Here is a 222,565-nt window from a genome sequence, read left to right on the forward strand (position 1 = left end):
ATCGACGACGAGGCGCCGTTCCGCAGCAGGGCCGAACCATGCTCGTCGTGCTGTCCACCAGCGTCGCCCTCGTGGCCGTCACCATCCTGGTGCTCTACGAGACCCTGCGGCTGACCTCGGAGCATCTCGCGGAACTGCCGGTGCCGCCCCGCACCCGGATCATCGTCGTCGTGCTCGCGGCCTTCGTCGGGCACACGGCGGCGGTCTGGGTCTATGCAGGGGCCTACTGGCTGCTGGTCCTCCGGCTCGGGCTCGGCGCGTTCTCGGGCGTGCCGGTCGAGAGCTTCGAGGATTGCCTGTTCGTGTCCGTCGTCGCCTATACCTCGCTCGGCTACGGCGACCACGTTCCCCTCGGCCATGCCCGGCTCCTGACCGGGGTCGAGGCGCTGAACGGCCTTCTGCTGATCGGCTGGTCCGCCTCGTTCACCTACCTGGCGATGGAGCGCTACTGGCCGCTGCACGGCAAGCGACCCCGGTCCGCGGCGCTCCGGCGCAAGGGCGCGCGGCTCGGACGCGGCACGGAGACGACGCCGGGCCGCGAGCCCGCCTTTCCGCCATCGACGAAGCCTTGAACCGCGCCGCCCTTGATCCAGCGCAACGCGGGGCCCCCTCATCCTTCCATCCTGAGCCCCGATGCGAGGGCCCGGGTGCAAACGCTCGAAACGAGCCGGGCGGGGAGGAGCCAGGAGATGCAGGGTCAAGAGATGCAGGGTCAAGAGATGCAGGGTCAGGAGATGAAGACGACGCCATTCGCGCCGGTCGTGCTGGTGGCCGAGCCGCAGGCCCTGCCGGGCCTGTGGCTCGAGGACGTACTGGCCGATGCCGGCTGCACGGTCAGCGGCCCCTACGGCACCTGCGCCGACGCTCTCGCGAGCCTGGACGCGGCGCCGCCCGATTGTGCCGTGGTCAGCACGGACCTGAACCGGGGCTCGGGCTTCCCGCTCGCCTGCGCACTGCGGCGGCGCGGCATCCCCTTCGTCCTGATCGCCGGGACGGTGCCGATTCCGCGCGCCTTCGCGGACGTTCCCCGGTTCGACCGGCTCTTCGAGGCCGGTGCGATGATCGGGACCGTGGCCGCCTGCCGTGGCGGCCATGGCGGCACCCGGGCCTGCCCGATGGCGAAAGGCGGCCCGGGCCCCGCCCCCCTTGCGCTGGATCAATGTCCGACCGCCTGCCGGGTCTAAGCAGAGTTGCCTGGTGCAATTTTGCTCGGCATTTCGGTTTTGCATCGATTCATCCGCCGGATCGGCGAACAACTCGGCGAATGATGCAGAGCTTAGTCGTGATCCGGACCGGGCCTCGGTCGGATCCGGCGCGAGATCAAGGAGGCACTCATGAGTGACAGGACGATCCGCCAGAACGTCATCGACGAACTCGATTTCGATCCGAGCATCGACGCCGCCGGGATCGGCGTCGCGGTCGAGGACGGCATCGTCACGCTCACCGGGCACGTCGCGAGCTACACCGAGCGCGTCGCCGCCGAGAAGGCCACCCGGAAGGTCCGCGGCGTGCGCGGCGTCGTCGAGGAGATCAAGGTCCGCTTCGCCGGCGACAGGCCGCCGCGCGACGAGGATCTGGCCCATCGGGCGGTGCAGATGCTCGACTGGGCCGTGACCGTGCCGAAGAACGCCGTGCAGGTGAAGGTGCAGGACGGCTGGGTGACGCTGACCGGAGAGGTCGAGTGGCAATACCAGAAGGAGGAGGCGCGCGCCGCCCTGAAGCGGCTGACGGGCGTCGCCGGTATCGTCAACATGATCGACGTGACCCCGCGCGCCGATGCGGCCGACGTGCGCAGGAAGATCGAGGCGGCGCTCAAGCGCAGCGCCGAGGTCGAGGCGGACGCGATCCGGGTGACCGTCAAGGACGCGCAGGTGACGCTCGAGGGCAAGGTGCATGCCTGGCACGAGCTCAAGCTGGCCGAGAACGCGGCCTGGTCCGCTCCCGGCGTCCGCGCCGTCGTCGACCGTCTCACCGTCGCCTGAACCGCGACGCGGGGCGGGCCCCGCCCGTCCCGCGCGCCGACACGGGAGCCGCCCTCATGACATTCGCCAGCATCCTGGTGACGGTCGATCTCAGGCCTGCTTCGCGCGAGCGCCTGCGCCTGGGGAGTCGTCTCGCCGATCGGTTCGGCGCCGGCCTGATCGGCGTGGCGGCGGACGAGCCGTCCTTCGGGGTTCCGCCGGTCGGCCCGACGCTCGGGGGCACCTACACCCTGCCGGCCGCGAGCGAGATGGTCCTGAACGACCTGGCGCGGGCGCACGCGATCTTCGAGGCCGAGACGGAAGGGATAGGCGACCGCCGGCGCGCATCGTGGCGCTCCGATCTCGGCCCGCCGCTGCCCTTCCTGGTCGCGCAGGCCGCCGCAGCCGATCTTGTGGTGGTCGGCCGGAGAGAGGATGCGGCCTCGTTCGCGATCGACCCGGGCGATCTCGCGATGCAGCTCGGGGGACCGGTCCTGGTCGTGCCGCCGGGCATCGACCGGCTCGACGCCGATCGCGTCCTGATCGGCTGGAAGAACACCCGCGAGGCGCGCCGGGCGGTGCGGGACGCGATGCCGTTCCTGACCCGGGCCTCCCGGGTCGTGGTCGCATCGATCGACGACGGAATCGGGCCGGCCGATCCGGGGGATCTCGTCGGCCTCCTGGGGGCCCACGGCGTCGCGACGCAGGCCGTGACGCCGGATGCGATCGGCGCCACGACCGCCGAGGCGCTCACAGACGCCGCCGCCGAGCATGCCGCCGACCTCGTCGTCGCCGGCGCCTACGGCCATTCACGCCTGCGCGAATGGGCCTTCGGCGGCGTCACCCGGGACCTGCTCGCCGGCAGCCCGGTCTGTTGCCTGCTGAGCCATTGATCCCAAGGACGGGACGACCCTTCGAGGTGGGAGCGACCTCATGACCGCGAAGCCTCCCCTGATGATCCCGCATCACGGCTGCGTCCTCGTCGCCGACGGCCGCAAGGCCCTGGTGCTGCGCAATGCGGGCCATCCCCTCAACCCGGATCTCCAGATCCGGCAGGTGATGGAAGCGCCGCCCAACCCGCCGACCCACGAGCAGGGCACCGACCGGCCGCCCCGCGTCCGGGTCGAGGAACGCCGCAGTGCCATCGCGCAGACGGACTGGCACGACCAGGCCGAGCAGCGTTTCGCCGGGGAGGTCGCGGCGGCCCTGGACCGCGTCGCCGACCCGATCCCGACCCTGGTCGTCGTCGCGCCGCCGCGCTTCCTCGCCGCCTTGCGCCTCGCCCTGCCCGAGCGGCTCCGGCGCGTCGCCATGGCGGAGATCGACCAGGATCTGACCAAGCTGACGGTGAGCGAGATCCAGGAGCACCTCTGCGCCGGATGAGCCGGGACCACCGGTCCCGGCGAGCGATCCTTGCGATCTCCGCCGTCCTCAATGGGCCATCAGCACCGGCATGCGGGCGGTCTCGATCACGTGCCGGGTGACGCCGCCGAGCAGGAACTCGCGCACCCGGCTGTGGGTATAGGCGCCGAGCGCGAGCAGCGAGGCGTCCCATCGCTCGGCCGCGTCCAGGATGGCGGCGCCGACCGACATTCCCTCCCCGACAGTCACGGTGCGGGCCTCGGCCACGATGCCGTGCCAGCGCAGGTAGGCGCACAGGTCCGCGGCCTTCGCCTCCTCGGCGCGCTCCGTCCGCGCCTGGAGCACGGTCACCCGTCCCGCCGCGTGCAGCAGCGCGATCGACTGGCCGATGAGGCGCGTGCCTTCCAGGCTGCCGTTCCAGGCGATCACCACGTGGTCGAAGAGGTCGTGGGGAACGGTCTCGCCGATCATCAGGGCGGGACGGCCGACCGAGAACAGGGCGGTGTCGAGGGCGCGGCCGGTGAAGGGCCGGGCCGGATCGGGCCGGTCGACGAGGACGAGATCATTGACCCGGCCGGCCAGCGTCAGGACGCGCTCGACGTCGCCGGACAACTCGGTCCAGGTGGCGAAGGTGGCATCCAACCGTTCCACCGCGGGCATGAACGGCACGCTTTCCCGCGCGCACCAGGCCTGGAGCGCCGCCCTTCCCTCGGCGGCGGCGGCGCGCATGCCCTCCTTGATCGCCGCGATGGTGGCGCTGCTGACGGGCGCCGTCCCGGCCAGTTCGGCAAGCACGAGCTCCGGTCCAGGGGCGATGAAGGCGACGCCGATATGGGCGTGGAGGCGCCGGCCGAGACGCAGGGCGGCGTCGAGCCGGCGGGTCGGATCGAGGCCGGGCGCGGTCGGGACGAGGAGGCAGCGCAGGAACATCGGGAAGGATCCTCCTAGACGGACGTCGCAGACGTGGTCGCCGGTCTTGCGGAGAAAATCTGCGACGGAACGACGGGCTGAGCGGACGATGCGGTGGCAGGCCAGCGCATCGTCCGCTCAGCGTTCGAGGGACTTGAGGTAGGCGATGAGGGATTGCGCCTGGTCCGGATCGAACCGGAATTCGGGCATGCTCGGATGGCCGGTGCGGATGCCCTCGGCCAGGGACTCGGCCAGGTCCTCGACCGGGTAGCGGGTGTGGAGGTCGCGGAAGGGCGGCGCGGCGGCCAGGGGACTGTCGCCGGAGCGCCCGACGGCGTGGCATCGGGCACAATGGGCGCGGGCGAGCGTCCCGCCCTGCGCGACCTGCCGGTCCCAGGCCCGGGCGGTTCCGGAGAGGAGCGCGAGCGCGACGGCCGCGGCCGCGAGGGGAAGGCGGGCGCGCATCAGTGGCTCATCAGGCAGCAGAGGGGCGTGGTGCGCAGGATGTCGCGGGTGACGCCGCCGAACGCCCATTCGCGCAGGCGCGAATGGCCGTAGGCGCCGGTCACCAGCAGGTCCGCGCCCTCGCGCTCGCAGAAGCGCAGCACCTCGTCCGCGGCGCTCAAGGCCGGGCTCGGCAGCAGGTGGGTGGTCGCCGAGACGCCGTGCCCGGACAGGTACTGGGCCGTCGCCTCGGCGCCGCCGTGATGGGCATCCGGCCCGACGGCCACGACGGCAGTCCGCTCGGCGCCGACGAGGAGCGGCAAGGCGTCGTGGACGGCGCGGCGGGCCTCTCGGGTGTCCTTCCAGGCGATGACCACCCGCCGGGGTACGAGCCGTTCGAGGCCGGGCGGCACCAGCAGGACCGGGCGGCCGACCTCCATCAGCAGCGGTCCCGGCGAGACGCCCATCGGGCCCGGATCGCCGTCGGCGGGGCCCTGCCGGCCGACGATCACCAGGTCGGCGATGCGGGCCTGCTCGGCGAGGGTGGCAAGCGGCGGGGCCAGGTTCCAGCGCCAGCCGCGCTTGGCAGCAGCGCCGGCCTCGCGCTCGAACAGCGCCTTGGCGGCGGCCAGCCGCTCGTGCGCCCGCTCCTCCTCGGCGTCGGCGAGGCGTTCGGCCGCCATTCCGTCGCGGGCCGGCACGACGAGGGGAACCGGGCAGGCGGCGACGCCGACGAGACGCGCCTCGCACCGGGCGGCGAGGCCGGCGGCGAGCTGGATCCGGTCCGCGCAGGCGGCCCCGAGATCGACCGAGACCAGGATGGAGGAGAGCTTCATGACCGTCTCCCGTGCCGAGACAGGACGGCTCGACCGGGATCAGCCTCCCACGCGGCCCCGCCCGGGGCCTTGATGCATCTCAACGCGGGCGTCGCCTTCCGCCGGCAGGCTCGCCTGAAATCTCAGGATTTGCAGCAGCGGGAGACGGACATGCGGGAGACCGGCACGGCAGCGGGCGCGATGCCGCCTGGCGAGGGCGGCCGCGAGCCCGGACCTGTCCAGGAATCCGGGCCCGCCTTCGTGCCCGGACCGCTCGGGCCGCAGGGCCTGCGCGAGATCGATGCGTATTGGCGCGCCGCCAACTACCTGTCGGTCGGGCAGATCTACCTGATGGACAACCCGCTGCTGCGCCGGCCGCTGGCCCCCCAGGACGTCAAGCCGCGCCTCCTCGGGCATTGGGGCACCACGCCGGGGCTGACCTTCGTCTACGCGCACCTCAACCGGGCGATTCGGGAGCGCGAGCTCGACATGATCGCCGTCTGGGGGCCGGGCCACGGCGCCCCCGGCCTCGTCGCGAATGCGTGGCTCGAAGGGACCTATGGCGAGATCTACCCGGAGGTGGCGCGCGACGCCGACGGGATGGCGCGCCTGTTCCGGCAATTCTCGTTCCCGGGCGGCATCCCCAGCCACGCCTCGCCGGAACTGCCGGGCTCGATCCACGAGGGCGGGGAACTCGGCTACGCGCTCGCCCACGCCTTCGGCGCCGCCCTCGACAATCCGGGCCTGACCGTCGCCTGCGTGGTCGGCGACGGCGAGGCGGAGACCGGACCGCTCGCCGCCTCGTGGCACTCGAACAAGTTCCTCGATCCCCTGCGCGACGGCGCGGTGCTGCCGATCCTGCACCTCAACGGCTACAAGATCGCCAACCCGACGCTGCTCGCCCGCCTGGACCGGGACGAACTGGAGAGCCTGCTCGTCGGCTACGGCTACGCCCCGGCCTTCGTCGAGGGCCATGAGCCCGGCCCGATGCACCAGGCCATGGCCGCAGCCCTCGATTCGGCCTTCGACGCCATCGCGGCGATCCGCGAGCGGGCGCGGCGCGGCGCGACCGGGCGCCCCCGCTGGCCGATGATCGTGCTGCGCAGCCCGAAGGGCTGGACCGGACCGCGGATCGTCGACGGCCGGCCGGTCGAGGGCACCTGGCGGGCGCACCAGGTCCCGGTCGCGTCGGTGCGCGAGAACCCGGCGCATCTCGCGATCCTGGAGGGCTGGATGCGCTCTTACCGCCCGGAGGAGCTGTTCACCGAGGACGGCGCGCCGGTCCCCGCCCTCGCGGCCCTGCCGCCGCAGGGGCCCCGGCGCCTCTCGGCCAACCCGCACGCCAATGCGCATGGCTCCCGGCCCCTGCGCCTGCCGGACCTGGCGCCGCTGGCGGTCGCGGTGCCGGCGCCGGGCCGCGTGACGGGCGAGGCGACGCGGGCACTCGGCCACTACCTGCGCGAGACCCTGGTGTTGAACCGGGAGGCCCGCAACTTCCGCATCATGGGGCCCGACGAGACCGCATCGAACCGCCTCGACGCGGTGTTTTCGGTGACGGACCGCGCCTGGCAGGGCCCGGTCCTGCCGGGCGACGACCATCTCGGGCCGGACGGCCGCGTGATGGAAGTCCTGAGCGAGCATCTCTGCGAGGGCTGGCTCGAGGGCTACGTGCTGACCGGCCGCCACGGCCTGTTCGCGACCTACGAGGCCTTCGTCCACGTGGTCGATTCGATGGTGAACCAGCACGCCAAGTGGCTCAAGGGCTCCCGCGCCCTGCCCTGGCGGCGGCCGGTGCCCTCGCTCAACATCCTGCTGTCGTCCCATGTCTGGCGCCAGGACCATAACGGGTTCAGCCATCAGGATCCGGGCTTCATCGACTTCCTGGCCAACAAGCGCGGCGACACCGCCCGTATCTACCTGCCGCCGGACGCCAATACGCTGCTGTGCGTCATGGACCATTGCCTGCGCACCCACGACCGCATCAACGTGGTGGTGGCCGGCAAGCAGCCCGCCCTGCAATGGCTCACCCTCGACGAGGCGGCCGCGCATTGCGCGGCGGGTGCCGGCATCTGGGGGTGGGCCTCGAACGAGGGCGAGGTCGAGCCCGACGTGGTGATGGCCTGCGCCGGCGACGTGCCGACCCAGGAGACCCTGGCGGCGGTCGAGTGGCTGCGCCGGCACGTGCCGGACCTGCGCCTGCGCGTCGTCAACGTCGTCGACCTGATGACGCTGGCCTCTCCCGAGATGCATCCGCACGGGCTGGACGAGGCCACCTTCGACAGCCTGTTCACCCGCGACCGGCCGGTGATCTTCGCCTATCACGGCTATCCGTGGCTCATCCACCGGCTGACCTACCGGCGCCGCAACCACGACAGCTTCCACGTCCACGGCTTTATCGAGGAGGGCACCACCACGACGCCGTTCGACATGTGCGTACTGAATCGGCTCGACCGCTACCACCTCGCACAAGCCGCGTTGCGCACCGTCCCGCGGCGCCTCGGGACCCGGGGCGACCATGCCGAGCAGGCCCTGCGGGACGCGCTCGCCGCCCACCGCGCCCATGTCTGCCGGACCGGCGACGATCTGCCGGAGATCCGCAACTGGGCCTGGGCCGAGCGGCACGGTTCGGCGCAGCCCGACCCGCGCCGGTTCGAGGGGGATATCATGCAGGGGGATGGTTGCTCCGGCCCGGGCGAGACCGTGGACGGCTGGACCATCGTCCCCGAGGCACAACGCTGACGTGCTGCCCCTGGCTTCGCGGGGCGGGGCCGGGGACTTGATGCCGGAAGCGCAGGACCTGTCTTCGGAAGCCATCGGATCAGATTGTGCCGCCACGAGGGCGGGGCGCGCCTGACGCTGTTGACCAGCGATCCGACCCGTCCCGCCACGGAGATCGCCGCCCTCCACGAGACACGCTGGCAGATCGAATTCCCGTTCCGCTGGCTCATACGGTTGCCGATCGATCGCTTCGCGATGCGGAAACCGGCTTCGCTCACGCGCCGCGCGGGCGGGTGATCCGCCGCTTCCTGGGCCGCAGCGAGGACGCCGTGCCGCCCCTGTCCGCGGGTGCCGATCCTGCGCTTCCTCGACCTGCCGCGGCAGGGCTTGTTCGAGCCCCAGACCTGGGCCGAGGCCGGAGCTCGGCTCTCCCCAAGACCGGCCGCGACCGGGCACCGAAGGAGAACGGCACGTGCTCCCTGACTTCCCCGGACAGCCCTGCGCGGAATTCGTTTCCCTGGAAGCTTTGCGTAAAACGAGCGGCCCTTAGAGTCTGTCCGGGAAGAATTTGTTTTTTCGGAGCGCGTTGCGGTTCGCGCCGACAGGCGTATGCTTGAGCGATGTGGACGCCTGAGAACCGCCAGCGGTACGACCGCAGCAAGCTTCGCTATCCCACTGATTTGACGGATGAGGAATGGGCGCTTGTTGCTCCCCTTCTCCCACCGGCTCGACGCGGGGGAAACAAACGAACGGTTGATCTGCGCGAGGTGGTCAACGGCTTGATGTATGTCCTTGGAACGGGGTGCCAATGGCGCGCTATCCCAAAAGATCTACCGCCTCGCTCGACGGTGCATGGCTACTTCGATTTATGGGATTACGACGGAACTCTCCTGCGCATCCATCACACCCTCTACGTTCTCTGCCGCGAACAGGCAGGACGTGAGGCCAGCCCAACGGCAGCGATCATTGACAGCCAGAGCGTCAAGAGCGCGGAAAAAGGGGGCGCACGATCGACCCGTCCGGCTATGATGCGGGCAAGAAGATCAAAGGCAAGAAGCGCCATCTCCTCGTCGATACGCAAGGTCTGCTGATGCATGCTCTGGTGCATCCGGCCGACGTGCAGGATCGTGATGGCGGCGTATGGGTCATGGCGACGCTGTTTAGTCTCTACCCGTTCCTGCTGAAGCTGTATGCAGATGGCGGCTACCAGGGGCCGGTGTTCCGGGAGGCGTTGGAACGGGTCTGCCGGTCTGTGACGGTGGAAATCGTCAAGCGGTCGGATCAGGCGGTCGGGTTCGAGGTCCTGCCCAAGCGCTGGATCGTGGAGCGGACGATTGGTTGGCTCAATCGCTGCCGGCGGCTGGCGAAGGATTGGGAGTGCCGCACCCGCAAGGCGCTGGCTTTCCTGCGCCTTGCTTCCATCCGCATCATGCTCAGAAAACTCTGCCAACAATCAGCATGATCCCGGACAGACACTTACGAAGCGACCTTCGAAGCCTGCATCTCCTTGACCTTCTTGCTCAGCCAGAACGAATAGCCGACGCTCGTATTCTCGATCAGCGCGGCGGTCTTGGTGGCGTAGACCGTCATCAGGTCGCCGCACCGGCCGATGAGGTTGAGATCCTGCTCCATGATCTTCGACACGGTGTTGGCGCTGCGCAGGGCCAGCGTACCCTCGGCGATGCGCATCAGCCCGGTGCGCCATTCCAGGTCGATGCTCCAGAGCTGACGCGCGAAGGCCGCCTGCATCGCGAACAGGTCGTCGATGACGTCCGGGGTCGGACGCACCGACAGGAGTTCCGCCGTCCCGACCGCGTTGGTGGCGCAGAGCGCCGCGATCTCGCTGACGGCTGCGCTGCGCCGCAGCGGCGCGTCCGCGCCGGGCGGCGCGGCGGCGGCGGCCCTCGCCGGGAGCTGGTCGGCCGCGTTCAGGGCCGTCCGCACGAAGGCGGTGAGCGGCAGGGCGGCGATGGGCGGAGGATGCGAAGAACCCGGGGGCGTGGCCTGAGACGTCATCGCGCAAAAATCCTCAAATGTCCTGGCCGGTGAGGCGATCGAGCATGCGGTCGATGGCCCTGATCTGGATCGCGTTCTTCGAATAGTAGTCGGGCGCGTGCGGGTCGTGGGAGCTGTAGCCCCACCAGTCCCAGCAGCCGTCGGGGTTCTGCATCACGCCGCCGTCGCTGCCCTCGGCTTGCGGGTAGAGGACGATGATATCGTTGCTCTCGGCGATGTGGTTGTAGCCCGTGGTGGTGACGTAGCGATTGCCGTAGGGTGGCTGGTTGGCGAGGTCGGGCAGGCCGCGGATGTAGTTGACGTAGTTGTAGCCCTGCTTGCAGCCATGCAGCGCGATATGGACCCCGGCGGCCTTCCCACCCGCGAGGACCGCGGAGGGCACGTAGGCGTAGCCGAACGCGCTCATGCTCGCGCGCCGCTCGCCATCGAAGAATTCGCGCTGGTCGAAGCGGATCAGCCGCCCGGTCGGATGCTCCGCCGGCGGCTTCAGATCGCCGTAGATGTGCCGGAGGATCCGGTGCGACTGCATGAACCGGCCGTTGTTGATGTAGGGCGGGCGGTTCACCGGAAGCGGCGAATCCTCGAGGTTGTCGGTGATGATCGCGTGGCCGGCATCGACGTCGCCGTCGTACCGGATGTCCTGCGGCCTGACCCCGATCGCCTCGTAGAAGTCGCGGGTGCGCCGGACGACGTCGGGATAGACGACGCAGTCGGACCGGCCGCTGAAGATGTAGAGCCGCTGGCCGGCGAGCCGATCGAGCGGATCGATGCCGCCGGCGCTCTCGGTGCTCCGGGTCAGCGCGACGAGGTCGTCCACGTCCGGCGCCATCGCGGGGATGAGCGGATTCATCCCGATGGCGAGCGCCCCCAGCGTGTAGGCGTCGGCCGCCAGCACCGCCCCACCCCGGAACGACTCGGCGCAACGATAGGGCCCGCCCGCGATGATGCCGGCACCGATGAACTTGCGCGAGTGAGCGAGGTGCAGCTGGACCGTCATGAACGCCCTGGAGGACAGGCCGGAAATCGAGTTCCGGCGTTCCTCGACCGCGTATCCCGACAGCCGCTCGGCCTGCTGGCTCACGTCGCCCATGTCCCCGTCCCTCGATAGGCCTCGCCGTCCCGGAACATCGGCCCGCCCCGGGATGAGTCGGACCAGATCACGCGATGCGCGATCTCGCAAGCGCGAAAAACCCGCTGATTTTTATTTTGCAATGCCAAAAAATATCGTACGGTGCCGAATAACCGCGACTCGTCCCACCCTGGAAACTCACCTCTCCTCTCGATACCCGTGGCATGCATGGCGATCAACTGGACGCGTCACCGTCTGCATTTTCCGTGACGATACGCGTACCGTCCACACCTGGCGGTTCTTCGCGACCCATCTCCACGCACACGGGATCGTGAAACCGGGCCGATTTTCGCCACGGTTGAGGCTTAGCCCTGCGGCCCATCCTGTCGCGAGGACCCGGTAACCGTTTGTTGACGGTTTTCGGCAACCTTGCGTTCACCATGGCGGCCACGCGGCCCGAGCGAGGATGAGGGATCGTGCGAGCGCTCAAGCGTGCCGGAAGCGGGGCGGTCGACCCGGCCCTGGAAGCCCAGTCCCGCCGACCCTGCCGTCGCGGCGCGCTGGCGCTGATCGCCTGCCTGACGGCGATCCTCGGCTCGACCAGCGGCACCCAGGACGCGGTCGCCAACGGCGACACCCGCACGATCTCGATCTTCCACGAGCATACCAAGGAGAGCGCCTCGATCACGTTCAAGCGTGACGGGCGCTACGACCGGGCCGCCCTCGAGCAGCTGAACTGGCTCCTGCGCGACTGGCGCCTCGACGAGCCGACCAGGATGGACCCGCGCCTGTTCGACGTGGTGTGGGAGGCCCACCGGGCCGTCGGCTCGCAGGATGCGATCCACGTCGTCTCGGCCTATCGCTCGCCCAAGACCAACGCGGCCTTGCGCCGCCGCTCCCGGGCGGTGGCCGAGCACAGCCAGCACATGCTCGGCAAGGCGATGGATTTCTACCTCGCCGACGTCTCGATCGACCAGATCCGGGCGATCGGCATGCGGATGCAGCGCGGCGGCGTCGGCTGGTACCCGCACGCCAACAGCCCCTTCGTCCATCTCGACGTCGGCTCGGTGCGGTCCTGGCCGCGGATGAGCCACGACCAGCTCGCCCGGCTGTTTCCCGACGGGCGCACCGTCCACCTGCCCGCAGACGGCCGGCCGATGCCGGGCTACGAGGTCGCCAAGGCCGAAATCCTGGCCCGCGGCGGCAGCGTGATGGGCGTGAGCCAGGCGATCGCGGCGGCGGACGAGGAGGACAGCCCGAACGTCGTCGGCCAGTTCTTCGCCATGCTGTTCGGCGGATCGAAGCCCGCCGCCCCGCCGCCCGCCCCCGTGGTGCTGTCGGCCCGCGCGGGCCGCGTCCGCCCGGTGGCGCTGGCGAGCGCCCAGCCGGAGGATGCGCGCGACGCCCTCGCCTACGCGGCGCCCGCTGCCCCCGCGCCCCTCCTGCCGCAGGCCGCGCCTCGGCAAGCCGCCCTGCCGGAGCCGGTGCCGGCCGAGTCCGCGCCCGCCGCCAATTCCGAGCCGGAGGTCGGTACGGCCGCGCCGGCCTCGGACGTGCCGGCCAAACCCGCCTTGTCCACCACCCCGCTGCCGCCGCGGCGCCCGTCGGAATTCGCCGCCCTGGCCGAGGCGCTGGTCGCCAGCCCGCCGCCGCTCGCCGTGCCGCTTCCCCCCGCCCGTCCGGCCTCGATCCAGATCGCCTCGGCAACCGCCGATCCGGCGGCGTTGGGCGCCATTCTCCCGCCTCACGCCCGGACGACCCCCGTGCCGGCCGCCACCGGGCAGAAGGCGCAGCTGAACGCCCTGTTCAGCGCCGCGGCCGCCGCGCCGGCCGCCGAGGCGGCGGCGATCCGCATCGTCCAGCGGCCGAAGCTCGGCACACCGCCCGCCGGTCTCGTCGCCGCGCCCGCCGGCGCGGTGGCGACCCGGTTCAAGACCGGCACGACCGATGACGCGCCCGGTACCGGCCGCTTCAGCGGGTCGGCTGTCGGGCGGCGCTGAGCGAAGGGGCCGTGACCTGGATCGCGGAGAACTGGGTCGAGGCGATCGGCTATCTCGGGACGGCGCTCACCATCGCGTCGACCGCGATGAGCACCATGATCCCGCTGCGGGTCGTGTCGATCCTCGCCAGCGTGGCGGTGATCACCTACGGGCTCCTCACCGGCAGCATGCCGGTGGTGCTCACCGAGGCGATCCAGATTCCGTTCAACTTCTGGCGGCTCTACCAGATGGTCCGGCTGGTGCGGGACGTCGAGCGGGCGGCCGAGGGCGACCTCTCCCTCGACTGGCTCCGTCCCTTCGGCGAGTCCCGGCGCATCGCCGCCGGCGAGGTGTTGTTTCGCAAGGGCGACCCGGCCGACGAGATGTTCCTGATCGAGGGCGGCCGGTTCCGCATCGAGGAACTCGGCCTGGAGATCCGGCCCGGCGCGATCGTGGGCGAGCTCGGCATGCTCTCGCCCGGCAACCTGCGCACCGGTACCCTGGTCTGCACCGAGCCCGGCATCGTCCTCGGGGTCGCCTACACGGACGTGAAGCAGCTCTATTACCAGAACCCCGAATTCGGCTTCTACTTCCTGAAGCTGACGAGCGAACGCCTGTTTCAGGCGGCGCAGGACGCGCCGACCCGCGTGCCGGCGGGTACGGAGGTGATCTGATAGGCCCCAAGGCCAGCCCGGGCCTTATACCAACGGTCGTTGAAACGAACTTTGGTTCTCTTCTCGAATTCTCGCCGAGCCCGAGGTCCCGGACTTCTGGGCTTGGTGTCGAAAATTCGAGATGGGTCAACGGCCCCGTCGATCTCGGGCCTGCCCGAGATCGAATCGATGCGTCAGCATCTTGAGCCGTTGGTATTACAGCAATCGACTTTTATTTCCCACCGACGATCTCGTCCTGAGATCGTGGGTGGGATGACATGCCTGCGACGCATAGACAGGCTCTTGAGCATAATCTCGTATCTCGGCCGTACTACCGTCGATCTCGGCCAAGCTCCAGATCGACGAGACCGTCGGGTATCATCCCCGCGGGAAAACCCGCGCCGCGCCCACCGCCAGGGCCACCCGGTCGCCCGGCTCGTAGACATCCGTCACCTTCACCTCGACCGGGGCCTCGGCGCCGTCGAGCAGGATTTCCGCCACGGTGCCCCGCCCGGTGCGGCGCCACTCGCGCACGGTGCCGGGCAGCGTGCCGGGGCCCTGCCCGACCGTGAGGTCCCAAGGACGCAGGCAGAGATCGACCGGCCCCTGCGGCCAGCCGGCCTGCGCCGCGATCACGGTGCGGCCGGCGACCCGGACCTCCCCACCCGCGACCTCCGCGGCCAGGCGGGCGGTCTCGCCGACGAAGGACATCACGAAGCGCGAGGCCGGGTGGTCCTGCACCTCGTGCGGCGCACCGACCTGCTCGATGCGGCCCTTGTTGAGGATCGCGATCCGGTCGGCGAGTTCCAAAGCCTCGTCCTGGTCGTGGGTGACGAAGATCGTGGTCTGGCCGGTCTCGCGGTGGATCTCCCGCAGCCAGCGCCGCAGGTCCTTGCGCACCTGGGCGTCCAGCGCCCCGAACGGCTCGTCGAGGAGCAGCACCGACGGCTCGACCGCCAGCGCCCGGGCGAGCGCCACCCGCTGGCGCTGGCCGCCGGAAAGCTGGCCCGGAAAGCGCTTGGCGAGGTCGGGCAGTTGCACCAGCTCCAGCAGGCGCTCGACCCGGCGGCGGATCTCGTCCTCCTTCGGGCGGTGGGCGCGAGGGCGCGAGCGCAACCCGTAGGCGATGTTCTCGAACACCGTCAGGTGGCGGAACAGGGCATAGTGCTGGAACACGAAGCCGACGCCGCGGCGTTGCACCGGGATGTCGGTGGTGTCCTGCGAGCCGAAGAACACCCGGCCGCCATCCGGGATCTCGAGGCCGGCGATGACGCGCAGGAGCGTCGTCTTGCCGGAGCCGGACGGGCCGAGCAGCGCCAGAAGCTCGCCCGGCTCGATCGTCAGGCTGACGCCCTCCAACGCCGCCGGGCCAGGGCCGCCGTAGCGCTTGACGATGCCGTCGACCCGGACCGACGTGCCGGCCTGGCGCAGGCGGTCGGCGGAGGCCGCCTCGACCGGGCGGGCGGACGCCTCGCGGCGCAGGGACAGGGCGGTGGGAGCGAATCCTGCCGTCATCTCAGTGGGCTCCGCGTCCGGCCAGCGCATCGGCGTGGCGCCATTCCAGGAAAGATTTACCCGCCAGGGTGACGAGCGCGAGGAGCGCCAGCAGCGAGGCGATGCCGAACGCCGCCACGTAATTGTACTCGTTGTACAGGATCTCGACGTGGAGCGGCATGGTGTTGGTGAGCCCCCGGATGCGGCCCGACACGACCGAGACTGCCCCGAACTCGCCCATCGCCCGGGCGTTGCACAGGAGCACGCCGTAGAGCAGCGCCCAGCGCACGTTGGGCAGGGTCACGGTGCAAAACACCCGCCATGGGCTGGCGCCTAGGGTCAACGCGGCTTCCTCGTCGGTGGTGCCCTGGTCCTGCATCAAGGGGATCAGTTCGCGGGCGACGAACGGGAAGGTGACGAACACCGTGGCGAGCACGATGCCCGGCACCGCGAAGATGATCTCGATCCCGTGGCGCTGCAGGAACGGTCCGAACAGCCCCTGCGCCCCGAAGATCAGCACGTAGATCAGGCCGGCGACCACCGGCGAGACCGAGAACGGCAAGTCGATCAGGGTGATGAGGAGGTTACGGCCGCGGAAGTCGAACTTGGCGATGGCCCAGGAGGCGCACAGCCCGAAGACCACGTTGAGCGGCACCGCGATCGCCGCGACGAGGAGCGTCAGGCGGATCGCCGCCAAGGCATCGGGCTCGGCGAAGCTGGCGAGGTAGGGCCCCAGACCCTTGCTCAGCGCCTCGACGAACACCACCGCGAGCGGTAGCAGCAGGAACAGGGCCAGGAAGCCGATCGCCGTCAGCGTCAGCGCGATGCGGACCGGGCGCGGCTCGGTCAATGCCGCGTGCGGGCCGCGGGAGACGGAGCGGATGGAGGGGACGGCGGTCTCAGACATGCCCGAACCTACGGCGGCTGAAATCCTGCAAGAGGTTGATGGCGAGAAGCGCGGTGAACGACATCAGCAGCATCACGGCGGCGATGGCCGTGGCGCCGGAATAGTTGAACTCCTCGAGCTTGATCACGATCAGCAGGGGCGCGATCTCCGAGACGTAAGGCAAGTTGCCGGCGACGAAGATGACCGAGCCGTATTCCCCGACCGCCCGGGCGAAAGCGAGCGCGAAGCCCGTGAGCATCGCCGGGATCAGGGGCGGCAGGATCACCGTGACGAGGGCGCGGAAGCGCGAGGCGCCGAGGATGGCGGCAGCCTCCTCGCTCGACTTGTCGATCTCGGCGACCAGCGGCTGCACCGTGCGGACGCAGAACGGCAGGCCGACGAAGACGAGCGCCACCAGGATGCCGAGCGGCGTGTAGGCGACCTTGATGCCGAGAGCCATCAACGGCTCGCCGAGCCAGCCGTTCGGCGCGTAGAGGCTGGCGAGCGCGATGCCCGCCACGGCCGTCGGCAGCGCGAAGGGCAGATCGACCAGCGCGTCGATGATCCGCCTTCCGGGGAACCGGTAGCGGGTCAGCACCCAGGCGATCAGGAGCCCGAACACCGCGTCGATCGCGGCGGCCGCGAGCGACAGGCCGAACGAGGTCTTGAGCGCCGCGAGGTTGCGGGAATCGGTGATCAGCGCCCACAGGCCGGCGGGGCCGACGCTGGCGGCGCGCAGGAGCAAAACCGCCAGCGGCAGGAGGACGAGCAGGGTCAGATAGGTGAGCGTGATCCCGAAGGTCAGGCGAAAACCCGGCAGCGCGCTCGGTCGCCGGAAGCGGGCCGCTCCCCGCCCCGCGGGCAGGGCCGCGGCGTTGCTCATTGCCGGGACTTCAGGATGGCGTCGAACACGCCGCCATCGTCGAAATGGGTCTTTTGGGCCTTGGCCCAGCCGCCGAAGGTGTCGTCGATGGTGACGAGCTTCAGCTTGGGGAAGCGGGCCAGGTCCTCCTTCGCGGCCGCCGACTCGTCGCGCGGTCGGTAGAAGTTCTTGGCGATGATGGCTTGCGCTTCCGGCGTGTAGAGGAACTGCAAATAGGCCTCCGCTTGGCGGCGGGTGCCCTTCTGGTCGACGTTCACGTCGACCAGGGCCACCGGCGGCTCGGCCAGGATCGACAGCGAGGGCACGACGATGTCGAACTTGCCCTTGCCGAATTCCTCGTCGGCGAGGAACGCCTCGTTTTCCCAGGCGATCAGCACGTCGCCGAGGCCACGCTGCACGAAGGTGGTGGTGGCGCCGCGTGCACCGGTGTCGAGCACCGGCACGTTCTTGAACAGGGCGGTGACGAAGTCCTTCGCCTTGGCGTCGTCGTTGTTGTTCTTGGCCAGTGCATAGGCATAGGCCGCCAGATAGTTCCAGCGCGCGCCGCCCGAGGTCTTCGGATTGGGGGTGATGACCTGGATTCCCGGCTTCACCAGGTCGTCCCAGTCCTTGATCGCCTTCGGGTTGCCCTTGCGGACGAGGAACACGATGGTCGAGGTGTAGGGCGTCGAGTTGAACGGCAGCCGCTTCTGCCAGTCGGCCGGCAGCTTCTTCGATCGGGCGGCGATGGCGTCGATGTCGCTGGCGAGCGCCAGCGTCACCACGTCGGCCGGCAGCCCGTCGATGACCGAGCGCGCCTGGGCGCCGGAGCCGCCGTGGGAGGCGCGCACCGTCACGGTCTCGCCGGTCTTGGCCTTCCACTCCTTGGCGAAGGCCGCGTCGATCGCCCGGTACAGCTCCCGGGTCGGGTCGTAGGAGACGTTCAGCAGCGTCTGCGCCCGCGCCGGGGCGGGGGCCCCGGCGAGCGCCAGAAGCGAGGCGCCGGCGGCGAGCGCCAGGGACGAGCCGCGGAACAGCCGCTTCAGGGAGCCGAGCAGGCCACCGGCCGGAGCGGCCTCGGTCTTCGCCTCGGCCCTCGGAGCCTCGGCCTTGGTCCCGCCCCGCGGAGCCGCCTGGGATGCCTGGACGAGGCCCAAAGCCGCGGTGTCGGTGGTCGCCCGGTCGATCAGGATCAGGCTGCCGGTGTCGCGGTTCTGGCGATAGGCGTCGACCGCGACCTTGCGGTCGAGGCTGAGCGTCACGTCGCCGATATCGTTGGCGCTCAAGGAGCCGGCCGGCACGCCCTGCCCGGTCTCGGTGTCGATGCGCGCACGCACGGCCTCGACCACGGCATTCGCCGTCACCGTGCCGATCTTGGCGAGATAGGTCGCGCCCGGCGTCAGTTCGGCCTCGTTGGCCCAGAACAGCCGGACTTCCAGCTTGTCGCTGACGATCGGCGGTTGCGCCGCCGCGGTGATGACGCTGCCGCGCGAGGCATCGACCTCGTCGGCCAGCACCAGGGTCACCGACTGGCCGGCGATGGCCCGCTCCAGGTCGCCGTCATAGGTGTAGATCCGGGCGATCGTCGACGGCGTGCCGGCGGGCGCCACCACCACCTTGTCGCCGACCGCGACCGCGCCCGACGCGATCAGCCCCGAGAAGCCGCGGAAGTCGGAATTCGGCCGGTTGACCCACTGCACGGCCATGCGGAACGGGGCGACCTCCTCCTCGACATGGGCCGGCACCTCCTCGAGGTATTGCAGCAGCGGCGCGCCGGTGTACCAGGGCGCGGCGGCGCCCGGCAGCACGACGTTGTCGCCGTTCGCCGCCGAGAGCGGGATGCCGGTGACGTCGGTGAAGCGCAGGTCCTTCGCGAAGGCCTGGAACTCGGCCAGGATCGCCTCGAACCGACTTTCCGACCAGCCGATCAGGTCCATCTTGTTGACCGCCAGCACGACGCGGCGGATGCCCAGCATCGAGACCAGCAGCGCGTGGCGCCTTGTCTGCGGGCTCAAGCCCTTCCTGGCATCCACCAGCAGCACCGCAACCTCGGCGGTCGAGGCGCCGGTCGCCATGTTGCGGGTGTATTGGACGTGGCCGGGGGTGTCGGCGACGATAAAGGAGCGCCGCTCGGTCGAGAAGAACCGGTAGGCGACGTCGATGGTGATGCCCTGCTCGCGCTCGGCCTGGAGGCCGTCGACGAGGAGCGCCAGGTCGATCTCGCCGCCGCGCGTGCCGTGGCGGCGCGAATCGCGCTCCAGCGCGCTGACCTGGTCGTCGAAGATCTGCTTGGTGTCGTGCAGCAGGCGCCCGATCAGGGTCGACTTGCCGTCGTCGACCGAACCGCAGGTGATGAACCGCAGCACTTCCTTGCGCTGGTGGGCGGCGAGGAACGCCTCGTAGCCGAAGGCGCGGGTGGATTGGTGCACGGTCATCAGAAGTAGCCTTCCTGCTTCTTGCGCTCCATGGCGCCGGCGCCGTCCTTGTCGATCACCCGGCCCTGCCGCTCGGAGGTGCGGGCGGCCAGCGTCTCGCCGATGATCTCCGGCAGGGTCGCGGCGTCGCTCTCCACCGCCCCGGTCAGCGGGTAGCAGCCGAGCGTCCGGAACCGCACGAGACGCATCTCCGGGGTCTCGCCGGGGTTCAGCGGCAGCCGCTCGTCGTCCACCATAATCAGTTGCCCGTCGCGGCTCACCACCGGGCGCTCGGCCGCGTAATAGAGCGGCACGATCGGGATGTTCTCCTGCTCGATGTAGAGCCAGATATCGAGCTCGGTCCAGTTCGACAGCGGGAAGACGCGCAACGACTCGCCGCGCTGCTTCTTCATGTTGTAGAGGTGCCAGGGCTCGGCGCGCTGGCGCTTCGGATCCCAGCGGTGCTGCGCGGTGCGCAAGCTCACGATGCGCTCCTTGGCCCGCGAGGCCTCCTCGTCGCGCCGGGCGCCGCCGAAGGCCGCGTCGAACTTGTGCTTGTCGAGGGCCTGGCGCAGGGCCTGGGTCTTCATCACGTCGGTATGGACCTCGGAGCCGTGGCTCACCGGCCCGATGCCGCGGGCGAGCCCGTCCGGGTTGGTGTGGACCAGGAGGTCGAGGCCGAGTTCCTCGGCGCGCCGATCGCGGAAGGCGATCATCTCGCGGAACTTCCAGGTCGTGTCGACGTGCAGCAGCGGGAACGGCAACCGGCCCGGCGCGAACGCCTTGAGCGCCAGATGCAGCAAAACCGAGGAATCCTTGCCGATCGAGTACAGCATCACCGGGTTCTCGGTCTCGGCGACCGTCTCCCGCATGATGTGGATGCTCTCGGCCTCCAGGCGCTGGAGGTGGGTCAGGCGGTCGAGGCCGTCGGTACGGACTTTGAGGGCGGCGCTCATGCGGCCAGCTCCGGGTTGGTCTTGATCGAGGACGATTCGGACGATTGTCTAGTGGCGGACTGTGCCGGCTCGAAGGCGGCGGGCTCCTGTCCTTGCCGGATCTCGCTGCCGGGGGCGCCCGAGACGTGCAAGCCGCATTCCTGCTTGCCCGCCTGCTCCCACCACCAGCGGCCGGCCCGCTCGGGCTCGCCGACCTTCACCGCGCGGGTACAGGGCGCGCAGCCGATCGACGGGAAGCCGCGGTCGTGCAGCACGTTGTAGGGCACGTAGTTCTCGTGGATCAGCTCGGCCAAGACCTCGCGGGTCCAGTCGGCGATCGGGTTGAGCTTGATCAGGCCGCGAGCATGGTCGGCTTCCGCCAGCGGCGTCTCGGCGCGGTTGGCCGACTGGCCGGCGCGCAAACCGGTGAGCCAGCCCGCGGCGCCGGTCAGCGCCCGGCCGAGCGGCTCCACCTTGCGGAAGCCGCAGCAGGCCTGGCGCGCCGCCACCGAATGGCGGAAGCCGTTGATGCCCGACTCCTCGACGAACCGCTCCTCCGCCTCGCGCTCCGGCGCGTAGGCGCGGATGCGGAAACCGTAAGCCGCCTCGGTCTCGGCCCAGGTGTCGTAGGTCTCGGGAAAGAGCCGGCCGGTATCGAGCGTCACGATCTCGGCGCGCGACTTCGCCATCCGGAGGGCGTGGGTGAGGGCCTGGTCCTCCAGGCCGAAGCTCGTGGTGAAGACGAGGCGGCCGTCCACCGTCGCGTCGATCAGCGCGAGGCGCTCCGGCAGGGCGAGGGGACGCAGGCGCGAGGCCAGGTCTTCCGCCAGGGCGTCCAGCGCCGCGCGGTCGAGGGGAAGGGTCATGGAGAGCCCGGGGATTGGCTGCTTGTGCGAGGGGGTAACTGTTCGCTATACCGAACACTGTCAAGGCATGGCTGGGCTGCGATCCCGGAGTTTTTTGGTCTCCCCGCGCCCGCATCTCGGGCTATTGAGGATCCAGCCAACCTTCGGGAAGAAAATCCATTCCCTTCCCGAGGGTCATCCTTGAAAGAATCTTCTCCAAAATCGGAGCCGCGCAGTGGATGCCATCGACCTGAAGATCCTCGCCCTGCTCCAGAACGACGCCACCCTGTCGATCGCCCAGATCGGGGAGCGCGTCGGCCTGTCGCAGACGCCCTGCTGGAAGCGCATCCAGCGCCTCGAAGCCGACGGGGTGATCGACCGCCGGGTGGCGGTGCTGGACCCGGTCAAATTGGGCCTGGGATTGACGGTCTTCGTCTCGATCGAGACCAGCGACCATTCCCGCGAGTGGCTGGAGCGATTCGCCGCCACCGTCTCGGGCATGCCCGAGGTGCTGGAATTCTACCGCATGGCCGGCGACGTGGATTACATGCTCCGCGTCGTGGTGGCCGACATGCAGGCCTACGACGCCTTCTACAAGCGCCTGATCGCGGTGCTGCCGCTGAAGAACGTCACGTCGCGCTTCGCCATGGAAAAGGTGAAGAGCACCACCGCCCTGCCCCTGCCGACGGCTCCCTTCGTCCAGCCGGTCGCGGCGGGTGGGAAATAATCTTCTCTTTTCTGCCGTACGGACGATAACGATGATCTCCCGCGGGCGCGTTCTTCAAAAAGAACATTTCGGTTGACTCTGGCGCGGTGCGGGCACATCTGTGCGGGCATGTCTCGCTCCGCGCTTCTCCCCCGCACGGCTCCCTTCGGCGACGCCGAGCGGGCCCATCTCGATGCCGCCCTCGGCTCCACCACCGCGCTGCAGCGCGCGTGGCTGGCCGGCTTCCTCGCCGGCCTCGACGCCGCCGGCGGTGCCGCCGCCGAGGCGCCCGCTCCGGCCGCGCCGCCGCGGGCCGCCGAACCGCTGACGATCGTGTTCGCCAGCGAATCCGGCAACTCGGAGAAGCTGGCCGGCGACGTGTCCAAGCTCGCCCGCAAGAACGGCTTCAAGCCGAAGGTCGTCGACTTCGCCGACCTCGACGTGGCGGCCTTGGGGAAAGAGAAGCGCCTGATCGTCATCGCCGCCACCTGGGGCGAGGGTGAGCCCCCGGCCCGGGCCGTGCGCGCCTATGGCGAGATCATGGGCGAGGGCGCGCCGCGCCTCGACGGGGTCGAGTTCGGCGTGCTGGCGCTGGGCGACACGTCCTATGCCGAGTTCTGCGCCATCGGGAAGCGCCTCGACGACCGCTTCGAGGCTTTGGGCGCCAAGCGCGTGCTGCCACGGGTCGATTGCGACCTCGACTTCGACAAGCCGGCCGCCGCCTGGATCAAGGACGCCCTCAAGGCGCTCGCGCCCCCTGAGCCCGCCGGCAACGTCGTGGCGGTCGACTTCGCCCGCGGCACCGGCGCCGACGAGGAGGCCGAGGTCAGCCGCGAGCCGGTCACCGTCGAGGTGATCGAGCACGTCAACCTCAACTCGTCGCGCTCCGACAAGGAGACGATCCACCTGGCGCTCGCCTTCGAGGAGGCCGCCCCGGCCTACCAGCCCGGCGATTCCCTGGAACTCTATCCGGAGAACGATCCGGCGCTGGTCGACCAGATCCTGAAGGCCGCCGGGCTCGAAGGCGATTCGGTGCTGCGCCAGGCCCTGCTCGCCGAGCGCGACATCACCACCCTGTCGGCCGCCACGGTCGAGCGCTTCGTCAAGGCCACCGGCCACGAGGAGGCCCGCCGCCTGATCGAGTCGAACGAGGTCCGGGCCTGGATCGAGGGCCGGCACCTCATCGACCTGATCGAGACCTATCCGGCCAAGCTGTCGGCGCAACATCTCACCGACATCACCCGGCCGCTACCGCCGCGGGCCTACTCGATCGCCTCCTCGCGGGCCGAGGTCGGCGACGAGGCCCACCTGACCATCGCGGCGGTGCGCTACACCACCCACGACCGGGCGCGCAAAGGCGTCGCCTCGGTCCACGTCGCGGACCGGATCCGCACCGGCGCCAAGCTCCGGGTGCGGGTGAAGCCGAACAAGCATTTCCGACTGCCCGCGAACCCGGCCACCGACATCGTCATGGTCGGTCCCGGCACCGGGGTGGCCCCGTTCCGCGCCTTCGTGCAGGAGCGCCGCGCCACCGAAGCGCCGGGCCGCAACTGGCTGTTCTTCGGCGACCGCCACTTCACCCACGACTTCCTGTACCAGCTCGAATGGCAGGAAGCCCTGGAGGACGGGTCGCTCGCCCGCATCGACGTCGCCTTCTCCCGCGACCAGCCAGAAAAAATCTACGTCCAGGACCGGATCTGGGAGCAGCGGCGCGAGCTGGTGTCCTGGCTCGACGGCGGCGCCCACTTCTATGTCTGCGGCGATGCCAAGGCGATGGCCAAGGACGTGCGGGCGGCTTTGGTGCGTGCCTTCGCCGACGTGAAGGGCCTGGATGCCGCGGCCGCGGAAGCGGCGGTGGCCGGCCTGGAGCGCAGCCACCGCTACCAGCAGGACGTGTACTAGGATCCGGATCGCCGGGTGCGCATCTCCCCTCTCCCCGCGGGCGGGGAGAGGGCTGTCGACCCCTTGTCGGGTCGACAGCGAGGCGGCAGCCGAAGGTGAGGGGGGAGGTGCCGGATGTGGCTCTTCCGGAAACACTCCCTCACCCTCGCGGCGAACCTGCGGTTCGCTGCTTGCCGCGCCCTCTGAACGAGGGCGCGGCCCTCTCCCCGCCCGCGGGGAGAGGAGAAGGGAGCCAAGTCCGGCAACCAGTTTCGAGGCGTCACACCCTCACCCCCCGCCCCTACTCACGTCCGAGAGGGGTTCCTGCGTCTCGTTCGGTGCTGTCAGGCGCCTGGGACGCTGGTAGATGATGCGCCATACCCGGCGACCGAACGGACACACCCCATGGCCGACCACAAGACCGCCGACCTCTCCCCCGCCGAGCGCGTCTACGAGACGCCGCCGACCGAGCGTCCGATCACCGAGGCGGAAGCGGCGCGCGCCGCCAAGCTGTCGGCCAACGAGCACATCAAGATCGCCAGCGGATACCTGCGCGGCACCCTCGCCGAGGGGCTGCTGAAGAACGCGACGGGTGCGATCTCGGACGATGACGGGCAGCTCGTGAAGTTCCACGGGATGTACCTGCAGGACGACCGCGACCTTCGCGCCGAGCGGACCAGGAAGAAGCTCGACAAGGCCTATTCCTTCATGATCCGCCTGCGCATCGCCGGCGGCGTCGTGACGCCGAAGCAGTGGCTGATCCTCGACGAGATCGCCCGCACCTATGCCAACGGGACGCTCCGGGCGACGACGCGCCAGACCTTCCAGTATCACGGCGTCATCAAGTCGAACTTGAAGCGCACGATGGCGGCGATCGATTCGGCGCTGCTCGACACGATCGCGGCCTGCGGCGACGTCAACCGCAACGTGATGGCGGCGACGAACCCGGCCCAGAAGGGCGCCCACGAGGCGGCCTATAAGCTGGCCAAGGACATCTCCGACAGCCTGCTGCCGAAGACGAGTGCCTGGCGCGAGATCTGGCTCGACGGCGAGCGCGTGGTCGGGGGCGAGGATGCGGGCGAGGTCGAACCGGTCTACGGCAAGACCTACCTGCCGCGGAAGTTCAAGACGATCGTGGCGGTGCCGCCCTCCAACGAGGTCGACGTCTACGCCCACGATCTCGGCTTCATCGCGATCCTCGACAAGAAGGGCAAGGTGACGGGCTGGAACGTCACCGTCGGCGGCGGCATGGGCATGACCCACGGCGAGACCGACACCTTCCCGCGCACCGCCGACGTGATGCTGTTTGCCGAGCCCGAATACGCCCTCAAGGTCGCCGAAGCGGTGATGACCGTCCAGCGCGACTGGGGCAACCGCACCGTCCGCAAGAACGCCCGCCTGAAGTACACGATCGAGCGCTACGGCCTGAAGGCCTTCCGGGCCGAGGTCGAGAAGCGGGTCGGCCGCGCTTTCCAGGACCCGAAGCCCTTCACCTTCACGGGCAACGGCGACCGCTACGGCTGGGTCGCGGGCGACGACGGCAAGCACCACCTGACGCTCTACGTGCCGTCGGGCCGCATCAAGGACGTCGAGGGCGGGCCGCAATTCCTCGCCGGCCTTCGCCGCATCGCCGAGGTGCACCAGGGCGATTTCCGCCTCACCGGCAACCAGAATGTCATCATCGCCAACGTCCCGGCGGACAGGAAGGCGGAGATCGACGCGCTGGTGCAGGAATACGGCCTCACCACCGGTGCGGGGCCCTTGCGCCGCAACAGCCTCGCCTGCGTCGCCCTGCCGACCTGCGGCCTGGCTCTCGCCGAGAGCGAGCGCTACCTGCCGAGCCTGATCGACGAGCTCGAGGAGAGCCTGGCCTCGCACGGGCTGTCCGAGGACGACATCACCATCCGGATGACCGGCTGCCCGAACGGCTGCGCCCGTCCGTTCATCGCCGAGATCGGCCTCGTCGGCCGCGGCCCGGAGCGCTACAACCTCTATCTCGGTGCCGCCTTCGACGGCTCGCGGCTGAGCAAGCTCTATGCCGAGGACGTCACCGCCGCCGACATCCGCCCGAAGCTCGACCCGCTCTTCGCGGCCTACGCGAAGGACCGGACGAAAGGCGAGCGCTTCGGCGATTTCGTGATCCGGGCCGGCTACGTGGCGAAGACCGGCAACGGGCCGGACTTCCACGTCCAGACCGGCGCGCAGAAGGCGGTGGCCTGATCGGTTCGGCATCGGCTCGGCGCGTCAGTCACCTGAGTCCACTGCCCGTCCCACCCTCTCACCTCATCCTGAGGTGTCAGTCCATCATCGATGGACTGACCTCGAAGGAGGGCTCCAGTACTCTTCCCGCCCACGGGAGGCCTCCTTCGAGGTCAGCCGATTTTCAATCGGCCAACGCCTCAGGACGAGGGTGTGGGTGGGATGACGGCACGACGGTTCCGGCTTTCACTCTCGCGAACCGGAATCCCTCACCCCGCCGCGTCCAGCTCCCTCACGATCGCCGCGATCACCCGCGGGTCGGTCGGCTCGACCGGCGTGGCGAAGGCGGCGGCCACGTGGCCGTCTCGGCCGACCAAATATTTGTGGAAGTTCCAGCGCGGGGTCTCGGCCGGCTTCTCGGCGGCGGCCCAGCGGTAGAACGGGTGGGCCTGAGGGCCGGTCACGCCGGTCTTGCCCACCACCGGGAAGGTGACGCCGAAATTCTTGCGGGCGGCCTCGGCGATCGCCATCCCGTCGAGGGGTTCCTGGCGCCCGAAATCGGCGGACGGCACCGCGATCACCGTCAGCCCGCGGGGGCCGAACCGGGTCCAGAGCTGCTGCAGCCCGGAAAATTGCGGGGCGTAGCCGCAGGCGGTCGCGGTGTTGACGACCAGGATCGGCTTGGGCACCAGCTCGGCCAGCGCCAGGCTGCCGCCCTCGGGCTTGGCGAAACTGAAGGCGGAAGCCGTCATGCCGTTTTGCAAGGGCGCGGCCCGGGCGGGTAGGCTGACGGCGCCGGCGATCAGGAACAAGGCCTCGCGGCGGGCGACCGGCATCGGGATGCCTCCTTGGAATGGGGATCGGGCTTCGCTCGATTGTCTCCCCGCCCTCGCGGCGGCGCAAGCGGCCTCCCATGATCGAGCCTGCCCGGAGGTCGTGAGAATGGCCGCAACTTTCCGTGAACTTCCGCCGGACTGTCACGTTAACCGCCGGAATTGTCCGGGAGGTCGGATATGGGCGGGCACGAGATCCTCAACTACTTCGAGCACCGCCGCGACGGGGCCTGGGTCTGCACCCGGCCGGTCACGCTGACGACCGCCCGCGAGAGCGTGGCGATCCGGCCGGGGATGCGGTTCGATTACGGCAAGAAGGTCGGCGGCATCGATCTCGCCGAGTACCTGGAACGGCTCGGGTCGCAATTCGGCTCCTGAGCCGGGTCGCGGTGGGTGACGCAGATGTCACACATCGCACCGGGCCCGCCGATGCCTTTTGACCAGCATGCAATCGGCACGATAGGTTGCGCGGATGATCCCTGCCCTGTCCGCCCCCCCTCCGGTCGAGGAAACGTCGCCCGATACCCGTTGCCGCATCCTGGCGACCGCGGAGCGCTTCTTTCGTGAGATCGGCTACCAGAAGACCACGGTGGCCGACATCGCCAAGACCCTGCGGATGAGCCCGGCCAACGTGTATCGGTTCTTCGATTCGAAGAAGGCGATCAACGAGGCCGTAGTGGCGCGCCTCATCGGCGAGGTCGAGGCGCGGATCGCCGCCCTCGCGGACCGGCCCGGCCTCTCCGCCGAGGCTCGCCTGCGGGAGATCATCGTCTTCCTGCACCGCGACGCCGTCGGCCGCTTCACCGGCCATCCGCGCATGCACGAGATGGTCGAGGCGGCGATGTCCGAGAGCTGGGATGTCTGCCGCCACCATGTCGACCGGATCACCGCGGTGCTGGAACGCGTCATCGCCGATGGTGTCGCGCGGGGCGAATTCGCCGCCGAGGATCCGGCGGTGGCGGCGCGCTGCGTCCACACGGCGATCGTACGGTTCTGCCATCCGGTTCTGGTGGTGCAATGTCCGGAGGATTTCGTGCCGGCGCTCGACGCGATGATCGCGTTCCTGATGGGAGCGTTGCGAGCCGGGCCGCGGGCGGCGTAAGCCCTTTTCAGATCTACCGAAAATATCGCGATGGTCGCTGCGGACGACCCCTCCCCCCTCTGTGGGCGGAGGGTGGCGAGCTGAGCGAGCGCAGCGGGACGAAGTCCCGCCGAGAGGGGCAGCGCGACGCTCGTCCAGAGGGCGCCCTTCATGAAGCGCGCGACCTCTCCTGAAGCGGTGTCCCCTCTCCCGCTCCGCATCCGCGGGGCACCCTCCCCCGCAGAGGGGGGAGGGTTTAATCAGCGCCCTACCGCGCCTCCGCCGCCGCCGGCGGCTCGCGCTCGACGGTGCGAAAACCCTCCAGCTCGCCGAGATAGCTCCGGGCCCACCAATCCACGTCCTCGCGCGCCATGCGCTCGAACATCGGCTTCCAGCGCTCGACCCGCTCGGCCTTGGGCATGTAGAGAGCGGCGCGGATCGCCTCCGCCACCTCGAACCGGTCGTAGGGATTGACCAGCAGCGCCTCGGGCATCTGGCGGGCGGCACCGGCGAACTTCGACAGCACCAGCACCCCCGGATCGTCCTCGCTCTGCGCGGCGACGTATTCCTTGGCGACGAGGTTCATGCCGTCGCGCATCGGCGTCACCACGCCGACCCGGGCGGCGCGGTAGAGCCCGGCCAGCACCGCGCGGGGATAGGCCTTGGTGACGTACTGGATCGGCGTCCAGGACGGTTCGCCGAGCGAGCCGTTGATGTTCCCCAAGACCTCGTTCACGTCGCGGCTGAGCTGCTCGTATTCCGGCACCTCGGTGCGCGACTTCGGGGCGATCTGCAGGAATACGACGTTGCCGCGCTGGTCGGGGTTGGAGGCGAAGAAGCGCTCCACCGCCTCCATCCGCTCCGGCACGCCCTTCGAGTAGTCGAGCCGGTCGACGCCGATGAGGAGCTTGCGGGTGCGCAGGCCCGCCACCGTGTCGCGCACGGTGCGGTTCATGCCGGCGCGCTCGGCGGCCTGGCGGAAGCCGTCGACGTCGATGCCGATCGGGAAGCTGCGGATGCGGGTGCGGCGCCCGTCGACCATCAGCGAGCCGCCGCCGAGCGGGATCGCCCGCAGCTCGTCGACGAGGTTGCGCGACAGGTTGTGGACGTCGCTGTCGGTCTGGAGGCCGATCAGGTCGTAGTCGGAGACCGCCCGCAGCAATTCGGTCGAGGCCGGCAGGGTGTTGAACACCTCGCCCGACGGCCAGGGGATGTGGTGGAAGTAGCCGATCGGGTTCGAGACGCCGAGGCCCCGCAGCTCGGAAGCGAGCGGGATCAGGTGGTAGTCGTGGACCCAGATCAGGTCGCCCGGCTCGATCAGGCTGGCGAGCGCCTGGGCGAAGATGCGGTTGACGCGCTGGTAGCCCGCGTAATCGGCCCGGGAAAACGCCGCCAGGCCGAGGCGGTAATGCATGATCGGCCAGAGCGCCCGGTTGGCGAAGCCGCTGTAATACTCGCGGTGATCCTGGGGCGAGAGGTCCATCACCGCGTATTGCACGCGGCCCCGGTCGGCGATGACCGGCTCGGAGGACGGGTTGTCGGTGATCTTGCCGCTCCAGCCGAACCACAGCCCCTTGTAGGCCGTGAAGGCCTCCTTGAGGGCGACGGCGAGCCCGCCGGCCGCGACCGCCTTGGAGCCCGCATCCGGGACGGCGACGCGATTCGACACGATGATGAGGCGTGACACGGCGGGTATGGACTCCGGCTGCACGGACCTAGAGCATTTTCCGACGAAGTGGCACCGGTTCGTCGAAGAAAATGCGGCAAAATTCAAGACCTGGCCCCCGGTCGATCGTTGCGCGATCGACCGGGGGCCAGCGGGGCGGGAACGTCGCCGCGTCCATCCGCCCCTGACGGAGAAAACGCCCCGGCAGCAAGCGCGATCCGTACGAAATGGTCAACCCTTCCGGCGAATCCGGGATGGATCGCACCCGCATGGGCTGTGCCCCCCGCTCCACAGGAATCCGGCCGCGATTCCTCCACGGATGAGGCCGGAACCGGGCGCCTTGGCTGCTGTTACCCGCAATATCGTCGCATGTGTTCGGCGCGGCGGCCGGTCCGGCCTGCCCGCCGCGCTGGAAGAGGATGGAGTACCCTGATGAGCGCGGGTTACGAGAACGGACAGCACCGGGCGGACGACCGGAATGCCCCCGGCGAGCGCCCGGCGGATTGGAACGAGCTGCGCCACGACGTGCGCCAGATCGGCGACGTGGCGATGGAGCGCGGCTACAGCCTGGTCGAGTCGGCCCGCGAGCAGGTCCACGGCTATGTCGACCGCCGCAAGGGCGATGCCGCCCAGTCGGTCTCTGACCTCGCCCAGGCCCTGCGCGATTCCGGCGGCAAGCTCGACCAGCAGCCGAACGTGAAGGCGTTCTTCGACAGCGCGGCGGACGGCCTGGAGCAGCTCTCGGGCTCGATCCGCGAGCGCAGCTTCGAGGACTTCTACAGCGAGATCGAGTCGGTTGCCCGCCGCCGGCCCGCCGCCGTCGCCGTGGCCACCTTCCTCACCGGTTTTCTCGCCGCCCGCTTCATCCGGGCCTCGGCCCATCCCGCGCACGTTCTGGACGGGCGCGAGGCCTTCGCCCGCGGGCCGGAGGTGGGCGCCGACCGGGCGCGCGGCACGTCGTACGATCCGTATGCCGCGCGCTCGCGCGACGTTCCGGGTGCCCATAGCGAGCCGGAGACCGCCCGGCCCGATCCCTACCGCACGGGCGCGTCCGGCCCGCGCTACTCGGCCTGAGGGAGGACGCCGCGATGGCCGACCCCAATGCCGGCCGCCCACTCGGCGGCAACGGAACCCCGGGGAGCATCCAGGGGCTCCTCGGTGACGCCCTGCGCGAGACCACCGATCTCGCCCGCAAGGAGATCGCCCTTTTCCGCACCGAGATGTCGAACAACCTGAGGTCGCTGTTCCTCGGGCTCGCCATGATGGTCGGCGCGGCGGTCTTCGCCGTGGTCGCGCTCCTGGTGCTCACCGACGCCCTGGTGAAGTGGCTCGCCACGGTGGTCCATTCGGAAGCGCTCGCCGCCTTGATCGTCGGGGCGGTGTTCCTGGCGATCGGCATCGGCCTCGCCCTGTGGGGCCGCAGCGCCATGTCCCTGTCCACGCTGACGCCGACCCGCACGACGCGCCAGGTGCGCCAGGATGCGAGGGTCCTGTCCGAGAGGGTGTCGGGATGACCCAGTCGATCAACGAACTCGAACACGACATCGAGGAGACCCGGGCCCGGCTCGACCGGACCATCGACCAGATCCAGGGCCGGCTCTCGCCGGCCAGCCTCGTCGACGAGATGCTGGGCACGGTACGGCAATCTCCCGCGAGCGGCCTCTACGACGGGGCGCTCGAGGCGGTGCGGCGCAATCCCGTCCCGGTCATGCTGATCGTCGCCGGGGTCGGTTGGCTGATCCACCGTGTGGCCCGGGAATCGCAGCGCCGCCAGCACCTCGACGCCACGATGAACGGGGCCGAGGCGGTGCCGGTGCTGAAGACCGGTGCGGCCCGGGTCTACGATCCCGACCGGCCGACCGCCCATCCGGCGGCAGACCGCGTCGCCGACGGCATGCGGATGTAGCGTGGCGCCGGCTCGAAGGCCGGCGCCCGTTTCTTGAGAGCTTTCGATTCGCCGCAGGCTTCGACGGCACCAGCCCGGCCATCACGGACCTGCTAGGGAGTACCTGAGTCATGGCAGAGCACACCATCAACCCGGCCAATCCGGGCGCCCCCTCGGCCCATACCCCCGCCACGGGGCCCGAGCGCAACCTGCACCTGGATCACGACACCGTCCGCCAGAACCTCGACGCTGCCCAAGGTGCGGCCCACGAGGCCGGCGACACCGTGAAGGAGACCGCCGCCCACGCCTCCGAGCGGGTGAGCGAGACGGCGTCGGCCATCGGCGAGCGCATCAGCCAGACCGCCGAGGACCTGCGTGCCAAGGCCGATGCCGCCGCCGACCGGCTGAAGCAGGGTGCCAGCGAGGCACTCGACCGCGCCCACGCCCAGGCGAGCCAGGCCTACGGCGCCGTCGGCGGCCGCAGCTCCGAGACGATCGACCGCGCCCGCGACTGGGCCAGCGACCGCATCGAGACCGGCTCGCAGCGCTATGCCGATCTGCGCGACCGCGGCAGCGAGCGCTTGGCGCAGGGCCAAAACGCGGTGGAGCGCTTCGTCAGCGAGAATCCGGTTCTGGTCGGTGTCGTCGGTCTCGCCGCCGGCATGCTGCTCGGCGCGCTGCTGCCGCGCACCCGCCAGGAAGACCGGACCGTCGGCCCCTACGCCGACGAGGTCCGCGACCAGGGCCTGCGCTACGCCCGCGAGGCGACCGAGCGCGGCCGGCAATTCGTCGAGAGCGCCCTCGACCAGGCCCAGGACGCCGCGGTCGCCGCCGCCAACGCCGCTTCGGACGAGCTGCGCAAGAACCAGCCCGGGACGCAACAGCCGGGTCAGCCCGGGACCGGCGAGCCGGGCCGGCAGACGCACTGATCCCGCCACCCCCGATCACGACCGGCCGGCCCCTCGGGGCCGGCTTTTTTGTTGGCTGAATTTTCGCGTCTCTCGGCCTCGGGTGGACCCGCGGCGCGGCGCGCCGCGTTGTCGGCCATGATCTCCGCCCCCTCCCCCGCGTCCGGCCCCCGCCTCGGCTTCTGCTGCAAGTTCATCCCGGACGAGCCGCCCGGCCGGCACAAGACGCTGAAGGCCGCGAAGGACGCCGCGATGGTGATGAACGTCACCACGGTGACGATCGCATATCTGCGTCGACTCGATCCGGCGGCGGCGCGGGAGAAGCTGGTCTCCGTCGTGACGCACAACCTCGCGGCGATGGGGCGCCAGGTCGCCTGGGTCGCGGAGCGTCCCCCGCTCGAACGGCTGCTGCGCCTCGCGAGTTCGATCCTGCCGGGCTACACCCATCCGGAGGTCCGCGACCTCTATGCCGATCCGGAGTTCCGCCGCACCATCGAGGCGGGGCTGGCGGCGGTCGGCGAGGCGGCGAGGGCGGGCGGGGTGCGGCTCAGCATGCATCCGGGCCCGTTCTGCATCCTGGCGAGCCGCAACCCGGCCGCGCTCGCGAACGGCATCGCGGAGCTCGACTACCACGCCGAGGTGATGGCGATGATGGGCTACGGCACCGGCTGGCACCCGCACGGCGCCCACGTCAACATCCATGTCGGCGCCCGCGACCCGGGGGTCGACGCCTTCCGGGAGAACCTGTCACGCGTCTCGCAGGTCGCCCGCGACCTCGTCACGGTCGAGAACGACGAATCCGCCTTCGGCCTCGACGAGGTGCTGCGCCTCGCCGACACGGTGCCGGTGGTGCTCGACCTGCACCATCACTGGATCCACAGCCGCGGCGACTACATCGAGCCCGACGATCCGCGGATCGCCCGGGTGATCGAATCCTGGCGCGGGGTGCGGCCGATCGGTCATGTCAGCGTCTCGCGCGAGGACGTGCTGCCGGGCCACGACCCGAACGCGCTGCCGGACTTCGCGGCCCTGACGGAGGCCGGCCTCAAGGGTCGCGACCTCGCCGCCCATTCCGACATGATGTGGAACCGGGCCTTCAACGATTACACGGCCCGCCACCTCGCTTGGTGCGACATCGAGGTCGAGGCCAAGCTGAAGAACCTCGCCTCGACGGGGCTCGCCCTCCATGTCGGGCCCGCGCTCGCGGGCCTCGCCCCGGCGGTGCCGCCGCTCGCGGCGGAGTAGCCCTCGACGCTGCCCTTTCCCCGCTGTAACGGTGCGGCATGAAATCGGCCGATTGCGACATCCTCGTCGTCCCGGGCTACACCAATTCCGGGCCCGACCACTGGCAGAGCCGCTGGCAGGAGCGGCTCTCGACCGCCCGCCGGGTGGCCCAGGAGAGCTGGGACCATCCCGAGCCGGGGGCCTGGCGCGACGCCGTGATCGCGGCGGTGCAGGCGACGAGCCGGCCGGCGGTGCTGGTCGCCCACAGCCTCGGCGTGATCTCCTGCGTGCAGGCGGCGCCCTATCTGCCGAAGGGCAGCGTCGCGGGCGCCTTCCTGGTCGCGCTGCCCGATATCGAGCAGCCGGATACGCCGGCCGTGTTGCGGACCTTCGCGCCGATCCCCCGGGAGCCCCTGGCCTTCCCGTCGGTCCTGGTGACGAGCCGCACCGATCCCTACACCGCCTACGAGCGAGCCGCCGACTTCGCCGCCGCCTGGGGGGCGGACCTCGTCGATGCCGGCGAATCCGGCCACCTCAACGCCGAGAGCGGGCATGGGCCCTGGCCCGAGGGGCTGATGCGCTTCGCCGGCTTCCTGCGCAGCCTGTAACCGGCCATGGTGCACTCTCTCGACATGGTCGAGCCGGCGACGGCGGCGACCTTCCGCGAGGCCGATTACCTCGCGGCCAATCCGGATATCCAGCTCGCGGTGCGCGAAGGCAGGCTCGCCAGCGGCCGGGCCCATTTCGACAAGCATGGGGTACGCCAGGGCCGGCGCCAGAGCCGCCTGCCCGCGGGGCTGGAGGCGATGCGGGCCCAAAAACTCGCGCGGCTCGGGCCCCTGATGCGGGACGACCTGCCCCACCGCCGGATCGGCGAGAAATACGACTATCTCAGCGAGGACTTACGGGCGCTGTCGGGCGCCGAGGACAGCCCGAACGTCTCGCAGAACGCCTATGACGGCCATGTCCACGAACTCATCGCGGCGAACCCCGACGGGCTGATCCTCGATTGCGGCGCCGGCCGGCGCGACCGGTACTACGCCAACGTCGTCAACCTCGAGATCGCCGATTACGACACGACCGACGTGCTCGGCATCGGCGAGGTGCTGCCGTTCCGCGATGCCAGCTTCGACGGGGTGATCTCGATCGCGGTGCTGGAGCATGTGCGCGATCCCTTCGCCTGCGCCCGCGAGATCGCCCGGGTGCTCAAGCCCGGCGGAAAACTGGTCTGCGCGGTGCCGTTCCTGCAACCCCTGCACGGCTATCCGCATCATTACTACAACATGACCGGCGAGGGCCTGCGCAACCTGTTCGCCGACCACCTGGCGGTGGACCACCAATACGTCCCGGCCTCGCTCCTGCCTATCTGGAGCCTGACCTGGATGATCCAGTCCTGGGCCGCCGGCCTGCCGCCGGACGTGCGCAAGCGTTTCCTGTCCCGCCGCCTCTCCGACTTCACCGCCGACCCGCTCTCGCTCCTCCAGGAGCCCTACGTGACGCAGTTGAGTGACCAGAAAAACCTGGAACTGGCGAGCGGGACCTACCTGTTCGCGCACAAGGAATAGAAACGCGCATCATGTCACCTTGCGGTGTTCAGCCCTATCCAGGAACGTCGTCATCCAACAACGTTTATGACACGATGGTACCGCGGGTCTCTACTTTTCCGAGCGAGAACGGTACTCTGCGCCCGTGCTTCGGTGATTTCATCTCAGCGCCTCCCGGCAACGAAACCTGCGCCTCTTCTTGATCCCATAGCTCCTCGTCACGATCCCAACCGGGACAGCGAACGCGTCGTGGACATCCGGGAGACCGTTCGGGCCCCCCGATCCACACCGATCGCCTTGCCGGCACCGCCCGGTTTCCGCACGATCTCCGCGTTTTCTAGCAGAAATCTCCGCATCTCATACGATTTCCGATTGATCGCTTCGCGATGCGGAAATCGTCTTCGCTCACGCGCCGCGCGGGCTGGTGATACGAAATCCGGAAGTGATCTTCCGAATTTCGTATCATACCAACGGCCCTAAACTTTGACCTTCGCCCAGTCGCGCGCTGTGATTGAGGTCACGAGGTCCGGGTTGTTGACGAAGAAGTTCCAGGCGTCGCAGCAAGCCTCGACGATCTGCCTGTAGTCACGGAACACCCGATTGGCGAGCTTGTTCTGGCGCACGTATTGCCAGACCAGTTCCATCGGGTTCAGCTCCGGCGAGGACGCCGGCAGATGCAACAGCGTGATGTTGTCCGGCACCGCCAGGCCACGCGGTCGGCGTGTCTTGGCGGTGCCGTGATAGCCGGCCCCGTCCAGCACCAGGATCGCGTGTGCGCCCTCGGCCACCTGCTTGCTGATCTCGGCCAAGTGCAGCGACATCATCGCGGTGTTGACCGTCGGCAGCACCAAGGCCGCGCTGGTCGCGCGCGCCGGGCAGGCCGCGCCGAACACGTACGCCCACTTGTAGCGTTGGTCGCGGGGCGCCCGCGGGCGCGTGCCCTTGCGCGCCCAGACCCGCGTCAGCGTGCCCTGCTGGCCGACGCGCGCCTCGTCCTGAAACCAGATCTCGAGCGGCTTGGCGCGGACGGGTTCGGGCAGGATCTCTGCCACGCGCGCGGCGAAGTTTTTTAAATGCTTCCTGGATCTCCTCGTCGGCCTTGGGATGCTGCGGGCGCACCGAAAGCCGCACGAAGCCAAGCTCCGCCAGGTGCTTGCCAACGGTGCGCTCGTGCATCTCGACCCCGAACAGATCCTTGATCCGCGCCTGAAGGTCGACCCGGCGCCAGCGCACCACGCCATCGGTGTCGACGTCCGGCCCCGCCTCGACCAGCGCGGCCAACTGCTGCTTCTGGTTGGGCGTCAGCTTGGCGGCCCGGCCTGGCGCCTTGCGGTCGCTCAGACCTTCAAGCCCCTCGGCGTTGTAGCGGTGGACCCAATCGCGCAGGGTCTGGCGGTCCATGCCGCAGGAGCGCGCCGCCGTGGTGCGATCGGCACCCTCCAGCACCAGCGCGAGCGCCAGCATGCGACGCGCCGCCGGAATGCTCGGCGCCTTGGACGATGCTGCGCGCAACGCCTCAGCGCTCAGATCCGTGCGGGTGATGGCGATCCCGGTCATGGCACGCTCTCCTGATCCGTGAACCGAATCAGAACTGGAACCCGCGCGCAACACGCCGAGTCAGCCTCACCGGCCGTTGGTATCATTAAGCCTGACGGCTTAGTCATCAAAATATACTGCAAGTTGCAACCGCGAAAGCCCCCCGACTCCCTGGATCATCCAGGTCATGATTCGTTATCCGCGCCCCATTACGGGTTTTAAACGCCCGTGCGTCAGGTTCGCCGTTGGGACAACTCAGCGATGGATTGGCGGAATCGAGCCATGTGGCCGGGATTCAAGTACGTGGCCGCCCTCGTGGCCGGCCTGCCCCTCTGGGGCATCCCCAGCACCGCCTCGATCGAGCCGCAGGCGAACGCTGAGTCGGCGCCTCGAAGCGACCTCGACACCCTGCTCTGGCCCTCGGCCGGCGCGGGGCAGCGGGCCGACCAGCGCGGCGTCGCGCTGAACCCGGCCGATCTCCGCGACCGGATCGCCGTGGTGGCGTTCGTGGCGCCCGATTGCTCGATCGTCTGCGTCACCCGCACCCTCGACCTCGACCAGGTCGCCAAGGCCCTGCCGGAGACGGTCCGCGACCGCGCGGTGTTCCTGGCGGTCTCGCTCGACGACGCGACGAAGGATGGCAAGGCAAGCGGCATGACGGCCCTGCGCACCTTCGTCGACGGCACCGTCGGGGCGCAGACGCGGCTGCGGTTCCTCGCCGGCGACGCGGCCTGGACCGCCTCGCTCGTGGCGATGCTGCGCTATCCGGCGGCGTCGCTGCCGGAACCGCCGCCGCAGGTCCTGGTCTTCGACCGGCGCGGCGGGATCGCGATGTCCTACGGCGGCGACCCGGTCGATCGCCCACGGCTCGAACGCGACATCCCCCTCCTCGACAGTTTCGCGCAGGGTCTCGACGCCCACGGTTCCAACCCCCTCTGACCTTTCCGAAGCGAAAGTTCCCGTCATGACCGCAGCGATCCAAGCCGGACGCCGCCCGCGCCTGCGCGACGCCGCCCTCCTCTCCGCCACGATCTTGGGCGCAGGTCTCCTGTCGCCCGCGCAGGCCGCGCAGTTCGGCGTGGTCGTCAACCAAGTGCCGGATCCGATGCTCGCCGGCCTGTCGATCCCGGCAAACGCGCCGACCCAGGGCCTATGGTCGGGCGTCTACAACTGGCCGATCAACGCGATCGCCCTCGGCCTGATGCCGAACGGCAAGGTCGTGTCCTACGGAACCCCGGTCAACAACCCCGGCACCCAGGACGGCCGTACCTTCGACATCTGGGATCCGACCCAGGGCCTGAATGCCGGCGGCGCCCACACCACCCTGCAGGGGGTCGTCGGAATCAACAGCTTCTGCTCGTCGCAAACCTTCCGCTTCGACGGCACGCTGATGTCGGCGGGAGGCATCTTCGACAACGGCAACGACAAAGGGAGCGTCATCCTCAACAGCAGCGCCACCGCCCTGACAGCCAACGCAGCCAAGCTGGGCAACGACCGTTACTATTCGACCATGCTGACGCTGCCGAACGGCCAGCAACTCATCATAGGCGGAGACTACCCCTATGCCGTTGGCTGGTCGGACCCGCAAGGCTCGATCAACCAAGGGTACAATACCGGCATGACGCCGGAACTCTACGACGGCACCAAGTGGAACACGCTGTTCGGCGCGAACAGCCGCGACGCGTTCGGCCCCGACAACAGCCGGTACTGGTTCCCGCGCGCGTGGATCGCCCCCAATGGGAAGGTCTTCGGGATCTCCTCCGACAAGATGTGGTTTCTCGATCCGACGGGGAACGGCTCCGTCGCCGCCATGGCGTTCAAGGCTCCGCCGCAGAGCGCGAATTCCGCCACGGCGGCCCCGAATACCGGTCCGGCCTCGACGGCCGTGATGTACGACACCGGCAAGATCCTCCAAGTCGGAGGCAACAGCATGACGAACGGTGACGGGGGCTATCTCGCGAGCAGTCTTGCAACGACGATCGACATCAACGGGACGGCCCCGATCGTCGCCGAAACATCGCCGATGAAATACGGTCGTGCGTGGTCGAACTCCACTGTCCTGCCCACCGGGCAGGTCGCCGTGACCGGCGGCAGCCTGTTCAATGATACGGCCGACAACAACACAGTCCTGCAGACCGAGATCTGGAGCCCGTCGAGCGGGCAATGGACTGCCGCCGCTTCGGCCGCGATCTACCGCGGCTACCACTCGACCGTGATCCTGATGCCGAATGGTGCCCTGCTCAGCGCCGGCGGCGGCGCTCCGGGACCGGTCAACAACCAGAACGCCGAGATCTACTACCCGCCCTACCTGTTCGCCGCGACGGGAGGCACCGCGGCCCTGGCGCCGCGCCCATCGATCGTGAGCCTGAGCAGCCTGCAACTGTCCTATGGACGATCCCTGCAGTTCGAGCTGACCTCGCAGAACGGCCTGTCGCAGGTGGTGCTGATCGGGACCAGTCTCGTCACGCACAGCTTCAACGCGACCCAGCGGCGCTATTCCGCCAGCTTCTCGACGTCGGGCAATGCGGTGACCGTTCAGGCGCCGGCTTCGGGCAACCTCGCGCCCCCCGGTTACTATCAACTCGTCGCCATCGACAAGAACGGTGTCCCCTCGCCGGGCATCATCATCGCGCTCGGCGCCAACGTGACCGCCCCGGCCCAGGCGACGGCCTTCGTCACCCCGGCACAGGGCGGCACAGGGACGGGCGGCAGCACCGGGGGAGGATCGGCAGGCGGCGGCACGGGCGGGAGCGGCGGTGGCTATGCCGGCGGAGCGGGCACGACTGGCACCGGCGCGACGGTGAGCCTGCAATCGAGCAACTACACCACGAGCTACCTCACCAACGTCGGCGGCACGGCGCGGCTTGTCACCCCGGCCAATGCCAGCGACAAGCAGCAGGCCACGTTCCGGCAGGTGCCGGGGCTGGCCGGCTCGGGCGTGTCGTTCCAGGCGAGCACGAATTCCAGCCAGTACCTGCGCCATCAGAATTTTCAGCTGTGGCAGCAGCCCAACGACGGCAGCGATCTCTTCAAGAGCGACACGACCTTCACCCCGCGCGCAGGCCTCGCCGGCTCGTGCGGCTGCAATACCGGGACCTGCACGTCCTACGAGTCGGTGAACTGGCCCGGCTACTACGTGCGTCACCAGAACTTCAGCTTCTACATCGCCAAGCCGGATGGCGGTCCCACCTACAACCAGGACGCCTCGTTCTGCGTCGCGCCGCCGGCCGACGGCTCCAGCGCCATGCCGGCCGCGAACGGCCAGTGGACGCCGATCGGCGTCGCGGCCTCGCGCGTCTCGGTCGGGACGGACGGCACCCTCGTGACGCTCAACGCCGACACCAAGGTGCCGTGGCGCTACGTGAGCGACAACACCTGGACGCCGCTGCCCGGAAACTTCACCGACATCGCGGTCCTCAGCGCCACCAGCATCTACGGCGTCGGCACCGACACCAACGTCTACCGCTACAACGGCCAGAGCTGGACCCAGGTCGGCACCAACGCGAAGTCGATCGCGGCGGCGGACGGCTCGATCCTCATCGCCAACGGCAACAACGACATCTGGCTCAAGCAGGCGGACGACAACGCCAATGCCTGGAAGCAGCTGCCCGGCAAGGCGCTGCGGGTGGCGGTGATGAACCGCAACAGCCTCTGGCACATCGGCCTCGACAACAACGTCTATCGCGGCGACCAGGGCGGCAACTGGGTCGCGGTCGGGAACAGCGCGGCCGAGATCGCGGCCTCGCCGGACGGCAGCGTCGTGGTGACGAACACCGCCAGCCAGCTGATGTGGCGCAAGACCGGCGACGACACGGTCGGGAACTGGGCGCTGGTCGATCCGAGCTTCAAGGCGACCGCCCTCACCGTCCCGAACGCCCAGCGGGCGATCGTCGTCGGCCTCGATCGCACCATCTACCGCTACTGAAAAGCTTTTCTTAAATATTCCGGTCGGCACCGCGATACGAAATAGAAACACATCGCAAATACAAGCATGACAATCGCCATGCCGGCCGGCCTTTATGCAAGAGAGCGACACGAGACATACGAAAATCTTTGCTCGGATCGACCGTCGATCCGGCGACAAAAAGCGATCCGAACAAGACAATGGCGAGACCTGCGCCATGCAAATCGATGTGGCGGTCGGTCGCTTCATCGACAATGCCGCCCGGAACCTCGCCCCGGCTCTCGAGCGACATCCGCGCCCTCAGACCTGACAGGAAGCCTGCACCGATGACCGCACTGTTCCCGGCCGGGCGGCGCCCGCGCCTGCGCGACGCCGCACTCCTCTCTGCTACCATCCTGGGCACAGGCCTCCTGTCGCCGGCCCATGCCGCGCAGTTCGGCGTGGTGGTGAACCAGGTCGCCGATCCGGTGCTCGGGAGCGTGGCGCTTCCCGACAACGCGCCCACGACGGGCGTGTTCTCGGGGGTGCAGAACTGGCCGATGAACGCCATCACCCTCGGTCTGCTGCCGAGCGGCAAGATCGCATCCTACGGCACGCCGGGCGGCAACCCGGGCACCCAGGACGGCCGCACCTTCGACATCTGGGATCCCGGCCAGGGCATCGGCGCCGGCCACATCACCCTGCCGGGCGTCGCGGGCGTGAACAGCTTCTGCGCCGCGCAGGCCTTCAGGGCCGACGGATCTCTGTTCATCGCGGGCGGCATCTTCGACAACGGCAACGACAAGGGCAGCGTCGTCCTCAACCGGACCGGCACCGGCGTGTCGGGTACCAACGCCAAGCTCGCCAACGACCGCTACTACTCGACGATGATCACGCTGCCCAACGGCCAGCAGCTGATCATGGGCGGCTCCTATCCCTACCAGGGCGGCTGGGGCGATCCGCAGGGCAGCATCGACAAGGGCCTGATGACCGGGATGACCCCGGAGATCTACGACGGCAACGGCTGGCGGAGCCTGTTCGGCGCCAAGAGCCGCGACGCGTTCGGCCCCGACAACAACCGCTTCTGGTATCCGCGCGCCTGGATCGCGCCGAACGGCAAGGTGTTCGGCATCACCGCCGACAAGATGTGGTTCCTCGATCCGAGCAACAACGGCTCGGTCACTGCGATGAACTTCAAGGAGCCGCAACGCAACGCGAACTCCGCCACCGACGCGCCGAATGTCGGCCCGGTCTCGACCGCGGCGATGTACGACACCGGCAAGATCCTCCAGGTCGGCGGCAACAGCTACGACAACGGCACCGGCTTCCTCGCGAGCAGCCGCGCCACGGTGATCGACATCAACGGCGGCATGCCGGTGGTGACCGACACCGCGCCGATGAGCGTCGGCCGCGGATGGGCCAATGCCACGGTCCTGCCCACCGGCCAGGTCGCGGTGACCGGCGGCAGCAAGTGGAACGACCGCGGCGACGGCGACACCGTGCTGCAATCGGAGATCTGGGATCCCAAGACCGGCCGCTGGTCGCTCGGGGCCTCGGGCGGGGTCTATCGCGGCTACCACTCGACCGCGATCCTGATGCAGAACGGCGCCCTGCTGCTGGCCGGCGGCGGCGCACCGGGCCCGGTCGCCAACCAGAACGTCGAGGTGTTCTACCCGCCCTACCTGTTCGCCACCGTCAACGGCAAGACCGCCCTCGCGCCGCGCCCGCAGATCGTCAGCCTCTCGACCGTGCAGCTCCAGCACGGCCAGTCGATGCAGTTCGAGCTCACCTCGCCGAACGGGCTGTCGCAGGTCGTCCTGATCGGCCTGAGCACGGTGACGCACAGCTTCAATTCGGGCCAGCGCCGCTACGTCGCCGCCTTCACGCAAGCCGGCAACGCCGTGACGGTGCGGAATCCGGCCAACGGCAACGTCGCGCCTCCCGGCTATTACCAGCTGGTGGCGATCGACCAGAAGGGCGTGCCCTCGCCGGGCGTGATCGTCGCGCTCGGCAACGGCGTCGCGGCACCATCCCAGGTCGCGGCCCCGGCCGTGGTCACCGCCGCGGGCGGCGGGCAGAATGGCGGCGGCACCGGCGGATCGGCCGGCGGCGGCACGGGCGGGAGCACCGGCACGGGTGCCGGGGCGGGCACGACCGGCACCGGCGCGCCGGTGAGCCTCCAGGCGAGCAACTACACGGGGAGCTACCTCACCAACGTCAACGGTGCGGCCAAGCTCGTCACCCCGGCCAGCGCCGGCGACAAGCAGCAGTCGACCTTCCGGCAGGTGCCGGGCCTCGCCGGCTCGGGCGTGTCGTTCCAGGCGAGCACCAATGCCAGCCAGTACCTGCGCCACCAGAACTTCCAGATCTTCCAGCAGGCCAATGACGGCGGCGACGTCTTCAAGCGCGGCGCCACCTTCCTCCCGCGCGCCGGGCTCGCCGGCACCTGCGGCTGCAATACCGGACCGTGCACGTCCTACGAGTCGATCGACTGGCCGGGCTACTACCTGCGCCACGCGAACTTCACGTTCTACATCGCGAAGTCGGACGGCAGCGACCTGTTCAAGCAGGACGCCTCGTTCTGCCCGGCGAACGGCCTGACCGCCACGACCTCGGTGCTGAAGGCGGCGAATTCGGGGCTCTGCCTGTCGATCGCCTCCGGCGACACCAGCGACGGCGGGGCGGTGACGCAGCAGACCTGCACCGGCGTGCCTGAGCAGACCTGGACCCCCACCCCCGGCAATGGCGGAACCGCCTACGTCAACAAGGCCTCGGGCAAGTGCCTCGACATGAGCCTGCTCAAGCCCCCGGCGGCGCCCGGCACCCCGATCACGCAATGGACCTGCAACGGCGGCACCAACCAGGCCTGGACGCTGCGGTCCCAGAACGGCGGCAACGCCCTCGTGTCGGTCAATGACGGGGGCCTCTGCGTCGATATCTGGAACGGCTCGACGCAGCCCGGCGCGGTGACGGCGGCCTGGACTTGCCACGGCGGCGCGAACCAAACCTTCCTGTCGCAGTAGACCGGCCGACCCCCCGGAGGTACGGCACAGGGGAGGACGGTCCCACCGTCCTCCCCTCCTTGATTCCCGCGACGGCGCCGGCACGCCTCGACTCGGCACGCCGTCTCGCGACCGGCTCAGCCCTGCTCCCGCCCCCGCCGGCTCTCATAGGCCTTGAGGTGGGTATGGGCGGTCGACAGGTCCGGCCATGCCCCGTCCGGATCGGCCGCGCGGCCGCGGGCGAGGAGGTCGCCGACGATGTGGTCGGCCTCGATCCGGGCGCCCTTCTCGATGTCGCGCAGCATCGAGGCGGTGAAGCGCGACTCCGCCGCCGTCAGGGTGCCGCGGCTCGACTCCAGGAACTTCTCCCGCGGCGCATGGCCGGCGCCCGCCGCGATGCCGCGGCATTCCTCCAGGAGACCGAGCATCAGTTCGCGCCCGCCGGGGGCAGCCACGATGTCGCCGACCGGGGCCCGCATCAGGCAGGTGCCGCAGGCCAGCGTCGCGAGGAAGACCCACTTCTCCCACATCTCCAGCAGGATCTTGTCGCTGAGCCGCGCCGCGAAGCCCGCCCCTTCCATCACGCCGGCGACCCGGGCGATGCGCTCCGAGCGCGTCCCGTCCCGCTCGCCGAAGGTGAGCGCGTGCAACTCGCTCATCTGCACGATCGTACCCTCCGGCGACAGCGTCGCCGCGATGGCGCAGGAGCCGCCGAGCACCCGCTCCGCCCCGAACCGCGCGTCGAGGGCATCGAGATGCGCCATGCCGTTGAGGATCGGCAGAACCGTCGTGTCCGGTCCCACCGCCGGGGCGACGTCGTCGAGGGCGCCGGCGAGGTCGTAGGCCTTGCAGCTGAGAAGCACGAGGTCGAAGGGCCCGGGGATCGTGGCCGCCGTCACGGTCGCCGGCCGGTCGATGCGAAAATCCCCGAGGGGGCTCCGCACCGAGAGCCCCCCTTCGGCGAGCCGCGCCGCCCGCGCCTCGCGGACCAGGAAGGTCACGTCGCGGCCTCCTTGCGCGAGCCGTGCCCCGAAATAGCCGCCGGTCGCCCCTGCCCCCACCACCAGCACCCGCATGACGCTTCCTCCTGTCCCATGGTCAGGCCTGACCTGTTCCGGCAGAGCTTCGCATCGGCGGCGGTTTCGTCCAAGGTGCCGGCTGGTCTGGTTGGACGAAGGGTTGCGTCGCGTGCGGGGTTTGAGGGAGCGGCTGCCGGGATCGCGGGATCTCGTCGGGATCTGGGGCCGGCGCGGGCTGTTCGTGCTCGGCGGCATCGCGGTCGGTGCCGCGGCGGTGCTGATGGCGCATCTGGCCGATGCGGCGCAATCGGCGTTCCGGGCCGTGATCGGGATCTCGCCGCTGATCGCCCTCGTCCTCACCCCGTTCGGCTTCGGGCTCGCCGCGCTCTTGGCCCGCACGGTGTTTCCGAACTCGCAGGGCAGCGGCATCCCGCAGGTGATCGCCGCCCGGGACATCGACGACGCCGCCTTGCGTCATCCCCTGATCTCCCTGCGCACCGCCTTCGGCAAGATCGTGGTGATGACATTGGGGTTGTTCTGCGGCGCCTCGACCGGGCGCGAGGGGCCGACGGTGCAGGTCGGTGCCGCGCTCATGGCGGCGGCCGGCCCCCTGGCGCCGGAGCGCCAGCGCGGCCTCCTGCTCGCCGGCGGCGCGGCCGGGGTGGCGGCGGCCTTCAACACGCCGCTCGCCGGCATCGTGTTCGGCATCGAGGAACTGAGCCGCTCCTACGAGGCCAAGACGTCGAGCCTGATCCTCGGGGCGATCATCGCGGCGGGCCTGACCTCGCTCGCGATCGTCGGCAACTACACCTATTTCGGCACCACCGGCGACACCCTGCCGCTGGCGGCCTGGGCCGTGGTGCCGCTCTGCGGCATCCTGGGCGGGCTGTCCGGCGGCCTGTTCAGCCGCATCGTCATCCTGGTCACCTGCGGCGGCCTGCCCGGGGCGCTCGGGCGGTTCGTCTCCGGCCGGCCGGTCGTGTTCGCCGCCCTGTGCGGCTTCGGCGTCGCCCTGTGCGGTCTCGCCACGCACGGGCACGTCTACGGCACCGGGTACGAGCAGGCGAAGGCGCTGCTCCACGGCAACTCGGACACCCATCCTCTGTTCGGCCCGCTGAAATTCGTCGCCACGACCCTGTCGTCGATCAGCGGCATCCCGGGCGGGCTGTTCGCCCCCTCCCTGGCCGTCGGGGCGGGTCTCGGCGCCGAGATCGCCCGCCTGTTCGCGGACGTGCCGGTCGGTGCCGTGGTGCTGGTCGGGATGGTGGCCTACCTCACCGGCGTCCTGCAGGCGCCGATCACCTCGTTCGTCATCGTGTCGGAGATGACGGAGAATCACGGCCTGGTGATTCCCCTGATGATCACGGCGCTCATCGCCGACGGCGCCTCGAAGCTGGTCTGCAAGCACGGGCTCTACCATGCGCTGGCCGAGCCGATGGTCGAGCGCATCACCGGGCGCAAGACGCATGGGCCGGAGGTCAGCGGGCCGGCGTGAGAGCGGGGGAATGTTCGCGGGTGCAGAGACTCCGCCTCCGCATCGCGAGTGCCGACGCGATTGCGCCTGCGATCTCGGCCTGAGGTCGCGTGCCCGACAGGCATGGAGACTGCGCCAGGGGCAGTTCGACTGCGATCGACGGATCTCAAACCAGCCGAGTCATACCAACGGCCCAAGATGCTGACGCATCGATTCGATCCCGGGCAAGCCCGAGATCGACGGGGCCGTCGACCCATCTCGAATTTCCGACGCCAAGCCCAGAAGTCCGGGACCTCGGGCTTGGCGTAAATTCGAGACTTGGCGAAAATTCGAGAACGGCACCGAAGGCCGTTCTCAACGACCGTTGGTATCAGTCCGCGGCCGCGAAGCGGAGCCTGCAATCCAGAACCGCGGGCTGTTCCGAACAAAGCGGAAGGCTATCCGCTTCGTTCTTCACCATGCGGTGTTCTGAATTCAGAGCTCCGCTGCGCCGGCGCGCAAAGTCCGGACGATGACGCCCGGACGCATCCGGTCAAAGCGGCAGCATTCCGACCAGGGCGAGGCGGCGGTTGTGCTCGAGCCAGAGACGCAGCATCTCGGCGAACAGGCCCGGCTTGGCGGCCGTCTTGGCAGGGGCGATGGAACGGGTCGCGGCGATCGAGGGCGAGGAGGCCATGGGTTCGGCTCCGAAGTGGGAGGTGGACTGGAACTCTGTGGTTCCTGACCCCGACCATGATCCTCATGCTGCATTGCAGCAATCATCGATCTCGCAGCTGCGATATGCAGCAATCGCATGCAACTGGCGCGATTATGCTGAATTGCCCGTCAATCATGCATCATATGCCTGGCTGACGGGCATCGGGCCACTTTTCCGGGCCCTGGTCACGGCCATGCCTCAGCCGTCGAGGGCGGTCCGGTCGACCTCCGTGGTGATCGTGCCGAGGATCCGTGCGCGGGCATGCTCCAAGACCTCGCAGGCCTCGGTCAGGGTGCGCAGGGGTGTGCGGCCCCACTCGGTCATCACCACCACGCCGTCGAGCAGGGGCGCCAGCGCCACGGTGGCGGCGGAGCGGCCGACCGGCGGCAGGTCGACGATCACCACGTCGTAGGCGTCGCACAGGCTGGTGAGCAAGGCCTCCATGGCGGGCGAACCGAGCCAGTGCGGCGAGGGCAAGGCCTCGTGTGCCAGGCTCAGCACGTCGCATCCATCGGAGAGCGCCGTGACGTGGCTGCGCCAGGTCTCGGAGGCCCGGGGCCCGAAGCCGCGCAAGTCCGCGACGATCCCCTCGCCCACACCGGGATCGCGCCGCACCGGCTCGGCGGCATCGGCGTCGATCACGAGGGCGCGCGCGCCAGCGGCGGCATAGAGCCGGGCGAGCTCGATCGTCGCGAGCGCCTTGGTGCGCCCGCAGGTGCGGCCCGCCGCCGTCAGGCCGATGCTGCGCAGGGGCGCGGCGTGCTTCGACGAGGCCAGCGAGAGCCGGGTCCATTGCAGGCCCTCGGCCAGCCCGGCGCAGAGCCGGGCCTCGTCGGTCAGGCCGCGGCGCCGCCGAAGCCCCGGGCGGGATTCGGGGCGCGCCGGGATCCAGCCGAGGCAATCCCGCCCGGTCGCCGCCCGGACCTGGCGCCGGGAGCGGGCGCGCCCGTCGAGGAGCAGGCCCGCGACCCCGACGGCCACGAACAGCCCGGCCCCCGCCACGGCGCCGGCCGGCATCGTCAGCCGCAGGCCCGGATTGGAGCGGAACAGCGGCCGGGTCGCCGCGGTGATGACCCGGGAATCGGCCACCGGCGCACTCTGGCGCTGCACCGCCTCGGCCAGCACGACCAGCAGGCTCTCATAGACCTTGCGCGAGGTCTCGGCGGCGGATTCGAGTTCCTCCAGCGTGCCGGGCTCGTCGTCGACGGGCGCCCGCGGCACGACCTGCGTGCCGGCGCTCGCCACCGGCCCGTCGGGATCGTCGCGCCGGCCGCGGCGGATGCGGTAATTGTGGGTGGCGCGGAATTCCTGCACGGCGCGGATCGCCGTGTTCATCTGGGTCCGGAACCGGTCGACGCGCTCGTTGAGCCAGTCGGTGGCGAAGCGCGAGGCCTCGATCCGCGCCTCCATCTTCTCGCGCAGGAACTGCTCCACCACGGCGTTGACGATGTCGGCCGCCTTCTGGGGATCGCGAGCCGAGAAGGTGATGTCGAGAGCATAGGCCAGGCCGGCGCGGCGCACGTCGAGCCGGGCCGCGAAGGTATCGAGCAAGCGCCGTTCCGCCTCGAGGCCCCCGTCGGCCTCGGCCTCGGCGCGCCCGGTCGCGCCCTTGAAGGCCGCGCGCGCGGCCTCGAACAGCGCGACGGCGCGGCCCTGCATGGCGGCGGCCCAAGCCGGGAGCCGGAGCGTCGGTCCGGCGAATTCCGGATCGCCCCGCAGCCCGAGCTTGTCGATCACCATCCGGGCGACCTTCTCGGAGCGCAGGATCGCCATCTGGTTGGCGATCTGGCCGGTATCGATGGCGAAGCGCGCCTCGCCGCCGGGCTCGGCGAAGAGCGGCGGCATCTTGGAATCGATCACCAGTTGCGCCCGGGCGGTGTAGACCGGGGTCGCGGCGAGCGTCGTGAGGGCGCCGAGCGCGGCCCCCGCGAGGGCGCAGGCGAGGATGCGGGCGCGGCGGCGGCGCAGGAACGCGAGGATGTCGCGGACCTCGAGGCTTCGCGTCTCCGGCGGGTCGTCCCGGAGGCGCGGGGCCAGGGACGGGTCGGTCCAGATCGGGTTGTTCAGCAAGATCGCGCTCTCTTCGGCTCGACCGCGGCGGGGGATCAGGGTCGGCGGCTCCCCCGCGGGCGCTGGTGGCCGCCGCGGGCGGATCATCGGGATCTCTCGACCCCGCGGACCCACCCGTGACCCTCGGAGGTGTACGTCCGGCCCGGGCCCGGCCGGAACGCCGCGGAACGGCGTAGGCGGGGCCCGATGACGCCCGGGCGGCGGAGGCAGGGTTCACCCCGATCGTGCCTCCCTCCCCCTTTCGGAGCGGGTCGCTCCCCCTCGCCTCCGCCTGCCGGAGGAGAGGCCTCCCCCGATGGGGGAGGGTCGCCCCGCGCCACCCGCCCCGGGCGGTCGAGGGCGGCGGGGCCCGGCGCCCCCAAAGCCGGTGCTGCCGGGCGGCGCGGCAACAGCCTAGGCTCGTGGCCGACGCTGACTGCAACCCGACGACCGGAGCCCGCCCGCATGCCGATCACCGACGTGTCCCTCGAGGACGGCGCCAGCATCACGCATCCGGACCTCGTCGATCTCGCGGGCTGCCGCATCGGCGCCGGCGCCCGGGTCGGGCCGTTCGTGCAGATCCGCCCGGGCAGCCGCGTCGGCGCGCGCTGCAAGGTCTCCTCGCACAGCGTGCTCGGCCCCGCGGTCGAGCTCGGCGAGGGCGTATTCGTCGGCCACGGGGTGGTGATCGGCGATACGGAGACGGAGAGCCGGGAGACTGGTGGTTCGGAAACCGTCGCTTGCCGGCCGACCCGGATCGGTCCCGGGGCCTCGCTCGGCTCGCGTTCGACCGTGCTGCCCGGCCTCGTCATCGGCCGCGGCGCAATGATCGGCGCCGGCGCCGTCGTCACGGGCGACGTGCCGGATTTCGCCCTCGTGGTCGGCGTGCCCGGCCGGGTCGTGGGCGATGCCCGCGACCGGCGCGGCCTCGAACCGCACGACCCGGCCGGGCGCCTCGACGAGGTGGCGGCCGGCTGACCGGCCGGCCGGCCGATCCTTGGTTTCATACCGCCGCGCCTTCGAACAGATCTGTTCGAAGGCGCTAGAGCATTGTCCGACGAAGTGGATACCGGTTCGTCGCAGACAATGCGGCAAGATCAAAGACCTAGAGAGCTTCGCGATTGCAACGCGATCGTGAAATGCTCTAGGCAAGCCCGAACGGGCGTCGGCGCTGATGCGCCGGACGCCTTGGCATCGATCTGTCGATGCCAAGGCCCGAAGGTATCAGTGCGTGGCGGCGGCCGTCGGTACGCCGGTGACCTGCGCCGAGGGCGCCTCGCTCAGCCAGCGATACAGGATGCCGCCGAGCGCCCCGCCGATGATCGGCGCGACCCAGAACAGCCAGAGTTGCGCCAGGGCCCAGCCGCCGACGATGAGGGCCGGGCCGGTCGAGCGCGCCGGATTGACCGACAGGTTGGTGATCGGGATGCCGACGAGGTGGACCAGGGTCAGGCACAGGCCGATCGCCAGGGGCGCGAAGCCCACCGGCGCCTTGCCGTGGGTCGCCCCCATGATCACGAACAGGAACATCGCCGTCAGCACCACCTCGGCGAGGAGGCAGGACATCAGGGAATACTGCCCGGGCGAGTGCTCGCCGTAGCCGTTCGCCGCAAAGCCCTTGGCGAGGTCGAAGCCCGGCGCGCCGGAGGCGATCGCGTAGAGCAGCCCCGCCGCCGCGACGCCACCGACGAGTTGCGCGACGATGTAGGGCACGATGTCCCGGCCCGGGAAGCGCCTCCCTGCGGCGAGCCCGATCGTCACCGCCGGGTTGAGGTGGCAGCCCGAGATGTGGCCGATGGCGTAGGCCATGGTGACGACGGTGAGGCCGAAGGCGGCCGAGACGCCGAGCAGGCCGATCCCGACCTGCGGGAAGGCGGCGGCGATGACGGCGCTGCCGCAGCCGGCGAAGGTGAGCCAGAAGGTGCCGATCGCCTCGGCGGCGCATTTGCGGATGTCCATGGGGCGTCTCCTCGTGCGGGACTTCGATTGTCCCGTGCCGGATTTCGGGCCGGCTCGATCAGGCGCGGGGACGTCGGCCGCATGCATCCGGCCCGGATGCGGCGCCATGCGCCGCCCGGAACCGTCGGAGGAGAGGTTTGCCCAAGTCGGTGGCGAGCTTCGGCGCTCGCCTGAGCTACCTATACCTGAGATCGTATGATCACGGAATCGGGTCTTGCTGTCGCTATATTGATCTGTGATGCGACCGATTGGTCGGGGCGACCATCGGATCGACTCAGGATGGAAGCCGCCGTCACAGCATCCCGCGCAAGGCCTCATCCAACCCGCGATGCAGCCTCTGCGGCAGGACCGCCCGCCACGACTCCTCCGGCGGCAGGTCGGCGAGTCCGACCAGCGCCGCGACCGCCGCCGCGCATTCCTCCGCATCCATCTCGGTAAGGAGCTTTTCGATGGCTCCGGACACATCCAGTCCCTTCAACCCGGCGATGCCAGCGACCTGGGCCGGCCCGAATGGGACGGGGAACGGGCGGTCGTCGCTCGCCGTGGCAAGCATCGGGACCACGGCATAGATCGCGTCGAGCCGCAGGTGGACCGCGACCGCATCGAGCCGGAGGACGGCATCCGGCGCCTGGAGGAGTTCGTAGCGCCAGCCGGCGCCCTCGCGGTGATAGGCTTCGATCCGGCGCTGGTCCTGCGCGACGAGGACGGAATGGCGGAGATCGGGCAGGGCTTGGTAGGCGAGCCACTTGCGGCCGCGGTCGTACGCTTCGGTCGAGGGCGACAGCACCTCGATAATCACGGTCGCGGAGGCCACGCTCCGGCTGTCTGGATCGGGCGCGATGTCGCCGCGACACGAGACAAAGACATCCGGGTAGAACCGCGCCGTGCCGGCCTCGAGCCGCATCGTCTCTCGGAACGACGCGCAGGGCCCGCCGGGCGCGAGGCGTTCCGCGACGAGGCCGTCGAGGCACCGGGTCAGGGCGTGATGCGCGGTCGATCCGCCGACTATCATGCGAAAGACACGGCCGTCGATGTATTCGAGCCGCTCCCCCTCCTCTGCCGTCTCGCAGAGGCGGTCATAGGCGTCGAGATCGATGAACGCATCGCGCCGCGCCGCGGGCATACAGGGCCTCCGGTGCTGTCAGTGGCGAGATCGTAGGCTACGGCCCTGCAGTCCGGGAAGCCGGTTCCGAGCCGTCGAGACGACGGCTCACCGCCGCCCGAACAACCGCTCCACGTCCGACAGCTTCAATTCGACGTATGTCGGGCGCCCGTGGTTGCACTGGCCGGAGAACGGCGTCGCCTCCATCTCGCGGAGCAGCGCGTTCATCTCCTCCGGCCGCAGGCGGCGGCCGGCCCGGATCGAGCCGTGGCAGCTCATCCGCGACAGGACGGCGTCGAGGCGACGGGCGAGCGGATCGGCCACGCCCTCGGTCAGCGCGTCGACGACATCGGTGAGGAGCGCGCGCAAGGACCCGCCGGCGAGCGCCGAGGGCACCTCCCGCACCAGCACGGCGCCGTGGCCGAAGGATTCGAGCACGAGGCCGAGATCCTGCAGGGCGTCGGCCGCATCGGCGAGCCGGTCGGCCTCGACGGGATCGAGCTCGACCACCTCGGGGATCAGCAGGATCTGGCGGGCGATGCCGCCGCCCTCCCGCTCGCGCTTCAGCCGCTCGTAGACCAGCCGCTCGTGGGCGGCGTGCTGGTCGACGATGACGATCCCGTCCCGGGTCTGGGCGACGATGTAGGTCTCGTGCAGCTGCGCCCGTGCCGCGCCCAGGGGATGCTGGTCGGCAACGGCCTCGGGCGGCGGCATGCGCTGGTCGGCGCTCGGCAGGGCGAGGTCGCCGGCAAACTGCGCCTGGTGCCCTTCGCCGAAGCCACCGCCGGGGGGCGGTGCCTCGTAGGCGGCCTGATCCGGCTCGCGGGCCCCCCAAGAAGCGTCCCACGGCGCCTGGCCGAAATCGCGCTCGAAATCCTCGGGCCGGCCCGAGCCGGTGGGCCGGGCCGGCGCCGTCTCGTCGCGGCGGGCGAACAGGCTCGCGGGCTGGCGCGACGCCGTCGAGGGCGTGGAGGCCGGCATCGGGAGCGGCGCCTGCTGCGGCCGCAGGCTCTCCAGGGTGCGGGAGGCCACGGTGCCGGAGCTGCGCCCGCCCTCCCGGCGCAGGGCCTCGTGGATCGCGCTGACGATGAGCCCGCGCACCAGGCCCGGATCGCGGAAGCGCACCTCGGTCTTGGCCGGGTGGACGTTGACGTCGACGAGGGCGGGGTCGCAGGTGAGCGCCAGCGCCAGGACCGGATGGCGGTCGGAGGCCATCACGTCGGCATAGGCCCCCCGCACCGCCGAGAGCAGCAGCCGGTCGCGCACCGGCCTTCCGTTGACGACGAAATGGACGTGGGTCGCCGCCGCCCGGTGGAAGGTCGGCAGGCCGACATGGCCGTCGAGGGCGAAGGCCTCGCGCTCCAGGCTCAACGGCGCCGAGTTCTGGCCGAATTCGGGTCCGAGCACCGCAACGAGGCGGCGCAGCCACGAGCCCGGCCCGATCTCGGCCGGGAAGACCAGGCCCGGGGACGACGCGCCCTCGCCGGTCAGCGTGAAACGGATCTGCGGGTGGGCGACAGCGAGGCGGCGCAGAATCTCCCCCACCGCCGTCGCCTCGGCCCGGTCCGACTTCAGGAATTTCAGCCGCGCCGGGGTGGCGGCGAAGAGATCCGTCACCTCGATCCGGGTCCCGGGCTGGCTGGCTGCCGGCCGCACCGGTCCCTTGTGTCCGGCATCGACCACGATGACGTGGCCGCTCTCCGCGCCGGGCACCCGCGAGGTGATGGCGAGACGGGCCACGGCGCCGATCGACGGCAGGGCCTCGCCGCGAAAGCCCAGGGTCTCGATGCGCGCGAGGTCGCCGTCCGGCAGCTTCGAGGTGGCGTGACGCTCGACCGCCAGCGCGAGGTCGTCCGCGCTCATGCCGCCGCCGTCGTCGACGACCCGGATCAGCTTGCGCCCGCCGGCCGCGATCGTCACCGCGATGCTGGCGGCGCCGGCATCGACCGCGTTCTCGACCAGTTCCTTGACCGCCGAGGCCGGCCGCTCGACCACCTCGCCGGCGGCGATGCGGTCGACGAGCACCGGGTCGAGGCGGCGGACTTCCGGCCTTCCGGGAGAGTGCGGCCGTCCGGGGGATGAAGGAGCCATGGCGGGAATATAAGGTTTCGCGAGGCCCGCCAGAAGGTGCGGGAGCCTGCGTTTCCACGGGTGGATGCGATGATGGCGGACGAGACGGACGACGTAATCCTGCGCCCCTGCCGGGAGGACGACCTGCCCGCCGTGACGGCGATCTACGCCCATGCGGTGACGACCGGCCGGGCCTCGTTCGAGCTCGAGCCGCCGGACGAGGCCGAGATGGGCGCGCGCCGGGAGGCGCTCGTGTCGGGCGGCTACCCGTACCTCGTCGCCGAGCGGGCGGGGACGGTCGTCGCCTACGCCTATGCCGGCCCCTACCGGACCCGGCCGGCCTACCGGGGCACCGTGGAGAATTCCGTCTATGTCCGGCCCGACCAGGCCGGGCGCGGCTTGGGCCGGCGCCTGCTGGAGCGGCTCGTCGACGAGGCGACGGCAGCGGGGTTCCGCCAGATGGTGGCGGTGATCGGCGATTCGCAGAACGCCGCCTCGATCGCGCTCCACGCCGGTCTCGGCTTCCGGCCCGTCGGGGTGCTCGAATCCGTCGGCTGGAAGCACGGCACCTGGCTCGACACCGTGCTGATGCAGCGCGCCCTCGGTCCGGGTGACGGAACGCCTCCGGAACGGTGATACGGCTTCCGGGAGAGTCCTTCCGGACGCCGTGTCACCGGCCCGCGCGGCGCCTGAGTGAAGCCGGTTTCCGCATCGCGAAGCGATCAATCGGAAACCGTACGAGACAGTCCTTCGCCCGAGCGGTGCCGCTTTCCCGGGACATCGCTGGCCCAGGGTCAGTTACGGGGACTTAACCCTGCCCGTTGTACCCCTCTTAACCATGATGGCCCGCCGAATTGGACGGGCCCGGCGGAGCGGAGCGGCAGGCCCGTGGCGGACGAGCGGCGAACACGCGGACAGGCCGGCCCCGGCCTCCCGGCCCTGGTGCTGGCGGTCTCCCTCGCCGCCGCGGGGCCGGTCCGGGCCCAGGTCGCGGCGCCGGGCGCAGGCCAGGGATTCGATCAGGGAGCCGGGCAAGGTCTCGGACAAGCGACCGATCCGAGCCTGCCCGGCCCGCTCCCGGGCGGCCAGGACCCCGCCACCTTCGCCCTGCGCGCCTCCAACCCGACGGCCCAGGGCGGGCTCTCCCGCGGCATCGCCCGCCCGGGGGCGGCGTCGCGCTTCGGCGCCAGGCCGCGCACCCCGCCGCAGCGGCGGACCCGCCCGCCCACCACCGCCATCACCCGCCAGGCGACGCAAACGGGCATCGCCGACGATTCGCGCCTGCGCCCGGTGGTGCAGATCCCCGTCTCGGGCGTGCCCGACCTCGCCGCGGGCGTGCCCCTCCTGCGCCGGCGCACGATCGACCCCCTCGACCCCTACGGTCCGCTCGGCATCCGGCTCGGCGGGCTGACCCTGTTCCCGGCCCTGCAGCAGAGCGTCGGCTACGATTCGAACCCCGACCGCTCGATCTATCGCCGCGGCTCGATGGCGCTGCTCAGCCAGGGCGAGCTGCGCGTCGCGAGCGACTGGTCGTCCCACGAACTCACCGGCGCGATGCGCTTCGGCTACTTCCTGTATCCCGACAACCCCAATGCCGACCGGCCCGACGGCGACGGCGCGATGCGGCTGCGCCTCGACGTCGCCCGGGACACCAAGGTCGATGTCGAGGGCCGCTACGCCATCTCGACCCAGCGCGCCGGCAGCCCGGACCTCGCCGCCCAGGTCCGCGACCGGCCCCTCGTCGCCACCTATGGCGGCACGGTCGGGGTGACGCAGAACTTCAACCGGCTGCAGGTGACGCTGGCGGGCCTGATCGACCGCCAGACCTTCGAGAATGCGCAACTCCCCGACGGCACGATCCTGCGCCAGGACGACCGCAACGCCAACCAGTTCGGCCTGCGCCTGCGCACCGGCTACGAGATCAGCCCCGGCTTCACCCCCTTCGTCGATACCCTGGTCGACACCCGCATCCACGACTTCGCGGTCGACCAGTCCGGCCTGCGCCGCGATTCCGACGGCGTCACGGTCCGCGCCGGTTCGAGCTTCGAGATCAGCCGGCTCCTCACCGGCGAGGTGTCGGGCGGCTACCTGTCGCGCCACTACGCCGACCCACGGCTGAGCAACGTCACCGGCCCGGTAATCGACGGCTCCGTGACCTGGGCGGCGACGGCCCTGACCTCGCTCCGGGTCGGCGCCTCGACCAGCGTGAGCGAGACCATCGTGCCCGGCGCGAGCGGCATCTTCACCCGCACCGCCGTCGCCGAGATCACCCACGACCTGCGCCGCAACCTGCGCCTGACGCTCGCCGGCACGTTGATCAGCAACGACTACCAGGGCACCAGCATCCGCGAGCAGGGCTACAGCGCCGGCGTCAAGCTCGATTACCGCCTCAACCGCTGGCTCGGCTTCCGGGCGAGCTACGCCCGCGAATTGCTGCGCAGCACGGCGATCGGGTCGAGCTATCACTCGGATACGTATCTGGTCGGGGTGCGGGTCAACCCGTAACCATCCCTCCCCTGCGACACGCGGGCCGCGCAACCCGGCCCCCCTCCACCGGTTTCCTCCGATCGAGATTCCGGTTTTCGAGGGAGGGCGTGTCCGCGCGATGACGAGAGCGTTCCGGCCCGAGCGCATCTTCCTGGTCACCAGCCTGGTGCTCACCATCGCGGCGGCGGTGGCGATCTACCTGTTGCAGGCGACCACGCTCGCCATCGCGGTGGCGCCGCGGGACGGCACCGAGCCGGCGCTGATCCGCGCCTATGCCGAGGCCCTCAAGAGCACCCACAAGGGGATACGCCTGCGCATCCTGCCCTTCGACGACGTGCGCGAGAGCGCCAAGGCGCTGGAGCAGGGCCAGGCGGATCTCGCCGTGGTGCGGCCCGACGTCGATCTGCCGGCAAACGGCCTGACGCTCGCCATCCTGCGCGACCAGGCGATGCTGATCGCCTCCCCGGCACCGTCCGGCATCACGACCTTCCCGGCCCTCGCCCGCAAGCGCCTCGGCATCGTGGCGCATCGCGACGCCGATCTGTGGCTGCTGAAGAGCCTGATGGGCTATTACGGCCTCACCCTCCAGGAGGGTGGCGGCGGCCCGATTCCCGCCGGGCAGGTGCGGCTGGTGCCGCTTGCCGAGGACGATCTTCCCGCCGCCTTCGCGCAGAAGCGCATCGACGCGGTGGTGGCGGTGATCGCGCCGGCCGCCCCGATGGCGTTGCGCCTCGTCGGCACCGTCCAGGCGGCGAGCCGGACCCGCAAGGTCGATTTCGTCGGGGTCGAGGACGGGCCGGCGATCATCGAGCGACTGCCCCGGCTCCAGGCGGTGACGGTGCCGGCCGGGCTGTTCGGCGGCAGCCCGAAGGTGCCCGAAGAGGAGGTGAAGACCGTCGGCGCGTCCTACCGGCTGATGGCCAGGGCCTCGCTGAGCCGGACCGTGGCGGCGGACGTGACCCAGCATCTGTTCGAGTTGCGCTCGCGCCTCTCCGACGCGACGCCGGCCGCCGATTACGTGGCCGCCCCCGCCTACGAGACCACCGCCGAGGCGACGAGCGCGCGGCTGCCGATCCATCCCGGCGCCATCGACTATTACGAGCGCGAGCAGCAGGGGTTCATCGAGCGCTACGGCGACTGGGTCTACCTGCTGGCGGTGCTCGGCGGCGGCTTCGGCTCGGCCTTGGCCTGGCTGCGCCAACGACTGCGCCGGTTGCGGCGCGAGCGCATCGACGTGGTGATGGACCGCCTGCTCGAGATCCTGGCCGAGGCCCGCCGGGCCGAGCCGGCCGGCCTCGATGCGCTCACCGGCGAGGTCGATACGCTGGCGGCCGATGTCGTCCGCTATACCCGCGAGCGCGAGACCGACACCCGCACCATGGCGGCGGTGATGATCGCGATCGAGACCGCCCGCTCCACCATCGCCGATTGCCGCCGGATGGCCGGCGAGGCGGTGCCGCCGCGGCCCGCCTTCCGGCTCAGTGCCGCCGAATAGGTGCCTATCTCACCATCGCCAGCGGCGCGCCGGACTTCGACAGGGCGCCGTCCATCGCCCCGCCCGCCGGGCGCAGGCGCGCCGCGACGGTACCGCCGGGCTGGTAGAGATAGACCTCGCCGTCGCGATAGTCCCAGGCGGTGACCTTCGCGAGGTCCTTGTTGGCGCAGCCGGCGGACGAGGCCTTGTAGAGGTCGAGGGCCGGGGTGCTCGCCAGGGTGACGCGGCAGCTCGCGCCGGTGGCGTCCTTGGCGGTCCAGCCGCCGACGACCGCGGAGCGGCCGCCGCTCGCCACCACCGGGGGCGGCGGGGGCGGGGCGATCGAAGCCTGCTGCTGCACCGGCGGTGGGGGCGACGGCTCCGCCATGATCGGGCCGGACGGATTGGCAACGACGGGAGCCGCGGAGGCGCCAGGCGGCGGCGCCAGGGGGGCGGAGGTCACCGGGCCGGAGGACAGGCCCGGGCCGAGATCCGGTTCTTCCGGCGGCAGCGGCCGGGCCGGGCGGCCGACGGGCCGGGCCGAGGCGTTGAGCCCGGTATCGAACCGCGACGAGGAGCAGGCGCCGGCGCTCGCGGCGAGGGCCAGGGCGGCGACGGTGCAGAGAATCTGGCGCGGCATCGAGGGGTCCTGAAAGGGCCTTTGGGCGGATGTCGGGGATCGTTGGTCCCCGGGAAATACGATCCCGCCAAGGCACGTGCAGGGGTTTCCCCAACGACAAAGGCGCCCGAAGGCGCCTTTTCGAGGGGGTGTGGCCGACAGGACCCAGTCGGCCACCCGGAACGATGCCTGGAGGCGGATCAGACCTCGCGCGCCACCATCATCTTCTTGATCTCGGCGATGGCCTTGGCCGGGTTCAGGCCCTTCGGGCAGGTATTGGCGCAGTTCATGATGGTGTGGCAGCGATAGAGCCGGAACGGGTCGTGCAGCCCGTCGAGGCGCTCGCCGGTATTCTCGTCGCGGCTGTCGATCAGCCAGCGATAGGCCTGGAGCAGGGCCGCCGGGCCGAGGAAGCGGTCGCCGTTCCACCAGTAGCTCGGGCACGAGGTGGTGCAGCAGGCGCACAGGATGCACTCGTAGAGCCCGTCGAGCCGCGCACGGTCCTCGGGAGTCTGGCGCCACTCCTTCTCGGGCGAGGGCGTCTCGGTCTGCAGCCACGGCTCGATCGCCGCGTGCTGGGCGAAGAACGAGGTCAGGTCGGGCACCAGATCCTTCAGCACCGGCATGTGCGGCAGCGGATAGATCTTGACTTGGGTAGACTTGCAATCGTCGATGCCGAGCGTGCAGGCCAGCGTGTTCTGCCCCATGATGTTCATGGCGCAGGAGCCGCAGATGCCCTCGCGGCACGAGCGCCGGAAGGTCAGGGTCGCGTCGACCTTGTTCTTGATCCACAAGAGCGCGTCGAGGACCATCGGGCCGCAATCGTCGCGATCGACGTAGTAGGTGTCGATCCGCGGATTGGCGCCGTCATCCTCGTTCCAGCGGTAGATCCGGAACTCCTGGAGATTCTTGGCGCCGGCCGGCTTCGGCCAGGTCTTGCCCTCGGTGTACTGGGAGCCTTTGGGGAGGTTGAACTGGGCCATCTGTCTATGCCTGATCGGTGCGGTCGAGCCCGAGGGGACGCAGTCGCACCCGTCCGGTCTCGATGGTGAGGAGGGCTCCGGAGTGCAGGTCCGCCCGTGCCCCGTCGATCGCGCGGGCGACGAGGGGGCCGATGCGCCCAGGCAGCGTGGATCCCATGCGGAGCTGGATGACGCTCGGCGCGGTCGCGTCCGACCGCGCCAGGGCGATCCCGAAATCGAGATCGGCCGTCATGACGGCGCGACCGGAGGCTCGCGCCCAATCGATGATGTCGGTGTCGGGCGCGTCCTCCGCACCGACCTCCGACCAGTGGACCGCGTCGTGTCCAAGGCACTGAAGGTACGAGACCCAGTCGGGCGTGAGGTTCATGTCGACCACGATCCTCACGCCGCCGGCTCGAGAGCGATCTCGCGCTCCTGTGCCATCCAGGCCGCGTAGCGGAGGGCCTCGAGCACGTCCTCGCGCTCGATATAGGGATAGGCCACCAGCAACTCGTCGATGCCGACGCCCTCACCGAGATTCCCCAGGATCATCGCGACCGTCACCCGCTTGCCGCGGATGCAGGCTTTCCCGGCCATGACGGCCGGGTTGCGGGTGATCCGGGGGAACTCGGTCATCGATCCCTCCAAGCCGGCCCTGGCGGCCTCAGTACACGCGGGCCTTCGGCTCGATATACGCGATGTCGTTCGACATCGTGTAGGTGTGGACCGGCCGGTAATCGATCGCGACTTTGCGGGCGTCGGGGTCGAGCCAGGCGAGCGTGTGCTTCATCCACTGCTTGTCGTCGCGGTCCGGGAAGTCCTCGCGGGCATGCGCGCCGCGCGACTCGGTCCGGTTGGCGGCGGATTCCATGGTGACGACGGCCTGGCCGATCAGGTTGTCGTATTCCAGGGTCTCCAGCAGGTCGGTGTTCCAGACCAGCGAGCGGTCGGTCACCTTCACGTCGTCGGTGCCGGCCCAGACCTTGTTGATCAGGCCCCTGCCCTCCTCCAGCACCTCGCCGGTGCGGAACACGGCGCAGTTGTTCTGCATCGTCTTCTGCATTTCGAGGCGCAGCTCCGCCGTCGGCGTGCCGCCATTGGCGTAGCGGAAGCGGTCGAGGCGGCCGAGCGCCTTGTCGGCGGAGTCCTTGGGCAGTTCCGGCAGGCGGCCGCCCTTCTCCACCGTCTCGGCGCAGCGCAGGCCCGCGGCGCGGCCGAACACCACAAGGTCGATGAGCGAGTTGGACCCGAGGCGGTTGGCGCCGTGGACCGAGACGCAGGCCGCCTCGCCGATCGCCATCAGGCCCGGCACCACGTGGTCGGGGTTGCCGTTCTTCAGGGTCAGCACCTCGCCGTGGAAGTTCGTCGGGATGCCGCCCATGTTGTAGTGGACGGTCGGGATGACCGGGATCGGCTCCTTGGTCACGTCGACGCCGGCGAAGATCTTCGCGCTCTCCGAGATGCCGGGCAGGCGCTCGTGCAGGATCTTCGGGTCGAGGTGGTCGAGGTGGAGGAAGATGTGGTCCTTGTTCTTGCCCACGCCGCGGCCGGCGCGGATCTCCATGGTCATGGAGCGGGAGACCACGTCGCGGGAGGCGAGATCCTTGGCGGACGGCGCGTAGCGCTCCATGAAGCGCTCACCCTCGGAATTGGTGAGGTAGCCGCCCTCGCCGCGCGAGCCCTCGGTGATGAGGCAGCCGGCGCCGTAGATGCCGGTCGGGTGGAACTGGACGAACTCCATGTCCTCGAGCGCCAGGCCCGCCCGCAGCACCATCGCGTTGCCGTCGCCGGTGCAGGTATGGGCCGAGGTCGCCGAGAAATAGGCCCGGCCGTAGCCGCCGGTGGCCAGCACCGTCGTGGCGGCGCGGAAGCGGTGGATCTCGCCGGTGGCCTGGTCGATGGCGATGACGCCGCGGCAGCGGCCCTCCTCGTCCATGATCAGGTCGAGGGCGAAGTACTCGATGAAGAAGTTGGTCTGCGCCTTCACGGCCTGGCCGTAGAGGGTGTGCAGCATGGCGTGGCCGGTGCGGTCGGCCGCCGCGCAGGTGCGCTGGGCGGTGCCCTTGCCGTAATCGGTGGTCATGCCGCCGAACGGGCGCTGGTAGATCTTGCCCTCGGCGGTGCGCGAGAACGGCACGCCCCAATGCTCGAGCTCGTAGACCGCGGCCGGCGCGTTGCGCACCAGGTACTCGATCGCGTCCTGGTCGCCGAGCCAGTCCGACCCCTTCACGGTGTCGTACATGTGCCAGCGCCAGTCGTCCGGGCCCATATTGCCGAGCGAGGCCGAGATGCCGCCCTGCGCCGCCACGGTGTGCGAGCGGGTCGGGAACACCTTGGTGATGCAGGCGGTGCGAAGGCCGGCCTGCGAGCAGCCGACGGTGGCGCGCAGGCCGGCGCCGCCGGCGCCGACGATCACGACGTCGAAGCTGTGGTCGATGATGGTGTACGCCTTGCCGTTCTGGGCCGGCGCGGCGGAAGCGGTGGAGGCCATGGGCGAGGTTCCCGTTCTGGCGTGACGCAGTCTGTCGTTACACGAGGACCCGCAGGCTCACGCGCACGATGGCGTAGAGGCAGGCGACAGCGACGACGACGCAGTAGAAGTTGTTGGCGATGACCGCGGCGATGCGCAGGCCCTTGTCGTGGACATAGTCCTCGATGACGATCTGCAAGCCCATCCGCATGTGGTTGGTGACCGACAGGACGCCAAGGATGAGCAGGATCGCCACCAGCGGGTGCGACACCAGGGCGACCGCCGCCGGGTAGGGCCGGCCGGCCATCAGGGCGACGATCACCACGAAGGCGAGGACGAGGGGCACGTTGGCGACCGCGGTGACGCGGTGCATCCACCATTCGCGGGTGCCGTGATGGGCGGCGCCGAGGCCGCTGATGCGGGCGCGGGCGGTGCGGATCGAGGGACGGGGTTCGGCCATCTGTCGTCGTCCTTGTCAGCGCGCCACGAGGGCGACGAGCCAGATCAGCACCGTCAGGGCGGTCGAGCCGATCAGGGTGAAGCGGGCCATCGCGATGCGGGTGCCGGGCTCCATGCCGTGGCCGAAATCCCAGACTAGGTGGCGGATGCCGCCGAGCATGTGGTGCAGCAGGATCCAGGTATAGACGAACAGGATCAGCCGCCCGAGGATCGAGCCGAAGAACCACGCCACCGGGCCGTAGGCGCCCGGGCCGGCGGCGAGCGCCACGAGCCAGAGCGCCAGCAGCGCCGTGCCGCCGTAGAGCGCGACGCCGGTGATGCGGTGAGCCACCGACATCGCCATGGTCCAGGTCCAGCGGTAGATCTGGAGGTGGGGCGAGAGCGGTCGCACGACCGGTCTGCCGGCGGGGTTGGTGGGCCTTGCGGTGTCCGCCATCGTGATCCTCGGAATTCCCTGGTCTGTACCGGCTCTAAACTGGGTCACCTACCGGCTCCGTCGCGCGAGCGCAACGTGGCCGCGACCCTGCGCGAGTGACAGACGCGTCCGCCTGTCTCTCTGGAACGCGTCCAATTCGCAATGCGGCTCTCGTTGACCCAGCCTTCGCCAATGACGAAGGCTGTGAACACCCCTGGTCATCGCAACACGGTCCGATCTACCTTCGCGGCCGGCGAAACGATCGGCCGGGAACGGGCCGTCGCCGGAGGGAGGCAGGCGCCGCCATGCATTTCGATCTCGTCGATCTCAGCCTGTTCCGCCACGTCGTCGAGGCGGGCTCGATCACCCATGGGGCCAACCGGGCGAACCTGGCGCTGGCCGCGGCGAGCCACCGCATCCGCAGCATGGAGGCCTCGCTCGGCGCTGCCCTCCTCACCCGGGCGCGGCTCGGCGTGACCCCGACGCCTGCCGGGCGCACGCTCTTGACCCATGCTCGCCAGATCCTCGGCAATGTCGAGCGGCTGCAAGGGGATCTCGCCGCCTTCGCGGGCGGGGCGGCGGGGCAGATCCGGGTCCTGTCGAACACCAACGCCCTGACGGAGTTCCTGCCGGAGGTGCTCTCGGCCTATCTCGCCCTGCATCCGGGCGTCAGCGTCGACATCGAGGAGCGCCTGTCGGACGAGATCGTCGGGCTCGTCGCCGAGGGCGCGGCGGATCTCGGCCTCGTCGCCGGCACGGTCGAGACCGGCAGCCTCGAGACCCATCCGTTCCGCCGCGACCGCTTCGTGCTGGTCGTCGCGGACGGCCATCCCCTGGCCGAGCGGGCCTCCGTACCCTTCGCCGAGGTGCTCGGCCACGACCTCGTCGGGCTCGATCGCGCAAGCGCGCTGACTCGTTTCCTCGCCGGCAAGGCGGGCCGCAGTGGTCAGCCCCTGCGCCTGCGGGTGCAACTGCGCGGCTTCGACGCGGTCTGCCGCCTGGTCGAGTGCCGGGTCGGCCTCGGCATCGTGCCGGAGACGACCGCGCGCCGGGCCGCCCGCACCATGGCGATCGCCATCGTGGCCCTTGAGGATCCTTGGGCGGTGCGCGACCTGACGATCTGCCTGCGCGATCTCGCCGCCCTGCCCCCCTTCGCGCAGGATTTCGTCGCCCATCTGCGGGCGCCGCATGAATGAATGTGCATCCGGGACCGGAGCCGATGCGGACCTGGGGTGACGGACCTGAGGTTACGGACCTGGGGTGAAGGCTCGGAGGGCGTGCCTTCAGGCCCTGCACACCTGGCCCGTCCTCGGGTAAGAGTGCGGTGACACCGATGCGAATGAACGAGGCGGACGACCCCACCCCATGCAGGACACCGATCGCCCGCACGAGCCCGCCGCCCTGGTCGATGCCGAGGCGCATTCCGCCGGCTTCCGGCAGGTGCGCGAGGCGCGCCGGCTCGAACTGGTGGAGGATTACGTCGAGCTGATCGCCGACCTGATCGGCGATGGCGGCGAGGCGCGCCAGGTCGACATCGCGGCCCGCCTCGGCGTGGCGCAGCCGACGGTGGCCAAGATGCTCAAGCGCCTGGCCGAGGACGGCCTGGTGCAGCAGCGGCCCTATCGCGGGGTGTTCCTCACCGAGGCCGGCCGGACGCTGGCCGCGGAGGCGCGGGAGCGCCACCGCATCGTCGAATCGTTCCTGCTGGCGCTCGGCGTCAGCCCGGACGTGGCGCGCTGCGATGCCGAGGGCATCGAGCACCATGTCAGCGGCGAGACCCTGGAGGCGTTCCGCCGCTTCACCGCCGCCCGGACCGCCGCCTGACGGCGACTCCGGGCGGCGGTGGGTGGCCTTTGCTCAGGCCGCCCGCATCGCGTGCAGGAACGCGTCGGTCTGGGCGTTCAGCTCGCGCGAGCGCTCCGAGACCTGCGACGAGGCGGTGATCACCCGCGCCGCAGTCTCGCCGGTCTCGGCGGCGGAGGCCGAGACGCCGGCCGTCCCGGTCATCACGTCGCCGGCGCCGGTCGCCGCCTGGGCGACGTTGCGGACGATCTCCTGGGTCGCGGCGTTCTGCTCCTCGACCGCGGCGGCGATCGCCGTCGTCACGCTGCTGATCTCGCGGATCCGCGTGCCGAAGCCGCCGATCGCCGAGACCGCCTGCGCGGTCGAATCCTGGATCCGGGTGATCTGCGCCGAGATCTCGTCCGTCGCCTTGGCGGTCTGGTTGGCGAGTTCCTTGACCTCGGCGGCGACGACCGCGAAGCCGCGGCCCGCCTCGCCCGCCCGGGCCGCCTCGATCGTCGCGTTGAGCGCGAGCAGGTTGGTCTGCCCGGCGATCGAGGAGATCAGGCTGACGACGTCGCCGATCTTGCTCACCGCGCCGCTCAGTTCCTGCACCAGGCGCGCGGTCGAATCCGCCTCGACCACCGCCGCCTCGGCGAGGCTCGCCGAGCCCTGGACCTGGCGCCCGATCTCGTTGACCGAGCTGCCGAGTTGCTCGGAGGCCGCCGCGACGGTGCCGATATTGGTCGAGGTCTGCTGGGCGGATCCCGCGACTTCCGTCGAGCGGGCGCTGGTCTGGCTCGCCGTCCCGGCCATCGAGGCGGCAGCGGCGTTCATCTCCGTGGCGGCATTCGACAGGGTGGCGAACAGGGCCGCAGAGTCCCGGGTGAAGCCGGTCACCAGCTCCTCCAGCCGCTTCGCCCGTTCCTCGTCGCGGATCTTGATGTTCATCTCCTCGTCGATGTCGACGAGGGAGCCGCAGATCCGCGTCGGGATGCCGTTCTCGTCGTAATTGGCGCCACCGGTGGCGCGGAACCAGCGCGGCTTGCCGTCCGGCATCACGATCCGGTACTTGACGTCGTATGCGCCCTGGTTCTTCGCGTCTTTGATCGAGGCGGCGAACGCGGACATGATGTGATCGAAATCGGCGGGATAGATCCGGCTCGACCACGCCTCCAGCGTGTTCGGAAATTCCTCGATCGTCTTGTAGCCGAGGACGCGCCGCAACTCCGGTGTCCAGGTCACGGTGGTTTTCGGGTGGGTGAGCTCCCCCCGATACGGCACAACCTCCCACAAGCCCACGCCTGCACGCGTTGCGAGCAGCTCCAAGAACTCGTTTTTCGGTGAGAAGCGCTTCAGCATCTGTTGTCGTCCGGTCGTCCCTGGAGAAACCTTACGGCTCGACAATGAAGAAGACGTTACGTTAGGGTTGAGAGATGCTTGCCCGCTTGTCCGAGCGTTCCGCCTGTGTGAGTGGTCGCGGTCGCCAGGCGGCGTCCTGGCGTAAGGGCAAAGCCAATCTTCGTCGCCCGGCAAAGCCTTCGACTTCGCCGGACGACGCCCCCCCGCGATGCGCTCAGCGCGGCATCAGCACCCAGTAATCGAGGTCGAGGATGACCGCCGGGTCGGTGGCGTCCCCGACCTTGTCCGGATGGGTGGCGCAGGACTGGTTCTTGGTGGCGACGGTGCGCAGGCGCAGCGCCCCGACATCGCTGCGCCCGGGAAGCTCGGCCACCGCCGCCACCTCGCTCCAGGCATAGACCGTGTCGCCGGCAAACAGCGGCGCGACGTGGCGCCCGGCATTGATGCCGGCGATCGAGAAGGCGTTGCCGAGCCCGTTGAAGCTCAAGGCGCGGGCGAGCGAGATGACGTGGCCGCCATAGATCAGTCGCTTGCCGAATCGGGTGTCCTTGGCCGCAAAGCCGTCGAAATGGACCTTGGCGGTGTTCTGGAACAGCCGGGTGGCGATCTGGTGCTCGGCCTCCTCGACGGTCATGCCGTCGACGTGGTCGATGCGCTCGCCGACCTGGTAGTCGCCGAAGCGGTACGGGCTGCCGGCGAGGCCGAGATCGTAACCTTGCGCGTTCAGGGGCGGCAGGGCGGCGGCCAGCTCCTCCGGCGCCACCGCCTTGGCGAGGCTCGGCACCGCCTCCTCGGCGATCTTGGCCTCGGGGTCGCGCTTGCGCACCAGCACCCAGCGGCAATAGCTCAGCACCGCCTCGCCGTGCGCGTCATAGCCGGTGGAGCGGACATAGACGACGCCGGTCTGGCGGTTCGAGCTCTCCTTGAGGCCGATGACCTCGGAGACCGAGTTCAGGGTCTCGCCCGGATAGACCGGGCGCAGGAAGCGCCCTTCCGCGTAGCCGAGATTGGCGACCGCGTTGAGCGAGATGTCCGGCACCGTCTTGCCGAACACGACGTGGAAGACCAGCAGGTCGTCGAGGGGAGCCCGGGCGTAGCCGAAGGCCGCCGCGAAGGCGTCGGAGGATTGCACCGCGAAGCGTGGGCCGTAGAGCGCGGTGTAGAGCGCCACGTCGCCGGTGGTGATCGTGCGCGGCGTGGCGTGGCGGATGGTCTCCCCGAGGCGGAAATCCTCGAAGAAACGGCCCGGATTGGTCTTCATCGTCGCCCCTCGTCTCGCGCTACGGCTCTCGTGCGAGAGCCTGCCGGGCGCGGTGACGCGTCCGGCAGGCTCTGGTGGTGTCGGGCCGGACGAACCGGCCGCTTCCGGCGATCTGAGGGGCAGCCCCGCCCGGCGGTCAAGCCCCGTCCTTGGACAGTGCGCCCTTGGGCGGTCCATGGGTCAGGCCGTCGAGCCGGGCCGCCAGGACCGGCCCGTCGCCGGCGATGCGAAACAGCTTGATCCGCGCGGTGGCCCCGGTGGCGAGCGCCACCGCGGAGGCCGGGAGGTCGAGGGCGCGCCGCAGCACGTCCCGGATCGCCGCGTTGGCGGCGCCGTCCTCCGGTGCCGCCCGGACCCGGACCTTCAACACGGAGGCGCCGTCGTCCCGGATCTCGATGCCGTCGAGGGCGTCGCGCCCGCCCCGCGGGGTGGCCCGGACCCGGACCTCGAGTCCCGTCGGGGTGACCCGCCAGGGCGGGCTGCTCATGGCCGTTCTACGCCGAGGCTCTTACGCCATGCCGGCGAAGAGCTCGAACATCAGGTTGCGCAGGAAGAACAGGCCGAGGACCAGGATGATCGGCGAGATGTCGATGCCGCCGAGATTCGGCAGGATGCGCCGGATCGGCCGCAGGGCCGGCTCGGTCACCCGGAACAGGAACTCCCCGATCTGCGACACGATCGGGTTGCGCACGTTGACCACGTTGAAGGCCACCAGCCAGCTCAGCACGGCGCTGGCGATGAGCAGGTACACGTAGAGCGTGATGATGTTGTCGATGAGCCAGAGAATCGAGCGCATGCGTGGTCCGTGCGAGCCCCGGGGCACCCCGCGCGCAATCGCATCGCGGCGGGCCCACCAAGGGAATTGACAGGCTGAGAAGGGCCGGCCTACAAGGCACCCGCCTCGGACGGGGCTGTAGCTCAGATGGGAGAGCGCCGCAATCGCACTGCGGAGGTCAGGGGTTCGAATCCCCTCAGCTCCACCAGGCCTGCCCAGCGTGATTAACGCAGGGTTGGCAGGGTGGCGGGGCAGGTGGTGACGGAGCCACTTGGGTAGTGACATCGCCTCGGCGATATGACATATGCCCGCTTACGGCGGGGCTGTAGCTCAGATGGGAGAGCGCCGCAATCGCACTGCGGAGGTCAGGGGTTCGAATCCCCTCAGCTCCACCAAACTTCCGTTTGGTTGGATCCTGAATTTGATGGGATGAAACCGGGATCGGCTTTGGCCGGGGCCCGGTTTTGCCATGTCTGGTCTCGGGCATGGGGCGGCTCTGCATCCGCGAGCACCGGGGCCGGGTGAACGTGGCACGCCGCGATGCGGGGACCGGGTCCGTTCCGGCAGGGGGCCGGCCACGGTGTCGCGCTGGACGGTTGCAGAGATCCTATCCCGGTGGGAGCAGGGCTTGCCCGGAAAAGAAAAGGCGGAGGAATCTCCTCTCCCCGCGGGCGGGGAGAGGGCTGATCCCCTGTCCAAGGGGATCAGCCAGCGGAGGCGCAGCCGAAGCGAGGGTGAGGGGGTCTCGACGAGAGAGGCTCTTCCGGAAACACCCCCTCACCGCCGCCCTTCGGGCTCCCCGAGCCCCTTCGGAGCTCAGCCCTCTCCCCGCCCGCGGGGAGAGGGCGAACCTGCGCTTTTTCTTTCACCGGACAGCCCGCCTGGGAGGGCAAAGGAGAATGCCCGCCCAAGTCGGGGCGCCCTCCCAGGAGGGCGTGGTCCGTGCCCGGGGCCGGGCGACGGGCCGAACCCCTTACCGCCCGCGGTTCTTGCGCTGCTGGCCGAGGCCCGAACTCTTGGCGAGTTCCGAGCGCTGGGCGGCATAGGTCGCGGCGACCATCGGGTAATCGTGCGGCAGGCCCCACTTCTGGCGGTACTGGTCGGGCGAGAGACCGCGGGTGGTCAGGTGCCGCTTGAGCGACTTGTAGGGCTTACCGTCCTCCAGGCTGATGATGTAGTCCGGCGTGACGGTCTTGCGGATCGGGACGGGCGGCGTGGGCTTCTCGGGCTCGGGCGCCGGCGGTGCGGCGACGCGTTCGAGGGAGGCGTGCACCGCCGCGATCAGGCTGCCGAGCTCCCCGACCGGCACCGAGTTCTTCGACACGTAGGCCGACACGATATCGGCCGTGAGCATGACGATTTCGCCCGGCTCCTGATCGTGAGTATCCACGTCTGACATCATAGGATTTCCGCTTCGAGAGTGTGGTGGACGGAGGCGTCGCAGCGAGCCGGTCCGGCACCGTGCCGCCACTCGGTCTTCTTGAGGGCCGTCCGCTATCCAAGTCCGTCGGCGCGATCGTCGGTCCCTGAGACTTGGTGGCAAGTCTCAGGCCATCCCGCAAGCTGGCAACAGCAACGTAGCGATCAAATGAGGTAGTTCTTGTGGATTTCACCGCGATACAATCAACCGTAATATACCCAAGGTTGCAATTTTCGAATTTTTGTTGCCAATAATTGCATAAAAATCTATCGAGAGCCGGCTTCTGAGCGCGGAGCCACGATCACGATATCTGTCGCAGGGCCGGCCGCCGGCAGCGGTCGGCCCTGGGCGTCGCGCGGCGGGCCGACGATGGATCAGGCCACCCTGTCCGGCTGCCGCGCCGCCGCATCGTGACGGGACTGGATCTCGATGAAGACGCGCCGGACCTTGGGGCTCAAGGCCTTCATCCGCGTCTCCAGGTGGCCGACCAGGCGCTCGATCTCGCCGCCGCTGAGCCGGTCGTCCATGTCGAGGCTGACATTGACCAGGATGTCGGCGGGACCGAGATGCTGCGTCAGCACCTCGTTGACGTGCTGCACCCCCGACTCGGACCGCACGATCTCGTGGAGGCCGGCGACCAGCGCGGGCTCCGCCGCCTCCCCGACGAGCAGGCCGTGGGTCTCGATCATCAGGAAGATCGCCATTCCGATCAGGATCAACCCGATCACGATCGAGGCGATGCCGTCGAAGGCGGGTTTTTCCAGGATCTCGGCCAGGATCACGCCGGAGAGCGCCACGACGAGACCGGTCAGGGCCGCCACGTCCTCGACCAGCACGGTGAACAGAGCCGGGTCCTTGCTGCGGCGGATCGCGGTGATCGGCGGCAGCCGGCCCTTCTCGCCCCAGAACGCCTTGAGGGCGACGAAGCAGGAGAACCCTTCCGCCGCGACCGCGAAGCCGAGGATCGCGAGGTTCACGTAGAAGCCCGGGATGGTCCGCCCGAAGATCACCGCGTCCGCCGCGGGCTCGGGATGCTGGAGCTTGTGGATGCCCTCGTAGACCGCGAAGGCGCCGCCGCCGAGGAAGATCAGCAGGGCCACCAGGAAGGCGTAGAAATAGACTTCGCGGCCGTAACCGAACGGGAAACGGGCATCCGCCGGCTTCTGCGCCCGCTTCAGCCCGACGAGCAGCAGGAGCTGGTTGGCGGTGTCGACCACCGAGTGGACGCCCTCGGCCAGCATGGCGCTCGAGCCGGTGAGGAAGGCGCCGACGAACTTCGCCACGGCGATCGCCAGGTTGGCGCCGGCGGCGGTGTAGATCGCGCCGCTGCTCTCATGAGCCATGTGTTCAAAAGCTCCCGTCGCGCGGCGAGCGTGGCCGCGGCTGACGACGGTAACGCCGCGAGGCGCCGGATGGGTCCGGGGATGCGCGACGTGATGTCCTGAAGATCAGGCCGCATCGCGCAACGCGGGCGCTGGACGATCCAGCCCGAAATGCCCGTAGAGCGCCGCGATGCTGTCGGTCAGCAGACCGTCGAGCGGCCCCAGCGTCGCCCCGTCCGGCACCCGCCCCTCGACCCTGGCCGCGTGCTCGATCTCGCGCAGGTGCGAGGCCAGGGCCGCGGCGCCGACATTGAGGCTCATCGACTTGAGCCCGTGCGCCGCCCGGCCCGCGGCCTCGGCGTCGGTCGCCGCCCGCAAGGCCGCCAGGCCGTCGGGCCCATGGGCGGCGAACAGCCCGAGTACCCGCTCGACGAAGGCGGAGCCGGAGCCCTCGGCCATCTCGGAGAGCCCGGCCAGGGTATCGGGATCGAGGAGCGCCGCCGGTGCCGCATCGCGGGTCTGCGGGATCTCGGCCGGATCCGCGGACGCGTTCATGTCGCCGCTCGTCCCCAGGGCCAGGGCCAGCGTGCGGGCGAGATCGGTTAGGGTGAAGGGCTTGGCGAGCACGCCGTCCATGCCGGCCTCGCGCCAGGCCCCGGCCGCGGTGCCGACGACATGGGCGGTGGCCGCCACGATGTGGATGCGGGCCGCACCCTCCGCCGTCTCCCATTGCCGGATCGCCCGTGCGGCGTCGAAGCCGTCGAGGCCCGGCATCGAGCCGTCCATCAGGATCAGGTCGAACCCGCCATCGCGCGCCGCCTCGAGCGCCTGGAACCCGTCCTCCACGGTGACGACCGAGGTGACGCCGAGGCGGCCCAGCGCCTCGACCGCGACCTCGCGGTTGACCGGGTTGTCGTCGGCGACGAGCACCCGGGCGGCGGGGAAGCGCGGCAGGGTGGCGACCGGCCCGGCCTCGGCGCCGATGCCCGTGAAGGTGCCGCCGGTCGCCAGCGCCGCCAGCGCCGGGCGCCACTCGCCCTGGGCCAGCGGCCAGCGCAGCAGGGCGTCGGCGAGGTGCGACGAGAGCACCGCGGCGCCGCTCGGCTCGCCCATCGGCGCGATGGCGACGACGCGGCCGGCCCCGGCCGGACGGCGCCCGGCCCGGGCGAGGTCGCGGGCCTCGACGAGGTGATGGGCGCCCTCCCCCGCCTCCCCCGGCGCGAAGCCGGCGGCCAGCAGGCCCTCCGTCAGGGCGAGCCCGGTGGCCTCGCCCGACACCGCGACGACCACCGCCGGCACGATCCCGCCGCGGCGCGACACCGGCTCGGCCGCCGTGACGACGTCGAGGGGGATCTCGGCCCAGAAGGTCGAGCCGCGGCCGACCTCGCTCTCGACCCCGATCCGCCCGCCCATGGCGGCGACGAGCCGCTCGGCGATCGACAGGCCGAGGCCGGTGCCGCCGAAGCGCCGGGTGGTCGAACCGTCGGCCTGCGAGAAGGCGGAAAAGATCGTCGGCAGGGTCTCGGCCGGGATGCCGATGCCGGTGTCGGCGACGCTCAGGCGCAAGGCTCCACCCTGGTCCAGCGTCTCGATCCTCACCAGGACGTGGCCGGCCTCGGTGAACTTGAGGGCGTTGTTGACGAAGTTGCCCAGCACCTGGCCGAGGCGGACCGGATCGCCGTGGATCGCCCGCGGCACGTCCGGCCCGACGATCGCCGCGAGGTCGAGCCCCTTGGCCCGGGCCCGCTCGCCGAACAGCGTCACCACGGTGTCGGCGACCTCGGCAGGGTCGAGGGCGATGCGCTCCAGGGTGAGCTTGCCGGCCTCGACCTTGGCGAAGTCCAGGATGTCGTTGATGATCGCCAGGAGGCTCTGCCCCGAGCGGGCGATCACCTCGGCGTAGCGGCGCTGGCGCGCCGGCAGCTCGGCGGCGGCGAGCAGCTCGGCCATCACCAGCATGCCGTTCATCGGCGTGCGGATCTCGTGGCTCATCGTGGCCAGGAACAACGACTTGGCGCTGTTGGCGGCCTCGGCCGCCTCCTTGGCCTCGCTGAGGTCGAGGGTGCGGTCGCTCACCTCCTGCTCCAGCCGGCCCTGATGCGCGATCAGGCGGCGGTCGCGCTCGCGCACCGCGTCGATCAGGCCGTTGAAGCTCGTCGCCAGCCGGCCGACCTCGTCGCCGGAGGAGGCCCCCACCGGCAGGACGGCGTGACGGTCGTAATCGTGGTGTTCGCGCACCGCGTCCATGGTGCGGGCGAGCGCGGTGAGCGGCCGGGTCAGGGCGCGGCCGAGGCGCCAGGCCACGGCGGAGCCGACCGCCATGGCGAGCGCCGCCGTCAGGAGGGCGTTGATCACCACGGCCCGGAGCCGCTCGACGAGGGTGGCGTTGTCGGCGATCAGCGTGACCCGCCCGACGGTGCGGGTATTCTCCACCACCGGCACGCTCACCTTCACGGTGCGGGTGAGGACGAGGGCGAGCGGGCTGATGTCCTCCTTGTCGAGGTCGAGGTCGTCGGCGAGCCGCAGGCCCATGCCCTGCTCGGCGAGGGCCGAGCCGTCCATCCGGGTCAGGCCGGCATAGACGATGTCCCTCACCTGGGCGATCGCCCGCAGGGCCGCGTGGGCGCCCGGCACATCGTCGGCCGCCGCCGCCCCGGCTGCGGCGGCGGCGAAGACGCTGGCGAGGCTCTTCAGCGACCGGCGCGTGTCGGCGGCGTAGCGGTTCGTCTCCTGCCAGGCGCCGATCAGGGTGCCGGCGGCCAGCGCGACGATCACCGCGCCGAGCACCACCCGGCTCAGGCGCGCGGCGAGGCTACGGGACGGCGCCGAGGGCGCAGGCGCCACGGGACCGGCCTCGGCCGGAGCGGGGTTGGCGGAAGCGGGCTCGGCGGAAGCAGGCTGCACAGGGTCGGGTCTGGCGGGACGCGGCCAGGGAAAAGGACCTCGCGGGCGAGACGGGGCACCGACGGGCGTCTTGCGCCGCCGCAGGCCCAGGCGTCCCGCGCTTGTGAGCGGTCCTCTTGGGAGCGGGCCTCTTGGGAGCGGGCCCGGCCCGGCCGTGTCCGAGTCCGCGCTCCGCAGGCCGCCGCCGGCCCGTCCGGACCCGTGCGGCGGAGGGGCCGGCTCCTCCGCGAGGCCGATCACCCGGGCGCGTAAACCCCGGTTCTGGCCCGGCTCGCTCACGGCGATCGGCTCGTCCGTCATCTCGCTGGTCACAATCCCGCCGATGGTCACGGCCTGAGCGCTCAGGCGGCCCGGCTGGCGGCGCGGCCGACCAGATCCGCGACGGCGTCCCAGCGCGACAGGAAGGCCGCGACGACGCCTGGGTCGAAATGCCCGCCCGCCTCGCGCAGCAGGAAGGCGTGGGTGTCCTCCAGGCTCCAGGCGCGCTTGTAGGGCCGGTCGCTGGTGAGAGCGTCGAACACGTCCGCGACCGCGACGATGCGGCCGGGCAGCGGGATCGCCTCGCCGGCCAGACCGTTGGGATAGCCCTTGCCGTCCCAGCGCTCGTGGTGGCTCACGGCGATCTCGGCGGCGAGCCGGACCACGTCGGACGAGCTGTTGGCCAGGATGCGGGCGCCGCGCTCGGCATGCCGCTCCATCTCCCGGCGCTCCTCCGGGGTCAGGGGACCGGGCTTGAGCAGGATCGCGTCGGGAATCGCGATCTTGCCGACATCGTGCATCGTCGAGGCCAGGCTGATCAGCCGGATTTGCTCGGGCGGCAGGCCCATCGCCTCGGCGATCAGCACCGTGTAGTTCGCCACCCGGGCGACGTGGTCGCCGGTATCGGTGTCGCGGTGCTCGGCCGCGCGCATCAGCACGGTGACGATCTCGCGCTCGCGCGCCTCGACCAGGGCCACCGCGGCGGCGACCTCCTGGGCGAGCCGGGCCGATTGCGCGGCCTCCGCCTTGTGGGCGCGGCGGAGCGCCAGAAGGTTGGTGACGCGGGCCCGGATCTCGACCGGGTCGCAGGGCTTGTTGACGAAGTCGGTCGCACCGGCCTCGAGCGCCGAGCGGCGGAGCGCCCGCTGGTCGAAGCTCGTCACCATCACGATCGGCACATGGGCGAAGCCCGGCAGCGCCCGCAAGGCCCGGATGACCGCGAGCCCGTCCATCCCAGGCATCTCGAAATCGGTCAGGACGATGCCGATCTCGTCGGCATGCGCCTCCGCGAAAGCGAGGGCGTCGGCCGGCCGCGTGAAGCTCTGCGGCCGGCACCCCGCGATCGGCCGCAGCGCCTCGAGCATCAGGAGGTTGTTGAGCTCGGCATCGTCGAGGACGATCGCACGCATGAGATATCCTCCGGCGAGGGGCCGCCACACCCCGCGAGGGTGCCGGGGAAACCTTGACAATCCCCTCCCCCAGGCCAGGCGTTTTGCACCGATCGGGCGAGGTTCCGGCCCTCTCTTCCGCCGGCCGCGGCGTCTTTGGCTTTGAAACCGGACGCGGTCGGCGCTAGAGCACGTTCCGACGGCCCCTCGCTCAGCTCAGCGGGAGCCGGACAGCCCATGACGGATCCCGGCGCGGCCCTGACGACCAGGCGCGCCTTCGCACGCAGGACGACGAGACGAACACGATGGCCGGCTTCAAGGACCAGAACTTCAACGATCGGCGGAGCACGTCCGCGGACGCGAAGAAGGCCCTGCTGGAGAAGTTCCGGGCCAAGCCCGCCGCCGACGACCCCGAGGTCCAGGCCCGCCTGGCCGAGCGCCAGAAGATCGCCGAGGCCCGTGCCGCCCGCGCCGCCGAGCGCGAGGCCGCCAAGCAGGCGGAGGCCGAGCGCCTGGCCGCCGAGGCGGCGGAGGCCAAGGCCCGCGCCGAGCGCGAGGCCGCCGAGGCCGCCGAGCGCGAGGCCGCCGAGGAGCTGGAGCGCAAGGCCGCCCGCGACGCCCGCTATGCCGCCCGCAAGGCGCGCCGCAAGTAAGCCTGCGCGCAAACCGATCGAGCCGATGTCGCGGTCCCCGTCCGGGGGACCGCCCCGGTCGTTTCAGCCCTCGCCGGGTCCGGCGCCGCTCGCGGCGTACGACTGCCGGGCGGGGGTTTTCGTCGTCGGGGCGCTCCTTTCAACAAGAGTTCGTGCCCGAGGCCGGCGATCCTATCGGCGGACGCCCTCGCACGCGATGGAGCGGGTTTCCTCGGAAAGGGTTTTCTTCGACAGGAAACCCTGCAAAGCCCGATGCCGGATTGGAACTCGGGACGTCAGATCGCCACGGGCGCGCCGAGGCACCCCTACCCCATAAAAAAAGGCGCTGGCCCCTCGCCCCCGGGGGAGCGGCTTCCAGCGCCTGTCGTCGCGATGGCGGCGAGGCCCGGACGCACGCCGTCCGGATTTTGCCTTGGCTCAGGTGTGTCGAGCCAGAAGCTCCGCCGCATGGGCTTGTGATGCCGTTTTCAGAGGTCGTCTTCCGGACACGGCATCACTCTCCTCGATTATACCAACGGCCCAAGATGCTGACGCATCGTGCCGTTGAACCATCTCGAATTTTCGACACCAAGCCAGAGGCTTGGCGAAAATTCGAGAACGGAACCAAAGGTCGTTTTCAACGACCGTTGGTATTACTCGCCCTTGCGCGGGCGACCCCGACGGGCCGGGGCCTGCTCGCCGCCCGCATGGCTCGTCTCCGCCGCGAGCCGGGCGGCCGCCGCGCGGTCGCGCCGGATCTGGCCGAGGCCGAGGCTCTTGGCGAGTTCCGAGCGCTGGGCGGCATAGGTCGCGGCGACCATCGGGTAATCGTGCGGCAGGCCCCACTTCTGGCGGTACTGGTCGGGCGAGAGACCGCGGGTGGTCAGGTGCCGCTTGAGCGACTTGTAGGGCTTACCGTCCTCCAGGCTGACGATGTAGTCCGGCGTGACGGTCTTGCGGATCGGCACCGGCGGCGTGGGCTTCTCGGGCTCGGGCGCCGGCGGTGCGGCGACGCGTTCGAGGGAGGCGTGCACCGCGGCGATCAGGCTCGCCAGATCCCCGACCGGCACCGAGTTCTTCGACACGTAGGCCGACACGATGTCCGCCGAAAGATTGATCAGATGCGAGCTCGGCGCCTGGTCGTCGTCGTTCATGAAGGCCCCCTTTTTGGAATACTTCTTTGCACATGTCGCCAAATTTCCTAACAGTCAATGAAAAATTTTGTCCCGCGAGTAGAGAGCCACAACCGGCAACCGCTGACAGCCATTCGATTCACAGCCGGTGCTTTTACGGGAAGTTCTGATTTGCCTACAGACGGTTGCAAAAGGAATATATGCGCAATGATTGATCTCACGGTTATATCCCACCAATGGCCTAAGCCTTTGACCGTGGGGTTGCAACGTCCGGAGAGGCCGGCACGCCACAATCTGAAAGAAACAATACGTGAGGTTGCGAGCGACGGCCGAGCCTCCTTCGTGGGTGGCGGGCTTGCCACTGATGCAACCTGAAAACTCCACAACTTAGAAAGGCATCCGGCGGGGCGGCGACTGTGCATGACGATCGTCGTGCAAGAAGAATGGCACCCGCAGGCAAAAAGAAAGGCACCCGCCGCGACCGGCGGATGCCCTGACATGGCGCCCGCACCGCAGGCAGCGGCACAGGTCGCGACGATGATGGAACGGACGACGGGTCCGGTCCGCGCTACGGCTTCGACGCTACGGCTCGGGCGCTACGGCTTGGGCGCGGCGGCCGGCGCCGGCTTGGCCGCAGCCGCGGGGGCAGGCGCCTTCGGGGCCGCGGCCCATTCGGGGTCCGGCCGCGGGCCGTTCGGGGCGCCGGTCGCGGCGGTGAGCTGACCGGGCACGGTGTCGTTCGCGCGGGTCCAGGTCTGGGAGCCGCACAGGAAGCCCATCAGGCAGCCGCGGACGTTGAGCTCGCCCGGCTCCTCGGTCCAGATCGAGACGTCGTAGAGCTTGCCGTCGTCGGCGTTGTAGATCTGCCCTTCGTAACGGTTATCCGCGTTGGGTTTAAGCCCCATGATGAGCTGGTGGCCGAGCGAGGGGCGGCTGCGCTTCTTGGCGTCGGCGTTCTTGAAGTCGACCCGCGGCTGGCCCTTGTCGTCGTTGGGGACCTTCAGCCAGACGGCGTAGCCGCAGATGCGGTCGGCGCGGCCGGGACACTTCTCGATCCGGATGCGGGCCCGGCCGTCCTCGGTCAACCAAGTCCCGCTCGGGTCTTTCGGTGCGGCGAGCGCCGCTCCGGACGACAGGCCGAGGGCCACGAGCGCCCCGGTCAGGACCTTCTTCATACTGCATACCCTCGTCTGGCGGTGCGACCCGCGCACGACACTGATGTCCATCGCTGATGCCGCATCGCGCGGCCGGACGCCAGAGGCCGGCCCATTGCGTCGGAATCGTGGGCGGTCGACGCGGACATGCTGCCTCACGGCGGGATGTCACATGGCCGGCCGCTCCCGCGGCGAGCTAGAGCAGCGACGCCGGGCGGCAATCGTCCATCCGGCCAAACCCGCCGTTTTCGAATGCCGCGACGCGGCGTCCGCTCACCCCCAGGGCCGCCGCATGTTCACGACCGAGCTCCTCGTGATGACCTCCGCCGCCCTCGGCGCGATCGTCATCGTGCTCGCCGCCCGGCCGGGCGCGACCTTGCGCACGAGCCTGCCGCGGCTGCCCGGCGCCGCCCGGCGGCCCGCGGGCCGCTGAGCCCCCCCGCCCCGCGGGCATCGCGAGGATTTCGGGGAGATTTCCGGATGTTGCCGCGGTTTTTCGTGCGGTGCAGCACCGCGGGAACCCGGAAAGGCTGCTAGACTTCGGACTTCAGATTGCCGCCCCGGCGGCATGCCGAATCCGAAGGAGCTGACCCGACCGTGCCGCATGCCTCCGAGCTGATTGCCATCATCGCCCTCGGGCTCGTCTTCGCGTTCGTCGGCGGCATGCTCGCGCAGCGTCTGAAGCTGCCGCCCCTGGTCGGCTATCTGCTCGCCGGCGTCGCGGTCGGGCCGCACACGCCGGGCTTCGTCGGCAACGCGGAACTGGCCGGGCAGCTGGCCGAGATCGGCGTGATCCTGCTGATGTTCGGGGTCGGCCTGCATTTCTCGATCGGCGACCTGATGTCGGTGCGCGCCATCGCGCTGCCCGGCGCCGTGGTGCAGATCGCGGTCGCCACCCTGATGGGGCTGGCTCTCAGCGTCGCCTGGGGCTGGGGCCTCGGCGCCGGTCTCGTCTTCGGCCTCGCCCTCTCGGTCGCCTCGACGGTGGTGCTGCTGCGGGCGCTGGAGGAGCGCAGCCTGCTCGATTCCGACAAGGGCCGCATCGCCGTCGGCTGGCTCATCGTCGAGGATCTGGCGATGGTGCTGGCCCTCGTCCTGCTGCCGGCCCTCGCCGGGCCGCTCGGCGGCGAGAGCGCGGGTGCGGCACACGGCATCGCCGGCGACGGCAACATCTGGCTCACCCTCGGGCTGACCTTCGCCAAGGTGGCGGCCTTCGCCGGGCTGATGCTGGCCGGCGGCCGCCGGGTGGTGCCCTGGCTCCTCGACCAGGCCGCCCGCACCGGCTCGCGCGAATTGTTCACCCTGGCGGTCCTGGCGCTCGCGCTCGGCATCGCCTACGGCTCGGCGGAGCTGTTCGGCGTCTCCTTCGCGCTCGGCGCCTTCTTCGCCGGCATGGTGCTCGCCGAATCCGACCTCAGCCACCAGGCCGCGGCGGATTCGCTGCCGCTCCAGGACGCCTTCGCGGTCCTGTTCTTCGTCTCCGTCGGCATGCTGTTCGACCCGACGATCCTGCTGCGCGAGCCGCTCGCCGTGCTCGCCACCCTGGCGATCATCCTGGTCGGCAAGTCGCTCGCGGCGGTCGCCATCGTGCTGGCCTTCCGCCATCCGCTCTCGACGGCGCTGACCATCGCGGCGAGCCTCGCCCAGATCGGCGAGTTCTCGTTCATCCTGGCGAGCCTCGGCATCGGCCTGAAGCTGCTGCCGCCGGAAGGCCGCGACCTGATCCTGGCCGGCTCGCTCCTGTCCATCACCCTCAACCCGCTGATCTTCGCCGCCTTGAGCCGGCTCGCCCACTTCGTCGAGGGCAAGCCGGCGCTCGCCGCCCGGTTCGAGCATCGCGGCGGCGCCATCGCGGTCTCCGCCCATGCCAGGGGCCGGGAGGGGCACGCGGTGGTGATCGGCTACGGCCGGGTCGGCGGCGCCATCGGCAAGGCGCTCGCCGCCTGGGAGCTGCCCTTCGTGGTGGTGGAGCGCGACCGGCGCCGGGTCGAAGAACTGCGCAATGCCGGCATCGCGACGGTGTTCGGCGATGCCGGCGCGACCGGCATCCTCGACGCGGCGGATATCGGGCGGGCGCGCCTGCTGGTCGTCGCGAGCCCGGACGCGCACCAGGCCCGCCGCCTGATCGAGATCGCCCGCGAGGCCAATCCGGGCATCGACACGGTGGTGCGCACCCACAGCGACACCGAGCGGCGCAACCTCGAGGAGGAGAAGGTCGGCCTGGTGCTGATGGCCGAGCGCGAGGTCGGCTTCGGCATGGCGCTCTACGCCCTGCGCAGCCTGGGGCTCAGCGAGGGCGAGGCCCGCCTGTTCATCGATACCAGCCGGGCCGAGAGCCGGGCCGAGCCTGCGGCGGAGGCCGAGCCCGAACTCGGCGCCCCGGAACTGCGGCCGCACCGCGAGGCGCCGGCGGAATCGTGACGCCGCCCTCCCCCCGCTTCATGACCGAACCGCAATCGTCCGGCCAGCATCGCGAAAACTCGGCCGTGCCAGTGTCTCCTCGCTTGGTCCAGAGGAGTTGCACGATGTCGCAGCCGCAGATGGAGCGTCCGGCCGGGCTGATGGTGTGGCACGGCACCCGGGCCGCGCCGGGCCCCCGGGAGATGCGCCGCTACCCCACCCTGCGCGCCGCCCTCGCGGCGGCGGCGCGCGCCGACGATCCCGAGACCTTGCCCTGGATCGTCACCGAGGACGGCGCCGTGCTCAGCCCGCACTGGATCGACGATCACGCGCCCCGGAGCGTCGCGCGCCCGATCCGGCTGCCCTCCTGAAATCTCGCCTGGAATCCTGCCTGAAACCTCGCCCGAAATCGGGCCGCGCGGACGGCTTGCGGCGTTCGGGCGCTCACGCTCGTCTCGCCCTCGTGCTATCGTCGTCGGACGAGCACGAATCGCCATGACGAGCCTGCGCAAGACCGCCCCCGCCCGCCCGGCCACGATCGCAGCAGCCACCCACGGCTACGCCGCCGCGTCCCTCCGGCTGCGCCGCGCCGCCAACGACAACCGGCCGAGTTCGGGCCGCCGACGCACCCTGACGCTGATCGCCGGTCTCTGGCTCGCCGGGCTTGTGGCGGCTGGAGTCGCGCTGTGGCGGACCGGCGGGTTCTGAGACAGGGGCTCCGCAGAGACGCGTCCCGTCCAAGGGACGGCGAAAACACGAGGGCGCGCCCGCCGGGCGGCCTGAGCCGCCGGACGAACGCGCCGGAAAAAGGCTGAACCGGCTGGTTCGGCTCAGCGGGCGTGGTGGTGACGGTGCATGCGGCGGTGCTTCATCATGCGCTTCTTGCGCATGGTCGGCTGCATGGTCGCGCGCGGAGCGGCACCCATGGCCGGGCCGCCGCCCGGAGCACCCATCTCGCGCTGCTGGCCGGCGAGCGGGCCACCGGCCTGCGAGCCCGAATTGTTGTAGGGCGAACCGCCCTGAGCGAAGGCCGGAACGGCGGCAGCGGTGAGGACGGCCGCGACCAGGCAGGAAGTCAGGATCTTCATCGGGCACCTCAAGAAGGCCAGCCCATCACGCGGGCCGTGCTGAGAAGACGCGCACGGCCGCGTTTGGTTTCATGGCTCCGCTGCAATCAGCGTTCGTCTTGTGGATAAGGTCCGGCCAGAGATCGATCCTTCGGCCGGCCCCATCCCCGGCCGGCTCACCAGCTGGTGATCACCGCGCCGCCGAACTTGGTCTCGATGAAGGCCTTCACCTCGGGCGAGCGGTAGGATTCGACGAGGGTCCTGACCCAGGGCTTGTCCTTGTCGGCGCTGCGCACCGCGATCACGTTGACGTAGGGGCCCTTGGGGTCCTCCTTCAGGATCGCGTCGCCGGGCTTGAGGCCGGCGGCGGTGGCGTAGTTGGTGTTGACCGCGGCCGCATCGACGTCGTCGAGGGAGCGCGGGGTCTGGGCCGCGTCGACCTCGATGATGCGCAGGCGCTTCGGGTTCTCGGTGATGTCGGCGACGCTCGGCTTGAAGCCGACATCGGGCTTGAGCTTCAGGAGCCCCTTGTCCTGGAGCAGCAGCAGGGCGCGGCCGCCATTGGTCGGATCGTTCGGGATCGCCACCGTGCCGCCGGCGGGCACCGCATCGAAGCTCTTGTGGCGCTTCGAGTAGACGCCCATCGGGAAGTTCACCGTCTGGGCCACGCTCTCGATCTTGTAGCCGCGATCGGCCTTCTGGTTGTCGAGATAGGGCTGGTGCTGGAACGAGTTGGCCTCCAGCTCGCCGGACGACAGAGCCTCGTTCGGCACGACGTAATCCGAGAACTCGACCACCTGAAGGTCGATGCCCTTCTTGGCGGCGATCGGCTTGACCGCCTCCAGGATCTGGGCATGCGGGCCCGGCGTGGCGCCGATGCGCACGCGCTGGGTCTGGGCAAGGGCCGGCAGGCCGGCGGTGGCGAGGAGGACCGCCAGGGTGAGGGTACGCAGCATCGAATTCACGCTCCGAGGGTAAGGGAAAATGGGATCAGCCGTGGCGCAGGCGCTTGTTCATGCGCCGCGCCAGCCGGTCGCCGAGGGTCTGGACCAGCTGCACCAGGACGATCAGCACCACCACCACGGCGAGCATCATCTCGGGCATGAAGCGCTGGTAGCCGTAGCGGATGCCGAGATCGCCGAGCCCCCCGCCGCCGACGGCGCCGACCATCGCCGAGAAGCCGATCAGCGACACCACCGCCAGGGTGAGGCCCAGCACGATGCCGGGCAGGGCCTCGGGGATCAGCACCTTGAGGACGATCTGCAGCGGACTCGCCCCGAAGGCGCGGGCCGCCTCGACGAGGCCGCCATCGACCTCCCGCACCGCGCCCTCGACGAGGCGGGCGATGAACGGGATCGCCGCGATGGTGAGCGGCACGGTGGCGGCGTTGGTGCCGATCGAGGTCCCGGCGATCAACCGGGTGAACGGGATGATCGCCACCACCAGGATGATGAACGGGGTCGAGCGGGTGGCGTTGACGACGAGGCCGAGCACCCGGTTGAGCCAGGGCGCGGCCAGGAGTTCGCCGCGGCCGCTGGTGGCGAGGAACACGCCGAGCGGCAGGCCGACCAGCGTGCCCAGCGAGGCCGCCACCGCCACCATCTGCAGCGTGTCGATCGTGGCCTGGACGAGGAGGCGGGTCAGTTCAGGCGACATGACGCGGATCGGTCCGAGAGGGATTCTGGAGGCGGGGCGCGGCGGTCTGCTGCCAGCCGGCGAGGTCGAGGGTGCCCAGCATCTCGACGTCGAGGCCGCGGGCGGCGAGGAAGGCCTGCGCCCGTTCGACGATTGCGGGCTCGGGGGGAATCCCGACCACCAGGGTGCCGAAGGGGCGGCCGGCGATCTCGTCGACGGTGCCGGAGAGGATGCCGGCCGGGATGCCGGCGTCGCGGGCGAGCTGCGCCAGAACCGGATCGGTGGCGTGCGGACCGCGGAAGGTGATGCGCAAGACCGCCTGTTTCCCCTCCCCCGACGTCAGGCCGGGGCTGAGGCGGCCGGCGAGCGCCGGCGGCAGGGTGCGGCCGGTCTCCTCGTCGAGGAAGGTGCGGGTGATCGCGGCTTGCGGCCGGGTGAAGACCTCGAACACGTCGCCCTTCTCGGCGATGCGGCCGCCGTCGAGCACCGCGACCTCGTCGGCGATCGCCCGGATCACCGCCATCTCGTGGGTGATGAGCAGGATCGTCAGGCCGAGATCGCGGTTGATCCGGCCGAGCAGGTCGAGGATCGAGCGGGTGGTCTCGGGGTCGAGGGCCGAGGTCGCCTCGTCGGAGAGCAGCACCTTCGGGTTGGTGGCGAGCGCCCGCGCGATGCCGACACGCTGCTTCTGGCCGCCCGACAGCTCGGCCGGGTAGCGGTCGGCCTGGGGGCCGAGCCCGACGAGGTCGAGGAGTTCTGCGACGCGAGCGCGGATCGCGCGCTTGTCGGCGCCCGCCACTTCGAGGGGCAGCGCGACGTTGCCGGCCGCCGTGCGGGCCGAGAGCAGGTTGAAATGCTGGAAGATCATGCCGATGCCGCGGCGCTCGGCCCGCAGGGCGGATTCCGACAGGCTCGAGATCTCGGCCCGATCGACGATCACCCGGCCCCGGCTCGGCCGCTCCAGCCCGTTGACCAGGCGGATCAGCGTCGACTTGCCGGCGCCCGAGCGGCCGATGACGCCGAGCACCCGGCCGCGCGACACCGAGAGATCGATATCCTCGAGCGCCGTGACGGCGCCGGCGCCGCGGCGCGCCGTGTAAGTCTTCGCCACGCTCTCCAGCCGGACGAGCGCATCGGGATCGCCGAGCCGGCCGCTCAGGTCCGCCGGCACGGGCACGCGGACGGGGGCCGTCACGGCGCGCGGGTCCGGGCGGGCGGGGAGACGGGAGCGGTCATGAGGTCCTTCGGCGGGTGTCTTGATCCGGTTGGCAGGCCGGCACAAAAACCCGGAAGCGGACTTTCTGTCAACCGGAATGTTCTTTTTGAAGAACACGCCGGGGGAGAAGGTCTTTTTTCCTCTCACGGCCCCGCCACCTCACCCTCCCGTTGGCGACGGATCGCAGAAAACCGTGCATCCTCGGTGATCTGCCCTTGCCCACCGGGTGCCGCGCGGCCCAGGACGGCACAGATCGCAGGAGCACGCGATGCGACGGCAACCCTTCGGACGCAACCGACCCGCGGTGCCGGTGATCGGGCAGGGAACCTGGTACCTCGACGAGGGCGAGCCGACCGTGGCCGCCGCCGCCCTGAATCGCGGGCTCGATGTCGGCATGAGCCACGTCGACACCGCCGAGATGTACGGCGAGGCCGAGCCGCTGATCGCCGAGGCGATCGGCGACCGGCGCGACGAGGTTTTCCTGGTCTCGAAGGTGCTGCCCGGCAACGCCTCGCGCCGCGGCACGATCGAGGCCTGCGAGCGCTCGCTCAAGCGCCTGCGCACCGACCGGCTCGACTGTTACCTGCTGCACTGGCGCGGGCCGCATCCCCTGCAGGAGACCTTCCGGGCCTTCGAGGACCTGGTGCGGGCGGGCAAGATCCTGTCCTGGGGGGTGAGCAACTTCGACGCCGCCGACCTCGACGAGGCGCTGAGCGTGGCGGGGCCCGACCGGATCGCCTGCAACCAGGTGCTCTACCACCTGGAGGAGCGGGCGATCGAGCACGCGGTCCTGCCCTGGTGCCGGCGCCACGGCGTCGCGGTGGTGGCCTACAGCCCCTTCGGCCATGACAGCTTCCCCGGCCCGGCGACCCCGGGCGGCCGGGTGCTGGCCGAGATCGCGGAGAGCCACGGCGCCACCCCGCGGCAGGTGGCGCTGGCGGCGCTCACCCGCGGCGACGGCGTCCTGGCGATCCCGAAGGCGTCGAGCCCGGCCCATGCCGCCGAGAATGCCGGCGGCGGCAGCCTCGCCTTGAGCGAGGCCGACCTTGCCCGGATCGACGCCGCCTTCCCGCGCGGACCGAAGCCGCGGCACCTGCCGATGCTGTGATGCGCCCTCACGCCCCCCCGCGATCCGGCGCCGCGCAGTCATGCAGGCTGTCGCGCAGGGCCAGGATCTCGTCGCGCAGGGCCACCAGGCGTTCCGCCGGCCGGCCGGAGGCGCAGACGATCTCGTCGGGGAACGGCATCGCCTTGTCGCGTAAGGACGCGCCGGCCTCGGTCAGGCCGATGCGCATCAGCCGCTCGTCCTCGGCGTCGCGGGTCCGCGTCACCAGCCCCGCCGCCTCCAGGCGCTTGAGCAGCGGCGTCAGCGTGCCGGAATCGAGGTAGAGGCGCTTTCCGAGGGTCTTCATCGTCTGCCCGTCCTGCTCCCAGAGCAGGAGCAGCACGAGATATTGCGGGTAGGTCAGGCCGATCCGATCGAGGAGGGGCTTGTAGATCCGGTTGAAGGCGTGCGCCGCCGAATAGACCGCGAAGCAGATCTGGTTGGACAGGTGCAGGGCGTCCGCCTGACCGGGATCGTCTCGACCGGCATCCCGGTCGGAATTCCGGGCGACGGTCTCGCGGCGCGCGTCGATCTCGGACATGTCCCGCTCCTCCATGTCCCTCTCCCCTACGTCCCGCTCCCCCATGTCCCGCTCCCCCATGTCCGGCTCCCCCATGTCCGGCTCCCCCATGTCCGGCTCCTCTAGGGCTCCGTCGAGCGGGGCCGGACCGCGGCCCGAGGCCCGAGGAACACTCTGCGCCCGGGTTCGTCACGATCATAGCCATGACGGCGCACAAAAACAAATTGCGCGCAATCGGATTTCGATCTATGACCGTGCCGCGGCGCGCCGGGATGCCTCCATCCCAGGCCGCCCGATCTGAGGAGAGCACCGATGTCGGTCGACGTGAAGTACACCACCCAGGCCACGGCGAATGGCGGTCGCGACGGTCGCGCTCAGACCCAGGACGGCAGCCTCGACGTCAAGCTGTCGACCCCCAAGGAGCTCGGCGGCGCCGGCGGCGCCGGCAACAACCCCGAGCAGCTCTTCGCGGCCGGCTACGCCGCCTGCTTCCTCGGCGCGATGAAGTTCGTCGGCGGTCAGGAGAAGATCGCCGTCCCGGCCGATACCACCGTGACCGCCAAGGTCGGCATCGGCCCGCGCTCCGAGGGCGGCTTCGGCATCACCGCCGACTTGACCATCTCGCTGCCGGGCCTCGACAAGGCGACCGCCGAGACGCTGGTCGAGAAGGCCCACCAAGTGTGCCCCTACTCGAACGCCACCCGCGGCAACGTCGATGTCGGCCTGACGGTCGCGTAATCCGTCGCGGCGGGGCGGCCTCGAGCGCCGCCCCCGTCCCAGCAAGGCGCCCCTCCCCCGGAGCGGGCGCCCTTGTCATATTCAGTCCGGCCGGCGCAGGCAGGCGGCGGCGAGCGCCAGGAAGGCGCGGGCGCGGTGCGAGAGCGCTTCTCGCGTCTCCCAGTCGATGCCGTGCTTGTCCTCCGAGGACAGCTCGCCGAAGGTGAGCGGGCTCTCGTCCGGCTTGAACATCGGGTCGTAGCCGAAACCCTTGTCGCCGCGGGGCGGCCAGACCAGTTCGCCGAACACCCGCCCCTCGAACAGCTCCTCGTGCCCGTCCGGCCAGGTCAGGACCAGGGCCGAGACGAAGTGCGCGCGGCGGTCGGTGGCGTCGCGGATGGTCAGCTCGCGCTCGATGCGTGCCATCGCGCCGGAGAAATCCTTCGAGCCGCCGGACCAGCGGGCCGAGAACAGGCCGGGCGCCCCGTCGAGGGCATCGACGCAGAGCCCGGAATCGTCCGCGAAGGCCGGAAGGCCGGTGGCCTGCGTCGCCGCCCGCGCCTTGATGGCGGCGTTCTCCGAGAACATCGTGCCGGTCTCGTCCGGCTCGGGGAGATTCAGCTCCCCGGCCGAGACCGCCTCGACGCCGAAGGGCGCCAGCAGCTCGCGCATCTCGCGCAGCTTGCCGGCATTGTGGGTCGCGATCACGACCCGCCCGGTGAGGAGGCGGCCCATCAGGCGATGGCCTGCTTCTGGAGCGCCACCAGTTCGGCGGTGCCGGTCTTGGCCAGCCGCAGCAGGCTCAGGAACTCCTCCTCGGAGAACGGCTTCACCTCGGCCGTGCCCTGCACCTCGACGATGCCGCCCGAGCCGGTGATGACGAAGTTGGCATCGGTCTCGGCGCCGGAATCCTCGGCGTAGTCGAGGTCGAGGACGGGCGTGCCCTTGTGGATGCCGCAGGAGATCGCCGCGACGTGGTCGCGCATCGGATCGACCGAGATGATCGAGCGGCCGCGCATCCAGGTGAAGCACTCGTGGAGCGCCACCCAGGCGCCGGTGATCGCCGCCGTGCGGGTGCCGCCATCGGCCTGGAGCACGTCGCAATCGACGACGATCTGGCGCTCGCCGACCGCCGGCAGGTTCACCACGGCGCGCAGGGACCGGCCGATCAGGCGCTGGATCTCCTGGGTGCGGCCGGAGGGCTTGCCGGCATTGACCTCGCGCCGGTTGCGGTCGTGGGTGGCGCGCGGCAGCATGCTGTATTCGGCGGTGATCCAGCCCTTGCCGGAGCCGCGCAGCCAGGACGGCCCGCGCTCCTCGAGCGAGGCGGTGCACAGCACCTTGGTCTCCCCGAAGGTGACGAGGCAGGAGCCCTCGGCGTAGCGCGAGACGCCCCGCTCCAGCGTGACCTTGCGCAGCTCGTCGGGGGCGCGCTTCGAGGGGCGCATGGGCAACTCCTGTCCGGGGCGCCGCGCTCGTCGGCGCGACGCTTGAGATTTGCTGAGGGCCGCGCGCTCTTAGGCGCTGGCGCCGGGGGCGGCAAGGGGAACCCGCCTCCCCCGCCGCGAAGCCGGCGGCGCAGAAGGTTGCTAGGCTCCGCCCCCGGCGGCGACCGCCTCGATCAGGCGCAGATGTGCCGGGAGGCAGACCCGCCCGAGGTCGTAGGCGAGCGCGGTCTGCCGCGCCGCCGCCCGCAAGGGGGCGACGAGGGCGGGATCGGCCAGCACGCCGACCACCGCCTCGGCGATCGCGGCCGGCGAGAAGAAATCGACCAGGAGCCCGTTCTCACCCTGACGGATCACCTCCTCGACCGGCGGGGTCGCCGAGCCGACGATGCAGGCGCCGAGCGCCATCGCTTCCAGCATCGACCAGGACAGGACGAACGGGTAGGTCAGGTAGACGTGGGCCGCCGAGACCCGCAACAGGTCGACATAGTCGCGATACGGGATCTTGCCGACGAAATGGACCCGCGACAGGTCGAGCTCCGCCTTGACCTCGTCGAGGAAGATGTCGCGCCAGGTTCGACCGGCCGGGGGCCTGGCGCCGTAGCTGGTGTCGCTGCCGCCGACGATCACCGCCCGGGCCTTCGGTCGCCGGCGCAGGATCTCGGGCAGGGCCCGCATGAAGCTGTGATAGCCGCGATAGGGTTCGAGGTTGCGGTTGACGAAGGTGACGACCTCGTCCCCGACCCCGAGGGACAGCCGATCGCGGCCCAGCGTGATGCGGGCGCCGGAATCGGGCCGCAGCAGGTCGGTGTCGATGCCGTCGTGGATCACGCTGAGCCGGTCGCGGAACACGGCCGGGAGCCGGCTCGCCTGCCAGGCGGTCGGGCTGACCAGCCGGTCGGAGGCCTCGAAGGCGACGAGCTGCCCGGCATTGCGGGCGCGGGTGCGCCATGCGTCGGCCTCGATACTCGGAAATTCCGGATCGAAGCCGGAATCGGCACCCGTCGCATGGTAGAAGAATTCCGCGAAGGTCAGGAGCCGCGCCCGCGGCCAGACGTCCTTGAGAAACAGCGTCTCGCCCCAGCCGGAATGGCCGCAGATCACGTCCGGATGGAAGCCCTCGGCCTTCAGCGCGAGCGCTGCCCGCGCCGCCGCCTCGCCCCGCAGGGTCGCGGTCTCGAAACTCGCCGCCAGCGGATGGATGCCGGAGGTGGAACGCCCGGCGACCGTGTAGCGCAGGTGGCGCACCCCCGGCAGGACGGGCGCCGGGTTGATGCCGAGTGCCACCACCTCGGTGCCGGGCCGCGCGGCAAGAGCCGGGGCGACGTGGCGGTACTGGCCGGGGAAATTCTGGTGGACGAAGAGAACGCGCATCGGCGGCAGGTGAGTCCTCGGAAACAGGGCCGTCGTCCGGGGGCGAGGCGCGGGAATCCCTCCTCTCCCTGCGGGCAGCGCGCAAGCTTACATACCGTCTCGGAAGCCCAGCCCCTCGTACAAGCGAGCTTTTTCCCATCCCCAGGCGATACCGGGCAAGCTCGGGATCGCCTGGAAGAGGAGAGGCGCGCGACTTCCGAATGGAGAAGCGCTCGAGCCGAGGCGTGTGAATACGCCAAGCCCGTGGGAAGAGGAAGAAACCCGCCGCCACGCTCGAACCGCCGCCACCGGGGGGATCAGCCACATCGAGATGCTGTCGACGGCGGTGGCCCTCAACCTCGAGGACGCGCCGGCCACCCTCCAGGAGACCTCGGCCCAGGCCAACCCGATCGTCGGGGCGGTGATGGGCGGGGAGCGCCCGCGCCACGTCGTCGAGGGCATGCTCCAGCGCCGCCTGCTCTCCATCGGCATGGCGGCCCTGCCCGTCAATTGCGACGGCGCGCCGTTCGACTGCTCGCACGTCTAACGATGCGCCAGCAGCAATGGCTGGCGATCATCGAGGACATGGGCGGGCTGAAGGAAGGATTGCCGGTGCCCAACGGCTTCGACCAGTCGAAGGAGGCGCGGGAATTCAGCGACATGTTCATGGGTACCGAGCGCAACGGCACGCCGGTCCCGCCCGGCCGCTTCGCGGAAGGTCCGTCGATCGACGGCAACGGGCCGGCTCCACTTCGAGGCCTTCGAGCCGCTGGGCGAGGAACCGGTGCTCGGGCCCGCCCGGCCCGATTCCGGCGCCCAGACAGAGCAGATGACCGCTCCCCCGGCCACCACCAGCAAGACCCGACCAAGCAAGAGCTAGGCCATCCGGCGCAGGCGCGCGCGGAGCCTGCGCCAAGATTGAGCTTGACCTGTGCGCCCCTGATAGGGGATCGATTGCCGTTCCTTAGGGACAGGGCGGCAATCGATCACCAGACCCGACGTCGCCCGGGCCGCCCCCGCCCCCCGGACGAGGCGGACCCACGGTCGGGGAAGGCACATCATGGATTACCAGTACGTCGACGGGCGCCTCCAGATACGACGCACGGAGGAGGAGAAGAAGCCTATCCTCCAGCGCCTCAAGCGGATCGAGGGCCAGGTGCGCGGCCTCCAGGCGATGGTGCAGGAGGACCGCTACTGCCTCGACGAGGTGCAGCAGATGAACGCCATCACGGCAGCGGTGCGCGAGGCGGTGCTCCAGCTCATCAGCACCCATCTCGACGCCTCCGTCGACTACGCGGTGCGCGCCAAGGACCAGGACGGTGCCATCGAGGAGATGGTGCGGGTCCTGCGCGCCGCCCTCCGGCAGACCTGAGAGCCTGCCCCGCGCTGTCCGGTCGCCCTGGCGGCGACGGCGGCCGGGATTATCTAGGGATCCAAGACCGGCGCGCGGCAGCCTGCGCGCATCCTCGCACGAGCCTTATCCCGCATGTCCGCCTCCGACAGCGAAGCCAATCGCTTCTCCGCCCGCGCCGCCCGCTACGCGAAGGTCGGCGCCAATGTCGGCGGCGTCGCCGCCCGGATGGCCGGTGCGCGGCTCCTCGGCCGCAAGGGCGAGGACGTCACCAGCGCCGCCGCCCTCGCCCAGGCTCTGGGCGGCCTCAAGGGGCCGATCATGAAGGTGGCGCAGCTTCTCGCCACCGTGCCGGACCTGCTGCCGCCGGAATACGCCGCCGAGTTGCAGAAGCTGCAATCCGAGGCGCCGCCGATGGGTGCCGCCTTCGTCAAGCGCCGCATGGCCGCCGAGCTCGGGCCCCAGTGGAAGGACCGTTTCGGCACCTTCGACTTGCGCCCCGCCGCCGCCGCCTCCCTCGGCCAGGTCCACCGGGCCGAGACCCTGGACGGCGTGCCGCTCGCCTGCAAGCTGCAATATCCGGACATGCAATCCGCCGTCGAGGCGGACCTCAAGCAGCTCGAACTCGCCTTCGCGCTTCACCGGCGCATCAGCTCGGTGATCGACACCCGCGAGATCGCCAAGGAGATCGGCGACCGGGTGCGCGAGGAGCTGGACTATACCCGCGAGGCCCGCAACGCCGCCCTCTATGCCGACGTGCTCAAGGGCGTCGAGACGGTCCGCGTCCCGGTCGTCTTCCCCGACCTCTCGACGAAGCGCCTGCTCACCCAGGGCTGGCTCCAGGGCGAGAAGATCCTGAGCTTCACCGGCGGGCCGCTGGAGGTGCGCAACCGCCTGGCGCATGCGATGTTCCAGGCCTGGTGGCACCCCTTCAGCCGCGCCGCGGTGATCCACGGCGATCCCCATCTCGGCAACTACACGGTCTTTTCCGAGGGCGCCGAGCCAGCCGGCATCAACCTGCTCGATTACGGCTGCATCCGCATCTTCCATCCCCGCTTCGTCGGCGGCGTGGTCGATCTCTACAAGGGGCTGCTGCACGACGACGAGGCCCGGATCGTCCACGCCTACGAGACCTGGGGATTCCGCAATCTCACCCGGGACCTCGTCGATACCCTGAACATCTGGGCCCGCTTCATCTACGGGCCGCTGCTCGAGGACCGGGTCCGCACCGTGGCGGACGGCGTCAAGCCGAGCGAGTACGGCCGCCGCCAGGCCTTCGAGGTCCACCGCGCCCTCAAGGAGCGCGGGCCGGTGACGGTGCCGCGGGAATTTGTGTTCATGGACCGGGCGGCGGTGGGCTTGGGCGCGGTGTTCCTGCATCTGCGCTCGGAACTGAACTATCACCGCCTGTTCGAGGCCCAGATCGACCGCTTCTCCCTCGACGACCTCGCCGCCCGGCAGCACGCGGCCCTGGACAAGGTGGGCTTGCCGCAACCGGCCTGATGGCTCGGCGCCTCGCCACCTTAGACCGGGAAAAAGGTGCGGATTCGCACTTCGACCTTCGGCGGATCGGGGCCGCACGAGACGGCCCGAGCCGTCTCCGGTGCCGAAGACGTGAACATCCACAGGGATTTGCAGCCTGGCCGGCGGGATCAGCGTCCCGCGCGGGGTTTGGCTGCGGCTGATTGCCGGGACCTTGGGCATGCGTTAAAGCCCGGCCAACGAGCACAAGACGGGGTCTACCGCATCATGGCCGACATCACACACGCCACCGACTCCGCCTACCGCCCGGAGATGGACGGCCCGTCGCACGAGGCGACCTATCGCGGCTTCGTCACCTTCGTCGAGATCGCCACCGGCGTCGTGATCTGCTGGGTCCTGTCGCTCGCCGTCGGCGGCGTCCGCGAGGCCTGGATCTCGGCCATCGTCGGCGTGGTGCTCGGCGGCGTCGCCGGGGCCATCGGGGCGCTCGCGCCCGGCATCGGCTGGCGCGCTCCGGCGGTGGTGGCCGCCCTGCTCGCCCTGATGCTGGCCTTCTACTGAGGGCGCGGGCGGCCTGCCCGCCCCTTCCCCTCCCGCGCCCGATAAATTGCGCGTGACTTAATCGTGTAGAATTTGTAACGAAAGCCGTTCCCTGGCGACAGGGGACGGCTTTACAGTTGTGGGGCAGGCGTGGCCTTGTACATGCCGACCCTGGAGGGGGGATCGGCGCGTCGCGCCGTGTATCGACCAGAGGAAGCCTGAATGCGGATCGCGGTCCTATCCGAGACCGATCCGGCGGAGCCGCGTGTCGCGGCAGTCCCGGAAACGGTAAAGAAGTACAAGGCTCTCGGGGCCGAGGTGACGGTGCAGTCCGGGGCGGGCCTGGAGGCCGGCGTGCCGGACGCGGATTACGAGGCCGCCGGTGCCTCGATCGCGCCCGACGCCAAGGCCGCGGCCGAGGGGGCGGATATCGTCCTCAAGGTGCGCCGCCCCGCCACCGACGAGCTGCCCGCGCTGAAGCGCGGCGCGATCGTGATCGCCATCATGGATCCCTACGGCCACGAGGCCGAGGTCAAGGCGATGGCGGATGCCGGCGTGTCGGCGATCGCCATGGAGCTGATGCCCCGCATCACCCGCGCCCAGGTGATGGACGTGCTCTCCAGCCAGGCCAACCTCGCGGGCTACCGCGCCGTCGTCGACGGCGCCGCCGTCTACGGCCGGGCGCTGCCGATGATGATGACCGCGGCCGGCACCGTCCCGGCGGCCCGCATCTTCGTGATGGGCGCCGGCGTCGCCGGGCTGCAGGCCATCGCGACCGCCCGCCGCATGGGCGCGGTGGTGACCGCCACCGACGTGCGGCCCGCCGCCAAGGAGCAGGTCGAGTCGCTCGGCGCCAAGTTCGTCGCCGTCGAGGACGACGAGTTCAAGCAGGCCGAGACCGCCGGCGGCTACGCCAAGGAGATGTCGGCCGAGTACCGCAAGAAGCAGGCGGAGCTGGTCGCGAGCCACATCGCCAAGCAGGACATCGTGGTCACCACCGCGCTGATCCCCGGCCGGCCGGCGCCGCGGCTCGTCACCGCCGACATGGTGGCGGCGATGCGGCCGGGCTCGGTCCTGGTCGACCTCGCGGTCGAGCGCGGCGGCAACGTCGAGGGCGTCAAGGCCGACGAGGTCGTCGAGACGCAGAACGGCGTGAAGATCGTCGGCTACGCCAACGTCCCGGGGCGGCTGGCCGCCACCTCGTCGAGCCTCTACGCCCGCAACCTCTACGCCTTCGTCGAGACCCTGGTCGACAAGGCCGCGAAGACGCTGGCGGTGAAGTGGGACGACGAACTCGTCAAGGCGACCTGCCTGACCCGCGACGGCGCCGTCGTCCACCCGAACTTCCAGCCCAAGGCGGCCTAAGGCCGCTCGCCCCGCAATCGGAGGAGACCTCATGGCTACCCTTCCCCCCGACCAGGCGGCCGAGCAGGCACGCGCCGCCGCCGCCGCCGCCCGCAACGCGGCCGACATCGCCGCCCGCGCCGCCGACCAGGCGGCGATCATCGCCGACAGCGTCGGCCACGGCGTCGCCGCCGCGACCCACGGCGCCATCGACCCGACCGTGTTCCGCCTCGCGATCTTCGTGCTGGCGATCTTCGTCGGCTATTACGTCGTCTGGTCGGTGACCCCGGCGCTGCACACCCCGCTGATGTCCGTCACCAATGCGATCTCCTCGGTGATCGTGGTCGGTGCGCTGCTGGCCGTCGGCGTTCCGCTGATCGAGAAGGGCACTGCTTGGGCCCGCTTCTTCGGGTTCATCGGCCTGGTCTTTGCCAGCGTGAACATCTTCGGCGGCTTCCTCGTCACCCAGCGCATGCTCAGCATGTACAAGAAGAAGGCCTGAGGCGATGTCGGAGAACGTCTCCTCGCTCCTCTACCTCGTCTCCGGCGTCCTGTTCATCCTGGCGCTGCGGGGCCTGTCCCATCCGACCACCTCCCGGCAGGGCAACCTGTACGGCATGATCGGCATGGGCATCGCCATCCTGACGACGCTGGTCGGCCATGCGCCGTCCGGCGTCGGGGCATGGTTCCTGGTGCTGCTGGGTCTCGGCATCGGCGGCGGCGCCGGCGCGGTGATCGCCAAGCGCGTACCGATGACGGCGATGCCGCAGCTCGTCGCGGCCTTCCACTCCCTCGTCGGCCTCGCGGCCGTCGCGGTGGCGGCCGGCGCGCTCTACGCGCCGCAGGCCTTCGGCATCATCGAGAACGGCGCGATCCACAAGCAGTCGCTGTTCGAGATGGGTCTGGGTGTGGCCATCGGCGCCATCACCTTCACCGGCTCGGTGATCGCGTTCCTGAAGCTCGACGGGCGCATGTCGGGCAAGCCGATCATGCTGCCGCAGCGCCACGCCATCAACATCGTGCTCGCTATCGTGCTGGTGGCGCTGCTCGCCGGCTTCATCGGCGGCGGCAGCAAGGTGCTGTTCTGGCTGATCGTGATCCTGTCCTTCGTGCTCGGCGGCCTCCTGATCATCCCGATCGGCGGCGCGGACATGCCGGTCGTGGTCTCGATGCTCAACTCCTACTCGGGCTGGGCGGCCGCGGGCATCGGCTTCACGCTGGGCAACCTCGCGCTGATCATCACCGGCGCGCTGGTCGGCTCGTCGGGCGCGATCCTGTCCTACATCATGTGCCACGCGATGAACCGCTCGTTCATCTCGGTGATCCTGGGCGGCTTCGGCGGCGACGCTGCGGCGGCCGGCGCTGGCGGCGGCCAGGTCGAGACCCGGCCGGTCAAGCAGGGCTCGGCGGACGACGCGGCCTTCATCATGAAGAACGCCGAGAAGGTCATCATCGTGCCGGGCTACGGCATGGCGGTGGCGCAGGCCCAGCACTCGCTCCGCGAGATGGCCGACCAGCTCAAGAAGGCCGGCGTCGACGTGAAGTACGCCATCCACCCGGTGGCGGGCCGCATGCCGGGCCACATGAACGTGCTGCTCGCCGAGGCCAACGTGCCCTACGACGAGGTGCACGAGCTGGAGGACATCAACGGCGAGTTCCCGCAGGCCGACGTGGCCTTCGTGATCGGCGCCAACGACGTCACCAACCCGGCCGCCAAGACCGATCCGCAATCGCCGATCTACGGCATGCCGATCCTCGACGTGGAGCGGGCCAAGACCGTGCTGTTCATCAAGCGCGGCATGGGCTCCGGCTATGCCGGCGTCGAGAACGAGGTGTTCTTCCGCGACAACACCATGATGCTGTTCGGCGACGCCAAGAAGGTGGTCGACGAGATCGTCAAGAACTTCTGACGGTCGGTCCGCGAGGGCACGATCTGCCGGAGCATTCTGCTCCGGACCGGGAAAGCGGGGCCTCGTGCCCCGCTTTTCGCGTTTCCGGGGACCGCGCGGGTGAACCCTCCCCCCTCTGCGGGGGAGGGTGGCGAACGGAGTGAGCGCAGCGGGACGAAGTCCCGCCGAGAGGGGTAGCGCGACGCTGATCCAGAGGGCGCCTGTCAGAACGGCTCTGCCTGATCCGGAAGCGTGGTTCCCCTCTCCCGCCCGGCTCCGCCGGGCACCCTCCCCCGCAGAGGGGGGAGGGTTCACCCGCGCGTGCCTCCCAGCCGCACGACCGCCCACAGGTGTCGCCCGGCTGCGGCAGCGCGCGCCCGCGAATCCCGCTACACTCCCCCCGTGTCCATGCTCCTCGACCTGCCCCGCCCGCTCCTCGACGTTCACCGCTCCGCGCTCGGGCGGCCCTGGCACGAGCGCTGCGCCTCGGCGCCGGCGCAGAGCCTCGCGGTCGCCATCGCGCAGGGCCACGGCCTGCCGGAGGTGCTGGCCCGGGTGCTGGCCGGCCGCGGGGTCGATCTCCATGCCGTGCCGGGCTTCCTCGAGCCGCGCCTGCGCGACCTCCTCCCCGACCCGGCCGTGCTGGTCGACATGGAGGCGGCAGCCGACCGTCTGGCCGAGGCGATCCTGAAGCGCGAGAAGGTCGCGATCTTCGGCGATTACGACGTCGACGGCGCGGCGAGCGCCGCGCTGCTCGCGAGTGCGCTCCGCGACCTCGGCGTGCCCTACCGGCTCCACATCCCCGACCGGATCACCGAAGGCTACGGCCCCAACGTCGCGGCGGTCCGGATGCTCGCCGCAGAAGGCGCCACCCTCCTCGTTACCGTCGATTGCGGTACGGCCGGGCACGAGCCGCTGGCCGAAGCCGGCCGCCTCGGGATGGACGTGGTGGTGCTCGACCATCACGGCGCGCCGGAGGTGCTGCCCCAGGCCCGCGCGGTGGTGAACCCGAACCGCCTCGACGACCTGTCGGGCCTCGGCCATCTCTGTGCCGCCGGTGTCGTCTTCCTCACGCTGGTGGCGCTCAACCGGCGCCTGCGCCGCGACGGCCTCGCCATTCCCGACCTGATGGCCGGTCTCGACCTCGTGGCGCTCGCCACCATCGCCGACGTGGTGCCGCTGCACGGCCTCAACCGCGCCTTCGTGCGCCAGGGCCTCGCGGTGATGCGCGGGCGCGGCCGGCGGGGCCTCGCCGCCCTCCTCGACGCGGCCGGCCTCGGGGAGGCGCCGCAGGCCTGGCATCTCGGCTTCCTGCTCGGGCCGCGCATCAATGCCGGCGGGCGCATCGGCGATTCGACGCTCGGCGCCCGGCTGCTGCTCTGCGAGGATCCGATCGAGGCCGCCGGCATCGCCGCCCAACTCGATGCGCTCAACCGCGAGCGCCAGGCGATCGAGGCCGCCGCCGTGGCGGAAGCCGAGGCCGAGATGGGAATGCGGCTCGAGCGCGACCCCGACCAGCCGGTCCTCGTCGCCGGCAGCCCGGACTGGCATCCGGGCATCGTCGGGCTGATCGCGGCCCGCCTCAAGGAGCGCTTCGGCCGCCCGGCCTTCGCCTTCGCGCTCCGCCAGGACGGCACCGCCACCGGCTCGGGCCGCTCGATCCCCGGGGCCGATCTCGGCCGGGCGGTCCGGGCCTGCGTCGAGGCCGGGTTGGCGGCCAAGGGCGGCGGCCACGCCATGGCGGCGGGCGTGACGCTCGCCGCCCTCGATCTCGACCGGTTCCGCGAGGCACTGTCGGGCGACCTCGCGGCCTCGGTGGCCGAGGCGCGCCTCGGCGAGGCGCTGCTGGTCGACGGCATGGTCTCGGCCGGCGGCGTTCAGCCGGATCTGGCGGATGCCGTCGAGCGGGCCGGTCCGTTCGGCCAGGGCGCGCCGGAGCCGGTCTTCGCGCTCGCCCGCCACCGCGTCGCCGATGCGCGCGTCGTCGGCACCGGGCACGTCAAGGCACAGCTGCGCGGCCGGGACGGCGTCGCGGTCGGCGCCATCGCGTTCCGGGCGGCGGAATCGCCGGTCGGGCGGCTCCTGCTCTCGCATATCGGCCGCGACATCCACGCCGCCGGCACCCTCTCCCGCGACCGCTGGCGCGGCGCCGACCGGGTCGAGCTGCGCCTCTGCGACGTGGCGGAGGCGAGCTGAGACGACTCCGGTGAGACGAAATCCGGAAGATTCCCTCGGGATTTCGTCTCACCGGCCCGCGCGGCGCTTGAGCGAAGCCGATCTCCGCATCGCGAAAGCGATCAGTCGGAGATCGTATGAGCCGGCCACCGATCGCGGCTTGACACCCCCCGAGCACCCCACCATAAGGGCCCCGTCGCCGAGAGGCGGCCCCTGCCGGCGACGGCAGCGTGGGGGAATGTCCCGAGCGGCAAAGGGGGCGGACTGTAAATCCGCTGGCTATGCCTTCGTAGGTTCGAGTCCTACTTCCCCCACCATTCCATTTTTCAGAACAAGCCCTGTATTGCAGATGTCGTCAGGCATCGACGGCGGGGCTCGTTGGGGGCTCCGTGCGCTCAGCTTGACAGGCGCAGGGCACCCCAGCATAAGGACCCGCCGCCGATGCGGCGGCCCTGCCGGCAACGGCAGCGTGGGGGAATGTCCCGAGCGGCAAAGGGGGCGGACTGTAAATCCGCTGGCTATGCCTTCGTAGGTTCGAGTCCTACTTCCCCCACCACGTCCCGTCACCTGCGAACCGGACGATACGGGCCACGCCGGCGAGCCCGATCGATCGTTCTGGATGCCGGGCGGATCAATGATCCACCACCTCGCCGAGCGCCGCCAGCAGCGACGAGCGCGCCCGGCTGACCCGGCTCTTCACCGTGCCGACCTGGCAGCCGAGCCGCACGGCCGCCTCCTCGTAGGTGTATCCCTCGGCGCCGATCAGCAGCAGCGCCTGGCGCTGGGCCTCGGGGAGGGCCTGCATCCGCTCCTGGACCACCCGTAGGGTGCTGGCATGATCCTGGTCGGCCGGCGCTGCGAGTTGTCCGGCGAGCAGGCCGTCGCCGTCCTCGACCTCCCGTCGCCCCTTCCGCAGATCCGTGTAGAACTGGTTGCGCATGATCGTGAACAGCCAGGCGGTGAAGTTCGTGCCAGCCTGGAAACGGTGCTGGTTCGCCCAGGCCTTGGCGCAGGTCTCCTGAACCAGGTCGTCGGCCCGCACCACGTCGTGCGACAGCGAGAGGCCGAAAGTGCGCAGGGCCGGCAACGCCGTCATCAGGGCGTTACGGAAATCGAAGCTGATCGCCTCCCCCCGCGCCGCCAGGGAGGCCTCGAACCGGGCCAGCAACTCGGTGAGGCGTGCCGGCAGCGTGTCCTGGGCGACCGGACTGAAGTATTGTTGCAGAGATTGTCTGAGGTGATCCTGGATGACGTGCGAGGGAAGCATATCGGAGGGCGGCAGTGGCGCGGGCGGCAGCGCGGTCGAATTGATTGTCATTGTCGGGAGAGGGCCCCTGATCCCGTCGGATTGCCTTCTTTTTAACGGTTCGAATTTCGATGGCAATAGAAGCTTGACCGATGCTCGATGAAGCCGGAGCCCTCGCGGCTCTCACCGCCCTGGCCCAGGAGACGCGGCTGCGCGCGCTGCGCACCCTGTTGCACGCCCTGCCCGAGGGGATGCCGGCCGGGCGGCTCGGCGTGGCGATCGGCTGCGCCCCCTCGACCCTGACCTTTCACCTGCGGCAGTTGCAGGAGGCAGGCCTGGTCGATTCGCGCCGCCAGGGCGCGTCGGTGATCTACTCCGCGCGCCCCAAAGGCCTGACGGGCCTGACCGATTATCTGACGCAAGCCTGTTGCGGCGGCCGGCCGGAGGTCTGCCTGCCGGCGACGTCGCCCTGCTGCGGCGGCGAGGCCGCGCCGCTCCGTCCCGGCCCGGCCTCGGGCGACGCCGTGCCGCTCGACGACCCGGCCGGGAACGGCCGGGTCTGAGCCCGCGCGGCGCCTCGTCGGCTCAATCCCGGCCGCTCAGTAGCGGTAATAGGATCGCCGCTCCTCCCGGTAGCGCATCGCCCGGTACGGGCGGTCGTCGCCCCAGCGCTCCATCCTGCGGCGCCAGCCATGCGCCGGCGCCCAGGCCGGCGGCCCGCCGCGGACCTCGCCGTAGCCCCCATGCCCGCCGCGGCCCCAGGCCGGATCGGCCTGCGCCCCGGTCGTGGCACAGAACAGGCCGGCTGCCGCGGCCATGGCGGTGAAGGCGAGGGGAAGAACGGTCCTGCGCATCGGCATATCTCCAGTGAACCGCGTGAATGCGGATCGAATGACGCCAGCAACGGCGACGTGGCCGAAACCGTTCCGCAATCTCCGGACCGATGCGCGACCGATTTTGTTTCCACATCATTGCGCAACGGCGCGCGGGTTCCGTGGAACCACTTTCAGGGGAGCGCCGTTCCTGGCCGCCTTCAGAGAGGTGACAGCCATGATGCGGATCACGATTGCCCTGCTCGCCGCGACGACCATGGTGGGCGGTGCGATGGCGGCGGAGCAGAACGGAGCCTCGGCGCGCTCGCCCGGCCACGAGATGCAGGAGCACGGCATCCGGAAGGGCAGCCCCGGCGCGTCCGGTTACGCACCGGGCCACGAGATGAAGTCCGACACGACCGGGACGGCCTCGCGCGGCGGCACCGGCGACAGGACGTCCGGCACCGCGGGGTCCGCGACACGCCGTTGACGGGACGCTCGGTCGACGGGCTTCGCCACGGCGCCACGCCGCGCCGTGGCGTCGCACACACCCTAAGCTCGTCTCGCGCGGCTTCTTCTCACGCCTGTCACGGACCGCTGCTGTAAGGCGGGACTGGTGACCTGAGGGACGTGAGACGGCCATGAGCGAGTTCGAGGCATCGCAGCAGGCGGCTACGATCGAGGCGCTGCGGCGCGAGATCGCCGAGGCCTACGACGAGGAACTGGAACTCGAGATCGAGGAGGAGCGCCTCGCCGGGCTGGTGCCGCCGCCGGAGGGCGCCGCCCCGAGCCTCGACCGCCGGCTCTACTTCCGCGAGCTCCTGCGCCTGCAGCACGAGCTGGTCCGGCTCCAGGACTGGGTCCACACCAACAAGCTCAAGGTCGTTGTCCTGTTCGAGGGGCGCGATTCCGCCGGCAAGGGCGGCGTCATCAAGCGCATCACCCAGCGCCTCAACCCGCGGGTCTGCCGCGTCGCCGCCCTCCCCGCCCCGAACGAGCGCGAGCGCGGCCAGTGGTATTTCCAGCGCTACGTCAGCCACCTGCCGACCGGCGGCGAGATGGTGCTGTTCGACCGCTCCTGGTACAACCGGGCCGGCGTCGAGCGGGTCATGGGTTTCTGCTCCGAGGCCGACGTGGAGGAGTTCTTCCGCTCGGTGCCGGAGTTCGAGCGCATGCTGGTGCGCTCAGGGGTCATCCTGGTGAAGTACTGGTTCTCGATCACCGACGCCGAGCAGGCTCACCGCTTCGAGATGCGGATCCACGATCCGCTCAAGCAGTGGAAGCTGAGCCCGATGGACGTCGAATCGCGCCGGCGCTGGGAGAGCTACACCCGCGCCAAGGAAGACATGCTGGCCCGCACCCACATCCAGGAGGCGCCGTGGTGGGTAGTCGATGCCGTCGACAAGCAGCGCGCCCGCCTCAACTGCATCAGCCACCTGCTGGAGCAGGTGCCCTACGGCACCGTCGAGCATCCGCCCGTCCACCTGCCCGAGCGGGTGCGCAACCCCGATTACGTCCGCGGCCCGGTTCCGGCCGAGATGTACGTGCCGGCGCGGTACTGAGATCGGGATGGGCGAGGCTCTGCGCGCGGCGTCGCTGGCCGTCCTCGTCCTGATGTCGGGGGGCGCCGCCGCGCAGCAGGCCCCCCGCCTTGCGGTGGTCCCGCCGGCCTGGCCGCTCACCGGCGCCGGCGGCGACCCGCAGACCGCCATCGCCCAGTCGCGCACCTCCGACCAGGTCTCGGTGACGATCGGCGGTTCGATCCAGTCGTCGCTCGGCCCCTATGGCGACCCGTTCGGCGCCCGCGCCTTTCTCTCCGAGCGGGGCATCACCACCACCATCACGTATATCGGCGAGGGGCTGGCCAACCTGCGCGGGGGCCTGAGGCGCGGCGTCACCTATGGCGGGCGCCTGGATACGTCGCTCGATGTCGACCTCGACAGGCTCGCCGGCTGGACCGGGGCGAAGTTCCATACCGACTTCTTCCAGATCCACGGCCACGGGATGTCGCGCTCCTACGTCAACAACCTGACGACGGTGAGCGGCATCGAGGCCCTGCCGGCGACCCGGCTGTTCGAGTTGTGGCTCGAGCAGAGCTTCTTCGGCGGCAAGCTGTCGATCAAGGCGGGCCAGGTCTCGGCCGATACCGAGTTCGCCATCGCCCAGTCGGCGGTGGTGTTCTTCAATGCCGGCTTCGGCTGGCCCAATATCGGCGCCGTGGTGCTGCCGAGCGGCGGGCCGATCTATCCCCTCGCCACCCCGGCCGTGCGGGTGAAATACGTGCCCGACGAGCGCCTTTCGTTGCAGGCGGCGGTGTTCAACGGCGACCCGGCGGGCATGCGCCGGGGCGACGACACCGACCCGCAGCGGATCAACCGCACCGGCACCAGCTTCCGGATCAACGATCCGCCCCTGCTGATCGGCGAGGTCGCGTATGCCTACACGCTCGATCTCTGGGGGGAGCCCCTGCACGGTACCGCGACGCTCGGCGGCTGGGACCATCTCGGCGGCTTCGACAGCCCGCGCCTCGACAGCGTCGGCGGCCGGCTGCTCGCCGATCCGGAGGCGAGCGGCATCGCCCGGCGCTTCCGCGGCGACCGCGGCGTCTACGGCATCATCGACCAGACGCTCTACCGCGAGCCCGAGACCGAGGACGAGGGTGCCAGCGCCTTCCTGCGGCTGTCGAAGGTGCCGGCCGACCGCAACCTGATCGATCTCTATCTCGACGGCGGCATCGCCTATAAGGGCCTGCTGCCCGGCCGCCCCAACGACACCGCGGCCCTCGGGGTCATCTACTCGCGCATCAGCCCGGCCGCCCGCGCCTTCGACCGCGACACCATCCGGTTCGGCCAGGGCACGGGCCCGCTGCGCAGCAGCGAGGTGGTGATCGAGGCGACCTACCAGGCCGAGGTGGTGCCGGGATTCACCCTGCAGCCGGATCTGCAGGTCGTGATGCGCCCGGGCGGGGGGCTGGCCGACGACCGGGGTCGGCGCTTGAAGAACGCGACCGTGATGGGCTTGCGGGCGACCATCAATTACTGACGACACACCCCCGTCCGGCGCGGATGCGGCGGAGCTCCGCATCCGGGCGAACGGGTCCGGGGGCCGGTCGAACGCATCGGCTCATTGTCCGATGCCGTTGCCGTTCCCGTTGGTGGAGAACCCGTTTCCGAGTCCGTTCCCGACATTGCCGTTGCCGTTGTTGTTGCCGGTATTGCCGTTGCCGTTGAAGTTCCCGACATTGCCGTTGCCGTTGCCCGAACCGTTCGCGAGGCCGGGCGGCACGGCGCCCGCCAGGCCAGGCGGCGAACCACCCGCGGGACCGGGAGGCGAGACGCCCGCGAGACCGGGGGGCTCCGGCGCGACGGCGGGACCGTCGACGGCGCCCGAATTGAGATCGAAGGACCGGAATCCCGACCGGTGCGGCCGCCCATGCCAATGCCGGAAGCCGCCGTGGAAGCCGTGAAAATCCCCGTGCCGGAAACCCTCGGGCGGCGTCCAGCCGGGCATCTGGGCGCTGGCCGGGCCGGCGAGCGCGATTCCGGACAGCGCGAGGGCGATCAGAGGTAAGCGCATTGTCGTCTCCTTCCGGATGCTGTCCCGCCTCGCCTCGAAGGCCGGGACAGCCGTGCTTCATGCGACTTGGACTCATGCGACTTGGAAAGGACATCGCCTCGGAAATGAGCGTCTCCGCCGGGACGGCTCTCGATCGGCCGGCTCCGTCGTGCAAATTGCATCGAGACGGAACCTCGGACATCCTGCGACGCGTGCCAGGCCCCATGCCAGGCGCGAAGCCCACTTTCAGGGCCGGTTGCCGTTCCCGTTCAGGTTGCCGTTGACGGCGCCGACATTGCCATTGCCGTTGTAGCTGCCGCCGTTCAAGTTTCCATTGAACGCGCCGACGTTGTTGTTTCCGTTATACATTCCGGTATTGAAATTGCCGTTGAAGGCGCCGACGTTGCCGTTCCCGTTCGTTGGCCCGCTGTTGTAGTTGCCGTTGAAGGCGCCGACGTTACCGGTCCCCGAATTGAAGGCGCCGACATTGCCCGTTCCGGTATTGAAGGCGCCGATATTCCCGCCCGTCTGCGGTGCGCCGTTGCCGTTACCGTTGCCGTTTCCATTACCGGACCCGGTGTTGTAATTTCCGTTCGAATTGCCGTTGCCGATCCCGATATTGCCGTTGCCGTTGCCGTTGCCGTTGCCGGTCGAGACCGACATGCTCAGCGTCAGGTTTCGCGCATCGGCGGGGTGTGCAGCACCGAACAGCGCCGCGGCGAACAGACAGGGCCATAGTCTCATCCGAGCCTCCCTTGCGGCGCGAGGGCCACTTGAGTCCAGGAACCTTGCGTCCAGGAACCTTGCATCCGGGAACCAAGCATCGAGAGAGCGGAGCGGCAGAGGCCGCTCCGCCAAGTCCATTTCGCAAATTCATTCCGGCGATTGCGCTCGCGCGAACCTGCTCAGCGGTTGTTGTTGCCGTTGTTGTTGCCGTTATACTTGCCCCAGTTGAGGTTGCCGTTGCCGTTGCCGTTCAGGAGGCCCAGGTTGTAATTTCCGTTGTTGTTACCGTTGCCGATCCCGAAGTTGAAATTGCCGTTCAGGTTGCCGTTGCCGACACCGGTATTGGCATTGCCGTTGTTGTTGCCGTTGCCGTAGCCGGTGTTGCCGTTGCCGTTGAGGTTGCCGTTGAGGGCGCCGGTATTGCCGTTGCCGTTGCCGTTGCCGTTGCCGACCCCGACGTTGCCGTTGCCGTTGCCGTTGCCGCTGCCGATCGAGAAGGCGTAACCGGTCGAGGGGAGCCCGGCGAGCGAGAGGACGGTGACGGCCGAGAGCAGGATCTTTTTCATCGGATGCCTCCTTGAGTGAACCAGGCGACGGATGCGCCACGCGACATGGTGCTTCGGCGGAAGAGCACCGCTCATTCCCCAGCGCCGTCGCAATCGTTCCTCAAAAATCGCCGCCGATTAAGCCTGATATATGTTTTAGTCTCTTGAGACTATTGACACTGCGTCAATTATCGCACGTCTGCATTCCAGGAATGCATGCATATCCTGCCAATCTTCAACCCATAAATTACCCCCAAAGGGGGATGCATCTTCAGACATACGGGTGATAACACATCCCTTTCAGGATCTCAAAACGCCGCTACCTTCGCGGCTGAGAAACGAATGCTGTCGACAACAGTTCATGGAGGAAAGCGCCCGGACGGGTGAAGGCCGTCCCGACGCGAGGATGCTTTCGGAGGGCGGCCTCATGGCAACCGGACTCATGGCAACCGGACTCACGGCAACCGGACAGCTCGTGCACCTCGTCGACGACAGCGCCGCGATGCGCTCGCTCGCGGCGGACATCCTCAACGAGGCCGGCTTCACCGTCCGGGAACACCCTGCGGCCGACAGCCTCCTGGTCGATCCCGCGCTGGCGGAAGCGGGCTGCGTCGTCACCGATTTCCGCATGCCGCGCATCGACGGCCTGGACCTGCTGGCCCGGCTGCGGGCGGGTGGGTCGCTGGTGCCGGTGATCCTGCTCACCGGGCATGCCGACGTCTCGACCGCCGTCCGGGCGATGAAGCTCGGGGCCTTCGACTTCATCGAGAAGCCGTTCGCCCCGAAGGACCTGGTCCAGGCGGTCCGGTGCGCCGTGCGGGGAACCCGCGGCCCTGCGCCCGACGTCAGGCACGCGCTCGCGAGCGAGCGCCTGTCCCGGCTGACCGAGCGCGAGCGGCAGGTCCTCGCCCGCATCCTGCTCGGGCTGACGCACCGGGAGATCGGCGACGACCTCGCGATCAGCCATCGGACGGTCGAGGTGTTCCGGGCGCGGATCATGGCGAAGACGGAATGCGCCAGCGTGCAGGATCTCGTCCGCATCGCCCTGGAGGCGGGGTTCGACTGAAGGAGGCCCGGCCCGGTCCGTACGGGCTCGACCGTACGGGGTCACGCGGATTTCGGTCACGGTTGCGATCTGTCAGAACATTACTGCGCTGGACGATGCACTAACAAATACATCGACAGATCGCACCCTGTCGGATGCTGTCGACCGCAGGTGAGGGAGGGTTGTGGTGAGACGCTGGATCGTCGGCACCCTGTGCGCATCCATGGCCGCGGGCGGCCTCGCCGCCGCCGCGGTGGTGCAGGCCCATCCCCTGGGCCTGCGCCCGATCCTGGACGGTCTCGCTGCCCGGCAGGAGCAGGCCTATGCGGGGATCGCCCGCCTCGTCTCGACGCCCGCGCCGGAACCGGCCCCGTTCATCACCGCGGCGATCCAGCGCGGGCAGCTCGAGCAGATCGTCACCGCGACGGGCGCCTTGCAGCCGGTCGACACCGTGGAGGTCGGCTCGCAGCTGGCGGGCCAGATCGCCGACCTCTTCGTCGACTTCAACGACCGCGTCCACAAGGGCGACCCGCTGGCGCGGATCGACCAGCGCAGCTTCATCTCGCGGGTCGAGCAGGCGCGCGCCTCGCTCGAGATGGCCTCGGCCAGCGTCCGGGTCCAGCAGGCGCGGCTCGACCGCGCCCGCATCGACCTCGACAACGCCAAGGGCAACCGCACGGTGCTGGCCGCCCGCCTGGAGAACGCACAGGTCATGCTGGAGGCGGCCAAGCGCAACCTCGACCGCAAGACCATGCTGCGCTCGCGCGAGGTCACCTCGGTCGCGACCCTCGAGGAGGCGCAGACCGATCTCGCCTCGCGCCGGGCGCAGCTGCGCGAGACCATCTCGCATCTCGAGCTCAACGCCTTCGCGGTCGATGCCGCGGCGGCCGACGTGCGCCGGCTCGAAGCCGAACTGATCCAGGCCAAGGCCGCGGTGCCCCTGCAGGAGGCCAGCCTCAGGGCGGCCCAGATCGAGCTCGACCGCACCACCATCCGCTCGCCCATCGACGGCGTCGTGGTCGGGCGCTTCGTCAGCGCCGGCCAGACCCTCGCCTCGGGGCTGGAGGCCCGCACCGCCTTCAACGTCGCCCGCAACCTCGGCGAGATGGAAATCCATGCCCGCGTCGACGAGACCGATATCGGCCGGGTCGCCCCGGGGCAGCGGGCGAGCTTCACGGTCGACGCCTATCCGGGGCGGCGCTTCGAGGCCTCGGTCCGCCAGGTGCGCAAGGCCCCCCAGACCAACCAGGGCGTGGTGACCTACACGGTGGTGCTGACCACCGACAACCGCGAGGGCCTGCTCCTGCCCGGCATGACGGCGTTGGCGCGCCTGACGGTCCATCGCGAGGACGACGTCCTCAAGCTGCCGCTCGCCGCCCTGCGCTTCCGGCCGGCCCGCGCCGTGCCGGAGCGCGGCGAGGCGGGCGTGCGCGAGCAGGCGGTCTGGGTGCAGGATCAAGCCGGCGCGCTGCGCCCGGTCGCGGTGACGACGGGGGTGTCGAGCGCGGACCAGGTCGTGCTGCGGGGCGGGGCGCTCCAGGAGGGCGACCGCGTCGTCGTCGGGCAGGCCGATGCGAGCGAGCCGGCACGCTTCCTCGGGATCAGGCTCGGGCTATGACGGACGGCATCGTCAGACTCGTCGCGGTCAGCCGCACCTTCCGGATGGGCGACGTCCAGGTCCCGGTCCTGCACGACGTCACCTTCGACGTGCGCGAGGGCGAGAGCGTCGCGGTCGTCGGCCCGTCCGGCTCCGGCAAGAGCAGCCTGATGAACCTCATCGGCCTGCTCGACCGGCCGAGCGCGGGGCGGATCTTCCTCGAAGGCGTCGAGACCGGGCGGCTCTCGGCCGATCGCTGCGCGATCCTGCGCAACCGCCGCATCGGCTTCGTCTTCCAGGCCTACAACCTGCTTGCCCGCCACTCCGCCCTCGACAACGTCCAGCTGCCGCTGATCTATGCCGGCGTGGGACGGGCGGAGCGGCGGCGCCGGGCCGAGCGGGCGCTCGACTCCGTCGGCCTCGCCCACCGGGTCGACCACCTGCCGACCCGGCTCTCGGGCGGCGAGCAGCAGCGCGTCGCCATCGCCCGCGCCCTCGTGACCGATCCCGGCATCGTGCTGGCCGACGAGCCCACCGGCGCCCTCGACAGCCGCACCGGGAGCGACATCCTCGGGCTGTTCCAGGCCCTGAACGCGGCGGGCCGGACCATCCTGATCATCACCCACGACAGGGGCGTGGCGGCGGGCTGCGGGCGCGTCGTGCGCCTGCAGGACGGGCGCGTCGTCTCAGAGGACCGGGCCGCGCCGGGGCTCGATGGTCGAAGCGCGGATTCGGTGATGGCGGAGGCGTCGGTCTGATGCTGGGGCAAGCCCTCCTGATGGCGCTGCGGGCCCTGCGCCTCAACCTCCTGCGCAGCCTGCTCACCATGCTCGGCATCGTGATCGGGGTCGCCTCGGTGGTCACGGTGCTGGCGATCGGCAGCGGGGCGCAGAGCCAGGTCACCCGGCAGATCCGGGCGATCGGAGCCAACGTCCTGATGATCAATCCGGGGGCGGCCCGCCAGGGCGGCCTGCGCCTCAAGGCCGGGACGCGCGCCACCCTCACCGAGGGCGATGTCGACGCCATCCTGGAGCAGGTGCCGCAGGTGCGCGCCGCCGCGGGCTCGATCGCCGGCAGCGCTCAAGCCGTGCGCGAGAACCGGAACTGGAACACCACGGTCAACGGCACCACCACCAACCACTTCGTGGTTCGGGACTGGACGCTGGCGGCCGGCCGAACCTTCAACGCGACCGAGGAGGCGACGGCCGGCAAGGTCGCGGTGCTCGGCAGCGTCGTCGCCCGCGAGCTGTTCGACAAGGACGATCCGATCGGCGCCGAGATCCGCATCATGAACGTCCCGTTCGAGGTCGTGGGCGTGCTGAGCCCGAAAGGGCCGGACCAGGACGACGTCGCCTTCGTGCCGCTCTCGACCGCCAAGCTCCGGTTCCTCGGCAGCGCCGGCGGCACCGCCCGGGACGCGGTCGCCTACATCCTGGCCAAGGCCGTCTCCGACGAGGCGATGGCGCGGGCCAAGGCGAGCATCGAGGACCTGCTGCGCCAGCGCCACCGGATCCAGGACGACCAGGAGGACGACTTCAAGGTGCAGGACCCCTCCGCCGCCGCCGAGGCGCAGCGCGGCGCCACCCGCACGGTCGCGATCCTGCTCACCTCGATCGCCGGCGTCTCGCTGCTCGTCGGCGGCATCAGCATCATGAACATCATGATCGTCTCGGTGACGGAGCGGACCCGGGAGATCGGCATCCGCCGGGCACTCGGCGCCCGGGGCCGCGACATCCGCCTGCAGTTCCTGTGCGAATCGCTCGTCCTGTGCCTGGCCGGCGGGCTCGTCGGGGTCGTCCTCGGGGCGACGATCTCGCTGACCGTCGCCCGCTCGGCCGGCTGGACGACCGTCATCGACGCGGGCGCGGTCGCGGTCGCGGTCGGCTTCTCGGCGATCACGGGTCTGTTCTTCGGGCTCTATCCGGCCCACCGCGCGGCTAGGCTCGATCCGGTGGAGGCGCTGAAGGCCGAGTGACGATGGCCGCGTGATCATCGAGAGGCGGCCCGGACGGGCCGATGGGGGGAGGCAGGAATGGTCGCTCTGAAAAGGTCCCACCCGCTGTCGCGAAACCGGTCTGCGATCCGGTTCCGGCCCACCCGGTCGGCCGCGCCCGAGGACGAGGCCGCGGCGCCGACCGCGCGCGAATGCGAGCTGATCGCGCTCATCGCCCGGGGCCTGCCCAACAAGCTCATCGCCCACGAATTGGGAATCTCGCCCAACACGGTCCGGGCGCATATCGGCAACATCATGCGCAAGTACGGGCTCAGCAACCGGACGCAGATCGCCATGCTGCTGACGCCGCTGCTGCCGGCGGCCGTCGGGCAGCCGCTCCGCCGCCGCTAAAGCATTCTCCGACGAAGCAGATACCGATTCGTCGAAGAATGCGGCACGATCGAAGACCTGGAGCAGCGTCCGCCCGCACCGCGATCGGGCGCTGCCCCACCGGCCCTGCGCCTTCCGAGATCGTGGCTCAGCCGAAGACCCGGCCGAGCGCCCCGTCGATCGCCTCGACGATCCGGTCGATGTCGGCCGGGGTCGCGATCAGGGCCGGGCTGAGGCAGAGCGTGTTGTTGAGCCCGGCGAGCGAGCGGTTGGTGGCGCCGATGATCACGCCGTTGGCCATGCAATCGGCCACCACCGCCTGGACGCGCTTCTCCTCCGCCGGCTCCCGGGTCGTGCGGTCGGCGACGAGTTCGGCGCCGCAGAACAGGCCCTTGCCGCGCACGTCGCCGATGACCGGATGGCGCTCGGCCAGGCCATGCAGGCCGGCCATCAGCCGCTCGCCCATCGCCAGCGTGTTCTCGATCAGGCCCTCGTCCTCGATGATCCGCATGTTCTCCAGAGCCGCCGCCGGGCCGGCGGTGCAGCCGCCGAAGGTCGAGATGTCGCGAAAGTACGACATCGGATCCGAGGCGTCGTCCTTGAACAGCGAGAACACCGCCTCGGTCGTCGTCGTGCAGGCGATGGCCGCGTAGCCCGAGGCCACGCCCTTCGCCATCGTGACGAAATCCGGCTTCACGCCGTAATGCTGGTAGCCGAACCAGGCGCCGGTGCGGCCCATGCCGCAGACCACCTCGTCGATGTGGATCAGGACCTCGTGCCGGCGGCAGATGTCCTGTACCTTCTCCCAGTAGCCCTTCGGCGGCGTGATGACGCCGCCGCCGGCGGTGACCGGTTCGAGGCAGATCGCCCCGACACTGTCGGGCCCCTCGCGCAGGATCACCGCCTCGATCGCATCGGCGGCCCTCTCGCCGTAATTCTCCACCGCGCCCCACTGGCTGCGGTATTCGAGGCAATGCGGCACCGGGACGAAGCCGTCCGGGAACGGCCCGTACTGGTCGCGGCGCTGGTCCTGGCCGGCGGCCGCGAGCGCGCCGATCGTGGTGCCGTGATAGTCGCGCTCGCGGAACAGGATCTTGGATTTCCGCCCGCCATGGTGCCGGTGCGCGATCTGGCGCACCATCTTGAACACCTTCTCGTTCGCCTCGGACCCCGAGTTCGAATAATAGACCCGGCTCATCCCGGGCATTTTTTCGATCAGCCGCTCGGAGAACAGGGCGGCCGGGACCGAGCCGGCCGAGCCCGCGAAGTAGTTGAGCTTGACCAATTGGTCGCGCACCGCGTCAGCGATGCTGGTGCGGCCGTAGCCGACATTGACGGTCCAGACGCCGCCGGAGACCGCGTCGAGATATTCGCGCCCGGTCGCGTCCCAGACGCGCATCCCCCTGCCCTCGACCATCACCCGAGGGTCGACGGTCTCGTAGAGCTTGTGCTGCGACAGGTGGTGCCAGACATGGGCCCGGTCCGCCTCGATGACGTGGCGCAGGTCGTTGGTGCGGGACATGTCGTTCATCGGGCGTCTCTCGAATCGGAGGTCGGTGGGTGATCCGTCACACCTTACCCTTCCACGGGGTGAGGCGCCGTTCCAGCCGGCGCATGCCGAACTCGAACGCCGCCGCGAGCGTGCCGATGACGAAAATGCCCATCACCACGATGTCGGTGCGCAGGAAATTCGAGGCGTTGAGCACCATCTGGCCGATGCCGGTCGAGGCCGCCACCATCTCGGCGGCGACCAGCGTGGTCCAGCCGACGCCCATGCCGATGCGCAGGCCCACCAGGATGTCGGGGAGCGCCGCCGGCAGGACGACGTGGCGCACCACCTGCGCCCGGCTGGCGCCGAGCGCGCGAGCGGCATTGACCTGGTCGAGGCTCGCCGCCGAGACGCCGGCCCGGGCCGCGAGCGCGACGGGGGCGAAGCAGGCGAGGAAGATCAGCAGGATCTTCGAGGTTTCGCCGATGCCGAACCAGATGATGACGAGCGGCAGGTAGGCGAGCGGCGGCAGCGGCCGGTAGAATTCGATGAACGGGTCGAGGATCGCCCGTATGCTCGGGTTCAGGCCGGTGGCGAGGCCGACCGGGATCCCGATCAGCGCCGCGAGCACGAAGGCGCCGACCACCCGCATCAGGCTGGTCATCACGTGCTCGATGAGCGGCGCCCCGTCGATCCGCCCGTCCAGCGCATCCGAGAAGGCGGACAGCACGCTCGCCGGCCGGGGCAGGAACAACGGCTTGACGAGGCCGAGTTGCGTCGCCGCGAGCCAGGCGACGAAGGCGACCGTGACGGTCGCGAGGCTGATCAGCAGGGCGGGCGGGGCGACGCCCCGCATCGCCGCCCGGCGCCGGCGGAACGAGGACAGGGCGCGCGCGGCCGCGTCGGGTGCGTCGGCGACGGCCTCGCCGGACGCGGCAGGGGGAGACGTGAGGGGTCTCATGCGGCGGCTCCTCGCTCGGATTCGGGTCTCGCCCCGCCATGGTCGTGGATGAAGCGCAGCACGCGCTCGCGCATGGCGATGAAGTCGGGGCTGGACTTCACCGCCCGCGAGGTCTCGCCGCCGAGGAAGCGCCGGCAGAAATCGAGCGGCACGATCTCGGCGATGCGCCCGGGCCGGGGCGTCATGATGACGAGCTTGGTCGCCAGAAAGATCGCCTCCTCGACCTCGTGGGTGATGAAGAACGCCATCTTCTGCGTGCGCGCCCAGAGGGTCAGGATCAGCTCCTGGACCTGCTCGCGGGTGAAGGCGTCGAGGGCGCCGAGCGGCTCGTCCATCAGCAGCATGCGCGGATCGGCGGTGAGCGCCCGGGCGATGCCGACGCGCTGCTGCATGCCGCCGGAGAGTTCGTAGATCCGCTTCGTCCCGACATCGCTCAGGCCGACGAGATCGAGCATGGCGCGGGCCCGCGCCTCGCGCTCGGGCCTCGGGACCCCCTGCATCTTGAGGCCGAAGGCGACGTTGTCGAGCACGTCGAGCCAGGGCATCAGGGCGTGGCGCTGGAACACCACGCCGCGATCGGCCCCGGGTCCGGTGACCGGGCGCCCGTCGAGCAGGATCTGCCCCTCCGTCGGCGGCAGGAAGCCGGCGATGCAGTTGAGCAGGGTCGTCTTCCCGCAGCCCGAGGCGCCGAGCGCCACCACGAACTCCCCCGGCTCGATCGTCAGGTCGACCCAGGACAGGGCGAGCGTCGCGCTCTCGCCCTCGCCGTAATGGACGCTGAGCTTCCGGATCTCCAGCATCGGCCGATCTCCTTGCGGCAGGGGTTGCCGATCAGGGCTTGAGGGCGGCGTCGGCGAAGTCGGCGGTGACGAAGGCGCCGTAATTCGGCGCGAGTTCGGGCACCCGCCCCTGCTCCTTGAGGAATTCCGCCGTCGATTTGAGCGCGTCGGCCGCGCCGCCGCCGAGCCAGCGGGGCGAGGCCTGCTCAGGCAGCGTCGGGAAGCGGTAGGCCCCGAGCGAATCCGGCACGTCGGCAGGCGCGGCGCCGGTCCATTTGGCGATCGCCGCGACCTGCGGCGAGGTCGTCGTCCAGCTGCTGCCCGACTTCGCGTAATCGGCATCGGCGGCGGCGAGCAGCCGCACGAAGGTGACCAGGACATCGCGGTGGGCCTTGAGGGCGGCGTCGGTCGCCACGATGCCGTCGAAGGTCGCCTTGCCCTTGGCGGCGAAGTCGCCGGCCGAGGCCAGGACCGTGCCGGTCTTCTTCACGTTCGTCAGCACCGGCGCCCAGACGAAGGTGGCGTCGATGTCGCCGCGCTCCCAGGCGGCGGCGATCTCCGGCGGGCGCATGTTGAGGATCCGGACGTCCTTCGGGCCCAACCCCGCCTCCTTGAGGGCGTACATCAGCTGGTAATGGGCGGTGGAGACGAAGGGCACGCCGATCGTCTTGCCTTTCAGATCCTTGATCGACGCGATTCCGGTGCCCTTGCGCGCGACGAGCTGCTCGGCATTGCCGATGTCGTCGAGGATCCAGAACAGCTTGATCGGCAGCCCCTGGGAGGCCGCCGCGGCGATCGCCGCGGAGCCCGACTCACCGACATCGACGCTGCCCGACGCCATGGCGCGGACGACGTCGGCTCCGGTGGCGAACTTGACCCACTTCACCCTGGTGCCGGTTTGCTTCTCCAGCTCGCCGCTCTCCATCAGCACGCGGATCGGCGTCGTCATGTCCTGGTAGGCGAAGGTGAGGCTCTTGTCCGCCGCCCGCGCGGGGCCGGTCCCGAGCCCGGCGAGCGAGCCGAGGGCGATGGCGGCGAGAGCGGAGAGCAGGGACTTACGGGTGATCATGCGCGGTCCTCGTTGCGAACCCGGCGGTGCGAGCGCCTGCCGTCGCCTCGGCGTCCCGGCCTCAAGCAGGTTTCGGGCCGCGATCCGCAGGGGTGGCCGGATCCGGCGGGAGGAGCGGTCGTTTTCGGCGCGGTGACGACCGCTCGCGCGGGCATCCGCCGCCCGTTTCCGGCCCGGACGGCGCAAGGTCAATCCCGCCCGCAAGCAATCTCGCGGGCGCGCGAAAACGATTCTCCCCCTGCCGAGGGCGGAAGGAGACGGCCCATTCCTCGATCGCGGCAGCGCCGATCCGCTGCATCTCCCTGGCACTGGAAGATGAGATAAAAATTTTTACTTGCAGTCAGGCCCCGGCCTGCGACCGCGATCAGAGCTCCGCCTTCTGCCGCTGCGGGTTGTGCCGCATGACCTTGCGCAGGATGCGCGAGACCTGCTCGGCCGAATAGGGCTTGTGCAGGAGCTCGAATCCGGCCGCGCTCTCCTCGGCGAGCACGTGGCTGTAACCGGAGGCGAGCACGATCGGCAGGTGAGGCAACCGCCGGGCGAGGAGCCGGGCAAGCTCGATCCCACCCATACCCGGCATGACCACGTCGGAGAACACCACGTCGAAGCCGGCGCCGTCGGGCCCGAGCTTCTCGATCGCGTCCTCGGCGTTGACCGCCCAGGTCGTGGCATAGCCGAGGTCTTCCAGGATCTGGGTCGCGAAGCGCCCGACCTCGAGATTGTCCTCGACCACCAGCACCCGCTGGCCGACGCCGCCGGGATCGACCTGGCCGGAATCGCCCCGCACCGCCTCCCCTGCTGCGAACTCGGCCTCGACCTCCGGCAGGTAGAGGGTGAAGGTCGTGCCCCCTCCCGGCACGCTCTCGACCGCAACGTCGCCGCCCGATTGCTTGGCGAAGCCGAAGACCTGGGAGAGGCCGAGGCCCGTGCCCCGCCCGACCTCCTTGGTGGTGAAGAACGGCTCGAACACCCGCGCCAGCAAGTCGGGCGGGATGCCGGTGCCGGTATCGTGCAGCGAGACCGCCGCGAACGGACCCGCCGCCCCGGCATGCCCCCGGATCGGCGGCAGGTCGACGCCGCAGGCGAGGCGCAACGTCAGCGTGCCCGCGCCCTCCATCGCGTCGCGGGCATTCACCGCCATGTTGACGAGCGCGGTCTCGAACTGGCTCGCATCGACCCGCACGAGGCAGGGATGGTCCGGGACCTCGGTCGCGACGGTGATCCGGGCGCCGGTCACGGTATCGATCAGCTCGGCGACGATGCGCAGGCGCGCGCCGACATCGAGTGTCTCGGGCTTCAGGGCCTGGCGGCGGGCGAAGGCGAGGAGTTGCGAGGTCAGCTTGGCGGCCCGGTCGACCGTCTCGGAGACCGCCGTGAGGTAGCGGCTGCGCCGCGCCTCGGGCAGGTCCGGCCGGCGCAGGAAATCGACCGAGGAGCGGATGATGGTGAGCAGGTTGTTGAAATCGTGGGCGACGCCCCCGGTCAGCTGACCCACCGCCTCGAGCTTCTGCGACTGGCGCAGGGCCTCCTCGGCCTGGGCCAGCGCCGCGGCCTGGGCCTTCTCGGCGGTGACGTCGCGGCCGCTGGCGAAGACGAGGCCGCCCTCGACCGAGGTGTGCCAGGAGAGCCAGCGCGGGGTGCCGTCCCGGTGGAGGTAGCGGTTCTCGAAACTGGTGAGGTGGCGGGCGGCGGCCGCGGCTTCGAGGGCGGCCGTCGTCGCCTCGGCATCCTCGGGCAACAGGAAATCGAGGACGCTGCGCCCCACCACCTCGGCGGGCCGGTGCCCGAGGATCGCCTCCCAGGCCGGGTTGACCGAGCGGAAGATCCCGTCGGCCCCGATCACCACCAGGAGGTCGCGGGAGTTGCGCCAGACCCGGTCGTGCTCGGCGGTGCGCTCCGCGACCCGCTGCTCCAGGGTCTCGTTGAACCGCACCAGCTCGGCCATCATCCGCGTCTGGTCGTCGATGTCGGTGCTGGTGCCGACCCAGCGGGTGATCGCGCCCCGGTCCGTCAGGACCGGCCGCGCCCGGGCCAGGAACCAGCGATAGGCTCCGTCGGCGCGGCGCAGGCGGTATTCGCACTGGTAGTCGGCATGCTCCTCGACGGCGGCGCGCCATTCGGCGGTCACGCGCTCCCGGTCGTCGGGATGGATGATCGCGCACCAGCCCTCGGCGTCGAGCGCGCCGGGCGGGACGCCCGTATAGGCGTAGGTCCGCGCGTTGAACCAGACGGCGCCTCCCTGCGTGTCGGTGGCCCAGACGAGGTTGGGCAGCACCTGCGAGAGCACGCGGAACTGCTCCTCGCTGTCGCGGAAAGCCGCCTCGGCCTGCTTGCGGGCGGTGACGTCGATGGCGGTGCCGACCACCCGGATGCAGGCCCCATCCGCGAACAGGCCGCGGCCCTTGGCGGCGACCCAGCGGACCTGCCCGTCCTCCTTCCCGATCGTGCGGTATTCCACGTCGTAGACGGCGCGGCGGGCCGGATCCGCCGCGGCGGCATAGGCGGCGAGGGTGGCCTCGCGGTCGTCCGGGTGGAGGCCGGCGTAATAATCCGCCATCGAGACCGGCACCTCGGGCGAGATGCCGAACATCGCCTTCACGCGTGCCGGCCAATACAGGGTGTCGGCGACGACGTCGACGTCCCACAGCCCGATCTCGGCGGCCTCGGTGGCGAGACGCAGCCGGGCCTCGCTCTCGCGCTGGCGGTCCTCGGCCTGCCGGCGCGCCGTGTCGTCGAGATGGAGCCCGTCCCAGATCACCTGATCGTCGGCGAGGCGCGGCGCCGAGATGATGCGGGTCCGCACGAGGCGGCCGTCGGGGCGGCGCATCGGCGCCTCGACGTCGAAAGGCGCCAGCGTCCGGATCGCCTCTTCCTCCGCCTCGGCGATGCGCGCCCGGTGCTCGGGCAGGATCAGGTCGTAGGCGGCCGCGGGATCGGCGAGCACGGCCTCGGCCGGAACCCCGGTCATGCGCTCGAAGCCCTGCGAGACGGCGAGGAAGCGTCGGCCGGTCCCGTCCCGGGGCGTGGCGATCTGGAACACGTAGCCGCCCGGCAGGTGGTCGGTCAGCGCCCGCAGGCGCGCCTCCGCCTCGCGCAGGTCCCGCTCGGCGACGACCCGCCCGGTCGTCTCGGTGCAGGCGCAGAACATGCCGGCGACCCGGCCCGCCTCGTCCCGCAGGGGCGAATAGGAGAAGGTGAACCAGGTCGGCTCGTCGTAGCCGTGCCGGTTCATCACGAGCGGCAGGTCCTCCGACCAGGTCGGCTCGCCGGCGAGCGCCCGGTCGATCAGCGGCGCGATGTCCGGCCAGATCTCCGACCAGATGTCGCGGAAGCGCCGGCCGAGCGCCGCCGGATGCTTGTCGCCGAGGATCTCCGCATAGGCGTCGTTGTAGAGGAAGCCGAGTTCCGGCCCGAACGCCACGAACATCGGGAAGCGCGAGCCGAGCATCAGGCTCAGCGTCCCGCCCAGGCAGGCAGGCCAGGTCTCCGGCCGCCCGAGAGGCGAGCCCGACCAGTCATGGGCCCGCATCATCGCGCCCATCCGCCCGCCTCCGGCGAGGAAGGGCGGGGGGTCGGGGGCGGCGATGTCGGGCATGCGGTGGGAACGGGTTCGATCGCGGGTCTCTCGAACGTGAGACCCGCGCGGCTCGCGTCAAGGGCTCGGAGTCGAGAGGCTGGGGATCGGGCCCGAGCGGCGCGACCGGCAACGGTCGGGATAGGGTCGAAACGAGTGCGGTGGGCATCATCGGCGCCGGGACCGTGCGGTTCCCCGTGATGCACGTCGCCGTTCAATCCCCCGCAGCGTGAAGTTGTTGTGATTGTTGCATGTTTGCAGCAGTCAGGTCGGCCGGCATCGTCTCTAAGCAGGGATACTGGACCACTGCATGCCTGAGGCCGTCGCGCGATCATGACCGGAAGCACCACGCCGATCGGACGCCTGTCGACCGCGGCGACCGTCCTGCTTGTTCTCTCTGCTCTGGTACCCGTTCAGGCTGAGCCAAGTGGCCAACCTATGACAGACCAGGATGGCGTGCGCGATGCCGGCCAGGACAAGGCAAAGAAGTCCGATCAGGCGAAGAAGTCCGACAAGAGCAACGACCAGAAGGACGTCGATACCGAGCATCTGTTCGGCTTCACGGAAGGAGCCGATGCCGGAGAAAAGGGCGAACAGGAAGCGGTGATCGATACGGTCACGCGCATCGGCAAGCGCAGAGACGGCCCAGGCCCATCGACGTACCGGGTCTTCGACACGCGGTTCGCCTACCAGTTCAACCCGATCGACAAGCTGAGCATCGAGCTCAGCGCTTTTGGGACGCTGCGGCGGCAACGCAACATCATCGATCTCGACGACAAATCCTATGGGACCTTCGACGGCGTCTCCATGGAGGTGAAGTACCAGTTCCTGAAAGGTTCGAAGGAGCAGCCGCTCGGGCTCGCCCTGGAGCTGCGCCCGCGATTCACGCGCATCCTGCCGGTCGAAGGCAATGGCGCCGACATTTTCGACATCGAGAGCCTGCTCCAGCTCGATGTCCAGGTGGTGCCGGACAAGCTCTGGTACGGCAGCAACATCAGCTTCGAGCCCGCCGCCGGGCGCCAGCGGGGTGGCGGTCCCGGCTATCGCTCCTCCACGTTCCTTTGGTCGAACGCCCTCGTGGGACGAGTCGGCGAGAGCACCTATCTGGGTCCGGAGCTACGCTACCTGCGCGGCTACGAAGGAACCTTCCTGAACCGGCTGGAGAGCGAAGCGCTCACCCTGGGACCGGCCCTGCATCACAGATTCACCGAGAAGATCTGGCTGACCGTCGCGTATGCGGGACAGGTTTGGGGCCGCGACGCCGATCCGACCCTGGCCGGCCGCGCCCTCGGCCTGAACCAGTTCGAGCGGCATAACGTCAGGGTCAAGTTCGGCATGGAATTCTGACCGGCGATCGCGCTCGGCAATGCGGCGCTCGCCGAATGCGCCCGGCCGAAGCGGATACGGTTGCGATGCCGCTGCCGGTCAGGCGGCTTGCCCACAAGCTGCCTGACCGGACGCGCCCCGTCACTTCCTCAGCAACGGCACGCCCTTGGTGGTGAAACGCTGCCCGCCGCCCGCCGGCCGCTGCGGGCCCCGCCCCTTGGCGCCCGGCTTCGCGCCGAGCCCGGTTCCCGGCGGCTGCGAGAACGGCACCAGCTGGTCCGGCCGCGGCCCGATCAGGTCGGCGCGGCCCATCGCCCGCAACGCCTCGCGCAGGATGGGCCAGTTCTCGGGGTCGTGGTAGCGCAGGAACGCCTTGTGCAGGCGGCGCTGGCGCAGGCCCTTGATCGCCTCGACCGGCTCGCTGCCGCCGCGCCGCACGCCTTTCAGCGTGTTGACCTCGGTGTGGTACATCGCCGTGGCGGTCGCCATCGGCGAGGGCAGGAAGGTCTGGACCTGGTCGGCGCGGTAGTCGTTCTTCTTGAGCCAGAGCGCGAGGTGCATCATGTCCTCGTCGGTCGTGCCCGGATGCGCCGCGATGAAGTACGGGATCAGGTAGTACTTCTTGCCCGCCTCCTTGGCGGCGGCGTCGAACATCTCCTTGAAGCGGTCGTAGGTGCCGATCCCCGGCTTCATCATCTTGTCGAGGGGCCCGCGCTCGGTATGCTCGGGCGCGATCTTGAGGCGACCGCCGACGTGGTGGGTGACGAGTTCCTTGACGTATTCGGGGCTCTTGACCGCGAGGTCGTAGCGCACGCCCGAGGCCACCATCACCTTCTTGACGCCCTTCACCTCCCGGACCTTGCGGTAGAGCCGGATCAGGTCGTCGTGCGAGGTGTTGAGGTTCGGGCAGATGTCCGGGAAGACGCAGGAGGGTAGCCGGCACGCCGCCTCGATCTTCGGATCCTTGCAGGCCATCCGGTACATGTTGGCGGTCGGCCCGCCGATATCCGAGATCACGCCGGTGAAGCCCGGGGTCTTGTCGCGGATCAGCTCGATCTCGCGCAGGATCGAGCCCTCGGAGCGGTTCTGGATCACCCGGCCCTCGTGCTCGGTGATCGAGCAGAAGGTGCAGCCGCCAAAGCAGCCGCGCATGATCGTCACCGAGAACTTGATCATGTCCCAGGCGGGAATCTTAGCATCGCCGTAGGACGGATGGGGGGCCCGCGCGTAAGGAAGGTCGTAGACCGCATCCATCTCCTCGCTGGTGAGCGGGATCGGCGGCGGGTTCACCCACAGGTCGCGGTCGCCGTGGCGCTGCACCAGCGGGCGGGCGTTGCCGGGATTGGCCTCCCGGTGCAGCACGCGGGAGGCGCGGGCATAGGCCTCCTTGTCGTCCTTCACGTCGTCGTAGGCCGGGAGCCGGATCACGGTGTCGCCGGGTTTGCGGGTGGCGGCCTCGTCGGCGGAATCGAGGTCGTCGGCGGGCAGCTCGGTGTAGTGCTCGGGCACCCGGCGGAACAGGGCGACGCCGCGGATCGAATCGAGCTGGTGGGGCGCCTCGCCGGCGGCCATGCGGTTGGCCACCTCGACCACGGCGCGCTCGGCGTTGCCGTAGATCAGGAGGTCGGCCTTGGCGTCAGCCAGGATCGAGCGGCGCACCTTGTCCGACCAATAATCGTAATGCGCGATGCGGCGCAGCGAGGCCTCGATGCCGCCGAGGATGATCGGCACGTCCTTGTAGGCCTCGCGGCAGCGCTGCGTGTAGACGATGGTGGAGCGGTCCGGGCGCTTCCCGCCCTCCCCTCCGGCCGTGTAGGCGTCGTCGTGGCGAAGCCGCCGGTCCGCGGTGTAGCGGTTCACCATCGAATCGAGGTTGCCGCCGGTGACGCCGAAGAACAGCTTCGGCCGGCCGAGCACCGTGAACGGCTCGGCCGATTGCCAGTCGGGCTGGGCGATGATGCCGACCCGGAACCCCTGCGCCTCGAGCAGCCGGCCGATGATCGCCATGCCGAAGCTCGGATGGTCGACATAGGCGTCGCCGGTCACCAGCACGATGTCGCAGGCATCCCACCCGAGCGCCGCCATCTCGGCGCGGCTCATCGGCAGGAACGGCGCCGCCTTGCCGGCGCGCTGCGGCGTGAAGGCCAGGGGCGGGCAGGCCGGGAGAGCCGGGGATCGCGAGGGAGCCGGGGAGTGTTGGACGGGCGCGTGGAGTTCCATGGCGGCGATGCATAATCCGCCGGGACCGCGAGATCAACGAACGGCGCGATCAAGGCAGGGCAAACGACGACGCAGGGCAAGGAGAACACGGGGTATCGAGCACAGGTTGCCCAAGTATCGAGACGCCAGAGCTGAACGTACAGCCAAGCTGACGGGATTCCGGTCTCACGCCCACGCCACCGTCGCCGCGCCGGATCAAAAGCGGTCATCCGCGGTTGGTCGAGCATGTGACCCAGGCGGCGACGGTGGAGACGGTTTCATGAACACGGCACCCGACGGTTCGATCATCCGGCGCGACGCGAAGCGGCCCGATCTTCTGGCCTTCGAGATCAAGGACCGGATCACCAAGCCGGACATCGAGTGGATGTCGGCCCTCGTCGACGAGGCCATGCGGACGCACGACACAATCGACATGCTGCTGATCATGTCGCACTACGAGGGCTCGGATCTCGGTGCGCGGTTCGACGCCTACGCCACCGGGGTGATGGCCCGCTCGGTGGCCCATATCCGGAACTACGTCGTGGTCGGCGCGCCGGCCTTCGCCCGGGCGATGATCACCCTGTCCGGAACGGTGCTGCCGGTCGAGACCCGGACGTTCGAGCTGTCCGAGGAGGCGCAGGCCTGGGCCTATCTCGACAAGGCCGGCCCGGCCAAGGCCTGACGGTTCGGATGGGCCCCGCCCCGGGATGGCCGGGCCCCCAGGCCGTCTAACGCGATAAAGGCCCACGATGGCATTTTCTGCCGCCCGGCACAGGACGGAAGGCGAATGTTCTGGTATTCGCCGTGACCGCACGATTGCGGGGCGCGCGCCACGCGGCGAAACTCGACGTCGTGGATGACGAACCAGATAGCTGCCCATGAAGCTCGACAGGATCGACCTCAAAATTCTTTCTGAATTACAGAAGAACGGCCGTATTACCAACGTCGAGCTCGCCGAGCGGGTCAATCTGTCGCCGAGCCCCTGCCTCATGCGAGTGAAGAAGCTCCAGACGGAAGGGTACATCGCGAATTACTCCGCCCAGATCAATCTGTCGAAGCTGGGACAGGCCCTGACCGTCTTCACCGAAGTGACGCTCAAGAACCACAGGCAGGCGGATTTCGCCCGGTTCCTGGCGGCCATCGAGAAGATCGAGTCGATCATGGAATGCCACCTGATCTCCGGTGGCTACGATTACCTGCTCAAGTTCGTGACGGTCGACGTGATCGAGTACCAGACGACGATGGAGCGATTGCTGGACCTCGATGTCGGCATCGAGCAGTATTTCAGCTACGTCGTGCTGAAGTCGCCGATCGTGCGGACGTACCTGCCGCTCGATACGATGTTCAAGCTTTAGGAAATCCCAATCTCCGCAGGGCTGTCCGGGAAAGAGATGGCACGGGTCAACCCTCCCCCCTCTGCGGGGGAGGGTGGCGAACGGAGTAAGCCGGGAGAGGGGCAGCGCGACGCTTCAGGGCTTGGCGCCCTTCAGAACGGTTCGGTCATCTCCGGAAGTGGCGTCCCCTCTCCCGCCCCACTCCGTGGGGCACCCTCCCCCGCAGAGGGGGGAGGGGGAAACCCCCGCCTCTTCATTCTCCGGACGGCTCATCACACCCCGTAAGCCGTCCCGGACCCGGCACGACCGCCCCCACCTCACCTCTGCGCAAACGCCCGTGTCAGTTCCGGATCCTGCGCCAGGCCGTCGAGCCAGCCGGTGCGCAGCTGCGGCACGGAGGAGAACAGCAGCCGCGAATAGGCTTGCGTCGGCTGCCCGTCATTCACGTCGGGGCGCAGCTGCTCGACCTTCTCGCCCTTGTACATCACCACGACCTCGTCGCAGATCGCCCGCACGGTCTCGATGTCGTGGCTGATGAACAGGTAGGACAAGGACAATTCGCGCTGGAGTTCCTTCAGGAGGTCGATGATCGCGGCGGCCACCACGGTGTCGAGCGCGGAGGTGATCTCGTCGCACAGGATCAGCTTGGCGTCGGCCGCGAGCGCGCGGGCGAGGTTGATGCGCTGCTTCTGGCCGCCCGAGAGTTCGCCGGGGCGGCGATGGCGTAAAGGCCGGGGCAGCCGCACCATGTCGAGCAGCTGGTCGATCCGCGCTTCCCGCGCCCGGCCGCCCATGCCGTGGTAGAAGGCGAGCGGCCTCCCCAGGATCTCGCCGATCGACTGGTGCGGGTTGAGCGCGGTATCGGCGGACTGGAACACGATCTGGAGGTCGCGCAGGTCCTCGCGGCGGCGCTTCCGGAAATCCGGCGCCAGGGTCCGGCCGTCGAGCAGAATCTCGCCGCGGGCCGCCGGCAGGATCCCGGCGATGACCCGGGCGAGCGTGGACTTGCCGCAACCCGATTCGCCGACGATGCCGAGGTTGCGCCCGCGGGCGAGCGTGAGGCTGACGTCCTTGAGGATGCGGACCGGCGGAAGGCCCTCCGCGTCGGGCTTGCCGTAGCCGGCGACGATGCCGCGCACCTCGAGGAGCGGGGCCTCGTCCTGGTCGATGCGGGCCGGGCGCGGGGCGGCGTCGGGCCGGAACGCCGCCAGGAGCTGGCGGGTATAGGGATGCTGCGGGCGCTCCAGGATGTCGGCCGTGCGCCCCTCCTCCTGGATCTCGCCGTGGCGCAGCACGACGATCCGGTCGGCGATCTGCGCCACGACCGCGAGGTCGTGCGAGACGTAGACGCCCGCGATGCCGCCCTTGCGCATCACCGACTTGAAGGCGCGCAACACCTCGACCTGGGTGGTGACGTCGAGCGCGGTGGTCGGCTCGTCGAAGATCACGAGCTTGGGATCGCCGATCAGCGCCATGGCGGCGGACAGGCGTTGCAGCTGGCCGCCGGAGACCTGGTGGGGATAGCGGTCGCCGATCGTGTCGGGGTTCGGCAGGGCCAGCGCCCGGAACAGCCCGACCGCCTTGATGCGGGCGTCGGCCACCGGCATCGAGCCGTGGATCTGCACGACCTCGACCACCTGGTCCATGATCGTGTGGGCGGGGTTGAAGGCGGCGGCCGCGCTCTGGGGCACGTAGGAGACCAGCGAGCCGCGCATGGCCGCCCGCTTGCTCTCGGGGAGCGCCCCCATCTCGACGCCGTCGAGGGTGACGGTGCCGCCGGTGACCCGGCAGCCCGGGCGAGTATAGCCCATCAGGTCGAGGGCGATCGTGGTCTTGCCCGAGCCGCTCTCGCCGATCAGGGCGACGATCTCGCCCTCGTCGATGTCGAACGAGACGCCGCGGATGATCTCGACGATGCGGCCGGCATCGGTGCGCGCCTCGATTCGCAGGTCGCGGACTTCGACGAGGCGGGTCATGCGTTGTCGCTCCGGTCGCGGATCTTCTTGGGCAGGTTGTCGATCAGGAGGTTCACGCTGATCGTCAAGCTGGCGATGGCGATGAGCGGGAAGATCACCGCCGGCGCGGCAAGCGACAGGCCGCCGATATTCTCCTTCACCAGCGAGCCCCAATCGGCGTTCGGCGGCTGCACGCCGAGCCCCAGGAAGGACATGCTCGAGAGGAGCAGCACGATGAAGACGAAGCGCAGGCCGAAATCGGCCAGGACCGGGCCGACGATCCCCGGCAGGATCTCCGCCCGGATGAGATAGCCGAGGCGCTCGCCGCGCACCCGGGCCACGGTGACGTAGTCCATGGCGTTGACGTTGACGGCGAGCGCCCGGGCGAAGCGATACGAGCCGGGGATGTAGATCACCGCCATCGTCAGGATCAGGACCGGGATCGAGGAGCCGACCGCGGCCACCAGCACCAGCGCCATGATCTTGCTCGGGATCGAGATCAGGGCGTCCAGGAAACGGCTGAGGCCTGCGTCGAAGACGCCGCCGATCACCGCCGCCGCCATGCCGAGGGTGACGCCCGAGATGCACGCGATCGTCACCGAGGCGAGCGAGATCCCCACCGTGTAGCGGGCGCCGAACAGGATGCGCGAGAGCACGTCGCGCCCGAGATAGTCGGTGCCCATCGGGTAGGCGGCCGACATCGGCTGGAAGAAGTCGAAATCGACGATCTCGCCGACGGGATGAGGGGCGATCAGCGGCGCGATCACCGCGACGATCGCCCAGGCGAGGATCACCAGGAAGGCGACCGCCCCGACCGGGCTGATCCGGTAGCCGATGCGCCAGCGGCGCGCCGGCCTCGTGCTGGACAGGGAAACGCTCATGCGTGGCGCAGCCTCGGATTGGAGACGATGGTGACGATGTCGGCGATCGTGATCAGCAGGAGGTAGGCGAGGCAGAAGATCATCGCGCAGCCCTGGATCAGGGGCAGGTCGCGGGTCGACACCGCGTCGAGCATCAGCTTGGCGATGCCCGGATAGTTGAAGATCGTCTCGACGATGATGACGCCGCCCAGCAGGTACGACAGGGAGAGCGCCACCGCGTTGACGATCGGCCCGAGGGCGTTCGGCAGGGCGTGGCGCAGCACCATGCGGCGGCGCGAGGCCCCCTTCAGCAGCGCCATTTCGACGTAGGGCGCGCTCAGGGTCTCGATCACGGCGGCCCGGGTCATGCGGATCATCTGCGCCGAGATGACGAAGCTGAGCGTGATCACCGGCATGGCGAAGGCCTTGAGCAGGCCGCCGAGCGTCGTGACGTCGCCGGTCATCGACAGGGCCGGCAGCCAGCCGAGATACACCGCGAAGACGATGACCGAGAGGGTCGCCACCAGGAACTCGGGCACCGAGATCACCGCGATGGTGAAGATCGCGATGATCCGGTCGACGACCGTGCCGCGCAGGATGGCGGCGGTGATGCCGAGCGTCAGGGCGAACGGCACCGAGATCGCCGCGGTCACGCCCGCGAGCTTCAGCGAGTTGCCCAAGCGGTTGCCGATCAGCTCGGCGACCGGGATGTTGTTGACGTAGGACACGCCGAGGTCGCCGGTGGCGAGGTTCTTCAGCCAGAGCAGGAAGCGCAGGGCGGCCGGCTGGTCGAGATGCATCGCCTGGCGCAGGCCCGCCACCGCCTCGGGCGTCGCCGCCTGGCCGAGCAGGATCTGCACCACATCCCCCGGCAGGAACGCGGTCGCGAAGAAGATGATGACGGCGACGATCAGCAGCGTCATCAGGGTGACCACCACGCGTCCCGCGATCATGCGGAGGATGAGAGTGTTCATGGACGAACCATGGCTGGCGGGGCTGGCACGAGGTCCCGGGGGTGATCACCCCCGGGACCGGCGGAGGATGGCGGTCAGGCCCCGAACCAGGTGTATTCCGGCAGGGTGTAGCCCATCATGCCGCCGAGCGGGTTGGCGACCAGCCCCTTGAGCTTGGGCGTCACGCCGTCGAGGTTCGACTGGAAGACCGGGATGATGGTGCCGGCCTCGTTGGCGACCATCGCCTGCATCTCGCCGTAGATCTGCTTGCGCTTGCCCTGGTCGAGAAGGCCACGGGCCTCGACCAGCATGGCGTCGAACTTCTCCGACTTGTACCGGCTCTCGTTCCACGGCGCGGTCGACTGGTAGAACGTCGAGAAGATGATGTCCGGGGTCGGCCGGGCGTTGATGTTGCCGAAGCCGACCGCGTCCTTGAGCCAGTGGTTCGACCAGAAGCCGTCCGAGGGGACGCGGTCGATCACGACGTTCAGGCCGATCTTGCCCGCCGCCTGCTGGATCACGGCGGCGTAGTCGGCCGAGCTGCTGGCGGCGTCGGAGGCCACCATGCGGACCTCCTGGCCGAGGAGGCCGGCCTTCTGGAACAGGGACTTGGCCCGCTCCGGATCGAACTCGCGCTGCTTGAGCTCGGCGTTGAAATAGGGGCTCCAGGACGGGATCGGCTGGTCGTTGGCGATTTCGGCCAGCCCGCGCAGGACCGACTTCTGGATCACCGGCCGGTTGACCAGGTACTTGAAGCCCTCGACCACCCCGGCCTTGTCGCCCGGCGCCATGTCGAGCCGCAGGTTGAGGTCGGTATAGGTGCCGAGCTTGCTGATGAAGGGGGCGATCGACGGGTTGCCCTCGATGACGCGCAGCGAGCGCGGGTTGAGGTTGGCGCCGACATGGATGTCGCCCGACAGCACCGCGTTGAGGCGCGCCGACTCGTCCGAGATCGCGAAATACTCGAAGCTGTCGAAATAGGGACCGGTGGACTTCCAGTAATTCGTGTTGCGGGCGACGACCGAGCGCACGCCGGGCTTGAACTCCTTCAGCACGAAGCCGCCGGTGCCGTTGCCCTTGGAAAAGTCGCTCGTGCCGTCGGCCACGATCATGAAGTGGTGCAGCGCCAGGATCATCGGCAGGTCGGCATTGGCGGCGACGAGCGTGATCGTGGCGGTCAGGTCGTCGGCGGCCGTCACGTCGGCGAATTGCTTGGCCAGCGTGGCGACCTTCGAGCCGACGGCGGGGTCGAGGTGGCGCTTGAGCGAGAAGACCACGTCCTTGGCCGTCAGGCTCTTGCCGTCGTGGAAGGTCACGCCCTTGCGCAGCTTGACGGTCCAGGTCTTGGCGTCGGCGCTCTCGACGCTGTCGGCCAGTTCCATGACGAGCTTGCCGGTGCCGTCGATGAAGGTCAGCCGGTTGTAGAGGGCACAGCACCGGGTGTAGTCGGTGGCGTTCGAGGCCTTGGCCGGATCGAGGGTGTCGGCGGTCGAGGCCGAGAAGCCTGCGATCTTGAGGTGGCCGCCCTTGACCGGCTCGGCGGCGAGCGCCGCGCCGGCCCGGCCGAGGATCGCGCCGCCGGCCGAGAGTGCGATGCCGCCGCCCATCAGCATCCGCAGCAGCTCGCGCCGGTCGGCGCCGCGCCGGATGGCGGTCTCGACCATCGCGTCGTCGCCGGGAGTCCAGTTGGCAATCGTGTCGCTCATCGCAAGCTCCTGGTGCGGCGGTGATCCGCCGACGGCGCGGGGGTTGAAGGAAACGGGTCGAGGCGGGCCGCATCCCGCGACGACGGTCGTGACGAGGACGCTGGCGGATCGGTCGTGGAGGCCCGGCCAAGGGCGACATCCGATCTCGCGGGCCGTCGCATTCGAGTACCCGTCCCACGCTCGGGGAGCGCGGGCGGGCCGTCCGACGCCGTCGTCGAGCCGAGCGGCGGCGGGTGAACCTCGGCGGATGGAGCGAAGCCCATGCCATCCGATCCTGGCCGGCGCCCTCGCCTCCGTGACCCTCCGGGGGAGCGGCGTGCGGCCCGTTTCTCGATGGAAGCAGTGTGGCTCATCCGCAACGCGATTTGCACCGAAACGACGGAAAGGGACGGCACAAAATTGCGAATATGCGGTTCCGGCAAAATTTGTGCGAGGCACCACCGCATCCTGATTCGGCAGATTTCTAGAAGCTCTTTGCCGTCCTGATACGATATCTCCATGTCCTTGTAGCGATGTCGGCGAAATCTCGCATGTTAACCGTAATATTAAAGACGGCCAACGGTCGCGCGGGGACTGACGTCGTCGCCGCGGATGAAAGCAATTTCTCGACACTGCCGGTATCGTCTGCGGATCATCGACGCAGAGATTGCGGCAGGTGGCATTTTTGGATGGCGCCACCCTCGCTCCGGTCCGTGGCGCGGATCGCCACGCCCCCGGCGATGCCGCCGGCCGGCCGACAGGCGCAATAGTGTGCTTTCGTCGGAGCCGCCGGGTTCGACCGCCGATCTGTGGGTCGGGCCGCGGTACACGACACGTGAGGTTGCGCAGTGCGGGAGCGACGGTCGAGCGCAGCCACACTGCGCAACCTGCCGTGTCGTGTCCTATGCGCCCAAACGCAAGAAAGGCGGCCTCCCGGCCGCCTCCCCCACTTTCGAAATCGGCCCTACGTCAGGCCGGGATCACTCGTAGACGCAGACGTAGATCTTGCGCACGGTCTCGATCGTGCGCCAGATGCCGACGAAGCCGGGCTTCATCACGAAGCTGTCGCCGGCCCGGTAGGTCGTGGTCTCGCCGCCCTTCTCCTCGATCTCGACCAGGCCGGAGAGGATGTGGCAGAATTCGAAGGTGGTGCCCTTGATCGAATGGGTCTCGCCCGGGGTGGCCTCCCAGATTCCGGTCTTGATCATCTCGCCGCGGGACTCGTCCTGCGCCCAGGTCTTGAACTCGGGCGAGCCCGAGATCAGGCGCTCGGGCAGCGGCAGGCCGGGCTTCGGGGCGAATTGCGGGTCGGTGTCGATGGTGATCAGAAGGGACATGCTTGTTTCCTCGGCGGGAGAGCCCGGTCGTCGGCCGGCCGGCTGCGACGCATCGCCTGCCTCGCCTTGGCCTGCCTCCCCTTGAACCGCCTCGACCCTATCGACGGACAACCGGGGGCTGCTGCCGTAAATCGGGAGGCTTCGGGCGAAAATTCCGAAAACCGCTCGATCTCCAGCGGAAATGTCGGCGCGATCCGGCCCATCTTACGGTGAGCGGTGGCGCCATGGAGACGCGAAGCGGGCCGAGACGGTCCGGGTCGCGCTCCTGAGCAGACTTGCGTTGGCAGGCCAACGCTTCGTCCGCTCAGGTTCTTGTTTCGTCGCAGATTCTTGTTTCGTCGCAGATTCTTGCCGCAAAACCGGCAGCCACTTTTGCGGAATCTGCTCAGGCGCCGGCCGAAAGGAGTTGATGTGGTGACGACGTCCCCCAACACGATGCGGCTGAAGTCCTTCGAGCTCGCCACGCAGGACATCGCCTCCGTCGACGTGGAAGCGCTCCACGCCTTGTCCCTCGGCGTCGAGTGGCCGCATCGCCCGGGCGACTGGGATGCGTTCCGCACCCTCGGGCACGGCATCGTCGCGCTCGACGCGATCGGCCGCGTCTTCAGTTCGGCCATGTGGTTTCCCCACGGCGAGGAGTGCGCGACCATCGGCATGGTCATCACCTCGCCGCGCCTCCAGACCCATGGCGGCGGGCGCTGGATGATGGACCGCATCCTCCAGCAATGCGGCGACCGCCGCCTGATCCTGAACTCGACCCGCGCCGCCTATCGCCTCTACGTCTCCCTCGGCTTCGAGCCGCAGGCGACGGTCTACCAGCACCAGGGCTACGCCACGCCCTGGGCCGCATCGTTCCCCGGCTCGGCCGACGCGGTCGAGGCGATCGCGCCGGCCGGGCTCGGCGAGGTCGCGGCCCTGGACGCGTCGGCGTTCGGGGCGGTCCGGCCCCGGCTGATGGCGCATCTCGCCGAGACGGCGGAGACCCGGGGCCTGCGCCGCGACGGGCGCCTCGTCGGCTACGGCATGCGTCGCGCCTTCGGGCGGGGCATCGTCATCGGGCCGGTCGCGGCGGAGAGCGAGGAGGACGCCGTCGCGCTCGTCGCCTCCCTCCTCACCGGCCTCGACGGCCGGTTCGTCCGCCTCGACACGCGCCAATCCCCCGGCCCGCTCCGCTCCTTCCTGGACGCGGCGGGGCTGAAGCTGTTCGACACGACCAAGACCCTGACCCGCGGCGCGCCGCTCCCCGTGGTGGAGCCGGGACGTCCGGGGATCTACGGCCTGGCAGCCCATGCCCTGAGCTAAGCAGATTTCGCAAAAGTGGCGGCCGGTTTTGCGACAAAAATCTGCGATAATTCAACAACCTAAGCGGACGAAGCGTTGGCTTGCCAACGCAAGTCTGCTTAGATCGACGCCACGACGATCGGGCCGATCCGTCGTCGCCCCGGCCGTCGGCGACACCGCAGACCCATCCGATCCCGGTGGAGTCGCGCCATGCGGCTCTTCTCTGATCTCCCATGCCCGACCGGGCGACGCGCGAAGGCCGTCGGCCTCCGGCGGACGCCGTTCGCGACCGATGGGCGGGCCTTGCCCGTCCCGTCCTGCAACCCGCGCGAGACCACCACCATCATGGACACCGCAATCCGCCCGGCCGTTCCCCCGGACACCCTCCCGGGACTGCCGATCGAGACCGATCCGGTCGCCCTGGTGCCCTTCGCGGCGGCGCATCTGCCCGGTGCCTTGAGCCTCTCCCAGGAGATGTCCTGGCCCTACCGGCTCGAGGATTGGGACTTCGCGCTTCAGGTCGGCCGGGGCTTCGCCCTCGAACGCGACGGGGCGATGATCGGAACGGCGGCCCTGTTTCCCGACGAGGGTGCGCTCGCGACCGTCGGCATGATCATCGTGTCGGGGGCGGCTCAGGGGTGCGGCTACGGCAAGCGCCTGCTGGAGGCGCTGCTCGCGGCGGCCGGGCCGCGCGGCATCCTGCTCAACTCGACCGCGGCGGGGCGCGGGCTCTACGAACGCTACGGCTTCAAGCCCGTCGGCACCCTGTCGCAGCACCAGGGCCCGTACCGGCTCCACCGCGCGGCCGCGCCCGATCCGGATGGCGACATCCGCCCGGATGGCGACATCCGCGCGATGGGCCCGGCGGATCTCGCCGCCATCGCGCGGCTCGACCGCGAGGCGACCGGGTTTGCGCGCCGCCCGATGCTGGACCGCCTCGCCGCGGCCGGCGAGGGCGTCGTGCTCCTGCGGGACGGCGCGCCCGCCGGCTACGCCATCGCCCGCCCCTTCGGCCGCGGCCACGTGATCGGCCCGGTCGTCGCCGGGAGCCAGGACGAGGCGCGCCGCCTGATCGAGGCGGCGCTCGCTCCCCTCGACGGCCGCTTCGTGCGGATCGACGTGCCGGACGAAGCGCAGCTCTCGCCCTGGCTCGCCGGGATCGGCCTGCCGCTGGTCGGCGACGCCCTCACCATGGTGCGCGGCGTCCTGCCGCCGACCGGGCCGGCGCACCTCTTCGCCCTCGCCAACCAGTCGTTCAACTAGAGCACTTCACGATCGCGCTGCAATCGCGAAGCTCTCTCGTCTTCGATTTTGCCGCATCTTCTGCGACGAACCGGTATCCGCTTCGTCGGAAAATGCTCCAACCTGAAGTGGCCCGACGATGCTGCTGATCAGCCTGCTCCTGCGTCATTGTCGCCGCCGAACCGCCGGCTGTTCGCGGCCGGTGAAATGATGCCGAGGCCGAACGCGGCGTCGACCGGCGCCGCCTCCCTGTTTTCCAATCTTCCGGTGCCGCGATGAAGCTCACTTCCTATTGGCTGGACACGTCGACGCCGTTTTCGGGCGGCGCTCAGGGACCCGTCGAGGGCACCTGCGACGTCGCGGTGATCGGCGGCGGCCTGACCGGCTCCTCCGCCGCCCTGGCGCTCGCCAAGAAGGGCGCCCGCGTCGTCCTCCTGGAGGCCGACACGATCGGCAACGCCGCCTCGGGCCGCAACGGCGGCATGTGCAACAACGGCTTTGCGCAGGATTACGCCACCCTCTCGGGCAAGCTCGGCCCGGATGTCGCCAACACGCTGTATCGCGCCTTCGATGCCGGCGTCGACACGGTCGAGCGCCTGGTGCGGGAAGAGGCGATCGATTGCAGCTTCGCCCGGGTCGGCAAGATCAAGCTCGCGGCGAAGCCCGAGCATTACGACAAGCTGGCGCGCAGCCAGGAACTGCTCGCCGCCACCGTCGATCCCGACACCGAGATGGTGAGCCGCGCCGATCTGCCGGCCGAGATCGGGTCGCAGCGCTATTACGGCGGCCTGATCTACCGCAAGAGCGCCGCCCTGCATGTCGGCCGCTTCGTCCGTGGGCTGGCCGAGGCCGCGGCGCGCCGCGGCGTCGCCGTCCACGAGCGCACTCCGATGACGAGCCTGAAGGCGGCGCCGGGCGGCGGCCACCTCGTCGGCACGCCCAAGGGCACGGTGCGGGCGAAGCAGGTTCTGCTCGCCAGCGGCATCTCGCAGGCCGGTCCGCTCGGCTGGGTGCGCCGGCGCATCGTCCCGGTCGGCGCCTTCCTCATCGTCACCGAGCCGCTGCCGGTGGAGATGCTCGACCGGCTCACCCCGCGCCGCCGCAACGCGACCGACACCAAGAACCTCGTCAACTACTTCCGCACCACCCCCGACAACCGGCTTCTGTTCGGGGGACGCGCCCGCTTCGCGGTCTCGAACCCGGCCTCGGACGAGAAGAGCGGCGAAATCCTGCGCGCCGCCCTGCACGACGTCTTCCCCGAATTGACCAAGGTCCGCATCGACTATTGCTGGGGCGGCATGGTCGACATGACCCGCGACCGTCTTCCCCGGGCCGGCGAGCGCGACGGCATCTACTACTCGATGGGCTACAGCGGCCACGGCACCCAGATGTCGACCCTGATGGGCACCATCATGGCCGAGGTCATGGATGGTCGCGCCGAGCTGAACCCCTGGAGCCAGTTCGCCTGGCCGGCGATTCCCGGCCATTTCGGCCCGCCCTGGTTCCTGCCGGTGGTCGGCGCCTATTACCGCCTGAAGGACCGCTTCCAATGACCGATCCCCTTCGGCATCTGACCGAGGCCGGCATGCTCGGCCGCTTCTACAGCGACGGGGCGTGGCGCGAGCCGGCCGGCCTCGAGCGCGTCGGCGTCGTCGATCCGGCGAACGAGACGGTGATCGCCGAGATCGCGCTCTGCGGCACGCAAGACGTCGAGCACGCGGTGGCTGCGGCCCGGCGGGCCTTCCCGGCCTGGTCGCGGACGGCGCCGGCCGAGCGCGCGGCCCTCCTCGACCGCGTCCACGGGCTGGTGATGGAGCGGCTGGAGCTGTTCGCCCAGGCGCTGTCCGCCGAGATGGGCGCGCCCATCACCTACGCGCGCCAGGCGCAAGTGCCGCTCGCCGCGGCGCATCTGCGGGTCGCCCGCGACCTGCTGGCGACCTATCCCTTCCTGTCGCAGCGCGGGACCACCGCCATCGCCCGCGAGGCGATCGGCGTCTGCGGGCTGATCACCCCCTGGAACTGGCCGCTCTACCAGATCACCGCCAAGGTCGGCCCGGCGCTCGCGGCGGGCTGCACGGTGGTGCTCAAGCCGAGCGAGCTGTCGCCCTTGAGCGCCCTGCTCTTCGCCGAGGTGATGCACGAGGCCGGCTGCCCGGCCGGCGTGTTCAACCTCGTCAACGGCACCGGGCCGGTGGTCGGCGAGGCGCTCAGCGTCCATCCGGAGGTCGACATGATCTCGATCACCGGCTCGACCCGGGCCGGTGTCCTCGTCGCACAGGCCGCGGCTCCCACCGTCAAGCGCGTCGGCCAGGAGCTCGGCGGCAAGTCGCCCAACATCGTGCTGCCGGACGCCGATCTCGCCCGCTGCATCCCGCTCGGCGTCGCGGCAGCGATGCGCAACCTCGGCCAGTCCTGCAGCGCCCCCACCCGGATGCTGGTGCCCCGCGCGCGTCTCGCCGAGGTCGAAGCCCTGGCGGCCAAGACCGCAGAGGGATTCGTGGTCGGCGACCCGCGCCGCGAGGAGACGACCCACGGGGCGATCGCCAACCGGGCGCAGTACGACCGGATCCAGCAGATGATCCGGATCGGCATCGAGGAGGGCGCCAAGCTCGTCGCCGGCGGGCCGGGGCGGCCCGAGGGCCTGACCACCGGCCTCTTCGCCCGGCCGACCGTCTTCTCCGAGGTGGCCTGCGACATGGCGATCGCCCAGGAGGAGATTTTCGGCCCCGTCCTGGCGATCCTGCCCTACGACACGGTCGAGGAGGCGGTGGCGATCGCCAACGACACGATCTACGGTCTCGGCGCCCACGTGCACGGCACCGACATGGAGCAGGTCCGGGCGGTGGCGCGGCAGATCCGGGCGGGCCAAGTCCACCTCAACGCGCCCGATTGGGACCCGTACGCCCCGTTCGGCGGCTACAAGCGCTCGGGCAACGGCCGGGAATACGGCCGCGAGGGTCTTGAGGAATATCTGGAGACCAAGGCCATCCTGGGCTTCTACCGGCAACAGGACTGAACCGAGGACGCAGCGATGGCCACGTTCATTCCCGAAGCCCAGTCCGCCCGCCTGATCTCGCACGAGGCGGCGTTCGAGCCCGTGCGGCGGGCGCTGGTCGCGGCGGCGTCCGACGGCGCCTCCGTGTTCCCGGCGGTGATCGCCCGGGCCTCGGACCCGCGCGACACCTTCTCGATCAAGTCGGGCTCGACCGCGGAACTCGCCGGCCTCAAGGTCGGGGCGTTCTGGCACAACAACCCCGCCCGGGGCCTGCCGCGCCACAACTCGACGATCCTGCTGATCGACCAGGATTGCGGGCGGATCGGCGCGGTGGTCGAGGCCGCCGCGGCCAACGCCTACCGCACCGCCGCCGCCAACGCGGTGGCGGCCCAAGCCCTGGCCCGGCCCGACAGCAGCACGCTGGCGATCTTCGGCGCCGGCAACCAGGCCCTCTACGAGGTCGGAGCGCTCGCCCGCATCCTGCCCCTGACGCATCTCCACGTCGTGGCCCGCGAGCGGGAGAAGGCCGAGGGCTTCGCCAAGCGGCTCGAGGACCAGGGCGTCGCCCTCGATGTCTCGCACTCGACGGCGGAGGCGGCCTGCCGCGCCGCCGACGTGATCGTCACCGCCACACCCTCGCGCGTGCCGCTCTTCGAGGCGGCCTGGGTGCGTCCCGGGACGCACATCGCCGGCATGGGCTCGGACGCCCGCGGCAAGCACGAAGTCCCGGTGGAGCTCTACGAGACCGCGCGCCTGTTCTGCGACCTGCCCTCGCAATCGGTCGAGATCGGCGAGTTCCAGCACGTCCGCGACCGGATCGAGAGCGGCGCACTGGTTCTCTCCCCGATCGGCGCGGTGCTCGAAGGCCGCTGCCCCGGCCGCACGTCGCGCGAGGACATCACCGTCTTCGACAGTTCCGGCATCGCGCTCCAGGACCTGTATATCGGCCAGTTCCTGCTCGACGCGGCCAAGGCCGCGGCGGAGCGGGGCGAGGTCTGACGACCCTCCGGCTCGCCGCCGACGAGGGTGGCGCGCCGGACGGTCGACGGTGGACCGTCCCGGGGAAGCGTGATCGGCATTTACGCCCACGATCTCGTCCTGAGGCGCTCAGACATCGCCGAAGACCACTACGTTCGGGGCCTCCACGGTTTTCACGGCTCGATTCGTGCGGATAACGGTGATGGTGATAAGATACATCGTCCTCTCTTCTGATCTGCAAACCGAATTAGAAGCGAGGCCGCTAGCCATACTGAAGCCTCTTCTCCAATCGTCTGTATTAATATTATTCGATATTTCATAAAAATAATTGTAAGGTTATTTTAAGTAAATCAATTTCAGCAATTATGATTTTAGGAATATTTTCTATTATCCAGCGGGACAATCGATTGCACTATATTGCAATGGTTTGCATGAGGGCAATTTTATAAGAATATAATAATTCATTAGCATCGCGACAGTAAATCCATAATCACGTTGACGCGGACTAGAAACATGGTGATTATTCGGCGATCTGCCACGCTATCATCGCAAAAAGGTTTCCATATATTTATTCAAAAATATTAGAATGACCGGTCCCCGCCTTAATTGTTCGTCGTGCACAGGAACATGCTTTCATGTCCGTTTTAAATAAAAACTACATAAAAAATGCCGCTTATATAATCGTGGCGTTGGAAATATTTGCAATATTTTTTGCATTTGCGCTTGATAAAAATCTTACGTCCCCTCATCTATATACAAAGATATGCGTGTTTTTTATACTTACAAATTTGCTGCCATGCGTATTTGGTGCGTCTATAATAATATTAAATAACGAGAAAAATATATTAAATTGTATAAATTGGATAGAATCCAATCGCGTGAAGTTTTTTATTCTGATATTTCCAGCATGCTGCTTGTTATTTTGGTATGCTGTCGTTCTCTTAAAGAGATAAATATATAATTTTTATAAAATACCAATACAATGAACGGCTGGCTATCGAATCGTAAAGGAAGAAATATGAGCCCTGCATCAAAATACGTCCTGCCATATGTGACTTCAATTGCAATAATTTATCAACAATAATCAATCATAAATTAAATAAATTTTACATTCCACCTTAAACAGCAGATGCAGCCGCTGGGATACGAGCTGTTATACTTCCTGATGCTTCGATTCAGCTATCGCACCATAATTATCCACGGAGTATTTTTTGGTACGCGCGTTCGTCGGCCCATCTTATCCGGGCTGGCGAAGGGGGCCTGACACCTACCCCGCGATGGCGCAACCCGTCCCGGCACACCAGATTAATTACGCAATTTTTGCTATTCATTTGATATCAATCAATGGTGATGCAGAAATATTTTCGATTTTTATTAATCACCATCTCGGTGAATTATGCGTCTCATTTGATTGGCATTTTAATTGGCGGCCGCATCGATAAGTTTATTGAGCATTGAACATGCCGCAGGGAGGCCCGATTCGCTAGCCGCTGGCACGACGCATTGCTGGAGGACCGCAGGGTGCATCCCAGTTCTTCCCGAATATTTCTTTGTTCAGACGATCGTTTATCAGTCATTTACCAACATAACAACGGTCGTGCGCCAATCTCGCAATGATCGAAGCAGCCCCTTCGATGATGATGGTACCTCATCGCAGGTCACGGCCCGCGGATCGGAGCAACGGCCACGGCAGAGCCAGTACCATGCGGCCGCCCGCAGCAGACACGGTACGACGTCATCTCCGGATGAACCCCGCCGGCCGTCGCGCGACCATCGTACTGGCGATCGGGGCAATGAATCCCGGCTCGCTTCGCCGCCGCCTCGGAAATATTTGCGATGCATGACCCGCGATATCGGAAGCCGCTGAGCGTCGGTGACCCGGCCGATTCATGCGGGCCGCCGCCATGCGACGACCGTATGACGTCATTCGCCGCAGAATACATCGCATGAAGGAGTCCGGAACGGCAAACTTGGCAGTAGCGCAGCGTCGGCGGCCCTGCTAAGCCGTACAGAAATACCTTCCGGCCGGGCCGCAACAACTATCCAAGGATCGGGGATGTCGGATTCGTCGACCCTCTCGCGGGACCCGTCCGGCCGCGGCGAAGCCGTCTCCGGGCGGCAGGCTTCACCGGCCGGAAAACCCGATCCGCGTCCGCGCTCCGACACGGGCACGATCGTGATCCACTGGGTCGTCGTGATCGCGATGGTGGCGAGCCTGATCACGGGCCTGCGCATCTCGGCCGACGCGCCCGTCGCCCGCACCGCGAAGCTGCTGGCGCCCCTGCTGCCCCAGGGCGAGGTCTGGACCGTCCACTTCGTGGCCGGCCTCACCCTGTTCTTCGGCATCACCGCCTATCTCGTCTACCTGGTGCGCGGCCGCCTCACCGACCGCAACGGCCCCTCGCGCCTGCGCGCGCTGCGCGTCGGCGGACGGACCAAGGCGGCGCGCAAGGCCCGCTGGGGCGCGGTCAACGTCGCGCTGCACTGGCTGATCTACGCCGTCGTCGCGGTCCTCACGGCGACCGGCGTCGCGCTCTATCTCGGCTATGGCGGATGGGTGGTGTGGCTCCACGCCACCCTGGCTCTGGTCGCGCTCGCCTACATCGCCGTGCACACGCTGGCGCATTTCCTGTACGGCGGCCTGTGGCAGCTCCTGCGCCTGTTCCGGCCGGCACCCCTGGCGGACGAGGGTCTACGCCGCCGCCGGCCCCTGCTGGGGGCGATCGCGCTCGGCGTCCCGGTCGTCGCCGCTCTGGCATGGGCCGATCTTGCCGGCCGCTCCACCCTGGTGATCGACAAGGTGGCGACCGGTCCCGATCTCGGCCGGCTCCTCGACGATCCGGTCTGGCGCGCCGCCCGGCCGGTCTCGGTGCGGACGATGCAGGGCGCCAATTTCGGCGGCACCGGCGAGACCACCGTCGAGATCCGCGCCGTGCGGGACGACGCCAAGGTCTACTTCGCCTTCCGCTGGTGGGACCCGTCGCGGTCGCTCAAGCGCGTCCCGCTGATCAAGCGCGAGGACGGCTGGCACGTCCTCGACTCTGATGCCGCGCGGGCGGACGTGACCGCCTATTACGAGGACAAGCTCGCGGTGATCTTCTCGCGGTCCGACGCCTTCGGCAGCGGCGGCGCGACCCATCTCGGCCCCCGGCCCCTGCCCGACGCGCCGGCGCCGCTCAACGGCCGCGGTTACCACTACACCACGGACGGTAGCTACATCGACATGTGGCAGTGGAAGGCGGCGCGGGGCGGCATGCTCGGCGTGGTCGAGGACATGCATATCGGGCCGCCGACCGACCCGACCGCAACTGAGCGCGCGGTCAAGGGCCGCTACCAGGCCGGCTACTGGGGCGATCCCGGCACCAGCGCCTATCGCTACAACTTCCGGTTCGAGGGCCCGGGCGGCTACGCGGCCACCGTCGAGCCGCTGCGGCTGCCCAAGGACTGGCGCGCCACGGTGGCGGCGCTCGGCACCGTCGACCTGTCGCCCGATGCCGGCGCCTCGGAGGGCGCCCGGTGGTGGATGGTCGAGGCGAGCGAGACGGTCCCCTACTCCGCCGCCCTCGACGCGGAGATCCCGGCCGGCACGGTGATGCCGGGGGTGCTGCTCACCGACGGCTATACCGGCGACCGCGCCGGCATCTCGGCGGCGGCGCACTGGGCCGACGACCACTGGACGCTGGTGGCCTCGCGCAGGATCGCGACCGGCAGCAAGTACGACGTCGACTTCCTGCCCGGCAACACGTTCTACCTCTACGTCTCGGCCTTCGACCACACGCAGACGCGGCACACGCGGCACATGCGGCCGGTCGAAGTCCTGCTGCGCTGATCCGGAAATGCCGGCCATGGCCGGACCGGTCGCCCTCGTGATCAACGGCCGGCGCGTCGCCGCCCGCGCCGGCCAGACCCTGCTCGATGCCGCGCTCGCCGGCGGGCAGGTCATCCCGCACGATTGCGCCACCGGGCAGTGCGACACCTGCCGGGTGCGGGTCCATGCCGGGACCGTCGACGATGCGGGCACGCGTCTCGGCGACACCGTGCTCGCCTGCCGGGCGCGGCTCGCCGCCGGGACGGAGCCGGAAACCGTCATCGAGTTCGACGAGGTGCCGGACACCGTCCGGCGCCGCGGCAGCATCGAGAGCGTGGTCGCGCTGACTCCCGACATCGTCGAGGTCACGGTAGCCCTGCGCAAGCGCCTCGTGTACCTGCCGGGGCAGTACGTGCGGGTCACCTTCGCGGGCCTGCCGCCGCGGGATTACAGCCCGACGCTCCGCGCCGACGGGTCGGGCGAGTTGCACGAGCTGATCTTCCAGATCCGGCGCCAGGACGGGGGCGCCGTCTCGCCGCATCTCGGACGGCGGATCGGCGCAGGCCACGCGGTGACGATCGAGGGGCCGTTCGGCCACGCCTTCCACCGGCTCGGGCGCGGGCGCCTCGTCGTCGTCTCGTCGGGGGTCGGCTGGGCGCCGGCCTGGGCGGTGGCGCGGGCGAGCCGCCTGCGCGAGCCGCAGCGCGACCTGGTGGTGGTCGCCGGCGGGCGGCACCCGCACAACATCTACATGCGCCCGGCGCTCGATTGGCTGCGCGACCGCGGGGCCTCCGCGATCCTGACCTGCAGCGGCGAGGCCCCGCCGGCCGATGCGCGGCCGGGCCGGCCGACCTTGCATCTGCCGATGCTCACGGCGGCCGACACCGTCCTGGCGGCCGGCGCCCCCGGCATGGTCGCGGCGGTCCAGTTCCTGGCAGCAGTCGCTGGTGCGACCTGCCACGCCGACCCGTTTCATCCGGCCGGGCGCAGTACCGATGCCGATGATGTGCCGGACACAAACTTCATCCGGCGATTCCTTCAGCGACTTTCAGGTAATCGAAGCACCCAAGCCGATTCTCCTGCCGAGTGATTTTTTAACCAATAGCCTGTGAGCCGATATTCGGCGGTTGGAATCTCACGACGTAAGCTGCAGAATGCGCCCATGGCCCAAGCATTCGCGCGTTTCCGGCGGATTTCCGCCGTCCTCCTGGCTCTCGCCCTCGCGACCGGCGCGCGGGCGGAGGATCTCGCCGTCGTCGGAACGGGCGACGGGATCGAGATGCTGCAGGCGCTCGCGACCGCCTATAACGGCCAGGCGGGCGAAGCCCGCGATACGGCCAGCCAGGCGGGCGAAGCCCGCAGTTCGGCAAACCAAGCGGGCGACGCCCGCATTCCGGCACAAGCGGGCGAAGCCCGTAATCCGGCAGTGGCGGCCGGGATCCGCATCACGGTCCCGCCGAGCATCGGCTCCGGCGGGGCGGTGGCGGCGGTGGGGGGCGAGCGCGAGAAGCTCGGCCGGATCGCGCGTCCGCTCACCGAGGCGGAGAAGGCCCAGGGCCTCGTCGAGGTGCCCCTAGTGCGCATTCCCTCGGCGATCTTCGTCCACCGGGATGCCGGCGTCACGGGCCTGACGCACGACCAGGTCGCGGACATCTTCTCGGGAAAGATCGAGAACTGGAGCGCGGTCGGCGGGCCCGACCTCAAGATCCGGGTGGTCCGGCGCGAGGAGACGGACAGCACGCTCGCGGTGCTGCGGGCGAGCATGCCGGGCTGGCGCGCCCTCGCCCTCACCAGCCGTTCGAAGACCGCGACCACGACCCAGGACGCGATCGAGACCGTGCGGCAGACGCCCGGCGCCATCGGCTTCGGGCCGTTCTCGCCCACGCTCGCGCAGGACATGACGGTTCTGACGATCGACGGCAGCGCCCCGCGCGACGTCAGGTATCCGAGCGCCGTGACCCTCTCGCTGATCTACAAGACCGCCACCCGGGACGAGGCTTCCTCCGCCTTCCTCGCCTTCGCCACGTCCGACCGGGCGCGGCACCTGCTGGCGGAGCGGGGCGGCGCTCCGCTGGCGCCGTGATCGCCCCCCTGTTCCGATTGTCCCTGATCCGGCGCTCCATGCTCCGGCGCTCACTGCGCGCGCGCCTCGTCGGCGCCACGCTCTCGACGGTCGCACTCGCGCTCGCGGGCCTCGTCGGCCTCGTCGTGCTCCGGTCCGGTCAGACCCTGAGCGAGCAGGCCCAGGAGGTGTCGCGCTGGTCGGAGAGCCAGCTGTCCGGGCGCCTCCGCAGCGATGCCAAGCTCGCGGCCTCCCGGCTCCAGATGCAGCGCGAGGATGTCGAGCGCCGCTTCGCCACCCTGGCCAGGCGCTGGGACGTATCGAAGGCGGTGTTCTCCGGCAACACGGTGGCGGCCTCCGAGCTGATGCGGCCGGCCCTGGCGCTCGCGGACATCGACGGGGTGATCGCCTTCGACCGGAACCTGCGCGCGCTCACCGCCGACCGGGTCGACGCCGACCTCCTGGCGGCCAATGCGGGCCTCAAGAGCACGCCGCTCGCCGCGGCCCTGCGCGGGATGATGGACCGCAACGATCCCGAGCGCTCGACCGGCTTCGTCCAGACCCTGCGCTGGGATGCGGGCCTCGCCCGGGCGCTCGCGGCGGAGGAGAGCGGTTCCGTCGTCGACGTGCTCGGGCAGCCGCTCTTCGACGATTTCGGCGAGGTGATCGGCGCCCTCGTCGGCTACCGCGTCCTGCGGGCGCGGGAGCCGACGCTGGAGGCCTTCGCCTCTTTGAGCGGTCGCGACGTGCTGATCTTCTCAGGGCCCCTCCTCCTCTCCTCGGCGGGGGCCGAGATCCCGGGCGCGGCGCTCGGCGAGGCGTCGGGGGCGGGGCTGCATCCGGTCACTGGCTCCGGCAAGGTCGCCCGGTGCATTCCCCTCGCGCAGGGCCTCCGGCTCTGCGCCGCGGCGCCGCTCAGCGAGCTCGAGCAGCTCGCCGGCAAGGTCGTGGGCATCGGCGAGGAGAGCTCGCGGTCGCTTTTGCGGACGCTCGGCGCCGCCGCGGGCTTCACCCTGTGCCTCGTCGCGCTCGTCCTGCTGCTCCTGTCGGGACGCATCACCCGCCCGCTGGTGCGGATCACCCAGACGGTCGCCGAGGTGGCGCGCGGGAACTGGCACGTGGCGGTGCCGGAGGTCGGCCGCCAGGACGAGGTCGGCGACATCGCCCGCGCCGTCGTCGTCCTCGAGCGCTCCCTGGCGGAGCGCGACCAGCTGCGCGGCGACGTCTTCCGGCAGAACGAGATCCTGACCGAGCGCGAGGGCCAGTTGAAGGAGCAGAACAGCCGGTTCGACGCGGCCCTGAACAACATGTCCCAGGGCCTGTGCCTGTTCGGCCCGCATGGCCGCCTCAAGGTGTCGAACGCGCAGTTCCTGCGCATCTACGCCATTCCGCCGGGCGCGCTCGACGGCGATCCGACTCAAGGAGAGGTCCGACGGCTCGCCGGCCTCGCGGAGGCGGAAACCGACACGCGGGGCCGGACCGAGACCGCGACCCTCGCGGACGGCCGCTGCGTCGAGATCACCGTCGAGCCGATGGCCGATGGCGGCTGGGTCGAGACGCACGAGGACGTGACCGCGAGCGTGCTCGCCCAGGCGCGGATCACCCATCTGGCGACCCACGACGCGGTGACAGGGCTGCCGAACCGCGTCCTCCTGGCCGAGCGCCTGGCCGAGGCCGTATCGGAGCACGCCCGGGGCGGCCGCGCCGTCGCGGCGATCTGCCTCGACCTCGACGACTTCAAGAGCGTGAACGACACGCTGGGCCACCCGGCGGGCGACGAGCTGCTCCGGCAGGTCGGGCGCCGGCTGGCGGCATCGAGCCCGCCCGGCAGCACCGTCGCCCGGCTCGGCGGCGACGAGTTCGCCGTGGTCCTGCCGGGGTCCGACCTGCCGGGATCCAGCTTGCCGGACGAGGCGCTCCGCCTGGCGCAGGAGGCCCTACGCCAGCTCAAGCGCCCGTTCCTCATCGCCGATCAGCTCGTCTCCGCCGAGGCGAGCCTCGGCATCGCCGTCTCGGGCGCCCAAGATCCCCGGGACATCGACGACGGCGACCACCTGCTGCGCCGCGCCGATCTCGCGCTCTACGTCGCCAAGGCCGAGGGCGGCCGGCGCGTGCGCGTCTTCGAGCCGGACATGGAGGAGCGCCAGCACCAGCGCCGCTGGCTGGAGCGCGAATTGAAGCTCGCGATCGAGACCGGGCAGATCGCCCTGCACTACCAGCCCCTGTTCGACCTCGCGACGAACGCGGTGACCGGCTTCGAGGCGCTGGCGCGCTGGACCCATCCGGAACGCGGGCCGATCTCGCCGGGCGAGTTCGTCCCCGTCGCCGAGGCGACCGGCCTCATCGACGCCCTCGGCCTCACCGTCCTCAGGACGGCCTGCGCCGACGCGATGACATGGCCCGGGACCCTGCGCGTCGCGGTCAACATCTCGCCGCTGCAGTTCCGCAAGGGCGACCTCGACCGGGTCGTCGAGCAGGTCCTGCGCGCGACCCGGCTGCCGAGCCAGCGCCTCGAACTCGAGATCACCGAATCGGTGATCCTGAGCCAGGACCGGGCGACCCACGCCATGCTGACCCAGCTGCGCCGCCTCGGCGTGCGGTTCTCGATGGACGATTTCGGCACCGGCTACTCGTCCCTGAGCTCGCTCAACAGCTTCCGCTTCGACAAGATCAAGCTCGACCAATCCTTCGTCCGCAACCTGACCGAGCGGGACGAATCCGCGGCCATCGTCCATGTCGTGGCCGAGCTCGGCCGCATCCTGAAGATCACCACGACGGCCGAGGGCGTCGAGACGGCCGACCAGCTCGCCCGGCTGCGGGCGAGCGGCTTCTCCGAGGTCCAGGGCTTCCTGCTGAGCCGGCCGATCCCCGCTGCCGGGGTGGCCGAGTTCCTGCGAGGGCGCAGCGGCCTGACGGCGGCGGCCTGAGGCGGGGATCAACGGCAGGGATGCACCCGCGCCCCGATCCTTGACAGGTTCGCGACAGGTTCGGCCGCTAGCGCGGGTCCCAACGAATCCTGGAGGAAACCGATGCAGGTGACGGAGCCGCGCCTGCCCGCCTCACCCCGCCGCCTCACGGCCTGAACGCGGCGCCTGCTCACCGCGGAAAAGCCCCGCGCGAGCCCCCGGCAGCCGGAATGGCAGGCCCCTTATACCAACGGTCGTTGGAAACGACCTTTGGTTCCGCTCTCGAATTTTTGCCAAGCCTCTGGCTTGAAATCGAAAATTCGAGATGGATCAATGGCCCGATGCGTCAGCATCTTGGGCCATTGGTATTACATCGAGATCGCGACGCGCAAAGGCCCGTCCCGGGGGCGCATCGGCAAGACCGTTGCCCGACGAGGAAGGCCGGTCGACAAGAACACGAACCGTCAAAAATACGACTCAGCAACGACATTTTTGGGAGGAACCACCGATGACATCGGGGACTGCAGATCTCGCCAAGGCTCATGAGACGACACCGGCAGACCGGACGACCGTGCCGGGATCCAAGAAATTCTGGCCGCAGGGCTGGTGGCGGCTGATGGACATCAAGATCGGGATCATCCCGATCCCGGTCTACCTGATCCTGGTCGCGCTCCTGACGATCCTGACCTTCGAGCGCGAGATCAAGGCCGACGCGCCGACGATGATCGCCGTCCTGGTGCTGGGCGGCTTCACCTGCGCCGAGATCGGCAAGCGGCTGCCGATCCTGCGCAACATCGGTGCCGGTGCCATCTTCGCCACCTTCATCCCCTCGGCGCTCGCCTACTACAAGCTGATCCCGCCGCAGATCGAGAAGTCGATCATCGACTTCACCAAGTTCACGAACTTCCTCTACCTGTACATCGCGGCGATCATCGTCGGCAGCATCCTCGGCATGGACCGTGGCGTGCTGATCAAGGGCTTCCTGAAGATCTTCGTGCCGCTCGGCATCGGGTCGATCGCCGCCGGCCTCGTCGGCACGCTGGTCGGCACGGCGCTGGGCCTGGGCGCCTACCACACCTTCTTCTTCATCGTCGTGCCGATCATGGCCGGCGGCGTCGGCGAGGGCGCGATTCCGCTCTCGATCGGCTACGCGGCGATCCTCGGCGCGTCGCAGGGAGACCTGTTCGCTCAGGTGCTGCCCCCGGTCATGCTCGGCAGCCTCACGGCCATCGTGTTCTCGGGCATCCTGAACTTCGTCGGCAAGAAATACCCGCACCTGACCGGCGAGGGCCGGCTGCAGCCGGGCGAGCACGACGACATGGATCCCAAGGACGAGGCGGTGACCGCCGAGAAGGGCGGCGGCGCCATGGACGTCTCCACCATCGCGGCGGCGGGGCTCACGGCGGTGACGCTCTACCTGCTCGGCGTGATGCTGCACCACGTGATCGGCCTGCCGGCTCCGGTCGCGATGCTGTTCCTGGCGGTGCTGGCGAAGCTGTCGAGCGCCGTTTCTCCCCACCTGCAGGCGGGCGGCTTCGTCGTCTACAAGTTCGTGCAGACGGGCATGACCTATCCGCTGCTCTTCGCCATCGGCGTCTCGCTGACCCCGTGGGACAAGCTGATGTCCGCCTTCACGGTCCCGAACCTGATCACCATCATCGCGACGGTGTTCACCCTGATGGCCACCGGCGCCTTCGTCGGCCGCCGCCTCGGCATGTACCCGATCGAGGCCGCGATCGTGAATGCCTGCCATTCGGGCCAGGGCGGCACCGGCGACGTCGCCATCCTCACCGCCGCCAACCGCATGCAGCTGATGCCGTTCGCCCAGATCGCGACCCGCATCGGCGGCGCCGTGACGGTCACGACGGTGCTGATCGTGATGCGCTGGATCGCCTGACCGGAAACGTCTGAGGATCGAGCGCCGGGATCAGCGGCCCGACCTCCGGCGCCCGCATCACCACCCCCATCACCGCGACGGCGGCGGCCCCCGCCTCGCGGCAGGATGCGGCCGTGCCGGGATCGATGCCGCCAAGCGCCACGACCGGCATCACGCCCGCCGCCTCCCGCAAGACCGCCAGTCCGAGCGCCGGCCCGTAGCCCGGCTTGCTGGCGGTCAGGAAAATCGGGCTCAGGGTCACGTAATCCGCCCCGGCCTCCCGGGCGGCCCGCACCTCGCCCAGGGAATGGGCCGAGACGCCGAGCAGGGCGCCGCGCCCGAGGCGGGCGCGAGCCGGCGCCACGGCGGCGGCCTCGCCGAGCTGGATGCCTGCCGCACCCACGCGCGCCGCCAGTTCCACGTCGCGCCCGATCGTCAGCGCCCCACCCACCCGCGCCACCTGGCCGGCCAGGGTCTCGGCCAGGGTCGCGCGCTCCGGAGCAGGCAGGTCGCGATCGCGCAGCCAGATCCAGCGGGCGCCCGCGATGAGGCAGGCGGCGACGCGGGTCTCCATGGGCTCGGGGCAGCCGTGCCGGTCGGTGACGATCAGCAGGCGCGCGGGCAGGCTCACGAGCCGACGAGGCCGAGCTGCGGGCTCGACGGCTCGGCCCGGGCGCGACGCGGGATGCGGCCGGCGAGATGCGCGAGGCGACCGGCTTCGACGGCATGGCGCATGGCGCGGGCCATCCGCACCGGATCGTCGGCCTTGGCGACGGCGGTGTTGAGGAGCACCGCGGCAGCCCCGAGTTCCATCGCGATCACCGCGTCCGAGGCGGTGCCGATACCGGCATCGACGATCACCGGCACGGGCGAGCGGCGGCAGATCAGTTCGAGATTGGCCGGATTGGCGACCCCCATCCCGGAACCGATGAGCGAGCCCATCGGCATCACGGCGGCGGCGCCGAGATCGGCGAGCCGGCTGCACACGACCGGGTCGTCGTTGCAATAGGGCAGCACCGTGAAGCCGGATTCGACCAGCTGGCGGGTGGCCTCGATCGTCTCGACGACGTCGGGATAGAGCGTCTCGCGGTCGCCGATCACCTCGACCTTGATCCAGCTGGTGCCGAGCGCCTCGCGGGCGAGTTCCGCCGTCATCACGGCATCGCGGGCGGTCTCGCAGCCGGCGGTGTTGGGCAGGAAGCGCGCCCCTTTGAGACGCGCCACGGTGTCGGAGCCGTGGCCGTGGAGCGAGATGCGGCGGATCGAGACCGTCACCACCTCGGCCGCGCTCGCCCGCACCGCCTCGCTCATGATGGCCTGCGTCGGATAGCCGGCGGTGCCGATGAGGAGGCGGGAGGACAGGGTCGTGCCGGCGATGACGAAGGGATCGTCGGGGGTGTCGGTCATGGAAATTCCTCAGCGTGTCTGAAAAAGTTAGTTCCGTCGCTTCACCGATTCCCACCCGCGACCTCATCCTGAGGTCGCGATTTGGATTCGACAACATTTTCGAGTTCTGTCGAGAAGCCCCGCACATCACTATTTTCGCGAATGAGCTTCTCCTGCACGCAATGCCGTCTGGACAGATGCTTGAGGCGACCCCAATCACTTCGGATCAGTGCTTCCTTCTTTGCACGTCCCCAGCCTTTGACTCGCCGCTCCATCGCGATCGCGTCCGTGATGCGCTCGAACATTTCGGCATAGACGAGTGTCACGGGTCGGCGCTCGCGCGTATAACCGGGATAGGTGCCGTCCTGGTGCTCGCCGAGACGCTTGTCGAGGGTCTCACCGCGTGCCGAGCCGACGTAGTAGCTGCCGTCGGCGCATCGAAGCATGTAGACGAAGGCGTTCATGAAGAATGGTCTCCGCCGACTGATCCGTTTCAAGGGATACCTGCAATCCAACACACAACCTCATCCTGAGGTGCGAACGAAGTGAGCCTCGAAGGAGGGCTCCAGGGATCGCAGCGATCGCTGGAGCCCTCCTTCGAGGTCAGTCGATCTTCGATCGACTGACACCTCAGGATGAGGTTCGTGGGTGGGATGAAGGAAAAGTCGGTGGTATCGCGCAACCCCATCGAACGACCTCACACTCACTACCCGCCCTGCATGGCGCGCACGATCTCGACGCGATCGTTCTCCGAGAGCGCCGTGCCCGCCCAGTCGCGCTGGCGCACCACCGCGCCGTTCAGCGCGATGGCGAAGCCCTGGGGGCCAGGCAGGTCGAGATCGGCGGTCTCCGCGCGCCAGAGGGCGTCGAGGGTGGCGGCCTCGCTGTCGCGGGGCTCGCCGTTCACGAGGAGCTTCATGCTGGGACTCCGGAAGCACGCGCGAACCGGGCGAGGCCGAAGGGAGCGGCCACCGGCAGCGTCTCGCCGCGCAGGATCAGGGTGGAGACGGCCTCGGCAGTGACAGGCGCCAGGAGGTAGCCGTTACGGTGGTGGCCGGCAGCGAGCACCAGGCCGGGCAGGGCCTCGCCGAGGATCGGGGCGTCGTCGTCGGAGGTCGGGCGAAAGCCGCTCCAGATGCCTGAAACCTGCATCTCCTCCACCCCCGGCAAGGCACGGCGGGCGCCCTCCAGCAGGGCGAAGACACCACCGGCGGTGAGGTGCGGGTCGAAACCGGTCTCCTCCACGGTGGCGCCGACGATGAGCGAACCGTCGCCCTTCGGCGCCATGTGGACCTGCTCGGTCCAGACCACATGCGCGAGGGAGCCGCTGCGCGGCGTCATCTGGAGCGCCATCGACTGACCCTTGAGCGGGCGCACCGGGAGCGCGAGATCCGGCACCAGGCTCCCCTCCCCGGCCCAGGCGCCGGAGGCGAGCACGACGGTACCGGCGCGCAGGGAACCCGCTTTCGTCTCGATGCCGGTGACCCGGCCGGCCTCGCGGGCGAGCGCGGTGACGGCGGTCTCCTCGATCAGCCGGCCGCCGGCTCTGCGAAACGCCTGGCGCAAGGCGGCCATCACCCGGGCGGGATCGACCTGGTGGTCGTCGGGACAGAACAGGCCGGCGGTGACGGTGGGGCGCAGGCCCGGCTCGCGGGTGCGCACCGCCGGTCCGGACAACCACTCGACGGCGAGGTGGTCGCGGCGCTGCAGGTCGTGGCGGAAGCGCAAGCGCTCGACCTCGTCGCGGCCCAGCGCGATGACGAGGGTGCCCTCGCGGCGGTAATCGATGGTCAGGCCGGATTCGGCTTCCAGCTCATCGCGAAAGGGATGCCAGAGGCGCTGGCTCTCGAGGCAGAGCGGCGACAGGATCTCGCCGCCCGGCTCGTGCTCGGCCGCGGCCGCCAGCATACCGGTGGCCGCGAGGCTGGCGCCGTCGCCAGCCCTGCCCCGCTCGATCACCGCGACGGCGAGACCGGCACACGCCAGACGCCACGCGATCGACAGGCCGATCAGCCCGGCGCCGATCACCGCCACGTCCGCGCGGTCCGGCAGCCGGTCGATGTCTTGGGTCTCGGACGATCCGCCTCGCCGTCCGATCGTCTGCGCGTGCACCCTCGTCTCCACGGTGGCCCGAAGAGAGTGGACGGCGCCCGATTGCCGGATGATGCGCGCGCGGTCCTGACGGACCTGTCCAATCCCTACGCCGGTATGAGCCGGATCAGGTTCGAAGGATTTCCGCGCCGACCGGGCCAGAGGGGCCACAGGTCCAGCGGTGTCTCAGCCCCTTGCCGGGGATCTCCCTGGAACGGCCGGAATGTGGCGAGCCGGCTCGTGTTCGTCAACCGCCTTCGGTCAGGCCCCTTTCCCCGGACGATAGATCGCCATCTCCTCGGCGATGCCGTCGAGGGGGTGGGTGCCGAGGAGTTCCGGATCGCCCCACAGGAAGTCGACGAAGGGCTTCGACATCAGGAGCGGTTCGGACAGGACCTTGTTGAGCTTGGCAAGCCGGCTGGCGAGGTTCACGTCGCGGCCGATCACCGTGAAGTCGAGCCGCGCGCCGGAGCCGACATTGCCGTAGGCCGCCTCGCCGTGGTGGAGCGCGATGCCGATCTCGATGCGGGTCGGGAAGCGCCCGGCGCGGTTGGCCTCCTCGACCCGGCGGAGTGCGGCTTGCGCGGCCGAGAGCGCGCCTTGCGCCGCGCCGCCGAGATCGTCGCCGCTCTCGCGAAAGATCGCGAGAAGCCCGTCGCCCATGTATTTCAGCACCTCGCCGCCCTCGCTCTCGATCGGCGGGACGAGGCAGTCGAAATAGGTGTTCAGCAATTCCACCGAGGCCTCGGGGGTGAGCGCGTCGGTGAGGTGGGTGTAGCCGCGCATGTCGGCAAACAGGATCGCCGAGCGGATCCGCTCGACCTGGCCGCGGCGGATGAAGCCGGCCAGGATCGCCTGGTGCGGCCCGTCGCCGACATAGACCCGCAGCACGTGGTCGAGCCGGGCGTTGAGGCCGCGCATCTCCATCACCGCCGACAGGGTCGGGATGATGAATCGCATGATCGCCAGGTCGTCGTCGCCGAAGCCGCGCGGATCCCGGGTCGCGAAGGTGACGCCGTTCTTGGTCCCGTTGGTGAAGAACAGCGGCACGGTGATGTAATGGGTGTAGCCCGCCGCCTTGAGTTCGGGGATGATGCTGTAACGGTCGTCCGGCGTCTCGCGCAGGTCGAGGATCAGCCACTCGCCGGTGCCGTAGACATGGGCGAAGGGGCTGCGGGCGAGCGCCTGCTCGGTGACCTCGCCGTGCGGGAAGAGGCGGAAGCTGACGCCGTCCTCCCGGGTCCAGAACCGGCCGACGCCGGAATAGTCCGAGTGCAGCGCGTCGATGGCGGTGGTGGCCCGGTCGACCGGCACGCCGAGCGCGTTCAGCCGCTCGGCCATGCCGGCGAGGAGATCGCCGGATTCCGGCAGCCGCGCGCCTTCGCTGAGCAGCCAGTCGCGCAGGGCCACGCAATCGCGGAACAGGCCGATCGGGATGTCGCTCGCCTCCGACCCGTCCGCCGCGGCCGTGGGCATCGGAGCGGGGGCGGGGCGAGGCTGGTCGGACATGGCTCTGACATGGGCTCTGCGCCCTGCCAGGGCAAGGCTTGAGAGTAAGGCTTGGCAGCGGTCGACCGGCCCGCCGGATTGGCACTCGACCTTGGCACTCGACTTCGCGCCTGCTAAGGCTGATGTCGTCGCCGGGCTCCATCCCGGCAGGCCGTAAGCGTCTCACGTCAGGCAACGCACTCCCCGGGCGGTTTTTCGCCGGGCGGGTGCGCAATGCCTCGTCCGGGCCGATCGCCCGTTCCGAAAGACGTGCCATGCTGTCCTTTCCCGCTCCGCGCCGCTTGCCGGCCTCCGCCGCGCCGCTCCTCACCGCCCTGCTGCTGTCGGTGATGATGACGTGTATCGTCTCGGCAATCGCGACGTTGCTCAGCCTCGGGCCGACCCCCGACGCCTTGTGGCATTGGCCGCGGGCCTGGGGCGTCTCCTGGCTCGTCGCCTTCCCGACCCTGCTGCTCGTGCTGCCGCTGGTGCGGCGCGCCGTGGCGCGGCTCGTGGCGCCGTAACGAAGAAGGCCCGGGGGCGGTCGCCTCCCGGGCCTTCCTCGATCGATCATCGGGCCTTCAGTTGTCGAGGAAGCTCCGCAGCTTCCGCGACCGGCTCGGATGCTTGAGCTTGCGCAGGGCCTTGGCCTCGATCTGGCGGATGCGCTCGCGGGTCACCGAGAATTGCTGGCCGACCTCCTCCAGGGTGTGGTCGGTGTTCATGCCGATGCCGAAGCGCATGCGCAGCACGCGCTCCTCGCGGGGGGTGAGCGAGGCGAGCACCCGGGTGGTGGTCTCGCGCAGGTTCGACTGGATCGCCGCGTCGATCGGCAGGACGACGTTCTTGTCCTCAATGAAGTCGCCGAGGTGGGAATCCTCCTCGTCGCCGATCGGGGTTTCGAGCGAGATCGGCTCCTTGGCGATCTTGAGGACCTTGCGCACCTTTTCCAGCGGCATCGCCAGCTTCTCGGCCAGTTCCTCCGGGGTCGGCTCGCGGCCGATCTCGTGCAGCATCTGGCGCGAGGTCCGGACGATCTTGTTGATCGTCTCGATCATGTGGACCGGGATGCGGATCGTGCGGGCCTGGTCGGCGATCGAGCGGGTGATCGCCTGCCGGATCCACCAGGTCGCGTAGGTCGAGAACTTGTAGCCGCGGCGGTACTCGAACTTGTCGACCGCCTTCATCAGGCCGATATTGCCCTCCTGGATCAAGTCCAGGAATTGCAGGCCGCGGTTGGTGTATTTCTTGGCGATCGAGATCACCAGCCGCAGGTTGGCCTCGATCATCTCCTTCTTGGCCTGGCGGGCTTCGCGCTCGCCCTTCTGGACCATGTGGACGATCTTCCGGTATTCCTGGATCTCCAGGCCGGTCTCGGAGGCGAGCGAGATGATCTGCTCGCGCAGCGTCAGGATGTTGACCGCGCCGCGCTCGGTGAAGTTCTTCCAGCCCTTGCCGCCGAGCTTGGCCACCCGCTCGACCCAGTGCGGATCGAGCTCGTAGCCCTGGTAGTGGCGCAGGAACTCGTCGCGGGCGACGCCGTGATTCTCGGCGAGCCGCATCAGGCGGCCCTCATGCGAGATCAGCCGCTTGTTGATGTCGTAGAGCTGCTCGACCAGCGCCTCGATGCGGTTCGAGTTCAGCGACAGCGACTTCACGTCGGCGACGACGGTGTTCTTCAGCTCGGAGTAGCGCTGCCCTTGCGACTCGGAGGCCGCCGCGCCCTTCAGCCGGGTCTCGGCCTGCTCGGCCTGGACCTTGCGCAGCTTGCGGTAGTTCTCGGCGATCGCGTCGAAGGTCTCGAGCACGCGCGGCTTCAGCTCGGCTTCCATCGCCGAGAGCGACACGTTGTTCTCGAGGTCGTCCTCGTCGCCCTCGCCTTCCGGCGGGGTCTCGCCCTCGGCCTCCTCGTCGCCCTCAGCCTCGACCTCGCCCTCGGCGGGGCCGGCGCGGCCGTCGGGGCCGGCATAGGTGGCTTCGAGATCGATGATGTCGCGCAGGAGCACCCGGCCGTCGACGAGTTCGTCGCGCCAGATGATGATGGCCTGGAAGGTCAGCGGGCTCTCGCACAGGCCGGCGATCATCGCCTCGCGCCCGGCCTCGATCCGCTTGGCGATCGCGATCTCGCCCTCGCGGGAGAGAAGCTCGACCGAGCCCATCTCGCGCAGGTACATCCGGACCGGATCGTCGGTGCGGTCCGTCGGCTCCTTGGCGGTCTCGGCGCGCAGGGCCACGGGGCGCGCGGCGGCGACCTCGGCCACCTCGCCGCCCTCGCTCGCCTCTTCCTCCTCGGCGCCTTCCTGCGCCGGGGCCTCGCCCTGCTGCTCGTCGGCCTCCTCGGCCTCGACCACGTTGACGCCCAGCTCCGACAGCTGGCCGAGCACGTCCTCGATCTGCTCGGAGGTGAACTCCTCCTGCGGCAGCACCTCGTTCAGCTCGTCGTAGGTGACGTAGCCGCGCTTCTTGGCGAGCTTGATCATCCGCTTGACGGAGGCATCCGTCAGGTCGAGGAGCGGGCCGTCGGTCTGCTGCTCGGGGGCCGCCTCGGTCTCGTCTCGTTCCGTTGCCTTCGTCGCCATGCTCAGCCTATGCTTCCCGGTGTCGGCAGTGCCCGGGCGGGGGAGACTCCCGCCGTGCCGGCACCGTGATGTCTCGTCCGGCGGCGCACGAGCCGCCCCAGGATCTCACGCAAATGTGCAAGCCACTCGATCGACTTGCCGTTAACTAGTCCGGACGAAAGCTGCAAGCCGCGCGTGGCGTCAGGGCGATCCCGTCACGATTCCGCTTCCTGGGCCTCATCCGCCTCGGCTTCTGCGCCCGCCACTACGGAGAGGCGGGTCTTCACGTCGCGCAGCCAGGCGAAATTGGCTTCCGTCTCCTCGTCCGCCAGGGCGCGTTCGGCGGCCCGGAGTTCGCTATGTAGCGTTCCGGCCTTGCGGTGCAAGATCACGGCCTGCCGGAGCGCGTCCTCCAGCCGCACCGGATCGGCGTGCGGATCGAGCACCCAGCGGTCGCCGGGCCGCACCAGGCCGGCGATGCGGCCCGCTGCCGCCGTGAGGCCGGCCCGCTCCAGCCGCGCATCGAGGAACGTGGTGTCGCTCGCTCCCCCCTCCGCCGCGAAATCGAGGAGCACGCCGCGTAAGGAGCGGGCATCGGCGCCCTCGAACTCGATTTCGGCCAGTTCCTCGGCCTCGCGGGCCAGCAACTCGGGATGGACTAGAAGGGCAGCGACGATCAAGGCCTCTCGCGAGGACGAGCCGCCGGAGAACAGCGAGGAGCGGGCGAGTAGCGGGCTCGCCCGGGCGGTGAGCCGCGGCGAGACCGGCGCCGGCGGGGCGCCGCGGCCGCGCGGCACGAAAGGCGCGCGCTCGCGGTACTGGCGCTCGCCCCCGCTCTCGCGCCGGGCGCCGCCATTGGGGCCCGTCCCCCGCAGGCGGGCCTCGATGTCGTCGCGGTAGTAGCGCTTCAGGGTCTCGTCGCGGATGCCGTTGACGATCTCGCGCAGGCGCTGGGCGAGGCCGGCCCGGCGCTCCGGCGTGTCGACCGGGCTCATCTCGGTCTCGCGCGACCACAGGACGTCGACCATCGGCCGGGCGCCGTCGAGCACCCGGTCGATGGCGCCCGGGCCCCCGGTGCGCAGGAGGTCGTCCGGGTCCTGGCCCTCCGGCATCAGGGCGAAGCGGAGCGATTTTCCCGGTTGCAGCGCCGGCAGGGCAACGTCGAGGGCGCGATAGGCGGCGCGGCGCCCGGCACCGTCGCCGTCGAAGCACAGGATCGGCTCGTCGGCCATGCGCCAGAGAAGCGCCAGCTGGTCTTCCGTGAGGGCGGTGCCGAGGGACGCCACCACCTCCGGATGGCCGGCGAGCGTCATCGCGATGGCGTCGACATAACCCTCGACCGCGATCACCCGGCCTGTGTCGTGCGCGGCTTTACGGGCCGCATGGTGGTTGTAGAGCATGCGCCCCTTGTGGAAGAGCGGCGTCTCGGAGGAGTTGAGGTATTTGGGCTTGGCGTCCGGGCTCATGCCGCGGCCGCCGAAGGCGACGACCTTGCCGCGTACGTCGCGGATCGGGAAGATCACCCGGTCGCGGAAGCGGTCGAACGGCACCTTGATGTCGTCGCCGGTGGTGAGCAGGTTGAGTTCCACCATCATCTCGGCCGGCACGTCCCGGGCGGCGAGGTGGTCGCGTAAGCCGTAGCGCTCGGGCGGGGCATAGCCGAGGCGGAAGGTGCGGCCGATCTCGCCGTCGAGCCCGCGGCCGGCGAGGTAGTCGCGGGCGCGTCCCCCGGCCCGGCCGGCCAGCTGCTCCTCGAAGAAGGTGCAGGCGAGCTCCATCACCTCGAGCGCGCCGCGCCGCCGCGTCTCGCTCTCGCGCGAGGCCTCGCTCGGCGCCGGCAGGGCGACGCCGGCCTCGGAGGCCAGGCGCTCGACGGCCTCGGGGAACGAGACGCCTTCGGTCTCCATCAGGAACGTGAAGATGTCGCCGTGCTTGCCGGACGAGAAGCAGTGGTAGAACTGCTTCTGGTCGTTGACGTAGAACGACGGCGACTTCTCGGCGTTGAACGGCGACAGGCCGCGCCATTCCCGCCCCGCCTTCTTGAGGCGCACGCGCCGCCCGACGACCTCGGAGGCCGGCAGGCGGGAGCGGATCTCTTCGAGCAGGTGGGGGGGATAGCGCAAGGGTGGGATCCGATCGAGGGACCTGCCTTGTAGCGCGTCTTGGTCAGCGGAGTCCTAACGCGGTGGAATCGGGAATGACGGCGGCCATGAAGCCCCTCGCGCATGGGAAAGTCGTCTCGGGGCCGGATAGAGCTGTCCAGGTAACGGGAGAGGCGCGGGTCTCTCCTCTCCCCGCGGGCGGGGAGAGGGCTGTGTCTCCGTTCAGGAGACGAAGCAAGCGGAGGCGCAGCCGGAGCGAGGGTGAGGGGGTCTCGACAAGTGAGACTCTTCCGGAAACACCCCCTCACCCTCGCGCTTCGCGCTCCTTTCGCCCCCGGCAAGGGGGACGAAAGCCTCTCCCCGCCCGCGGGGAGAGGAGAGACCCGCGCCTGATTCTGAACGGGATTTTTTCCGGACGACCCTGGTATCCGCGGGCTCCGGGACGCCACCTCCTCGGCGTCCTCGCCCTCGCGGGCCTACTCCTCGGCGGGGCGGCAGCAGCTGAAATTCCCTCTGCCGAACGACGCTCCGGCTTCGACGAGATGGCGCCCGAGACCCGGGCGATGCAGGCCGACGACACCGCCAATCCCGGCATGCTCTGGGTGCAGGACGGAGCCGAGCTGTTCGCCCGGGCGCCCTCCCCCGGCGCGCCAGCCTGCGCCGGTTGCCACACCGAAGCGTCCCTGCAAGGCGTGACCGCCCGCTACCCGGCCTGGGACGCGGCAACCGGCCGGCCGATCGACATCGAGGGCCGGGTCGACCTCTGCCGCACCCGCCACCAAGGCGCGACGCCGCTGAAGCGGGAGGGCCGCGACCTCCTAGCGCTCACGGCGTATCTCGGCCATCTTTCCCGCGGCGCTGCCATCGCATCGCCGGACGATCCCCGCCTCGCGCCGGCCCGCGCCGAGGGGCAACGTCTGTTCACGACGCCGATGGGTCAGCTCGGCTTCTCCTGCGCCGCCTGCCACGATGAGAACCGCGGCCGGCGGCTCGGTGCCGCCACGATCCCGCAAGGGCATCCGACCGGCTATCCGCTCTACCGGCTCGAATGGCAGGATCTCGGCTCGCTGGAACGGCGTTTCCGCAATTGCCTCACCGGCATGCGGGCCGAGCCGTTCACGCCCGGCTCGGCGGAGGCGGTGGCGCTGACCCTCTACCTGATGCAGCGCGCCGCGCCCCTCCCCGTCGAGACCCCGGCCGTGCGTCCGTGACGGTGGCGGCGTGAGAGCCTCCCGCGTATCCTCGTGGCTTGCAGGAGGGCAGAGATGGCGCAAGACAACGACCACCAAGACCACGATCACGATCATCACGACCACCCTCACGGCAGCGAATTGTCGCCGCTGGACCTGCGGGTGCGCGCCCTCGAATCGATCCTGGTCGAGAAGGGCTACGTCGATCCGGCCGCCCTCGACACCCTGATCGAGACCTACGAGACCAAGGTCGGGCCGCATAACGGCGCCCGGGTGGTGGCACGGGCCTGGGTCGATCCCGCCTTCAAGGCCCGCCTCCTGGCCGACGGCAGTGCGGCGATGCGCGAGCTCGATGTCGGCGGGCGCGGCGGCGAGCACATGGTGGTGGTCGAGAACACGCCCGAGGAACACAACGTCGTCGTCTGCACGCTCTGCTCCTGCTATCCCTGGCCGGTGCTCGGCCTACCGCCGGTCTGGTACAAGTCGCCGCCCTACCGCTCCCGCACCGTCATCGATCCGCGCGGGGTGCTCGCCGAATTCGGCACGGTGCTGCCGCCCGAGACCCGGATCCGGGTGTGGGACTCGACCGCGGAGCTGCGCTACATGGTGCTGCCGATGCGCCCGCCCGGCACCGACCGCCTCGACGAAGCGGCGCTGGCCGACCTCGTCACCCGCGATTCGATGATCGGCACCGGGCTTCCCTTGAGCCCCGACCAGGTGGTGCACGCATGAACGGCGGACAGGATCTCGGCGGCATGCAGGGCTTCGGCCCGCTGGGTCTCGAAGCGGACGAGCCCTGGTTCCACGCTCCTTGGGAGAAGCGGGTCTTCGCCATGGCGATGGCGATGGGGCTCACCGGCACCTGGAACCTCGATGCCAGCCGCGCCGCCCGCGAATCGCTGCCGCCCGGCGAGTACCTGACCTCCAGCTATTACCGGATCTGGTTCCGGGCCCTGGAGAAACAGGTGCAGCAGCACGGGCTCGTCGAGGCGGGCGAGCTGGCGGCCGGCGCCGCTCTGACGCCGCCGGCCCCGGTCGCCCGGGTGCTCAAGGCCGAGGAGGTGGCGCCGCTGTTTTCCCGCGGCTTTCCGAGCGACCGCCCGGTGACGAATCCCGCCCGCTTTTCCCCCGGCGACGAGGTGCGGGCGAAAATCGTCAACCCGAAAGGCCATACCCGCCTGCCGCGCTACGTCCGGGGCCGAACCGGCATCGTCGAGCGGGTCCATGGCGGCTTCGTCTTCCCGGATTCCAACGCCGCCTTCGCCGGCGAGGCGCCGCAATGGCTCTACACCGTGCGGTTCTCCGGCATCGAATTGTGGGGCGAGGACGCGGATCCGGGACTCGCCGTCTCGGTCAACGCCTTCGAGAGCTATCTCGAACCGGCCCGGGCGGCGACAGCATGAACCGTCCCCCCGAGCCCCCGGTCTTTGCCGCGCCCTGGGAGGCACAGACCTTCGCCCTGGTGGTGTCGCTGCACGATGCCGGCCTGTTCACCTGGTCGGACTGGGCGCAGGCGCTGGGCCGGTCCGGCGACCGCCCGGCGGATTACGCCCTGTGGCTCGACACGATCGAGACCCTACTCGCCGAGCGCGGCCTGACCGATGCGGCGGCCCTGGCCGAGCGCCGCGCGGCCTTCGCCCGGGCGGCCGCCGCGACGCCGCACGGCCGGCCGATCCTGCTGGAGAACGATCCGGGAGCGTGACCGCGCGACCGGCCGCGCCCCATGTTGCAACGCAATCGGGCGCTGCCGTAAGCAGGAACGGACCGTAAGGGAACCGTTTCGCGATGATCGATCTCCGCCTCCGCCGCAGCGTGCTCTACATGCCGGGTTCCAACCTGCGCGCCCTCGAGAAGGCGCGCAGCCTCGCGGCCGATGCGCTGATCCTCGACCTCGAGGACGCGGTCGCCCCCGATGCCAAGGACGTGGCGCGCGAGCAGGTCTGCGCCGCGGTGCGCCAGGGCGGCTACGGCGACCGCGAGCTGATCATCCGGGTCAACGCGCCCCAGACCCCCTGGGGCGAGGCCGACCTGCGCGCCGCGATCGAGGCCGGGCCCGACGCGATCCTGATGCCGAAGGTCTCCTCCCCGGCGGTGCTCGAAAACATCGCCGACCGGCTGGAGGCCCTCGATGCGCCGCCCGGCATCAAGATCTGGGCGATGATCGAGACCCCGGCGGCGATCCTCAACATCCAGGCGATCGCGGCGGCGCGGCGCAACCCGGGCACCCGGCTTGCCTGCTTCGTGCTCGGCACCAACGACCTCGCCAAGGACACCTGGACGCAGATCGTGCCCGGCCGGGCCCCGATGATGCCCTGGCTGATGACCGCGCTCGCCGGCGCCCGCGCCGAGGGGCTGACCATCCTCGACGGCGTCTACAACAACTTCTCCGACCTCGACGGCTGCCGCGAGGAATGCGAGCAGGCCCGCATCCTCGGCTTCGACGGCAAGACGCTGATCCACCCGAGCCAGGTGGCTTTGGCCAATGCCGCCTTCGCGCCGACCGAGGACGAGGTCAGGATCGCCCGCACCGTCATCGAGATCTACGAGCGGCCCGAGAACGCCAAGCGCGGCGCGATCCAGATCAACGGCCGCATGTTCGAGCGCCAGCACGTCCCGATGGCCCGCCGCTCGGTGGCCTGGGCCGAGGCGATCGCCGCCAAGGGGCAGTGATCGACGCGCGGGTGACGACGAACCGTCCGGGCTTGACGCCCGGATGGTTGCAGCGCACAAATTGTCGAGGAATCATTAACGCGCGATCCTCGGGGTGATCCCCGAATCTGCACGATGTCCGGCGGCGGCCGGTCGTAGACGTGACGTTCGAAGACTTGACGTTCCGACTGGGCGCCCGTTCGCTTGCCGGCGCCGCTCCCTCGACACCCCGCGACGGAGATGACCCATGCGCTGCGCGCCGCCCGCCTTCGAGACCATCTTCCGCATTCCGGGCGAGCACCGCCTGGAGAGCGCCGGGATGCTCGGCCGCGGCGGCCGGGTCTTCGGGATCTGCTGGTTCCACCAGGAATACGACCGGCTCGACCGTCTGGTGGCGCGCTACGAGACCTACGACGAAATCGGGGTGGACGGCGCCCCGCGCTGCGGCTGGCGCCGTTACGACGAGGCTGGCCGCCTCACCCTCGGGCACGAGGTCGGCATGCGCTGGGCCGCCCTGGTCGAGCGCCTGTCGCGCCGCGAAGCCGAGACGGCGCTCCAGCATCCGCACGAGCAGGGTGCGGACCTCGTGCCGGCTTAGGAAGCCCCGGCACTGGATCGAGTCTTCCAGAGCCCTGTTTGATGGGCCCACGCAGACATCTCACCCTCCTTGTCATCCCGGGGCCGAGAAAGCGGAACCCGGGATCCATACCGCTGACGGCGCAGGACAAAGCGGCCTGCGTTCCGCTGCATCTTGGACGGTCAGCGGTTATGGATCCCGGGTTCTCGTCTTCGACGAGCTCCAGGATGACGTCGAGACGTATCGGCATCCATGCCAGATGACTGGCACGACACGTCAACCAGGCTCTCAGCGCGCCGGCTTCTTGGCCGCCTCTCCGGCAGCCGGCGTGATGCTGCCGGTCTGGGTCACCTTGTCCTTCGCCTGGTCGAGGCGCTTGTTGAGGGAGGCGAGATCGCGCTGGGTGGCGGTGAGCTGCGCCTTGGCCTTGTCGCGGGTCGCGCCGAGCTGGGCGATCTCGTCCCGGGTCGCGGCGATCTTGGCCTGGCGGTCGCGCAGCTCGGCGTCGACATCCTGGAACTGCTTGAAGCGCGCGGCGAGCGTGTCGCGCTGACCCTCGACCTCCGCCAGCTGGGCCCGGAGCGCGGCCTTGCCCGACGAGGAGACGGCGTAAGCGCCCCAGCCCGACAGGGTACCGAGGCCGAGGATGCCCGCCGCGACGGCGGCGGGATGGAGGCGAAACCGAAAGGTGCGCATCGGCAATCCTCGTCAGGTACTCGTAGGGCCGCCGCGGCGGCAGAGGATGTCCCGAACCCGGGAACACGATTGCCTGTGAGCATGACGGTTCTTCGTTAACACCGCCTTGCCGCAATTCGTCGTCGAAAACCTTAACGCATCGTGATCCGCCTTGCCGCGCAGGCGAGGGTCCTGTCGCCGGACCATTGACTACCCATCGTGAGATCTTGTTTGTTAGAGCAAGCGCGGTGGCACGGGGACGACACTCTGCGGGAGCACCGACAGGCAGAAATCCTGCACCTTCGAGGGCCGCGTCTGCTCCGGCCTCGTCGCGGCGAAAGCCCGCGTGCCGGTCTCCCGGAGCATCGCCACCGCGGTCGTGCCGTTCCGTCCCGCGCCACAGCGCCTCATCACCGGCGGACAAGGCCGTCCCGCGCGCGACCCGTTGACTCTCGCATTGCGTTGCAGCATCGTAATTGCTGCGTCGCACAAATCCTCGCGGGCGGCGCGCGTAGCGACGAGCCTGAGGCCACGCCCATGAGCACCACCCAGAAGCCCTTCGAAATCCCGACCGAGATGCGCGACTTCGCCGAGAAGGGCGTGCAGAACGCCCGCACGGCGTTCGGCACCCTCCTGGGCACCGCCCGCAAGCTCGCCGAGACCGTGCAATCCTCGACCCAGACCTCGCAGACCGGCATGGGCACCGCGGTGGCCCGCGGCTTCGAGTATACCGAGCAGCACGCCTCCGCGACCTTCGACCTCGCCGAGAAGCTCGTGCGCACCCGCGACGTGAAGGAAGCCCTGGAGTTGCAGGGCGAGTACATGCGCAACCAGATGAGCGCGCTGCAGAGCCAGGCGAAGGAATTCGCCACCCTGTCCGAGTCGATCAAGGACGACCTGACCAAGACCCAGGCCAAGGCCTGATTCCCTCCGGGGTGAAGCTCGGCCTCGCCCCGGGACGGTCGAGGACGATCGCGACTGCCAGCCGCCGGAGCGGGGCCGCGCACCCTGCTGACGCTCCCCGGCCAAGGGGATGAGACGATCTCCGGAAATTCCTGTCCGGGCATCGTCTCGCCAGCCCGCGCGGCGTCTGAGCGAAGCCGAAATATGAGACCGGCGGCGCGTCACCTTGGCGCCGCCGACGGCCGCGCGGCCTTGCCCGCGCCGACCTGCCGGTGCCCCGGACGAGCCTGCCGGCGCTCCGGCTTTGCGCGTCCGCCCCCGCATCGGGTGAGGGCGGCCGCCCGCCGGGTGACGCGCCAGGGACGCGCCGCCCGCTATTCCGAGGAGGCCGAGCCTATGACCACGACGCGCCGCATCGACAAGACCCGCAAGCCGCCCCGCCGCCCTCCCGTCCGGACGGCGGCGCGGACGGACGATCCTGCCAAATCCAGCGAGACCACGGCCATGGACACGACACCCGCCGAGGTCGCCGCCGAGCCGCCGATGCCCGAGACCGCCGCTTCCGAGCCGCTCGTGTCCGAGATCCACGCGGCCGAGCCGCACTTGAGCGAGACCGCCGCGGCCGATCCGCTCTTGTCCGGAACCTCCACGGTCGCGATGCTCGCGGCTGAAGGTCCCGTGGCGGCTCCTGTCGTAGCCGACGCGCCCGAGGCCCCGTTCGACGCGGAAGAGCCCGATCAAACCGGCGATGCGCCGATGGCCGAATCCGAGGCGTCGCCGGAGCTTTCGACGGCCGAGACGGAGCCGGCGCCCGTGCACGAGGATCCCGCCGAGGCGCCGGCCGCATTCGCCGAGTTCGTGTCCGAGGAGCCCGAGATCGCAGCGCCGTCAACCGAGGACGCTTCGGTGGAAGCGCCCGCCTTCCAGGAATCGGCGACCTCGGAGCCGGCAGCCCTCGAGACCGAGGCCGCCGAGAGCGAGCCGACCCCGGGGGAGGCGTCGGGCGTCACGGCCCTTGCCTCTTCGGCCGCCGCCGAGCCGGCCGCGGCGCCTGGGCCGTCCGGCCAGGACGAGGTTCCCCTCGCTGCCATGCAGGGCTTCATCGAGATCAACGGACGGCTGGTGGCGTTCTTCCAGGGCGAGAGCCAGGCGGCCCTCGCCTTCTGGAAGGCCGCGCTCGCAGTTCGTTCGCCGAGCGACCTCGCGCAGCTCCAGGCCGCCGAGATGAGCCGCGCCGTCGATGCGGCGCTCGCCTGCTGGACCGACCTCGCCCGCCGGATGGGCCGTCTCCCGGCCTGCACGGCGCCCCGGGCCCGCGCCGCCTGACAACGTGTTACGGGCCGGCGCCCTCCGTGCCGGCCCGGGCTCGCGATTTTTGCAAAACGCAAAGGAGACCGGGATGTTGGACGCTTGGTACGCGACGGCGATGCTCGCCATGGAGTCCCAGAAGGTCATCGAACTGCGCATGGTCAAGATCGCCTGGGGCGGCCTCGCCGGCCAGGTCGAGGCGCAGCGGATGGTGAGCGAGAAGATCGGCGCGGCCCTCGAGGCGACCAGCACCCTGCTCGGCGGCGGCACGCCGGAAGCGGTGATCGACCGCTACCGCGAGCACGTCCGCAACAACGTCGAGCGCCTCTCCGCTCCGGTCAATTGATCGCGCAGAAGCCCGCGCCCGAGCCGAACACCCGGCCGGTCGCGCACCAGGGTCGCAAAGGTGCCGGCGCGGACGACGGCGCCGGAGCGGCCTCGCGGGTTGGGATCGGCGCGGTGGTGCCGGTCGTCATCGGCTCCGGCCCGCCGGCATCGGCCGCCGCCGTGCGCAGCCGCGGCTCCGGCCCCAGGGCCGTGCGGGGCTCCGCCGTGACGGCGTGGCTCCGGCTTGTGACGAAGAACACGCCGCCACCGCCGCGCCGGCCCCTCGCCTCCGCGGGCGCCGCTGCCACCAGGATCCCGAGGGCGACCAGCCCGGCCATCAGACCTGCACGCATTCCTGTATCCCCCTCGCGGCCGCAAGCTCCGGCCGGATGCCAGGACCACGATGGGCGTCCGACGTTAACCCGGCATCGCACTCGATCGGTAGCATTCGAGGGATTGGCGCGAAGCGCTGGCGTTTTCCGGCCGGTGCCTCGAAGTAGGGCGAATCGTAGGCTGTCCGAGTGATCGCTTCAGGCGATCCTGTCGGATCGCTTTCGCGATGCGGAAAGCGGGCTTCGCCCACGCGCCGCGCGGCATCTCGCGAAGACTTGGACGCCGAGCCTTGGACGCCGAGCCGTGGAAGGAGCGGTGCTCCGCGCGACAGCAGAGCGGGCCTGGTCACGACCATCTCGCGGTCACGCGACAGCCGCGTTCCGCTCGCGCGCGACGGCGTCACGGACGAGCCCGACCGAGACGGCGCGCGCGCCGGCGAACCACTCGCCCTCGACCACGTCGTGGAACAGGCACCACACCCGACTCGCTCGCGCTGAATCGCAGCCCTCGCCTGTAGCCTCCAGCACGAGATGGGCGACTTCACGGCCGAGTCGGGCCTTGGCGGCGGCGTCGAGCGACCCTGCGGGGCTGGTCACCTCCAGGCGCCAGACAGCTTTGCGGGCGGGTTCGGCACCGACGATCAAGCGGCCCGCCGGGACTTCATGGATGTATGTCCACGTCACGTTCGCGGCGAAGCGGCTCCCGGCATAGCCCTCCTCGGCATTGACCGTGTCCGCGATCCGGCCGGCAAGGGCAGCGAGGTCCGCCTCCGGCAAGGCATCCTGGGGCGCGTACAAGTCGATCATCGGCATCGGCAATCTTCCTCCCACGGTGGCGAATCGACGCCCGCCGCGCTAGGTTCCGATTCGGAACCTAGACAGACCTATCTGAGTTCCCAAATGAAATCCAGCCGAGCGAGGCCATGACAGCGTGTTCATCGTCACCACCCGTCGCGCCCGAGGATTGCTCGCTGGTGCGCGCGCTCGGCGTCGTGGGCGAGCGCTGGACCATGCTGCTGCTGCGCCAGGCCTTCTACGGCGTGCGCCGCTTCGACGACATGCAAGCCCAGCTCGGCACCTCGCGGAAGGTCCTGGCCGACCGGCTCGCCCGCATGGTGGATGACGAGTTGCTCGCCCGCGTGCCCTATCGCGACGGCGCTCAGCGCACCCGTCACGAGTACCGGCTGACCGAGAAGGGGGAGGCCCTGGCGACCGTGCTCGTCGCGCTCATGCAATGGGGCGACCGGCACATGCCCCACCCGGACGGCAGACCGCTCCGGGTCGTGGACCGCGCCACGGGCCAAGAGGTGAGAGCGGCCCTGGTGCGCGAGGACGGCCGGCCCGTCGCGGGGCTGGCCACGCTGTCCGGCGAGGCGTGGCCGGACCGTCCGCGCGCCGCTGCGACGAGCCGCGATCAGGACGGCGCGGTCGAGCTGGCCGGGCGCTGATATCGGGACCGGAGCGCCCCGTCGGTGATCAGGTCGTCGGCAGTTTCACGCCTTGCGCAGCCACAGGCTGGTTTCGAAGGCGCCGGGCGGCAGGGGGAGCCGCGCCAGGATTCCGTCGAGCGGCCAGCCGGTCCCAACCGCGACGTAGCGGCTGGCGAAGAGCGGGGCGTAGGCGCCGCCCTGAAGCAGCGCGCCGACCAGCAATTGCTCGTTGTAGCCGCGCCAGGCCCATTCGTCGGGATAGGCGTCCGGCAGGAACACGTCGTGCAGGTGCACGATCACGCCCGACCGCAGCCGCGGCAGCACGTCGAGGACGAGCCGGTCGACGTCGGTGCCCGGCATCGCGACGTGGCTCGAATCGATGAACAGCAGGTCGCCGGGTGCGAGCGCGGCCGCGGCCTCCGCATCAGCAGGCCCGAACAGGCGTGCCTCGTGGCGAATGCCGAGGCCGGCGAGCGGCGCGCGGGGCACCGGGTCGATGCAGGTGATCGCGGTTGCGAGCGCGCCGTCACGGACGCCTTGCGCCAGGAAGCGGGTCGAATGGCCCGAGCCGATCTCGACGATGCGGCGGGGCCTCTCGCGGCGCACCAGGGCATAGGCCGCGGCCGCGTCGAGGCGCGGGAACCAGTCCTGGGTGAAGCGCGCCGGCCGCTCGCCGACGAGATCGGGACCTCCGGCGGCGATGCGGGCGAGGTCCGGTGCATGCGCCTCGATGGCCGCCAGGACCGCCCGGAATTCCAGCTCGGCCCCGGAAAAGATCGGGCGGAGGGCCGGGTAGCCCTCCGCCCGCGCCGCACCGGCATGCCGGTACGGGATCAGGAAACCGCCCGGCCGAATCCCGAGCAGGGTGCTGAGACCGAGCCCGGCGCGGCGCAGGCGGGTGCGGCTCATACCGCCTTGCGCACCTTCACGTCGTGCACCTGCACGTCGCGCAGGTCCGGGGTGATGCCGGGGCCGTCGACCGGCGGCGGCGGCACGGTGCCGGGGGACTTCGCCTTGTTGCGCAGGGCCTCGGCGAGGCGGCCGCGCTCGAACAGCAGAACCACGCCGATCGCCAGGGCGAAGGGCACGAGCAGGTAGAACAGGCGGAAGATCAGGACGGCGGCGAGCACGTCGGTCTTCGGCAGGTCCGGCATCGCCGTGATGAAGACGAGCTCGAACACCCCGATGCCGCCCGGCGCGTTGGAGACCAGGGCCACCGAGAACGAGGCGAGGAACACCGCCAGCACCACGAGGAAGCCCGGATTCCCGGCTTCCGGAAGGGCGAAATAGATGATGCCGGCGGCGCCCAGCAGCTCGAGCGGGGCGGCGATCAGCTGGCGACCCATGATGTTGGGGCGCGGATACTCGATCTTGAACGACCGGATGTGCAGCGGCCGGAAATGCAGGATCGAGCCTATGACGTAGAGGGCGACGAAGCCGAGGAGCCCGAAGCCGACGAGGCGGGCGGTGGTCGGGCTCGCGAGCACGGTCGGCAGGAGGCTCGCCACGCGCTGGAGCAGCTCGGGCTCGAGCACCAGCACCAGGCCGCCGAGGAACGCCGTGCCGAGGCCGAAGGTGAAGGAGCAGAGCGCCACCAGCACCGCCACCTGGGCGGGCGAGAGGCCCTTCGACGTGTAGGCGCGGTAGCGCACCACGGCGCCGGAGAACACCGAGGCGCCGATATTGTGCGACAGCGCGTAGGTGGTGAAGGAGCAGACCGAGACGAAGAGCCAGGAGATGCCCTTCACCCCGAGATGCAGGAGCGCGATCCGGTCGTACCAGGCCAGAGCGGCATAGGCCACGAGGGTCGAGCCGACGGCGAGCGCGTAGCGGTGCGGCGGGATCGCCGCCAGGCTCGCCTTCACGTCGGCGAAGGACAGGCCCTTCAGCAGGTGCCACAGCAGATAGACGGAGACCACGACGGCCCCGAGGCCGACGACCGGCCAGATGAAATCCTTGATCTTCTTCATCGCGGTCCCGTCGCGTCCCCGTTCTCGCGCGCGCTTCTGCCCGACCCTGCGGGCGACCGCAAGGACGGCCCCGCGCCGGCGGCCCCTCCTTTCATGAGATCGTGACGGTTTCGTGCCGAGTCCGCGGCGCAAGCGGCCTTCAGGCGCCGCGCCGGTCGAGCCAGTCGAGGAGAAGGCGGGTGACGCCCTCCGAGCCGAGATCGAGCTGGAGGAAATGGGCGATGTTCGGCACGGTGCGGTGCTCGGCGCCGTGGTAGAGCGCGGTGCGCCACGTCGTCGCCGGCCAGATCATGCGGTCGTCGGCGCCGCCGAGCACCAGGGCCGGCACGCCCGCGAAGGCCGCCGAGAGCGGCAGGGCCGGCCAATGCGCCTCGGCGAGGGCCACCGGGCTCTCGGCCGACATCCGGCCGGCATAGTTCTGCGCCCGCTCCAGCGGCAGGCCTTCCGAGAACAGCCAGTGCCGGGCGAGCGCCACCGCCGGCTCGCGGCCGGGCAGAAGCGAGCCCGCCAGCGCCTCGACCCAGAACCCCGCATCGGTCATCGCGATGCGCGGGCCGACGACGCCGAGGCCTTCCGGCGGCAGGGACGCCATCAGCACCAGGGCGCGCAACGGCACCCGGCCGAGGAGGCGCTGCGCCAGGAGCCCGCCGAGGGAATGCCCGATCAGCACCGGCGGCTCGCCCCACTGCGCGAGCGCCAGGGCCACGTCGGCGACGTAGTCGGACAGCGTGGCATTGCGCAGGTCGCGCCCGCCCTCGCTGCGGCCGTGGCCGCGCAGGCTCAAAGCCGCGGCGCGGCGGCCGCGCCGGGCGAGGTGGGGCAGAAAGATCTCCTCGAACATCCAGGCGCCGCCGAAGGCGCCGTGCACGAACAGGAGCGGCGCGCCGCGGGGCTCGCCGGCGGGCTGCGCCTCGATCCATTCGAGGGCCGGGCCGTCGCGGCGCTCGATCAGGCGGCGCGACACCTCGGCGCGCGGCTCGGTGACGACGGTGAAGCGGCGCCGGTCCCGCGCATGGGCGTCGTGCATGGTCGTGCCTCTCGAACGGTCCGGCGGGTCGCAGCGGGAAATTCGACTCGGGAAATCTAACGGCCACGCCAAGTCCGCACAGGTACCCGAACGGCGAAAGCCCCCGCATCGCGACAGAGTCGCATGGGAAAGCTTGACATAAGGGAAACGGGCCGGCCCCCTCGTGGCATGCTTCTACCGACAGGAGACGAAGCCGCCGTGAGCGATCATCCGACCGACGAGCAGCCCCTGCGCCTCGACGGGTATACCCCGATCCCGCCGACCCACGTCGCCGCCGTGGTGACCTACCTGGAGAGGCGCGAGCCCCCTCCCCCACGGTCGCGCGAGCCCTTGCCGCTCGCCGTCATCGGGACGGACATCGCGCGCTACCGGGCCCTCTACGCCGCCATCGGCACGCCCTGGCTGTGGTTCGGCCGCGCGGGGATGAGCGACGAGGAGCTCCTGGCGATCCTGGGCGATCCGGGGGTCGAGGCCCTGGCGCTTACCGAGGACGGGCGCGACATCGGCCTCCTGGAGCTCGACCGGCGGCAGCCGGATGAGCCGAACCTCGCCTATTTCGGCCTGATGCCGGAGGCGGTCGGGCAGGGTCGCGGGCGGCGCCTGATGGACGAGGCCCTGGCCCGCGCCTTCGCGCGCCCGATCCGGCGGTTCTGGGTGCATACCTGCACCTTCGACCATCCGGGCGCGGTCGATTTCTACCGGCGCTCGGGATTTTGCCCCTATGCGCGGGCGATCGAGGTGGCCCCCGACCCGCGTCTCACCGGCGACCTGCCCCGCATGGCCGCCGGGCAGATCCCGATACTGTCTGAGTAACGTCGTCAGGCCCGGGCGCGGCCGAGCCCGATGGCGTCCATGCTGGCCTGGTCGCGGGCATTCTCGGCGGCGCGCTCGCCCGAGCGCTCGCGGTCGTCGAGGATCTCGACCTTCTTCAGTTCCTCGAACGCCTCGGCGAGAGCCGCCTTGGCCGCGGCGAGCTGGACGTCGAGCTCCTCGGCCGAGCGGCGGATGTTGTCGCGGCGCTGGGCGGCGGCGCGGGCATAGGTCGGGTAGGCGAAATGAGCCGGATCGGAGATCCCGGCCCGCTGCTCCTCCTGGCCGATCTCACGGTCGAGATCGGCGGCCATACGGGCGAAATCGGCGATCATCGCCTCGATTTGCGCGACCTTGCGGCGCTTCTCGTCGGCCTGGAAGCGGCGCAGCCGGATGAGCGTGTCCCGCGACTTCATTGTACTCCACTCCAGCCAGCGGCATGCGGCCGAGCGTCCGACCGCCACGCGCCGTCACGCGGCCGCGGTAGCGGACCGCGCGACCGGCCCTCACGCCCCGCCGACGATCGCGGCGAGACGTTCGTAACCCTCGCGGATGGAGGTTGCTTCTTCCTTACCCTGCCCCAGAAAAGCCTCCAGATCCGGCATCAGGCCGATCGCCTCGTCGACCTCCGGCGAGCTGCCGGGCCGGTAGGCGCCCAGGCGGATCAGCTCCTCCATGTCCGCATAGGTCGAGAGGACCCGGCGGGCGCGGCGCACGGTGGGCAGGTAGTCGGGGTCGCAGGCCCGCGGCATGGTGCGGGAGACCGAGCGCAGCACGTTGATCGCCGGGTAGCGCCCGCGCTCGGCGATGGCGCGCTCCATCACGATGTGCCCGTCGAGGATGCCGCGGACCGCGTCGGCCACCGGCTCGTTGTGGTCGTCGCCCTCGACCAGCACGGTGAAGAGGCCGGTGATCGCCCCGTCCCCGGTCCCGGGTCCGGCCCGCTCCAGCAGGCGCGGCAATTCGGAGAAGACGGTGGGGGTGTAGCCCTTGGCGGTCGGCGGCTCCCCGGCGGCAAGGCCGATGTCGCGCTGGGCCATGGCGAAGCGGGTGATCGAATCGACCATGCACAGAACCTGCGCGCCCTCGTCGCGAAAATACTCGGCCAGCGCGAAGGTGACGTAGGCGGCGTTGCGGCGCATCAGCGCCGGCTCGTCGGAGGTGGCCACCACCACCACCGAGCGGGCCAGCCCCTCCTCCCCGAGATCGTCCTGGAGGAATTCCTGCACCTCGCGGCCGCGCTCGCCGACGAGGCCGATCACCGCGACGTCGGCGGCGGTGTAGCGCGCCAGCATCGAGAGCAGCACCGACTTGCCGACGCCGGAGCCGGCGAAGATGCCCATGCGCTGGCCGGCGCACATCGTGAGAAACGTGTTGATGCAGCGCACCCCGAGATCGAGGGGCGGCCCGACCCGGCGCCTGGCATGGGCGGGCGGCGGATCGGCCTGGAGGCCGTAAGGAGCGGGTCCGGGCGGCAGCGGCCCCTTGCCGTCGATCGGGCGGCCGAGCGCGTCGACGACGCGGCCGAGCCAGGCCCGGCTCGGCCGGATCGCCCCCGCCCCTTCCGCCCGCACCCGGGCCGGGCAGCCCCGCCGCACCCCCTGGAGCGAGCCGAACGGCATGGCCAGCGCGTGGGCGCCGGAGAAGCCGATGATCTCGCAGGGCACGGCGGCGCCCGCGGCCTCGTTCACCACGACATCGAGCCGGCCGCCCAGCCGCATGGCGGCCACCGGGCCGGCGACCTCGATCAGGAGGCCGCGCACCGCCACGACCCGCCCGAAGGTTTCGACCTCCTCCACCCCGGCGAGCGCCGCGCGGGCGGCGTCGAAGCGCCCTCCCCCCGTCATACCCCCTCTCCCGGCACCATCCTGTTGATACGAGGCGGTTTCCCGAACCGTGACGCTGCCATTGCCGGATTCCATCAACGATCCATTTACCCCTCTCCTTAACACTGAGGCAGATGGGATCCGCGTCCGCTGCCCGGAGGTTCTCCGGTGGCGTGGCGCGGGGGCAACATCACGGGCAGGCCTCAATGATGCGAGTCATTTAGGCGGCTCGCCGGGAGCGGGATGCAGGTATGCTGCCGCGATTCGGCCGGAACGGAACGCCAACCCGCAAGGGGCCGGACCGTCAGCGGTTTCCTAACCGCTTGCGGGACCGGAGCAGGGTTTGTTAACCGTTCGGGCCTAGCGTCGCGGTTCGGAAGATAACGGGCGTCCCCCACGGGCCGGTGGGAGACGGGCGGCGGGGGCTTGCCTTAACCCTTGAGGGCCAGGGCTTGGGGACCTGAGATGCGGGTACTTCTGATCGAGGACGACAGCGCCACGGCGCAGAGCATCGAGTTGATGCTCAAGTCCGAGAACTTCAACACCTACACGACCGACCTCGGCGAGGAGGGTGTCGATCTCGGAAAGCTGTACGATTACGACATCATCCTGCTCGACCTGAACCTGCCCGACATGTCGGGCTACGAGGTTCTGCGCTCGCTGCGGGTGGCGAAGGTCAAGACCCCGATCCTGATCCTCTCCGGCATGGCCGGGATCGAGGACAAGGTGAAGGGCCTCGGCTTCGGTGCCGATGATTACCTCACCAAACCTTTCCACAAAGATGAACTGGTCGCGAGAATCCACGCGATCGTGCGCCGGTCGAAGGGCCACGCGCAGTCGGTGATCACCACCGGCGACCTGATCGTGAACCTCGACCAGAAGACGGTCGAGGTGTCGGGCGCCCGGGTGCATCTCACCGGCAAGGAGTACCAGATGCTGGAGCTCCTCAGCCTGCGCAAGGGCACCACCCTGACCAAGGAGATGTTCCTGAACCATCTCTACGGCGGCATGGACGAGCCCGAGCTGAAGATCATCGACGTGTTCATCTGCAAGCTTCGCAAGAAGCTCGCGAATGCCAGCCAGGGCAAGAACTACATCGAGACGGTCTGGGGCCGCGGCTACGTGCTGCGCGAGCCGGCCGAGGAAGAGGACCGCATCGCGGTCTGACGACCGGGCCCCTTTCGGGTCCGGACGGACGAAAGAACCCCGCTCCGGCGGGGTTTTTTCGTTGGCGGCGGAGAGGGGGAAACGAGGGCTGGATCGGCGGCCCTGAGCGTCATGGGCGCCCGGCAGGTACGATCCCTTTTTGAAGGCCGCCCGGCTTTACGCCCGGCGCGCGGAACGGCGCTCTGCCGGAGCGGAAAAACACAGCCACGACCGACAGGCGGCGCAGGATCGAGCACGGCCGGCCTTGCGCCTGGTTCATTCTTTCGGAGCCTGTCGGAGTGGCAAAGCTAGCATCTCGATAGGAATTCTTCGTCCCACCCTCGACCTCATCCTGAGGTGCAACTGAACGGAGCCTCGAAGGAGGGCTCCAGATGACACTGTATTCCCTGGAGCCCTCCTTCGAGGTCAGTCGATTTTCAATCGACCAACACCTCAGGATGAGGTCGAGGGTGGGACAGAGCAGGTCCAACAGTCAAACAGCTACTCGGAGCCTGCTCGATCGGTCCCCACGCATTCTGAACCCACCGTGTCATACCGACGGCCCAAGATGCTGACGCATCGATTCGATCTCGGGCAGGCCCGAGATCGACGGGGCCGTCGACCCATCTCGAATTTTCGACACCAAGCCCAGAAGTCCGGGACCTCGGGCTTGGCGAAAATTCGAGACTTGGCGAAAATTCGAGACCGGAACCAAAGGTCGTTTTCAACGACCGTTGGTATCATTCCGGGCTCGGCTTGCGCGGCCCTCGAATGATGCGTTGGATGTGAGTTCAGGGCGAGTCAAACAGCTGCCGATGTCATTTTCGGGATGTCGGGCCCCGGGCAATGGGGGCGTTGCCCGGGATAGGCGGCATCTTCCCCTCCCCGCCTTGCGCAGGGCTGTGGCAGCGCTTGGGTCGGAGCCTTGGCTCCACCTTTTTCATGGGGGTGACAGAGCCACCGTCCCGGGCGGCGGGACCGACGCCTCTCATGCGCCGATCAGCCGGGTCGTGGCACCCGCAAAGGCGGGCGCCGGAGCCTTCAGCGCGTCGCCCAGCGCAGGCCGGCCATCGCTGCGGCGGCCGTCGGCACGCTCGGGGTCGCAAGACTCGCGGTCGAAAGGCTCGGGGCCGCAACGCCCGGGCTCGCCGCCGCCTTGGCGTGGCGGTAGAGGCCGCGATGCTCGGGATCCGGCATCAGCGATTCGGTGATGCCGATCACCGTCTCGGCGGCGCCGAGCAGCACCGCGCCGTCGGGGGCGAGCTGGTCGGCGATGCGGCGCAGCACGTCGGCCTTGGTCGCCGTGTCGAAGTAGATCAGCACGTTGCGGCAATAGACGATGTCGAAGGTGCCGAGCTGTTCGAACGGCTGCAGCAGGTTGAGCGGCCGGAAATCGACCATCTGGCGCAACGGTTCCGCGATCCGCCACTGCTCGCCCACCTGGGTGAAGTGCTTGAGCATCAATTGCACGGGCAGGCCGCGCTGGACCTCGAACTGGTTGTAGAGGCCGAGCTTGGCCTTTTCCAGCACCTCGGTCGAGAGGTCGGTGGCGACGATCTCGACCCGCCAGCCGGCGAGCCGGGCGGCTGCCTCGGCGAGCATCATCGCCAGGGAATACGGCTCCTGGCCGGTCGAGGCGGCAGCGCACCAGATCCGCAGGCGGCGCTGGTTCGCCCGGGCCGTCAGCGCCCCGGGCAGCAGCACGTCGCGAAACAGGTCGAACGGCGTGCGGTCGCGGAAGAAGAAGGTCTCGTTGGTCGTCATCGCCTCGACGACCGCCCGTTCGATGGCAGAGTCGCGGGCAAGCCGCAGGCAGCCGACCAGCTCGGGGAGCCCCGCGAGGTTGAAGCGCCGGCAGACCGGCGACAGGCGGCTCTCGACCAGGTAGCGCTTCTCCGCCGTCAGGGCGAGGCCGGACCGCTGCTTGAGGTAGAGGCGGAGGAAATCGAACTCGGTTTCGGTCATCGGCGCGGCATCCTCCCCGGGATCCGTGGCAGGGTGCGCATCAGTGGCCACTCATTCCAGCACCTGGGCCACCGAGGGCGGTGCGCAGGGCCGGACCGATCGCCGGCAGCGGCAGGATCTCGTGGGCGTAGCCGGCCTTCACCAGGCTGCCGGGCATGCCCCAGACGGTCGAGCTCGCCTCGTCCTGGGCGAGCATGATGCCGCCGGCCTCGACGAGTGCCTTGGCGCCCTTGGTGCCGTCCGAGCCCATGCCGGTGAGGATCACCGACAGGGTGGCGGCGCCGTAGACCTCGGCCGCGTCGCGGAACATCACGTCGACCGCCGGGCGGCAGAAATTCACCGGCGGACCGTCGTTGAGCTGGATCACCGCATCGTTGGCGGTGCCGGACAGGCCCATGTGGCGCCCGCCGGGGGCGACGTAGACGATGCCGGGACGCACCGGCTCGCCGTGCTTGGCTTCCGCCGCCGGCAGGCCGATCCGGGCGCCGAGATGCTCGGCGAAGACGGCGGTGAAGACCGGGGGCATGTGCTGGACGATGAGGATCGGGACGCGCCGCAGGGTCGCGGCGCCGATGCCCTCGAGCACCTCCCCCACCGCCCGCGGTCCGCCGGTCGAGGCGCCGACGAGCAGGCAGCGCGGCGGGCTGGTCCGCAGGGGACGCGGGCGCACGACCGCCGGGGCGGCGGCCGCAGCCGGGCGCGGCGCCGGAGCGGGCGCGGCGATCGCGGCCGGGCGCTCGGGCAGGCCCGCCGGGCCGGGCCGCTCGGAGAAGGCCGCCGGCCGGGCGCGGGGCCGGTTGCGCAGGTCGGCCCCGAGCATCCGGATCTTCTGGACCAGGTCCTCGCGGAAGCTCGCCTGGGTGGTGACGCCGCGGTTGCCCTCGGGCTTGGGCAGGTAGTCGATGGCGCCGAGCGCCAGGCAGCGGAGCGAGATCTCCGCGTTGCGCTGGGTCAGGGTCGACATCATCACGACCTGGAGCCCGGGCCGCTTGGCCAGCATCTTGGGCAAGGCCTGGGTGCCGTCGAGTTCCGGCATCTCGATGTCGAGGAGCACGATGTCGGGCTGGACCCGGTCGAGGGCGTCGAGCGCGATGCGGCCGTTCGAGGCGGTGCCGACGATCTCGCAGCCGGCCTCCTCGAGCCAACGCGAGACCAGGCCGCGGACCACGACGGAATCGTCGGCGACGAGGACGCGGATGCGCGGACCGGCGCTCGGGGACGGGGTGGAGGGCGCGGCGGATGCGGCCATGGCGTGTCTCGGTCGGCGCGCCGCGGGGCGGGCCAGGGGGATCGGGCCCCGGTGCAAGGCCGGGGCGTCTCGGGGCGTCGGATCGATGGCACGCGGAGCCTCGGGCGAGGCTCATGGGCGGCCGGCCTCGGGCGAGGCCGACGGCGCGGCCGGCCTCAGGCGAGGCCGACGGCGCGGCCGGCCTCAGGCGAGGCCGACCGCCTGGAGCTTGGCGGTCATGATGTCCTTGTCGAAGGGCTTCATGATGTACTCGTCGGCGCCGGCATGCAGCGCCCGGGCGATCGACGCGACGTCGTTCTCGATGGTGCAGAACAGCACCTTCGGGCGGTCGCCCTCCGGCAGACGGCGCAGGGCGCGCAGGACGTCGTAGCCGTCCATGTGCGGCATGTTCCAGTCGAGCAGGATGGCATCCGGCATGGCCGCCTGGCAGCTCTCGACCGCCTGGCGGCCGTCCTCGGCCTCCGCCACCCGGAAGCCGAGGCCCTCGATGATCCGGCGCGCCACCTTGCGGATCACCGCGGAGTCGTCGACGATCAGGAAGGTTCTCATCCGGCCGTCCTTACGTTCACGCCGCGCTGGCGGCTTGGCGCTCGTCGCCGAAGGCGAGGACCGCCTCGACGTCGAGGATCATCAGCAGGCGGCCGTCGAGGCGGTGCACCCCGCGCGAGACCGCGCGCCAGCGGTTGTGGAGATGGACCGGGTTCGGCTCGTAGGTGTCGGCCGAGAGCTTCATCACCTCCCCGACCTGGTCGACGAGCAGGCCGTAGGCCTCGCCGCCATGCTCCAGGCCCACCGCCATGTTGCGGCCGTCGCCGGTGCGGTCGGGCAGGCCGAGGCGCCGGCGCAGGCAGAGCGCCGTGACGACCCGGCCGCGCAGGTTGAGCAGGCCCTTGATCTCCGGCGGCGCCAGGGGGACGTCGGTCAGGTTGGTGGCGATGAAGACGTCGTGCACCCGGTCGATCGGCAGGCCGAACAGCTCGTCGCCGAGGAGCACGGTCACGTAGTCGGTGGTCTCGCCGGTGGAGGGCGCGGTCGTGCCGGCGGTGTTGGTGTTGGCGGCCATCATGGGCGGGACTCGATAATCCGTGCGAGGGCGTGGCGGGTGGTCTTCCTGGGCCCGGGCGCCGTCAGGCGTCCGGGCCGGGCCGGCAGGCCGTCAGGCCGCGGCGTCGAGGGGGCCGCTGGTGATCTCGTTCACCGCCGCCACCAGGCCGGTGCGGTCGAACTTCGCCACGCAATCGGCGACGCCGAGCGCCCGGGCGCGGGAGAGCGAGTCCGGCGCCATGGTGCCGGCGAGCGCCACCACCGGCATCGTGGCGAGCCGGCCGCCGACCTTGCGCATCGCCTCGATCAGGTCGAAGCCCGAGCGGCCCGGCATCTCGAGATCGCAGACCACGAGGTCGAAGCGGGCCTCGCCGCCGAGATGGCGCAGGGCCTCCTCGGCATCGCCGGCCTGCGTCACGCGGAAGCCGGCCGCCTTCAGCACCGGGGTCAGCATCTCGCGGAAGAAGGCCGAGTCGTCGACCAGCAGCAGGCTCGGTGCCTTCGGCACCGCGCGATGCGCCGCCTGGCCCCAATCGTCGTGGGCGAGCGGCAGGTAATGGGCGATGTTGACGATCTCGGTCGCCCGGTTGCGCACCACCGCCGAGCCGATCAGGTCGGAGCGCTCGGTGACGAGCTCGACGTCCAGCACCTCGTCGACGATGTCGACGATCTCGTCGACCACGAGGCCCATCGAGCGCTCGCCGTCCGAGAACACCACCAGGGCCTGGGCGCCCTCGCGCTTGAGCGCCTGGGCCGGATCGGCCGGGACGAGCGGCATCAGGCGGCCGCGATACTGGATCAGCGGACGCCCGCCGACCCACTCGATCTTGGCCGCGTCGATCTCCTCCAGGCGCGTGACGAGCGAGAGCGGCACGGCTTTCAGCGAGTCGCCGCCGCCCTTGAACACGAGCAGCGTCACCGCCTGATCGGCCCCGTTCTCGTCGCCCTCGGCCTCCGCCTCGATCTCGCCCTGCTGGCCGGTCGCCGTGCCGGAGCCGACCATCTTGGCGACGCCGTTCGGATCGATGATCAGCACCACCGCCCCGTCGCCCAGGATGGTGTTGCCCGAGAAGAGCGGGATGTGCCGCAGCTTCGAGGACATCGGCTTCACGACGATCTCTTCCGTGTGGAAGACGCCGTCGACCAGGATGCCGAAGCGCTGGCGCCCGACCTGGCTCACCACCACGAAGCCCTCGTCGGTCTTGGCCGGGGCGTCGGGGGCGTCGAGGCCGAGCATCGCCGCCACCGGCACGATCGGCAGCAGGCGGTCGCGCAGGCGCAGGACCGGCGATCCGTTGATGCGCTCGACGGTGTGATCGGTGCCGGGCTGCACCCGCACCAGTTCCAGCACCGAGACCTGCGGGATCGCGAAGCGCTGCTCGCGGGCCGAGACGATCAGCGCCGCCACGATGGCCAGCGTCAGCGGGATCTTGATCGTGAAGGTGGTGCCGCGGCCGAGCTGGGTCTGGATGTCGATCGTGCCGCCGATCAGCTCGATGTTGGTCTTCACCACGTCCATGCCGACGCCGCGGCCGGAGACCGAGGTGACCGCCTTGGCGGTGGAGAAGCCGGCATGGAAGATGAACTTCGCCACCTGGGCGTCGGTCATCCGCTCGACCTCGGCCTCGGTCGCGACGCCGCGCTCGACCGCCTTGCGGCGGATCGCCTGCAGGTCGAGGCCCTTGCCGTCGTCGGCGATCTCGATCGTGATCGTGCCGCCCTCGTGGAAGGCGTTGAGGCGGATCGTGCCCTTGTCGGGCTTGCCGGCGGCCTTGCGCTCCGCCCCCGACTCGATGCCGTGATCGGCCGAGTTGCGCACCATGTGGGTGAGCGGGTCCTTGATGACCTCGAGGACCTGGCGGTCCAGCTCGGTCTCGGCGCCCTGCATCACCAGGTCGATCTTCTTGCCGAGTTCCGACGAGAGGTCGCGCACCACCCGCGGCAGCTTCTGCCAGGCCGAGCCGATCGGCTGCATGCGGGTCTTCATCACCCCTTCCTGCAGCTCGGCGGTGACGTGGGAGAGCCGCTGCAGCGGCACCTTGTAGTTGCCGTCCTCGTGCCGGCGGGCGATCTCGAGCAACTGGTTGCGGGTCAGCACCAGCTCCGAGACCATGGTCATCAGGTGCTCGAGGGTGTCGACGTTCACCCGGATCGTCTGCACCTTGCTGACCGGACCGTTCTCGCTCTCGGCGGCGGGCTGTTCGGCCCGCGCCGGGTCGGCGCGGCGGGCCTCGACCGGCGCGGGCGCAGGCGCCGCGGGGGCAGGCTCCTGACGGACGGGCGCCGGCCGGACCGGCTCGGGCACTGGCAGCGGGGCGAGGGCCTCGGGCGCGGGCGCCTCGATCTCGACGGCGGTATCGCGGAACGCGCGCTCGAGGTCGTCGAGGGAGACCTCGCCGGGCTTCAGGGCCCGCTCCAGCACCTGGAGCACCAGGGTGCCGGAGGCCGCCGGGGCGGCGACGGGCACCGGCTCGGGCGCCGGCATCGGCTCCTCCGACATGCGCTCGAGGGCGCCGATCAGGTCCTCGTCGACCCCGGCCGGCTCGCCGCCGGTGCGCTCCAGCTCGGCCAGGATCACCTTGATCCGGTCGAGGGTCTGCAGGATCAGGCTGACGGCCGGGCTCGTCACCGGCATGCCGTCGCGGAACTTGCCCATCAGGGTCTCGGCGGCGTGCGCCAGCGCCTCGAGGCGCGGCAGGCCGAGGAACCCGCAGGTGCCCTTGATGGTGTGAACCAGACGGAAGATGTTCCGCAGGATCGTCTGGTTGTTGGGATCCTGCTCGAACCGGACGAGTTCGAGGTCGACAGTGTCCAGATGCTCACCGGACTCCGTCAGGAACTCACGCAACAAATCGTCCATCGCGGCCACTCGTCGATCCACGCAGGATCTCTGCGCAGAGTCACGGTGCCACGCGAGCCTTTATGATCCGTTGCCGCAAATCCTCACAACGCTCCGACCCCGGTGACAATTCCGCCCGGGGCCGGGAAAAACCAGGGACGGCCAAGAGAAAACGCCCCGTCCCGACGGCCGATCGCAGGGTTAGATGCCGTTATCGTCGGCCTCGACGTCGGTCTCGGAGACGGTTTCGGCCGGGGCGGCGGGCTCGGCCCGGATCGTCACCGTGTCGCCCTCGATCGAGAACGTCACGCCCATCTCGGCGGCCCGGGCGACCAGGCCGGCATAGAACGGCTGGATCGCGTGGGCGTCGACGGTGCCGCTCGCCGGCGTGCCGGCGATCAGCGCTTCGACATGCGGCGGGATGCGGGCATAGGCGCCCTTGGCGGTGAGGATGAAGAGCGGCGCCTCGGCCTCGCCGGTGACCTTGACGTCGATGACGCCGCCACGGGGGATCGCCGTCACGGCGATGACCACCAGGTTCAGGAGCAGCTTGACCTTGTTCTTCGGGAACAGCGCCCGCGGCGCGCTCCAGGACAGCTGCGTCTTCTCGTCGCCGAACATGCCGCGGGAGACGTTCTCCGCATCGGCGAGGTCGATGCTGGCCCCCGCCGAGCCCGCCGCCCCGAAGGCGATGCGGGCGAATTGCAGCCGGGCCGAGGCCTGCCTGGCGCTCTTGCGGATCAGGTCGAGGGCGAAGTCGCGCATCTCGGCACTGTCCTCGTCCTCCAGCACCTCCAGCCCGTTCACGATGGCGCCGACCGGGCTGATGACGTCGTGGCAGACCCGCGAGCAGAGCAGCGCCGAGAGGTCGAGGGCGTCGAGGGTGACGGTGGTCATGGGAGTGCTCCGCGGGGCCGGCAGATGATGTCGAGTCGCGGCGGCTCCCGCCACGGTTTGCCGGCACCGATAGCCGCCGCGGGCCGGTTTGAAAAGGCGATCGCGCGCCCGGCAGGGTCGGATCGCCTCGGCATGGTGGATCCGGCGGGGCCGATCAGGCGCGATCGATCGACAAACCTGCCGGCGCCGGGCATGACGGCGGCATGACACCCGCAACCAAACCCGTGCCCTCTCTGTCCCTCGACCGGCAGCCCGAACCCGCCGAGCGCGACGCCGTCGCCCTGCGGCTCGCCGAGATCGCGGCGGCCGCCGGCACGATCCTGCGGGCCTACGAACTCGGCGGCTGCCGCCATCACCTCAAGGCGGACGGCTCGCCGACGAGCCAGGCCGACCTCGCCGCCGAGGCGCAGATCGTCGCCGCCTTGGAAGAGGCCTGGCCCGGCATCCCGGTGATCGCCGAGGAGACCGCCGCCGAAGCCGCTCCGGCCGCCCTGTTCTTCCTGGTCGATCCCCTCGACGGTACCAAGGATTTTCTGAAAGGAACCGGCGAGTACACGGTCAACATCGCCCTCGTCGCCGGCGAGCGGCCGGTCGCGGCGGCGCTGGCCGCCCCCGCCCTCGGCCGGGTCTGGGCCGCCGGCACCCACGCCGTCGAGGCGCCGGTCGTCGAGGGGGTCCTGAACGCCTTCCGGCCCGTCGCGGCCCGACCCGTCCCGCCGGAGGGGATGACGGCCTTGGTCAGCCGCAGCCACGGCGAGGCGGCGGACGAGGCGTTCCTCGCCGAATTGCCGATCGGCGCGCGGCGCGGAGTCTCCTCGGCCCTCAAGTTCGGGCTCCTCGCCTGCGGCGAGGGCGACGTCTACGTCCGCTGCGGCCCGACGATGGAATGGGACACGGCGGCCGGCGACCACATCCTCACCCAGGCCGGCGGCTGCCTCGTCGGCCCCGACGGCCGGCCCTTCGGCTACGGACGCCGGCCCGGCCAGTACCTCAACGGCCCGTTCGCGGCCTTCGGCGACCCTTCCCAGGCCGCCCGGGCCGTGCTGCCGGCGACGAGCCCGAAGCGAGCGACGTAGCGCCGGGCGACCCTGCTCAGCCGCCGATCGCGGCGTCGGGCCGCAGGATCGGCCAGCGCGCCTCGGCGGCATCGATGAGCGTGGTGTCGGCGCGCGCCCGGCGCTCGGCGTCGCGGAACAGGTAGAGCCGGTCGTCGCCGAGAGCCGCCACCAGGGGATCGGTCTCGACGAGGCGGCCGGCGGCGACGCCCTCCGGATCGAAGCCGCCCAGGCGCGGGGCGTAGGCCTGGGGCGCCCGCGCGAAGGCGCCGCGATTCGCCGCGGATTCGAAGCGCCAGACCAGGCCCGACCAGGTGAATTCATGCGCCGCCGAGCCGGGCAAGGGCGCAGGCCCGAGCCGGTAGGAGACCGCGTCGAAGCCGCGCAAGGCCAGGCCGGTCAGGGGGTCGGCGGCGTAGAGATCGGGCACGCCGAGCGGCGTCTCGCCGCGGGCCGGCCGGATCGCTGCGGCCGGCAGGGTCACCGCTGCGGGAAGAAGCGACAGCACGCCGCGCCGCGTTAACCGGATCTTACCCATATTCGCAGCATCTGTGGCATCCCGCCGCCCGTCCGCGCCGGCTCCCGCTCGCCGGGACCGGCCAGGACCATCTAAAGCCGGGATGCCTAACGAATGCTCTCAGCCTCCTCCGCCCCGCCAGGTCGGCAGATCGCCGGCTCCGCCTCTCGGACCCGGCAGCCCCTCCGGATCTCGCGCCGGCGCGCCCTCGCGGCCCTCCTCGCCGCTCCCGCGATGCTGGCCGCCCTCCCCGCCGCGGCGCAGGGGCGCGGGCCCGGCGATCCCGGCACCTTCCAGCCGCGGGAGATCATCGATTCGGGCCACCAGTTCTTCGGCTCGGTCTCCCGCGGCCTCGCCCTGACGGTTCAGGAGGCGACGCGGCGCTGGGGCGAGCCCAACGGCTACATCCTCGGCCAGGAGGCCTCCGGCGCGATCATCGGCGGCGTGCGCTTCGGCGAGGGCACGCTGTTCACGCGCAATGCCGGCCAGCGCAAGATCTTCTGGCAGGGCCCGTCCCTCGGCTTCGACGTCGGCGGCGACGGCGCCCGCGCCATGATGCTGGTCTACAACCTGCCGCGGGTCGACGCGCTCTACCGGCGCTTCGTCGGCATGGACGGCTCGGCCTACGTGGTCGGCGGCTTCGGTATGTCGGCGGTCACCGCCGACAACATCGTGGTGGTGCCGATCCGCGCCGGGGTCGGCGCGCGGTTCGGGATCAATGTCGGCTATCTGAAGTTCACGGACTCGCCGACCTGGAACCCGTTCTGACGGGACCGGCCGCGCCGGTCCTGCGGGCAGGTCTCGCAGGCAGGCCTCGCAGGCGGGGCCTTGCAAGCTGGCCCTGGCGGCGTTCCCGTGGCAGGGTCCGGCCGCGCCACCCGTGCCCGGCTTCCGGCCGTGCGCGGGGCACGCCGATCGTATCAACCGTCCGTGCGGAGCCTCCCGCCCGGACGCCGAGAGAGTATCGCCCGGGTGATCGAATCCCTGATGTTCGCGGCGCTGGGGTTCCTCGCCGCCAGCCTGTGCGCCCTGCTGGTCCTGCCGGCGCTCAACGCCCGGGCCGAGCGCCTGACGCGCCGCCGGCTCGAGGCGCTGTACCCGATGTCGATCGTCGAGCTGACCGCCGAGAAGGACCACCTGCGGGCCGAGTTCGCCGTACGCGAGCGCCAGCTCGAGCGCCGGGTCGAGGAGGCGATGGCCGCCCGCCGGGCCGAAATGGAGGAGATGGGCCGCCGCACCGTGCGCATCGGCACGCTGACCCAGGAGATCGAGCGCCGGGACGCGCATCTCGCCGAGATCGAGCGCGACCTCGTCGAGGCGCGCGGCAGCCTCGCGCAGATCCAGGGCGAGCTGGCCGAGGCCCGCACCGCCCGGGCCGCCGCCGAGGAGGCGATGCGGGCGCTGGAAGGCCCCTACCAGCGGGCCCTGGCCGAGCTTGCCACATTGCGGGCCGAGGTCGAGACGAGACGGAGCGGCCAGGCCGAGGCCGAGGCGGCAAGGGGCGTCGCCGAGGAGCGGGTCCGGGCGGCCCGCGGGCAGGTCGCCGCGGCGGGCGAGAGCGTCGCCAGCGCCGCCCGTGAGCAGATCCAGGCCCTCGAGGACGCGCTCGCCGACCTCGTCACCCGCCATGCCTCCGAGGCGGAAGGTGCGCGGGCCGAGATCGCGCGGCTGCAAGAAGCATTGCAAGAGGCGCGGCAAGAGGCGCGGCAAGCGGCGTCGAGCAAGGCCGCTCCCCCGCCGCCCGAGCGCATCGCCGCCGAGAACGCCGCCCTGGAGCGCCGGATCGCCGAGGTCGCCGATGCCCTGATGCAGGCGCAAGGCCGGCCGGAGCCGCAGTTGCCGCCGGCGACCCAGCTCGGACAATCGACGCAGCGGCCGACACCCGCCGCGGCGGGATGACCCGCCGGGAATCGGTGGGCTTTGTGCCCTGCGGCACATCGCGGCCGGCCCGATCCGCCCGTGGACGCGCCGCACCGAACCGGAAATACCCTGGAAACACTACCTAAACGATTGACATCATTCGGTTTTCTTTCCTAGTCGGCGAGTCTCGGCCGATCCCGGCCGTCGCCCTGGCGATTCCTGCATCGCGTCCCGACCCTTGTCAGGTGACGTGTTTCGGGCCATGTCGCTGCCACTTCCCACGCTCTGCAAGGCTTCGACAGACATGATGCTCAGGCCGATGTCGCTCGCTCTCCTGACTGCCGGCAGCCTGATGGTGCTCGCCGGACCGGCCCTGGCCCAGCGGGACGACCCCAACCTGAAGAAGTACTGCACCGGCGATTACATGACCTATTGCGGCAACCTGCCGCCGGACAGCCCCGAGGTCGATCGCTGCTTCGAGAAGAACATGAAGAAGATTTCTGCCAACTGCAAGAAGGCGATCGACTACTACGAGCAGACCCACAAGTAGGACGCCAAGCGGCCGGACACTCGGAGGCCTCGGTTCACGCCGAGGCCTCGGCCCGGCTCGCGGCCTCCAAGGCTTCGGCCAGGGCCTCGATGGTGAAGGGCTTGCGCAGGACCGTCTCGCCGGGCCCAGGGCGCGGGCCTTCCTGGCCGTCGTCGGCCGGATGGCCGGTGGCGAAGATCACCCGCAGGTCGGGCTGCCGCCGCCGCGCTTCCGCCGCGAGCGTAGGCCCGTCGATGCCCGGCATCACCACGTCGGTGAACAGCACCGCCACGTGCCGCTCGCTGTCGAGGACGGCGAGCGCCGCCGCCCCGTCCGGCGCCGTCACGGTGCGGTACCCGAGTTCGCCGATCGTCTCGGCGCTGGCGAGCCGCACCGCGGCGTCGTCCTCCACCACCAGCACCGTCTGCCGGGCCCGCCCGGGCACCGGCGGGGCGAGGCTCCCGCGCCCGGCGGTCTCGGCCGGCACGCCGTCGGCGCTCACCGGCAGGGTGAGTTCGATGGCGGTGCCCTGGCCGGGCTGGCTGTCGATCCGCACCCGCCCGCCCGACTGGGTGACGAAGCCGTAGACCTGGCTCAGGCCCAGGCCCGTCCCCCGCCCCTGCGGCTTGGTGGTGAAGAACGGCTCGAAGGCGCGGGCCACCACGTCCGGCGGCATGCCGGTGCCGCTATCCCGCACGGTGACCGACACCGCCTTCGTGCCGTCGTCGAGGGTGCCGTGCGCGGTCTCCAGCGCGAGCTTGCCGCCGCCCGGCATCGCGTCGCGGGCATTGACCGCGAGGTTCAGGATCGCATTCTCGAGCTGGTTCTGGTCGACGAAGATCGCCGGGGGATCGGCCATCAGCCGGGTCTCGACCCGGACGGTCTCGCCGAGGGTCCGGCGCAGGAGGTCGATCATCCCGCCGACGAGGCGGTTCGGGTCGGTCGGGCGCGGTTCGAGGGGCTGCTGGCGGGCGAAGGCCAGGAGCCGGTGGGTCAGCTTCGCCGCCCGGTCGGTGCCGTCGAGGGCGCCGGCGATGAAGCGGCCGACATCGGTGTCGCCCCGGGCGATGCGGCGCTGCACCAGTTCGAGCGAGCCGGTGATGACCGCCAGCAGGTTGTTGAAGTCGTGGGCGATGCCGCCGGTGAGCTGGCCCACCGCCTCCATCTTCTGCGACTGGCGCAGCTGGCTCTCGGCGGCGAGCCGCTGGGCGTGCTCGCGCTTGAGGTCGGAGAGCGCCTGCTGCTCGGCGCGCGCCCGGGCCAGCGCCAGCCAGGCCATCAGCACCAAGGTCAGGGCCGAGACGGTGGCGACGAGGCCGTAGACCCGCAGGTTGTCGTACCAGCGGTCCAGCGCGATCGCGGTCTCGACCGAGAAGGCGACCTCGACCGGGTAGTCGCCGATCCGTCGCCAGGCATAGAGCCGCTCGGCCTCGCCCGCCGGGGTGCCGGCGGCCGCGCCGCCCTGCGGCCGGGCGCGGATCGCCCGCAGCAGCGGGTCGGCCGGGGCCAGCCGCTCGTCGACTTCGGGGCCGGGCGGCTCGCGCACCAGGATCGCGCCGTCGGCGCGCAGCAGCATCGCCCGATGGTCGGTCGGGGCGGCGATCTCGGCGTAGAAGCGGGCGAAATACTCGGTACCGAGCAGGACCACGATCACGCCGTCGAAGCGCCCGTCATCGGTCGAGCGGCGGCGGCTGACCATGAAGGCGGTGGTGCCGTCGGACTCGCGCATGGCGGGGCTGACATAGATCCCGATGTCGCGCTGGCGATGGACCGAGAACACGTCGCGCCCGGCGATGTCGCGGCCGAGATCGGCCTCGCGGCTGGAGGCCTGGATCTTTCCCTGCGGGTCGACCACCCAGACCGCCCGGGCCTGGGCCAGAGGCGCCTTCAGGCTCGCCAGGAACCCGCCGGTGGCGGGCGCCGCGATCTGGCTCCAGCTGCGATCGAAGATGTAGTCGTCGACCCGGTCCATCGCCAGTTCGGCGGTGTCGAACACCTTCGAGGCGTGCTCGTGCATGACCGCCGCGGTGCGGACGACCGCGCTGTCCTCTTCCCGCAGCACCTCGGCCCGGTTCCACCACGCCGCGCCCACCAGGACGACGCACGGCACCAGGAAAGCCGCGGCGACGAGGAGCTGGTGCAGCCGCACCGTCGAAAGGCTCACGGGACACTCACAAACGCGACGGGAGCCGACGCGAGGATCGGCGATAAGCTTAACCGTTGATTAACGGATTGGCGAGCGAAACGATCGCCGTTCCGTCGTCCCATCGGGGCCTTTCGGCGTGGCTTTGTGTCGCCCGGGGCTCGAAGAGGCGCCCGGGACAGGTTCGTGCACTCTTCCGGTCCTCCTTCCAACACCGCCTTAACGGTCACGCTCGAATGCCGCGCAACCGGCGCGCAAAGGCTGTGAGTGCCGGGCTCGCCTCAAGGGGTGCAGACCGCTATGGTGCCGCGGCCACGCTTCGCGTTTTCCGGATCCCGCCCGTGTTCCGTCCCCATACCCTCGTTCTTCTCGGCCTGATCGCCCTCTCGGCCGCCGCCTGCGGCCGGCGCGGCCCGCTCGAGCCGCCGCCCGCGGCGGCGCCGGCCGGCCAGCCGCAGATCGGGGCCAATGCGGCCGGGGCCAATCCGAGCGTGACCCGGCCGAAGACCGGGGCGGCCGCGGTCAACACCCTGCCGGCCGGCGTCGGGCTCTCGGCGGGCGCCTCCGCGCCCGATCCCGAGGACGAACTGCCGTCGGCCGCCGTCGCGGCACCGACCGGGATCCCGGCCCCGACCGAATCGTCGTCGCGCCGCCGCAAGGGCTACGTGATCCCCAAGGGGCCCTTCCCCCTCGACCCGCTGCTCTGAGACGCGCGCGAGGGTGCAAAGGCCGGCCGGTTTCGTGTAGAGGGCGCGTCTCACGCGCTCGCAGCAGGCGCGGCAGCGCCCGGACGTCGGTCACCCTCATGCATCACTTCACCTACCGCGACGGCGTGCTCCACGCCGAGGATGTCGACCTGGCACGGCTCGCGGGCGCGGTCGGCACCCCGTTCTACTGCTACGCCTCCGCCACCCTGGAACGGCATTACCGGGTCTTCGCGGAGGCGTTCGCCGGTGACGACGCCCTGGTCTGCTACGCCATGAAGGCGAATTCGAACCAGGCGGTGCTCGCCACCCTGGCGCGGCTGGGCGCCGGCATGGACATCGTCTCGGAGGGCGAACTGCGCCGGGCGCTCGCCGCCGGCGTGCCGGGCGAGCGGATCGTGTTCTCGGGCGTCGGCAAGACCGAGGGCGAGATGGCGGCGGCCCTCGACGCCGGCATCCTGTGCTTCAACGTCGAGAGCGAGCCCGAGCTGGAGCAGCTGTCGCGGGTCGCCGCCGCCAAGGGCGCGACGGCGCCGGTCTCGATCCGGGTCAACCCGGACGTCGATGCCCGCACCCACGCCAAGATCTCGACCGGCAAGTCCGAGAACAAGTTCGGCATCCCGATCTCCCGCGCCCGCGAGGTCTACGACCGGGCGGCCTCCCTGCCGGGCCTGTCGCTCGTCGGCGTCGACATGCATATCGGCAGCCAGATCACCGATCTCGCGCCCTACGACAACGCCGCCGCCCTGCTCTGCGGCCTCGCCCGCGACCTGATGGCGGCGGGCCACCGGCTCCACCACGTCGATTTCGGCGGCGGGCTCGGCATCCCCTACCGGGACGACAACGCGCCCCCGCCCGACCCGGCCGCCTTCGCGGCGGTGCTGCGGCCCCATTTCAAGCCGCTCGGTCTCAGGCCCGTCTTCGAGATCGGCCGGATGATCGCCGGCAATGCCGGGGTGCTGGTCACCCGCGTGCTCTACGTCAAGCACGGCGAGGGCCGCACCTTCGTGATCGTCGATGCGGCGATGAACGACCTGATCCGCCCGACGCTCTACGAGGCCTACCACGGCTTGCGCCCGGTGGCCGAGCCGAAGCCCGAGGCGAACCGCCTCACCGCCGACGTGGTCGGCCCGGTCTGCGAGAGCGGCGACTACCTGGCGCTCGCCCGCGAGATGCCCGAGGTGAAGCCCGGCGACCTGATCGCCGTGATGTCGGCCGGCGCCTACGGCGCCGTGCAGGCCTGCACCTACAACACCCGGCCGCTGGTGCCCGAGGTGCTGGTGCGCGGAGCCGACCACGCGGTGATCCGCCCGCGGCTCTCCTACGAGGAGCTGATCGGGCTCGACCGGGTGCCGGACTGGCTCTCGGGACCGGCGGGCTGATCGCTTCTGATCTCTGCGGAGTGGATGACGCCTCCGGGCCGTCGTCCGCCTCCACGGTACTCGACAGCTGCCTGAAGCCTGCCGGCTATGGGGCTCTCCCACCCGCAGCCCCACTACTCCTTCAGATGATCGAGCGGCAACGCGGTCGTATACTTCACTTGGTCGAGCGCGAAGCTCGACCGGATCTTCGCCACCCCGGGGATCCGGGTGAGGTGCTCGACGATCAGCCGCTGGTACTGGGCCAGGTCCTCGACCACGACGCGCAGCATGTAATCGGCCTCGCCGCTCATCAGGTAGCACTCCATCACCTCGGGCCGGTGGCGGATGGCGTCGGAGAAGGCCTGGAGGGCGGCCTGGGTCTGCTTCTCCAGCGAGACGTGGACGAAAACGTTGACTTGGAGGCCGAGCGCCTGCGGATCGGCCACCGCGACGCAGCGCCGGATGATGCCCCGGGCCTTGAGATCGGCGACCCGGCGCCAGCACGGCGAGGTCGAGAGGCCGACCGCCTCGGCGAGGTCGCCGATGCCGATCTCGCTGTCCTGCTGCAGGTGCTCGAGGATGCGGATCGAGGCCGGGTCGAGGTCGACGGGTCTGGCCGGCATGGTCTTGTCTCCCGACGGGCGAAAGCCGGTCGAAACGACCGCCTAGAGCATTTTCCGACGAAGTGGACACCGGTTCGTCGAAGAAAATACGATCAAACAAAGACTTAGAGAGCTTCGCGATTGCAACGCGATCGTGAAGCGCTCTAGCACGCCTCAGGCGGCGGATGTATCCTGTTCGTTCCACAGCCATGCCGCTCCGCGCACCCCCGAGGCGTCGCCGTGGCGGCTTGGCCGGATCGGCGTGGCGAAGCCGCCGAAGATGTGGGGGGCGACCCGCTCGGGGAGCGCGTCGTAGATCTCGGAAATCGTCGAGAGGCCGCCGCCGAGGACGATCACGTCCGGGTCGAGCACGTTGACGACGCCCGCGATGCCGCGCCCGAGCCGGTCGAGCCAGACCGCGAAGGTCTCGCGCGCCGCCGCATCGCCGCCGCGCATCGCCGCGACGATCGCCTCCCCGGTCATCGCCAAGTTGGTCATCGCCAAGTCGGTCATCGCCAAGTCGGTGCGCCGCGCATGGTCGGCAGCCAATCCCGGCCCGGACAGCCATGTCTCGAGGCAGCCGTGCCGGCCGCAATAGCAGGCGGGGCCCGGCCGCTCGTCGTCGCGGGGGGCGGGCAGCGGGTTGTGGCCCCATTCCCCGGCGATGCGCTGGCGCCCGGACAGGGCCCGGCCCGCGAGCGCGATGCCCGAGCCCACGCCGGTGCCGAGGATCACCGCCCAGACGACGGCGGCCCCCTGCCCCGCCCCGTCGACGGCCTCGGAGACCGCCAGGCAATTGGCGTCGTTCTCCAGCCGCACCGGGCGGGCGAGAACCCGCGAGAGGTCGTCGCCGAGCGGCCGGCCGTTGAGCCAGGTCGAGTTGGCGTTCTTGACCCGGCCGGTCTCCGGCACCAGCGCGCCGGGGATGCCCACCCCGACGGTGCCGGTGCCGCCGGACTCGGCTTCGAGGAAGCCGACCAGGGCGGCGATGGCCCGGAGCGAAGCGTCGTACTCGCCGCGCGGGGTGACGATCCGGCGCTCGGCCAGGACCCGGCCCGATGCGTCGAGGGCGATCCCGGCGATCTTGGTGCCGCCGAGATCGATGCCGATGCGAAGGACCGCCATAGCCGTCAGGGCGCGACCGGGACCGGCTTCTCGTCGGCGATCTCGGTGCCGATGGCGAGGGGATTGGCCATCACCTCGCGCAGCTTGACCGGGTCGAGCTCGCCCTCCCAGCGGCTCACCACCACGCAGGCGACGCCGTTGCCGACGAGGTTGGTGAGCGCGCGGCATTCCGACATGAACTTGTCGATGCCGAGGATCAGCGCCATCGCGGCGACCGGGACCGGGTTGCCGGGGATCGCCCCGAGGGTGGCGGCGAGCGTGATGAAGCCGGCGCCGGTGACGCCCGACGCCCCCTTCGAGGTCAGCATCGCGACCCCGATGATGGTGGCGTATTGCCCGAAGCTGAGATCCGCCCCCACGGCCTGGGCCAGGAACAGGGTCGCCAGCGTCATGTAGATGTTGGTGCCGTCGAGGTTGAACGAGTAGCCGGTCGGGATGACGAGGCCGACGACCGAATCCGAGGCGCCGAGCCGTTTCATCTTCTGCATCATGTGCGGCAGCACCGTCTCGGACGAGGAGGTGCCGAGCACGATGAGGAGCTCGTCCTTGATGTAGGCCAGGAACTTGAGGATCGAGAAGCCGGAGAAGCGCGCGATCAGCCCGAGCACCACCAGCACGAAGAGCAGGCTGGTGAGGTAGAAGGTGGCGACGAGGCCCGCGAGGTTGCCGAGCTTGCCGATGCCGTACTGGCCGATCGTGTAGGCCATGGCGCCGAAGGCGCCGAGCGGCGCGAGCTTCACGATCATGCCGATGATGCGGAAGAAGATCTCGCCCGCCGCCTCGATGGCGTGGATCGCCGGCTTGCCGCGCTCGCCCAAGCCCGTGATGACCACGCCGGTCAGCACCGCGATCAGCAGGATCTGGAGCAGGTCGCCGCCCGCGAAGGCATCGAAGTAGCTTTTCGGAATGATCGCCATGATGTGGGCGACCGTCGAATCCGCCTGCGCCTTGCTGACGTAGCCGGCCACCGCCTTGGCGTCGAGCTGCGCCGGATTGGCGCCGAAACCGGCGCCCGGCTGCACGATCTCGCCGACGATCACGCCCACGAGCAGGGCGAGCGAGGACACCACCTCGAAATAGATCAGCGCCTTGAGGCCGACGCGGCCGACCTTCTTCAGGTCGCCGATCGACGCGATGCCGTGCACGATGGTGCAGAAGATGATCGGGGCGATCATCATCTTGATGAGCGCGATGAAGGCGTCGCCGAGCCACTTCATCGACTTGGCGGTGTCGGGCGCCACGTAGCCGAGCAGCACGCCGAGCGCGATGGCGATCAGAACCTGAATGTAGAGGACCCTGTACCAAGGCTGCGACGAGCCCGGGGCCGTCGCGGACGGCGTGGCGTGCTGCATGTTCGTTCTCTCCCCAGGGGGCCGGTCGCTTGTGATCGGCCGTCGCGGTGCGGCCTTCGCCGCGTGATGTCCTCTGGAACGGGACGCGGTCCGGACAGTGTAGGAAGTCCGGCCCGCCAATTCCAAGTCGAAAATCCGGGATAACCCTGCGGTCGCCCCGGCTCACGGCCCCGCTGTCTTTGCGACAAGGGGAGCCGATGGCGTCCGGTCGTTGCCGGAACCTCGAAAGCCGCCCTCGCACGGCCGGTCGTCAAACCGGGCACGGTCCAGCCGGAATGCGGCGTGCCGCTTGGGCGCAGCGACGTCAAGTGGCTGACGGATTACGGTGTGCCATTCAACCGTGCAACACGGATTCGTCGCGGTCGGATGCGCCCGCTCGACACGAAAAATCCCGGGTTCCGGCCAAGGCGGAACCCGGGATGGGTCGAGATCGGGGAAGGGGTGTCGGACGGGGTCCGTCCCTCAGGGCGTCGGCTGGGTCCGGCGCGGGCGCACGGTCCAGCGCTCGAAGGCGGGTGTACCGTCGTCGCGGGCGGCATCCCCGCCCGGCACCGCGGCGCCGAGCGCCTGGGACAGGCTCTCGATCACGTCGTCGATGCGGGCATCGGCGTGGGGCTCCGGGGCCGGCGGGGGCTGAGGAGGCTCTTGGGCGGCCTCGGCCTGGGGCGGCGGGGGCGGCGCCTCGTGGACATGCACGGGCTCGGGCTCCGGCGGCGGGGCCGGCGCCGGCTCGGGCGTAGGCGGCGTGGCGATGCGGCGGAGCGCATTGACCACCCCGCCCTCGTCGCCGTTGCGGCTCGGCGCGGCGTAGCGGCCGAAGCCGTAGCGCGGCTCGATCAGGTCGAGCACCGCGTCGAGGGCCGCATTGGACAAACCGATCTCGCCGGGCTGCGGCACGCCCTGGAGCGCGATGCTGCGGCCCTCGTAGGCGGCATCCGCGGTGACCTCGGGGCCGAACCACGGCGGGGCCGGGAAACCGTTCGCCTCGTCGGGATTGTCGAACACCACCGAGACGACGTCGACGTTGCCGGGGGCGACGTAGCGGTCGATCAGGGCGTCGCGGCCGTTGCCGAGAGCGACCTGCGTGCGGTCGTAGGCGGCGCGGCCCGCGCAGACGTCGAGGAGCGCGTCGCCATGGGCGCGCGGCACCTCGGTGCGCTCCTCGTGCGAGGTGCCGTTGTCGGAGGTGACCAGGACGAGGTGGCATTGGCCGCCATCGACGCGCACGAACGAGGTCCGGCCGGATTGGGGCGGGAAGTAACCTTCGGTGATGCGGGAGGAGCCGCGCTCCTTGCGGATCAGGCGGACCAGCGCCGGCGCAACCTGGAAACGTCGTACGAGGGTCATACGCTCAACTCCACGGGGGTCGCTGCCCAAAGGCCATTGAGAGGCGATGGGCCGCGATCGGCGTCAACTCTCGCGTATCGACCGATCACGGCGACGGAATCAAGGCCGTGCTGCGACTGCCCCCCGATTTATTGACGGAATTCTATCGTGCGGTGCGGGATGCTGGTTGCGCCCGGCTCGCCGCGATCAGGGCCTCGGCGGCTTGCCGGAGCGAGCGGTTCGGCCCCTCGGCCCCGAAGATCTGCCCGCAGGCGAAGGCGCCCTCGATCAGCAGCAGCAAGGCGTCGGCAAGGGTGTCGGGTGCCCGGGCGCCGAGGGTGCCGGCCACCTCGGCGAGGCGGGCGTGGAGCGCACGCTTGCCGTCGCAGGCCGCCGCGTGGACCGGGTGGTCCGCCTCCGGATACTCGATCACGGCGTTGGTGAGGCCGCAACCGCGAAAGCCCGGCCGGGCGCTGCGCCGGGCGATCCCGTCGAGGAAGGCGACGAGGCCCGCCCCCGGGTCGTCCGGATGGGCCGCCAGCGCCTCGTCGAGGCGCCCGCGCAGGCCCGCATCGTAATCTTCCAGGCAGGCGACCACGAGGGCGTCCTTCGAGGCGAAGCCGCGATAGAGGCTCGGCTTCGTCACCCCGGCCCGGGCCACGATCTCGTCGACCCCGACGCCCCGGAAGCCGCGCAAGTAGAACAGCTCGCGGGCCGCCGCCCGGATCCGGTCGCCGGCCCGGACGGGTGCGCTCCCGTCATGCCCCTCCGCCATGTTTGGTCCTTGACGATGTTACTGACCGGTACGTAACGTCCTAGCACGATTCGGGGAGGATGTCCCAGCATGAGTTCGACCGTGTCGCCGCGGGGCCTCGCCTCCCCGGCCCCGACTGCACCGAGACCCCGGCCCTTCGGCCAGAACTACGCCTTCGTGGTCATCGGCGTGATCTTCCTGTGCCTGCTCGCGGCGGCGGGCCTGCGCGCCTCGCCGGGCGTGCTGATCCTGCCGCTGGAGCAGGCCTTCGGCTGGAGCCGCTCCACCACCTCCTTTGCCGCCGGCCTCGGCATCTTCCTGTACGGGCTCGTCGGCCCCTTCGCGGCGGCGCTGATGCAGAGCTTCGGCATCCGCCGCACCCTGCTCTGCGCGCTGGCGCTCATGGCGACCTCGACGGCGTTGAGCGCGCTCATGAGCGAGCCCTGGCACCTGATCGCCACCTGGGGCGTGCTGTCGGGCCTCGGCAGCGGCTGCGTCGCCATCGTGCTCGGCGCCACGGTGGTGAACCGCTGGTTCGCCGTGCGCCGCGGCCTGTTCATGGGGCTTTTGACCGCCAGCACCGCCACCGGCACCCTGATCTTCCTGCCGGGCCTGGCGGCGATCGCGCAGGCCGGCGGCTGGCAGCCGGTGGTGCTCACCGTCGCCTGCGCCATCGCGGCCCTGATCCCGCTCGTCGCCTGGCTCCTGCCGGAGCGTCCCTCCGATATCGGCCTCACCCCGTATGGCGCCGCACCCGGCACCGCCTCCGAGCCGCCGCGGCGGGCCAATCCGTTTCGCGCCGCGATCGACGGGCTGGTGCGGGCGAGCCGCAAAGGCGATTTCTGGCTGCTCTTCGGCACCTTCTTCATCTGCGGGCTCACCACCAACGGGCTGGTGGGCACCCACCTGATCTCGTTCTGCGCGGACCAGGGCATTCCGGAGGTGCGGGCCGCGGGGCTCTTGGCGCTGATGGGCGTGTTCGACCTCATCGGCACCACCGGCTCGGGCTGGCTCACCGACCGCTACGACCCGAGGAAGCTGCTCTTCGTCTATTACGGCCTGCGCGGCCTGTCGCTGATGGCCCTGCCCTTCACCGATTTCTCGTTCTACAGCCTGTCGATCTTCGCGGTGTTCTACGGTCTCGACTGGATCGCCACGGTGCCGCCGACGGTGCGGCTCGCCAACGAGGCCTTCGGCGAGCGCGACGCCCCGATCGTGTTCGGCTGGATCGCCGCCGGCCACCAGCTCGGGGCTGCCACCGCCGCCTTCGGCGCCGGCCTGGTGCGGGCCTCCGAGGGGCGCTACCTCGAGGCGTTCCTGGCCGCGGGCCTCACCGCCGTGATGGCCGCCCTGATGTCGCTGATGATCGGCCGGATGCGCCAGGCGGCGCCGGCAACGGCGTGAGGGTTACGCCGGACGCGCCACCGCGGCGGGTCCGGCTCCTGTTTTTCCGGGCTTTTTCCGGCTTTGCGCGCCTTGCCCTGGCCGGGGCGGCCGGTCTACCCCATCTGTTCGGCGGGCCGGCGAGGCCCGCGACGTGAAGGCCGTTCTCCTGAGGTCATCGATGCTTACCGACACTCCCGCGGCCGGCCAGACTCCTGCGGGCGCCCTGATCAAGGACACCACCACCGCGACCTTCCGCCAGGACGTGATGCAGGAATCCCTGCAGCAGCCGGTGCTGGTCGATTTCTGGGCGCCCTGGTGCGGGCCGTGCAAGCAGCTCACCCCGATCATCGAGAAAGCCGTCAAGGATGCCGGCGGCAAGGTGAAGCTCGTCAAGATGAACATCGACGAGCATCCCCAGATCGCCGGGCAGCTCGGCATCCAGTCGATCCCGGCGGTGATCGCGTTCCAGCGCGGCCAGCCGGTGGACGGCTTCATGGGCGCCCTGCCCGAGGGCCAGGTGAAGGCCTTCATCGAGCGCCTGGTCGGCCCCCTCGGCCCGACCGCGGTCGAGGACCTGATGGCCGAGGCGCAAGCGGCCGGCGAGGCCGGCGACCCGGATGCCGCCGCCGAGATCTATGCCGCGGTTCTCGGCCAGGAGCCGGGCCATGCCGGCGCCATCGCGGCGCTCGCGCGCCTCCTCCTCGACCGCGACGACGTCGAGGGCGCCCGCCGCTTCCTCGAATCCGCCCCGCCCGAGGCCGCCAAGGACCCGGCCATCGCGGCGGTGAAGGCGGCGATCGAGCTCGCCGAGCAGGCGGCGTCGCTGGGCGACCTCGCCGGCTTCCAGCGCCGGATCGAGGCGGATCCGGCCGATTACCAGGCCCGGTTCGACCTCGCGCTCGGCCTCAACGCCAAGGGCCAGCAGCAGGAGGCGGTCGACCAGCTGATCGAGATCGTTCGCCGCGACCGGACCTGGAACGACGACGGCGCCCGCAAGCAGCTGCTCCAGCTGTTCGAGGCCTGGGGCCCGATGGACCCGATGACCATCCGCGGCCGGCGCAAGCTCTCGACGCTGATGTTCTCCTAACGGCGGAGGGAAAGTGGCTCTCCGGCGCGGCATTACGCCGGACCGGTATCCACGCCGGAGGGCAGCGCCCTAAGTGGTAGGTTTGCGATCCCCGGGCCCGAACGAGAGGGTCCGGGAGCCCTGATCGATCCGCGCGGGAGCGACGCCGATGAGCATGAACGTCGCCTACAAGGGCCCGACCGATTGCCCGGTCGTGATCCCGGTCTTTCCGCTCCCCGGCGCGTTGCTGCTGCCGCGGGGCCAGATGCCGCTCAACATCTTCGAGCCGCGCTACCTCGCGATGGTGGACGATGCTTTGCGCACCGACCGGGTGATCGGCATGATCCAGCCGGATTCCGAGTCCGGCGAAACCCCGCTGTCGCCGAAACTCTTCCGGGTCGGCTGCGCCGGCCGGGTGACCCAGTTCGCCGAGACCGGCGACGGCCGCTACCTGATCTCGCTCACCGGCATCGCCCGGTTCCGGATCGAGGAGGAGATGGCCACCACCACCGGCTATCGCCGCTGCAAGGTCACCTTCGCGCCCTTCGAGAGCGACTTCCATGCGCGGGCCGGCGAGGAGGCGGTGGACCGCGCCGGAGTGCTGAAGGCGCTTCGCGATTTCGTCGACGCCAACGACCTCAAGGTCGACTGGGCCGGGATCGAGGAGGCGCCGAACGAGGCCCTGGTCAACGCGCTCTGCATGATGAGCCCGTTCGGCCCACGCGAGAAGCAGGCGATGCTGGAGGCCCCCGACCTCAAGACCCGGGCCGAGGTTCTGATTGCCGTCACAGAGATGGAGCTGGTGCGCGGAGCGGGTGGCGAGCCGACGCTGCAATAGGCGGCGCTTTGGGGTATGGCCTCCCCCGAACCCATCGGAAGGATGACCCGTGACCGAATCCCTCGACGCCACCCGCATCGACCCGAAGCTGCTCGAACTGCTGGTCTGCCCCCTGACCAAGGAGCGGCTGGAGTATGATTCCGCGCGCCAGGAGCTGATCAGCCGCTCGGCCAAGCTCGCCTATCCGATCCGCGACGGCATCCCGATCATGCTGCCGGAAGAGGCGCGGGCGCTGGTGGATTGAGGGCCTGTTCGAGTCGATTGATATTTAGAAAACCGGGAAGCACTAGAGGTTAACCCTATCCACTCACCTCATCCTGAGGTGTTAGTCGATCGTAGATCGACTGACCTCGAAGGAGGGCTCCAGCTGATCGCCGCGACCACTGGAGCCCTCCTTCGAGGCTCCCTTCGGTCGCACCTCAGGATGAGGTAAGAGGGGTAGGATAATCGCACACGACATCTTCGAATCCAAGAAGGGCGGCTCGGGCCGTCTGATCGTTCGGCGCGGCGACCGGAGGTCCGAACTGCCGATGCATGGCGGCCGCAAGGAACTCGGCACCGGTCTCGTCAATGCCATCAAGAAGCAGCTCGGGCTGAAGTGATGCTGGCCTACGCGATCGAACTCACCCTAGACGACAACGATACCCTGCTGGTCACCTGTCCGCTCCTGCCGATCGTCGCGACCTTCGGCGAGGCTGAGGCCCGGCGGCACGCCGTGGACGCAATCGAAACGGCGCTCACCAGCGTGATCGTCGCGGATAGGGAGGAGATCCCGTTTCAACCGGCGGGCGACATGGACGGCGCAATCGTCCTTCCGCTGCTCACCGAGTTGAAGGTGCGGCTCTTCGAGGCGCTGCGGACGACCGGGCTCACCCGAGCCGATTTGGCGCGTCGACTGGGCTGGAACCGGGAGAGCGTCGATCGGCTGTTTCGCCTCGACCACAAGTCCCGGCTCGAACAGATCGAGGCCGCCTTCGCGGCGCTCGGACGCCGCGTCGATCTCAGCGTGCGGGACGCGGCGTGAGCCGAGCCCCTCCCTACTTCACCCCCGGCCCGTAAGGCGGTCGCGGGATCGCCCGATGCGCCGCACGGAGCGCCGCCGACCAGCGTTCGCGCAGGTCGTGGAAATACGGCTCGCCGGCCTCGATCCGGTGCAGCACCTCGGTGTCGCAGGTGTTGCGGCGGATCACCGTCAGGTCGATCGGCAGGCCGACGCCGAGATTCGACCGCATGGTCGAATCCATCGACACGAGGCCGACCTTGAGCGCGTCGTAGATGTCGGTCTTGTAGGTGACGGCGCGATCGAGGATCGGCTTGCCGTATTTGTGCTCGCCGATCTGCAGGAACGGGGCGTCCTGGCTGCAGGCGATGAAGTTGCCGGCCGAGTAGATCATGTAGAGCCGCATCGGCCCGTCGCCGATCTGGCCGCCGAACAGGAACGACACCTCGAAGCGCAGCTGCGCCGCCTCGAACCCGGCGCGCTCGATCGCCCGGACTTTCCGGATCGCGCGGCCGATGAGCTGGGCGGCGCGGAACATCGTCGGCGCGTCGTAGATCGTCTCCGGCTTGCCGGTATCGGGATCCTCGACGCCCTCGGTCAGGAGCGAGAGCACCGATTGGGTCACCGACAGGTTGCCGGCCGAGGCGAGCGCCAGCACCCGCTCGCCGGGCTTGGTGAACATGTGCAGCTTGCGGTAGGTCGAGATGTCGTCGAGGCCCGCATTGGTGCGGGTATCGGCGATCATGACGAGACCCTCTTCGACCAGGATCCCGACGCAATAGGTCATCGCACACCGCCCCCCGGCGAGCCGTCATGCGGGCGGTCCGGCACCGCGCGCGGCGCCACCCTGGCCCAGCCCGCCCGGCGAATCCAGCCGAATTCGCTTCCCCGGGGTGAGGTGGCCCGCCCCTATCGCGGCGGTGCCACAGGCGCGTCAGCCCTGGGCCTGACCCTGCGCGGCCGGAGCCTGCTGCGCCTGCGCGTGAGCCTGCTCCGTCCCGGCCTGCGTCTTCTCGGACTGATCCTTCTCGGGGTGATCCTTGGCCCGGGCATCGTCGACCCGCACCCGGACCGTCATGGTCTCGGTGCCGCCGCCGGTGCGGCTGCCGCGGACCGGGGCGGCGTCGAGATAGTCGAGGCCGATCGCCACCCGCAGATGGGCTTCCGTCACGGCGATGCCGTGGGCGGGATCGAACCCGACCCAGCCGAGATCCGGCACCCGGGCCTCGACCCAGGCATGGCCGGCCTCCTGCTCCGCGGTGTCGGGCCGCCAGTGATAGCCCGTGACGTAGCGCACCGGGATCTCGAGGTGGCGCGCCGCCGCGATGAAGACGTGGGCGACGTCCGGCGCCACGCCCTTGCGCAGGGCGAAGACCTCCGCCGCGGTGGTGGTGGCCCCGGTCGGGCCGGGGGCGTAATCGACCGCCTGGTGGACGCCGGCGAGCAGCCGGTGCAGCCGGTCGAGGGGATCGGCGCTGTCGCCCACCGTCTCGTCGGCGAAGGCCCGGATCGCCTCGTCGGCGACGGCGAAGCGCGATTCGCGTAAGTAGAACGGGTCCGGCAGCCACTCGGAGATGCCGCGCATCACCCCATGGGTCTCGGTGGTCTCGACCTCGCCGGTGACCCGGATCGTCATCGCCTCCTCGAGGCCGTCGGCGCTGAAGACGTGGACGATGTTGCCGAAGCCGTCCTCGCGCCGGCTCAGGCGGCCGTCGACGGTCGGCTCGATGCGCCAGGCGCGCACGTGCTGGCCGTCATGGTCGCGCGGCGTCAGCCGCAGCATCTGGATCAGGCCCCGGGCCGGGCTGTCGTATCGATAAACCGTCTCGTGGACGACGCGGATGCGCATGGGGTCGCGATGCTCGCTGTCACGCTAAAGCTTCAAGCCGTGCGGGGCGGTCATACACCGTCCCGCTCGTGGGCGAAACCGTCCGGGCGTGGGGGGCTTCAGCCCAGATACTGCTCGACGATCGCCGCCCCGAGCCGGTTGTTCTCGGCGATGAACGCCTCGATGAACTCGTGCAGGCCGGAGGCGAAGATCTCGTCCACCGTGGTGTCGTCGAGCTTGGCGAGCATGCCGCGGGCGAGTCGCTGGCTCGGGCCCCGGCGGCCATAGGCGTCGGCGATGCGGTCGAGGTTGTTGACCAGCATCTCGTAGCAATTGGCGAGCGAGCGCGGCATCTCGCGGTTGAGGATCAAGAGGTCGGCGACCAGCCAGGGCTTGATGCTCTCGCGATAGACCCAGTGATAGGCAGTGAGCGCCGAGACCTCGCGCAGGATCGTCGTCCACTGAAAGTAGTCGAGGCTGCCGCCGATCCGCTCGGTCTCGGGGAGAAGCACGTGGTACTTCACGTCGAGGATGCGGGCGGTGTTGTCCGCCCGCTCGATGGCGACGCCGAGGCGGGTGAACCAGTAGGCGTCGTTGCGCAGCATCGTGCGGTAGGCCGAGCCGTCGAAGGCCAGCGACACGCCCTTCACCCAGTCGAGGAAGCGGGCGAATTCCTCCCGGGTCATGTCCCGGCCCTCGAAGCTGCGCAGGTGCAGGTAGGCCTCGTTGATCGCCTCCCACATCTCGCTGGTCAGCGCCGTGCGCACGCTGCGGGCATTCTCCCGTGCGGTCTGGAGGCAGGAGCGGATCGAGGACGGGTTGTTGGGGCTGAAGGCCAGGAAGTCGCGGACGGTGTGCTCGTTGACGCTGTCGTAGAGCGGCCGAAAGAGATCGATGTTGCCGGCCGAGGCCAGGGCCGATTCCCATTCGTTCGCGTCGCCGCCGCCGTAATTGGCCGGCAGGGCGGAGAGGCGCAGGGCGGCGTCGAGGATGCGGGCGACGAAGTCGGCGCGCTCGGCGTAGCGCGAGAGCCAGTACAGGTTGTCGGCGGTGCGGGAGAGCATGGCGGGCGGATGGCTCACGCTTTGGGTGGTGCGGGCGGACCGGGCGTCGGGCCCGGTCCCGTTCTCACGAGCGAAAGGGCCGCTCAGCCGTCGAGCACCCAGGTATCCTTGGTGCCGCCGCCCTGGCTCGAATTGACCACGAGCGAGCCCTCCTTGAGGGCGACCCGGGTCAGGCCGCCGGGCACGATGCGGATGTCGTCGGCGCCCGAGAGCACGAAGGGCCGCAGGTCGACGTGGCGGGGCGCGACGCCGGAGGCGACGAAGGTCGGGCAGGTCGAGAGTGCCAGGGTCGGCTGGGCGATGAATCCGTCCGGCGCGTGGCGCAGCTTGCGGCCGAATTCCTCGATCTCGCGCTTCGTGGCGTGGGGGCCGACCAGCATGCCGTAGCCGCCCGAGCCGTTGACCTCCTTGACCACCAGGTCGCCGAGATTGGCGAGCACGTAGGACAACGCCTCCTTCTCGCGGCAGCGGAAGGTCGGCACGTTGTGCAGGATCGGCTCCTCGCCGGTGAAGAAGCGCACGATTTCCGGCATGTAGCTGTAGACCGCCTTGTCGTCGGCGATGCCGGTGCCGACCGCGTTCGCGAGCGTGACGCTGCCGCTCTGGTAGGCGCTCATCAGGCCGGGCACGCCGAGGACCGAATCGGGCCGGAACACCAGCGGATCGAGGAAGTCGTCGTCGATGCGCCGGTAGATCACGTCGACGCGCCGCGGCCCCTCGGTGGTCCGCATGTAGACCACGTCGTCCTTGGTGAAGAGGTCGGAGGCCTCGACGAGGTCGACGCCGAGCTTGTCGGCCAGGAACGAGTGCTCGTAGAAGGCCGAGTTGAAGCGGCCGGGGGTCAGCAGCACCACGCTCGGGTCGCGGGCGGCGCGCATCGGCGCCAGGCTGCGCAGGGTCGCGAGCAGCGCGTCCGGATAGGCCTCGACCGGGGAGACCCGGTGCTTGGAGAACAGTTCGGGGAAGAGCCGCAGCATCACCTCGCGGTTCTCCAGCATGTAGGAGACCCCCGACGGCGTGCGGGCATTGTCCTCCAGCACGAAGAACTGGTCTTCGCCGGTGCGCACGATATCGATGCCGGCGATGTGGACGTACTTGCCGTGCGGTACCTCGAAATCCCGCATCTCCAGCCGGTAATGCGGGTTGCGGAAGACGAGGTCGCCCGGGATGATCCCGGCCTTGATGCAGTCCTGCGGGCCGTAGATGTCGGCCAGGAACATGTTGAGCGCGGTGACGCGCTGCTTCAGGCCGCGTTCGAGGAAACCCCATTCGGGCTTGGTCAGCACCCGCGGGATGATGTCGAACGGGATCAGCCGCTCCGTCGACTCGTTGTCGCCATAGACCGCGAAGGTGATCCCGATCCGGCGGAAGAACAATTCGGCCTGGCTGCGCCGCGTGTCGAAATGCTCGGGCGGAGTATTTTCGAGCCAGGTTTTAAGCGCCGCGTACGCCTCGCGCACGGCGGCCGGGCTCAGTCCGCTCTCCTGAGTTCCCGTCATTTCGTCGAACGCGCTGAGCGGCATGGGCGTCCCTCTGTTTGACCCGAAGCTAGACGCAAGACGGGGGCCAAGGCAAAGGAAATGCGTCCTGTTCACAGAGGCGCCCCCCGACTTCGCGCTGGGTCAGGCCGGGTGGTGCGGATCACGCCGGGGCTGGGGCGGTTTTGCTCAAATTTTCGGCAACGCCGCGGAGGGCGGGGCCTCGGCCCGCGTCAGTCCGCGGCCGCCCGCCGCCCGATCAGCCTCGCCTTCCAGCCGAGCGCCGGCCGCTCGACGAAGTGCCAGGACAGGGCCGCCACCGCGAGGGTGAGGAGGAGCGAGGGCGGCAGCAGCCACCCGGCCGAGACCGCGGGAAACAGCGCGTGCAGGCTCTGCTGGATCGGCCAGCCGTAGAGATAGGTGCCGTAGGAGAGGTCGGCCCGCGGATCGAGGGCGGGGTGCCGCAGGGGGGGTCTGAGGCCGAGGCAGAGGACGGCATAGGCCTCGGCGAGGAAGAGCGCGGGCGGGTAGAGGGCGGTGCCGTGCAGGAGAGCCGCGAGCGCGAGCAGCGCGAAGGCGAGCGGCCAGCTCAGCCGGGCGCGATCGGCATGGAGGAAGAGCGCGGCGCCGGCGGCGAAGATCAGCGGCAGGCGCAAACTCGTCTCGAGGCCCTTCGGCATCTCGCCAGCCCGCAGGCCGGCGAGGCTAAGGGCCACGAAGAGTCCGGCGACCAGAAGCGGAGCGAGCCAGCGCTGGCGCAGAGCTCCGAAAAGTCCCGCCGCCAGCAGGCCGAGGTAGCACAGGACCTCGTATTTGAGCGTCCAGACCGTGCCCATCGGGAACCGGAACGGGTTGTCCGAGAAGACCCCCGGCAGGGCGGCATTGCTCTTGAAGGTGGTGAGCGTTCCTTGGATGAACCGCCACAGACCCGGATCGCTCCAATAGGCCGGGAGGCTCGAGGTGGTCATCAGGCTGCCGAGGCCGAGGGCCACGACGAGGGTCGCCGCCACCAGCCCGGGGACGATGCGCAGCGCCCGGGCGACGACGTAGTCGCGCGGGCCGCGGCGCATCAGGCTCATCGTGACGAGGAAGCCGGAGACGGCGAAGAAGCCGTTCACCGCGTGCTCGCCCAGCGTGTAGCCGGTGAGATGCGCCAGCGGCTCGTCGAGGACGGCGCCGGTGGTGACGCTGAAGGCGTGCGAGACCACGACGAGGAGCGCCAGCGCCAGCCGGACCGCCCCGAAGGCGTTGTGCGGTCGAGCAAGACCGTCGGCGACCGTCACCACGGCGCAGCCTCCGGCGGCGCCTCGGCCAAGCCCTCCTGCGCCAGCGCCGTGCGGCCCTTGCGGGCCGCCCAGGCGCCGGCGACCGAGCCGCCGTAACGCTCGATGCCAGAGCGGCGGAAGGCCAGGGCGGCGAGCAGCGCCTTGATCCCGTTCTTGACCAGCATCGCCCCGGTCGGGTCGGGCAGGCCGTATTTGCGCGAGACGTAGGCCCGCGACCAGGCCTGGTGCCAGCGCGAGCGGCGCACCCGGCCGGGCTCCGGCGCGCTCGATGCGCCGCGGCCATGGAGCGCCACCGCGCCGTGGACGTGGACGAGCGCGCGTCCCCCGTCGGCGATCCGCCGGCAGAGGTCGTCGTCCTCGTAGAACAGGAAGATGTTCGGATCGAACCCGCCGAGCGCCAGGAACAGGTCGCGGCGCACCATCAGGCAGGCGCCGGACAGGAACGGCGCGCAGGCATCGGCCTCGGGCGGATGGAGCTTACCGCCAGGATTGGTGAGATAGGGCGCGAGCAGCGAGCGCGGCTGGAAGAAGAAGCGCCCGTCCGGCTCGACGATGCGGGGCGCGAACAGCCCGGCATCGGGGTAGGCCTCGGCCGCGGCGAGCAGCGCATCGGCGGCGCCGGGCTGAAGCTCGACGTCCGGGTTGACGATCAGCGCGTATTCCGCCCGCCCCGCCGCCCAGATGCCGGCATTGTTGCCCCGGCCGTAGCCCTCGTTGCGGGGCAGCCGCAGCACCCTCGCGCCGAGACGGGCGGCGAGGTCCGCCGAGCCGTCGCGGCTGGCATTGTCGACGACGAGGGCCGGGACGTGCTCGCGGGCGAGCGCCGCGAGACAGGCCGGCAGCACGCCGGCGCTGTCATGCGCGACGACGACCGCGACGAGACCGGGCACGTCCGCCGATCAGCCCTGCTTCTGCGGCAGGTTGAGGCGGATATGCAGCTCGCGCAGCTGCTTGGTGGTCACCTCGGACGGCGCGTTCATCATCAGGTCCTCGGCGCGCTGGTTCATCGGGAACAGCACCACCTCGCGGATGTTCGGCTCGTTGCAGAGGAGCATCACGATGCGGTCGACACCCGGGGCGATGCCGCCGTGCGGGGGAGCGCCGAGCTTCAGCGCGTTCAGCATGCCGCCGAACTTCGCCTCCAGCACTTCCCGAGGGTAGCCGGCGAGGCCGAAGGCCTTCTCCATCACCTCGGGACGGTGGTTGCGGATCGCGCCCGACGACAGTTCGATGCCGTTGCAGACGATGTCGTACTGGAACGCCTTGATGCCGAGGATCGTCGCGTGGTCCTCGGGGTCGAGGGCCATGAAGGCCTCGTGGTCGAAATTCGGCATCGAGAACGGGTTGTGCGAGAAATCGACCCGCTTCTCGTCCTCGTTCCACTCGTACATCGGGAAGTCGGTGATCCAGCAGAAGGCGAACTGGTCCTTGTCGGACAGGTTGAGCTCGTCGCCGACGCGGATGCGCGCCTTGCCGGCGAGCCCGGCCGCCTTGGCCTCGGGCCCGGCGGAGAAGAACACCGCGTCGCCGGCCTTGATGCCGGCCTTGGCGGCGATGGCGGCCTGCGCCTCGGCCGGGATGAACTTGGCGATCGGGCCGCGGCCGGTGAGCTTCCCGCCCTCCTCCTCGAACACGATGTAGCCGAGGCCGGGCGCGCCCTCGGAGCGGGCCCAGTCGTTGAGCTTGTCGAAGAACGAGCGCGGCTGGGACGCGGCGCCGGGGGCGGGAACCGCCCGCACCACGCCGCCGGCCTTGATGGCGTTCTTGAACGCGTTGAAGGTCACGTCCTCGCGCAGGAACTCGTCGGTCACGTCGGCGATGACGAGCGGGTTGCGCAGGTCCGGCTTGTCGACGCCGTATTTCAGCATCGCCTCGGCGTAGGGGATGCGCACGAAGCTCGGCGAGACCCGCTTGCCGTCGGCGAATTCCTCGAACACCGAGCGCAGGACCGGCTCCACCGCCTGGAACACGTCTTCCTGGGTGACGAAGCTCATCTCGATGTCGAGCTGGTAGAACTCGCCCGGCGAGCGGTCGGCGCGGGCATCCTCGTCGCGGAAGCAGGGCGCGATCTGGAAGTACCGGTCGAAGCCGGCGATCATCGTCAGCTGCTTGAACTGCTGCGGGGCCTGCGGCAGGGCGTAGAACTTGCCCGGATGCAGGCGCGACGGCACCAGGAAGTCGCGGGCGCCCTCCGGCGACGAGGCGGTGAGGATCGGGGTCTGGAACTCGAAGAACCCGCCCTCGCGCATCCGCCGGCGCAGCGAATCGATGATCGCGCCGCGGCGCATGATGTTGGCGTGCAGCTTCTCGCGGCGCAGGTCGAGGAAGCGGTACTTGAGCCGCGTCTCCTCCGGGTAGTCCTGGTCGCCGAAGACCGGCATCGGCAGTTCGGCGGCGGCGCCCAGCACCTCGAGGTCGGTGATGTAGACCTCGACAGCGCCGGTCGGCAGCTCCGCGTTCTCGGTGCCGGCGGGACGCTGGCGCACCCGGCCGTCGATGCGGATCACCCACTCGGAGCGTACGGCTTCCGCCGCCTTGAAGGCCGCGGAATCGGCGTCGATCACGCATTGCGTGATGCCGTAATGGTCGCGCAGGTCGATGAACAGCACGCCGCCATGGTCGCGGACGCGGTGGCACCAGCCGGAGAGGCGGACGGTCGCGCCGATTTCGGACGGGCGGAGCGCCCCGCAGGTATGGGAACGATAGCGGTGCATGGGCGTGTCTTCGCTGTCCAGAGTCTGGGCTGTCTCGACTGGGCCGCTAGGCCGGGCGCGCGGGCATTTCACCCGCACGCGAAAACGTGCGGCACCCATTCGCGAAGGGGGGAGCGAAGTCAAGCGCGGGCCCCCGGCGCGGATGCGTTCGCACTTGTGGAACAAACAACGAACAATTATATTATCCCCATGGATCAGAACAGCTTTTTCGGCTCCTTCGAGCCGCCCGCAGGTACCCTGCCCGATCCGCCGTGGGACACGCCCACGGCGAGCCACACGCCGCGACCGGAGGCCCGAGTCATGCCGACCGAGAGCAAGGACACGTTCATCGAGCGCCAATTCATCGAGCGCCAGGACGGGACCTGGCGGGTGCTGCCGATCGAGGGCCGGTTCGAACTCGTCTACGAGGACGGCAACGGCGCCTGGAGCGTGCGCCGGCTGCAGGCGCGCGAACTCAAGATCGGCCCGGGCCGCGTGCTGGTCGGCGGCACCGACCGGGACCGGGACGGCTACCGGGGCTTTCGCGCCGACCGCATCCACCGCCTGACCGACCGGGAGACCGGCGAGCGGGTGGAGCGCAACATCCTCGACTGGCTCACCCGCCGGGCGGAAGGGACACGGCGGGCCCGCGCCGCTGCCCTGCGCCGGAACAGGCCGCGCGTCGCGTGATTTTCGCGTGTCGCGCCGCCCAATCCCCATAACCCACGGTGCCGGTCTCTCGCCCTCGGCGGCGGGCTCCGCTATAGCCGGTCCTATGAAGCTGATTACTTCGACGGAAGAACTCGCCTCCGCCTGCGCGCGCTTCGCCACGCAACCCTTCGTGACCGTCGACACGGAGTTCATGCGCGAGACGACCTATTATCCGAAGCTGTGCCTGATCCAGATCGCGGCACCGGACGGGTCGACCGCGCTCGTCGATCCGCTGGCGCCCGAGATCGACCTCGCGCCGTTCTTCGCCCTGATGGGCGACGAGGGCGTGCTGAAGGTCTTCCACTCGGCGCGGCAGGATCTCGAGATCATCTGGCTGCTCGGCGGTCTGCTGCCGCAGCCGTTCTTCGACACCCAGGTCGCCGCGATGGTCTGCGGCTACGGCGACTCGGTCTCGTACGAGCAGCTGGTCAACGACGTCGCCAAGGCGAAGATCGACAAGTCGTCGCGCTTCACCGACTGGTCGCGCCGGCCGCTCTCGGACGCGCAGCTGAGCTACGCCCTGTCGGACGTCACCCACCTCATCAAGGTCTACGAGGCCCTGGGGCGCGAGTTGGTCGCCACCGACCGCGGCGCCTGGCTCGACGAGGAGATGGCGGTCCTCACCTCCCCCGATACCTACAAGGCCGATCCGGACCAGGCCTGGAAGCGCCTGAGCTCCCGGATGCGCAAGGCGCGCGAGATCGCGGTGCTGATGGAGGTGGCGGCCTGGCGCGAGCGCGAGGCGCAGAGCCGCAACGTGCCGCGCGGGCGCATCCTGAAGGACGAGGCGGTGATCGACATCGCCACCTCGGCGCCGCGCAGCGTCGAGGCCCTGGGCCGCTTGCGCACCATCCCCGCCGGGTTCGAGCGCTCGCGCACCGGCGCCGACATCCTGGCGGCGGTCGAGCGCGGCCTGTCCCGCGAGCCCTCGACGGTGCCGACCCCTGAGCGCGGCCGCGCCCGCAGCGGCGGCAACGGGGCGCTCGTCGAGCTCCTCAAGGTGCTGCTGAAGGCGGTCTGCGAGGACGAGCGGGTGGCGCCCAAGATCATCGCGACCGTCGACGACCTCGAGGCGCTCGCCGAGGACGACGCGGCCGACGTGCCGGTGCTGCACGGCTGGCGCCGCGGGCTGTTCGGCGAGAAGGCGCTGGCGCTCAAGGCCGGGCGCCTGGCGCTCTCGGCACAGGGCGGGCGTGTGGTGGTGCGGGAGTTGCCGTGAGGGGTGGCGAGGCTTAACCGGGCTCACTCCCGGCAATACTCCGCCATCCCCTCCGCCAGGGCGTCGAACACCATCCGGCAGCGCCGCAAGGCGCGCAGGTCCTCGTGCATCACCACGAAGGTCGGCAACTCCCAAAAAATCTCCGGCAGCACCCGGATCAGCTCCGGGTCGCGGGCGGCGAGCGCCGTGTGGCAGGCGCCGAGGCCGAAGCCGGCCCGGAGCGCCGCGAGCTGGGCCAGCGTGCTGTCGCTGCGCCAGGCGAAGGAGGTCTCACCGAGCGCGGGCGTCACCCGCATCATCGCCCGCAGGAACGGCGTCTCGGCGTCGAAGCCGATCACGCTGTGCTGCGCCAGATCCGCCGGGACTTCCGGTACGCCGCGCCGCTCAAGGTAGCGGCGGTGGCCGTAGAGGCCCAAGGTCACGGTGCCGACCCGCCGCGCCACCAGCGCCTCTTGCGTCGGCGGCGCCATCCGCACGGCGATATCGGCATCCCGCCGCAGCAGGTCCTGCATCCGGTCGGACAGCACCACGTCGAGGGCGAGACCCGGATGGCGCGCGTGCAAGGCAGCCAGGATCGGCGGCAGCACCTCGGCGCCGACGACCTCGGACGCCGTGATCCGCACCCGGCCCGACAGTCCCTCCGCTTCCGCCGCCACCGCCCGGCGCAGGGCGTCGGCCGTCGCCTTCAGGGAGCGGGCGTAGGGGGCCAGGGTCAGGGCGGCATCGGTCGGCACGAGGCCGGTGGGCGAGCGGGTGAACAGGGCCGTGCCCAAAGCCCGCTCCAGGGCCGCGACCTGCCGGCCGAGGGTCGGCTGCGTCAGGCCGAGCGCCCGGGCGGCGCCGGAAAGCGAGCCCTCCTCCAGCACGGCGAGCGCGGCGCGAAAATGGTCCCAGCTCGGTTCGGCCATACGAAATCGTATAGCGACTCGCCGTGCTTCGGCAATTCTCGTCGTACCCCTCCCCTGGCACATCTTTCGCCGACGGCGAACGAGGAGCGCGCGATGACGACGAGGACGGCCCTGGTGCTGGGCGCGACGGGCGGGGTGGGAGGCGCGGTGGCGCGGCGCCTCCTGACCGAGGGCTGGACGGTGCGGGCCCTGCACCGCGATCCGGCCCGCCTCGCCCGGGAGGGTGTCGCCCATGAGGCGGACGGCTTCGCCTGGATGCGGGGCGACGCGATGGTGCCCGGCGACGTGATCGCGGCGGCCTCGGGCGCGTCGCTGATCGTCCACGCGGTCAACCCGCCGGGCTACCGCGACTGGGACCGGCTGGTCCTGCCGATGCTCGACGCCTCGATCGCGGCCGCCCGGGCCGCCGAGGCCCGGTTGATCCTGCCCGGCAACGTCTACGTCTACGGACGCGACGCCGGCCCGAACCCGGGCGCCGATGCGCCCCGGACGCCCCGGACCGCGAAGGGCCGCATCCGCATCGCCATGGAGGACAGCCTGCGCGAGTCCGGCATACGCAGCCTGGTCCTGCGGGCCGGCGACTTCTTCGGCCCGCGCACCACCGTCAATTCCTGGTTCTCCGCCGCCCTGGTGCGGCCGGGCAAGCCGGTGCGAACCGTGCTCGATCCGGGTACCCCGGGGATCGGCCACCAATGGGCCTACCTGCCCGACGTCGCCGAGACTTTGGTGCGGCTGGCCGCGCGCGAGGCGGACCTGCCCCGCTTCGCGACCTTCAACATGGACGGCCACTGGGACCCGGACGGCCGGCAGATGATCGCCGCCATCGCCCGCGCGGCCGGCGGCAAAGTGAAGGTGCGGCGCTTCCCCTGGGGCCTCCTGCCGCTCGCCGCGCCGTTCTGGCCGCTGGCGCGGGAGATCGGCGAGATGCGCTACCTGTGGCGGGAGCCGTTGCGGATGGACAATGCCGGGCTGATGGAATTTCTCGGGCACGAGCCGCATACCCCGCTCGACGTGGCGGCGCGGGAGACGCTGGCGGGGTTGGGGTGCCTCTCGGAAAGGCGCGCGGGCTGAGACGCGGTCCGGCCGCGTTGGCGGTCGCGCTGGCCGGGCGGTATGCAGGACGTGCTGCGGGGGTGCCCCCACCGATCGGTACCTCGCGCCGACCGGCGATCCCGGTCAGGATGACGGGCGGAACGGGAGTGTCGCGCCGGGATGGGATCGCTCAGGGTACGATTCGGGCTGCTGGTCGGGAGCGCGGCTTCCCTCGTGGTGCTGGCGGCGATCGGCCTCTACGGCGCCCTGCACACCGCCGAGCGCACCCTCGACGCGACGCTCGACGCGCAGGTGCGCCTGGAACTGATCGCCGAACTGTCCGGGCGTCTGACCGAGTTCGGCCTCGCCGCCGTCGAGGCGGTGAGCGACAATCCGGGCCGGCCCGAGCGGCTGGCCAATGCCCGCAACGAGGTCGACAAGGCGCTGAACGCCGTCGACGAGGGCGTGAGCCGGGCGGTCGCCGGGGCCGGCGGGGTCCTCGATCGCACGCAATATACGGCGCGAGCCCGTCCGCTCGCGCGCCTGCGCGCCGCCCGCGCCATGCTCGACCGGCAGGTGGCGCAGATCCAGCGCGAACCGGATTCGGCCCGGCGCGCCGACGCGATCCGGGGGGCGCTCAACGCCTTCGGGGCGGTGACGGGCCAGCCCCTCACCTTCCTGGTCGAGGCCGAGCGCCGGGCGGTCGAGGCCTCCGCGGCGGAGGTCCGGCGGCTCGCGGGCCGGATGCGCCTCGTCGCGGTGGCGGCGGCCGTGGTGATCGTGCTGCTCCTCGTCCTGCTGCACCAGGGCCTGACCCGTCCGATCCTGCGACGGATCGAGGCGATCCGGGCCGGGGCCGCGGCGATCGGCCGAGGCGAGCTCGACACCCGTCTGCCGGTAGCGAGCCACGACGAGCTGGGCCTGCTGGTGGCCAGCTTCAACCGCATGGCGGCGCGGCTGAAGCGACGCGAGATCCGGGTCGCCGCCGACCGGGCCGCCCTGGAGGAGACCGTCGCCCGGGCCACCGCCGACCTGCGCGGCGCCAATGCGCGGCTCGAGGAGATCGACCGCTCGCGCCGGCGCTTCTTCGCCGACGTCAGCCACGAGCTGCGCACGCCGCTCACCGTGATCCTCGGCGAATGCGACCTTGCCGCCCGCTCCCCCGACACGCCCGACCATCTCCGTCCGGTCATCGCCACCATCCGCAAGCGGGCCCTGCGGCTGCACCGCCGGGTCGGCGACATGCTGCGGGTCGCGCGCTCGGAATCCGGCGAGATCGCCCTGGAGCGCCGGCCGGTCGGCCTCGCCGCCATCCTGGCGGAAGCGGTGGAGAGCTGCGCGCCGGAGGCCGGGCGCCGCCGCATCGCGCTCGTGCTGGAGCCGAGCGCCGCCGACGTCGAGGTACTGGCCGATGCCGAGTGGCTGCGCCAGATCGTCGAGGGGCTGATCGACAACGCGCTCAGGCACGCGGTCGGCGCCACTCAGGTCCGGCTCGGCTTCGCGGCCCATGGCAGCGGCGCCACCGTGACGGTGAGCGACGACGGCCCGGGCTTCCCGCCGGAATCGGAGGGCCTGTTCGAGCGTTTCCGGCGGGGGAGCGGGCCGGGTCCGGCCGCCTCCGGCTTCGGCATCGGGCTCGCACTGGCGCGCTGGGTCGTTGAGCGCCATGATGGGGTGATCCGCCTGGAATCGGGCGGCCCGGGCGCGCGGGTGATCCTGGAGCTGCCCGGCGAGGACATGAGGGAGGACGCGGCATGAACCGGCGAGCGGGAGACCGCGCATGAACCACGTTCTCATCGTCGAGGATGACGGCGACATCCGTGCGATGCTGGCGCGGGGCCTCTCCGCCGAGGGCTTCGGCGTCGATCTCGCGGGCGGGGTCGACGAGGCGCTGACCGCCGCCCGCGAGCGGGTGCCCGAGGCGGTGCTGCTCGACAACATGCTGCCGGACGGCTCGGGCCACGACGTCTGCCGCTCGTTGCGCGAGGGCGGCTATCCGGGGGCGATTCTTTTCTTGAGCGCCAAGGACGAGGTCGGCGACCGGGTCGACGGCCTGGCGGTCGGGGCCGACGACTACATCGTCAAGCCGTTCGTGTTCGACGAATTGCTGGCGCGCCTGCGCGTCCACCTGCAAAGGCGGCGCGCGACCGGCGAATCCCGCACCCTGGTCAGCGCCGGGCGGCTCTCCCTCGACCTCGCCACACGGCAGGTCCGCTTCGGCGAGGTCACCGCCCGCCTGACCCAGCGCGAGGCGGAATTGCTGGCGATCCTGATGGAGCAGGCGAGCCGCCCGGTCACGCGGGGCGACATCTTCGACAGGCTCTGGGCCAGCCAGGGCGGCCTCTCCCTCAACGTGGTCGACGTCTATGTCGGCTACCTGCGCACCAAGCTCGCCGACATCGTCCGGGCCGGCGGCCCCAGCCTCGTCACCGTGCGCGGCCGCGGCTTCATGCTCGACATGCACGAGGCCGGGTTTCGCCAGTGACGGACCATGCACGAAGCCGAGCTTCGTCAGGGACGAACCATGCACGAAGCCGAGCTTCGTCAGGGACGAACCATGCACGAAGCCGAGCTTCGTCAGGGACGAACCATGCACGAAGCCGAGCTTCGTCAGGGACGAATTTATTTTGGGCACAATCGATGCGGGCTAAGCCCATGACGATTCGGCACAATAAGACCGGTCTGAGAAACGCCGGCCTTAACCGTCCCGGCCTTTCGGCAAAATAGCGCTTGCACTCCGGGCAACGATTGCCGATATATCCCGAGGTGACGGAAAACCCTGTCATCTCAGAGTCTTAGGAACCTCTTAGAGGTTTCGCCGATCAGGAGAAACGCCATGAAGTGGTCGATGCCCGTCGTCGCCGAAGTCTGCGTCGGCATGGAAGTCACCAGCTACGAGTCGGCCGAGATCGATCCCTTCAACTAAGGGCTCACCGGTCTGCGCCTCCGGCGGTCCCCCGCCGGACGGCGCGCGACTTAACGATCGTCCAACCGGCCATTCGAGCCGGATCGTTCGCCGAAGTCCAAGGAGGAAAGCATGACCTGGTCGCTGCCCATCGTTGCCGAAATCTGCGTCGGCATGGAAGTCACGTCCTACGAATCCGCCGAGATCGATCCCTTCAACTAAAACCGGATCGGCCGTAAGATCATGCACGCCATCGTTCTGGGGTCCGGGGCGGGCGGGGGCGTGCCGCAGTGGAACTGCCGCTGCCCGATCTGCGCCATGGCCCGGGCCGGCGACCGCCGGGTCCTGCCCCGCACCCAGTCGAGCCTCGCCGTCTCCGCCGACGGCGATTCCTGGCTCCTGGTGAACGCCTCACCCGATATCCGCCAGCAGCTGTTCGACACGCCTTCCCTGCACCCGCGCGAGGGCCTGCGCCACTCGCCGATCCGGGCGGTGCTGCTGACCAACGGCGACGTCGACCACGTCGCGGGCCTGCTCACCCTGCGCGAAGGCCAGCCCTTCCGCCTTCACGCCACGCGGGGCATCCTCGATTCGATCGGGGCCAACCGCGTCTTCGACGTGATGGCGCAGGGCGTGGTGGAGCGCAGCGAGATCGCCCTGAACCAACCGTTCTCGCCGGTGCCGGGCCTCACCGTCACGCTGTTCCCGGTGCCCGGCAAGGTCCCGCTCTGGCTCGAGGACGGCACGCCGGAAATCGGCGCCGAGACCGAGACCACGGTGGGCGCGATGATCGAGGCCGGGGGCAAGCGCCTCGCCTACGTGCCGGGCTGCGCCCGCGTCACGGACGGGCTGAGGGCGCGGATTTCCGGGGTCGACGCGCTCCTGTTCGACGGCACCGTGCTGGCCGACGACGACATGATCCGCGCCGGCGTCGGCACCAAGACCGGCTGGCGCATGGGCCACGTGCCGATGATCGGCGAGGGCGGCTCGGTGGCGGCGCTCGCCGATCTCCCGATCGGCCGGCGGGTCTTCGTCCACATCAACAACACCAATCCGGTGCTGGTCGAGGACTCGGAGGAGCGCCGCGGCGTCGAGGCGGCGGGGTGGGTCGTGGCCCATGACGGGCTGACGCTGCGGGTGTGAGGCTTCGTTCTCGACGAGAGGAATGCGGGAGCCCCTCGCCCGTATGGGAAGGGCTATCCAGGGAAGGACGTGGCGCCGGTTTTCCCCTCTCCCCGCGGGCGGGGAGAGGGCCGTGTCACCGTTCAGGTGACGCGGCGAGCCCACAGGGCGAGGGTGAGGGGGTGTCTCCGGATGAGGCTCCTCCGGAAATACCCCCTCACCCTCGCTCCGGCTTTCGCCTCCGCTTGTCGCTTGCACGACAAGGTGCAAGCGACCCTCTCCCCGCCCGCGGGGAGAGGAGGATCCCGCGCTTCATCGTGAGACGTCGGCTCTTTGAGGCCGATCCCACCGAGACATCCCACGCACTTTGGTCGCCCTTGACCCCTCCTTGCGGCAGATCAAATTCCCGCCCACGGGACAACCGCTAACGAAGAAGCCGGACCCTTCAGGACGCCCGACGCCATGACTGCTTCCCTCGCCCTTGCCATCGGCCCGACCGAGCCCGCCGACCGTCTGCTCTCCCCGGCGGAGCTGGAAGCGGCGCTGCGCGACATCGGGGCGCGGCGCTACCACAACCTGCACCCGTTCCACCGCCTGCTGCACGACGGCAAGCTCGACAAGGACCAGGTGCGGGCCTGGGCGCTCAACCGCTACTATTACCAGGCGATGATCCCGGTGAAGGACGCCACCCTGCTGGCGCGCCTGCCGGACGCGAATCTCCGCCGGGTCTGGCGCCAACGCATCGTCGACCATGACGGCGACCACGAGGGCGACGGCGGCATCGAGCGCTGGCTGAAGCTCGCCGAGGGCGTCGGCTTCGATCGCGACTACGTGCTCTCGACCAGGGGCATCCTCTCCGCGACCCGCTTCTCGGTCGAGGCCTACGTGCATTTCGTCGCCGAGCGCTCGCTGCTCGAGGCCATCGCGTCCTCGCTCACCGAGATGTTCTCGCCGACCATCATCTCCGAGCGCGTCGCCGGGATGCTGAAGAACTACGACTTCATCACCCGCGAGACCCTGGCCTATTTCGACAAGCGCCTGACCCAGGCGCCGCGCGACGCCGATTTCGCCCTCGACTACGTGAAGCGCCACGCCGTCACACCGGAGCAGCAGGCTCGAGCCCTCGATGCGCTCCGCTTCAAGTGCAGCGTGCTGTGGACCCAGCTCGACGCGCTCTACTTCGCCTACGTGTCCCCCGGGATGATCCCGCCGGATGCCTGGCAGCCCGGTGAGGGGCTGCGCACGGGAGAGGGCGCATGAGCCTGACCCCCGACAGCGTGCCGCGCCTGCCCCGCGGGGTGCGGTTGCGCCACGACACGGTGCGCGATGCCCATGTGCTGCTCGCCCCCGAGCGCACCTTCGACCTCGACCAGAACGCCGTCGCGGTGCTGGGCCTCGTCGACGGGTCGCGCAGCATCCGGGCCATCGCCGAGGCCTTGAGCCGGCAATACGAAGTCGACGCCGCGATCATCGAGCCCGACGTGATCACCATGCTGGACGGCCTGCTGCTCAAGCGCGTGCTCGAGACCGTGCCGGCGGCGTAAGCAGATTTCGCAAAAGTGGCGGCCGGTTTTGCGACAAAAATCTGCGACGAAACAAAACTCCGAGCGGGCTTGCATCGCCAGGCCTGCTTAGAGCCCCGGGAGGGACAGTCATGAACGCCGTCACGCCCACTCTGCCGGCCCCGATCGGGCTCCTCGCCGAGCTGACGCATCGCTGCCCGCTGCGCTGCCCCTATTGCTCGAACCCGCTCGAACTCGACCGGCGCTCGGCCGAGCTCGACACGGCGACCTGGCAGCGGGTGCTCCGCGAGGCGGCGGCGTTGGGCGTGCTCCACGTCCACCTCTCCGGCGGCGAGCCGACGGCGCGGCAGGACATCGTCGACATCACCCGCGCCTGCGCCGAACTCGGGCTCTACTCGAACCTGATCACCTCCGGGGTGGCCGGCGCGCTCGACAAGCTCGACGCGCTCTCCGAGGCCGGGCTCGACCACGTGCAGCTCTCGGTCCAGGCGGTCGAGGCGGCCAATGCCGAGCGCATCGGCGGCCTCAAGAACGCGCAACCGCAGAAATTCGCCTTCGCCGAGCGGGTGACGGCGCTCGGCCTGCCGCTGACGCTGAACGCCGTGATCCACCGCGGCAACATCGCCGAGGTGCCGGCGCTGATCGATCTCGCGGTCCGTCTCGGCGCCAAGCGCCTGGAGGTGGCCCACACCCAGTATTACGGCTGGGCCTACGTCAACCGCGCCGCCCTGATGCCGGCGAAGGCCGATGTCGACCGCTCGATCCGCACCGTCGAGGAGGCGCGCGAGCGCCTCAAAGGTCAGCTCGTCATCGACCTCGTCGTGCCGGATTACTACGCCAAGTACCCCAAGGCCTGCGCCGGCGGCTGGGGAAGGCGGCTGATAAACGTCACGCCGACCGGCAAGGTGCTGCCCTGCCACGCCGCCGAGACGATTCCCGGCCTCGACTTCTGGCACGTCCAGGATCGTTCGCTGGCGGAGATCTGGGCCGACTCGCCGGCCTTCCGGGCCTATCGCGGCACCGAGTGGATGAAGGAGCCCTGCCGCTCCTGCGACCGGCGCGAGAAGGATTGGGGCGGCTGCCGCTGCCAGGCCCTGGCGCTGGCGGGCGATGCCGCGGCGACCGATCCGGCCTGCTCGCTGTCGCCGCTCCACGGCAAGGTCCAGGCCCTGGCGATCGCCGAATCGGCGCTGGAAACCGCGCCCGACTACCAGTACCGCACCATCGGCGGCGCACCCCGCGCCGCTGTGCCCGAGGGAGCACCCGTGTGAGCCGTCTCGTCCTGGTTGGTCTTCTGTCCGCCCTCCTCGGCGGCCGGGCTCTCGCGCAAGACACGCCCTCCCCGACCACGCCGCCGCAAAGCACGCCAGCCCAAGCTATTCCGGTCCAAGCTATCCCGGTCCAAGCTGCCGCCCCGGTCCAAGCTGCCCCCGCTCAAGCCACGCCGCCGAACGCCACCACCCTGCTGTTCGAGACCAACCAGCTCGCCAATACCCGGCCGGGCCAGGTGCTCAGCTACCGCTACACCCGCTTCAGCGGCATCGACGGCGCGCCGTTCGGCCCCCCGGTCGAGGACCGCATCCGCGAGGAGGTGGCGCCGGGCGCGAGCGCGGAGAACCGCAATCTCAAGGTCGAGATGTTCTCCGGCGAGCGCCGGATGCCGACCGCGACCTACGAGGACATCCCGGGCAACCCCGTGATGGTGCGCTTCCTCGAGCATCACCTCGACGACCTCGCCAAGGTGCTCAAGGGCAATCCGCGCTACATCAAGAACGGCATCCGGCGCGCGTTGCGGGAGAATGCGACCGTGACTCCGACCGAGGTCGAGGTCGACGGCAGGACGGAGCCGGGCTGGCGCGTCGTGGCGCGGCCCTTCGTCGACGATCCGGTGCGCGACCGCCTGCGCGGCTTCGACAGCCTGACCTACACCTTCGTGGTCTCCCCGAAGGTGGCCGGCCAGATCGTCTCGATCGACGCCCGGGCGACGAGCCCCGACGGCGGAATTCTGCTTCAGGAAACGCTGACCTATGAACCGAATGCTTGAGCATTTTGCGACGAAGTGGACACCGGTTCGTCGCAGACAATGCGGCAAAAACAACAACCGAGAGCAGCGTCCGATCGCAACGCGATTGGGCGATGCTCTCGTTCAGGGATTCCTCGCGGGCGGCCTGCTGGTCGCGGCCGGCCTCGGCTCCGCGCGGGCCGACGACAACGATTACCCGACCGAGGCGCGGGCCGATTACGTGTTCGGCTGCATGGCGGCCAACGGCCAGACCCGCGAGGCGCTGACGAAATGCGCCTGCTCGATCGACGCCATCGCGGCGATCCTTCCCTACGACAAGTACGTCCAGGCCTCGACCATCTTGGGCATGCGCCAGGGTATCGGCCAGCGCGCCAACGAGTTCCGCTCGACCAAGATGTTCGACGACAAGATCGCCGAGCTGCGCCGGGCCCAGGCCGAGGCGGAGATCCGCTGCTACCGGCCGAGCGCGAACTGACGGCGTGCCTCCCCCGTGCGCGAGAGCGCCCGGGGCGGTTGCGGCTCCGCCCGCGGGCCGGCACTCTGGGTGCCTCTCGATCGGCGGGGATGCGCGATGAAGCGGCTCATGGGATGGGTGCTGGCGGCGGGACTTCTCGCCAGGCCGGCCATGGCGGACGACCTCTCCCTGTGGGCGCTCTACGACCAAAAACTCCGCTCGGCGAAGTATATCGACCTCACCCACGCCTTCGCGCCGGTGCAGCCGGTCTGGCCGGGCTTTGCCGGCGCCCGCTTCAAGCCGGCCCGGGCCGGGCGCACCCTCGACGGCTTTGCCAGGCAAGGCGACGTCTTCACCTACGAGACCCACGGTTTCGTCGCCACCGCCTACGAGCTGCCGACCGACCAGTACGGCACCCAGCTCGACCCGCCGGCGCATTGGAACCCGCGCGGCGCGACGATCAGCGACCTGCCGGCCACCTACACCCTGCGGCCGCTCGCGGCGATCGACATCTCGGCCAAGGTCGCCCACGATGAGGGCTACCACCTTCAGGTCGCCGACATCGCGGCCTGGGAAGAGAAGCACGGCCGCATCCCGGCCGGGGCCGTGGTGATGGTGCGCTCCGACTGGTCGAAGCGCTGGGCGGAAGGAGAGCGGTTCCGGCAGAAGCCGTTCCCCGGCGTGAGCCTCGCGGCGCTGCAGTTCCTGCATCTCGAGCGCAAGATCCTGTTCCACGGCCACGAGCCGCTCGACACCGACACGACGCCGACCCTCGAAGGCGAGGCCTGGCTGATGCACAACAACTTCGCCCAAGCCGAGGGGGTGACGAATCTCGACCAGGTGCCGGAGGCCGGTGCCCTGATCGCCATCGGCTTCGCCAAGCCGCTAGGCGGCACCGGCGGCTATGCCCGCTACGTCGCCATCGCGCCGGCGGGCTGGCCGCACGGCGTCAGCGTCGATGCGGTGCCGGGCGCGCCGCTGCCGCAGCAACCCGCACCTCTGCGCCGCGACGCGGATGGGGTGATGCGGCCGACGGGGCCGTGAGGAGGCGGAGGAGGAGACGGGTATGACGATGCAGGGCCGTCTCTCCCCGGCGGCGTTCCGGTCCTTCCAGGACGGCCGGCCCGACGAGGAGCGCTGGGAGCCGATCGATGGGACGCCGGTCATGATGACGCCGCAGCCGATCGATCACAACCGGATCGCCATCCGCCTCGAACGCCTGCTGAACGAGGCCCTGGAGCGGCACGATCCCGACGGCGAGGCGGTGCAGCGCGTGGGGATCGAACTCGGGCTCGGCCCTGCCGCGCTGGCAGGTCTCGGGTTTGCCGGTGCCTACCGTCCGGAGCCGGACGTGGCAGTGATCGATTATGATCCGGTGCCCGGCCTCCGCTTCGTCGACCGCGCCTATCTCCTGGCGGAGGTGGTGTCGGGCACCGACGACGAACCGATCCTGCCGCGTTTCGGTCTGCTCTGCCCGGTCGGCGCGCTCTATGCGAGCACGCATCTGCGGCCGCGACGACGCCCCGTGTGACGGCGAGCGCCCTCCGGCAGGAGGGTCACCCGCCCATGGCGCTGCACAACTCCACCAGCACCCCATCCCCGTCCCGCACATAGGCGACGACCTGGCCCCAGGGCTTCGTCACCGGCTCCGCCACCGGCAGCGCTCCGGCCGCGACGGCCCGGGCGAAGGCGGCCGGGACATCCTCGGCGATCAGGCCGACCTCGAAGCCGGAAGGCGCCTCGGCGCGGCGGTTGAGGCGGAAGCCCGGGCAGGTCTCTGCGACGAACTTTTCCTCCGCGAAGGCCAGGGCCGTCGCACCGGTCTCCATCTCGGCATATTGCCCGCTCTCGTGGACGAAGCGCGGCGCCAGCCCGAAGGCGCGCTCGTAGAACGCGACGCTTCCCGCCACGTCGGGGACGTACAGGATCACATAGCCGAGCCGCATCGCGAAACATCGTCCCTGCTGGAGCGTCCGCCGTCAGGTCCCATTGCCCGCCGGGAAGGTCCGGGTGAACACCCGCCCCTCGGTGTCCTTGGCCGCCACCGTCACCGGCTCGGCATTGCCCGTATAGGTGAAGCGGAAGGTCGGGTCCTCGCTGATCGAGATGCCGCCGCTCATCGAGAAGAGCGGCGTCTCGCCCTGGCGCACGCTCAAGGACTCGACGAACCAGGCCGGGGTGTAGAGCCGGGTCACCTGGTCCATCTGCAGGCCGGAATAGTTCGGGTGGCGGACCTGGACCTGGGCCTCGCCGCGATCCGCGAAGGCGCGGAAGCGCATCTCGCCGAGATGGGCCTTGGCCTCGGCCGGGTCCTTGACCGCCGGCGCCGAGCAGCCGCCCGCCGCCTTGACGTAGACCTTGGTCATGTAGAGGCCGCCATCCTCGGTCTCGGCGATGGCGCGGACGTAGGAATAGGAATTCACCCGGATGCGGGTGGAGAGGTCGAAATGGCGCTGCCCTTGCGCGAACCGGATCGTGCCGACCACCGGCGAGGGGTTCTCGTCCACCACCAGGGTCAGGCTCTTCACCCGGCGGGCATCGCCCTCAGGGATCGCGATATGGAGCGTCACCGGCACGATGGCGGCGTCCTCGGCGCGCTTGGGCGCCTCCAGGCTCACCAGCCCGGCCCCGTCCTCGACCGGGTGCTCGCCCACGACGCTGGGGCGCAGCTCGCGCCAGGTGGTCTCGGGTCGGTCGTCCTGCGCCGCGGCCGGGCCGGCCAGAGCCGCCACCATCATCAAGGCCGGCAACACTCTCATGACGCTCTCCCGGATGCGGGCCTCTCGCCGCTTGCGACCAATGTAGAGGACGCCGCCGCCCGATGCCAGGATAAGTCCCTGAGCGAGCGCGGTTTCGGGCGTCCTCTCGCCGGATGGTGATCAGTTCGGGCACCGTTGCGCGCCGGCGCCCGCCGGCCTATCCCGGACTGGTCGCCCGTGAGGATTCTCGTCCCGTGTCTGCACTCGCCGCCCTGCTGCCGGATCTCGGCCGCCGCACCCTGGTGATGGGCATCCTGAACGTCACACCCGACTCGTTCTCGGATGGCGGCCGCTTCCAGGACCTCGATGCGGCGCGAGAGCAGGCGACCCGCCTGGTCGAGGAAGGCGCCGCCCTCCTCGACATCGGCGGCGAATCGACGAGGCCGGGCCATCAGCCCGTGCCGGCCGAGGAGGAGCAGGCCCGGGTGCTGCCGGCGATCCGGGCCCTTGCCCCCGCCCTCCCCGTCCCGATCTCGATCGACACCTACAAGGCCTCGACCGCCGAGGTCGCGTTGAAGGCGGGCGCCCGCATCGTCAACGACGTCTGGGGCCTGCAGCGGGAGCCGGAGATCGCCCGGGTCGCGGCCCATCACGGCGCGCCGGTGGTGGTGATGCACAACCGCGAGACCGTCGATCCGAGCCTCGACATCGTCGACGAGATGCGGGCCTTCTTCGAGCGCTCGCTCGATATCGCACGCCGGGCCGGCATCTCCGAGCGCGACATCGTGCTCGATCCCGGCATCGGCTTCGGCAAGAGCTGGGAACAGCATCTGGAGGCCTTGCGGCGCCTGCCGGAACTGAGGTCGCTCGGCTTGCCCATCCTCGTCGGCGTCTCGCGCAAATCGGTGCTCGGGCGCATCCACAACGCCGCCACCGCGCCGTCCGACCGCCTGTTCGGCTCGATCGCCGCCCACGTCGCCGCCGCGTCGCTCGGGGCCGACATCGTGCGGGTCCACGACGTGCGCCCGCATGTCGAGGCCTGCCAGGTGGTCGATGCGATCATGCGCCCCGCCTCCCGCGCCGGAGCCTGACCCTTTGGACCGCATCCTGATCCACCGCCTCGCGGTCTTCGCCCGTCACGGCGTGCTGCCGGAGGAGGAGGTGCTGGGCCAGCGCTTCTACCTCTCGCTGGAAGCTCGCCTCGATCTCGGCGAGGCCGGGCGCAGCGACGAGATCGGCGCCACGGTGAGCTATGCCGACCTCGCGGGCCTCGCCCACCGCATCGCCACCGAGCGCCGCTTCCGGCTGATCGAGGCCCTGGCGGAGACCATCGCCCAGGAGGCGCTCAAGGCCTTCCCGGCACTCCAGTCTCTGACGG

208 protein-coding genes, 4 tRNA genes, 4 pseudogenes and 1 riboswitch (1 of these 217 only partly in view) are annotated in these 222,565 nt (G+C 70.1%); of the genes and pseudogenes, 113 read left to right on the top strand and 103 right to left on the bottom strand.

Features of this window, described 5'->3' with window-relative positions:
• The first annotated feature begins 38 nt into the window (after window positions 1-38).
• The 5 genes from AC3AOF_RS03775 to AC3AOF_RS03795 all read left to right on the top strand — a co-directional run bounded on the left by AC3AOF_RS03775 (window position 39) and on the right by AC3AOF_RS03795 (window position 3,344).
• Window positions 39-572 (top strand): ion channel, encoded by a 534-nt coding sequence (locus AC3AOF_RS03775; protein ID WP_488347719.1) that lies wholly within the window; start codon window positions 39-41, stop codon window positions 570-572.
• A gap of 162 nt (window positions 573-734) precedes the next feature.
• Entirely contained in the window at window positions 735-1,184 is a 450-nt protein-coding gene (locus AC3AOF_RS03780; RefSeq protein WP_488347720.1) for a response regulator, read from the top strand.
• A gap of 150 nt (window positions 1,185-1,334) precedes the next feature.
• On the top strand, window positions 1,335-1,982 hold the full coding sequence (locus tag AC3AOF_RS03785) for a BON domain-containing protein (RefSeq protein WP_236992024.1): 648 nt from the start codon (window positions 1,335-1,337) through the stop codon (window positions 1,980-1,982).
• Between the two features lie 56 nt (window positions 1,983-2,038).
• Window positions 2,039-2,854 (top strand): universal stress protein, encoded by an 816-nt coding sequence (locus tag AC3AOF_RS03790; protein ID WP_236992023.1) that lies wholly within the window; start codon window positions 2,039-2,041, stop codon window positions 2,852-2,854.
• A gap of 40 nt (window positions 2,855-2,894) precedes the next feature.
• The gene (locus AC3AOF_RS03795; RefSeq protein WP_488347721.1) at window positions 2,895-3,344 is read left to right on the top strand and encodes a host attachment protein; all 450 of its coding nucleotides are present in this window, start codon (window positions 2,895-2,897) and stop codon (window positions 3,342-3,344) included.
• A 48-nt stretch (window positions 3,345-3,392) separates the two neighbouring features.
• Here AC3AOF_RS03795 and AC3AOF_RS03800 read toward each other — a convergent pair whose 3' ends face one another.
• The 3 genes from AC3AOF_RS03800 to AC3AOF_RS03810 form a co-directional block, all read right to left on the bottom strand.
• Window positions 3,393-4,253 (bottom strand): universal stress protein, encoded by an 861-nt coding sequence (locus AC3AOF_RS03800; RefSeq protein WP_488347722.1) that lies wholly within the window; start codon window positions 4,251-4,253, stop codon window positions 3,393-3,395.
• A gap of 117 nt (window positions 4,254-4,370) precedes the next feature.
• Entirely contained in the window at window positions 4,371-4,697 is a 327-nt protein-coding gene (locus AC3AOF_RS03805; protein WP_236992020.1) for a c-type cytochrome, read from the bottom strand.
• Entirely contained in the window at window positions 4,697-5,512 is an 816-nt protein-coding gene (locus tag AC3AOF_RS03810) for a universal stress protein (RefSeq protein ID WP_488347723.1), read from the bottom strand. The genes AC3AOF_RS03805 and AC3AOF_RS03810 overlap by 1 nt, the downstream gene beginning before the upstream one ends.
• 180 nt (window positions 5,513-5,692) lie before the next feature.
• Between AC3AOF_RS03810 and AC3AOF_RS03815 the strand changes: the two genes are divergently transcribed.
• The 3 genes from AC3AOF_RS03815 (at window position 5,693) to AC3AOF_RS03825 (ending at window position 9,671) form a co-directional block, all read left to right on the top strand.
• Complete coding sequence (locus AC3AOF_RS03815) at window positions 5,693-8,230, top strand: phosphoketolase family protein (protein WP_488348953.1); 2,538 nt, start codon at window positions 5,693-5,695, stop codon at window positions 8,228-8,230.
• 120 nt (window positions 8,231-8,350) lie between these two features.
• The gene (locus AC3AOF_RS03820) at window positions 8,351-8,506 is read left to right on the top strand and encodes a transposase (RefSeq protein ID WP_488348954.1); all 156 of its coding nucleotides are present in this window, start codon (window positions 8,351-8,353) and stop codon (window positions 8,504-8,506) included.
• 323 nt (window positions 8,507-8,829) lie between these two features.
• A protein-coding gene (locus AC3AOF_RS03825) for an IS5 family transposase (protein ID WP_442919232.1) occupies window positions 8,830-9,671 on the top strand; the annotation gives its coding sequence in 2 pieces (ribosomal slippage) (window positions 8,830-9,220 and window positions 9,220-9,671; 843 coding nt in all).
• 14 nt (window positions 9,672-9,685) lie between these two features.
• Here the strand turns inward: AC3AOF_RS03825 and AC3AOF_RS03830 are convergent.
• The gene (locus AC3AOF_RS03830) at window positions 9,686-10,225 is read right to left on the bottom strand and encodes a hypothetical protein (RefSeq protein WP_488347724.1); all 540 of its coding nucleotides are present in this window, start codon (window positions 10,223-10,225) and stop codon (window positions 9,686-9,688) included.
• A 13-nt stretch (window positions 10,226-10,238) separates the two neighbouring features.
• Window positions 10,239-11,315, bottom strand: coding sequence for an extracellular catalytic domain type 2 short-chain-length polyhydroxyalkanoate depolymerase (locus AC3AOF_RS03835; RefSeq protein ID WP_488347725.1), 1,077 nt, complete (start codon window positions 11,313-11,315; stop codon window positions 10,239-10,241).
• A gap of 455 nt (window positions 11,316-11,770) precedes the next feature.
• Here AC3AOF_RS03835 and AC3AOF_RS03840 point away from each other — a divergent pair, with 455 nt between their 5' ends.
• The gene (locus AC3AOF_RS03840) at window positions 11,771-13,294 is read left to right on the top strand and encodes a peptidoglycan L,D-endopeptidase MepK (RefSeq protein ID WP_488347726.1); all 1,524 of its coding nucleotides are present in this window, start codon (window positions 11,771-11,773) and stop codon (window positions 13,292-13,294) included.
• A gap of 11 nt (window positions 13,295-13,305) precedes the next feature.
• Complete coding sequence (locus tag AC3AOF_RS03845; RefSeq protein ID WP_488347727.1) at window positions 13,306-13,947, top strand: cyclic nucleotide-binding domain-containing protein; 642 nt, start codon at window positions 13,306-13,308, stop codon at window positions 13,945-13,947.
• Between the two features lie 357 nt (window positions 13,948-14,304).
• Here AC3AOF_RS03845 and AC3AOF_RS03850 read toward each other — a convergent pair whose 3' ends face one another.
• From AC3AOF_RS03850 to AC3AOF_RS03880, 7 genes and pseudogenes are all read right to left on the bottom strand, one after another.
• Window positions 14,305-15,441, bottom strand: coding sequence for a sulfate/molybdate ABC transporter ATP-binding protein (locus tag AC3AOF_RS03850; RefSeq protein WP_236992014.1), 1,137 nt, complete (start codon window positions 15,439-15,441; stop codon window positions 14,305-14,307).
• A gap of 1 nt (window position 15,442) precedes the next feature.
• Window positions 15,443-16,327, bottom strand: a complete 885-nt coding sequence (cysW, locus tag AC3AOF_RS03855) for a sulfate ABC transporter permease subunit CysW (RefSeq protein ID WP_236992013.1) — start codon at window positions 16,325-16,327, stop codon at window positions 15,443-15,445.
• Window positions 16,320-17,189, bottom strand: a complete 870-nt coding sequence (cysT, locus tag AC3AOF_RS03860) for a sulfate ABC transporter permease subunit CysT (RefSeq protein WP_488347728.1) — start codon at window positions 17,187-17,189, stop codon at window positions 16,320-16,322. Before cysT ends, cysW begins: the two co-directional genes overlap by 8 nt.
• Window positions 17,186-18,214: a sulfate ABC transporter substrate-binding protein gene (locus AC3AOF_RS03865; protein WP_488348955.1), complete on the bottom strand. Its 1,029-nt coding sequence runs from the start codon at window positions 18,212-18,214 to the stop codon at window positions 17,186-17,188. The genes cysT and AC3AOF_RS03865 overlap by 4 nt, the downstream gene beginning before the upstream one ends.
• Window positions 18,194-19,603, bottom strand: a pseudogene (cysN, locus tag AC3AOF_RS03870) (sulfate adenylyltransferase subunit CysN); the annotation flags it as partial. The pseudogene cysN and the gene AC3AOF_RS03865, both read right to left, overlap by 21 nt.
• The gene (gene cysD, locus AC3AOF_RS03875) at window positions 19,603-20,538 is read right to left on the bottom strand and encodes a sulfate adenylyltransferase subunit CysD (protein ID WP_236992011.1); all 936 of its coding nucleotides are present in this window, start codon (window positions 20,536-20,538) and stop codon (window positions 19,603-19,605) included. The pseudogene cysN and the gene cysD, both read right to left, overlap by 1 nt.
• Window positions 20,535-21,383, bottom strand: a complete 849-nt coding sequence (locus tag AC3AOF_RS03880) for a phosphoadenylyl-sulfate reductase (RefSeq protein ID WP_488347729.1) — start codon at window positions 21,381-21,383, stop codon at window positions 20,535-20,537. Before AC3AOF_RS03880 ends, cysD begins: the two co-directional genes overlap by 4 nt.
• Window positions 21,384-21,597: 214 nt before the next feature.
• Between AC3AOF_RS03880 and AC3AOF_RS03885 the strand changes: the two genes are divergently transcribed.
• The 3 genes from AC3AOF_RS03885 (at window position 21,598) to AC3AOF_RS03895 (ending at window position 26,169) form a co-directional block, all read left to right on the top strand.
• A complete protein-coding gene (locus AC3AOF_RS03885) occupies window positions 21,598-22,089 on the top strand; it encodes an Lrp/AsnC family transcriptional regulator (protein ID WP_236992009.1) in 492 nt (163 codons plus the stop codon).
• A 108-nt stretch (window positions 22,090-22,197) separates the two neighbouring features.
• Entirely contained in the window at window positions 22,198-23,970 is a 1,773-nt protein-coding gene (locus tag AC3AOF_RS03890) for a diflavin oxidoreductase (protein WP_488347730.1), read from the top strand.
• Window positions 23,971-24,354: 384 nt separating this feature from the next.
• Complete coding sequence (locus AC3AOF_RS03895) at window positions 24,355-26,169, top strand: NADPH-dependent assimilatory sulfite reductase hemoprotein subunit (RefSeq protein WP_236992007.1); 1,815 nt, start codon at window positions 24,355-24,357, stop codon at window positions 26,167-26,169.
• Window positions 26,170-26,417: 248 nt separating this feature from the next.
• On the opposite strand, the gene AC3AOF_RS03900 is transcribed toward AC3AOF_RS03895, so the two are convergent.
• Window positions 26,418-26,984: a glutathione peroxidase gene (locus AC3AOF_RS03900; protein WP_236992006.1), complete on the bottom strand. Its 567-nt coding sequence runs from the start codon at window positions 26,982-26,984 to the stop codon at window positions 26,418-26,420.
• A gap of 177 nt (window positions 26,985-27,161) precedes the next feature.
• Here AC3AOF_RS03900 and AC3AOF_RS03905 point away from each other — a divergent pair, with 177 nt between their 5' ends.
• Window positions 27,162-27,359 carry a hypothetical protein gene (locus AC3AOF_RS03905; RefSeq protein ID WP_048454130.1) on the top strand — a complete coding sequence of 66 codons (198 nt, stop codon included), beginning with the start codon at window positions 27,162-27,164 and terminating at the stop codon, window positions 27,357-27,359.
• 94 nt (window positions 27,360-27,453) lie between these two features.
• On the top strand, window positions 27,454-28,083 hold the full coding sequence (locus AC3AOF_RS03910; RefSeq protein WP_236992005.1) for a TetR/AcrR family transcriptional regulator: 630 nt from the start codon (window positions 27,454-27,456) through the stop codon (window positions 28,081-28,083).
• 247 nt (window positions 28,084-28,330) lie between these two features.
• Here AC3AOF_RS03910 and AC3AOF_RS03915 read toward each other — a convergent pair whose 3' ends face one another.
• Window positions 28,331-29,749, bottom strand: a complete 1,419-nt coding sequence (locus tag AC3AOF_RS03915) for an alpha,alpha-trehalose-phosphate synthase (UDP-forming) (protein WP_236992004.1) — start codon at window positions 29,747-29,749, stop codon at window positions 28,331-28,333.
• A 411-nt stretch (window positions 29,750-30,160) separates the two neighbouring features.
• On the opposite strand from AC3AOF_RS03915, the gene AC3AOF_RS03920 reads away from it, so the two are divergent.
• The 7 genes from AC3AOF_RS03920 to AC3AOF_RS03950 all read left to right on the top strand — a co-directional run bounded on the left by AC3AOF_RS03920 (window position 30,161) and on the right by AC3AOF_RS03950 (window position 35,310).
• A complete protein-coding gene (locus tag AC3AOF_RS03920; protein WP_336886956.1) occupies window positions 30,161-30,802 on the top strand; it encodes a hypothetical protein in 642 nt (213 codons plus the stop codon).
• Window positions 30,803-30,816: 14 nt separating this feature from the next.
• A complete protein-coding gene (locus AC3AOF_RS03925) occupies window positions 30,817-31,242 on the top strand; it encodes a phage holin family protein (protein ID WP_488347731.1) in 426 nt (141 codons plus the stop codon).
• Window positions 31,239-31,634 carry a DUF3618 domain-containing protein gene (locus AC3AOF_RS03930; protein WP_236992002.1) on the top strand — a complete coding sequence of 132 codons (396 nt, stop codon included), beginning with the start codon at window positions 31,239-31,241 and terminating at the stop codon, window positions 31,632-31,634. Before AC3AOF_RS03925 ends, AC3AOF_RS03930 begins: the two co-directional genes overlap by 4 nt.
• A gap of 110 nt (window positions 31,635-31,744) precedes the next feature.
• Entirely contained in the window at window positions 31,745-32,542 is a 798-nt protein-coding gene (locus AC3AOF_RS03935) for a hypothetical protein (protein WP_236992001.1), read from the top strand.
• A 117-nt stretch (window positions 32,543-32,659) separates the two neighbouring features.
• Window positions 32,660-33,766, top strand: a complete 1,107-nt coding sequence (locus AC3AOF_RS03940) for an apurinic/apyrimidinic endonuclease family protein (RefSeq protein ID WP_488347732.1) — start codon at window positions 32,660-32,662, stop codon at window positions 33,764-33,766.
• Between the two features lie 38 nt (window positions 33,767-33,804).
• Complete coding sequence (locus AC3AOF_RS03945) at window positions 33,805-34,353, top strand: RBBP9/YdeN family alpha/beta hydrolase (RefSeq protein WP_488347733.1); 549 nt, start codon at window positions 33,805-33,807, stop codon at window positions 34,351-34,353.
• Window positions 34,354-34,359: 6 nt separating this feature from the next.
• Window positions 34,360-35,310 carry a class I SAM-dependent methyltransferase gene (locus AC3AOF_RS03950; protein ID WP_488347734.1) on the top strand — a complete coding sequence of 317 codons (951 nt, stop codon included), beginning with the start codon at window positions 34,360-34,362 and terminating at the stop codon, window positions 35,308-35,310.
• A gap of 455 nt (window positions 35,311-35,765) precedes the next feature.
• On the opposite strand, the gene AC3AOF_RS03955 is transcribed toward AC3AOF_RS03950, so the two are convergent.
• A protein-coding gene (locus AC3AOF_RS03955) for an IS630 family transposase (RefSeq protein WP_488347735.1) occupies window positions 35,766-36,846 on the bottom strand; the annotation gives its coding sequence in 2 pieces (ribosomal slippage) (window positions 35,766-36,366 and window positions 36,365-36,846; 1,083 coding nt in all).
• Window positions 36,847-37,107: 261 nt separating this feature from the next.
• Between AC3AOF_RS03955 and AC3AOF_RS03960 the strand changes: the two genes are divergently transcribed.
• Window positions 37,108-37,764, top strand: a complete 657-nt coding sequence (locus AC3AOF_RS03960; RefSeq protein ID WP_488347736.1) for an SCO family protein — start codon at window positions 37,108-37,110, stop codon at window positions 37,762-37,764.
• A 25-nt stretch (window positions 37,765-37,789) separates the two neighbouring features.
• Window positions 37,790-40,750, top strand: a complete 2,961-nt coding sequence (locus AC3AOF_RS03965; protein ID WP_488347737.1) for an AbfB domain-containing protein — start codon at window positions 37,790-37,792, stop codon at window positions 40,748-40,750.
• A 10-nt stretch (window positions 40,751-40,760) separates the two neighbouring features.
• Here the strand turns inward: AC3AOF_RS03965 and AC3AOF_RS03970 are convergent, their stop codons facing one another.
• Window positions 40,761-41,021, bottom strand: coding sequence for a hypothetical protein (locus AC3AOF_RS03970; protein ID WP_488347738.1), 261 nt, complete (start codon window positions 41,019-41,021; stop codon window positions 40,761-40,763).
• Window positions 41,022-41,055: 34 nt separating this feature from the next.
• On the opposite strand from AC3AOF_RS03970, the gene AC3AOF_RS03975 reads away from it, so the two are divergent.
• Window positions 41,056-43,731 (top strand): AbfB domain-containing protein, encoded by a 2,676-nt coding sequence (locus AC3AOF_RS03975; protein WP_488347739.1) that lies wholly within the window; start codon window positions 41,056-41,058, stop codon window positions 43,729-43,731.
• A 116-nt stretch (window positions 43,732-43,847) separates the two neighbouring features.
• Here AC3AOF_RS03975 and panE read toward each other — a convergent pair whose 3' ends face one another.
• The gene (gene panE, locus AC3AOF_RS03980) at window positions 43,848-44,786 is read right to left on the bottom strand and encodes a 2-dehydropantoate 2-reductase (RefSeq protein ID WP_488347740.1); all 939 of its coding nucleotides are present in this window, start codon (window positions 44,784-44,786) and stop codon (window positions 43,848-43,850) included.
• 112 nt (window positions 44,787-44,898) lie between these two features.
• Here panE and AC3AOF_RS03985 point away from each other — a divergent pair, with 112 nt between their 5' ends.
• Window positions 44,899-46,224 carry a chloride channel protein gene (locus tag AC3AOF_RS03985; protein ID WP_236991992.1) on the top strand — a complete coding sequence of 442 codons (1,326 nt, stop codon included), beginning with the start codon at window positions 44,899-44,901 and terminating at the stop codon, window positions 46,222-46,224.
• A gap of 511 nt (window positions 46,225-46,735) precedes the next feature.
• Here AC3AOF_RS03985 and AC3AOF_RS03990 read toward each other — a convergent pair.
• On the bottom strand, window positions 46,736-46,879 hold the full coding sequence (locus AC3AOF_RS03990; RefSeq protein ID WP_236991991.1) for a hypothetical protein: 144 nt from the start codon (window positions 46,877-46,879) through the stop codon (window positions 46,736-46,738).
• 219 nt (window positions 46,880-47,098) lie between these two features.
• Complete coding sequence (locus tag AC3AOF_RS03995) at window positions 47,099-48,970, bottom strand: GumC family protein (RefSeq protein ID WP_236991990.1); 1,872 nt, start codon at window positions 48,968-48,970, stop codon at window positions 47,099-47,101.
• A 444-nt stretch (window positions 48,971-49,414) separates the two neighbouring features.
• On the opposite strand from AC3AOF_RS03995, the gene AC3AOF_RS04000 reads away from it, so the two are divergent.
• Complete coding sequence (locus AC3AOF_RS04000) at window positions 49,415-49,927, top strand: DapH/DapD/GlmU-related protein (protein ID WP_488347741.1); 513 nt, start codon at window positions 49,415-49,417, stop codon at window positions 49,925-49,927.
• A 246-nt stretch (window positions 49,928-50,173) separates the two neighbouring features.
• Here AC3AOF_RS04000 and aqpZ read toward each other — a convergent pair whose 3' ends face one another.
• The 3 genes from aqpZ to mutL all read right to left on the bottom strand — a co-directional run bounded on the left by aqpZ (window position 50,174) and on the right by mutL (window position 54,101).
• Window positions 50,174-50,908 (bottom strand): aquaporin Z, encoded by a 735-nt coding sequence (gene aqpZ / locus AC3AOF_RS04005; protein ID WP_488347742.1) that lies wholly within the window; start codon window positions 50,906-50,908, stop codon window positions 50,174-50,176.
• A gap of 292 nt (window positions 50,909-51,200) precedes the next feature.
• Window positions 51,201-52,031 (bottom strand): Uma2 family endonuclease, encoded by an 831-nt coding sequence (locus tag AC3AOF_RS04010; protein WP_488347743.1) that lies wholly within the window; start codon window positions 52,029-52,031, stop codon window positions 51,201-51,203.
• A gap of 87 nt (window positions 52,032-52,118) precedes the next feature.
• Window positions 52,119-54,101: a DNA mismatch repair endonuclease MutL gene (gene mutL / locus AC3AOF_RS04015; protein WP_488347744.1), complete on the bottom strand. Its 1,983-nt coding sequence runs from the start codon at window positions 54,099-54,101 to the stop codon at window positions 52,119-52,121.
• 69 nt (window positions 54,102-54,170) lie between these two features.
• On the opposite strand from mutL, the gene AC3AOF_RS04020 reads away from it, so the two are divergent.
• From AC3AOF_RS04020 to AC3AOF_RS04030, 3 genes are all read left to right on the top strand, one after another.
• Window positions 54,171-54,716, top strand: a complete 546-nt coding sequence (locus AC3AOF_RS04020) for a GNAT family N-acetyltransferase (RefSeq protein WP_442919319.1) — start codon at window positions 54,171-54,173, stop codon at window positions 54,714-54,716.
• A gap of 252 nt (window positions 54,717-54,968) precedes the next feature.
• Window positions 54,969-56,585, top strand: coding sequence for an outer membrane beta-barrel protein (locus AC3AOF_RS04025; protein ID WP_488347745.1), 1,617 nt, complete (start codon window positions 54,969-54,971; stop codon window positions 56,583-56,585).
• Window positions 56,586-56,685: 100 nt separating this feature from the next.
• A complete protein-coding gene (locus AC3AOF_RS04030) occupies window positions 56,686-58,062 on the top strand; it encodes a TAXI family TRAP transporter solute-binding subunit (RefSeq protein ID WP_488347746.1) in 1,377 nt (458 codons plus the stop codon).
• A 4-nt stretch (window positions 58,063-58,066) separates the two neighbouring features.
• On the opposite strand, the gene AC3AOF_RS04035 is transcribed toward AC3AOF_RS04030, so the two are convergent.
• The 7 genes from AC3AOF_RS04035 to sdhC form a co-directional block, all read right to left on the bottom strand.
• The gene (locus AC3AOF_RS04035) at window positions 58,067-58,681 is read right to left on the bottom strand and encodes an AprI/Inh family metalloprotease inhibitor (protein ID WP_236991981.1); all 615 of its coding nucleotides are present in this window, start codon (window positions 58,679-58,681) and stop codon (window positions 58,067-58,069) included.
• Between the two features lie 179 nt (window positions 58,682-58,860).
• On the bottom strand, window positions 58,861-59,643 hold the full coding sequence (locus AC3AOF_RS04040) for a succinate dehydrogenase iron-sulfur subunit (protein WP_236991980.1): 783 nt from the start codon (window positions 59,641-59,643) through the stop codon (window positions 58,861-58,863).
• A 4-nt stretch (window positions 59,644-59,647) separates the two neighbouring features.
• The gene (locus tag AC3AOF_RS04045) at window positions 59,648-60,010 is read right to left on the bottom strand and encodes a DUF5615 family PIN-like protein (protein WP_236991979.1); all 363 of its coding nucleotides are present in this window, start codon (window positions 60,008-60,010) and stop codon (window positions 59,648-59,650) included.
• A 14-nt stretch (window positions 60,011-60,024) separates the two neighbouring features.
• Window positions 60,025-60,258, bottom strand: coding sequence for a DUF433 domain-containing protein (locus AC3AOF_RS04050; RefSeq protein ID WP_236991978.1), 234 nt, complete (start codon window positions 60,256-60,258; stop codon window positions 60,025-60,027).
• 28 nt (window positions 60,259-60,286) lie between these two features.
• A complete protein-coding gene (gene sdhA / locus AC3AOF_RS04055; protein ID WP_236991977.1) occupies window positions 60,287-62,113 on the bottom strand; it encodes a succinate dehydrogenase flavoprotein subunit in 1,827 nt (608 codons plus the stop codon).
• 37 nt (window positions 62,114-62,150) lie between these two features.
• Window positions 62,151-62,552: a succinate dehydrogenase, hydrophobic membrane anchor protein gene (gene sdhD, locus AC3AOF_RS04060; RefSeq protein ID WP_488347747.1), complete on the bottom strand. Its 402-nt coding sequence runs from the start codon at window positions 62,550-62,552 to the stop codon at window positions 62,151-62,153.
• A 15-nt stretch (window positions 62,553-62,567) separates the two neighbouring features.
• Window positions 62,568-62,987 carry a succinate dehydrogenase, cytochrome b556 subunit gene (sdhC, locus tag AC3AOF_RS04065; RefSeq protein WP_488347748.1) on the bottom strand — a complete coding sequence of 140 codons (420 nt, stop codon included), beginning with the start codon at window positions 62,985-62,987 and terminating at the stop codon, window positions 62,568-62,570.
• A gap of 284 nt (window positions 62,988-63,271) precedes the next feature.
• Here sdhC and AC3AOF_RS04070 point away from each other — a divergent pair, with 284 nt between their 5' ends.
• Both AC3AOF_RS04070 and mntR read left to right on the top strand, forming a co-directional pair.
• Window positions 63,272-64,162, top strand: a complete 891-nt coding sequence (locus AC3AOF_RS04070; RefSeq protein WP_488347749.1) for a LysR family transcriptional regulator — start codon at window positions 63,272-63,274, stop codon at window positions 64,160-64,162.
• A gap of 169 nt (window positions 64,163-64,331) precedes the next feature.
• The gene (mntR, locus tag AC3AOF_RS04075) at window positions 64,332-64,790 is read left to right on the top strand and encodes a manganese-binding transcriptional regulator MntR (RefSeq protein ID WP_048465730.1); all 459 of its coding nucleotides are present in this window, start codon (window positions 64,332-64,334) and stop codon (window positions 64,788-64,790) included.
• A 33-nt stretch (window positions 64,791-64,823) separates the two neighbouring features.
• On the opposite strand, the pseudogene AC3AOF_RS04080 reads toward mntR, so the two are convergent.
• From AC3AOF_RS04080 to AC3AOF_RS04100, 5 genes and pseudogenes are all read right to left on the bottom strand, one after another.
• Window positions 64,824-65,681, bottom strand: a pseudogene (locus tag AC3AOF_RS04080) (methyl-accepting chemotaxis protein); the annotation flags it as partial.
• A gap of 102 nt (window positions 65,682-65,783) precedes the next feature.
• Window positions 65,784-66,110: pseudogene (locus tag AC3AOF_RS04085) on the bottom strand (PAS domain-containing protein); the annotation flags it as partial.
• Between the two features lie 214 nt (window positions 66,111-66,324).
• On the bottom strand, window positions 66,325-67,371 hold the full coding sequence (locus tag AC3AOF_RS04090) for a MaoC family dehydratase (protein WP_488347750.1): 1,047 nt from the start codon (window positions 67,369-67,371) through the stop codon (window positions 66,325-66,327).
• 136 nt (window positions 67,372-67,507) lie between these two features.
• Complete coding sequence (locus AC3AOF_RS04095; RefSeq protein ID WP_488347751.1) at window positions 67,508-67,858, bottom strand: DUF167 family protein; 351 nt, start codon at window positions 67,856-67,858, stop codon at window positions 67,508-67,510.
• Between the two features lie 21 nt (window positions 67,859-67,879).
• A complete protein-coding gene (locus AC3AOF_RS04100; protein WP_203156030.1) occupies window positions 67,880-68,167 on the bottom strand; it encodes a YggT family protein in 288 nt (95 codons plus the stop codon).
• Window positions 68,168-68,278: 111 nt separating this feature from the next.
• Between AC3AOF_RS04100 and AC3AOF_RS04105 the strand changes: the two genes are divergently transcribed.
• Together AC3AOF_RS04105 and AC3AOF_RS04110 are read left to right on the top strand one after the other, a co-directional pair.
• A tRNA-Ala gene (locus AC3AOF_RS04105) sits at window positions 68,279-68,354 on the top strand.
• 111 nt (window positions 68,355-68,465) lie between these two features.
• A tRNA-Ala gene (locus tag AC3AOF_RS04110) sits at window positions 68,466-68,541 on the top strand.
• Window positions 68,542-69,119: 578 nt separating this feature from the next.
• Here AC3AOF_RS04110 and AC3AOF_RS04115 read toward each other — a convergent pair.
• From AC3AOF_RS04115 to AC3AOF_RS04130, 4 genes are all read right to left on the bottom strand, one after another.
• The gene (locus AC3AOF_RS04115; protein WP_272913299.1) at window positions 69,120-69,500 is read right to left on the bottom strand and encodes a Ros/MucR family transcriptional regulator; all 381 of its coding nucleotides are present in this window, start codon (window positions 69,498-69,500) and stop codon (window positions 69,120-69,122) included.
• A 440-nt stretch (window positions 69,501-69,940) separates the two neighbouring features.
• The gene (locus tag AC3AOF_RS04120) at window positions 69,941-70,909 is read right to left on the bottom strand and encodes a cation diffusion facilitator family transporter (protein WP_488347752.1); all 969 of its coding nucleotides are present in this window, start codon (window positions 70,907-70,909) and stop codon (window positions 69,941-69,943) included.
• A 105-nt stretch (window positions 70,910-71,014) separates the two neighbouring features.
• Entirely contained in the window at window positions 71,015-73,732 is a 2,718-nt protein-coding gene (locus AC3AOF_RS04125) for a hybrid sensor histidine kinase/response regulator (protein ID WP_488347753.1), read from the bottom strand.
• A 401-nt stretch (window positions 73,733-74,133) separates the two neighbouring features.
• Window positions 74,134-75,180 carry an HD-GYP domain-containing protein gene (locus AC3AOF_RS04130; protein WP_488347754.1) on the bottom strand — a complete coding sequence of 349 codons (1,047 nt, stop codon included), beginning with the start codon at window positions 75,178-75,180 and terminating at the stop codon, window positions 74,134-74,136.
• Window positions 75,181-75,464: 284 nt separating this feature from the next.
• Between AC3AOF_RS04130 and AC3AOF_RS04135 the strand changes: the two genes are divergently transcribed.
• The gene (locus tag AC3AOF_RS04135) at window positions 75,465-75,812 is read left to right on the top strand and encodes a DUF6481 family protein (RefSeq protein WP_488347755.1); all 348 of its coding nucleotides are present in this window, start codon (window positions 75,465-75,467) and stop codon (window positions 75,810-75,812) included.
• A 632-nt stretch (window positions 75,813-76,444) separates the two neighbouring features.
• Here the strand turns inward: AC3AOF_RS04135 and AC3AOF_RS04140 are convergent.
• Window positions 76,445-76,945 carry a Ros/MucR family transcriptional regulator gene (locus AC3AOF_RS04140; RefSeq protein ID WP_236991966.1) on the bottom strand — a complete coding sequence of 167 codons (501 nt, stop codon included), beginning with the start codon at window positions 76,943-76,945 and terminating at the stop codon, window positions 76,445-76,447.
• Between the two features lie 575 nt (window positions 76,946-77,520).
• Window positions 77,521-78,099: a DUF2147 domain-containing protein gene (locus tag AC3AOF_RS04145; RefSeq protein ID WP_236991965.1), complete on the bottom strand. Its 579-nt coding sequence runs from the start codon at window positions 78,097-78,099 to the stop codon at window positions 77,521-77,523.
• Between the two features lie 271 nt (window positions 78,100-78,370).
• On the opposite strand from AC3AOF_RS04145, the gene AC3AOF_RS04150 reads away from it, so the two are divergent.
• The 4 genes from AC3AOF_RS04150 (at window position 78,371) to AC3AOF_RS04165 (ending at window position 81,186) form a co-directional block, all read left to right on the top strand.
• Window positions 78,371-78,511 (top strand): hypothetical protein, encoded by a 141-nt coding sequence (locus AC3AOF_RS04150; protein ID WP_236991964.1) that lies wholly within the window; start codon window positions 78,371-78,373, stop codon window positions 78,509-78,511.
• Between the two features lie 164 nt (window positions 78,512-78,675).
• A complete protein-coding gene (locus AC3AOF_RS04155; RefSeq protein ID WP_236991963.1) occupies window positions 78,676-80,499 on the top strand; it encodes a cation:proton antiporter domain-containing protein in 1,824 nt (607 codons plus the stop codon).
• A gap of 104 nt (window positions 80,500-80,603) precedes the next feature.
• Window positions 80,604-80,849 (top strand): hypothetical protein, encoded by a 246-nt coding sequence (locus AC3AOF_RS04160; protein ID WP_442919317.1) that lies wholly within the window; start codon window positions 80,604-80,606, stop codon window positions 80,847-80,849.
• A 124-nt stretch (window positions 80,850-80,973) separates the two neighbouring features.
• Entirely contained in the window at window positions 80,974-81,186 is a 213-nt protein-coding gene (locus tag AC3AOF_RS04165) for a hypothetical protein (protein WP_488347756.1), read from the top strand.
• Between the two features lie 122 nt (window positions 81,187-81,308).
• On the opposite strand, the gene AC3AOF_RS04170 is transcribed toward AC3AOF_RS04165, so the two are convergent.
• The 4 genes from AC3AOF_RS04170 to AC3AOF_RS04185 form a co-directional block, all read right to left on the bottom strand.
• Window positions 81,309-81,566: a hypothetical protein gene (locus AC3AOF_RS04170; RefSeq protein WP_165090534.1), complete on the bottom strand. Its 258-nt coding sequence runs from the start codon at window positions 81,564-81,566 to the stop codon at window positions 81,309-81,311.
• Between the two features lie 155 nt (window positions 81,567-81,721).
• Window positions 81,722-82,501, bottom strand: coding sequence for a MetQ/NlpA family ABC transporter substrate-binding protein (locus tag AC3AOF_RS04175; RefSeq protein WP_236991961.1), 780 nt, complete (start codon window positions 82,499-82,501; stop codon window positions 81,722-81,724).
• A 34-nt stretch (window positions 82,502-82,535) separates the two neighbouring features.
• A complete protein-coding gene (locus tag AC3AOF_RS04180) occupies window positions 82,536-83,201 on the bottom strand; it encodes a methionine ABC transporter permease (RefSeq protein ID WP_488347757.1) in 666 nt (221 codons plus the stop codon).
• A complete protein-coding gene (locus AC3AOF_RS04185; RefSeq protein ID WP_488347758.1) occupies window positions 83,191-84,375 on the bottom strand; it encodes a methionine ABC transporter ATP-binding protein in 1,185 nt (394 codons plus the stop codon). The genes AC3AOF_RS04180 and AC3AOF_RS04185 overlap by 11 nt, the downstream gene beginning before the upstream one ends.
• A 289-nt stretch (window positions 84,376-84,664) precedes the next feature.
• Here AC3AOF_RS04185 and AC3AOF_RS04190 point away from each other — a divergent pair, with 289 nt between their 5' ends.
• Window positions 84,665-85,504, top strand: a complete 840-nt coding sequence (locus AC3AOF_RS04190) for an aldo/keto reductase (RefSeq protein WP_236991959.1) — start codon at window positions 84,665-84,667, stop codon at window positions 85,502-85,504.
• Between the two features lie 7 nt (window positions 85,505-85,511).
• Here the strand turns inward: AC3AOF_RS04190 and AC3AOF_RS04195 are convergent, their stop codons facing one another.
• Window positions 85,512-86,042, bottom strand: coding sequence for a MarR family winged helix-turn-helix transcriptional regulator (locus tag AC3AOF_RS04195; protein WP_488347759.1), 531 nt, complete (start codon window positions 86,040-86,042; stop codon window positions 85,512-85,514).
• A gap of 291 nt (window positions 86,043-86,333) precedes the next feature.
• Between AC3AOF_RS04195 and AC3AOF_RS04200 the strand changes: the two genes are divergently transcribed.
• Window positions 86,334-86,759, top strand: a complete 426-nt coding sequence (locus AC3AOF_RS04200) for an organic hydroperoxide resistance protein (RefSeq protein ID WP_099954895.1) — start codon at window positions 86,334-86,336, stop codon at window positions 86,757-86,759.
• Between the two features lie 81 nt (window positions 86,760-86,840).
• Here the strand turns inward: AC3AOF_RS04200 and rdgB are convergent, their stop codons facing one another.
• From rdgB to AC3AOF_RS04215, 3 genes are all read right to left on the bottom strand, one after another.
• Window positions 86,841-87,473: an RdgB/HAM1 family non-canonical purine NTP pyrophosphatase gene (gene rdgB, locus AC3AOF_RS04205; protein ID WP_488347760.1), complete on the bottom strand. Its 633-nt coding sequence runs from the start codon at window positions 87,471-87,473 to the stop codon at window positions 86,841-86,843.
• Complete coding sequence (gene rph / locus AC3AOF_RS04210; RefSeq protein ID WP_236991957.1) at window positions 87,473-88,186, bottom strand: ribonuclease PH; 714 nt, start codon at window positions 88,184-88,186, stop codon at window positions 87,473-87,475. Before rph ends, rdgB begins: the two co-directional genes overlap by 1 nt.
• Before the next feature lie 141 nt (window positions 88,187-88,327).
• Entirely contained in the window at window positions 88,328-89,557 is a 1,230-nt protein-coding gene (locus tag AC3AOF_RS04215; protein WP_236991956.1) for a glycosyltransferase family 4 protein, read from the bottom strand.
• Window positions 89,558-89,867: 310 nt separating this feature from the next.
• On the opposite strand from AC3AOF_RS04215, the gene AC3AOF_RS04220 reads away from it, so the two are divergent.
• The 10 genes from AC3AOF_RS04220 (at window position 89,868) to AC3AOF_RS04265 (ending at window position 98,873) form a co-directional block, all read left to right on the top strand.
• A complete protein-coding gene (locus AC3AOF_RS04220) occupies window positions 89,868-90,083 on the top strand; it encodes a hypothetical protein (RefSeq protein ID WP_488347761.1) in 216 nt (71 codons plus the stop codon).
• Between the two features lie 513 nt (window positions 90,084-90,596).
• The gene (locus AC3AOF_RS04225; RefSeq protein WP_236991954.1) at window positions 90,597-90,908 is read left to right on the top strand and encodes a metal-sensitive transcriptional regulator; all 312 of its coding nucleotides are present in this window, start codon (window positions 90,597-90,599) and stop codon (window positions 90,906-90,908) included.
• A gap of 114 nt (window positions 90,909-91,022) precedes the next feature.
• The gene (locus tag AC3AOF_RS04230) at window positions 91,023-92,390 is read left to right on the top strand and encodes an ABC1 kinase family protein (protein ID WP_488347762.1); all 1,368 of its coding nucleotides are present in this window, start codon (window positions 91,023-91,025) and stop codon (window positions 92,388-92,390) included.
• Between the two features lie 246 nt (window positions 92,391-92,636).
• Entirely contained in the window at window positions 92,637-92,930 is a 294-nt protein-coding gene (locus tag AC3AOF_RS04235) for an aa3-type cytochrome c oxidase subunit IV (RefSeq protein WP_236991952.1), read from the top strand.
• Between the two features lie 201 nt (window positions 92,931-93,131).
• The gene (locus AC3AOF_RS04240; protein WP_488347763.1) at window positions 93,132-94,274 is read left to right on the top strand and encodes a Re/Si-specific NAD(P)(+) transhydrogenase subunit alpha; all 1,143 of its coding nucleotides are present in this window, start codon (window positions 93,132-93,134) and stop codon (window positions 94,272-94,274) included.
• Window positions 94,275-94,305: 31 nt separating this feature from the next.
• Window positions 94,306-94,755, top strand: a complete 450-nt coding sequence (locus AC3AOF_RS04245) for a proton-translocating transhydrogenase family protein (RefSeq protein WP_236991950.1) — start codon at window positions 94,306-94,308, stop codon at window positions 94,753-94,755.
• Window positions 94,756-94,759: 4 nt separating this feature from the next.
• The gene (locus tag AC3AOF_RS04250; protein WP_109961410.1) at window positions 94,760-96,163 is read left to right on the top strand and encodes an NAD(P)(+) transhydrogenase (Re/Si-specific) subunit beta; all 1,404 of its coding nucleotides are present in this window, start codon (window positions 94,760-94,762) and stop codon (window positions 96,161-96,163) included.
• A gap of 387 nt (window positions 96,164-96,550) precedes the next feature.
• The gene (gene recJ, locus AC3AOF_RS04255; RefSeq protein WP_236992895.1) at window positions 96,551-98,338 is read left to right on the top strand and encodes a single-stranded-DNA-specific exonuclease RecJ; all 1,788 of its coding nucleotides are present in this window, start codon (window positions 96,551-96,553) and stop codon (window positions 98,336-98,338) included.
• Window positions 98,339-98,549: 211 nt separating this feature from the next.
• A tRNA-Tyr gene (locus tag AC3AOF_RS04260) sits at window positions 98,550-98,634 on the top strand.
• A 154-nt stretch (window positions 98,635-98,788) separates the two neighbouring features.
• A tRNA-Tyr gene (locus AC3AOF_RS04265) sits at window positions 98,789-98,873 on the top strand.
• A 75-nt stretch (window positions 98,874-98,948) separates the two neighbouring features.
• Here the strand turns inward: AC3AOF_RS04265 and AC3AOF_RS04270 are convergent.
• On the bottom strand, window positions 98,949-99,584 hold the full coding sequence (locus tag AC3AOF_RS04270; RefSeq protein ID WP_236991948.1) for a sigma-70 family RNA polymerase sigma factor: 636 nt from the start codon (window positions 99,582-99,584) through the stop codon (window positions 98,949-98,951).
• A gap of 131 nt (window positions 99,585-99,715) precedes the next feature.
• On the opposite strand from AC3AOF_RS04270, the gene AC3AOF_RS04275 reads away from it, so the two are divergent.
• The gene (locus AC3AOF_RS04275) at window positions 99,716-100,126 is read left to right on the top strand and encodes an ArsR/SmtB family transcription factor (protein ID WP_488347764.1); all 411 of its coding nucleotides are present in this window, start codon (window positions 99,716-99,718) and stop codon (window positions 100,124-100,126) included.
• 36 nt (window positions 100,127-100,162) lie between these two features.
• Here AC3AOF_RS04275 and AC3AOF_RS04280 read toward each other — a convergent pair whose 3' ends face one another.
• Complete coding sequence (locus AC3AOF_RS04280) at window positions 100,163-100,417, bottom strand: hypothetical protein (RefSeq protein WP_488347765.1); 255 nt, start codon at window positions 100,415-100,417, stop codon at window positions 100,163-100,165.
• Between the two features lie 196 nt (window positions 100,418-100,613).
• Between AC3AOF_RS04280 and AC3AOF_RS04285 the strand changes: the two genes are divergently transcribed.
• The 3 genes from AC3AOF_RS04285 (at window position 100,614) to AC3AOF_RS04295 (ending at window position 103,417) form a co-directional block, all read left to right on the top strand.
• Window positions 100,614-100,865: a hypothetical protein gene (locus AC3AOF_RS04285; protein ID WP_236991946.1), complete on the top strand. Its 252-nt coding sequence runs from the start codon at window positions 100,614-100,616 to the stop codon at window positions 100,863-100,865.
• A gap of 151 nt (window positions 100,866-101,016) precedes the next feature.
• Window positions 101,017-101,937, top strand: coding sequence for a polyphosphate kinase 2 (ppk2, locus tag AC3AOF_RS04290; RefSeq protein WP_236991945.1), 921 nt, complete (start codon window positions 101,017-101,019; stop codon window positions 101,935-101,937).
• Window positions 101,938-101,944: 7 nt separating this feature from the next.
• Window positions 101,945-103,417, top strand: a complete 1,473-nt coding sequence (locus AC3AOF_RS04295; protein ID WP_236991944.1) for a carbohydrate porin — start codon at window positions 101,945-101,947, stop codon at window positions 103,415-103,417.
• Between the two features lie 81 nt (window positions 103,418-103,498).
• Here AC3AOF_RS04295 and AC3AOF_RS04300 read toward each other — a convergent pair whose 3' ends face one another.
• The 3 genes from AC3AOF_RS04300 to AC3AOF_RS04310 all read right to left on the bottom strand — a co-directional run bounded on the left by AC3AOF_RS04300 (window position 103,499) and on the right by AC3AOF_RS04310 (window position 105,222).
• Window positions 103,499-103,951: a hypothetical protein gene (locus AC3AOF_RS04300; RefSeq protein ID WP_236991943.1), complete on the bottom strand. Its 453-nt coding sequence runs from the start codon at window positions 103,949-103,951 to the stop codon at window positions 103,499-103,501.
• 225 nt (window positions 103,952-104,176) lie between these two features.
• Complete coding sequence (locus tag AC3AOF_RS04305; protein ID WP_488347766.1) at window positions 104,177-104,674, bottom strand: hypothetical protein; 498 nt, start codon at window positions 104,672-104,674, stop codon at window positions 104,177-104,179.
• Between the two features lie 161 nt (window positions 104,675-104,835).
• Window positions 104,836-105,222, bottom strand: coding sequence for a hypothetical protein (locus AC3AOF_RS04310; RefSeq protein ID WP_236991941.1), 387 nt, complete (start codon window positions 105,220-105,222; stop codon window positions 104,836-104,838).
• Window positions 105,223-105,628: 406 nt separating this feature from the next.
• On the opposite strand from AC3AOF_RS04310, the gene AC3AOF_RS04315 reads away from it, so the two are divergent.
• The 5 genes from AC3AOF_RS04315 to AC3AOF_RS04335 all read left to right on the top strand — a co-directional run bounded on the left by AC3AOF_RS04315 (window position 105,629) and on the right by AC3AOF_RS04335 (window position 110,187).
• Window positions 105,629-106,267: a response regulator transcription factor gene (locus AC3AOF_RS04315; RefSeq protein WP_488347767.1), complete on the top strand. Its 639-nt coding sequence runs from the start codon at window positions 105,629-105,631 to the stop codon at window positions 106,265-106,267.
• A 166-nt stretch (window positions 106,268-106,433) separates the two neighbouring features.
• Entirely contained in the window at window positions 106,434-107,864 is a 1,431-nt protein-coding gene (locus tag AC3AOF_RS04320; protein WP_488347768.1) for an efflux RND transporter periplasmic adaptor subunit, read from the top strand.
• Complete coding sequence (locus AC3AOF_RS04325) at window positions 107,861-108,601, top strand: ABC transporter ATP-binding protein (protein ID WP_488347769.1); 741 nt, start codon at window positions 107,861-107,863, stop codon at window positions 108,599-108,601. The genes AC3AOF_RS04320 and AC3AOF_RS04325 overlap by 4 nt, the downstream gene beginning before the upstream one ends.
• The gene (locus AC3AOF_RS04330; protein ID WP_488347770.1) at window positions 108,601-109,818 is read left to right on the top strand and encodes an ABC transporter permease; all 1,218 of its coding nucleotides are present in this window, start codon (window positions 108,601-108,603) and stop codon (window positions 109,816-109,818) included. Before AC3AOF_RS04325 ends, AC3AOF_RS04330 begins: the two co-directional genes overlap by 1 nt.
• Before the next feature lie 57 nt (window positions 109,819-109,875).
• On the top strand, window positions 109,876-110,187 hold the full coding sequence (locus AC3AOF_RS04335) for a response regulator transcription factor (protein ID WP_488347771.1): 312 nt from the start codon (window positions 109,876-109,878) through the stop codon (window positions 110,185-110,187).
• A gap of 127 nt (window positions 110,188-110,314) precedes the next feature.
• Here the strand turns inward: AC3AOF_RS04335 and AC3AOF_RS04340 are convergent, their stop codons facing one another.
• From AC3AOF_RS04340 to AC3AOF_RS04360, 5 genes are all read right to left on the bottom strand, one after another.
• On the bottom strand, window positions 110,315-111,697 hold the full coding sequence (locus tag AC3AOF_RS04340) for an aminotransferase family protein (RefSeq protein ID WP_488347772.1): 1,383 nt from the start codon (window positions 111,695-111,697) through the stop codon (window positions 110,315-110,317).
• A gap of 37 nt (window positions 111,698-111,734) precedes the next feature.
• Complete coding sequence (locus tag AC3AOF_RS04345; RefSeq protein WP_488347773.1) at window positions 111,735-112,616, bottom strand: ABC transporter permease subunit; 882 nt, start codon at window positions 112,614-112,616, stop codon at window positions 111,735-111,737.
• The gene (locus AC3AOF_RS04350) at window positions 112,613-113,416 is read right to left on the bottom strand and encodes a taurine ABC transporter ATP-binding protein (RefSeq protein ID WP_488347774.1); all 804 of its coding nucleotides are present in this window, start codon (window positions 113,414-113,416) and stop codon (window positions 112,613-112,615) included. The genes AC3AOF_RS04345 and AC3AOF_RS04350 overlap by 4 nt, the downstream gene beginning before the upstream one ends.
• 31 nt (window positions 113,417-113,447) lie before the next feature.
• Window positions 113,448-114,464 carry a taurine ABC transporter substrate-binding protein gene (gene tauA, locus AC3AOF_RS04355; protein WP_236991933.1) on the bottom strand — a complete coding sequence of 339 codons (1,017 nt, stop codon included), beginning with the start codon at window positions 114,462-114,464 and terminating at the stop codon, window positions 113,448-113,450.
• 364 nt (window positions 114,465-114,828) lie between these two features.
• Complete coding sequence (locus tag AC3AOF_RS04360; RefSeq protein WP_488347775.1) at window positions 114,829-118,059, bottom strand: PAS domain-containing protein; 3,231 nt, start codon at window positions 118,057-118,059, stop codon at window positions 114,829-114,831.
• Between the two features lie 312 nt (window positions 118,060-118,371).
• On the opposite strand from AC3AOF_RS04360, the gene AC3AOF_RS04365 reads away from it, so the two are divergent.
• Entirely contained in the window at window positions 118,372-119,385 is a 1,014-nt protein-coding gene (locus AC3AOF_RS04365; RefSeq protein WP_488347776.1) for a DUF6662 family protein, read from the top strand.
• A gap of 120 nt (window positions 119,386-119,505) precedes the next feature.
• Here the strand turns inward: AC3AOF_RS04365 and AC3AOF_RS04370 are convergent, their stop codons facing one another.
• Window positions 119,506-121,464 (bottom strand): YgiQ family radical SAM protein, encoded by a 1,959-nt coding sequence (locus tag AC3AOF_RS04370; RefSeq protein WP_488348956.1) that lies wholly within the window; start codon window positions 121,462-121,464, stop codon window positions 119,506-119,508.
• 379 nt (window positions 121,465-121,843) lie between these two features.
• On the opposite strand from AC3AOF_RS04370, the gene AC3AOF_RS04375 reads away from it, so the two are divergent.
• Complete coding sequence (locus AC3AOF_RS04375) at window positions 121,844-122,245, top strand: SpoIIAA family protein (protein WP_236991930.1); 402 nt, start codon at window positions 121,844-121,846, stop codon at window positions 122,243-122,245.
• A 196-nt stretch (window positions 122,246-122,441) separates the two neighbouring features.
• Window positions 122,442-122,918: an Lrp/AsnC family transcriptional regulator gene (locus tag AC3AOF_RS04380; protein ID WP_236991929.1), complete on the top strand. Its 477-nt coding sequence runs from the start codon at window positions 122,442-122,444 to the stop codon at window positions 122,916-122,918.
• Window positions 122,919-123,214: 296 nt separating this feature from the next.
• Here AC3AOF_RS04380 and AC3AOF_RS04385 read toward each other — a convergent pair whose 3' ends face one another.
• The 5 genes from AC3AOF_RS04385 to AC3AOF_RS04405 all read right to left on the bottom strand — a co-directional run bounded on the left by AC3AOF_RS04385 (window position 123,215) and on the right by AC3AOF_RS04405 (window position 129,687).
• Window positions 123,215-124,873: an ABC transporter ATP-binding protein gene (locus tag AC3AOF_RS04385; protein ID WP_488347777.1), complete on the bottom strand. Its 1,659-nt coding sequence runs from the start codon at window positions 124,871-124,873 to the stop codon at window positions 123,215-123,217.
• A complete protein-coding gene (locus tag AC3AOF_RS04390) occupies window positions 124,870-125,733 on the bottom strand; it encodes an ABC transporter permease (protein ID WP_236991927.1) in 864 nt (287 codons plus the stop codon). The genes AC3AOF_RS04385 and AC3AOF_RS04390 overlap by 4 nt, the downstream gene beginning before the upstream one ends.
• Window positions 125,730-126,686, bottom strand: coding sequence for an ABC transporter permease (locus AC3AOF_RS04395; protein ID WP_236991926.1), 957 nt, complete (start codon window positions 126,684-126,686; stop codon window positions 125,730-125,732). The genes AC3AOF_RS04390 and AC3AOF_RS04395 overlap by 4 nt, the downstream gene beginning before the upstream one ends.
• A 74-nt stretch (window positions 126,687-126,760) precedes the next feature.
• Complete coding sequence (locus AC3AOF_RS04400; protein ID WP_236991925.1) at window positions 126,761-128,371, bottom strand: ABC transporter substrate-binding protein; 1,611 nt, start codon at window positions 128,369-128,371, stop codon at window positions 126,761-126,763.
• Window positions 128,372-129,330: 959 nt separating this feature from the next.
• Window positions 129,331-129,687 (bottom strand): cupin domain-containing protein, encoded by a 357-nt coding sequence (locus AC3AOF_RS04405; protein WP_488347778.1) that lies wholly within the window; start codon window positions 129,685-129,687, stop codon window positions 129,331-129,333.
• A 414-nt stretch (window positions 129,688-130,101) separates the two neighbouring features.
• Here AC3AOF_RS04405 and AC3AOF_RS04410 point away from each other — a divergent pair, with 414 nt between their 5' ends.
• The 10 genes from AC3AOF_RS04410 (at window position 130,102) to AC3AOF_RS04455 (ending at window position 146,856) form a co-directional block, all read left to right on the top strand.
• Window positions 130,102-130,989 carry a GNAT family N-acetyltransferase gene (locus tag AC3AOF_RS04410; RefSeq protein ID WP_488347779.1) on the top strand — a complete coding sequence of 296 codons (888 nt, stop codon included), beginning with the start codon at window positions 130,102-130,104 and terminating at the stop codon, window positions 130,987-130,989.
• A 282-nt stretch (window positions 130,990-131,271) separates the two neighbouring features.
• Window positions 131,272-132,231, top strand: coding sequence for a GNAT family N-acetyltransferase (locus AC3AOF_RS04415; protein ID WP_488347780.1), 960 nt, complete (start codon window positions 131,272-131,274; stop codon window positions 132,229-132,231).
• 254 nt (window positions 132,232-132,485) lie between these two features.
• Window positions 132,486-133,763, top strand: a complete 1,278-nt coding sequence (locus tag AC3AOF_RS04420) for an NAD(P)/FAD-dependent oxidoreductase (protein ID WP_236991923.1) — start codon at window positions 132,486-132,488, stop codon at window positions 133,761-133,763.
• A complete protein-coding gene (locus tag AC3AOF_RS04425) occupies window positions 133,760-135,226 on the top strand; it encodes an aldehyde dehydrogenase family protein (RefSeq protein ID WP_236991922.1) in 1,467 nt (488 codons plus the stop codon). Before AC3AOF_RS04420 ends, AC3AOF_RS04425 begins: the two co-directional genes overlap by 4 nt.
• A gap of 15 nt (window positions 135,227-135,241) precedes the next feature.
• Window positions 135,242-136,204 carry an ornithine cyclodeaminase family protein gene (locus tag AC3AOF_RS04430; protein ID WP_488347781.1) on the top strand — a complete coding sequence of 321 codons (963 nt, stop codon included), beginning with the start codon at window positions 135,242-135,244 and terminating at the stop codon, window positions 136,202-136,204.
• A gap of 2,035 nt (window positions 136,205-138,239) precedes the next feature.
• Entirely contained in the window at window positions 138,240-140,012 is a 1,773-nt protein-coding gene (locus tag AC3AOF_RS04435) for an ethylbenzene dehydrogenase-related protein (RefSeq protein ID WP_236991920.1), read from the top strand.
• Window positions 140,013-140,028: 16 nt separating this feature from the next.
• Complete coding sequence (locus AC3AOF_RS04440) at window positions 140,029-141,081, top strand: 2Fe-2S iron-sulfur cluster-binding protein (RefSeq protein WP_488347782.1); 1,053 nt, start codon at window positions 140,029-140,031, stop codon at window positions 141,079-141,081.
• A gap of 72 nt (window positions 141,082-141,153) precedes the next feature.
• A complete protein-coding gene (locus AC3AOF_RS04445; protein WP_236991918.1) occupies window positions 141,154-142,074 on the top strand; it encodes a PstS family phosphate ABC transporter substrate-binding protein in 921 nt (306 codons plus the stop codon).
• A gap of 38 nt (window positions 142,075-142,112) precedes the next feature.
• Window positions 142,113-144,980 carry a putative bifunctional diguanylate cyclase/phosphodiesterase gene (locus AC3AOF_RS04450; RefSeq protein WP_488347783.1) on the top strand — a complete coding sequence of 956 codons (2,868 nt, stop codon included), beginning with the start codon at window positions 142,113-142,115 and terminating at the stop codon, window positions 144,978-144,980.
• A gap of 487 nt (window positions 144,981-145,467) precedes the next feature.
• Window positions 145,468-146,856 (top strand): 2-hydroxycarboxylate transporter family protein, encoded by a 1,389-nt coding sequence (locus tag AC3AOF_RS04455; RefSeq protein ID WP_488347784.1) that lies wholly within the window; start codon window positions 145,468-145,470, stop codon window positions 146,854-146,856.
• Here AC3AOF_RS04455 and AC3AOF_RS04460 read toward each other — a convergent pair.
• The 6 genes from AC3AOF_RS04460 to AC3AOF_RS04485 form a co-directional block, all read right to left on the bottom strand.
• Window positions 146,819-147,466, bottom strand: a complete 648-nt coding sequence (locus AC3AOF_RS04460) for a thiamine phosphate synthase (protein ID WP_488347785.1) — start codon at window positions 147,464-147,466, stop codon at window positions 146,819-146,821. The two genes, AC3AOF_RS04455 and AC3AOF_RS04460, sit on opposite strands and share 38 nt — an antisense overlap.
• On the bottom strand, window positions 147,463-148,242 hold the full coding sequence (gene thiG / locus AC3AOF_RS04465) for a thiazole synthase (RefSeq protein ID WP_488347786.1): 780 nt from the start codon (window positions 148,240-148,242) through the stop codon (window positions 147,463-147,465). Before thiG ends, AC3AOF_RS04460 begins: the two co-directional genes overlap by 4 nt.
• A 41-nt stretch (window positions 148,243-148,283) precedes the next feature.
• Entirely contained in the window at window positions 148,284-148,685 is a 402-nt protein-coding gene (locus AC3AOF_RS04470; RefSeq protein ID WP_488347787.1) for a GIY-YIG nuclease family protein, read from the bottom strand.
• A 242-nt stretch (window positions 148,686-148,927) separates the two neighbouring features.
• The gene (thiS, locus tag AC3AOF_RS04475; RefSeq protein WP_236991914.1) at window positions 148,928-149,140 is read right to left on the bottom strand and encodes a sulfur carrier protein ThiS; all 213 of its coding nucleotides are present in this window, start codon (window positions 149,138-149,140) and stop codon (window positions 148,928-148,930) included.
• Complete coding sequence (gene thiO / locus AC3AOF_RS04480) at window positions 149,137-150,333, bottom strand: glycine oxidase ThiO (RefSeq protein WP_488347788.1); 1,197 nt, start codon at window positions 150,331-150,333, stop codon at window positions 149,137-149,139. Before thiO ends, thiS begins: the two co-directional genes overlap by 4 nt.
• A 65-nt stretch (window positions 150,334-150,398) precedes the next feature.
• Window positions 150,399-150,532: riboswitch (TPP riboswitch) on the bottom strand.
• A gap of 41 nt (window positions 150,533-150,573) precedes the next feature.
• Window positions 150,574-151,821 (bottom strand): adenylate/guanylate cyclase domain-containing protein, encoded by a 1,248-nt coding sequence (locus tag AC3AOF_RS04485; RefSeq protein WP_236991912.1) that lies wholly within the window; start codon window positions 151,819-151,821, stop codon window positions 150,574-150,576.
• 254 nt (window positions 151,822-152,075) lie between these two features.
• On the opposite strand from AC3AOF_RS04485, the gene AC3AOF_RS04490 reads away from it, so the two are divergent.
• Window positions 152,076-152,324 (top strand): DUF2798 domain-containing protein, encoded by a 249-nt coding sequence (locus AC3AOF_RS04490; protein ID WP_236991911.1) that lies wholly within the window; start codon window positions 152,076-152,078, stop codon window positions 152,322-152,324.
• 57 nt (window positions 152,325-152,381) lie between these two features.
• Here AC3AOF_RS04490 and rpoD read toward each other — a convergent pair whose 3' ends face one another.
• Together rpoD and dnaG are read right to left on the bottom strand one after the other, a co-directional pair.
• The gene (rpoD, locus tag AC3AOF_RS04495) at window positions 152,382-154,379 is read right to left on the bottom strand and encodes an RNA polymerase sigma factor RpoD (RefSeq protein ID WP_236991910.1); all 1,998 of its coding nucleotides are present in this window, start codon (window positions 154,377-154,379) and stop codon (window positions 152,382-152,384) included.
• A gap of 194 nt (window positions 154,380-154,573) precedes the next feature.
• On the bottom strand, window positions 154,574-156,481 hold the full coding sequence (dnaG, locus tag AC3AOF_RS04500) for a DNA primase (RefSeq protein WP_488347789.1): 1,908 nt from the start codon (window positions 156,479-156,481) through the stop codon (window positions 154,574-154,576).
• A 521-nt stretch (window positions 156,482-157,002) separates the two neighbouring features.
• On the opposite strand from dnaG, the gene soxA reads away from it, so the two are divergent.
• The 6 genes from soxA (at window position 157,003) to AC3AOF_RS04530 (ending at window position 160,897) form a co-directional block, all read left to right on the top strand.
• A complete protein-coding gene (soxA, locus tag AC3AOF_RS04505) occupies window positions 157,003-157,671 on the top strand; it encodes a sulfur oxidation c-type cytochrome SoxA (protein WP_336886952.1) in 669 nt (222 codons plus the stop codon).
• Window positions 157,672-157,725: 54 nt separating this feature from the next.
• Window positions 157,726-158,382 carry a nitrile hydratase subunit alpha gene (gene nthA, locus AC3AOF_RS04510; RefSeq protein ID WP_236991908.1) on the top strand — a complete coding sequence of 219 codons (657 nt, stop codon included), beginning with the start codon at window positions 157,726-157,728 and terminating at the stop codon, window positions 158,380-158,382.
• Complete coding sequence (nthB, locus tag AC3AOF_RS04515) at window positions 158,379-159,053, top strand: nitrile hydratase subunit beta (RefSeq protein ID WP_488347790.1); 675 nt, start codon at window positions 158,379-158,381, stop codon at window positions 159,051-159,053. The genes nthA and nthB overlap by 4 nt, the downstream gene beginning before the upstream one ends.
• Window positions 159,050-159,352 (top strand): nitrile hydratase accessory protein, encoded by a 303-nt coding sequence (locus AC3AOF_RS04520; protein WP_236991906.1) that lies wholly within the window; start codon window positions 159,050-159,052, stop codon window positions 159,350-159,352. Before nthB ends, AC3AOF_RS04520 begins: the two co-directional genes overlap by 4 nt.
• Window positions 159,353-159,435: 83 nt before the next feature.
• Window positions 159,436-160,320: an HpcH/HpaI aldolase/citrate lyase family protein gene (locus tag AC3AOF_RS04525; RefSeq protein ID WP_236991905.1), complete on the top strand. Its 885-nt coding sequence runs from the start codon at window positions 159,436-159,438 to the stop codon at window positions 160,318-160,320.
• A gap of 226 nt (window positions 160,321-160,546) precedes the next feature.
• Window positions 160,547-160,897, top strand: coding sequence for a hypothetical protein (locus AC3AOF_RS04530; RefSeq protein ID WP_488347791.1), 351 nt, complete (start codon window positions 160,547-160,549; stop codon window positions 160,895-160,897).
• Window positions 160,898-161,164: 267 nt separating this feature from the next.
• On the opposite strand, the gene AC3AOF_RS04535 is transcribed toward AC3AOF_RS04530, so the two are convergent.
• Window positions 161,165-161,572, bottom strand: coding sequence for a hypothetical protein (locus tag AC3AOF_RS04535; RefSeq protein ID WP_236991903.1), 408 nt, complete (start codon window positions 161,570-161,572; stop codon window positions 161,165-161,167).
• Between the two features lie 516 nt (window positions 161,573-162,088).
• Between AC3AOF_RS04535 and AC3AOF_RS04540 the strand changes: the two genes are divergently transcribed.
• The 3 genes from AC3AOF_RS04540 (at window position 162,089) to AC3AOF_RS04550 (ending at window position 164,108) form a co-directional block, all read left to right on the top strand.
• Window positions 162,089-162,475: a phasin gene (locus AC3AOF_RS04540; protein WP_488347792.1), complete on the top strand. Its 387-nt coding sequence runs from the start codon at window positions 162,089-162,091 to the stop codon at window positions 162,473-162,475.
• Window positions 162,476-162,850: 375 nt separating this feature from the next.
• Window positions 162,851-163,780, top strand: coding sequence for a phasin family protein (locus tag AC3AOF_RS04545; RefSeq protein ID WP_488347793.1), 930 nt, complete (start codon window positions 162,851-162,853; stop codon window positions 163,778-163,780).
• 73 nt (window positions 163,781-163,853) lie between these two features.
• Window positions 163,854-164,108: a hypothetical protein gene (locus tag AC3AOF_RS04550; protein ID WP_236991900.1), complete on the top strand. Its 255-nt coding sequence runs from the start codon at window positions 163,854-163,856 to the stop codon at window positions 164,106-164,108.
• Here the strand turns inward: AC3AOF_RS04550 and AC3AOF_RS04555 are convergent.
• Together AC3AOF_RS04555 and AC3AOF_RS04560 are read right to left on the bottom strand one after the other, a co-directional pair.
• Entirely contained in the window at window positions 164,101-164,442 is a 342-nt protein-coding gene (locus AC3AOF_RS04555) for a hypothetical protein (RefSeq protein ID WP_236991899.1), read from the bottom strand. The genes AC3AOF_RS04550 and AC3AOF_RS04555 overlap by 8 nt on opposite strands.
• A gap of 342 nt (window positions 164,443-164,784) precedes the next feature.
• A complete protein-coding gene (locus tag AC3AOF_RS04560; protein WP_488347794.1) occupies window positions 164,785-165,234 on the bottom strand; it encodes a tautomerase family protein in 450 nt (149 codons plus the stop codon).
• A gap of 110 nt (window positions 165,235-165,344) precedes the next feature.
• On the opposite strand from AC3AOF_RS04560, the gene AC3AOF_RS04565 reads away from it, so the two are divergent.
• Window positions 165,345-165,869, top strand: a complete 525-nt coding sequence (locus AC3AOF_RS04565; RefSeq protein WP_488347795.1) for a winged helix-turn-helix transcriptional regulator — start codon at window positions 165,345-165,347, stop codon at window positions 165,867-165,869.
• 45 nt (window positions 165,870-165,914) lie between these two features.
• Here AC3AOF_RS04565 and AC3AOF_RS04570 read toward each other — a convergent pair whose 3' ends face one another.
• The 3 genes from AC3AOF_RS04570 to AC3AOF_RS04580 all read right to left on the bottom strand — a co-directional run bounded on the left by AC3AOF_RS04570 (window position 165,915) and on the right by AC3AOF_RS04580 (window position 168,848).
• Window positions 165,915-166,760 (bottom strand): class I SAM-dependent methyltransferase, encoded by an 846-nt coding sequence (locus tag AC3AOF_RS04570; protein ID WP_488347796.1) that lies wholly within the window; start codon window positions 166,758-166,760, stop codon window positions 165,915-165,917.
• A complete protein-coding gene (locus AC3AOF_RS04575; RefSeq protein ID WP_236991895.1) occupies window positions 166,757-167,821 on the bottom strand; it encodes a lysylphosphatidylglycerol synthase domain-containing protein in 1,065 nt (354 codons plus the stop codon). Before AC3AOF_RS04575 ends, AC3AOF_RS04570 begins: the two co-directional genes overlap by 4 nt.
• A 139-nt stretch (window positions 167,822-167,960) precedes the next feature.
• Window positions 167,961-168,848 (bottom strand): alpha/beta fold hydrolase, encoded by an 888-nt coding sequence (locus AC3AOF_RS04580; RefSeq protein WP_488347797.1) that lies wholly within the window; start codon window positions 168,846-168,848, stop codon window positions 167,961-167,963.
• Window positions 168,849-169,046: 198 nt separating this feature from the next.
• Here AC3AOF_RS04580 and AC3AOF_RS04585 point away from each other — a divergent pair, with 198 nt between their 5' ends.
• Window positions 169,047-169,661, top strand: coding sequence for a GNAT family N-acetyltransferase (locus tag AC3AOF_RS04585; protein ID WP_488347798.1), 615 nt, complete (start codon window positions 169,047-169,049; stop codon window positions 169,659-169,661).
• Window positions 169,662-169,666: 5 nt separating this feature from the next.
• On the opposite strand, the gene fliJ is transcribed toward AC3AOF_RS04585, so the two are convergent.
• Window positions 169,667-170,074 carry a flagellar export protein FliJ gene (fliJ, locus tag AC3AOF_RS04590; RefSeq protein WP_203156663.1) on the bottom strand — a complete coding sequence of 136 codons (408 nt, stop codon included), beginning with the start codon at window positions 170,072-170,074 and terminating at the stop codon, window positions 169,667-169,669.
• Between the two features lie 90 nt (window positions 170,075-170,164).
• A complete protein-coding gene (fliI, locus tag AC3AOF_RS04595) occupies window positions 170,165-171,505 on the bottom strand; it encodes a flagellar protein export ATPase FliI (protein ID WP_488347799.1) in 1,341 nt (446 codons plus the stop codon).
• A 444-nt stretch (window positions 171,506-171,949) separates the two neighbouring features.
• On the opposite strand from fliI, the gene ctrA reads away from it, so the two are divergent.
• A complete protein-coding gene (gene ctrA / locus AC3AOF_RS04600) occupies window positions 171,950-172,651 on the top strand; it encodes a response regulator transcription factor CtrA (RefSeq protein WP_203156662.1) in 702 nt (233 codons plus the stop codon).
• A gap of 1,020 nt (window positions 172,652-173,671) precedes the next feature.
• On the opposite strand, the gene AC3AOF_RS04605 is transcribed toward ctrA, so the two are convergent.
• The 6 genes from AC3AOF_RS04605 to chpT all read right to left on the bottom strand — a co-directional run bounded on the left by AC3AOF_RS04605 (window position 173,672) and on the right by chpT (window position 180,624).
• Window positions 173,672-174,595 (bottom strand): CheR family methyltransferase, encoded by a 924-nt coding sequence (locus AC3AOF_RS04605; RefSeq protein WP_236991891.1) that lies wholly within the window; start codon window positions 174,593-174,595, stop codon window positions 173,672-173,674.
• A gap of 40 nt (window positions 174,596-174,635) precedes the next feature.
• The gene (locus AC3AOF_RS04610) at window positions 174,636-175,844 is read right to left on the bottom strand and encodes a protein-glutamate methylesterase/protein-glutamine glutaminase (RefSeq protein WP_488347800.1); all 1,209 of its coding nucleotides are present in this window, start codon (window positions 175,842-175,844) and stop codon (window positions 174,636-174,638) included.
• A gap of 183 nt (window positions 175,845-176,027) precedes the next feature.
• On the bottom strand, window positions 176,028-176,393 hold the full coding sequence (locus AC3AOF_RS04615; protein WP_236991889.1) for a response regulator: 366 nt from the start codon (window positions 176,391-176,393) through the stop codon (window positions 176,028-176,030).
• Window positions 176,394-176,409: 16 nt separating this feature from the next.
• Window positions 176,410-176,910 carry a chemotaxis protein CheW gene (locus AC3AOF_RS04620; RefSeq protein WP_093569635.1) on the bottom strand — a complete coding sequence of 167 codons (501 nt, stop codon included), beginning with the start codon at window positions 176,908-176,910 and terminating at the stop codon, window positions 176,410-176,412.
• 90 nt (window positions 176,911-177,000) lie between these two features.
• Window positions 177,001-179,748: a hybrid sensor histidine kinase/response regulator gene (locus AC3AOF_RS04625; protein WP_488347801.1), complete on the bottom strand. Its 2,748-nt coding sequence runs from the start codon at window positions 179,746-179,748 to the stop codon at window positions 177,001-177,003.
• A gap of 180 nt (window positions 179,749-179,928) precedes the next feature.
• Window positions 179,929-180,624 carry a histidine phosphotransferase ChpT gene (chpT, locus tag AC3AOF_RS04630; protein ID WP_236991887.1) on the bottom strand — a complete coding sequence of 232 codons (696 nt, stop codon included), beginning with the start codon at window positions 180,622-180,624 and terminating at the stop codon, window positions 179,929-179,931.
• Window positions 180,625-180,827: 203 nt separating this feature from the next.
• Between chpT and AC3AOF_RS04635 the strand changes: the two genes are divergently transcribed.
• Window positions 180,828-181,700: a 3'(2'),5'-bisphosphate nucleotidase CysQ family protein gene (locus AC3AOF_RS04635; RefSeq protein WP_488347802.1), complete on the top strand. Its 873-nt coding sequence runs from the start codon at window positions 180,828-180,830 to the stop codon at window positions 181,698-181,700.
• A gap of 16 nt (window positions 181,701-181,716) precedes the next feature.
• On the opposite strand, the gene AC3AOF_RS04640 is transcribed toward AC3AOF_RS04635, so the two are convergent.
• Complete coding sequence (locus AC3AOF_RS04640) at window positions 181,717-182,187, bottom strand: YHS domain-containing (seleno)protein (protein WP_488347803.1); 471 nt, start codon at window positions 182,185-182,187, stop codon at window positions 181,717-181,719.
• 243 nt (window positions 182,188-182,430) lie between these two features.
• On the opposite strand from AC3AOF_RS04640, the gene AC3AOF_RS04645 reads away from it, so the two are divergent.
• The 3 genes from AC3AOF_RS04645 (at window position 182,431) to AC3AOF_RS04655 (ending at window position 184,606) form a co-directional block, all read left to right on the top strand.
• Entirely contained in the window at window positions 182,431-182,964 is a 534-nt protein-coding gene (locus AC3AOF_RS04645) for a DUF1134 domain-containing protein (RefSeq protein ID WP_442919377.1), read from the top strand.
• Window positions 182,965-183,168: 204 nt separating this feature from the next.
• Window positions 183,169-184,095, top strand: coding sequence for a hypothetical protein (locus tag AC3AOF_RS04650; protein ID WP_488347804.1), 927 nt, complete (start codon window positions 183,169-183,171; stop codon window positions 184,093-184,095).
• 265 nt (window positions 184,096-184,360) lie between these two features.
• The gene (locus tag AC3AOF_RS04655; RefSeq protein WP_488347805.1) at window positions 184,361-184,606 is read left to right on the top strand and encodes a 3',5'-cyclic-nucleotide phosphodiesterase; all 246 of its coding nucleotides are present in this window, start codon (window positions 184,361-184,363) and stop codon (window positions 184,604-184,606) included.
• 34 nt (window positions 184,607-184,640) lie between these two features.
• Here the strand turns inward: AC3AOF_RS04655 and AC3AOF_RS04660 are convergent, their stop codons facing one another.
• On the bottom strand, window positions 184,641-186,749 hold the full coding sequence (locus tag AC3AOF_RS04660; RefSeq protein ID WP_236991881.1) for a hybrid sensor histidine kinase/response regulator: 2,109 nt from the start codon (window positions 186,747-186,749) through the stop codon (window positions 184,641-184,643).
• A gap of 320 nt (window positions 186,750-187,069) precedes the next feature.
• Here AC3AOF_RS04660 and lptM point away from each other — a divergent pair, with 320 nt between their 5' ends.
• Together lptM and lysA are read left to right on the top strand one after the other, a co-directional pair.
• Window positions 187,070-187,435 carry an LPS translocon maturation chaperone LptM gene (gene lptM / locus AC3AOF_RS04665; protein ID WP_236991880.1) on the top strand — a complete coding sequence of 122 codons (366 nt, stop codon included), beginning with the start codon at window positions 187,070-187,072 and terminating at the stop codon, window positions 187,433-187,435.
• A 98-nt stretch (window positions 187,436-187,533) separates the two neighbouring features.
• Window positions 187,534-188,814, top strand: coding sequence for a diaminopimelate decarboxylase (lysA, locus tag AC3AOF_RS04670; protein ID WP_236991879.1), 1,281 nt, complete (start codon window positions 187,534-187,536; stop codon window positions 188,812-188,814).
• A gap of 113 nt (window positions 188,815-188,927) precedes the next feature.
• On the opposite strand, the gene AC3AOF_RS04675 is transcribed toward lysA, so the two are convergent.
• The 5 genes from AC3AOF_RS04675 to AC3AOF_RS04695 all read right to left on the bottom strand — a co-directional run bounded on the left by AC3AOF_RS04675 (window position 188,928) and on the right by AC3AOF_RS04695 (window position 193,973).
• On the bottom strand, window positions 188,928-189,416 hold the full coding sequence (locus AC3AOF_RS04675) for an Lrp/AsnC family transcriptional regulator (protein WP_236991878.1): 489 nt from the start codon (window positions 189,414-189,416) through the stop codon (window positions 188,928-188,930).
• Window positions 189,417-189,569: 153 nt separating this feature from the next.
• The gene (locus AC3AOF_RS04680; protein ID WP_488347806.1) at window positions 189,570-190,520 is read right to left on the bottom strand and encodes an ROK family protein; all 951 of its coding nucleotides are present in this window, start codon (window positions 190,518-190,520) and stop codon (window positions 189,570-189,572) included.
• Between the two features lie 5 nt (window positions 190,521-190,525).
• The gene (locus AC3AOF_RS04685; RefSeq protein ID WP_236991876.1) at window positions 190,526-191,872 is read right to left on the bottom strand and encodes a dicarboxylate/amino acid:cation symporter; all 1,347 of its coding nucleotides are present in this window, start codon (window positions 191,870-191,872) and stop codon (window positions 190,526-190,528) included.
• A 462-nt stretch (window positions 191,873-192,334) separates the two neighbouring features.
• Window positions 192,335-193,219, bottom strand: coding sequence for a CYTH domain-containing protein (locus tag AC3AOF_RS04690; protein ID WP_236991875.1), 885 nt, complete (start codon window positions 193,217-193,219; stop codon window positions 192,335-192,337).
• A 142-nt stretch (window positions 193,220-193,361) separates the two neighbouring features.
• On the bottom strand, window positions 193,362-193,973 hold the full coding sequence (locus tag AC3AOF_RS04695; protein WP_488347807.1) for a TetR/AcrR family transcriptional regulator: 612 nt from the start codon (window positions 193,971-193,973) through the stop codon (window positions 193,362-193,364).
• A gap of 69 nt (window positions 193,974-194,042) precedes the next feature.
• Between AC3AOF_RS04695 and AC3AOF_RS04700 the strand changes: the two genes are divergently transcribed.
• From AC3AOF_RS04700 to AC3AOF_RS04720, 5 genes are all read left to right on the top strand, one after another.
• On the top strand, window positions 194,043-195,356 hold the full coding sequence (locus tag AC3AOF_RS04700) for an MFS transporter (protein WP_488347808.1): 1,314 nt from the start codon (window positions 194,043-194,045) through the stop codon (window positions 195,354-195,356).
• A 160-nt stretch (window positions 195,357-195,516) separates the two neighbouring features.
• The gene (trxA, locus tag AC3AOF_RS04705) at window positions 195,517-196,425 is read left to right on the top strand and encodes a thioredoxin (RefSeq protein ID WP_488347809.1); all 909 of its coding nucleotides are present in this window, start codon (window positions 195,517-195,519) and stop codon (window positions 196,423-196,425) included.
• Window positions 196,426-196,573: 148 nt separating this feature from the next.
• Window positions 196,574-197,242 (top strand): LON peptidase substrate-binding domain-containing protein, encoded by a 669-nt coding sequence (locus tag AC3AOF_RS04710; RefSeq protein WP_488347810.1) that lies wholly within the window; start codon window positions 196,574-196,576, stop codon window positions 197,240-197,242.
• 49 nt (window positions 197,243-197,291) lie between these two features.
• Window positions 197,292-197,486 (top strand): Trm112 family protein, encoded by a 195-nt coding sequence (locus tag AC3AOF_RS04715; protein ID WP_488347811.1) that lies wholly within the window; start codon window positions 197,292-197,294, stop codon window positions 197,484-197,486.
• Between the two features lie 357 nt (window positions 197,487-197,843).
• Entirely contained in the window at window positions 197,844-198,266 is a 423-nt protein-coding gene (locus AC3AOF_RS04720) for a type II toxin-antitoxin system HicB family antitoxin (RefSeq protein ID WP_488347812.1), read from the top strand.
• A 13-nt stretch (window positions 198,267-198,279) separates the two neighbouring features.
• Here AC3AOF_RS04720 and AC3AOF_RS04725 read toward each other — a convergent pair whose 3' ends face one another.
• The 7 genes from AC3AOF_RS04725 to aspS form a co-directional block, all read right to left on the bottom strand.
• Entirely contained in the window at window positions 198,280-199,029 is a 750-nt protein-coding gene (locus AC3AOF_RS04725; RefSeq protein WP_236991868.1) for a proteasome-type protease, read from the bottom strand.
• Window positions 199,030-199,176: 147 nt separating this feature from the next.
• Window positions 199,177-200,091, bottom strand: coding sequence for a transglutaminase family protein (locus tag AC3AOF_RS04730; RefSeq protein ID WP_488347813.1), 915 nt, complete (start codon window positions 200,089-200,091; stop codon window positions 199,177-199,179).
• Between the two features lie 98 nt (window positions 200,092-200,189).
• Window positions 200,190-201,134, bottom strand: coding sequence for an alpha-E domain-containing protein (locus AC3AOF_RS04735; protein ID WP_488347814.1), 945 nt, complete (start codon window positions 201,132-201,134; stop codon window positions 200,190-200,192).
• Window positions 201,135-201,217: 83 nt separating this feature from the next.
• Entirely contained in the window at window positions 201,218-202,657 is a 1,440-nt protein-coding gene (locus tag AC3AOF_RS04740; protein ID WP_236991866.1) for a circularly permuted type 2 ATP-grasp protein, read from the bottom strand.
• Between the two features lie 188 nt (window positions 202,658-202,845).
• Window positions 202,846-203,895 carry an acyltransferase family protein gene (locus AC3AOF_RS04745; RefSeq protein ID WP_488347815.1) on the bottom strand — a complete coding sequence of 350 codons (1,050 nt, stop codon included), beginning with the start codon at window positions 203,893-203,895 and terminating at the stop codon, window positions 202,846-202,848.
• Complete coding sequence (locus AC3AOF_RS04750) at window positions 203,892-204,788, bottom strand: glycosyltransferase family 2 protein (protein ID WP_488347816.1); 897 nt, start codon at window positions 204,786-204,788, stop codon at window positions 203,892-203,894. Before AC3AOF_RS04750 ends, AC3AOF_RS04745 begins: the two co-directional genes overlap by 4 nt.
• 9 nt (window positions 204,789-204,797) lie before the next feature.
• On the bottom strand, window positions 204,798-206,612 hold the full coding sequence (gene aspS / locus AC3AOF_RS04755; protein ID WP_488347817.1) for an aspartate--tRNA ligase: 1,815 nt from the start codon (window positions 206,610-206,612) through the stop codon (window positions 204,798-204,800).
• 300 nt (window positions 206,613-206,912) lie between these two features.
• Here aspS and AC3AOF_RS04760 point away from each other — a divergent pair, with 300 nt between their 5' ends.
• Window positions 206,913-207,281, top strand: coding sequence for a hypothetical protein (locus AC3AOF_RS04760; protein ID WP_488347818.1), 369 nt, complete (start codon window positions 206,913-206,915; stop codon window positions 207,279-207,281).
• Between the two features lie 85 nt (window positions 207,282-207,366).
• On the top strand, window positions 207,367-208,521 hold the full coding sequence (rnd, locus tag AC3AOF_RS04765) for a ribonuclease D (RefSeq protein ID WP_236991861.1): 1,155 nt from the start codon (window positions 207,367-207,369) through the stop codon (window positions 208,519-208,521).
• Between the two features lie 23 nt (window positions 208,522-208,544).
• Here the strand turns inward: rnd and AC3AOF_RS04770 are convergent, their stop codons facing one another.
• Window positions 208,545-209,429 (bottom strand): LysR family transcriptional regulator, encoded by an 885-nt coding sequence (locus tag AC3AOF_RS04770; RefSeq protein ID WP_488347819.1) that lies wholly within the window; start codon window positions 209,427-209,429, stop codon window positions 208,545-208,547.
• 93 nt (window positions 209,430-209,522) lie between these two features.
• Here AC3AOF_RS04770 and AC3AOF_RS04775 point away from each other — a divergent pair, with 93 nt between their 5' ends.
• From AC3AOF_RS04775 to AC3AOF_RS04830, 12 genes and pseudogenes are all read left to right on the top strand, one after another.
• On the top strand, window positions 209,523-210,500 hold the full coding sequence (locus AC3AOF_RS04775; RefSeq protein ID WP_488347820.1) for an NAD(P)H-binding protein: 978 nt from the start codon (window positions 209,523-209,525) through the stop codon (window positions 210,498-210,500).
• Between the two features lie 141 nt (window positions 210,501-210,641).
• Window positions 210,642-212,219: a sensor histidine kinase gene (locus AC3AOF_RS04780; RefSeq protein WP_236991858.1), complete on the top strand. Its 1,578-nt coding sequence runs from the start codon at window positions 210,642-210,644 to the stop codon at window positions 212,217-212,219.
• A 22-nt stretch (window positions 212,220-212,241) separates the two neighbouring features.
• Complete coding sequence (locus AC3AOF_RS04785; protein WP_236991857.1) at window positions 212,242-212,946, top strand: response regulator transcription factor; 705 nt, start codon at window positions 212,242-212,244, stop codon at window positions 212,944-212,946.
• A 351-nt stretch (window positions 212,947-213,297) separates the two neighbouring features.
• Window positions 213,298-213,387, top strand: coding sequence for a pyrroloquinoline quinone precursor peptide PqqA (pqqA, locus tag AC3AOF_RS04790; RefSeq protein ID WP_048426854.1), 90 nt, complete (start codon window positions 213,298-213,300; stop codon window positions 213,385-213,387).
• Between the two features lie 111 nt (window positions 213,388-213,498).
• Entirely contained in the window at window positions 213,499-213,588 is a 90-nt protein-coding gene (gene pqqA / locus AC3AOF_RS04795) for a pyrroloquinoline quinone precursor peptide PqqA (RefSeq protein WP_048466505.1), read from the top strand.
• Between the two features lie 21 nt (window positions 213,589-213,609).
• Entirely contained in the window at window positions 213,610-214,509 is a 900-nt protein-coding gene (pqqB, locus tag AC3AOF_RS04800) for a pyrroloquinoline quinone biosynthesis protein PqqB (RefSeq protein WP_488347821.1), read from the top strand.
• Window positions 214,510-214,950: 441 nt separating this feature from the next.
• A pseudogene (pqqC, locus tag AC3AOF_RS04805) lies at window positions 214,951-216,032 on the top strand (pyrroloquinoline-quinone synthase PqqC).
• A gap of 110 nt (window positions 216,033-216,142) precedes the next feature.
• On the top strand, window positions 216,143-217,282 hold the full coding sequence (pqqE, locus tag AC3AOF_RS04810) for a pyrroloquinoline quinone biosynthesis protein PqqE (protein ID WP_488347822.1): 1,140 nt from the start codon (window positions 216,143-216,145) through the stop codon (window positions 217,280-217,282).
• Window positions 217,279-218,055: a hypothetical protein gene (locus AC3AOF_RS04815; RefSeq protein WP_488347823.1), complete on the top strand. Its 777-nt coding sequence runs from the start codon at window positions 217,279-217,281 to the stop codon at window positions 218,053-218,055. The genes pqqE and AC3AOF_RS04815 overlap by 4 nt, the downstream gene beginning before the upstream one ends.
• A gap of 124 nt (window positions 218,056-218,179) precedes the next feature.
• On the top strand, window positions 218,180-218,509 hold the full coding sequence (locus AC3AOF_RS04820; RefSeq protein WP_236992887.1) for a hypothetical protein: 330 nt from the start codon (window positions 218,180-218,182) through the stop codon (window positions 218,507-218,509).
• Window positions 218,510-218,605: 96 nt separating this feature from the next.
• Entirely contained in the window at window positions 218,606-219,532 is a 927-nt protein-coding gene (locus tag AC3AOF_RS04825; protein ID WP_488347824.1) for a cyclase family protein, read from the top strand.
• A gap of 22 nt (window positions 219,533-219,554) precedes the next feature.
• Complete coding sequence (locus AC3AOF_RS04830; RefSeq protein ID WP_488347825.1) at window positions 219,555-220,019, top strand: Uma2 family endonuclease; 465 nt, start codon at window positions 219,555-219,557, stop codon at window positions 220,017-220,019.
• Between the two features lie 25 nt (window positions 220,020-220,044).
• On the opposite strand, the gene AC3AOF_RS04835 is transcribed toward AC3AOF_RS04830, so the two are convergent.
• Both AC3AOF_RS04835 and AC3AOF_RS04840 read right to left on the bottom strand, forming a co-directional pair.
• On the bottom strand, window positions 220,045-220,434 hold the full coding sequence (locus tag AC3AOF_RS04835; RefSeq protein ID WP_236991851.1) for a VOC family protein: 390 nt from the start codon (window positions 220,432-220,434) through the stop codon (window positions 220,045-220,047).
• A 33-nt stretch (window positions 220,435-220,467) separates the two neighbouring features.
• The gene (locus AC3AOF_RS04840; protein ID WP_488347826.1) at window positions 220,468-221,247 is read right to left on the bottom strand and encodes a quinoprotein dehydrogenase-associated SoxYZ-like carrier; all 780 of its coding nucleotides are present in this window, start codon (window positions 221,245-221,247) and stop codon (window positions 220,468-220,470) included.
• Window positions 221,248-221,492: 245 nt separating this feature from the next.
• On the opposite strand from AC3AOF_RS04840, the gene folP reads away from it, so the two are divergent.
• Together folP and folB are read left to right on the top strand one after the other, a co-directional pair.
• The gene (folP, locus tag AC3AOF_RS04845; protein ID WP_236992886.1) at window positions 221,493-222,278 is read left to right on the top strand and encodes a dihydropteroate synthase; all 786 of its coding nucleotides are present in this window, start codon (window positions 221,493-221,495) and stop codon (window positions 222,276-222,278) included.
• Between the two features lie 4 nt (window positions 222,279-222,282).
• Window positions 222,283-222,565: the 5' portion of a dihydroneopterin aldolase gene (folB, locus tag AC3AOF_RS04850; RefSeq protein ID WP_488347827.1), read on the top strand. It continues 83 nt past the right edge of the window; the window shows 283 of its 366 coding nt (coding positions 1-283); the start codon lies at window positions 222,283-222,285; the stop codon falls past the right edge of the window.

The sequence above is a fragment of the Methylobacterium sp. 142-1Y genome (genome assembly GCF_057747795.1).

Excerpts from the sequence above, each read along its gene's own strand:
- AC3AOF_RS04175 (WP_236991961.1), bottom strand. The coding sequence starts at position 82,501 with ATGCTGCGTACCCTCACCCTGGCGGTCCTCCTCGCCACCGCCGGCCTG.
- AC3AOF_RS03900 (WP_236992006.1), bottom strand. The coding sequence starts at position 26,984 with ATGCCGGTCGCCCGCCGCGAGGCCTTGTTCCTGATCGCCGGCGCCGTC.
- AC3AOF_RS04325 (WP_488347769.1), top strand. The coding sequence starts at position 107,861 with ATGACGGACGGCATCGTCAGACTCGTCGCGGTCAGCCGCACCTTCCGG.
- AC3AOF_RS04215 (WP_236991956.1), bottom strand. The coding sequence starts at position 89,557 with ATGCGCGTTCTCTTCGTCCACCAGAATTTCCCCGGCCAGTACCGCCAC.
- sdhA (WP_236991977.1), bottom strand. The coding sequence starts at position 62,113 with ATGGCCTCCACCGCTTCCGCCGCGCCGGCCCAGAACGGCAAGGCGTAC.
- AC3AOF_RS03905 (WP_048454130.1), top strand. The coding sequence starts at position 27,162 with ATGGGCGGGCACGAGATCCTCAACTACTTCGAGCACCGCCGCGACGGG.
- AC3AOF_RS04700 (WP_488347808.1), top strand. The coding sequence starts at position 194,043 with ATGAGTTCGACCGTGTCGCCGCGGGGCCTCGCCTCCCCGGCCCCGACT.
- fliJ (WP_203156663.1), bottom strand. The coding sequence starts at position 170,074 with ATGAAGTCGCGGGACACGCTCATCCGGCTGCGCCGCTTCCAGGCCGAC.
- AC3AOF_RS03785 (WP_236992024.1), top strand. The coding sequence starts at position 1,335 with ATGAGTGACAGGACGATCCGCCAGAACGTCATCGACGAACTCGATTTC.
- nthB (WP_488347790.1), top strand. The coding sequence starts at position 158,379 with ATGAACGGCGGACAGGATCTCGGCGGCATGCAGGGCTTCGGCCCGCTG.
- AC3AOF_RS04190 (WP_236991959.1), top strand. The coding sequence starts at position 84,665 with ATGCGACGGCAACCCTTCGGACGCAACCGACCCGCGGTGCCGGTGATC.
- AC3AOF_RS04825 (WP_488347824.1), top strand. The coding sequence starts at position 218,606 with ATGAAGCGGCTCATGGGATGGGTGCTGGCGGCGGGACTTCTCGCCAGG.
- AC3AOF_RS04380 (WP_236991929.1), top strand. The coding sequence starts at position 122,442 with ATGAAGCTCGACAGGATCGACCTCAAAATTCTTTCTGAATTACAGAAG.
- AC3AOF_RS04220 (WP_488347761.1), top strand. The coding sequence starts at position 89,868 with ATGCTGTCGACGGCGGTGGCCCTCAACCTCGAGGACGCGCCGGCCACC.
- pqqB (WP_488347821.1), top strand. The coding sequence starts at position 213,610 with ATGCACGCCATCGTTCTGGGGTCCGGGGCGGGCGGGGGCGTGCCGCAG.
- AC3AOF_RS04180 (WP_488347757.1), bottom strand. The coding sequence starts at position 83,201 with ATGTCGCCTGAACTGACCCGCCTCCTCGTCCAGGCCACGATCGACACG.
- ctrA (WP_203156662.1), top strand. The coding sequence starts at position 171,950 with ATGCGGGTACTTCTGATCGAGGACGACAGCGCCACGGCGCAGAGCATC.
- AC3AOF_RS04490 (WP_236991911.1), top strand. The coding sequence starts at position 152,076 with ATGCTGTCCTTTCCCGCTCCGCGCCGCTTGCCGGCCTCCGCCGCGCCG.
- AC3AOF_RS03910 (WP_236992005.1), top strand. The coding sequence starts at position 27,454 with ATGATCCCTGCCCTGTCCGCCCCCCCTCCGGTCGAGGAAACGTCGCCC.
- AC3AOF_RS04605 (WP_236991891.1), bottom strand. The coding sequence starts at position 174,595 with ATGACCGAAACCGAGTTCGATTTCCTCCGCCTCTACCTCAAGCAGCGG.
- AC3AOF_RS04350 (WP_488347774.1), bottom strand. The coding sequence starts at position 113,416 with ATGCTGGAGATCCGGAAGCTCAGCGTCCATTACGGCGAGGGCGAGAGC.
- AC3AOF_RS04385 (WP_488347777.1), bottom strand. The coding sequence starts at position 124,873 with ATGACCCGCCTCGTCGAAGTCCGCGACCTGCGAATCGAGGCGCGCACC.
- AC3AOF_RS04835 (WP_236991851.1), bottom strand. The coding sequence starts at position 220,434 with ATGCGGCTCGGCTATGTGATCCTGTACGTCCCCGACGTGGCGGGAAGC.
- AC3AOF_RS04225 (WP_236991954.1), top strand. The coding sequence starts at position 90,597 with ATGGATTACCAGTACGTCGACGGGCGCCTCCAGATACGACGCACGGAG.
- AC3AOF_RS04425 (WP_236991922.1), top strand. The coding sequence starts at position 133,760 with ATGACCGATCCCCTTCGGCATCTGACCGAGGCCGGCATGCTCGGCCGC.
- AC3AOF_RS04245 (WP_236991950.1), top strand. The coding sequence starts at position 94,306 with ATGGCTACCCTTCCCCCCGACCAGGCGGCCGAGCAGGCACGCGCCGCC.
- AC3AOF_RS04575 (WP_236991895.1), bottom strand. The coding sequence starts at position 167,821 with ATGAAGAAGATCAAGGATTTCATCTGGCCGGTCGTCGGCCTCGGGGCC.
- AC3AOF_RS04645 (WP_442919377.1), top strand. The coding sequence starts at position 182,431 with ATGCTGGCCGCCCTCCCCGCCGCGGCGCAGGGGCGCGGGCCCGGCGAT.
- AC3AOF_RS04400 (WP_236991925.1), bottom strand. The coding sequence starts at position 128,371 with ATGAGCGACACGATTGCCAACTGGACTCCCGGCGACGACGCGATGGTC.
- AC3AOF_RS03960 (WP_488347736.1), top strand. The coding sequence starts at position 37,108 with ATGTGGCCGGGATTCAAGTACGTGGCCGCCCTCGTGGCCGGCCTGCCC.
- AC3AOF_RS04775 (WP_488347820.1), top strand. The coding sequence starts at position 209,523 with ATGACGACGAGGACGGCCCTGGTGCTGGGCGCGACGGGCGGGGTGGGA.
- AC3AOF_RS04620 (WP_093569635.1), bottom strand. The coding sequence starts at position 176,910 with ATGATGGCCGCCAACACCAACACCGCCGGCACGACCGCGCCCTCCACC.
- nthA (WP_236991908.1), top strand. The coding sequence starts at position 157,726 with ATGGCGCAAGACAACGACCACCAAGACCACGATCACGATCATCACGAC.
- AC3AOF_RS04315 (WP_488347767.1), top strand. The coding sequence starts at position 105,629 with ATGGCAACCGGACTCATGGCAACCGGACTCACGGCAACCGGACAGCTC.
- AC3AOF_RS04830 (WP_488347825.1), top strand. The coding sequence starts at position 219,555 with ATGACGATGCAGGGCCGTCTCTCCCCGGCGGCGTTCCGGTCCTTCCAG.
- AC3AOF_RS04720 (WP_488347812.1), top strand. The coding sequence starts at position 197,844 with ATGCTGGCCTACGCGATCGAACTCACCCTAGACGACAACGATACCCTG.
- AC3AOF_RS04735 (WP_488347814.1), bottom strand. The coding sequence starts at position 201,134 with ATGCTCTCCCGCACCGCCGACAACCTGTACTGGCTCTCGCGCTACGCC.
- cysW (WP_236992013.1), bottom strand. The coding sequence starts at position 16,327 with ATGTCTGAGACCGCCGTCCCCTCCATCCGCTCCGTCTCCCGCGGCCCG.
- AC3AOF_RS04740 (WP_236991866.1), bottom strand. The coding sequence starts at position 202,657 with ATGCCGCTCAGCGCGTTCGACGAAATGACGGGAACTCAGGAGAGCGGA.
- AC3AOF_RS04440 (WP_488347782.1), top strand. The coding sequence starts at position 140,029 with ATGGCCGGACCGGTCGCCCTCGTGATCAACGGCCGGCGCGTCGCCGCC.
- AC3AOF_RS04090 (WP_488347750.1), bottom strand. The coding sequence starts at position 67,371 with ATGAAGACCAATCCGGGCCGTTTCTTCGAGGATTTCCGCCTCGGGGAG.
- AC3AOF_RS04100 (WP_203156030.1), bottom strand. The coding sequence starts at position 68,167 with ATGCGCTCGATTCTCTGGCTCATCGACAACATCATCACGCTCTACGTG.
- AC3AOF_RS03940 (WP_488347732.1), top strand. The coding sequence starts at position 32,660 with ATGATCTCCGCCCCCTCCCCCGCGTCCGGCCCCCGCCTCGGCTTCTGC.
- AC3AOF_RS04435 (WP_236991920.1), top strand. The coding sequence starts at position 138,240 with ATGTCGGATTCGTCGACCCTCTCGCGGGACCCGTCCGGCCGCGGCGAA.
- AC3AOF_RS04195 (WP_488347759.1), bottom strand. The coding sequence starts at position 86,042 with ATGTCCGAGATCGACGCGCGCCGCGAGACCGTCGCCCGGAATTCCGAC.
- AC3AOF_RS03795 (WP_488347721.1), top strand. The coding sequence starts at position 2,895 with ATGACCGCGAAGCCTCCCCTGATGATCCCGCATCACGGCTGCGTCCTC.
- AC3AOF_RS04045 (WP_236991979.1), bottom strand. The coding sequence starts at position 60,010 with ATGAACCTCACGCCCGACTGGGTCTCGTACCTTCAGTGCCTTGGACAC.
- AC3AOF_RS04545 (WP_488347793.1), top strand. The coding sequence starts at position 162,851 with ATGACCACGACGCGCCGCATCGACAAGACCCGCAAGCCGCCCCGCCGC.
- AC3AOF_RS04335 (WP_488347771.1), top strand. The coding sequence starts at position 109,876 with ATGGTCGCTCTGAAAAGGTCCCACCCGCTGTCGCGAAACCGGTCTGCG.
- AC3AOF_RS04690 (WP_236991875.1), bottom strand. The coding sequence starts at position 193,219 with ATGACCCTCGTACGACGTTTCCAGGTTGCGCCGGCGCTGGTCCGCCTG.
- cysT (WP_488347728.1), bottom strand. The coding sequence starts at position 17,189 with ATGAGCAACGCCGCGGCCCTGCCCGCGGGGCGGGGAGCGGCCCGCTTC.
- rnd (WP_236991861.1), top strand. The coding sequence starts at position 207,367 with ATGAAGCTGATTACTTCGACGGAAGAACTCGCCTCCGCCTGCGCGCGC.
- AC3AOF_RS03990 (WP_236991991.1), bottom strand. The coding sequence starts at position 46,879 with ATGGCCTCCTCGCCCTCGATCGCCGCGACCCGTTCCATCGCCCCTGCC.
- AC3AOF_RS04760 (WP_488347818.1), top strand. The coding sequence starts at position 206,913 with ATGCCGACCGAGAGCAAGGACACGTTCATCGAGCGCCAATTCATCGAG.
- AC3AOF_RS04050 (WP_236991978.1), bottom strand. The coding sequence starts at position 60,258 with ATGACCGAGTTCCCCCGGATCACCCGCAACCCGGCCGTCATGGCCGGG.
- AC3AOF_RS04485 (WP_236991912.1), bottom strand. The coding sequence starts at position 151,821 with ATGTCCGACCAGCCTCGCCCCGCCCCCGCTCCGATGCCCACGGCCGCG.
- soxA (WP_336886952.1), top strand. The coding sequence starts at position 157,003 with ATGGCGCCCGAGACCCGGGCGATGCAGGCCGACGACACCGCCAATCCC.
- AC3AOF_RS04560 (WP_488347794.1), bottom strand. The coding sequence starts at position 165,234 with ATGCCGATGATCGACTTGTACGCGCCCCAGGATGCCTTGCCGGAGGCG.
- AC3AOF_RS04525 (WP_236991905.1), top strand. The coding sequence starts at position 159,436 with ATGATCGATCTCCGCCTCCGCCGCAGCGTGCTCTACATGCCGGGTTCC.
- AC3AOF_RS04420 (WP_236991923.1), top strand. The coding sequence starts at position 132,486 with ATGAAGCTCACTTCCTATTGGCTGGACACGTCGACGCCGTTTTCGGGC.
- AC3AOF_RS04550 (WP_236991900.1), top strand. The coding sequence starts at position 163,854 with ATGTTGGACGCTTGGTACGCGACGGCGATGCTCGCCATGGAGTCCCAG.
- AC3AOF_RS04540 (WP_488347792.1), top strand. The coding sequence starts at position 162,089 with ATGAGCACCACCCAGAAGCCCTTCGAAATCCCGACCGAGATGCGCGAC.
- cysD (WP_236992011.1), bottom strand. The coding sequence starts at position 20,538 with ATGAGCGCCGCCCTCAAAGTCCGTACCGACGGCCTCGACCGCCTGACC.
- AC3AOF_RS04450 (WP_488347783.1), top strand. The coding sequence starts at position 142,113 with ATGCTCCGGCGCTCACTGCGCGCGCGCCTCGTCGGCGCCACGCTCTCG.
- AC3AOF_RS04330 (WP_488347770.1), top strand. The coding sequence starts at position 108,601 with ATGCTGGGGCAAGCCCTCCTGATGGCGCTGCGGGCCCTGCGCCTCAAC.
- tauA (WP_236991933.1), bottom strand. The coding sequence starts at position 114,464 with ATGATCACCCGTAAGTCCCTGCTCTCCGCTCTCGCCGCCATCGCCCTC.
- AC3AOF_RS04305 (WP_488347766.1), bottom strand. The coding sequence starts at position 104,674 with ATGAGACTATGGCCCTGTCTGTTCGCCGCGGCGCTGTTCGGTGCTGCA.
- AC3AOF_RS04310 (WP_236991941.1), bottom strand. The coding sequence starts at position 105,222 with ATGAAAAAGATCCTGCTCTCGGCCGTCACCGTCCTCTCGCTCGCCGGG.
- trxA (WP_488347809.1), top strand. The coding sequence starts at position 195,517 with ATGCTTACCGACACTCCCGCGGCCGGCCAGACTCCTGCGGGCGCCCTG.
- AC3AOF_RS03890 (WP_488347730.1), top strand. The coding sequence starts at position 22,198 with ATGTCTCGCTCCGCGCTTCTCCCCCGCACGGCTCCCTTCGGCGACGCC.
- AC3AOF_RS04710 (WP_488347810.1), top strand. The coding sequence starts at position 196,574 with ATGAGCATGAACGTCGCCTACAAGGGCCCGACCGATTGCCCGGTCGTG.
- AC3AOF_RS04365 (WP_488347776.1), top strand. The coding sequence starts at position 118,372 with ATGACCGGAAGCACCACGCCGATCGGACGCCTGTCGACCGCGGCGACC.
- folP (WP_236992886.1), top strand. The coding sequence starts at position 221,493 with ATGGGCATCCTGAACGTCACACCCGACTCGTTCTCGGATGGCGGCCGC.
- AC3AOF_RS03965 (WP_488347737.1), top strand. The coding sequence starts at position 37,790 with ATGACCGCAGCGATCCAAGCCGGACGCCGCCCGCGCCTGCGCGACGCC.
- AC3AOF_RS04520 (WP_236991906.1), top strand. The coding sequence starts at position 159,050 with ATGAACCGTCCCCCCGAGCCCCCGGTCTTTGCCGCGCCCTGGGAGGCA.
- AC3AOF_RS04040 (WP_236991980.1), bottom strand. The coding sequence starts at position 59,643 with ATGGCCCAGTTCAACCTCCCCAAAGGCTCCCAGTACACCGAGGGCAAG.
- AC3AOF_RS04000 (WP_488347741.1), top strand. The coding sequence starts at position 49,415 with ATGCCGATCACCGACGTGTCCCTCGAGGACGGCGCCAGCATCACGCAT.
- AC3AOF_RS03850 (WP_236992014.1), bottom strand. The coding sequence starts at position 15,441 with ATGACGGCAGGATTCGCTCCCACCGCCCTGTCCCTGCGCCGCGAGGCG.
- AC3AOF_RS03805 (WP_236992020.1), bottom strand. The coding sequence starts at position 4,697 with ATGCGCGCCCGCCTTCCCCTCGCGGCCGCGGCCGTCGCGCTCGCGCTC.
- chpT (WP_236991887.1), bottom strand. The coding sequence starts at position 180,624 with ATGACCACCGTCACCCTCGACGCCCTCGACCTCTCGGCGCTGCTCTGC.
- AC3AOF_RS03895 (WP_236992007.1), top strand. The coding sequence starts at position 24,355 with ATGGCCGACCACAAGACCGCCGACCTCTCCCCCGCCGAGCGCGTCTAC.
- thiS (WP_236991914.1), bottom strand. The coding sequence starts at position 149,140 with ATGAAGCTCCTCGTGAACGGCGAGCCCCGCGACAGCGAGGCCGCCACC.
- AC3AOF_RS04150 (WP_236991964.1), top strand. The coding sequence starts at position 78,371 with ATGTTCACGACCGAGCTCCTCGTGATGACCTCCGCCGCCCTCGGCGCG.
- AC3AOF_RS04235 (WP_236991952.1), top strand. The coding sequence starts at position 92,637 with ATGGCCGACATCACACACGCCACCGACTCCGCCTACCGCCCGGAGATG.
- AC3AOF_RS03920 (WP_336886956.1), top strand. The coding sequence starts at position 30,161 with ATGAGCGCGGGTTACGAGAACGGACAGCACCGGGCGGACGACCGGAAT.
- AC3AOF_RS04685 (WP_236991876.1), bottom strand. The coding sequence starts at position 191,872 with ATGCAGCACGCCACGCCGTCCGCGACGGCCCCGGGCTCGTCGCAGCCT.
- AC3AOF_RS04140 (WP_236991966.1), bottom strand. The coding sequence starts at position 76,945 with ATGAACGACGACGACCAGGCGCCGAGCTCGCATCTGATCAATCTTTCG.
- AC3AOF_RS04530 (WP_488347791.1), top strand. The coding sequence starts at position 160,547 with ATGCGCTGCGCGCCGCCCGCCTTCGAGACCATCTTCCGCATTCCGGGC.
- AC3AOF_RS04770 (WP_488347819.1), bottom strand. The coding sequence starts at position 209,429 with ATGGCCGAACCGAGCTGGGACCATTTTCGCGCCGCGCTCGCCGTGCTG.
- thiG (WP_488347786.1), bottom strand. The coding sequence starts at position 148,242 with ATGACCGACACCCCCGACGATCCCTTCGTCATCGCCGGCACGACCCTG.
- AC3AOF_RS03800 (WP_488347722.1), bottom strand. The coding sequence starts at position 4,253 with ATGTTCCTGCGCTGCCTCCTCGTCCCGACCGCGCCCGGCCTCGATCCG.
- AC3AOF_RS04405 (WP_488347778.1), bottom strand. The coding sequence starts at position 129,687 with ATGTCCCTTCTGATCACCATCGACACCGACCCGCAATTCGCCCCGAAG.
- AC3AOF_RS04780 (WP_236991858.1), top strand. The coding sequence starts at position 210,642 with ATGGGATCGCTCAGGGTACGATTCGGGCTGCTGGTCGGGAGCGCGGCT.
- pqqE (WP_488347822.1), top strand. The coding sequence starts at position 216,143 with ATGAACGCCGTCACGCCCACTCTGCCGGCCCCGATCGGGCTCCTCGCC.
- AC3AOF_RS04680 (WP_488347806.1), bottom strand. The coding sequence starts at position 190,520 with ATGGCGGTCCTTCGCATCGGCATCGATCTCGGCGGCACCAAGATCGCC.
- AC3AOF_RS04625 (WP_488347801.1), bottom strand. The coding sequence starts at position 179,748 with ATGGACGATTTGTTGCGTGAGTTCCTGACGGAGTCCGGTGAGCATCTG.
- sdhC (WP_488347748.1), bottom strand. The coding sequence starts at position 62,987 with ATGGCGGACACCGCAAGGCCCACCAACCCCGCCGGCAGACCGGTCGTG.
- AC3AOF_RS04285 (WP_236991946.1), top strand. The coding sequence starts at position 100,614 with ATGATGCGGATCACGATTGCCCTGCTCGCCGCGACGACCATGGTGGGC.
- AC3AOF_RS04200 (WP_099954895.1), top strand. The coding sequence starts at position 86,334 with ATGTCGGTCGACGTGAAGTACACCACCCAGGCCACGGCGAATGGCGGT.
- AC3AOF_RS03815 (WP_488348953.1), top strand. The coding sequence starts at position 5,693 with ATGCCGCCTGGCGAGGGCGGCCGCGAGCCCGGACCTGTCCAGGAATCC.
- AC3AOF_RS03810 (WP_488347723.1), bottom strand. The coding sequence starts at position 5,512 with ATGAAGCTCTCCTCCATCCTGGTCTCGGTCGATCTCGGGGCCGCCTGC.
- rph (WP_236991957.1), bottom strand. The coding sequence starts at position 88,186 with ATGCGCCCCTCGAAGCGCGCCCCCGACGAGCTGCGCAAGGTCACGCTG.
- AC3AOF_RS04580 (WP_488347797.1), bottom strand. The coding sequence starts at position 168,848 with ATGCACGACGCCCATGCGCGGGACCGGCGCCGCTTCACCGTCGTCACC.
- AC3AOF_RS04345 (WP_488347773.1), bottom strand. The coding sequence starts at position 112,616 with ATGAGACCCCTCACGTCTCCCCCTGCCGCGTCCGGCGAGGCCGTCGCC.
- AC3AOF_RS04725 (WP_236991868.1), bottom strand. The coding sequence starts at position 199,029 with ATGACCTATTGCGTCGGGATCCTGGTCGAAGAGGGTCTCGTCATGATC.
- AC3AOF_RS04565 (WP_488347795.1), top strand. The coding sequence starts at position 165,345 with ATGACAGCGTGTTCATCGTCACCACCCGTCGCGCCCGAGGATTGCTCG.
- AC3AOF_RS04020 (WP_442919319.1), top strand. The coding sequence starts at position 54,171 with ATGATGGCGGACGAGACGGACGACGTAATCCTGCGCCCCTGCCGGGAG.
- AC3AOF_RS03970 (WP_488347738.1), bottom strand. The coding sequence starts at position 41,021 with ATGTCGCTCGAGAGCCGGGGCGAGGTTCCGGGCGGCATTGTCGATGAA.
- AC3AOF_RS04035 (WP_236991981.1), bottom strand. The coding sequence starts at position 58,681 with ATGCCGCGCCAGATTCTCTGCACCGTCGCCGCCCTGGCCCTCGCCGCG.
- AC3AOF_RS04390 (WP_236991927.1), bottom strand. The coding sequence starts at position 125,733 with ATGAGCGTTTCCCTGTCCAGCACGAGGCCGGCGCGCCGCTGGCGCATC.
- aqpZ (WP_488347742.1), bottom strand. The coding sequence starts at position 50,908 with ATGGACATCCGCAAATGCGCCGCCGAGGCGATCGGCACCTTCTGGCTC.
- AC3AOF_RS04340 (WP_488347772.1), bottom strand. The coding sequence starts at position 111,697 with ATGAACGACATGTCCCGCACCAACGACCTGCGCCACGTCATCGAGGCG.
- AC3AOF_RS04695 (WP_488347807.1), bottom strand. The coding sequence starts at position 193,973 with ATGGCGGAGGGGCATGACGGGAGCGCACCCGTCCGGGCCGGCGACCGG.
- AC3AOF_RS04160 (WP_442919317.1), top strand. The coding sequence starts at position 80,604 with ATGTCGCAGCCGCAGATGGAGCGTCCGGCCGGGCTGATGGTGTGGCAC.
- AC3AOF_RS04470 (WP_488347787.1), bottom strand. The coding sequence starts at position 148,685 with ATGAACGCCTTCGTCTACATGCTTCGATGCGCCGACGGCAGCTACTAC.
- pqqA (WP_048466505.1), top strand. The coding sequence starts at position 213,499 with ATGACCTGGTCGCTGCCCATCGTTGCCGAAATCTGCGTCGGCATGGAA.
- AC3AOF_RS04120 (WP_488347752.1), bottom strand. The coding sequence starts at position 70,909 with ATGGCTCATGAGAGCAGCGGCGCGATCTACACCGCCGCCGGCGCCAAC.
- rpoD (WP_236991910.1), bottom strand. The coding sequence starts at position 154,379 with ATGGCGACGAAGGCAACGGAACGAGACGAGACCGAGGCGGCCCCCGAG.
- AC3AOF_RS04655 (WP_488347805.1), top strand. The coding sequence starts at position 184,361 with ATGATGCTCAGGCCGATGTCGCTCGCTCTCCTGACTGCCGGCAGCCTG.
- AC3AOF_RS04610 (WP_488347800.1), bottom strand. The coding sequence starts at position 175,844 with ATGGCCGCATCCGCCGCGCCCTCCACCCCGTCCCCGAGCGCCGGTCCG.
- AC3AOF_RS03835 (WP_488347725.1), bottom strand. The coding sequence starts at position 11,315 with ATGGGCGACGTGAGCCAGCAGGCCGAGCGGCTGTCGGGATACGCGGTC.
- fliI (WP_488347799.1), bottom strand. The coding sequence starts at position 171,505 with ATGACGGGGGGAGGGCGCTTCGACGCCGCCCGCGCGGCGCTCGCCGGG.
- aspS (WP_488347817.1), bottom strand. The coding sequence starts at position 206,612 with ATGCACCGCTATCGTTCCCATACCTGCGGGGCGCTCCGCCCGTCCGAA.
- AC3AOF_RS04010 (WP_488347743.1), bottom strand. The coding sequence starts at position 52,031 with ATGCCCGCGGCGCGGCGCGATGCGTTCATCGATCTCGACGCCTATGAC.
- AC3AOF_RS03945 (WP_488347733.1), top strand. The coding sequence starts at position 33,805 with ATGAAATCGGCCGATTGCGACATCCTCGTCGTCCCGGGCTACACCAAT.
- mntR (WP_048465730.1), top strand. The coding sequence starts at position 64,332 with ATGCAGGACACCGATCGCCCGCACGAGCCCGCCGCCCTGGTCGATGCC.
- pqqA (WP_048426854.1), top strand. The coding sequence starts at position 213,298 with ATGAAGTGGTCGATGCCCGTCGTCGCCGAAGTCTGCGTCGGCATGGAA.
- AC3AOF_RS04785 (WP_236991857.1), top strand. The coding sequence starts at position 212,242 with ATGAACCACGTTCTCATCGTCGAGGATGACGGCGACATCCGTGCGATG.
- AC3AOF_RS04115 (WP_272913299.1), bottom strand. The coding sequence starts at position 69,500 with ATGCTCACGGCCGATATCGTGTCGGCCTACGTGTCGAAGAACTCGGTG.
- AC3AOF_RS03930 (WP_236992002.1), top strand. The coding sequence starts at position 31,239 with ATGACCCAGTCGATCAACGAACTCGAACACGACATCGAGGAGACCCGG.
- AC3AOF_RS03780 (WP_488347720.1), top strand. The coding sequence starts at position 735 with ATGAAGACGACGCCATTCGCGCCGGTCGTGCTGGTGGCCGAGCCGCAG.
- AC3AOF_RS03950 (WP_488347734.1), top strand. The coding sequence starts at position 34,360 with ATGGTGCACTCTCTCGACATGGTCGAGCCGGCGACGGCGGCGACCTTC.
- AC3AOF_RS04675 (WP_236991878.1), bottom strand. The coding sequence starts at position 189,416 with ATGCCGGCCAGACCCGTCGACCTCGACCCGGCCTCGATCCGCATCCTC.
- AC3AOF_RS04730 (WP_488347813.1), bottom strand. The coding sequence starts at position 200,091 with ATGCGCATCCGCGTCGTCCACGAGACGGTTTATCGATACGACAGCCCG.
- AC3AOF_RS04300 (WP_236991943.1), bottom strand. The coding sequence starts at position 103,951 with ATGCGCTTACCTCTGATCGCCCTCGCGCTGTCCGGAATCGCGCTCGCC.
- AC3AOF_RS04430 (WP_488347781.1), top strand. The coding sequence starts at position 135,242 with ATGGCCACGTTCATTCCCGAAGCCCAGTCCGCCCGCCTGATCTCGCAC.
- AC3AOF_RS04165 (WP_488347756.1), top strand. The coding sequence starts at position 80,974 with ATGACGAGCCTGCGCAAGACCGCCCCCGCCCGCCCGGCCACGATCGCA.
- AC3AOF_RS04395 (WP_236991926.1), bottom strand. The coding sequence starts at position 126,686 with ATGAACACTCTCATCCTCCGCATGATCGCGGGACGCGTGGTGGTCACC.
- AC3AOF_RS04295 (WP_236991944.1), top strand. The coding sequence starts at position 101,945 with ATGGGCGAGGCTCTGCGCGCGGCGTCGCTGGCCGTCCTCGTCCTGATG.
- AC3AOF_RS04615 (WP_236991889.1), bottom strand. The coding sequence starts at position 176,393 with ATGAGAACCTTCCTGATCGTCGACGACTCCGCGGTGATCCGCAAGGTG.
- mutL (WP_488347744.1), bottom strand. The coding sequence starts at position 54,101 with ATGGCTCCTTCATCCCCCGGACGGCCGCACTCTCCCGGAAGGCCGGAA.
- AC3AOF_RS04275 (WP_488347764.1), top strand. The coding sequence starts at position 99,716 with ATGCTCGATGAAGCCGGAGCCCTCGCGGCTCTCACCGCCCTGGCCCAG.
- AC3AOF_RS03880 (WP_488347729.1), bottom strand. The coding sequence starts at position 21,383 with ATGACCCTTCCCCTCGACCGCGCGGCGCTGGACGCCCTGGCGGAAGAC.
- AC3AOF_RS04455 (WP_488347784.1), top strand. The coding sequence starts at position 145,468 with ATGACATCGGGGACTGCAGATCTCGCCAAGGCTCATGAGACGACACCG.
- AC3AOF_RS04570 (WP_488347796.1), bottom strand. The coding sequence starts at position 166,760 with ATGAGCCGCACCCGCCTGCGCCGCGCCGGGCTCGGTCTCAGCACCCTG.
- AC3AOF_RS04375 (WP_236991930.1), top strand. The coding sequence starts at position 121,844 with ATGAACACGGCACCCGACGGTTCGATCATCCGGCGCGACGCGAAGCGG.
- lysA (WP_236991879.1), top strand. The coding sequence starts at position 187,534 with ATGCATCACTTCACCTACCGCGACGGCGTGCTCCACGCCGAGGATGTC.
- AC3AOF_RS04095 (WP_488347751.1), bottom strand. The coding sequence starts at position 67,858 with ATGAGCAGCCCGCCCTGGCGGGTCACCCCGACGGGACTCGAGGTCCGG.
- ppk2 (WP_236991945.1), top strand. The coding sequence starts at position 101,017 with ATGAGCGAGTTCGAGGCATCGCAGCAGGCGGCTACGATCGAGGCGCTG.
- AC3AOF_RS04840 (WP_488347826.1), bottom strand. The coding sequence starts at position 221,247 with ATGAGAGTGTTGCCGGCCTTGATGATGGTGGCGGCTCTGGCCGGCCCG.
- AC3AOF_RS04145 (WP_236991965.1), bottom strand. The coding sequence starts at position 78,099 with ATGAAGAAGGTCCTGACCGGGGCGCTCGTGGCCCTCGGCCTGTCGTCC.
- AC3AOF_RS04130 (WP_488347754.1), bottom strand. The coding sequence starts at position 75,180 with ATGCGTGCGATCGTCCTCGACGATGCCGAGCTCAACAACCTCCTGATG.
- AC3AOF_RS04030 (WP_488347746.1), top strand. The coding sequence starts at position 56,686 with ATGACGAGAGCGTTCCGGCCCGAGCGCATCTTCCTGGTCACCAGCCTG.
- recJ (WP_236992895.1), top strand. The coding sequence starts at position 96,551 with ATGCTCCTCGACCTGCCCCGCCCGCTCCTCGACGTTCACCGCTCCGCG.
- AC3AOF_RS04535 (WP_236991903.1), bottom strand. The coding sequence starts at position 161,572 with ATGCGCACCTTTCGGTTTCGCCTCCATCCCGCCGCCGTCGCGGCGGGC.
- sdhD (WP_488347747.1), bottom strand. The coding sequence starts at position 62,552 with ATGGCCGAACCCCGTCCCTCGATCCGCACCGCCCGCGCCCGCATCAGC.
- AC3AOF_RS04270 (WP_236991948.1), bottom strand. The coding sequence starts at position 99,584 with ATGCTTCCCTCGCACGTCATCCAGGATCACCTCAGACAATCTCTGCAA.
- AC3AOF_RS03935 (WP_236992001.1), top strand. The coding sequence starts at position 31,745 with ATGGCAGAGCACACCATCAACCCGGCCAATCCGGGCGCCCCCTCGGCC.
- AC3AOF_RS04240 (WP_488347763.1), top strand. The coding sequence starts at position 93,132 with ATGCGGATCGCGGTCCTATCCGAGACCGATCCGGCGGAGCCGCGTGTC.
- AC3AOF_RS04170 (WP_165090534.1), bottom strand. The coding sequence starts at position 81,566 with ATGAAGATCCTGACTTCCTGCCTGGTCGCGGCCGTCCTCACCGCTGCC.
- AC3AOF_RS04635 (WP_488347802.1), top strand. The coding sequence starts at position 180,828 with ATGACACCCGCAACCAAACCCGTGCCCTCTCTGTCCCTCGACCGGCAG.
- AC3AOF_RS04230 (WP_488347762.1), top strand. The coding sequence starts at position 91,023 with ATGTCCGCCTCCGACAGCGAAGCCAATCGCTTCTCCGCCCGCGCCGCC.
- AC3AOF_RS04070 (WP_488347749.1), top strand. The coding sequence starts at position 63,272 with ATGCATTTCGATCTCGTCGATCTCAGCCTGTTCCGCCACGTCGTCGAG.
- AC3AOF_RS03775 (WP_488347719.1), top strand. The coding sequence starts at position 39 with ATGCTCGTCGTGCTGTCCACCAGCGTCGCCCTCGTGGCCGTCACCATC.
- AC3AOF_RS04370 (WP_488348956.1), bottom strand. The coding sequence starts at position 121,464 with ATGAGCCGCGCCGAGATGGCGGCGCTCGGGTGGGATGCCTGCGACATC.
- AC3AOF_RS04445 (WP_236991918.1), top strand. The coding sequence starts at position 141,154 with ATGGCCCAAGCATTCGCGCGTTTCCGGCGGATTTCCGCCGTCCTCCTG.
- AC3AOF_RS04280 (WP_488347765.1), bottom strand. The coding sequence starts at position 100,417 with ATGCGCAGGACCGTTCTTCCCCTCGCCTTCACCGCCATGGCCGCGGCA.
- AC3AOF_RS03925 (WP_488347731.1), top strand. The coding sequence starts at position 30,817 with ATGGCCGACCCCAATGCCGGCCGCCCACTCGGCGGCAACGGAACCCCG.
- AC3AOF_RS04250 (WP_109961410.1), top strand. The coding sequence starts at position 94,760 with ATGTCGGAGAACGTCTCCTCGCTCCTCTACCTCGTCTCCGGCGTCCTG.
- AC3AOF_RS03975 (WP_488347739.1), top strand. The coding sequence starts at position 41,056 with ATGACCGCACTGTTCCCGGCCGGGCGGCGCCCGCGCCTGCGCGACGCC.
- AC3AOF_RS04555 (WP_236991899.1), bottom strand. The coding sequence starts at position 164,442 with ATGCGTGCAGGTCTGATGGCCGGGCTGGTCGCCCTCGGGATCCTGGTG.
- AC3AOF_RS03790 (WP_236992023.1), top strand. The coding sequence starts at position 2,039 with ATGACATTCGCCAGCATCCTGGTGACGGTCGATCTCAGGCCTGCTTCG.
- AC3AOF_RS04135 (WP_488347755.1), top strand. The coding sequence starts at position 75,465 with ATGGCCGGCTTCAAGGACCAGAACTTCAACGATCGGCGGAGCACGTCC.
- rdgB (WP_488347760.1), bottom strand. The coding sequence starts at position 87,473 with ATGGGCCGCCTCCTCACCGGGCGGGTCGTGATCGCGACCCACAATGCC.
- AC3AOF_RS03830 (WP_488347724.1), bottom strand. The coding sequence starts at position 10,225 with ATGACGTCTCAGGCCACGCCCCCGGGTTCTTCGCATCCTCCGCCCATC.
- panE (WP_488347740.1), bottom strand. The coding sequence starts at position 44,786 with ATGCGGGTGCTGGTGGTGGGGGCAGGGGCGACCGGCGGCTATTTCGGG.
- AC3AOF_RS04360 (WP_488347775.1), bottom strand. The coding sequence starts at position 118,059 with ATGCCCGACATCGCCGCCCCCGACCCCCCGCCCTTCCTCGCCGGAGGC.